Below are 230686 nucleotides of genomic sequence, written 5' to 3'. Positions count from 1 at the left end.
TTAAAAACAAAAAAGGAGAGAGTGCTATGACATTTATTAACAATTTAGAAAAAAGAAGAACTTATTATAACATCAATCGGGAATTACCGGTATCAGAAAGTGAAATAATTGAAATCATTGAACAGGTGACAGAAGCAACGCCGGATGCTTTTAATATGAAGAGTGCCAGAGCCGTAGTTGCATTAGGCGAAAAACAGGATCTGTTATGGGATACTATTTATGAAGTGTTTGACGGTCAGGTTGCGAGAGAAAAAATTGATAGCTTTAAGAACGGCTATGGAACTATTTTATATTTTATTGATGAAAATGTAGTGGAATCATTGCAGAAACAATTTGAATTTTATGCGGACAAATTCCCGAACTGGGCGAGTCAGGCAAACGGAATGCTGCAGTTCAATCTTTGGACGGCACTGAGAGAGGCTGGAATTGGAGCTTCCTTGCAGCATTATAATCCGGTTATTAATGAAGCTGTTGCAAAGCTGTTTGACCTTCCCGAAAAATGGACCTTAGTGGCACAAATGCCGTTTGGAGGAATTGGAGAAGAACCGGCACCGAAAGAAAAAGAAGATATAGCAAAAAGAGTTATTGTTAAGAAATAACTTATTACTTTATGAAAACGCTTCAGGATAAACGGAAGCGTTTTTCTTTTTTTATTGCCAGTTCGATTACATCTGTTATCTGGATTTTATGGCATATTCCATTCTTTTTTGTGGCAGGAACCGGGCAAAGTGAGATGTCGTTTCTCCTTTTTTCGATTATGGTTTTAGGAAACTCCTTTGCACTTTCCGCAATTTATCGTATTAGTGCAAGCGTTTGGCTGTGTATTTTGTTTCATGCGGTATTTAATGCATTTTCCTTTTACTGGCCTGCGGGGCAGGATATTACCACTACTATTATTAGTACCGTTTGTTTGGTTATTATATCAAATATTATTGTACTTTTAAGAGATGGCAAGAGACTAAAACAACATAAGTGATTTTATTAAGTAAAAGGAGCATAATCTTTGCTCTCAACTTCCGGTTAATCAAGCAGAGAGTTGAAACACTTTTAAAATATGCGGATTAGGGAAATATTCGTCCGCTTGTTATTACCAAGGTAAGGGAAGGGTTTACTCTTACATGCTTTTCCCTTTTAATATAGCGCTTTTAATTGAAGGATTAGCCTTTTTATAGGATTGAAAGGAACAAGAGAATTTTCTGATTGGCTGGTTATGGCTGTGACCATCTGCAGTGACGAAAGATATCCAGTAAGGATCCGGCAAATGTATCCACCAAATGTATTGACAGTGGAACGTCGAGATGATAATATAGCATACGTGAGTAACATAAGCGGATGTGGCGGAATTGGCAGACGCGCCAGATTTAGGTTCTGGTGTCCCCGACGTGCAGGTTCAAGTCCTGTCATCCGCAGTGTAAAACCCTCGAAATATCGGGGGTTTTATTTTTTGTGTTGCATATCGTGTTGCATAATTCCGCTGAAATGAGTGTTTGCAATGTTATTCATCTTAATTTCTTGGTCTGATAATGCATGTCTATACACCTGCTTAAGGACAGCATCAGACCCCCACCCCCCGCGTTGCATAATGTATGCGTCCGGAATCCCCATAGCATGCTGGATAGAGGCACAATAATGCCTCAAATCATGAAAACGGAAATGAGGTAGTCCTGATGCCCTTTGAATATCTATAAAACGATCCGAAACCTGAGAAGGGTTAATTTGTATAATACGTCCTTTTTTCCCTTTTATTTTTTCTAATATGAAGTCGGGTAGAGGTATAAATCTATCGCCGGCAAATGATTTTGTTTTTTTAGTTACCCATTTTTTATTTTCGTCCATAACAAGCGCGTTTTCTACATGAATTATTTTATCTTTGATATCAGTAGATTCTAAGGCGCATATTCCACTTCTTCTCATCGGTCCGAATGCTGCGAGTAGTATTGCTATCATCATTTCTTCGTCATTTACATGCTGTAATAAGATTTTCACATCATCGTCTGTAGGTATGTAAAATTTTGGTTTTACTTTCTGCGGCAAGCTCGTATTAAGGTGGAATTCAGGCCTGTAAACATTAGGTACAGCAGATAACAACCCATGCATATTTCTGACTGTTTTAGGAGAGTGTGAACAAGCTTCTTTATTAATCGCAATCTGGATAATTTCTTGGGTTATATCATAAATAGACAAATTCATAAGCTCTTGTAAGTCTCTTCTTCTGGAGCGTTTATATTCCCGGATTGTCGCAGGGGATAATACACTGCTTCTGGATTCGATATATAAATCCATAGCCGTGCCAAAAGTTATATTATTTTGTGTGGCTCCTCTCTCCTTGAGTATCTTTTCGCGGTTAAGGGAAAAATCGAGAGATTGGCTTTCGGCTTCCTTCTTTCCTCTCTTGGTCGTATCATCACTTGTAAAAGATTCATAGATTCTTTTTTTCTTTTGATTCCCACTTTTATCTAAAACGGGTAGTCCGTCATTATCAAATATTGGCTCTGAATGACTATAGACTAAGCAACGTCATGAACCAGAAGGTAACTGTTTTGCGTTTGCCATAGATAAGGAGGTGCGCCTTTTCTGTATACCAAAATACATATGAAACTTGATATAAATTTTCGGTTAAGATTCGTCGTATGAAAACCACTCTTCCTTCGTTGCATATTTCGTGTTATAGGAATGAAGGGACGGAGCAGAGACTGTAAACATTTTTAAATCGATGGATCCTATGTTAACTACATTATTCCACACACCGGCAGGAACAAATGCCCCGAACCCGCTATATAAAAGTGATTGAAAATTAAGGCAATTTTCACAGGTGCCCATAGTTATCAATGCGCTGCCTTGTGCAATATAAAAAAAGCGATCAGAATTTTGGCGCATATCTAATCCAGTTTCGGAACCTATAGGCACTGACATGAGTGCAAACTGCATGTTTCTGCTGGTCCACTTTGTATCAAAGAAGAGATTGTTATTTATAGCATCCAGTGCTAAGTTAGTCACAAAAATACTGGAAGTCTCGCCCATAAATCCGGAACTGTCATTAGTGTTGTCTGAGAATATATCCATGTAGTTACTCCTTAAGAGGTTTTGTGATAGTATTATATGAATTGGTTGTACTAAGTTATGTAAGATTTGAAATAGAAGTTTTTGAAGGATGCAGAATGTAAGGGCGACATAGAGCTTGCGTAGATTTGCAGACAACGATAGGGAGCAATCTTTACCGGCTCTTAATTTAAGCCCCAAGGAGCTTTTTACCGTTTGAGAAAAATTTCACAACGTTCAAGGTATGTTTCCCATAGGAAACACTATTTGAATACAATAATAAATATACGATTAATGCAGATAATACACGCAATAGGGAGTATATCTGCATGAAAATTAATTTGCACGAATTAAGAATAAAAAATGGTCTTACGGTTAGGGGGCTTGCGAATATATCCGGCGTGGGCGCGGGAACTATAAGCAAAATCGAGCGGGGAAACATGAACCCATCCTTGCTTACGATTTGCCGTCTGTGCTGCGCTGGAGGTTGAAATAGGAGAGATGGTGGAATGCAAAGAAGAGTAGTACAACATGTTTTTTATTGTGCTATATGTTGTAGTTAAAAATAAGAACAAACGTTCCATAATGGGATTCGGCAAACGTGTGTTCGATTTATTTATAGAGGGCGTTACGAATGACAAAAGAAGACAAAGAGACTTATGATGAAATGACAAACGAGGAGTATAAAAAAGAAATTAAAATAATACAGGATAAACCACTCAAAAGTATTGATGATAATTATCTGTTAAGATACAGGTATATTTGCTTAATGGAAAATGAAAAATACATACTGGAATAATGACTAAAAGTCCCATCTTATAGCATAATTTTTAGTATGGGACTTTGCGACTTATGAAACATAAAGGCTGATGATTTCACGTACAAGCGTGTTGCATTTTAACATTTTAAGGTATAAAATTCATGTTTTTACTGTATTTATTATATTATAGTAGAAACAACAAATGCCGCATTTACGCGGAATGCCGAATTATCAAGGAAAAACAAGAATATTTGATACGGGTTCAAGTCCTGTCATCCGCAGAAGTCTTGGTTTTCAAGGTAATGAGAGAATCCCTCTGGAGAAGTCCGGGGGGATTTTTTGTATAGTCAATAAAAATAAACCACCTGCTATGCAGGTGTGTTCTCAGGCAGCTTTAGCTTCAAGTATAAAAACCTCCATGATACAATAAATGCAGGTTCGCCAACCGCATAAATATAACCAAGGAGGTATCCAAATGGATAAGAATAGTTTAGCACACACTAGATGGGAGTGTAAATATCATCTGGTCTTTGCCCCCCAAATATAGAAGGCAAATAATCTATGGAAAAATCAAAGCGGATGTTGCACGGATATTAAGTGAATTGTGCAAAAGAAAAGGAATTGAGATGATAGAGGCAGAATGTTGTAAAGATCATGTACACATGTTGGTAAGAATACCACCAAAGTATAGTGTATCAGAAATTATGGGATATCTAAAAGGAAAAAGTTCCCTGATGATATTCGAAAGGCATTCGAATTTAAAGTATCGGTATGGAAATCGTCATTTTTGGTGTAGAGGATATTATGTAGACACGGTGGGAAAAAATGCAAAGAAAATCGAAGAATATATAAAGAACCAACTACAAGAAGATGAGACATACGATCAAATGACATTAAAAGAGTATATAGACCCGTTTACGGGTGAGCCGGTACAAAAAGGCAAATAAAAAGGCTCTTTAGAGCCAGCCAGAGACCGCAGTGCGGAAGGCGAACTTTTCAGAGCCTCTTTAGAGGCAAGCAGGGAACGGCGACTTATAGTCGCAGAGCAAACTACCGGCTAAGCCGGTAGTCATGATTGCCCAGAAATATAGAGATTATGCGGGTTCTGCAAAATTCTTAAGAGTGTTATGGTCAAGCGTTTTTGTAACACCACTACCTAATTATCCAACCCCAAACCTTGCTTCATACAGTGTCTGATATCCATTGTATGAATGAGGACGAACTTGATTATATCAATTGTAAGCATACTCCGAAACAGCATGATTCAGTTACTCATCAGTGTTAAAATGAAAGCGATTGATTAATTCAGCCTTGAAAGAATTGTAGTATCGTTCCATCGGAGCATTAACATAAGGGCATCCAGCTGCGCTCATACGCTAATCCAAAGTTGTTGCATGAAGGAACAATTCATAAAATATTTGTAGAGACATTAATGCACAGAAATAAGTTGGTTTCTAATAGTGCAATTAATTTGAATGATGGAAGCTATTATTTTTAAGAATTTTTAAAGCATATTATTTATATTATATAATATAGATGAGGAAGACGTAATAAATCGAAAATTCGGCTCTCCACTTCAATTTTACTTTCTTATATTAATATAGAAGGGGAGAGCCGATAAATCCATTACGTAATTGATGCTGCATAAATAGCTTTAATGGAGTTTGACAATGTCGCATTAAATTCTTCATCCGTTTGTTGAGCTGTCAGGCTTTGCGATAGTGCACGCGAAAAGCTAGCGATCAATCCTTGATTACGTGATAACTTTTCATTTGCTTCAATTTGGGTATACCCTCCGGACAGAGCCACAACTCTTGCAATATGAGGCTCACCTACTAAATCACTAAAGAAATTATCTTTTGTTGGTATGGATAGCTTAAGCATGACTTTTTCGTCTTGTCCCAGGTTAGAGAATTGATTAAAAATTTCATGCTTTAATATTTTTTCAGATTCTTCCTTATCCAAGCTGTGAATATCCACCTCTGGTTCAATAATTGGAACTAAGCCGGCCGCAATGATTCGTTTGCCAATCTCGAATTGTTGCTCAACCACCTTTTTTATTCCTTCGTGGTTGGCATCTTTAATAACAGAGCGCATTTTCGTTCCGAAAATGTTCTTTTCAACAGCCCGCTTTAAAAGACTATCCAAATCTGGGATTGGCTTCATAAGCTGAACACCATTTTCTATATCGGACAGACCTTTGTCAATCTTTAAAAAAGGAATGACACCCTTCTTCTCCCAAAGGTAATCGGCAGTAAATTGATCGTCAATGGTGCGATCCATTGTGTTCTCAAATAAAATGGCGCCCAGAATATACTCGGAAGAAAATGAAGGACTTGTTATAATCCGTTTTCTCATGTCATGTACTAAATCAAACATTTCTTCTTCATTGGAATAGCTGTCTTCCTTAATACCATATTGAAGGAGTGCTTTTGGGGTACTTCCGCCGCTCTGATCTAAGGCAGCAATAAAGCCTTTTCCTGTTTGAATTCGATCCATTTGTACTTTGTTCATAAAATTATCTCCTTTCTGCGAATGTGTCCTAAATTTATTATAGCATGTTTGTACACTTATACAATTCTTCATTTAACAAAATAAACGTTTATATTTCTCATTAAAAAGATATTACAATACAGTTGGCTTGATTTTTGATATAATTGAAATAAATTATAATTAAATTTTTATATTTAAGTTAGACTAACTATTAAAAGTCAAGTCTTAAAATGGTATTTTTGAATGATTTGCAGAAATGCATTTCAATATAGAAAAATGATATTTAGAACCTTGATAACTGCATGACAAATAGAGCATCTTTGCAGGTGCTCAAAAAGGAGATTTTCAAACAGAAAAGTTAAGATGATTTAGCGTAAGCCTGTCCCGATTTTTCCAACTGATAAATAATCCTGACCAGTTTTTTTGCAGCATGGGAAACCGCAACATTATAATGCTTGCCCTCTGCCCGCTTTTTGGCAAGATAGGCTGCAAATACAGGATCCCAGTTACAGACAAATTTGGCGGCATTAAAAAGTGCATAACGCAGATATCTGGAACCACGTTTTTCCATATGGGAATAAGCGGATTCCAACTGTCCGGACTGGTAGGTGGATGGAGATAATCCGGCATAGGCAAGAATCTTATCGGGAGAATCAAAACGGGAGAAATCGCCGATTTCAGCTAGAATCATAGCACCCATACGGTAACTGATACCGGGAATGGTAAGAATGGGAGAATGGAGGTCATCCATAATCCGTTTGATTTCCCATTCGATTTCATCAATCTCGGCATCTAATTCACCAATCAGCTTTAGGGTATGTCTCAGTTCCAGAGATTTTGCTGGCATAGTTGAACCGATAGAGATTCTGGCAGCTTCCCGGAATAAAATGGCGGTGTCCCGATCATAATGTCCCCTGGAAGTAACAGAAAGCAGATTGGTCAGTCTGGTAAGATGAGCAGAAGCAATCTGCAAGGCACCTGGAAATTCGCTTAACAAAGCGGAAATAGAAGCCATATGAAGAGTGGGAACCAGGCTTTCCAATTCGGGAAAAAGAATGGAAACCAGACGGGAAATGGAAGTCCTGAGTTTTGCCCGTTCTTTTACTTTATCAAAACGGTAGCGGGTAAGTGACTTAAGTTCCTCATTGTGATAAGATGTGTCTGAGTAGGACTTTAAGTTCACATCAGACATAAGCATGGTAGCAATCGTATGGGCATCCACTTTATCCGTTTTCGTCTTTCTGAGACTTAGACTTTTTCTGTAAAGATTGGTATGTAACGGGTTGATAACAAAGGTGGTCAGACCTTTATCAAGAAGATACCCCAAGATGTTATAACTGTAGTGTCCAGTGGCTTCAAGCCCTACTTTTACTTTGGTTAAATCATCGGTAACGGAAGAAATCTTCTGATAGAGTTCATCAAAACCATCGCGGTTGTTTGGAATGGTAAAAGCTTTAAAGAGCACTTCTCCATCCGAGTTAGTGATAAAACAATCATGTTTATTCTTGGCAACATCAATTCCAGCGTATATCATAGAAAAACTCCTTTAAATGTATTTGATACTGTTTTAGACCACGGGTGCTCTCTGCGATTGTAACCTCGTACAAAATAAACCGTCATGCGGTATCTAACTGATTAACAAATATACAAAGAGACTGTGGTTAGAGCCTAACTTAAACCATCAAGTGGTAGGAGGAAAAAACTAATCCACAGTATCTAAAATCAGCATAGCTTATACCGGAGAATTGGTAAAGAAAAGCTATGACTATATAATACGAGGAGGTAATAACATATGAAACTGATTATCGTTAGACATGGTGAAAGTGAGTGGAACAGGCTTAACTTATTTACGGGATGGACTGATGTAGAGTTATCCGAGCATGGAAAACAGGAAGCAAAAAGTGCAGGACAACTGTTAAAAGAAGAGGGGTATGATTTTGATGTGTGCTATACATCATATCTTAAAAGAGCGATACAAACCTTGAATACTATATTGGAAGAAATGGATAGAGAGTGGCTGCCGGTTAAGAAATCATGGCTGCTTAACGAACGTCATTATGGAGCGCTCCAAGGGCTGAATAAAGAAGAAACTACAAAAAAATTTGGACAAGAGCAGGTGCAAATCTGGCGCCGTTCCTATGATATCCTACCTCCGGCATTAAGTGAAGATGATAGTAGAAACCCAAGGCATCAGGAACAGTATAGAGAGATAACAAAGGAGAGCCTTCCTTTAGTAGAGAGCTTAAAAGATACAATAGAAAGAGTAATTCCGTATTTTGAGCAGAACATCATAAATGACATGAAGCAGGGTAAAAGAGTTATTATTGCCGCACATGGAAACACGATCAGGGCTTTGATAAAATATCTGGACCGACTATCCGAGAAAGAAATTATATCGGTTAATATACCTACAGGTATACCTCTTGTGTATGAATTTGATGAAGATTTTCAAGTTATTAGGAATTACTACTTGGGAGATAAAGATCTTATTGAAGAAAAAACAAAAAAAGTGGCCGATCAAGCTAATATAAACAAGAATAAATTGGATGTACTACAGAATTAAGATCGTCAAGGAGTAAAATGATATATTATATCCTTGAAGCAATAAAATCATCGAATGGTAAGGAGGTAATATATCTATGGCAACAAATGTCGAAACAATGTTTTACACAAGGGAAAACCTTGGCATGGTCTTGGGACTATGGTAATGGAAGAAATGGACTATACGGAATGGAAATAATAGTAGATCCTATCCTGCCCCAGATGCAGGCAGTGGATTATAGTGGATGTTCAAAAATTACATATTACTGTTATCAAAGAGCCGAGTGCTAAGAAGCAGAGCCGATAACTTGTGGAGAGGTGATCCGCAGTTACCGGCTCTTTTTTACGCTAGCACAACGCTTTAAATATCCGGCCAGTAAGAAATTGTGTTATCAAACATTTTTGATATGATAGCGGCCATTTCTTCCGGAGCTTCCTGAAAGCCGGAGGAAATCCAATGAATCAGTACATTGTGAAAACCGCCGGTGACAAAGGAAATATTATACTGTAATTCTTTTGAGATGCTGCCGCTTGCTTTTGCATAAACCGATGGCATAAAGCTATTAAGCATTTGAATGAGCATGGCGAACAGAGATTGATCTCTCTGAGCAGTTTTCAAAAATTCAAGATGACAAGTCCAAAATTCAAAGTATACTTTGGCAAGAGTGTAGAAGGTGCGTTCCTGAATTCTTTTTAACACGGCAAGATATTCAGCTTCAAGGGTAGAAAAGTAAAACAGTAAAACATCGTTCTTATCCTTGAAATTACGATAAAATGTACGCCTGTCAAGATTAGCTTTTTTACAAAGCTCTGATATGGTAATTTCCTCAAATGTCTTTTGCTGGATCAATTGGAACAGTGCTTCCACAAACCAATTTTGTGATTTGACTGCTAAAGTGTGAGTGCTTCTTTCCATAGGAATACCTCCTGAAAATGCCACAGAATATCGGTAAATGTGGCGTGTTATGCCAAACTATTGCTTATGATTTTCTTCTCCATTATACTATAATCACAGAGTCGCTACAAGTGTAGCGAATAGGTTCTTGGTTGGGAGGAAAGGTTGAAAGAAAAGCACTTTCACCATCCTTGATTTGTACGCCCGCTAAAGCGGGCAGATGGGAGAAAAGATGAAAGGTTTCTTAGAGGGCAGCAGATGGCTGCTGTTTGCCACAATCACTTTTTGCCTGTTGGCAAATATTGCGTTGGTATTAACCTCAAAGCAGTATGAATGGTTTTTTGATGTGGTTGCGTCCGGGGACGTTTCCAAATTTGCATGGCTTGTGCTATTCGCCATGGGCTATATCGTTGTGATTGCAATATTATTCTACATCTACTTGGTTTGCAGCAAAAAGCTCATCAAACAAGTTCTTGTGCAGCTGCGGGGGAAAACCTTCAATGGAATCATGAACAAAGACATGAAGGTCTATTATGAGCAAAATACATCAGAATATATTTCCGTACTGATAAATGATATCAATTTGTTGGAGGAAAACTGGATGAAGCCAATGCTTGGCGTTTGCGAAAGTACCGGAATGTTTGTAACTACAGTCGTGATGCTCCTTTATTACAGCCCATGGATTACCCTGTCCATTTTCGTAACCTCTGCTCTTGTGTTTTTTGTACCTACTGCATTGGGGAAATACCTTTCTAAACGTCAGCAAGGCTTATCAAAAGAACTGGCGTCCTTTACAAACAAGGTGAAAAATATCTTTTCAGGTTTTGATGTTATTCACTCGTTTAACATGATGTCTCACATCAATAAAAATTTTGTCATGTACAACGAACAACTGGCGCAAAGAAAGTACGAAGCCGACCATTTTAAGGTTGTGAATGATACGGTGGCGCAGGTGCTGGGTATTACAATACAGGTCGGCACTTCCTGCCTTAGTGCATATCTGGTATTGAACGAACAAATCACGATTGGTGTTTTGGCGGCAGTAATCCAACTATGCAGCCGTTTTGTATCTCCCTTGATGTCGATCATGAACAATTTGAGCCTTATCAAAAGCATGAATCCGATTATACAAAAATTTGATGACTTGTCAAAAAAATCACAAGAAACTTGCAGAAACAAACCGCATTTCAGCGATGCGATCACAGTGCTTCAAATGAGCTTTGCTTATGGCAGTCACCCTGTGCTTCAGGATATTAGCTTGGAGATACTACCTGCCAAAAAGTATGCAATCATGGGAGAAAGCGGCTGTGGAAAAACAACCTTGGTAAAACTTCTTCTGGGCTACTATTCTAACTTTACCGGAAGCATTCGGTATGATAACGAAAATGTTCTTGACCTTGATTCCTTTGGGCTTAATGAAATGGTTTCCATCATTCAACAAAATGTGTATATGTTTGATGAAACTATTATGTACAACATTTGCTTGCAGCAGGAGTACTCAGGGGAAAGTCTGATGCAGGCGCTTGACAGCAGCGGCTGTCGTAAAATATTAAAGGAAGGTTTGAGTATAGACTATCGGGTCGGTGAAAACGGCTGCAACCTTTCCGGCGGTCAAAAACAGCGGATTGCAATTGCAAGGGCACTGATCAGGAAAACCCCTATTTTGATATTGGATGAGGGTACGTCATCGGTTGATATGCAAAGCGCCTATGAGATAGAGGATAACTTATTGGCCATCAAGGAATTAACGCTTCTCTCTATTCTGCATAAAACGAGTGAAAATTTACTGCGTAGATATGATGAAATCATTTATATGGAAAAAGGACGGATTGCCGAGCAAGGATCTTTTGACGAATTAATGAATAAAAAGCATGCTTTTTACAAATTCTATACTATTTCTGATGAAACGTAAGGTCAGACTGAATATTCTTAGTATCGGTTCCGCAAGAAGGTAAGTGAAGTGTGCAAACAAGGCACGGATAGTTATGTACCGAAGGGGAAATTAATTCCCTCCGGGTCCATCTTGACGCGGCCTTGATGACTCAGGAAGCGGCTCCACATTGTAATCAGGCTTAGTGTGATTTTTACTCCTCGGCAAGTCTATTTCCGGGATGTTACCATCATCAAAGGTATCCTTGGGTTCATTGTTTTTAGATTTCATAGCGCACCATCCTTTCGAGTATAGGGTGTGCAGGAGAAGAGATATTTATGCAGAAAATTTATTAATATAAAGGCTTTCCGCATAAAGGCATATAGAGAGTAAAATGTGCTTCGCTTGCGTTTTTGACCAAAGGTATTGGAAGCATGGACTTTGTTTTGTACGGCAGCGAACCGCTTCCTATGATATAAAATAAGCTGCAAATCCATGCTATAGATTTGCAGCTTATTAGAAGAACTTACTTTGTATTATGCACATATACGAGTAAAGCAACTAGGAAACCTCCGAATTGAAATATTAAAGATAATGTTTGATATGTATCCATAATAAACATCCTCTTTTTTCTATATATATGCTAGTTGTCCCGAAATTATTCTCTAAATTTGTAAATTATTGCGTTAATTGAAAAGTGTGTCAGACTCTCAGCCCTAAGTCCCCCAATTATGAAATATATAATATTGTCATATTTGCTAATTGCTGAGACAATTGCTGCTGTAAAAAAGCCTCTGCTTCCTGCCGAACATCGTTTCGGTAGCAATATTTGCCGCGGCCGCGGCCGGTCATAGTTTCCCGGTTCAAAAGATTCGTAGAATTAGGAAAGGCATCCGTGTTAATGGCATTTTGTACGAAGCTATAAGTCATTAGTATAATCTCTATAAAACCATTTTGTTTGACTTTTGGGCTTAGCTCATCGGACAGCTGCTCAATCAGTCTGCCATATAATTGCTTCCAGTCCGGAAGCAGAATGATAGGAGCAAGTAATATTCCCACCGGATATCCGGCTTCCGCCATCTCATTCAATGCATGGATTCGTGCCGGCAGCGAGGATGTCCCTAATTCTATGCGGTGTATAATTTCTTCGGGATTTATGCTCATACGAAAAATAATCTTGCCTTTGTGCTCGAGCCCAAGCAATGGGTCCACCATGTCGAATTTGGTCGGAAAGGTAAGATGGCCGCGGCCTTCCTGCGCAAAACGCTGGATGGTATAGATCAGGTTATCCGTAATTGCATTTTCTAACAGCAAATCGCTGTTGCTGCCAATTTCAAAGGTTTGCGGCATGGGTGCGGCAGCAGCTTTTTTAAGAAGCTTGTCCAGCATTTGCTCTCGGTTGACGAACAAGCGAAGATAAGAGCATTTGTTATAATTGCATACCAGATAACAATACAAGCACATTGCCCGGCAACCGGAGGAGGTATATGGTACCAGCCAGTCCGAAACCTTATGGTTGGATACGTATTTATGAGTTTTTCTTATACCTATGATTAGATGGTTCTTTAATTTTGTAAAATCACGGTTCTCTGACGCTGCCAATTCGGGTATATGGTTATGATTCTCTATTTCTATCCAAGGCAAAGCAGAATATTTCTTTTGGAGCATCTGGCCCAATTCATAGTTGAGCGCAGTGGGTTCATAATAAACGGCATCAAAGCGCATATCCATTTTTGGAATCCTCCTAACAGATATAGCTTTCCCCTAAATAGGTGTTTTTATTATTTGATAAATGCTCAGATAAACCTCAAAAAAATTCAGGCAGTGTGCTTCCGTCGGAGGGCACTACTCCATATTTTCGTAGACTGCCGATTCCTCTTTCGTCCGGTACGTGCTTCCGTGAGGATGAAGCGAAGGGGCATAGATAGTAAACATTTTTAGCGGAATGGAATCAGTATTGATTATGTTGTGCCATATACCTGCGGGAACCATGACTGCATAATCTTCTTTTATATGTGCCTGATATTGAAGGCAGTTCTGACAAGACCCCATGACGACCAGGGCGCTGCCCTGTTCGATATAGAAAAACTGGTCGGAGGTCTGGTGAACATCCAGACCGATGTCAGTGCCGACAGGTACGGACATAAGGGCAAGCTGCATATTTTTGCAGGTCCAGCGGGCGGTGCGGAAGTAGTTATTGCTTATCGTGTCTTGTTTTAGATCGGTCACAAAGGGTTTGGGCCCTTGATCAATACTGCTTGTGGTACTATTGTAATAATCCATGAATTGCTCCTTGTAAATATCTATATCATTATTATATGAATGTGCGGTATTATGTGATGTAGAGATAGAAGGCGAGTCGGTTAGTTATATTTGTCATCGAGAAATAAGCATATAAAAAATGTCGCATTTAATATTGACATTTTCAAAGAAGGATAAAACGGGTATTTTAACTTGTATTGCCGAAGTGAATCTGTTATAATCGGTGGTGGTAATTGACCGCATACACAAGATGCGGTTGAAATAAAGAAATTTTAAGAAGATCAAAGGAGAGGAAATATGAAAGGAAATATTGTTGTTGGACAGTCCGGCGGACCTACAGCCGTAATTAACTCATCGGTAGCTGGCGTATATGCAGCAGCTAAAAAGTTTGGCGTAAAGAAAGTATATGGTATGGTACATGGTATCCAGGGATTTTTGCAGGATAATTTGTGCGACCTCGATGAATATCTTTCAGATGAGACCGGTATTGAGTTATTAAAGAGAACTCCTTCAGCATTTTTAGGCTCCTGCCGTTTCAAAATGCCTAAAATTGAAGGGCATGAAGAAGTATATGAAAAAGTATTTGAAATAATGGAAAAACATGACATTGAATGTTTATTCTATGCAGGCGGTAACGACTCTATGGATACCGTGAAGATGCTGTCTGATTATGCAGCCGCTCACAATAAACCTCAGAGATTCATGGGCGTACCTAAGACTATCGACAATGACCTTCCGATTACGGATCACTGCCCGGGATATGGCTCTGCAGCGAAGTATATCGCTACGAGCTTGAAGGAAATCATCCGCGACAATGAGTCCTTCGGTGTTGAGAAGCCTACCGTATGTATTGTAGAGATTATGGGACGTCATGCAGGTTGGTTGACTGCAGCGGCAGCACTCGCAAAGGGAGAAGATTGCAGCGGCGTGGACGCTATCTACCTTCCGGAAGTAGCTTTTGATGTGGACAAGTTTATGGCTAAGGTAAAAGAGCTCGGAGCTACGAAGAGTTCAGTAGTAATCGCAGTATCCGAAGGCGTAGCTTTGGCAGACGGACGTTTCGTATGCGAACTCGCAGATTCGGATAAGGCAGTGGATGCGTTCGGACACAAGCAGTTGTCCGGTACTGCGGCATACCTTTGCTCTTTGGTCGCAGATGAGACGGGCCTTAAGGCTCGTGCGGTAGAATTCTCTACCTTACAGCGTGCAGCTACTCACCTCGCTTCCCTGACAGACATCAACGAGGCATTCCAGGTTGGACATGACGCTGTTGTTGCCGCAGAGGAAGGCAAGACCGGCATGATGATTACTCTTGACAGAAATGGAGACGATCCTTATCAGTGCGGTACTAGTGCATATGATATTCATGCAATCGCTAACGTTGAGAGACCGGTTCCGGCAGAATGGATTACAGCAGATGGATGCGGCCTTAACGAAGGCTATGAGAAATATGCAAGACCTCTCATTATCGGCGAGTTACAACCTTTATTCGTAAATGGTCTGCCGAGACACTTAGTAAGAAAATAGTTTTTTGAAAATATTTTTATAAAACGAGACAGATGCAATGTGAATTGCATCTGTCTTTTTTAATATCCTATTTCGAATGAGTTTTCCGATAATCGCTGGGAGAACAGCTCATAATCTTTTTAAAGGTTTCTGCAAAGTAGCTGCTCCCGTGAAATCCTATTTCTACGGCAATTTCCGTCATGGATTGACCTCCGCTTAAAAGCAGGGGAAGGCTTTTTTGTATGCGATAGTTCAATAAGTATGTAAAGGGAGTCTGGCGCAGCGTTCGCTTGAATAAATGACAGCATTCGCTTTTGCTTATATGGCAGGAACCGGCGATGTCCTGAAGAGAAATATCCTCGCTATAATGAGACTGGATGAAGCCGATTGCCGTTTTCAGGCGGTTGATGTCGGTTGCTGTGCCGGTCTCTTTTTGATTTAAAAAGGGCTGAAGCTCTTGGAAAAGGAGAAACCATAGTGAGCAGAGCTTTTCCGCAAGGAGAAGCTCATAGCCGATCTTCGCCTGGTCTTGCAATTCGGCGGCCTCCAAAAGCAGGGAAATCATTTGTTTTCCAAAGGGGGAATCCCCGCCTAAATATTTGGAAAAGAGTTCCGGTTCCGTATAGATGGGATTAACGTACCGGTTGAAGATAAGGCTGTCCTCATAGCCGAAGATGATAACAGGATTGAGTACAAAGGCGATATAGCTGCAGTCTGCCTCCGCACCGGCTGTTCTGGCGGTATGCAAGACATTGGAGTTAGTGAAAATCCCGTTTCCGGCACTGATTTTATATAAGTTATCGTTTGCCTGGTATTCCATGCAGCCTTCCGTTACATAGGTAAATTCCACTTCAGGATGCCAGTGGATAGGAAAAGAATCCTGCTCATAATTGGAAAGCCTCTCATAGCCCACACGAAAAGGAAAGGAATATTTGTCGGTAGTATTTCTTTCCTTCAGATTATTATCAAGAAAAAGTCTGAATTTCTCCATGGAATCCTCCTATAGACAATATTGTTATAGAAAACTACATTTTTAATATAGAATAAATATATTTTCATACATTATACTTGGTATATAGAGAAAAAGCAACGTGTATTAGGGCGACGGATAAGATTTGGAAAATATGAATTTATTTGTCGTAAAAGGGAAGGAGTTTTATCTTATGGAACAGTACAAATTTATCGATGCAGAAGGCAGTTTTCGGATAGAGAATCCGGAGCTTACGAGTTATCTTTATTTTCCGGTGGCAGGAGAATCAGGGGTCATGAGCAGCGTTACGCCCCTGCTTGGCGGGGATTCCAAGACCGGGCAGAATACATTCTTGTTAGAGCCGGTCAGTAATGAAAATTTACATAATAATAAATCGTCCCGTAATTTCTGGCTAAAATTGCAAAGCGGAGAGCTTTGGTCCGCTACAGGGGTTTCTTCCAGGCAGCAGATGGAGAAGTTCACTAAGGCGAAGGAGGAGACGGTCCTCGAAGCGGGTATTATGTGGCATAAGGTGAAGCGGAAATCTTCCGCCTATGGTCTGACCTCAGAGGTGACGACCTTTGTTCCCCATACGGAGGACAAGGTTGAGCTGACTATGATAACGATCGAAAATACAGGAAAAAATTACATAACGGCCACACCCGTAGCGGCAATTCCTATATATGCGCGCAGTGCGGACAATATAAGGGATCATAGGAACGTTACGAGCATGCTCCACCGGATCATAACAGCAGAAAACGGCGTTGTGGTGAATCCTACGCTGACTTTTGATGAACGAGGCCATAGAAAGAATGCGGTGGTATACGGCGTGTTTGGAAGGGGAAACGGCAGACTTCCCATCGGTTTTATTCCGGTAGCTGAGGATTTCATCGGCGAAGGCGGAGATTTCGAGAATCCCGGTGCGTTGCATGGGGAGAAGATAGATATGGTACCTGCGGGTATACAAGTGGATGGCTTCGAAGCTATGGGCGGAATTGTATTCGAAGAATTCACGATAAATCCGGGTGAGAGGATTTCCTACGTGGTAGCTCTTGGTTATGGAGAAGACATGGATGTCCTTTCGAAGGCGGCAGACACCTACTTGACAGAAGAGGTCTTTTTGAAGAGGCTGAAAGAGACAAAGGAATATTGGAACGGAAAGGTAAACATCTCTTATGAATCAGGAGACGACAGGTTCGACAGATGGATGTATTGGGTGAACTTCCAGCCGATACTGAGACGCATTTATGGCTGTTCCTTCCTGCCCCATCATGACTATGGAAAAGGTGGAAGAGGTTGGAGGGATTTGTGGCAGGATTGTCTGGCACTCCTTATGATGAACCCTTCCGGTGTCAGGGAAATGCTTCTGTCTAATTTCGGGGGCGTGCGCATGGACGGAACCAACGCTACGATTATCGGAAAGGAGCAGGGCGAGTTCATTGCGGATAGAAACGGAATTGCCAGAGTATGGATGGATCATGGCATGTGGCCCTTTATGACTTCTCATTTGTATATCAAGCAAAGTGGTGATTTGGATTTCATGTTGGAGGAAGCAGGATATTTCAAGGATGCCCAAGGCTTCCGGGGGGAAGGCAGTGATGAGAACTGGGTGCCGGAGCAGGGCTGCATTCAAAAAACGGCAGGGGGCGATGCTTACAGAGGAACGATTCTTGAGCACGTATTGTTGCAGCACCTTACCGCATTTTATGATGTGGGGGAGCACAACCATATGCGACTCCGGGGTGCTGACTGGAACGATGCGCTGGACATGGCGCCGGAGCGGGGGGAGAGTGTAGCATTTACAGCAGCTTATGCGGGAAATATAGAGGAAATCGCGGACCTTTTACTTCGTATGAAAAAGAAAGGAAAGGTGCAGACTGTCACTCTTTTGAAGGAAATGGAGCTGCTTCTTTGTGAAGGGGAAGGGCTTTATGAGAGTATAGAGGAGAAGAAGGAGCTGTTAAAGCGCTATTGTAACGTCTGCGGGCATACGGTAAGCGGTGAGAGATTTGAAATAGATACGGAAAAGCTGGCGGAGAATCTAAGGAAAAAAGCCGCTTGGCTGAAGGAGCATATCAGAAAGACGGAATGGATCAAAAATGGTGCGGGGCTTTCCTGGTACAATAGCTATTACGATAACAGCGGAAAAAGGGTAGAGGGTGATTTTGAAAAGGGAGTCCGCATGATGCTGACCGGGCAGGTATTTGCCATTATGTCGGGGACTGCGCAGGAGAAGCAGGTAGAGGAGATCGTAAAGTCTGCGGATGAATATCTTTACGCGCCGGAGGTAGGCGGCTATCGCTTGAATACGAATTTCGAAGAAATCAAGGCCGATATGGGAAGAATGTTCGGCTTTGCCTATGGGCAGAAGGAAAACGGCGCGGTATTCAGCCATATGACGACGATGTATGCCAACGCTCTATATAAGCGCGGGTTTGTAAAGGATGGTTATAAGGTGGTAAAAAGTCTATACAGCCATGCGAGTGATGTGACGAAGAGTAAGATATACCCGGGAATTCCTGAATATATAGACCCGAAAGGAAGGGGAGTTTACCATTACCTTACGGGGGCAGCGAGCTGGCTGCTGATGACGGTGCTCACTGAGATGTATGGAGTAAAAGGGGAGTATGGCAGCCTGAAGCTGGAGCCGAAGCTTATGGCGGAGCAGTTCGATAAGAATCATGAGGCAGCGGTGCACTTAGAGTTTGCGGGGCGGAAACTGCATGTAAAGTATTTGAATCCGCTTATGAAATCGTATGGGGAGTATGAAGTGAAGGAAGTTATTATGAATGGGCAGCTTGTGGCAGGAAAAGGGGCTTTGATTGGGAAGGAGTATTTCGTTTCTTGTAAGGTGCGTAGGGAGAATGATATTGTGGTGGTTTTGAGGTAGATTTTGAGGAATTTTGAGGAATTTTGGGGTGTGGAGGGAGGCCGGCTTTCTTCGGCAGCTTTGGCTTCGCTTCCTGCGCGCGCGGCCTGCATTTTCTAAAGGAAACGGGTTAGGTGGTGGTGGCGGTCGGGGCGGCAGCAAAGCACATCCTTGTGCTGTGCTGCCTAAACGCCGCATCCGTGCGGCGTTTGCCCTGGGTTTTTGAGGGTTTCCTTAAGAAAATGCAGGCCGCGTGCTAAACGGAATTGAATCCAAACTGCCGAAGAAAGCCTTGGTTACGGTAAGATAAAATTGCACGAAAATTTTGGCCGTGGTAGATGGGGCGGTGGCTGAGCGGGGGATGTGTGGTAACAAGGTGGGGAGTAGGTAAGTAGTTCATACGGAAAGAGATATTTGATTAAGGAAGGAGTGGGAAAGATGTTTGATAAGATGGGTAGGTATGTGATAGAGGATTTTGGGAAGAAGACGGTTTTTTCCAGTTTTTTGCCGGGGATTAGCGGAAGGCTGGGGATTCCGGTTTGGACTTTTTATGTGAATAGGGGGCAGGGGATCAGCAGTTTTGGGAGTGGGGATAAGGATCATTCCATTATGGAGTTTTATCCGGCATATCAAGCCTATCAGATGACGAAGAGGCAAGGATTTCGAACGTTTGTAAAAAAGGATGGCAGGTATATGGAGCCGTTTTCGGATGAGGGGAAGAAGACGGCGATGTATATTGGGATGAATGAATTCGAGATAGAAGAAGTGGATAGTGCAGAGGGACTTCAGACGAATGTTCTTTATTATACGCTGCCTGAGGAAAATATCGGTGGGCTTGTGAGAGAGGTTACGTTTAAGAATGTGAGCGGTAAAAGGATGCAGCTTCAGGTCCTGGACGGCATGCCGGCACTTATACCTTATGGGGTTTCTCTCACTCATATGAAGGAGATAGGACAGACGGCTAAGGCCTGGATGCAGGTGGAGGATACGCAGAGCAGGCTGCCGTATTTCAGGGTCCGCGCCAGTATTGCGGATAGTATTGCCGTGCAGGAGATTAAAGAAGGGAATTACAGTTTTGCAGTAGCGGAGAACGGAGAGAGGCTTCCGGTTATTGTGGATCCGGAGGTGGTGTTTTCTTATGACACCTCATTGACCAATGCAGTCGGTCTGGAGGAAATGAATCTGACAGAACTGTTGGAATGCGGACAAATTACTGAAAACAATGTACCATGTAGTTTTTTTGCAATAGAAAAGGAACTGGAAGCAGGAGAAAGTGTCACCATATATGAGGTAATTGGCATGGTGGAAAGCAAGGAGGTATTGAGAGAGTTTTCTGACAAGTGTGTCGGAAGTGAGTATTTTGAAGCAAAGAGGGCGGACGCTATCCGATTGACGGAGGAATTGTGCGGAGTAATCCATACGGAAACGGGGAATCCGGTATTCGATGCGTATTGCAAGCAGACTTATCTGGATAATCTCCTTCGGGGAGGTTATCCGGTGAAGCTGGGAAGAGAGAAGATATTCTATCTTTACTCAAGGAAGCACGGGGACATAGAGAGGGATTATAATTTTTTCCAGATGTCGCCTGAATTTTATTCGCAAGGAAACGCCAATTTCAGAGATGTAAATCAGAACAGAAGATGCGACGTGCTGTTTACGCCCTATGTGGGGGACATGAATATTAAGACGTTCTATAATCTCATTCAAACGGACGGATACAATCCTCTTTTGGTGCAGAGGGCGGTATATACGATAAAAGAAGAAAAAGTGGATAAACTCTCAGTTTTCATTAAAGATGACTTGTTGAGTCAAACAAAAGAGGAGTTATCCAAGCCCTTTACCCCGGGAAGTCTGGCAAGATTTGTCAAGAAGTATAAGATTCTGAAGACGGTGGAAGGGAAAAGAGAAAGTACTGCTTTGGAAGAGTTTACCGGTGCAGTAATGGATGAGGCTGACAGTGCCGTTAACGCATCCTTCGGAGAGGGCTATTGGACGGATCATTGGACCTATAACTTAGATTTGGTGGAAACATATCTGTCAGTATATCCGGATAAAGAGGAGTCTCTGCTGTTCGACGATGCTTCTTTTACCTATTATGAATCCCAGGCAGCGGTGAATCCGAGACGGCTTCGCTATGAAGAAACGGAAAAAGGAATCAGACAGTATCATACCTTGAATCACGAGGTAAAAAAAGAAGTGAACCGGCAGATAGTCCGCACCGGATATGGAAAGGGAGATACCTATTATACGACGTTAATGGAGAAGCTGCTGCTTTTGTGTGCGGTAAAGGTTGCGACGCTGGATCCATATGGAATGGGAATTGAGATGGAGGGCGGCAAGCCGGGATGGTACGATGCACTTAACGGGATGCCGGGACTTCTGGGCTCTTCTATGTGCGAAACTTACGAGCTTTGCAGAATGCTGGACTTTGTTATCGAAGAGCTGGAAAAACACAAAAGAACAGTGGTATGTGCGGAAGAAATCGTTGACTTGATGACAGGGTTGAATAATGTACTGGAAATGCAATCGGGCAAGTCTGTGCCGGAGGGAAATGCCGTACTGATAAGTGAAACGGGCAGGTTTACACAAAAGGGCGGTGTACCGGCAGCAGGAGATGTCGCATGGAGAGGAATGGAAACATGGAAAGCCCTCAATGATGTAAAGGAAGAATACCGCGAAAGGACTTTGTTCGGGGTGAGCGGGAAAACCGTGGAAATCCCTGCAAAGGAAGCAGTATACATTTTAAAACGGTTCCGCACTCTTGTTTCATCAGGTATTGAGAGAGCACTCGCGTATGGGGATGGGATGAGTCCGGCATATTTTACATATGAAGTGACGGATTATGAGAAGACCGGAAGCGGCATTGATGTTAGGGCAGTGCGTTTGGGACAGATGCCATACTTCTTAGAAGGACCTGTCCGTTTCCTGAAGCTGAATGCATTTAAGGAAGAAAAAGAAAAGCTGTACCGGAAAGTGAAAAACAGCGGAATGTACGATGAAAAGCTCCGGATGTACAAGGTAAACGAGTCACTGAGCGAGGTGAGCTTCGAGGTAGGCCGTTCCAAAGCATTTACCCCCGGTTGGCTGGAAAATGAATCTATTTGGCTTCATATGGAATACAAGTATTTACTGGAACTTTTAAAATCAGAAATGTATGGAGAATTCATAGAGGATTTCGAAAATGCAGCAGTCCCCTTTTTAGATGCGGACGTGTATGGCAGAAGTCCGCTGGAAAACTCCTCCTTTATCGCCAGCAGTGCGAATCACAATGAGAAGCTGCACGGAAAAGGTTTTGTGGCAAGGCTTAGCGGTTCTACGGCGGAATTCATCCATATGTGGCAGATTATGATGTTCGGCCCTCAGCCTTTTTCTATGGAAATGGGTGAGTTGAAGCTGCGGATAATGCCGCTGTTTCCCGCATATCTAATCGGAGAAGAGAAGAAAATACAAGCGGTATTTTTAGGAAAAATTCCGGTGGTATTCCATTTGGCGGAGAAAAAGGATTATATTCCCGGAGAGTATGGGATTAAAGTAAGAATTCAGCATCAGGACGGCAGTGTGGAGGAATATCAAAATGGTATTGTATCGGGCACAGATGCTCTGTCGGTAAGAGACGGGGAAGTGAAGCAAATACAAGTATTCATGAATTAGAATAGAATGTAGACAAATTGGAGTTAGGCTGTCCAGCCTAACTCAATTTTTCTGAAATGATACATGGCAAGAACCTTCATCGTATTTGTTTCGGCTGTTTACATTAAAAAGCGAAAGCCGGAATGAAAATAATAAATTTTATCAATACACAAACACAATATTGACAGAAGTTGGTAGGGATGATATAGTTTCCTGAGTTAGTCAAAACTAACCAAATGGCTGGTTAGAACAAAGCTAAAAAAGGAGGCTTAAAATGTCTGAAAAAACAAAACTCAAATCAAAAGACTTAATTGTTGCCGGGGCCTTTGCGGCATTGTACGTGGTTGTTCTCTTTATAACAGTAGGGTTAACAGGTTTTATTCCGGTGCTTTATTTAATGGCACCGCTGATCCTGGGTGTGGTTCTGGGTTCTATCTATATGCTGTACGTAACGAAAGTACCAAAGCGAGGTGCTATTTTCATATTGGCTGTTGCGGTAGGTTTGGTTACATCAATGGGTGGCGTATGGCTGGCCGGTGTTTGGTCTCTTTTATGCGGTCTTATTGCTGAGCTTATAGCTTATGCGGGAAAATATCGGTCGCGAAAGCTTTATATTATCAGTTATATGGTGTTTGCCTGTACGGGAATGGGGCCGTTCTGGCTTCTTGTATTTGCGAAAGAAGCATTTTTGCAGGCATGTTTGAATTATTATAATCAGGATTATGTGAATAAGCTGGATGCATTGACGCCGAGCTGGTTTATTTTTGTTTTGCTGGGGCTTGCTTTGATCGGCGGACTGATAGGCGGATTGCTTGGAAATAAGTTGCTTAAGAAGCATTTTGAGAAGGCAGGGGTGGTTTGATGGAAACGGCTATTGTTTTTCAAAGACATAGCATACATCTGGACCCGCGGACGAAGTTCTTGCTTTTATTTACGGTGGGAGGAGTCATATTCGCAAATATCAGCAGGGAAACGGAGATTATCATTTTCTCCGTTTTAAGTATCTTAACTATTTTTGAACATCAGTACCGTACGTTTCTGCGTTTTGGCAGCGTATTTGCAATTATGATGCTGGTGGACATCTTTGTGGCGCCTCATCTGTCCGGGGCTTTAGGTGCGGCCGTTTTAACCCTGGTACGCATTCCGCGGCTGCTGATACCTATCTGCCTTTCCAGCACTCTGTTGATAAGAACAACTACCGTGAGCGAGTTTATTGCAGCTTTTCAGAAGATTCATGTCTCTGAGAAGCTGATCATTCCTTTTTCAGTCATGTTTCGATTTATCCCTACGGTAAAGGAGGAGTGGTGTTCCATCAGCAATGCCATGCGTTTTCGGGGGATTGGCGTGTCCGCGCTCAACATGCTCACACGGCCGATGGAAACATTGGAATATGTCATGGTACCCCTCTTGATGTCCACGGCAACTATTTCCGGTGAGTTAGCTGCCGCCTCCCTTTCCAGAGGGCTGGACTCCGATATCAGGAGGAGCTGTATTACGCAGGTAAAGCTAGGATTGGCCGACTATATTGTTATTCTTGGTGCGGTCGTTCTCGTTGCAGAAACAGTAGTGAGGTAGGCTATGATTAAGATTGATAAAGTAAGCTTTTTTTACGGAGAGGACGCAAAAGCCGATAATGGGATTCGCGATATCAGCTTGACGATCCGTACTGGGGAGTTTGTGGTGCTATGCGGAAAAAGCGGATGCGGAAAGACGACACTCACCCGGATCATCAACGGATTGATTCCTCATTTCTATGAAGGTCAGTTGACGGGAACCGTACATATTAACGATTATGAAGTCACAAAGGAGCCGTTGGCTAAAACAGCGCGGAAAGTGGGTTCGGTTTTTCAGAATCCGCGAAGCCAGTTTTTTAATGTAGACACGACGGGGGAACTTGCTTTTGGCTGCGAGAACATTGGGATTGCCGTAGATGAAATATGGAAGCGGGTTGAAGATGCCACTGCCAAGTTTGAACTGGCTCATCTCAGGAAGCGAAGTATATTCGAGCTGTCGGGAGGAGAAAAACAGCGTATCGCCTGTGCATCGGTTTATGCGGTGCATCCCGATATATTTGTTCTGGATGAGCCGTCCTCCAACTTGGATGCGCCTTCGGTGGAAAAGTTGCGGCAGGTGCTGCAGAAATTGAAGGAAGAGGGGAAAACCATTGTAATATCGGAGCATCGGTTACATTACCTGGCCGGGCTGGCCGATCGTTTTATCTATATGGAAAACGGCCGCATTACATATACCTTCCGGGCGGAGGAGATGTGGTCGATGAAAGAACGGGAGCTTGCGGAGAAAGGGCTCCGTTGTCTTAATATTAAAAATATTAAGAAGCACGAAGATGGAATAGAGCGGCTGACTGGTGAAAGATTATCAATCTGTTCATTGGTATGCAAATACAACGGCAAGCCTGTGCTGGAGGTTCCGGAACTTTGCCTCCATAAAGGTGAAATTCTGGCCATTATCGGGCCGAACGGTGCGGGCAAGTCTACGTTTGCCGGTTGCCTGTGCGGGATAATAAAGCATAGGGGAAGATTTGACATTAGCGGTAAACCTATCAGGGCAATGGAACGGCTGAAAAACAGCTATATGGTCATGCAGGATGTAAACCACCAGTTGTTCACGGAAAGTGTGCTGGATGAGGTGACCTTAGGGGCTAAAGACAAGGATGCGGAAGAAGCCAAGGCTGTTTTGGCTGAATTAGAACTGGAGAATCGGGAAGACAGTCATCCGTTGGCGTTAAGCGGAGGACAAAAGCAGCGCGTTGCCATTGCCGGCGCCATGTGTACCGGCAAGCAGTTTCTCATCTATGACGAACCTACCAGCGGCCTTGATTTCATAAGCATGCGCTCGACCTGCAGACTCATTCGCAAAGCAGCAAAGTCTGCTTTTCTTTCGGCGATTATTACACATGATATAGAGTTTATCTTAGAATGCTGTACGGCAGTACTGCATATATCCGGAGGAACGGTCTGCGACTATTATCCTTTGGATGAAGCAGGAGTAAACAAAGTAAAAGACTTTTTTATAGAAGGCTTGATTTGTACGCCCGCCAAAGCGGGCAGATGGGAGCAATTATGAAACAGAAAAATAATTCTAAGACCGGCATGGCACGTCTTCTTGAGCTGGCAGCCACGAAGAAACCTTTAATGCTCGGTTCTGTTGTTCTATCCTCTCTGGCTTCGATCGCGAGCTTTATTCCTTATATCGCTATTTACCTGATGGTAAGGGAAATCCTAAGCGTTTGGCCCAGGGTAGATTCTCTGGATGCCGCTGCATCTCTCCGCTATGGAGGGATGGCTTTCGGAGGAGTAGTACTTAATATCCTCTTTTACTTCGGAGCCTTATCCTGCTCTCATTTGGCTGCGTTTGGCACCTTGTATGAGCTTAAAGTAAACTTCGCCACTCATCTTGCGAAAGTACCTTTAGGATTTCACATCCTCGTGGGAAGCGGAAAATTAAGAAAGATCATGGATGAGAATATTGAAAAGATTGAGGAATTCATCGCGCACCAGCTTCCGGATATCGTTGCGGCGTTCGTGGCTCCGGTAGTAATGGTGGTAATATTACTGGCAGTGGACTGGCGTTTCGGGTTGGCAGCTATGGCAGGAGTGATTCTTTCTTTTGTACTGCAGGCATCGATGTATGGCAATGAGGGCGCTAAGAAGATGATGAGCCAGTATCAGAAATCTCTGGAAAACATGAATAATGCCTCTGTAGAGTATATAAGAGGTATCGCTGTGGTAAAGGCCTTTAAACAGACGGTATATTCCTTCCGTCGCCTGCACGATACCATTAAGGAATATACCAGTATGGTAATACCTTACACCTTAAGCTGGGAGAATTCCTTCTCTGGTTTTACGACGCTTATTAATAATATTTATCTTTTTATTCTTCCGGTGGGTATATTGATTGGAATGAATACATCAGATTATACCGGATTTGCTGCAACGATGATTTTCTACTTGATTTTTGTACCGGCCATAGCGGGTATTCTGATGAAAGTAATGTATGTTAACTCCAACAGTATACGTATCTTGAATGGAGTGGAAGCTATGGACGCTCTGCTGGCAGAGCCCGTGATGTCCCAGCCGGCAATAGCAAGAGGCGTTGACAGTTATGATGTGGAGTTTCAGAATGTATCCTTTTCTTATGACAAGTCTAAGGAAACGAAAGCGCTTAACGGAGTGTCATTTATTGCAAGGCAAGGTGAGGTTACTGCTATCGTCGGAGCGTCCGGCGGCGGCAAGAGCACGGTTGCGCATCTCATTCCCCGCTTTTTTGATGTGACGGACGGAGCTCTCCTTCTTGGCGGAGTAGATGTGCGGGAAATGAACACCTCTTATTTGATGGAGCAGGTAAGCTTTGTATTCCAGGATGTATTTCTGTTTAAGCAGAGCATCAGGGATAATATACGCCTGGGTAATCCCACGGCCAGCGATGAGCAGATTGTAGAGGCTGCCAGGGCGGCCCAATGCCATGAATTTATTTTAAAGCTGCCCAAAGGTTATGATACCGTGATTGGAACGAAGGGGGTGAACTTAAGCGGCGGAGAAAAGCAAAGGGTAGCAATAGCCCGAGCCATTGTGAAAGATGCACCGGTGATCGTGTTGGATGAGGCTACCGCATTTGCCGATCCCGAGAATGAACATCTGATTCAGAAGGCTTTTGAAAAACTGATGAATAATAAGACTGTGGTAATTATTGCACACCGATTATCCACCATCCGCAGTGCCAATAAAATCGTGGTAATGGACTCAGGAAAAGTGCTGGAGGAGGGGACCCATGAAGAACTGCTGGCTCTAAGAGGAAAGTATTCTCTGATGTGGCAGACCTATAATGAAACAGCCAGCTGGACAATGAAAGGGAAAGGGGGAACCGTAAATGCCTGATAAGAAAAAGCTTCCGCGCCTGCAGGATGCACTGATGCTGACGGACAAAGGTTATAAGGACTTGAAAAAGGCAATCGCAGCCTGCACATTTACTAATTTTTCTATGATGCTTCCCACGATCGTGATGCTGGAGGTCATTATGGAATTGATCAAACCATTTACAGGAGATGAGATTTCCTGGAACAGGCTGTGGATTCTTTTTGCATTTGGAATTGCAGCGGCTTTTATTGTATTTCTTTGCAGTAAAAATGATTACAAAAAAACTTATATCGTATCTTATATGGAGAGTGAAAATGCTCGTACTTCCATGGCGGAGCATATCCGGAAGCTTCCGATGAGCGTATTCAATTCGAAGGACATTTCGGAGCTGACAACAAACCTTATGGGTGACGTGGCAACTACGGAGCACGTGTTGAGCCATATTTATCCTCAGTTGTTTTCAAATGCCATAACGATTACCGTTATCTGCATTATGATTGGATTTTTTGACTGGCGCATGGGCATAGCCATCTTTATTTCTGTGCCGATAGCGTTTTTAATTATCCTTGGCAGCAGAGGCGTGCAGAGAAAGCTGGGGAAAAGGCATGCGGATGCAAAGCTTGCCGCTTCGGAACAGGTGCAGGAGTACATTGAAGGGCTGAAGGTGATCAAGGCCTGTAATATGGACGGTGAACGGTTTGGAACTTTAGAAAAAGCCTTGCGTACCATGCGCAATCTGGCGATAAAGTTTGAATTCGGTACCGGAATCTTTATTACCGGAGCACAGGTGGTGCTGCAGGCAGGTGTGGGGCTTACTGTATTTGTCGGCATTACTTTGCTGACAGGCAGGCAGATTGAATTGATTCCTTTGCTGATGTGCCTTTTGATCGTTACCCGTATATACGGACCGATCCAAACGGAGCTTACCTTATTGCCCGAACTCCTGTATCATCAGATCGCCATAAAGAGAATGCGTGCACTGATGAATATCTCGCCTATGGAGGGCGCAGAGACGCCGCTCAAGGAGTTTGATATCGACTTTAAAAACGTGAACTTCAGTTATAATGCAGGCGGAGGGGAGACGATAAAGGACGTAAGCGTATCGATCCAGTCAGGAGGAATCACTGCTCTCGTAGGACCTTCAGGCAGCGGAAAAAGTACCTTATCCCGGCTGATCGCAAGGTTCTGGGATGTGGACGGCGGGAGTATTACGATCGGCGGTGTCAATGTGAAAACCTTGGATCCCGAGCACCTGATGGCTTATATGTCTATTGTTTTCCAGGATGTAGTACTGTTTAACGATACGATTTACAACAATATCCGCATCGGCAATATGAATGCGACCAGAGAACAGGTGATTGCAGCGGCTAAGGCAGCGCGCTGCGATGAATTTGCAGATAAGCTGCCGGACGGATATGATACGCTGCTCGGTGAAAACGGAAGTACGTTATCCGGAGGAGAACGTCAGCGTCTATCCATTGCAAGAGCATTGTTGAAAGACGCCCCTATCGTCTTGCTGGACGAAGCGACGGCTTCCCTGGACCCGGAAAGCGAATCTTACATTCAACAGGCGATCAGCAAATTAATCGAAAATAAAACGGTAATTGTAATAGCGCATCGTCTGCGTACCATTGTGGATGCGGATAAGATTATCGTCATGAACGAGGGTGAAGTAGTTGAGCAGGGGACACATCAGGAATTGCTGGGTAAGGAAGGATTATATAACAAGCTGTATTCGATTCAGCAGGAAAGCCTTGGATGGAGTATCTGATCGCTTAGCAGGATACGGTCACTGTATTTTTTTGATATCATAAAGATACTTGGGTAATTGCAGACTTGTTTCGCAATTACCTGCCGAAAATTATAATATATTACAGTTTGAAAAGAGTGATAGACAATATCACTCTTTTATTATAGAATTATAGAAAACGCTTTCCGAATCGGAAAGCATAGTTACAAAGGGGAGCAGAGAATAAGATGTTCAGTGCTCCGATAGGTAATGTATAAATTATTAATAATTATTTAGTTTGTAATCAACTATTTTTATTACTATAAGCAGAGGTAGATTATGGTATCGATTAAAGACGTTGCCAAGCATGCGGGTGTGGCCATATCCACAGTTTCCAAGGTACTCAATCACTATCCGAACGTCAGTGAGGAGACGAAGCGGAAGGTAAATCAAGCGGTAGAGGAGCTTAATTTTGTTCCCAATTCTGTTGCCGCGGCTCTTTCTTCCAAGCAATCCGGCAGGGTGGCATTACTGCTCAACCTGAATACGAAGACGCAGGCAATCGACGAGATTGTCATGCAGTATATTTCCGGTGCCATCAATAAAGCGATGGAAATGGGGCTGGACGTTATTACTTTCTTTTTTTCCATGTTCGAAAATAAGAGCGTGGAGGAGATAACGAGATATTTGAACGCACAAAGTATCCATGGAATCATCATTTACGGAATGTCCAAGGAGGACAAGGTGCTTCAGAAGCTGATTGCGGCACAAGAATTCAAGGTGGTGCTGGTGGACGCGCCTCTTTACAATTCGAATACTTCTACCGTATGGGTGAATCAGGAGCAGGCTCAGTATGACGTAGCCCAAAAGACAATCGTGGAAAATAAATCAAAAAAAATCCTTTATATTGCCGGAAAGAAAAATGGTTATGTGACAGAGCAGCGTTTAAAGGGGATCAAACGCCTTGCTCAGGATATGGATCTGAATCTTCTGATCAAGCATGGGGAATTCTCGGAATTGCAGGCGAGAAACATCACCTTCCGGTTTGCCAGGAACAGGGATGTGATAGTGTGCGCTTCGGATCTGATGGCAATCGGTGCAATGCGGGCACTTATGGAAATGGATATTTTCCGTCCGGTATGCGGCTTTGACGGCATCACGCTCATGGGTTATGCCGGAAAACAGATGAACACGATCAGTCAGAACTTTGCGGGAGTGTCTGCAGCCGCAGTGGAGGAACTCCATTATCTGATGAACGGAGGAGAGGGACGGGAAAAAATACTCGGTTATACCATCGCAAGAATGAAGTATATGGATATTATCTGTTAAGATTACACAAAATTATAAGAAAAAAATGTAAAAAATGACAGTTGCAGAAAACGTTTTCCTATGTTAACTTACTTAGTAAGAGAAGAAAAGATAGAGAAAATGTTTCGCTGATACAGGAGGAGAGAGTATGTTGCAGCAAACCAATATGAAAAGAGATGTGTTATTGTCCAACCTGGAGCATCAGCTCGAAGAGCTGGCAAATGAGATGTTTCAGAAGAACGTGGAGGTACTGACTGACCACGAGGTATATTTCTGCCTGCTAGAGCTTGTCAAGAGACTGATGGCAGTATCAGGACAGATTTCAGGAGAAAAGAAAATTTATTATATTTCCGCGGAATTTTTAATCGGAAAGCTATTGTCCAACAACCTGATCAATCTGGGTGTTTATGATGAACTTGCTTCTATTTTGAAGTCGAAAGGAAAGGATATCGCGAGGATGGAGGAAATCGAGCCGGAACCGTCCCTCGGCAACGGCGGACTGGGCAGGCTTGCAGCGTGCTTCCTCGATTCCATCGCCACCCTCGGACTGCCCGGAGAAGGCATCGGCCTCAATTATCACTACGGTCTGTTCAAGCAGGTTTTCAAGAACAAATTGCAGACCGCTGAGAAGAATGACTGGATAGAGGAGCGCTCATGGCTGACGAAGACGGACGTTACCTTTGACGTGTATTTTGGCAAGAGAAAGGTGACTTCGAGATTGTATGATATCGACGTAGTCGGTTATGGCAACGACGTGAACAAGCTCCGTCTGTTCGACATCGAGTCCCTGGATGAGAGCATCGTAAAGGAAGGCATCGATTTTGACAAGGACGCAATCGAGAAGAATCTGACGCTGTTCTTATATCCCGATGATTCCGATGAAGCAGGTAACCTGCTTCGTATCTATCAGCAGTATTTCATGGTATGTAACGCAGCTCAGCTCATCCTGCGTGAGATGAAGGAGAAGAAATATGACCTTCGTAAGCTGTATAATCATGCGGTAATCCAGATTAACGATACGCATCCGACGATGGTAATCCCGGAACTGATTCGTATTTTGGTAAACGAGAAGGCATTTACCATGGACGAAGCGATAGAGGTAGTAAGCAAGACATGCGCTTATACGAATCATACGATTCTTGCGGAAGCGCTGGAAAAATGGCCGCTGAAATATTTGGAAAAGGTAGTTCCCCAATTGGTTCCGATCATCAAAGAGCTGGATAAGCGGGTAAAAGCGAAATACAAAAACCCCGAGGTTCAGATCATTGACAAGGATGGAAGGGTGCATATGGCACATATCGACATCCACTACGGCTTTTCCGTAAACGGCGTTGCCGCTATCCATACGGAGATTTTAAAGGATACGGAGCTCAATGATTTCTATAAGATTTATCCTGAAAAATTCAATAATAAGACAAACGGAATCACCTTCAGAAGATGGCTTTTATCCTGTAACAGAGAACTGGCCGGATATCTTTCCCAAGTGATAGGCGACGGCTATAAGAAGGATGCGAACGAGCTTGAGAAGCTTCTTGGCTATAGTGATGATCAAGAGGTGTTAGATAGACTTGCTGAAATCAAGATGAATAGGAAAAAAGAGCTTGCCGCATATGTAAAGGTGGCGGAAGGAGTAGAACTCAATCCGGATTCTATTTTTGATATCCAGATAAAGAGACTTCACGAGTATAAGCGTCAGCAGATGAATGCACTTTATATCATCCATAAATATCTGGAAATCAAAGGAGGCAAGAAGCCATCTACACCGCTCACCTTCATTTTCGGTGCGAAAGCTGCACCGGCATATATCATAGCGCAGGATATTATCCATTTGCTTTTAGTGCTTCAGGATATCATCAATAATGATCCGGAGGTAAGTCCATACATGACGCTCCTCATGGTGGAAAACTATAATGTAAGCTATGCGGAGAAACTGATTCCTGCATGTGACGTATCCGAGCAGATATCCCTCGCTTCCAAGGAAGCCTCAGGTACCGGAAATATGAAATTTATGTTGAACGGCGCAGTTACTATCGGTACCTCGGACGGTGCAAATGTAGAAATCAATGAACTGGTAGGCGATGAGAACATATACGTATTCGGTGAGAAGTCGGAAGCCGTAATCGAGCACTATGCGAAGGCAGATTATGTATCCAAGGATTATTATAAAAAGAGTCCGGTCATCAAAGAGGCCGTGGACTTCATCGTGGGCAAGCAGGCTCTTGCAAGAGGAAATAAGGAGAACCTGAAGAGACTTTATAACGAGCTTCTGAACAAGGATTGGTTTATGACTCTTCTTGATCTGGAGGAATATATCGAGACGAAGGATAGAATGTTCGGGGACTATGAAAATAGGCAGAAGTGGAAGAAGATGATGCTTGCAAATATTGCAAAGGCGGGATTCTTCTCATCCGACAGGACGATTAATGAGTACAACAGAGATATTTGGAAGTTAAAATAAGAGATAAGAACGCTATATGATTGAAGAGGGCGTCCCAAAGGTCTATGAGACCGAGGACGCCCTCTTTTTTCTGTAATAGGATTCCTATTACAGACTCCTATTACAGAACCAATAGATGCGCAGCAACGCGCGCGGAACAAAAGCTGTGCAGCCAGAGTACTTGACTACTAGAATGTGTGAAGCACACTTTTGTTCTGTATGCAGCCATACTAAATGTATAAAATGTGTGGATATATGAAAATTGGAAATAGTAATATATAAGATGTTTAAAATAAGTGCCTATTATGTGCTATGGAAAATGACCGGAAATTGATATGCTTCTTTATAAAGAGGTGTGATATGGGTGCTAAAAAGACAGTTAGTGAAAAAGAATTGAATATTCAAATAGGTGAGCGCTTGCGTGAGATCCGGGAAAACCTCGGTTATACCAGGGACGAGTTTGCGGATATATTGTGTGTGGCAGAAGGCCATTATAAACGATATGAGACGGGGGCCACTGAGCTTCCTATGTATAAGGTGAAGATCCTTCATAACAAGCTGAACATCGATCCTACCTATTTGATTATCGGTGAAATGGAGGACAGCTTCGACTTGGATGTTTTTATGGCTAACAGCACGAGGGAGCAGAGAGACCAGCTTTTTAAGAGAATATTTGAATATATGGAAAGACTTTTAGTTAAGATATAGCACCGCACACATTTCAGGAGATTTGTGAGAGGGGACCTACAAATGATGAGGATAGCGGTATGTGATGAAGAAATAATCCTCACATCGGAGATGGAAAGTCTATTGCTCAAAATTGCGAAAGAAAATAACGTTTCTGTGGATATCGATGTATTTTTCGATGGAAAGAAGCTTACGGACAGCATTTATTCGGAAGAAAAGTTCGATTTAATTTATTTAAATATAGAGGATGAAAACGATATTAATACGGCGAGAGAAATCAGGTCGATGAATAAGCATACATTAATCATCTGTGTTTCCCGTCACGATAAATATATAAGAAGGCTGTTCGAAGTAGATACCTTCCGGTTTATGGATAAGCCGATAGATAAGGAGCTGTTCGAACGCTACTTTTTAGACGCCTATTTAAAAACCTATGAACGTGCATCCTGCTTCACTTATTGTTTCAAAAAGGAAGTACATAATATATCGTTAGAGTACATCATATATTTTGAGAGTCAGGGAAGAAAAATTTTTATTCATACCGGAGAGGGCAGAAGAGAGTGCTTTTTCGGGAAGATGAACGAGATAGAGCAGGAACTTAAGGATTCTCAATTCCAATTTATTCGCACGCATCAATCCTTCCTCGTGAATGCCATGTATATAAAGAGCCTGCTGAAGGCCTGCGTTAAAATAAGGGATGGCAGGAAGCTTCCGGTCAGTGAGAATAGGAGGCGATTCGTGAAGGATAGGTATTGTGAGCTGATAGAAAGGGAAAGAAGCTTTTGAGTCGGGCAATGTGCAGGTATGTAATGGAACCACCTCCTAAAAGGTGGTTCCTCGTTTTTCTGCCCTGAAAGGGAAGATTATATCAGTCGCACAACTGTCAAATACGTGCTTGCACCCCCAAGAAGGGTTGCCACTCCGATCAGACCGAACAACTGTAGCGTCAACGTATCTCCTGCAGTCAGTGGAACAATAAATGACGTAGAAAGATTACTTGCCGATACGGTAGGAGAAACAACAGAAGCCGCTATCGGTGTGGCGTTTTGTAATACCCGTGAGGAAAGCGCCAACGAAATCGTTGTGGCAACGGCATAGCTGACCAGGTATTCTCCCGTAACCGGTACGGTAAATTCAGTATTCGTACCGTCCACGGTGAACGTGTTCAGGTTTTGATTGTTCGGCAGGGGTACATCGGTACCGCCCAACGCAACGGTAATAATAGCTGAAGTCGTGTTGGCTGCTGACATGCTGTCGCTCGTAACGGCAGGACCAGTAGGCCCGGTCGGTCCGGTGGCCCCGTCAGCACCAGTAGGTCCAGTAGCGCCAGTCGGTCCCGTAGCACCATCAGCACCGGTAGGTCCGGTAGCACCAGTGGGTCCGGTGGCCCCGTCAGCACCCGTCGGTCCCGTAGCACCAGTAGGTCCAGTAGCGCCAGTGGGTCCGGTAGCACCGGTAGCGCCAGTCGGTCCCGTAGCACCATCAGCACCGGTAGGTCCGGTAGCACCAGTGGGTCCGGTGGCCCCGTCAGCACCCGTCGGTCCCGTAGCACCAGTAGGTCCAGTAGCGCCAGTGGGTCCGGTAGCACCGGTAGCGCCAGTCGGTCCCGTAGCACCATCAGCACCGGTAGGTCCGGTAGCACCAGTGGGTCCGGTGGCCCCGTCAGCACCAGTAGGTCCAGTAGCGCCAGTGGGTCCGGTAGCACCAGTAGGTCCGGTAGCACCGGTAGCGCCAGTCGGTCCCGTAGCACCATCAGCACCGGTAGGTCCGGTAGCACCAGTGGGTCCGGTGGCCCCGTCAGCACCAGTAGGTCCAGTAGCGCCAGTGGGTCCGGTGGCACCAGTAGGTCCGGTAGGTCCGGTAGCACCAGTGGGTCCGGTGGCCCCGTCAGCACCAGTGGGTCCGGTAACGCCGGTAGGTCCAGTAGCACCAGTGGGTCCGGTAGCGCCAGTCGGTCCGGTAACGCCGGTAGGTCCAGTAGCTCCCTCAGCACCAGTCGGTCCGGTAGCGCCGGTCGGTCCAGTAGCGCCAATAGGTCCCGTAGGACCAGTTATCCCATCAGCACCGGTAGGTCCAGTAGCACCAGTAGATCCAGTAGCACCAGTCGGTCCCGTAGCGCCAGTGGGTCCGGTAGGCCCAGTGGGACCGGGGGTATTGGGATCTTCAATCCTAACGATTGCCGAGCCCGGAGTTACGGTAATATCGAGAGTAGATGATTCAAAAGTGATATTTTCTCCAAAACCGACACCAGCTGACCCTGTAGGGCCTATAACATTAAAAAGCAGTTCTCCCGGAACAAAGACACCGGTCGGTCCAGTTGACCCGGTAATATAAGGAAAACAAACTGCCTTTTTATTAGCGGCCTGTTAAACCGCTTGTTCTTGGGTATTGATTTCAATGTATTCCATTACTCGGCGTAGCTGGTCGGCAACCTTAAACTTTACGCTGATGTTGCCATTCTCATGTACCTTGATATGGTCTACAAGCTCAACCAAAACTTCTCTTGTCAGTTTGTCGATAGTTTCAAACTTCTTAAAAACCACCAAGCAAGGACTTTCGGCGGTAATACAGTTTTGCAATTCCTCACGCTCTGCATGGAGGTTTTTCAAAACTTCGCCTAAAGCGGCTATTTGCTGTTCGTAATCTTCGCTCATGTGACGGTAATCGCTGTGAGTGATTTCTCCGTCTTTCCAATCCTGATAAATGGATTGCTTGTAACGCATGATTTTGGAGCGTTCTTTTTCTTTGGCTTCTATCAAGGCTTCAATCCTTATGGACTGGCTTTTTTGAAGCGGTGCGGTGCTGATGTATTCTAAAGTGTTGGCATAGTGTACCGCAAGATATACCTGTTGTTGAATGGCATACAGGACAGCCGCTTCCAGTCGGTTATGCTTAATGGAATGTTTGGTACACGCCGTTTTTGACTGGTCTTTGTAGGTGCGGCAGAAATAGTACACAGTGCCTTTTACCTGACTGCGGCTCATAGCCTTGCCACAATCAGCACAACGGAGAAAGCCGCTGAACAGATAGAGCTTCTTTTTCTGCGGAGCGGTGCGGGTGTCACGCTTTAGCAATTCCTGCACTTTTTCAAAGATAGGCCGTTCTATGATTGGCTCATGGGTATTCTCTACAATGTACCATTCATTTTCGGGAACCTGTTCTTGCGTATGTATCTTGTAGCTTTTCACACGCTGGCGGCCCTGTACCATATCACCGATATAAAGACGATTTTTCAAAATGTCACTAATAGTCTTTGCGCCCCATAATGGTCTTTCTGAACCGCTTGGATTTTGATAGTTTAAGCCTTTGCTTTTCTTGTATTCGGACGGACACAAAATGCCACGGTCATTGAGATTTCGTACTATGGCGTTTTTACTCATGCCGTCCAAAAACCACTCATAAATGTTTTTTACTATCTCCGCGGCTTGTTCATCAACGATTAAGGCGTTTTTGTCCTTTGGGTTCTTCATGTAGCCGTAGGCGGCGAAACCGCCGATAAACTCACCATTGCGCCGCTTCATATCAAAAACCTGCCGTATTTTCTTTGAAGTCTGATAACAGAAATTGTCGTTGATAACATTGGTAATCGGCACAATAAGGTTGGAAATGCTGTCCGGGTTTAAGTAGCTGTCAATGCCCTCTGCCAAGCTGATAAACCGTACATTCATCTGTACAAACAGATTTTCAATCAAACTCCCTGCGTCCGTGTAGTTACGGGATAGGCGGGAAAGGTCTTTGACGATAACACAGTTTACCTTTTTGGCGTATATGTCGGAAAGCAGTTTTTGAAAGCTGTTCCGGTTGGTATCCGTTCCGGTGTACCCATCGTCCACATAAGGCGGCTGAACGCTTTCAAACTCGCCTATGTGCTGTTGGTAATAATCATCAAGCAATGCCTTTTGATTGGTAACGCTGTTGCTGTCGTCTTTATCCTTGCCACGGTTTATGTCCTCTTTGGATAAACGGATATATTCGCCAAGTTTCCAGCGGACTATTTGAGGAGTGGTTGTTTTTTCCTCAAAGCCCCTGTTTTTTGTGCGTGCCATGTGTCCTCCTTCCTATCACATTACACTTATATTATACCATTTCAGCGTAATGCGAACAATGTTGTCGCGGCCTGTAAACTGGCTTTACAGGCCGCTTTTCTTGCGTTTGAGGAAGTCGGCAAACACATCTTGTAATGGGGGAGCGTTCTCTGGAAATTCCAATTTTACGCCCATATCACCCACACGAAAACAATAGGGATTTTTAACCGCCGCAATGACTTTCGCCGCACGTTGTTCCTGCGGCACAGTCGTATCAAAGGTGAAGCCGCTAACATCAACTAAATCCTCTTTGTTCACCGCTTCTATGTCTACGCTCGCCAACTCTGAAATTGGAATACGTTTCTTCAATCACAATCGCCCCCTCCTTTCCATGTATATGAAATGCTCTGATTGTCCTATGAGGAAACACAAACAGCCACCACTTTATCATCAAAAGTGATGGCTGTTAATCTTTCCTCACACTTCGGGCCAAGTTGTCCCGAAGTTCACATTTCCATTTATTATCACAGTGGAGAATACCACGCCGTTATAAGTTGGCTTGTCGTTAGACAGAAAGAAACGGTACGGTACTCCCTATATATAAAAGACGATAACCCGGACGGGCGGCGGCACCGCCCTCATGGGAATTTCACCCCGCCCCATGCTGATGGCGCGACGGTCAATGCTGTGAAGCGTTCAAACCGTAAGTATCATTGTATCAATCAAAAGATTATCGCCGGGCAGATTGCCATATCTGCCTTGTCATAGTAGGTAGGAATCGCTCACGCTCCGCTTAGTCTTTCCCCCTTTCAACGGGCGGTCTTGGCGTACCCTATGGCTTGGCTCCCTTTTGATTGAACGTATCCAGGTTATCGGTATTCAGTTGTCAAAGAACAATAGATGGAGAAAAAACTCCTTCTAATAGTCATGTGATTTGAAAGGAAAATTCGGAGGGTAAATTAGTTTTTTTTCAAAAGTTTTCCCATGTTTTTTAATCCCCTTTCAATAGATTCTCTGATTGCTTTTTCGTTAATGTTTTCAGCCCTCGCAATATCGGATTTACTCATTCCGAGTATGTAGTGGGCGTAAATCCGTTTTCCCTGCTTGTCCGGTAGGGAAGCGATTGCAGATCGCAGCTGTTCGGCTGTGATTTTGCGTTCGTAAATCTCACAGGGGGAAAGGGATACGAAAAGAATATCCCTTTCGATTCCGTCGTCAGCGTCCAGCGAATAGTGGGCCTTGTTATAGAAGCGGCGGCGAATATAATTCTTTTCTAAGCGCTCTGCTTCCAGCAAAGCGTCCTTGATTTCATCTGGTATCTCAACGAAAAAGTCTGAATTATAAAACGGGTAATAATCCCGCAGATTGATTTTAGCCATAGGGCATTCCTCCATTTCGATTTTTTAGGGATTAGTGAATCGAAATGGAGAGGGGGAGAGCGGCAACGGGGCCTGACTTCGGGCCAACTTGGCCCGAAGTGGAAAGGCTTGTCCCATGAATTGTCAGTGAAAAAAGCGTACAAAAAAACACCTTTGTGCAGATTTGCACGAAAGGTGTCGAATAAAAAATGACCGCACTGATCGGTCATTTTTTTAATGATTATTTTGAATTTATAAAGTATTGGAGCGTCAGCTAGGCTAAACCGTTACAGCAAGGTAACGGTTCCTCCCAAAAATGAAACAGCGGCTTTGGATACATAAGAACCTCCTATCCGAAAGCCGCCAATGAAAAATGGGCACAATTATTACGCCCTCCGTGATCTCGTTTTAAAAAAACACGGCGGCTTTACTCACATTTTTAGAATATGAATTAAATCAACGGGACAAATTAGACTGTTGTAAAGTATAAAACTATAAAGAGGTCAAAACCGTCGCGGGTTTTGACCTCTCTTTTGCAACTCGGCGGTCATAGTTTTAAACATTAGACCCGTGGCTTTGCGCCCCTTGTCTTTCGACAAGTTTGCTAGAATATACGTTTTTTTCTTATAGAACAAATGTATCTATGTACTTTTGCATTTGCTTATAGTTTTTCATTGATAAACCAAGATTCTTGCCGGTTTCAAAAACATCATAAAACATTTCTTTCATTTCATCAGGAGAATGTTTTATATGTCCTTGTATCATTAACTGTGTTTCTTCTGTGCGATACATCTTGAGTAAAGCTGGTATCAGACACCATGTAGGAACATAATAAAGAGCTTGTGGATAAATTTTCCAAGCGTGTATACCAAGCAAAGTACATACCTTAAATCCTTCACGAATTAAACGTATAGAATGCTTAATGTATTCTTTGTTTGAAATATAATTTTGTGCCGTCCTTGCCTCCATAACGCCAGCAACAAGGCCATTGGCTTCTGCATAATGGCTGATTAACCAAGCAAATATATTTTTGCAAATTTGGGGATTTAAATTTGCTTGTCTCATAACTTTTTCGACTTGAATAACCGATTCGGAGACAGTACCATCCTTTTTTCCAAGCATGGTAGGTGAATTTTTGGTACCAAAAATTACACAGGTAATCTTATTCCCGCTTTTTCCTCCGCCTGCAATATGTGCCTGACCATATATAATTCTGGAATCTTGAAAGGCACTTTCGATTTGTCGAATGTGAGTGATCCATAAATTTTGTAAAAAAAGTATGTTCGTATATTTCTCCGTTTTCGCTAGTATAGGTAAAATAGAATTTAGTTGATTTGCTTTCGTCGGAACGATAATCAAATCATATCCATTATTGCCTATTTGCTCAACGGTATTTGGCCTATATAAAGTTTCTATAATAGGTCTATTCTGTTTTCTTGCATCAAGACAATGAATGATAATACCATCTTTATCAATCTCTAACTTTTTCCCCTTTCGTACAAAATGCGTTACCTCATGTCCAGCCTCTGACAATTGCCATCCATATATACAACCAATAACACCGGTACCAACCACTAAAATTTTCATAATTAGTTTTCCTCTCTCTCAAGATTTTTTTTTGAAAGGCCATCAAGGAGCAAATCAAGGCCATATAAAAATTCGTTTTTACAATTTCGCTTATTCAGTTCCAGATAAACCGTATAAACATTGGGGAATTTCTGTAAATCAAATTTAACACTCCTTACCTCGGAAGCTTGATTATTTGTAATACTAATTTCAGCGTGACCTATAACATAAGCAATAATAATATGGAGCAGTGAAAAAGCTTCTTGCCCTGACATATTAGTGTCTTTTAAGATTAGCAATAATCTTTCCACTTGCTCAATCCCCTTTTCAGTTATAGGTGAATGCGTCGATATAATTGGTAAAACATTTGGATGACGTAATAAAATCTCATAAAATGAGAGCGCAACATTTCTTAAATCTAATTTCCAATCTGCCGATGGTTGAGGTATTCTAACCTCACATGTGATTATCTCTACAATACCATCCAGCAAATCTTCCTTGCTCCTAACGTGATTATATAGAGACATTGCCTTAACATTAAGTCTTTGCGCAATATTTCTCATGCTAAATTCATCTTCGCCGTATTCGTCCAAAAGAGCAAAAGCCTCTTTTATAATTAATTCACGACTCAACTTTGAATGTCTAGGGTTCAAAACTTACACCTCCATTGTTTTTAATAAACTTACAGTGTAAGTTTATGCTTTTATTATAGCGATCGTGAGTGCCACTGTCAATAGGTATGTATAGCTTATTCATTTACGTTCATTTATCATCTGCTGACTGTCTATATATTATTGTTATATAAATCTTACAATTGCTTCTTTATGAGCCATGCGCCTCCACGACCGGATTGTCCGCCCCGTAACTTTCTTGTATGATATTGCCCTACCAATTTAAGCAAGCAAAAAGAGAGAAATACCCTAAACCGCTAACCGGCAAGCAGGGCCGATGTCAAGACACCGGCACATTTTTGAGATTTTCCCTGACGGGAAAACTCAAAAATTGCTTGTTGGGGAGTGCCTTCCCCAAGCCCTGCGACTTCGGGCCAACTTGGCCCGAAGTCGGTGCGTTGCACCTCATGTTGCGTCATGTTCGCTATCGCTCCATTTCCTTATCTTTCTGCGCGTCCGTCAAGCCGGGCAGGTGGTCTATATTGCTTTTCACCGTTACAATTTCCTGCATGGCTTTTTTGGTTTCCCGGTACTCCCGGTAAGCCTTTTTCTTATCTGCCGACAACCGCTGAAACTCTGCTTTGAGCGTATCCATTTTGGGGAGCTTCGCCCCGGACAGCAAACGCCGGAATGTGTCCTGCGCCGCCCGGTATACGGCAATATCCGCTTCATGCTCCGCAAGATATTTTTTGCTGTACTTCGCCGCCTTGTACCCCTCAAACACAGGTCGGGCTTTCGCATAATCTACCACCGCCGCCTTTAGCTCTGTATTGATATGCAGAGCTGCTTCGGTGTCTTTTATGCTGTCTGAAAGCGTATGGAAACGTTCGGTAAGCTCTGCGGCCTTTTGCTCTAAATCCGCATATTCCAGCAAGTCGTTTTCCTGCAAATACTGTAACGCCGCCGCCATCTGTTTTAGGTTGAAGACCTTTGCCCAGCGTTCATAAGCCGGGCCTTTTCCGGCTTTCATACGGGACTGAATATCTACAATCAGATTGGCCTTGTGCCGTTCCTGCGGAGCAGTTCTGCCCTCAATCGCCGCTTGTATATCCTCCTGCCCGTAGCCCTTGCCAAGCGTAGAAGCATGGAGCCGGGTAAAGCGTTCCTGCCCCTTTGCCCGAAAGCTGATTGTGCCGCCGCGCCCGTGTTTGATTTCATAGCCAGCCGCCGCCATTGCCTGTAAAAAGGTATTCATATCCGGCGGCTTCGTTGCAAGACAACTATCAATCTGTGCCTTTAGTTTTTCTTGAAAGGTGGGCGGCTTATGACCGCCCAGCCATTCCCCGTAATGCTTGAATTTTCCCTTGCTGTGGCGTTTCGGATTAGTAATAATTGATAACCCGTTTTCAAGGCATATCCGGTCGGAGAGCCGCCGAACCGCACGGGCAGAACCGATAAAATCCCGGAATTTCCGGGTGCAGTCCAGCGAGGTGGAATTGTAGTAGATATGGCAATGAGGGTGGGGGCGGTCAGCGTGGGAAACCACGAAAAAGGCGTGTCGGCCTTTCGTCCAGCGCATGGCAAGGTCATAGCTGATTTTAAGAGCGGTTTCCGGGTCTGTTTCACCGGGCGGGAACGACTGCCGGATTTGGTAATACAGCACATCATTTTCCCGTTTTTGCTCCCGCCCGGTGATAGCTTTGTACTTTGCTTTGGATAGTAAAAACTCCGCGTCAGCCGTAGCCGGGTCACATTCATAGGCAAGAATTAAATTGCCGTTGCGGGTCTTATCTGGATTTTTTCCGTAGTCAAAACCGTCTTTTAGAGTTTCCATAATAGTCATACCGCTTCCCGTGTGACGGGTCATAAGGCGGGTGGTTGCCATGCGCATTTCCTCCTTTCCTCGAAAAAACAACTTCGGGCCAGGTTGACCCGAAGTTGCCCGGCAGTTCTGTTATTCTGCTGTTAGCTTACGATGAAAAAGCGAAGCGAATTGTTCAGGCTGTGCAGCCCGTCAATGAGGTATTCCGCAATGGCAGGAATCCCAAGGGGTGAAATCAAAAACGACAGGAACAGGAACACACCGAAGCCTAGCTTTTCGCCACTTATCAGCAGGGCAATGCTGATAAGAACGCCTATTCCGGAAACTACCTGTAAGAGAGTGGCGGCATAGCAGAACACAAATTCAATCATGGGTGTTACGATTGTCAGCAGAACCACAAACGGCGCGGCGATAATCTTAAATATCAGCTTGATAAACTTCATAAAAATCTCCTTTCATTGAGTGGTTTTCTTGTTATATCCTACCTATATTTTACCATTCTGGGCAGGGTACAACAATGTTGTCGAGGCCGCACCAATCTTGTCCCGAGACTTCGGGCCAAGTTGGTCCGAAGTATATAAAAGTACTGCAAAATCAAAGAAAATGCTGTATAATAATGTTGAGTGATTTGCTTAGGGAGGATTTTATGTGTCGAGAACGAATAGTTTATTCAAACAATATAAATGATAGTGATCATTTATTTCGCTATATGTCATTGGCTCAGTTTATTTCGATAATTGAAAACCAGAAACTGTATTTAAAAAAGGTTAAGCTTTGGGATGATCCTTGGGAAGCTCCAGACGATCAACTTCCTTTGATGGGAAAAGGCGGAAATCCTATTTTTACCGAATCTTTACTTGCTTCTTCCACAGTTGGACAATGTTGGACTTGCGAAAAAGACTCTGACGCCATGTGGCGGATATATTCGCCTGATTGTCAAGGAGTAATGATAGAGACCGTTGTAAAGAATTTCACTTCTATTGAGAACTTAAGACATGCTTCATTGGCAAAAGTTATTTATTATAATAAAAGCAACTACATAGAAAAAAGATATGAAATTGCGAACAATCATAGTTACACCTTTGCAGGAGACATGGCACTTAAACGTGAAGCATTTAAGCACGAAAATGAAGTACGGTTACTGGTCTGCCTACAGGATTACCACGAATTAGGGGATATATGGGAAATACCTGTAGTTGGTTTCAATATTGACCCCAAACAGTTTATAACTAGTATCACATTTGACCCACGCGCAGAAGATTGGTTCGTAGAAACAATGAAAAAGTACTGTATGTCAAAGCAGTTAAATTGCCCTACTGAAAAATCGACCTTATATACAAAAGACCTTTTTGAATCAACAAGTATTATAAGAAAATATGAAACCGTTAAAAAATGATGTGGGGAGCAATAGTGCTCCCCATTCTTTCATAAAGCTATAATTGCTGCAAGCTGTTTAAGTACCTCTGAAACCCTGCCCCATAGCTCGGTATAGTCTTTTTGCAGGGCGTCAATCTCGGATGGATAAACGCCGTAGGTATTGGCATGAATGGCAACCTGATTCAGATTGTTGGCACATCTGCGTTGAAGGGAAACCAGCTCCCGAACCGGAGTGAGGTCAACATTCAGCACATAGCCATTGAGTGCCATTTTTCGGATATACGCACTTAAATTCTGCGTTCCAGCCTGTGCCATACGTTCCCCAATGGCGGCGTATTCTTCCTCACTCACCCAAACATAAAGGGGAACACCCCGCCTGCGTTTAGGGCGGCTCACCGTTCTTCCCGTTCCCGGCTCCTGCGTTTTGCCGGCGGCTCCTTTACCCGGTCTTTCGGCCTTCCCTCCGGCACGGCCTGCACAACAGGCAGAGGGGCATTATTTGGAATCCCATCAATCATGTTGTAATTCTGTTCCGTGGAAAGCTCTGCATTTTTCAAATAGTTGTCCTTTTCCATTCTAAAAAACCTCCTTTTTGTGACTTCGGGCCAAGTTGGCCCGAAGTGTGTGTTTCTTCTTCATTAAGGGAAATGTTAGCTTTTGCCGGGGCGGGCCATATAAAAGTACGTCTCACCCCGGTTCCAGCTATGGGAAGCCCCATCACAAGCGGATTTGCTGACCCCTAAAAGCCAACAGTCAGCTCCGCTTTTTCCTCATATATTCCCGCTGTCGCTTGCGCCGGGCGGTATCGGCACAGGCTGATGAACAGTACGCTTGTTTTCCCACTGGGATAAACAGCTTACCGCAAATAACGCAGTTGTCCAGTTCAGGAACTTTCTGGCCTGTCAGCGTAGCTTCCAGCACCAGATCAAAAGGAAGTACGGCCTTTTGAAAATACTTGCAGTATGCGCCTGTACAGCATTTATCCAGCATATAGCAGCCGCCGTAATCAAGGGGCAGACAGCCATATTCCGAGTCATAGTTGGCCCGAAGTATCCTTCCTTTGTGAGAAAATCAAATCCCGGTAGCAAACGCCCACGCAGACGGAGCCGTTCCAATAACTGCAATCCCAGCAGGGGGAGCCTTTCGGCGGCTTGCGAGGTGGAGCCGGGTGGCAGGGGCGGGGCTTTTCTTTCATCATTTTTTCATAGGGGCTGTTGGTAAAATTCATACGTCCTCGTCCTCCCCGGTATCCGAATCCTCCCCGTCTACTTCCCACGGCGGGGTAGTATCGTCCTCCTGCTCGTCGTAGGGGTCGGCTTCGTATTCGTCAAATTCGTCCTCTGCCAAAGCGGCCTGTTCCTGCTTCGGACGGTAAATCTTAAAGTAATATCCGGCCCCGCCGCCAATCACAACAACCGCCAGTACCAGCAGGAGCATGGTAGGATTGTTTTTTTGCTCCGGCTCCGCAGAGGTTTCAGAAGAAGTTCCAGAGCTTATGTCCGTTTCAGAATCGCTTTCCGGTTCGAGAGTGGAAATAGCGGCGGTTTCATTTTCCTCTGTATCCTCGGATTTCTCCGCAAGAGCCAGCAGGTCTTTTTCGGTTACAGCGTTCAGAAAATATACATTGTCCTGTTCCCGCTGAAGGTCAATGACAAGATAGAATACATTCTCGTCTGGGGTGGTAATGGTATAAAACTGCTTGCCGTCCTCGTCAGTGGCGGTATTGACTACAGTTCCCGTTCCGGTGGGGGTAAAGGGATTGGGGTCGCTGGTTGTTTCAGAAGTCGCCGGAGCTTCTGTTACCTCCGGGGTTTCCTCACCTCCGCTGGCATAGGCCACGGTGCTAAAGGAAAATGCCATTAAAAAAACAGCGCACAGCGCCGCCGTCATACGAATTTTCTTCATTCTTCGATTTCCTCCTTTTCAGTTTGGGCGGCTACTGCGGACTTCGGGCCAAGTTGGCCCGAAGTGGCGCCGCCTGCCTTTGCTACTTTCAGCAGGTCGGCAAGGTCGGTCAGGGAAATATCCATGCCGCGCACCGCGTCTACAATTTCCAGATTTTCAAGCTCAGTTTTCTGCTTTTCCAGCTCCCGTAGCTTTGTTTGAAACTCATTGATTTTTTCCTTTGTTTTCTGTATGTCCTTGCTGACACGTTCAATTTTTGCGTTCAAAAAATCACCTCCTGTTTTTCGTTAGGGCAAACGCCCATAGCCTAAAAAATGACTTTGCCAGTAGTTTGTATTGATCGAAGTGTACTGTATGGGGGAGCCGCAATGGATCATCATGCCGTTTCCAACGTAAATCCCCACATGGCTTGCGCCGGAAGTATCGTAAGTGCCTTGAAAGAAAATCAGGTCGCCGGGCTGTGCTTCGTCCGGTGAGATATGGGAACAGGCATTGAAAAGCCCGGTTGCGGTGGTTCGTCCCACGCTTCCTACACCCGACTGATTGATGACCCAGCATACAAAGCCGGAACAATCAAAGGAAGTGGAGGGGGAAGAACCGCCCCAAACATAGGGGTAGCCTAAATATTTCTCCGCTTCGGCAATCATGGCGGCAAATTCCGGGTCGGCCAGAGCTTGTGGCGGAATGTCGTAATCGGTGTATTCTCCCGCATGGGCGTAAATGTTGCCCTCAAACAGATAAGGGCGGTTGCCTTTGGTCTTTTGGTAAATGGCATAGTGTTCCGTTTGTTCCGGGTCGAGATTGGCAAGAGCCACGGCTCCCAATGACTTGTTTTTCAAGGATACGTTGAGGATATAGTAATCGTAGGGAACCTCGTGGGTGTCGGTATGGGTTTCGCCGTTTTCGTCCGTCCAAGTGTCGGTTTCCGTGCGGTAACGCACCTCTACCGTTTCCGTGATGCTCAAAACATACTGCTGTCCGAATAAGGCTTGCAGTTCGGCCTGTACCTGCGCCGGGGTGTAGCCGCCGTATTTGGCAGTCAGATAAGAAGCCAGCTCAAAGGGGTCATGCCCGATTTCGTCCACGGAATAGCGGTACTCGTCATAGCCGGGATAATCGTTTTCTATCTGGGAGAGCCGTTTCCGCAAATCCTTTTCCAGTGCGGTATAGCGTTCTTCCACGGCTTCAATATCGCTGTCCGACGAACCGTAGGAAGTGCCACCTACCACGCTAATCAAGCCGTTGCCAATGGTGGTGATTCCCGCCATGCAGGATTGCAGAACCACAATTAGCAGGAACAGCACCAGCCCAAGCAATAGAATTTTGGGATTGCGCTTTACAAAGGCCGCAACCGTCCGGGTTACTTTTTCCGTGAAGCGTACTGCTTTTTTACCCTGCTTTGCCGCTTCCTTTGCCTGCTTTCGGTACTGCTTTTTTAGCTGTTGCTTTTGCCAGAACCGGGAAACCGGGTTGCTTTGCAAGCCCGGATTGTCCTGCACAAGCAGACGGTAGGCGTAATCAGCTCTTGCGCTGATATGTCTGTTTTCCCACTTGCGAACCTGCCGGGCGGGGCGGGTACGGATACGGTGCTTCATAAAACGTGTACCGCCCCGGACAAGATGTTCCCCGGCAAGCTCCGTTCTGTGGGCGACTTCCGTTCCCACGTTTTCATGCTCCACTTGATGGATTTTTCCATGCACATACCGCCATGATTGATACCTAGCAGTACGGCCCACGGCCTTGATGGGGCCGGGTTTCTTCTGCGGTTTCTGATTCGCCAATTTCTCATGGGCGGTATTCAGCTTTTCGCCGCTTTTTTCCATACGGAGCTTTGATTTCTCCATGCGCTTACCGTCCCGCGCCGCCTTTTTGCCAGTAGAACCATAATGGGAATCCGTACCGCCTGTGGTAGCTTCACCGCCGGGTGGCGGTTCCCCGTCATGTCGCAGACGTTCCGAGGGTCGGGGCTTCTTGCTGTCCTGCCGGAGCTTTCCCGACTTTGGGCCAACTTGTCCCGAAGTGATGGAGTCGGCAGATTTCGGCGGGGCCGGGCCAGAGCGATTACCCACAGGCGGCGATTCCTTTTTGGGAATAGGCCGCTTTTTTGGCTTCGGGCCAAGTTGGCCCGAAGTTGCCGTCTGTCCCTTTGGCGTAAACCGCAATCGACCCAGCCTGCCCATATCACGCATTTTGGGACTCCCTGATATCCTCCGGCCTTGTGGTTAGCAGATTGTATATTTCACCACGGGGGAAACGGTCTACAAAGGGAATGGTGGTATTGCCGAAGAACAAAAGTCCCTCCCCGGAATTGCTGTGGGCGATATAGGATAGCTGATGTTCCGATATGCCAAGCTGTCTGGCGAGAATTGCCCGGTCGCCCTGCGCCTGTGACAGCAGTATCATAAAGTCGCTGTTCTCCAAGATATTTTCAATTTCCCGGCTGGCTAAAAGGTCTTTCACATTCTGTGTAAGTGCGCTCGGTACACAGCCCTTTTTACGAAGCATTTTCCATACACGGACAAAGTAGCTGGCAGAAAGTGCGTCCTGCAACAAAATATGAAATTCGTCATAGTAACACCAGGTCGCAAGACTTCTGGAAAAATTCTCGTCTACCGCCTGTGTTACCAACTCGTTTGTGATATGCATGGCGATTTTTCTTAGGTTTTCGCCCATGCTTTTCAGTACGATACCGGTAATGCGGCTGTCGGTCTGCACGTTGGTAGGGTGGTTGAACATATTGAGGGAGCCGGTGCAGTAAAGCTCCAAAGCGGTTGCAATCCGTCTGGCTTCCGGTTCCGGTTGCTGGCACAAGGTTTCATACAAATCTTGCAGAAGCGGCATTTTTCCGTCCCCGATACCAAGGGCAAGCTCCCGGTACACCAGCCGCACACAACGGTCAATCACGGTTTTTTCAATGGGCTGTAAGCCCTCCTTGCCGCCGATAATCAATTCGCATAAGGACAATAAAAAATCCGCTTTCATAGAAAGCGGGCTGTCCTCTCCGGCTAAGTTCAGTTTTAAGTCCATTGGGTTGATGTGATGGGAGCTGTTTGGCGATATTTCTATAACCTCCCCGCCAAGCCGCCGGACTAACGGAGCGTATTCGCCCATTGGGTCTACCACGATAATGCGGTCTTTGGTGGCAAGAAAAACGTTAATTAGCTCACGCTTTGCGGCGAAGCTCTTGCCGGAGCCGGTGGAGCCAAGATACAAACCGTTGGCAGATTTCAGCTTTTTGCGGTCTGTCATAATGACGTTATGGGAAAGGGCGTTCATGCCGTAGTACAATGCCTGCCCCTCCATTCGTAGCTCCTGCGTCATAAACGGTACAAAGATTGCGGTACTGCTCGTTGTCATGCCCCGCTGTATCTCGATTCCGTTATACCCAAGAGGGAGTGAGGACATAAAGCCCTGTTCCTGCTGAAAGTCCAACCGTTTCAGAAAGCAGTTGTATTTCTGCGTAATGCCTGACACCGTGAAAATATCATTTTCTAACTGCTGGCGGGTGGGAGCCATGTTCACCACAAGGAACGTGAGAAGAAACATTCGCTCGTTCCGGCTCTGTAAATCTGCCAAGAGTGCCGCCGCGTCCTTGCTGTAAGTGAGCAAATCCGGGGGAAGAATGTCAATGTCATATCCGGCCCGGGCGGCTTTTTTCTGCTCGTCCATTTTCATACGGTCTATGTCTGTTAGTTTAGCCTTGACCGTTTTTACCGCTTTGGTCTGGTCTACGGTTTGGATATGCAAGGTGATGGTCATTTCCGCATCCACCTCCAAAAGCTCCGCTAAGAGTTTGTCGGAAAGCTCGGAAGCCATAATCTGCATATACAGAGCCGCGCCCCATGTGGTTCCCACACGAAAGGCGCGGCTTTGGCGAAAATCAAAGGAAGTGGGAGCAATAAAATCCTTTGTTCCCATGCCCGTTTTGGGTATCATATCCCACGAAAAGCGGAACGGCTCCCTCCCTCCGGGGTGAAGCTGGCTGTGCAGTACTTCCAATCGTTCCCGCCCGGAAAGGGTTGCCGACAGTACACCAAGCTTCTTAAAGTTCCCTACAATATCCGCTTCGATACGCTCCAAGCGCGGGCGAGCCACCGCGATCCCGTCTGCTTGAATCCCGAATGTGATGTATTTGGAACGGACAATACCGTTGTTGCTTTTGGCAATCTGGTTTTCCAGCATGGCGGTAAATTCGCCCCGGATACTGTTGAAATCGTCGTCCTGCGGGGAAATATTCACGCTGTAACGGTTCTCCGGGCGGGAACGGTGGTTGATAAAGGAAAGCTGAAAGGGCAAGGCACTGTCAAAGTAATTGAGAAAGCCACAGTACCCGTCAAAAATGGTGCTTTGGTCATCACTGGAAGCCACGGCGTAGTTAATATCCTCATAGGACAGGGTTTTTGTATAGTAGCCCTCCCGTACCTTGCAGATACCGTCTTTCAGCATTTCCTTGTAGGGAATGGTCTGCTGTGCCGACTGCGGCCCACGTTTTTTAGGCTTTCCGCTTTTTGCGGGAACGGGCGGGCGTTTTGTTTTTTGTGCCATTGGGGGAAACCTCCTTTCCGAGGTTACTTAGGTAGGAATAGAAATTGTGTGTCTGATAGGGTCTTGTACGGGGCCATAGAAATTTGGAGCGTACAATATTTCGCACCACCTTTTCCAGCGGCTGTCCGTCACGCTCATACATGGCAATGAGAAAGCAAGGAAGCATAAGGGCAATCATCAGGAGCATAGCACCGGTATTGCCAATGGCGGTACGGGTAAACAGATAAGTTGGAATCCCGACTACCGCCGCCGCTCCGAAGCATAAAAGCTGGCGTTTGGTAAGGTTGAACGCCACTTTGGTTTTAATTTTTGATAAATCATTTGGTACACTTACATAGGCCAATGAAAAATCCTCCTTTCTGACTTCGGGCCAAGTTGGCCCGAAGTGTCAGCGTTCTGCGCTGTGAGCGAAAACCGTCTGCCGGGCCGGAGTCTTTTCCAGTCCGGCCTGCCGTACCCGCCAATAGTCTGGGTTGTGTTCCCGGAGTGACTTGTTGATGTTTTCCTCAAAAGCGGCCTTATCCTTAATGCGGTCAGGTACCGCCCACAGCTTTTTATCCAAAAGCTCCCGCAGGGCAACATCTTCCTGCGTATCTTCCTCAAAGCAGAGAAAACCGCTGTGACGGAAACCGCACCTGATAGCGGCAGGAGAAAGCACCGCCGCCATATCCTTTGCAACCATTGTGCCGCCGTGACTGGCGGTACTCACAAGAAACACGCCGGGGCAGAGAACATCACAGGTCTGCACCTTGCCCCACGGCGATTGTTCCGGCTGTTGGTAAAGCATATAATCCTCCTTTCCGGCACTTCGGGTCAAGTTGGCCCGAAGTAGCACTGTTACCTTTCTGCACTTTTGACTTTACCTGCCTTTGCAGGAGCAGACCGGGCGGCGTTTTCCTGTGCCGCCTGTTTGGCTCCCTCCGCAAGCTGTTTCGGAATAGACTGCTTTTCGGGGGAAGCAATGGCAGCGGCGCGGGTCTGCAACTTTTCCAGCTCGGCATGGTAGGCCGCTGTCACGGCTTCGGTCAGCTCGGCACGAAACTCCTTTGTGATGGGGCGGGCCGTGTCCCGGTAGCCAGTCTTGCTGGTCTTATCCGGCTTACTCGGCATACCCACAAAAACGCCCTTGTCGTTCTGCAAAATCTTGAAATCATCAACCACAAAGCAATCGTTTAGCTTCAGACTGGCAAAGCCTACAAGGTTGCCCTTTGGCTCAATGAGCCGGGCGGTAACGTCCAGTTTCAGCGGCAAAGTCGCCTGTTCCGTTTCCTGCGGAACCGTTGTTTTTTCGTTGCTCATAGTAAAAATTTCTCCTTTCTCACTTCGGGACAAGTTGGCCCGAAGTTATCAGTGCGCTCCAAAAATCGATTTCGCAAGGCTTCCCGTCTTGAACATGGTGAAGCATAGCAGAACCGTATAGCCGATAACCGTCCATATGGCTCCAATGGGGTCGCCGCCTACGGCGATACTCTGCACCAGCTTTGCGTAAATCCCCACACATACCAAAATCAGCAAGCCTTGAAAGCCTACGGCACACAAAGATTTCAGATAGTTCTGACCCATGCCGCCGATTTCCCGGTTGACCAAGGTTGCCATTGGCACAGGGGCTAAACTGGTAAGTAAATAAATTTCAATTATTCTGCCGTAGACAATGACAAACACGACAATGTTGATTACCACAACAACGATTCGTATCAGGAAAGATTGCATCCACAGGCCAAGCAGGGGGCCGATTTCCATTGTCATGAGCTGGGGTTCCAAGCTGTCCAGCATATCGGGGCTTACCGCCGTATTTCCTGCAATCACGCCCCCCGCGCTGTTAATAACGCTTTGGGAAACATCAAATACCGCCATCACGATATTGAACGTGTTGGAAAGAAGCAGTACCGCGACAAAGGTCTTGAATATCCACTTGAAGAAAATCCATGTGTCAATGTCGTGCAGGTTGTTCCGGTCAATGAGCATTTGAATCAGCTCATAGCACATAACAAAGGTAAGCACTAGTCCGGCAATTGGCAAAACAACCGTTTCGGAAAGCTGCCGTATGAGGGAGAATACGCCGGGGTTCCAATTCCCCGGCGTGGTTCCCACCTGTGTTGCAATCTCTCCGATCTGGTCGTTCACGTTCTCAAAAAGGCCGCTTAAATTGCCCATGATACCGTCTACCAGTAGCCCCTTTATCCATTCGTTAATCCAGTCGGTGAGAAAATCCATAACGGCCTACCTTAAAACAAGCTGGAAAGCATAGGTACAAGCGTTGTTCCCAGCAGGATAACGCCGCCCCCGGCCATGAGCTGTTTAATCCCTTGCGATTTTGCGCCCGGATTGTCCGACCCGTAACCTTCCAAAAGGTTGATAACGCCCCATACGGCAAGGCCCGCGCCAAGAGCTACAACAAGGGTCTGTAAAGTACTAACTGCACTCGTAAAAAATTGCATAATCTGATTACCTCCATCGTTTTATTTTGTTTTTGGGCACAAAAAAACCACCATTACTGGCGGCCATCACTTCGGGACAACTTGGCCCGAAGTTCTATATTCAGTTTTAGCAAGGTTTAGGGGGAGCACGGACCATGAAAATCACCTCTTTTCTCGTTGTTTTGTGGGGAATTTTGGTATATAATTAAAACATAAATTTAAAAAATCAGATACTTTAAAGCTGTGTACTTATTAATACTAAGGGAGGGACCGGCAATGAACGAAGTAAAATTGGCTGTTGGAAATAATAAAATTATTCAAATCCAAACGGAACCCGCGACAGATATTCTTCCAGTGGAGTATGTTATTGATTCTTGGCATAATGTCTTATCATTTGTTCCCCAAACCGAAAGTTGTCCTGGACTTCGCCCAGCACAGTTGGGAGCATTGTTTTCGATAAAGTCACACTGGATTGTTTCCAGCGAACCTGCCACAATTGTAATGCCCACCGGCACAGGTAAAACAGAAACTATGATTGCAACAATTGTATCAGAAAGTATAAACCATACATTAATTGTTGTGCCAAGTAATTTGTTAAGAAAGCAAACAGCAGATAAATTTTTAACATTTGGTATTTTACAGGATATCGGTGTTATTAATCATGATGCTTTAAAGCCAGCAGTAACAACCTTACTAAAAACTCCCAAAGAACTTTTTGAGTTAAGAGAGATTCTTGAAAAATCTAATGTTGTTGTCACAACAATGTCATTATTACAAAGGTTTTCGGATGACTATTTAAAGGCTATTAGTGAATACTGTAGTACATTGATTGTGGACGAAGCTCATCACATAGCTGCTAATACATGGTCTACTGTGAAATACAAGTTAAAAAATCTAAGGTGTTTGCAATTTACAGCAACACCGTTTAGGAACGATGGGAAAAAGGTTGATGGAAAGATTATTTATAATTTCCCGTTATCATTGGCCCAAAGCCAAGGGTATTTTCAAGAAATTAATTTTCTCCCAATTCTTGAGTTTGATGAAGAAAAGGGCGATATCTCTATTGCCACCGCTGCCATTGAACAATTAGAAAGAGATTTAAGCGCTGGATATAACCATCTTATTCTTGTACGGGCTAAGGATAAGTTTTCTGCTGATCGTTTGTACAATACTATTTATCACTCACATTTTCCAAAGTATAATCCCGTATTGGTACATAGTGATATTTCTGCCACCGAAAGAACTGCTGCAATAAAAGCATTAAAAGATGGCACTTCACGAATTGTTGTTTGCGTAGATATGTTTGGTGAAGGAATTGATATTCCGAGTCTGAAAATTGCTGCTGTGCATGACAAATATAAGTCGCTTCCCATTACTCTACAATTTATTGGGCGATTTGCAAGGTCAAGTAAAGGACTTGGTGCGGCGACAGTTATTACAAATATAGCAAATGATGAACTGAATGAGTCACTACAAGAGCTGTATGCCCAAGATTCTGATTGGAACGTATTACTTCATGTTTTGGCAAATCGAGAAATTAGTAAAGAATTATCTCTTCAAGAGCTTGCACAAGGATTTGATTCTGCTTCACTTCACGGTATGACCATACAACAACTGCGACCCAAAATAAGTATGATTGCTTATAGCACCAATGAGAAAAGATGGAATACTGATGCAATTTATAATCTATTTGATCCAGATAGTTGCTTTATTACCATTAATAATGATAGTGGTATCATCGTAATTGTTGAAAAGCTGGATTCCAATATTGACTGGACTTCTTTTAAGGGAATTAATGATACAAATTGGCATCTACACTTAATTTATTGGAATCCTCAATCGAAAATGTTTTTTATCAATAGTACAAACAAAAGTATTTCAGATACATTTGCTAATGCACTATTTGCTCAATCTACAAAGATTAGTGGGGAAAATACATTTCGATGTTTGTATGGAATAAAACGTCTAATGCTTGGCACTATTGGATTAAAATCTGCAATTGATGGGCCTATTCGATTCCGAATGTTTGCAGGCATTGATATAGGTAATGGTATAGCTGAATCGCAAAAAGAGACTTCTTTCAAGTCAAATCTATTTGGCGCAGGCTATAGTGGAGAAGGAAAAGTAAGTATTGGTTGTTCCTATAAAGGACGCATTTGGTCTAAATGGGTAGAGAGTATTGACTATTGGATGAATTGGTGCGATGAGATTGCTTCTCGTCTGCAAAATGAAGAAATTAATACCTCAAAAATATTTGAGGGAGCCTTGGTGCCGGAAATTATCAATGAACGTCCTTTATCGGTTCCTTATGGGATAGAATGGCCTATTGATTTGGACTTAATTAATGACAGCAGTATTCTTATTTCACGTGGTTTCGACGACTATTCAATTTATGAGCTAGATATAAAACTTACCACTTACAGTGAGAATGGACCAATACGTTTTTCTGTAGGGAATAATATCGTTTCCGAAGAATATGAACTTCACATATCGAATGGAAGATATAATTTCAAAACAATAAAAGCAAACGGATTAGTGTTGAAAAGGCGCAAGCACGAGTACAAGTTAACAGAGTTCTTCGATGAATTCCCACCCCGCATTAAGTTTGTTGACCAGTCAATGCTAGAGGGAAACCTTCTCGTTAGGATGACTTCAACACCTCCGACATTTAATTTGAATCGTATTTCGACATGGGACTGGTCAACTGTAGATATACGAAGAGAATCTCAAGGAATTCAACATGATAAGCAAAGTATTCAATATCATGTGATTCAAAAACTTAAAGCCTCAGATAAATATTGCATGATTTTTGATGATGACGGTGCAGGTGAAATTGCGGACATTGTAAGTATCATGGATACTACTGATAGAATAACCATACAATTTTATCACTGTAAATATGCACATGGAGATAATGCCGGTGCCCGTGTTGCCGATCTCTATGAAGTATGTGGACAAGCTGAAAAATCAATTAAATGGTGCCAAGAGCCCCCAACTATCATTGATCGTCTCATGAAACGCGAATCTTCCCGAGCTCAATCAGGTGGTACACGATTTGAAATTGGGAATGTACGTAAGCTACGAGAAATAAAGAATAAGATGCGTGTTTTTCCTGCAAAAATCGAGATTTTCATAGTCCAGCCAGGCATTAATGCTAAGGCCCTTACAGATGACATGCTTCGTATTTTAAGCGGAACAGCATCTTACTTAATGGATACTTATAGCATTGATTTGCAAATTATTTGTAGTTGAACAATAGTAATACCCCACCAGTTAGCAAAATGGTGGGGTATTATAACTTTGGGCCAAGTTGACCCGAAGTCAGGCAAATGCTTCCGGGTCGTCCACATCATCATAGTTGAGAATGTCCTCGTTCTCGTCTATGGTGGGGTTTTCCTCGTCAGCACTTACTTCATAAACGGTATACTGCTCATTGGGATTGAGCTTTTTCATGCGCCGGTTTACCAGCTTTGAAGCGTCAAACGTGTTGCGCTTGTCGGCTTCGGCGGTATACTTGTAGTTGGGGTGCTGTTTCAAATCGTATTTCGGGGAATGGAATGGACGCAAGCCACGAAGCTGTAAAATGCACTTGTTGCCCGGCATAGTGGTCAATTCGTCCATTGTCATAAGCTCCTTGCCGAGCCGCTGCATATTCTGCCCGTAACTTTCCGACTGGCCCCGTGTCCGGCTTTCCGTCTGCATGGAAATGGTTTCTTTCCCCAAGACCTCCGAAAGCTCCTTGATGGTGGAATGTTCTCGCCCACCAAGAAAAATCACGCTGTCCATATTTCCCATAATGGTTTCAGCGTGGTCTTTATATAAGGCTTTGAGTTGTGATTGTGCCTGTAAAAACAGACATAAACTGATTTCACGAGAACGGATAACCGCTACCAGCTTTTCGAGCTGTGGCACTTGCCCGGTATTGGCAGCTTCGTCCCATAATACCCTTACATGATTGGGAAGCCTGCCGCCGTATTTGCTGTCGGCCCGTTCGCACAAAAGATTGAACATCTGCGAAAAGGCAAGGGCAACAATAAAGTTATAAGTCGTGTTGGTGTCACTGATGATGAAAAAGGTGGCGGTTTTCTTATCGCCCATGCGGTCAAGCCCCATTTCATCATAGCTCATAATCTCCCGGAGCTGTCCAATATCAAAGGGAGCTAATCTGGCTCCGCAGGAAATTAGAATACTTTTCGAGGTTTTCCCACTGGCGAGCTTGAATTTCTTATACTGGCGCACCGCAAAATGGTTGGGATTACGCCTTTCCAAGCCAAGGAACATATAGTCCACGGCATTCTTGAAATTTTCATCATCTTCCCGTGTTTCCATGCTATTCAGCATATCCACAAGGGTATTGATATGGCGTTCTTCCTCCGGCCCCTCAAAGACGATATAGCCGATAAGAGCGCAATACAAAAGTATTTCCGCTTTCGTCCAGAACGGGTCGCCCTCTTTGCCGTCGCCCTTCGTATTCTCAATCAGAGCATTTACAAACTTCAAAATATCGCTTTCCGTCTTTAAGTAGGCCAGCGGGTTATAGTGCATGGATTTTAAAAAATCTATGCTGTTGAATACCTTGATTTTGTAGCCCTGCTTTTTCAGGAAAGAGCCGACCTGCTCTAAAATTCCGCCCTTTGGATCAACCACCACATAGGATGAATGAGCCTGCAAGAGTTGTGGGGTCAGCCAAAATCGGGTTTTTCCGCTTCCGCTGGAGCCTATGATACAGCAGTTAAGGTTTCGGGCGTTGGCGGGATTGGCGGGTCGGGTGTTCATGGTAAGAAGCTCTGTGCCGGTTAGTATTACGTTGTTGCTGAATTTTGGGTCGATAAAGGGCTTGATGTCCTTTGCCTTTCCCCACCGGGCCGAGCCATATTCCACATCCCTCCGAAACCTTTTTGCGTTTTTTACCTTATACCATACCACCAGCCGGAGTATGACTGCCCCGGCAAGGCCAATGAGCCAATCGGAAAGCACAAAGCCCGGCGTAAAGGAATCAAACGCCGGGCTTATAGTTTTTATCATGCCAACCAGCTTATTTCCGAAGTCTGCACCTGCCGCAAGGCGGTAGGCTGTGCCGAGCTTTAGAAAGAACCACAGAACGAACAGATAGGAAACATTGGGAATTACATATTTACGGATTTTATCGTTCATTCTGCGTCACCTCCCGTTTTCGTTCCTTTTGGCGTGGTTTGGTACGCTCCTTGTCAGAAAAGTTTTTCAATTGTTTTAGAATAGAGGGGCGGTGACTCTTGCCCCTGTTCAGCACCAGCTTTGTGTATTCGCCAAAACAGGCGGTAATCGCGTCTGCCTGTCCGGCTTTGAAGAATAATAAATATTTGTCCGGCCCAGTTTTATAAAAAGCATAATCTACATTGTATTTCCGGGCCACACGGTCAAAGAGCTTCGTATCCCCGGACAGGTCAAGACTGTTTGTAGAAACACCGTGGTTCATCAGCTTTTTTACGCTCTGTCTGCCCTGTGGGGTCTGCCGTTTCTGATGACCCTTTTGTATCTGCCGGAGTGCTGCCGCCAACACCTTTGCCAGCGTCCGGCCCGTCAGCTTTGTGGCATTGACGGATAGGGCGACTGTCCGGCGTTCAATATCTTCCTGCATGAATTTCCTCCTTTCCTGCCAGATACAGCAATATTACAGGCGGGAAGACTTCGGGTCAAGTTGGCCCGAAGTTGCCTACCTTTCTGCATTGGCAGGGCAGGGGCGTTCTGTGGTGGGAGCGTCCTTTTGTGCCTGCGCGATTTTTTCATTGTGGGTCGCAAGAGCTTCCCGGATAGAGGGCTTTTTCTCTGTCGCCCGTTCTTCTAACCGTGCCAGCGTATTCAGCGATTTTTCTACATGGCCTTTTATGCGGGAAAAGTGGGAACGCTCCGCACGGAATGGAGCGGATATGACTGCCGCCAGCCTGCCGGGCTGTTTTTCTTCCTGTGCCGCTTCTCTGCCAAGCATGGCACGGCCCATGTTTTTCAAATGCCTCCCGGCCTGATGGTATTCGGTGCTGATGGCTTCAATTTTGGCAATGGCCTTATCGTCATACTGAATATCCTTTGTGAGCATATCCCGCATGGCTTCTAAGATGGGGCGTACCTTGAAGAACCGGGCCACGTTATCCAGCGCAGAAATGCCGGTTTCCTTAAAAGCAGTAATAGCATTTTTGCAGCCGTCTATGACGCTTTGCTTTAGCTCCGCTAATTTCTCCCGCAGGTCAAGTACCTGACCCTGCATGACAATGACCGCTTTTTGCAAAGCGGTCTTAACCGGGTGATTTTGCTCCTGCGCTGTTCGGAGTTCCTGCCGCATAGCGGCAAGCTCCTTTACAGCAGCGTCAAGCTGTTTTTCCATAGCGCCAACTTGATTCAGAACCGAAAGAAAATCCTTTGTGGATGGTGAATTGTTTTCCCTCAATATCGCCAAAAGTTCCTTGACGTGTTCATTTTCCAAAATTGGTTCGGCGGTGGTTTTTGTTTTTGCCATAGGCTTTTACCTCCTTTCGCACTTCGGGACAAGTTGGCCCGGAGTTGGTTATCGTTCTGCATTGGCGGCGGGGAGCTTCAAAGGCTCCCCGTCCAAATATCCCTCGTTATACCGTCCGAGATTGGTAATAAAGGCTTCAAGCATGGTCTTTTTCCTGTCCCTGTGTTTTCACGGCCAGAATCCCGTCTAGCGTGGTTGCCGTGATGTTCAACCGCCCGGCAACGGCAATGTCGTTTTTCACGTTCTCGTCAATATCGTTTCCGCATACGACAAGCACATGAGAACGGCGCAGGAGATCCCGGCTCATATCAATGCCGCTTTTATGTTCCTCCGGGATTGCGTCATTGAGAAAAAGCGGAAGATACAGGGTCGGGCAAACCGGGGAAAATCCGGCTTCATAGACTGCCCGGCAGTACTGCTCCGCCTGTTTGCTATCCGTATCGTGATTACCGCACCATGCGGCAGTAATGTACGCTAAAGGTCGTTTCATTGTTTAAGCACCTCCATTCTTGTTGCGCTGAATGTATCAACCTATCCCCCCGCCCTTTCCACTCATGGAAAGGGGGCAGCTCAAAGGAATATATATCCCCGTCGCTTGACCGCCTTAAAGCATAACCGGGAGAAATCCGTCAAGAGCATAGCCGCCGTGGGCGGTGCTTCGCACTCTTGACCGATTTTCCCGGTTATGCTACCCAACAAGCAGCGACGGGGAATATATTCATATCCTTAGAGCTTTGGGGTGCGGGGCAAAGCCCCGCATACACCGACTTCGGGCCAATTTGACCCGAAGTGCTTATTTTTCCTGTTCGGCTTTCTTTTGAGGAGCCGAAACCTCTTTCAGTTTTGCCTTGTTTTCCTCAAGCAGCTTCATAATAGTATCCTTCATCTCGCGGGGTGTTTTTTCCTTGCCGAAATACTGGGAAAGTTCCTGACTTGAAATAATCACTTTGTCTGCCTCCTTTTTTTCTTCTAACATGATTCCGTCAATCACATCGGGGTTTAACAGCTTCTTTTGGTCAAGGTCACGCATACGCTGTGCCTGTGAGAGTGAGGGAGCCGACTGCTGACCCTCAATGGCGATAGCAATATACCGTTGACTTTTGGGCGCAATGAACGCAAGCTCCACGGCGGGAGTGAATGCGATTTTCTTTTCGTCCACCATTTTTATGAGGTCAGGAACCAGCTCATTGAGCTTGATATACCGCTGAACCTGCTTGACCGTCATTTTATTGCGCTCGGCTACTACCTCATTGGAGCGTTGTCCGTTGCCGGTTCGTGCGCCCTGCTTCTTAATGGCTTCCAACTGCATTTGCAGTGCTTTGGCCCGTTCGCTGGGCAGGATATTTTCACGCTGGTTGGTGTTGTCCTCTACCATCTGCGTGATAGCCTGTTCGTCCGTCATGTTACGGATAATACAAGGCATATCCATAAATCCGGCTAATTCGCTGGCTTTCTGGCGGCGGTGGCCGGATACGATTTCATAGCCGCCATCTTCGCGAGGGCGCACAATGGCAGGCTGGGTAACGCCCTTGTCCTTGACGCTTTCTACCATTGCCGCCATTTCTTCATCATTGCGGACTTGAAACGGGTGGTCTTTGAAAGCAAAAAGCTCGGAAAGATTGAGGTAAACAATCTGTTCCTGTTCGCCGGGGCGGGGTGCTTCCCTCGGTTCGGGCGGCAGTTCCGGGGCAGGGGGTGGCGTTTCCTGCTGTACCTGTTCCGTAGCTTGCGGGGAAGCAGAAGCCACTCTGCCAATTTCTTCGTCCTGTTTCGGTTTATCCGTCTTCTCCAATTTTACAGCCGTTGCTTTTTCCTGTTTGGCAGGACGGGAGGGCTTTTTATCAGCTTTTTCGGCAGTTTTGGACTTACTATCATTTTTCTTATCTGGGCTTGTTTTCTCCGGCTTTGCCGTTTTTTCAGTAGGGGCTGATTTTTCCACTTCCTGCTTTTCGGGGGCGGTCTGCTCCGCTTCCTTTACCACCGCCTGTTTCCTAGAAACAATCTCATTGATTTTGTCAAAGGAAACCACCACATCGCCGGGGGCGGGAATGTCAATGGAGGTAGGTATTTCCGGCCTGTCCTTATCGGCTTCATGCAGGGTGGCTTCGTCCTCATGGGGGAGCGCCGCTGTTTCCTCGGCTGTCTTTTCCGGGGCAGGAGCTTCACCGCCAATCTCCGGCATGGGTGCGGGAGTGCTTTTTTCTTCTGCCGTGGGTTCCTGTGCAGGGGCGGTTTTTACTTCGTCCGGCTTGTTTAGCTCATTTTTTGCCATGCGTTTTTCCTCCTTGTCTGTTTTATGGCATGAAAAAAGGGCCTGATTTTTTAATCAAGCCCAACGGGGTATTTGCAATCCCTCCTTTTCACTTCGGGCCAAGTTGCCCCGAAGTTCCGCTATCCAGACACAAAAATACCGCCTATCTTGTCCAATTAGGCGGTATCCTGTGTAATGTGATAGCTCATATTTTATTTTGTATCTCCTTATCCAGCATGGAATAAGGGTTTTTGCAGTTTTCCTTAAATCACGGGGTCTGTAGCCCCGGTAGCGCCCGTAGCCCCAGTCGGTCCAGTAGCCCCGGTAGCGCCCGTAGCGCCAGTCGGTCCCGTAGCGCCGGTAGATCCAGTAGCCCCAGTCGGTCCGGTAGCGCCGGTAGATCCAGTAGCCCCAGTCGGTCCGGTAGCGCCGGTAGCGCCAGTAGCCCCGGTAGCCCCTGTCGGTCCAGTTGGTCCTGTTGGTCCGCCGGAAGGTCCGGTGGGCCCAGTTGGTCCAGTCGGTCCCTGAAGCGTGGATGCTGCAAGAGCATTTCTCAGCTTAGAATTTAAAATAACCTGATTTTGGGCAGCACTGTCCAAAATAGCGAGAACATTTTGATTTACTTCAATGACTTCTCCTATAGTTGCATTAGGACCGGTTATACCGGGAAGTGTTCCCAATGCAAATTGAATCTTTTCGCCTTCAGCGTTCAAAATATGACTTAATCCTAGTTCTTCCAAAGCGATGGAAGCCAAAATATAATTTATAGCATCATCTCTGCTGATCGGAGGGCTTACCTCCGGAAAGATCGGTAATGACATATTTTCATCTCCTTTTGGTATTGTAATTATTTTATCCTCATTTTATAGTATGCATATATATGTTTTTGTTGTCATATTTTGTCGAGTATGTTCATATAATAATAAGATAGCTACCGGTGGTTATGTTTGTGTCTGTTTACATTGTCTTTAACAGCAGGATTCAGGAAGAGGTATTCCAGCCAATCTCGTTAGGTGATATATTGTTTGAAATAATGTGAACTGGTTATAAGTCAACGGTACAGAATACTAGATATATACAGTAATAGACTTTCTGAAATTTTTTAGAATGCTTGGGGTATGGACAAAAATAAGACTCACCTTGTCAGCCAGCAAGTTGAGCCTCAAAACATACAAATAAACAAACAACAGTAAATACACATCTGATTTGGAGGAAATTAGAAAAATCACATGCGGCGAATGGAAATAATGAATACCAGATTGTCTTAATGCACAAGAGTGCGGCTTTTGAATCGAAAGCCGCATTCTTGTGTTCTATTTGATTAGAAAACCTTCGTCGTCCACTTCGTGCAATCCCACACATCGGTAACCAGCCCTTCGTAGAACTCCGGCTCGTGGCAGACGAGGAGGATGCTTCCTCTGTATGCGGTAAGAGCTCGTTTAAGCGCTGCCTTGGCATCCACATCCAGATGGTTGGTAGGCTCGTCCAGAAGGAGGACGTTAGTCTCACGGTTAATTAGTTTACATAATCTAACTTTCGCCTGCTCCCCTCCGCTCAGCACCTTTACCAGGCTCTCGATATGTTTGGTTGTCAGTCCGCATTTGGCGAGAGCAGAACGCACCTCATACTGGGAGTAGGAAGGGAATTCCTTCCATATTTCTTCTATGCATGTAGTGGTAACCTTCTGGTCGGCTTCCTGCTCGAAATAACCGATGTTCAAATAATCCCCTTGCGTAACACTGCCGGACAGAGAAGGAATGAGCCCGAGGATGCTTTTTAACAGGGTGGATTTGCCGATGCCGTTGGCACCGATAAGAGCAATTTTTTGTCCCCGTTCCATTTCCAGATTTAAAGGCGAGGAAAGCGGCTCCGTATATCCGATTACAAGCTCCCTGGACTGGAAGATATACCGTCCGGGAGTTCGGGCTTCCCTGAAATGGAACTCCGGCTTGGGTTTTTCTGCTGCAAGCTCGATCATATCCATTTTATCCAGCTTTTTCTGGCGCGACATGGCCATATTTCTCGTAGCCACTCTGGCTTTATTGCGCGCTACGAAGTCCTTCAAGTCAGCGATTTCCTTTTGCTGCTTATTATAGGCAGCCTCCAACTGAGATTTTTTCATGGCATAGACCTCCAGGAACTTGTCATAGTCTCCGACGTAACGGTCTAACGATTGATTGTCCATATGGTAAATCAGGTTGATGACGCTGTTTAAAAAAGGTATATCATGTGAGATAAGGATGAACGCATTCTCATAATCGTTCAGATACCTCTTCAACCATTCGATATGCTCTGCATCAAGATAGTTGGTAGGCTCGTCCAGGAGAAGAATATCGGGTTTTTCTAATAAAAGCTTTGCCAGTAAGACCTTGGTTCTCTGGCCGCCGCTTAAATCGGTAACATCCTTATCCAGCCCGATATCGGTAAGGCCCAGCGCCCGTGCGACCTCCTCCACCTTGGCGTCGATCATGTAGAAGTCATGCATGGTGAGAAGATCCTGAATGGTACCCAAATCTTCCATATACTGCTCAAGTTCATCCTCCGTGGCTGTTCCCATCTTATCGCAAATCTCGTTCATTTCTGCTTCCATTTTAAAAAGAAAGGAGAATGCGGAGGATAGGACATCGCGAATCGACATTCCTTTTTCCAGCGCGGTATGCTGATCCAGATAGCCTACGCGCACATTTTTAGCCCACTCGATTTTTCCTTCATCAGGCATGAGCCTGTTCGTAATAATATTCATAAAGGTAGACTTACCTTCTCCGTTGGCACCGATCAAGCCGATATGTTCTCCCTTCAATAAACGAAAGGATACATCGTTAAAAATGGCTCTGTCACCAAAGCCGTGAGTCAGATTTTCCACATTTAAAATACTCATAACAATCTCCGTTTCAACATATTCATTTTTTCAATGAGTGTAGGTATGACATTCCCCCTCGATGGCTCCCTGCCGTATATAACTCCTATGCATTCTCGGCAGCAGTTCGGACGTGAGGCTGAACTGTAACAGTATAGCATATAGCTGGTGTTCGTGACAATTATAAAAAAACGACACCTTATTAAAAAATGAAAGACTGAATAAAAACGTTTTTATTTATATGATAAACAAAGATAAAATGAAAGCTGATAGAGAAATTCGTCTGATAAGAGGCAAGCTTATACTTAAAAATCTGCGGATTTCACAAGGATTCAATTAAGGAAGGAAGAGGGCAGAGGCATTATGAGATGTATTACGACAGATTACTCGAAGAATGAATTTTGGAAAGAAACGGATATTCCGGTAGGCAAGACGGAGGACTATGCGCATCTGGTAAATATTTATCCTGAACTGAAAGGACATGTGATACAAGGTTTCGGAGGCGCATTTACCGAGGCCAGCACCTATAATTATTCCAAGCTTGGGGAGGCAAATAAACGGGCGGTGATCGAAGGCTATTTCGGAAAGGACGGACTTAGATATAATCTGGGCCGTACTCACATTCATAGCTGTGATTTTGCTCTTGGAAACTATACCTATATCGAGGAAGGAGACAGAGAGCTTAAGAGCTTCAATATTGCCCACGATAGGGAGAATATGATTCCGATGATAAAGGATGCGATGGCGGAAAGCTCTTCAAAGCTTTATTTTCTGGCATCCCCGTGGTCTCCACCGGCATTTATGAAGACTAATGGGAATATGAACAACGGCGGTAAGCTGAGGGAAGAATACTACAGTGTCTGGGCAAACTATATCGTTCGCTATATTCAGGAATATGAAAAAGAAGGAATCAGGATCGGTTATCTTACCATTCAAAACGAGCCTATGGCTGTGCAGACGTGGGATTCCTGTATCTACACTCCGGAGGAGGAGGCGCTGTTTGTGAGAAAGCATCTTGCCCCGGCGCTGGCGGCAGCTTCTTTAAATCATATTAAAATCTTCATATGGGACCACAACAAGGATGAGGTATACGACCGGGCGAAGGCGGTATTTGCGTCGCAGGAGACATCAGACGAGGTGGCAGGAGTCGCAGTGCATTGGTATTCAGGGGATCATTTTGAAGCATTAGAAGCGGTAAAGAGGAGATTTCCTGAAAAATCTCTTTTCTTTACGGAGGGATGCGTGGAATATTCCCGCTTTGCGGATTCCTCGGAGGTAGCCAAGGCGGAGATGTACGCTCACGACATGCTGGGCAATTTAAAAGCAGGAGTAGAAGCCTTTTTCGACTGGAATCTCTTGCTGGACGATAAGGGAGGGCCTAACCATGTAGGGAATTTCTGTGCTGCGCCCATGATGTGTGTGCCCGGAGAAGATAATCTCAAAAAGCGGCTTTCTTATTATTACATAGGACAGTTCAGCAGGTACATTAAGCGAGGAGCAAGAAAAATAGAGACCAGCCGCTATACCGATAAAATCGAAGCAGCCGGCTTTTTAAATCCCGACGGAGAGCGGGTAATCGTCCTCCTTAACAAGTCGGAGTCTGCGGTAGAGGTAACCATTCGAGAAAGCGGCCTGGGCGGGCAGCTTACGCTGCAGCCCCATACGATTTCCACCGTATGCTACGGTGCATAATTTTTATGTAATAGGAAAGTACGTTACTGTTCACTTCGTTCTCAGTAACACGTGATTTCTGCATTTAAATTCGCTACGCGAAACAGAAATCATCTCTTGTATCACGTTCTTACGCAGCTTAACAGCAAGTGTTAAGCTACTGTGTGAACAGTAACGAATGCGCCCCTATTACATAAAAGCCTTCGGGCAAATATGCGCAGCTACGCGCACAGAACAAAAGCTGTGCTGCCGAAGTGCTTGGCTGCGGGAGCGTGTGAAGCTCACATTTGTTCTAAAGACGATAATCTAAAAAAAAGACACCTTTTTAAAAAATGAAGTATTAAAAACGTTTTTATAAGTCTATATAATGAAGTTATCTACTAACAGGTATGAAAAAGGAGGATATGAAATGAAGTTTAAAAGACTTACGGCATTAATGCTTGCCGGAATGATGACATTATCTCTTGCAGCATGCGGAGGAAGTGCCAGCACAACAAGTGGGACATCCGATACGGAGACGAAGGACAGTGCAGAAGAAACGACAGAGGCAAAAGACACTGACACTGCTGCGGGAAGCGATGATAAAATCGTAGTATGGACGCTGGCAGCAGACTTAGAACAGTTTGCAGCACGTTATACGGAAGAAACGGGAAAAGAAGTAGAGGTAGTGGTAATTGCTCCGGCGGATTATCCTACAAAGCTTACCTCTGCACTCGGTGCAAAATCCAGCGAGGCGGATGTAATCGTAGGAGAGCCCCAGATGCTTCCGAACTTTTTTGAAGCAGGATTTTTTGATGATTTGTCACAATATAACGTAGATGACTATAAGGACACTATCGTAGATTACGTATACGAAGCGGGTAAGGATGATCAGGGTATCCAGAGAGCACTCAGCTATCAGGTAACTCCCGGAAGTATCATTTACCGCCGTGACCTTGCAAAAGAAATTTATGGCAATGACGATCCTCAATTCATTTCAGAGAAATTCAAAGATTTCGATACCATTCTTGCAACGGCAAAAGAAGTAAAGGATGCGGGCTATAGAATTTTTTCTGATACAGGTAATTTAAGATGGTATGTAAATACGCAGGAACCATGGGTTAAGGATGATGTCCTGAACTTAAGCGATACAGCAATAGCATACATGGATACAGCGGCTAATTTATATCAGGATGAACTGGTAGCTTTTGCTCCCGAATGGTCTGCTGCATGGTATGCTTCCATGGCAGGTGAACTTCCCTTGAATGCAGGCTGGAGTGATCTGGCAGAATTAGAGGGTGCTGATATGACACAGGTATTTTCTTATTCCTTACCTTCTTGGGGCGCGCTGATCGTTCGCGATAACGCAGCGGACAACAAGGGTAACTTCGGAATCTGTAAAGGACCTTCCTCTTACTTCGGCGGCGGTACCTTCCTGGGAATCAGTGCATACAGCGAGAAAAAGGATGCGGCTTGGGATTTCGTGAAATATTGTACGTTGAATGACGAAACCGCGCAGTGGTGGCTGGAGAAGTCCAATGGCGACGTTGTATCCAACACAGCAGTTCTGGAAGCGAATAAAGATTATACCAACGAATCTTTCGGCAATCAGAAGACATATGAGTTCTACATGGGGGAAGCTCAAAATATCGATTATTCAGTAAAGACGAAGTATGATGATACCATCGGCGGTTTCTGGGGTGCATCCATCGAAGCGGTACAAAAAGGTGAGATGACGAAGGAAGAGGCGATTGAAGATTTCTACATGCAGGTAGAGGCTACCTTCCCTGAAATTACGGTAGTAAGATAAGGAAAAAGTTAAAAGCTACTGCTCGGGAATCACGGGTCACACCGTGATTCCCGATTGAATGATAAAAACAGATGGAAAAGAAAGCGGGTGGAAAGGTGAAGGCAGCGGATAAAACAAAGAAAACAAAAGGGCTTCACAATCGGGATAACATGGGGTATGCGTTTATTGCACCCTTTGTTTTGGTGTTTCTAACATTTAATATCTACCCTGTAGCCCGTACTCTGTATTTGAGCTTTACGGATTACAGCGGCTTCAATGTTCCTACATGGGTAGGACTCACCAACTACATAAGGGTATTTAAGGACAAATTACTATGGGAAGCGTTTGGAAATACGGTAAGAATATGGGGCATCAATATTATTTTACAGCTTGGTATAGCGTTCCTGCTGACGATAGTATTTAGTGACATGAAGTACCGAACGAGGGGCCTTAGCATTTTCAGGGCTTTGTTTTATCTTCCGAACTTGATTGCAGCTACTTCCGTGGCTTATCTGTTCAAAACGATGCTAGACTGGAAATTCGGTTCTTTCAACCAAATTCTTAAAGGAATCGGACTCATAAGTGAGAGCGTGGACTGGATGGGAACTCCTCCTTTGCTGCGCACTGCGGTGGGGGTCATCGGCGCGTGGATGTGGTTCGGCAATTCCTTTATCATGCTTATGGCGGGTGTTCAGGGAATTAACAGGGATTATTACGAGGCTGCAGCTATCGACGGAGCAGGGAGATGGAAGGTCTTCGGGAAGATTACCCTTCCTCTTTTAAAACCGATCATGCTTTACGTAGCGATTACTTCCTTGATCGGAGGTCTGCAGCTATTCGATATTCCTTATCTGATGACATTAGGTCAGCAGAAGCAGGTGCGTGCGGTAAATACGGCAGTTATGCACTTGTATACGATGGCGTTTAAGAACAGACAGATAGGATATGCGGGCGCTATAGCGTTTATCCTTTTCTTCATCATTTGCATATGTTCCATCTTGGTATACCTGATGATGTACTCGAAAAAAAGGAAGGAGGAGGACTAAATGACAAAGAAAGTAAATCAAACGATTATTTATCTGCTGCTCCTTCTGCTTTCAACAATATGCCTTCTGCCCTTTATCATGATGTTAGTAAACTCTACGAGAGAGGGCACCGATATCATGAAGAGCTTTACCTTGATTCCCGGTGATTATCTGATAAAAAACTGGGAAGTGGTCAAAGAGAATCTGAATATTCCACGGGGCTTTGCCAACAGTATCTTTATCTCGGTACTCAGCACGGCGTTAGCAGCTTACTTTTCATCACTTACTGCATTCGGCTTTGCTTTCTACCGGTTTAAGGGAAGAAAAGTGATTTTTACCATTATCATTGTTTCCATGATGATTCCGGCACAGCTTGGACTTTTAGGCTTTTATGATTTGTCCATGAAGCTCGGACTGATAGACAGCTTTATTCCGCTCATCGTTCCGTCCATCGCTTCTCCGGCAACTGTGTTTTTTCTCAGGCAGTATTTGCTTTCGGTGATGCCCAAGTCGCTGCTGGAAGCTCCGAGGATCGACGGGGCAAGCGAGTTCTATATTTTCCATAAAATAGGACTTCCGATCATGTCGCCGGGCATTGCCACCATGGCGATCGGTATCTTTATCGGCTCGTGGAACAGCTACCTGCTTCCGCTCGTTATACTGAATTCCCAGAGGAAGTTTACACTGCCTGTTATGATTGCTTCCCTCAATGCGGTGAAGAATATCGCCCAAAATATCGGTGCTACCTACGTAGCAGTTGCAATTTCGGTAGTTCCGATTATCATTGTATTCTGCTTCTGCTCGAAATACATTATCAGCAGCATTTCGTCGGGAAGTGTAAAAGAATAATAGATTAGCCTCCTTGTTTATTTATGGACAATTTGATATATTGGACATAAAGAAACGGGAGGCTGTTTTGGCTAAGTGGAGATGAATATGGCAGGAGATACAAGAAAGAATTCGGATAGAAAATGGATAAGGTTCCTGGCGGCATTTTTACCTTTGGTATTGGGATTATGCGGATGCGGTGCAGCGCAGGCTGGAGAAGAAAAAGCAGGAAAAGTCCCTTCTCCAGAGGTGACAGAAGCGTCAGAAATGGAAAAGAAAGAGAACGTTACTTTGGAGTGGTATATCAACTTCTCATGGTTCACTACTCCGTGGGGCGGCAACGCCGTTTCGAAGAAGATTACGGAGGATACCGGAGTAAATATCGACTTCATTACACCCAAGGGGAACGAATCGGAGAAGCTAAATGCGCTCATTTCCTCCGATACGCTGCCGGATATCATCACGCTGGGCTGGTGGGAACCTCAGATTGACGAGATGATTAATCAGGATATGGTATACGCTCTGAATGAGCTGGCGGATGAGTATGACCCATATTTCTGGCGGGTGACGAACGATAAGGTGTGCGACTGGTATACGAGGGAGGACGGTAATATCTATTGCTATCCCAACTCCAGCTATCTGGAGGAAGATTACGAGACCTACGGCAATATCGGCTCCAACCAGACTTTTTTGGTGCGCAAAGATATATACGAGGCCATCGGAAGTCCTGATATGACTACGCCGGAGGGATTTATGGAGGCAGTACGAAAGGCGGCAGAGATGTTTCCTGCTGTAGACGGGCGGCCGTTAATTCCTATCGGTGCCCATGCGTTTACCTCCAAGGGCTGCGATTCTTTCGACCAGTTTTTGCAGAATTTCCTTGCGGTTCCCTATGAGCAGGACGGAAAATATTATGACAGATTTACGGATGCGGAATATATCAGATGGATGAAAGCGTTCAGACAGCTTGGAGAAGAAGGGTATCTGAAAGAGGATATCTTTATCGACCAGAGAACCCAGATGGAGGAGAAAATAAAGCAAGGCAGATATTTCTGCATGATTTACCAGCGGACGGACCTGGATGCCCAGCAGAAGGTGCTTTATAAAAATAATCCTGAGAGCATCTATATCGCGGTAGATGGTCCGAAGAATTCTGCGGGAGACAACTATATGCTTCCTGGTCCGGGAATTACTGGCTGGACGGTGACCTTCATTTCCAAAAACTGTGAATATCCGGACAGGGCAATTGCACTTTTTAGCTACTTCATCAGTGAGGAAGGCCAGAAAGTGACGTACCTGGGCGTAGACGGGGTAACCTATGACGAGGTGGACGGTGAGCCTGTCCTAAGAGAGGATGTAAGGAATCTCCTCAACACAGATAGAAAGGAATACGACAGACTGTACGGTGGAGACGATGCCTACTGGATGTTCCAGAATAATGTGATGCAGCTTCAATGGAAGCCACCGCTTTCGGAGCCTCTCGGACAGTTGGAAGAGTGGACCTACCCGTACACCTGTTATTTGGAGCAGTATACGATAGACCTGGAGACGGACTCTAAGGTGGGCTATGCGGACATGAAGATACAAGATCTTTGGGGTCGCTTTTTGCCGAAACTGCTGCTTTCTTCCTCTGACGAGGAATTCGACAACATCTTGGAGGAGTTTGTGCAAAAGAGGCAAGAGCTTGGATTTGACGCCGTTATGGAGGAAAAGACGAAGCGGATGATCGAGGCTAAGGAGAAGCTTGGAATTCATTAACGGCAATAAAATGGAAAATGGAAAAAGATGAAGCAGATAAGAGAAAAATGGCAGGGTCTAAAACTAAATATAAAGTTCACGGTTATTATCATTGCTTTCGTTATCGTTCCCATCGTCTTTTTTTCCATGTACCTTTTTTATAGCATGGAGGAAAGTGCAGTTAGGGAAAAGCACAGCAGTATGGAGTATAGTATGGAAAGCAGCTATACCCGGATACTGAAAAACGTGGATTCCATTAACATGTCTACTCAGTTTTTCTTAAGTGACGCCTTTTTGACGGATTGTCTGGGCAACATAAAAAAAGGGCAGCCAATGAGCACGGAGGAACTGCGGGAATTTTATAATGTCAACATCGCCTCTTTGGAAAGAATGGTAAACAGCAATCCTTACCTTTATCAGATTAGGGTTTATGCGGACAGCAACTCACTTCAGGAAATGATGCCTATCCTCTATAAAAGAGAGAGAATGGAGCGGTTGGACTGGGCTGAAGATGCGGACATTTATGGCTGGAAATATGATTACACAGATATGATTTTTGACTCCTATGTGATGGATCAGAATAAAAAAATAATGTCTCTTGTAACGCCCATCGTGGATTTTGAAAACGGCGATCTGGGCGTGCTGGAGGTAGCTATGTCCATGGACACCATGTTTCCCGAGCTATATGAGAATCGTCCGGGGCGGTGGAGCTGCTTTGCCGACGATAGCGGAGAGCGCCATTATGGTATGGAAAAAGAAAATCAGGACAATTACATAGAATTTATTCTGAAGAATACAGTTTCCAGGGGAGAGGAAGAAAGCCATATCTATTATATAGAAATAGGCGGAGAACCTTTCGTAGTAGGCTATCTCCCTGTAAAGGAGCTGTCGGGCAGTCTGATTTATGTGGACAGCATCGCGTCGGAAATCGGTAGAATCCACAATATGAGGGCATTTTTTATTCTCATTATGCTGGGAATTCTTGTGTGCCTGATTGCCCTCATTAACTTCGTAGTTAAGAGCCTTTTGAGCCAGTTTTATAGCATACTCTTTTCTATCAGGGAGGTGCAAAAGGGTGACCTGGGTGTGGTGATCGAGGGCTGCGGTACGGATGAAATGGGAGAGCTTGGCACCCAGATAAACAAGATGCTTCTGCGCATCAGGCAGCTTATGGAGGACAATATCAACAGAGAACGCCTAGTGAAGAATTCAGAGATTAAAGCGCTCCAGAATCAGATTAACACGCATTTCATATACAACGTGCTGGAATCCATTAAGATGATGGCGGAAATCGATGAAAAATATGAGATATCAGATGCCGTGACCTCCCTTGGAAAGCTGCTGCGCTACAGCATGCGATGGGTATCCGGCAACGTGACGGTGGAGGAAGAAGTCGACTATATTAAGAACTATCTTGCGCTGATCAACCTCCGCTTCGACTATGAAATCTATCTGTCCCTAAATATGAGCGACATCATTTATAAGCAGGAGATTCCCAAGATGTCCTTACAGCCCATTGTGGAAAACGCTATCTATCATGGTATAGAAGAAATGGCGGAGGATACCAGCATATACATTAAAGGCTTTGTGGACGGCGACGATTGTATAATAGAGATCACGGACGCTGGAAAGGGAATGAGCGAAGAGGAAGTAAGCGAGCTTTATAAAAAGATTTCGGGAGAAATCGAAGCCGGCGGCGGCTCCGGTAACGGGATCGGTTTAAAGAACGTACAGGATAGAATAAAGATGAGTTTCGGAGAGCGCTATGGAATTGAGATAGCCTCAAAGCTGGGCTGTTACACGAAGATTATGGTAAGGATACCTTTACGCAGAAAAGAAGGAGCATAATGAATACAGTACTCATTGTAGAAGATGAAAAAATGATACGGCAGGGCATTAAGATGATGATACAGCGCTCCGGGGTTCCGGTGGCTGCCATTTTAGAGTGCAACAACGGACAGAGCGCCTATGAGATATTACAAAGCCAGAAAATAGACGTAATGTTCACTGACATCCGTATGCCCAAAATGGACGGGATAGAGTTGGTTTCGGCTATTCAGGAGCTTCCGCATAAGCCTCTCATCGTGGCGGTCAGCGGTTACGACGACTTCTCTTACGCGGTGGAGATGCTGCGGGGAGGAGTACGGGAATATATTTTGAAGCCTGTGGAGCGGGATAAGGTAAAAACGATCCTTGAGACCTTCCAGAGAGAGCTTATTCAAAGGGAGGCACAGGAGGAAGAGTTAAAAAGCATCGGGAAAAACCAATTGAAATATGTAATGACGTCAGATGTGACCCGCAAGGAGATGCAGATGGTCGCGGAGTGGTTCGACGGTATGACCGTCAGCAAGGACTACTATATCCTATGTACCCAGAGGCAGGAGGGCGCGGAAGCCTCAGGTGAGGAATTTATGTACTGGCGGGACATAGAAAAGAGTTCGGTGTACATAATTATGGGAACGGAAAAGGACAGGTTCCTTAAGGAAGAACTGTCCGGATGCCATACAGGAATCAGCAAAAGATATCAAGGTGTGGAATATTTAAAGGCCGCTTACAAGGAAGCAAAGGCGGCAAGAAAGGAAGCCTTCTGTACCGGGCGCTATGAGGTGAGCTTCGAAGAGATACGTACGGATACTGATAAGCCTAATACTGAAAAGATGCGCCAAATAGCCCAGCAAATCGGGACAAGCAGGATCGAAGAATCTTTGGCAAGCATAAGGCAGATCGTTAAGGATACGAAGCGGAAGAAATATTCAGCGGTCACTTTCGAGGAGGACATTCTGTCGCTGATCGATTTAATAGTGGGAATTTACCAGAACGTGATGCAGCAGGTAACTCAGGAGGCCGAACGATTCAAGGATATTTACAGCTTCCCTGATATCGATTCCTTTACGGAGGAATTCACCGGCTGGCTGATGGAATTTCATGACCGGCTGGACGAGGAATTCGACGATTATAAAAACAAGCAGAAAATGCAGGAGGCTATCGGTTTCATTCAGGAGAATTTCGACAAGGACTTGAACATGGCGGTGGTTTCCAATCACGTATCCATGAATTATTCACTGTTTTCCTATGTGTTCAAGCAATATACGGGCAGGAATTTCGTGAATTATCTGAAGGAATTCCGGATAGAAGAAGCGAAGAAGCTTCTCGCTCAGACAGAAATGCGTGTGGTGGAAATCAGTAAAAGGGTAGGTTACGAGAACGAAAAACACTTTATGAAAATTTTTAGAAATGTATGTGGAGTATCGCCCACCGAGTATAGAAAAAACATGCATGCGGCAAATAATATGTAAAAGAAAGTCAATTATTCAATATATACAAAAACAAGCATTCCATTTAAGCGATTTGTGACAAAAATACGAAAAAATACGAAAAAACAGTTGCAAATTGTTACTCGGAATGCTATGCTTTATACATGTTCGGAAACGTTACCGATAACGATACCGAAAACGGTACCAAAAAACTTATTCACAATTAAAAGGAGAGGTATTCATTATGAAAAAGAAACTGATTAGTGCATTACTTTGTGTAGCGATGGTTTCTTCCATGCTGGTTGGCTGCGGCAGCACTGCAGCAGAAGTACCTGCGGCGAAGGAAGAGACGACAGCTCCTGCAGAAGAGACAACAGAACCCGAAGCAGAAGCTCCGGCAGAGGAGACTGCAGCGGCAGAAGGCGGAAGCGTATACTACCTGAACTTCAAGCCCGAAGTTGATGAGCAGTGGCAGGAGATTGCAGCAGCTTACACTTCAGAGACCGGTGTAGATGTTAAGGTCGTAACTGCGGCAAGCGGTACATACGAAGAAGTATTGAAATCTGAAATTGCAGGCCAGGATGCACCTACTCTGTTCCAGATTAACGGACCGGTTGGTTACAATAGCTGGAAGGATTACTGCCTCGATTTATCAGGCTCCGAGCTTTACAACGCTCTTTCTGACAAGGGTCTTGCTATTACCGGTGAAGATGGCGGCGCATACGGCGTTCCTTACACGGTAGAATCCTATGGTATCATTTATAATGACGCTATTATGCAGGCATATTTTGCACTGGACGGAGCAAAAGCAGCAAGTGTTGACGAAATCAATTCCTTCGATAAGCTGAAAGAAGTTGTAGAAGATATGACAGCAAAGAAAGCAGATCTGGGTATTGAAGGCGTATTCGCTTCCACCTCTCTTCTTCCCGGCGAAGACTGGAGATGGCAGACACACCTTGCAAACGTTCCTGTTTACTACGAATACAAAGACAACAAGGTAAGTGACATGGCAGCTATCGAATTCACATATTCCGATAACTACAAGAACATTTTCGATTTATACATTAACAACTCCACGGTTGCTCCCGGACTTCTTGGAAGCAAGGCAGTTACGGATTCCATGGCTGAGTTCGCTCTCGGACAGTGCGCTATGGTTCAGAACGGCAACTGGGCATGGGGACAGATTTCTACAGTAGAAGGCAATACGGTAAAAGAAGAGAACGTTAAATTCATGCCTATCTACACCGGCGTTTCAGGAGAAGAGAATCAGGGACTTTGCACTGGTACAGAGAACTTCTGGTGTGTAAACAGCCAGGCGAACGAAGCAGATCAGAAAGCGACTTTAGATTTCGTTAATTGGATGATTTCTTCCGATACAGGCAAGGATTACATGGTTAATTCTTTAGGAAACTCCGCGCCGTTCACTACCTTCGGCGATGATGAGAAGCCTACCGATCCTCTTGCAAAAGAGATGTATCGTTACATGGAAAATGGAAAGAACAGCGTAACATGGAACTTTACGACATTCCCCAGCCAGGCATTCAAGGATGATTTCGGCGCAGCTCTTCTTGAGTACTGCAACAAAAACATGACATGGGACGAAGTAAAAGACTTAGTAGTTACGAGATGGGCTGAGGAGAAAGCTGCAACTGCACAGTAAAGAACAAAAGTGTGCATCGGCAGTACATCCACTGTTTCTGTAATAAGAATACTTTCCTATTACGGAAAAAGGATTTGATAAATATTCCAATTCAGAGTAGTATATAGACATGAGATTAATATTTTAGTGAATATTTGTTTATCAGCAAGTTGAGTAAAGAGACACTTCGCAGCCTCGGCTGCGGAGTGTTTTTCAAAATTTGCCAAGAGGAGGACGGACTATGGAAAAGACATTAAAAAAATATTTTTTGATATTTACCCTTCCTACGGTGATAGCCTTTGCGTTTGCCTTTATTATTCCTTTCGTGCAGGGCGTGTATTTGTCTTTTTGTAAATTCACCACGGTAAGTAATGCGAAATGGGTAGGGTTTGACAATTATAAAACGGCCTTCTCCAGCGGACAGGGATTTACAAGTGCTTTAGGTTTTACGGTGGCATTTACGGTAATAAGTGTACTGACGATTAATTTATTCGCATTTGCGATTGCGTTACTACTTACGAGAAAAATCAAAGGAACGAATATATTCAGAACCGTATTTTTTATGCCGAACTTAATCGGCGGTATTGTACTCGGCTATACATGGCAGCAGATGATTAATGCTATTTTATATAAATATGAAACGACGATCGTATCCAGCGCTACTTACGGCTTCTGGGGCTTAGTGCTCCTTATGAATTGGCAGATGATAGGTTATATGATGATTATCTACATTGCCGGCCTTCAAAACGTGCCGGGAGATTTGGTAGAAGCAGCTAAAATTGACGGAGCGACACCATGGCAGACCTTGATCAAGGTTAAGATTCCCATGGTAATGTCTTCTATTACGATTTGCATGTTTTTAACATTGTCAAACAGCTTTAAGCTGTTCGATCAGAATAAAGCGCTTACTAACGGAGCACCGATGAAAAAGACACAGATGCTGGCGCTGAACATTTACGAGACCTTCTATGGTAAGACCGGGTATGAAGGCGTTGGCCAGGCGAAGGCAGTAATATTTTTTGTCATAGTGGCGCTTATCGCGTTAGTGCAGTTATCGTTTACGAGAAGTAAGGAGGTAGAGCATTGATGACATCGGCAAAGAGCAGATTCTCCAATAAAATATTTTTCGTGTTGTTATGCGTTTTGACAGTTGCTATACTTTATCCCCTGCTGTTTATTTTGAATAACTCCTTTAAGGGAAAGTTTTTTATCAGTAAGGACCCTTTCTCCCTTCCCAATTCGGAGACCTTTGTAGGAATTACAAATTATGTGAATGGTTTGATTAAGACGGGGCTTTTCAAGGCCATCGGCTGGTCTTTCTTCATCACGATCATTTCCGTCGGATTGATCATACTGTTCACCTCCATGACCGCATATTACATCACGAGGGTAAAATCCAAATATTCCACGATTCTTTATTACATGTTCGTGTTTTCCATGATCGTGCCCTTTCAGATGGTTATGTTTACGATGACCAGCCTTGCGGATAAGTTTCATTTAAGAAATCCTCTGGGAATGTGCCTGTTGTATCTGGGCTTCGGGGCGGGCTTGTCCGTCTTCATGTTCGCGGGCTTCGTGAAATCCATTCCGTTAGAAATAGAAGAGGCGGCCATGATTGACGGCTGCAATCCGTTGCAGACATTTTTTGGAGTGGTCTTCCCGATACTTAAACCTACGGCGATTACAGTAGCTATTTTAAATGCGATGTGGATATGGAACGACTTCCTTCTGCCTTATTTGGTAATCGGTATCAGTACGCAGTATAAGACGATTCCGGTAGTTGTACAGATGCTTGTGGGCTCTAACGGAAATAAGGACATGGGAGCGCTCATGGCAATGCTGGTATTGTCGATTATTCCGATTGTTATATTCTATCTGACATGTCAGAAATACATTATCGAAGGCGTTGTAGCCGGAGCGGTGAAGGGCTAATGGGAGGAACTATGAGAAAAGGTGGCATTTTATTACCGATATCGAGCATTCCGTCTAAGTACGGCATCGGTACGTTTTCTAAGCAGGCGTACGAGTTCGTCGATTTTTTGGAAAAGGCAGGGCAGAAATATTGGCAGATACTTCCCCTTGGTCCTACAGGGTATGGAGACTCTCCATATCAATCCTTTTCTACTTTTGCAGGAAATCCGTATTACATAGATTTGGAGAATCTCGTTAAGGAGGGCTGGATTACCGAAGAAGACTGCGAGGCGTGCGATTTCAGAAGCGATGACATGTATGTTGATTATGAAAAAATCTACCTGTCGCGGTCGAAGATATTGAAAAAGGCATACAAGAAAAGCAAGATAGCAAAGAATGTGGAGTTTCAGGAATTCAAGAAGGAAAATGAATACTGGCTCTTCGATTATGCACTTTATATGGCAGTAAAGAATTCTTTCAAAGGAGTAAGCTGGATAGAATGGGATGAGGATATAAAGCTGCGAAAGACTTCCGCTATGAAGGCTTACGGGGAAAAATATGCGGAGGAGGTGGAGTTCTATGAATTCCAGCAATTCCTTTTTGCAAAGCAGTGGTTTGCACTGAAAGAATATGCCAATAAGAAAAATATAAGCATTATAGGCGATATTCCTATTTATGTAGCTTTTGACAGTGCGGATACATGGGCTAATCCGGAATTGTTTCAGTTGGATGGTACTTGTACGCCTATCGGAGTGGCAGGCTGTCCGCCGGACGCTTTTTCCGCTACCGGGCAGTTGTGGGGGAACCCCCTTTATGAATGGGAATACCACGAAAAGACGGACTATGAATGGTGGGTGCGCCGGATTACCTATTGTTATGAGCTGTATGATGTGGTGAGGATCGATCATTTCAGAGGTTTCGACGAATATTATGCCATTCCCTACGGCGACCCTACCGCAGAGTTCGGAGAGTGGAAGAAGGGACCGGGCTACGATATTTTCAAGGTCATAAAGGCGAAGCTTGGCAACAAGCCTGTGATTGCGGAGGATTTGGGATTCCTTACGCCAAGTGTTATCAAGCTGGTAAAAAAGACTGGTTATCCTGGAATGAAGATATTGCAATTCGCTTTCGATTCAAGAGAGGAAAGTGACTATCTTCCCCATAACTACACAAGCAATTCCGTAGTTTATACGGGAACTCACGATAACGATACGACGGTGGGCTGGTATACCACCTTTAACAGAAGAGATAAGAACTTTGCCAAGCGGTATTTGAACATCAAGACGAAAAAGGATATACATTGGGACTTTATCCGCGCCGCGTTAGCCAGCGTTGCGGACACGGCGATCATTCCGGTTCAGGATTATCTGGGCCTTGGCTCGGAGGCGAGACTCAATACGCCCTCCACCTTGGGTGATAATTGGAAATGGCGGCTGCTTCCGGATCAGCTTGACGACGAGCTGGCGGAAAGAATTCGGAAGATGACAAAGCTATACGGAAGAATTTAGGCGACGAGACGCTGTGATAGTCAGGGATATTTGTTGAGTATTCCTGGCTATTTATATCCTGTGTTATAATATGATACCAGGGTCAGGAGGTCATGTGTTTCATGTGACAATCCGTAAGTATCAGGGGGGCAAATATGGGAGAAATATGGAGGGATGTATCATGCCTGAAATTACGATAAAGGATATTGCAAAGCAGTGCGGAGTAGGCATCAGTACGGTTTCCAGAGCCATCAATAATCATCCGGACATCAATCCGGAGACGAAGAACATGATTATGGATGTGATAAAGGCTACGGGCTTTGTTCCGAATAACAGCGCGAGAAATTTGAAAAGAATCGATGCAAAAAGCATTGCGGTGCTCGTAAAAGGTATTACGAATCCGCTTTTTTCCGATATGATCAAGGTAATTGAAGAAGAGACGCAGAAGAAAAAGTATTCTCTCGTGCTTAAGCATGTTGAGTATTATGAGGATGAGGTGGATGTTGCCTTAGAACTGGTGAAGGAAAAGAGGCTTCGCGGAATTATTTTTCTGGGGGGGTATTTCCTCCATTCACAGGAGAAGATAGAGAATCTTAGGGTACCTTACATATTCAGTACCATAGGAACTGCTGTGCCGGAGAATATCAGCAGGGTTCTATATTCCAGCATAGCGGTGGACGATAGAAAAGAAAGCTATGCTATGACCGCTCACCTTATCGGTCTGGGGCATAGGAACATAGCGATTCTGTCGGCGGAATCTGAAATTAACAGCATCGGACAGCTCCGTCTGGAGGGTTATAAGGACGCTCTTTCGGAGGCCGGTATTGCCTTCAACGAGAGGCTGGTGCGCCAGGTTGAGGATGACATTGAGCATTATTCCATGGAAAATGGATATATTACAGCAAAAAAGCTCGTCGAATCCGGAGAAAAATTCACTGCAGTATTCGCTACCGCGGATATATTGGCGGTGGGTGCATGCCGGGCGCTTTTGGAAGCAGGAATGAGAATACCGGAGGATGTTTCGGTTGCGGGCTACGACGGAATCGATGTTGGAAAATATTACAATCCGGCAATTACTACCGTAAGGCAGCCGGTTAAGGATATGGCGAAGACCACCATCAAGCTGCTGTTCGATATCATTGCCGGACGCAAATCTTATGAGCACATCGTATTTCCGGCGGAGCTGATCGTGCGGGAATCAACTGGAACGGCTAAGGGCTAAATCAAGTTGGAATTATGGTATCTATGATCGTAGGTCACGTCCTCCCCGAGCCACTCAGGCGGAAGAAAGGATTTCGCTTCCTCCTCCGAGGAGAACTCCACCTCGGCGATAATGAGAGGAGCATGGGGGGCATCGAAGATGTCCAGCTCGATGGTAAGTGAAGAGCCATCGATGGGAATTAAATATCTTCGTTTTGATATTATATTACCGTCGCATTTTTTGCGCATATGATAGTAGGATTCTTTGTTTAAGGGAAGATTGTATTCCTCCCTTGCAAGGAGTCCTTTTCCTTTATAGGTCAGATAATATTCTTCGTCCTGTTTCCTGACCCGGACGACGGGATTTACATTCAGATAAGCTTGCTCGATATGATGGGACGGGTAAGAGCTTAGGTTATCGGGCAGTTTCTTTATGGTGAATTTTCTTTCGATTTCCATGCCGTTCATTATAGTATCTATTCCTTTCTTGGGGATTATTTGTTTATTATACTACTGCTTGCTTTTCAATGAAAAGCAGCTTATTGATATTTTCTCCGATTTATCTAGTAATATTTCATACAGATATCCCTAAGGGTATAAGGAGGTTCCAATATGACTTAATCGATAAAAGAAGAAACGGAATATCATCACGATACAGTTTTCCAATAATTTTTCTTTTGCTCACTGGAGAGAGAAGCAGCAAAATCTTGCTTAATTTGCAAAAAATATTCAAAATCCTTTAAGAGCATATAGAGTACTGCTCTGGATTCAAATTCTTGCCGTGTAGAAGGCAAATCACTCGCTTGAAATTTTTGAAATAATGTCTTGCATTCCAAAAGTAAAGCAGCGGCGTTATTGGTTTCTTCTAAACTTATTCCAATACGGTCAATAAAGTTTGCAATATCTTTTGCTTGTTCTGGGACATAATCCAGCGTCTTAATTTTCTGGTAAATATTCCGGAGTACTTGACATTGCTGTTTTCGCATCTGCATGTAATCAATGAAATACTTTGCATCTCTGGTAAGAGTATTATTCATATTATCATAGGCATCCTTCAGGCCTTTTTCAATATGAGATTCGAGAGTGTGGAAGCATTCTCCGGTATAATCTTCCTTTGATTCTTTTAAAAGGTTTTCAGACATTATGGATAATACTGTTCTTAAATCTGATTCCAGTACAGCCTGTGTATTTCTTATGTGTTTAACTTTATCCGGCATAAAGAGATTAAGAAGTGTTCCAATACCTGCCCCGATGAATAATAAGAGAAATTCGTTTTGAATAAGAGAAAGCGGCATATGGTAAGAAACTAAATAATGAGTGGCCAAGACTGCATTCATTGCAATAGCGTCTTGTAATTGAAACGTATAACAAATCCATACGAATACAAGAAGAAAAAGACCAAAGGAAATTGCATGATATCCAATTAAGTTAAAAAGACCAAAGGAAAGTAAAGTTGCAATGCAAAAAGCCACAACTCTTTTTAAAGAAATGTGTATGGTTTCTTTGGTGGTATCTTGAATGGTAAGGAGTGTAATAATGCCCGCCGCAGTGCTGTATTCCAGTTTTAACAAAGTTGCCAATATAATTGCCAGTGCACCGCCAAATGCTATTTTGAGTATTTTCATACAAATCGCTCCCTTCCTGATATAATTATTCTAGTAGATAAAATAATTTTTTGCAATATAACCTATGATTTTGATAATAAGAGCACATACCATTGATTGACAAGGTCTTACACTCCCTGAAGAATAAGATTTGCCCTTATCCGACCATGTGATCCCTTGTCAAACGATGGTATTAAATGAGAAAAACAGATGACTTAAAAAACAGATGACTTTAAAAAAACAGAAAGGAGTGGTAAAATAGATATGGCATAAATATAGCCAGTCCGTTTTTGGCAAAATAAAACGGACGGAAAGGAAATGAAATGGATAAAGTATGTATATTTTTCGCGGCGGGATTTGAGGAAATAGAAGCGCTCACGGCAGTGGACCTGTTGCGGAGGGCGGGAATCGATACGGAGTTGATTTCTATAACCGGAGAAATGGACGTGATGGGTTCTCACGGAATAACTGTGAAGATGGATAAATTATTTGAAGACGTGGATTTTAGCGAGGTTACGATGCTTATCCTTCCGGGAGGCGCCGGAACGAAGCATCTGGAGGCGCACACGGCATTGATGAATCGAATAGACGCATTCTATAAAGAAGGAAAGGATATCGCCGCGATCTGCGCAGCTCCCAGTATTTTAGGGCATAGAGGAATGCTGAAGGGAAAGAATGCCTGCTCCTTTCCCGACTATGAAAGTCACCTTGAGGGTGCTAACGTAACGAAAAATCCGGCTGAAATTGCGGATAATATCATAACCTCCAGGGGCATGGGCTGCTCCATAGACTTCGGACTTGCCATAGTGAAAAAGCTTCGGGGAGAAGATGCGGCAAGAGCGCTTGCGGATAAAATAGTTTACGAACATTATTGACGGGTACAACTTCTGGAGAAACGTTTATGAATATACTATTTTTTTTAACACCGAAAAATGAGGTCGCTTATCTTTATGACGACGACACTTTAAGACAGACATTAGAAAAGATGGAGCATCACAGATATACCGCAATACCTGTTATCGACCATGTGGATGGGAAATATATAGGGACGATAACGGAAGGCGACCTGCTTTGGGATATAAAGGAGCGGTATGATCTGACACTCAAAAAGGCGGAGGATATTCCTATTCTTTCGATAAAGAGAAAGAGGGATAATGAACCGGTGGAGGCGGATGCTGATATTGAAGATTTGATAAGCAAAGTCATGAATCAGAATTTCGTGCCGGTTATTGATGATAAACGGTGCTTCATTGGAATCATCACGAGAAAAGATGTTATACAATATTTGACAGAAAAGTGCGGATTAAATAAGTAAGCATAGGAAGAAGGAAGAGAATAATGCTTCATTTTGACAGCGATTATATGGAGGGTGCACATCCTGCTATCATGAAGAGGCTGATGGAAACCAACATGGAACAGACGCCCGGGTATGGAACGGATGAATATAGTAACAGTGCGAAGGAAAAAATAAAAAAGGCCTGCAATGCGCCGGAGGCAGAAGTTTTTTTCCTTATGGGGGGAACGCAGACTAACCGGACAGCAATCGACGGGATATTACGGGGCTATGAAGGCGTTTTGGCCGCAGAATGCGGACATATCAGCGTTCATGAGTCCGGAGCGATAGAAGCGGGCGGCCACAAGGTATTGGCGCTCCCTCATGAGAGGGGCAAGCTTAAGACGAAGACAGTGGAAGATTATTTGGCGAGGTTTTATCAGGATGCGAATTGGCCCCATATGGTGATACCGGGAATGCTATATGTGTCACATCCCACGGAATATGGAGCCATTTATACGAAAGCGGAGCTGGAAGGACTGCATGAGGTCTGCAAAAGGTATCATATTCCAATGTATATTGACGGAGCGAGGTTAGGTTACGGGCTGGCCGCGGATAATACGGACGTGACACTTAGTGATATTGCAAGGTGCTGCGAGGCATTTTACATCGGAGGAACAAAGGTAGGCGCCCTTTTTGGGGAAGCACTGGTATTTACCAATACAAAGCTCGTTCCTCACTTTTTTACAACAATCAAACAGCATGGCGGTCTGCTGGCCAAGGGAAGACTTCTGGGACTTCAGTTCGATACACTTTTTACGGACGATTTATATATGAAGATTTCCCGCAGAGCGATTGAAAGAGCCCGCGAATTGAAGGCAGGGCTTAAGGAAAAGGGCTATGAGCTTTTCTTCGAATCGCCCACCAACCAGCAGTTTCTTATTATGGAAAATAAAAAGATCGAAGAACTGAAGGAAAAAGTGTCTTTTGGCTTCTGGGAGGTTTATGACGAAAAACATACGGTAGTCCGCATCGCTACGGGCTGGGCAACAGAGAGTGCAGATATTCGGGCCTTATTAAAATTGCTTTAATGAATCAATTTTTTTTCCAAAACTTACCTTCATAATTAATTCATCTTCGTAAATACTAACATCAAGATAAGTAATTAAGTTCGTGCTTGGTTCGAATACGGAAACGCATTTGAGGTAAGCAGAGAACAGAAGTGCTTATCTCAAATATAGATAGCGGAAAGCTAGAAACAGTAAAGTGGAGGTGAATTAAGATGGCAAGTAGCAAGTCTAATAGAGTAGAGGTTCCTGAAGCTAAGGCAGCTATGGATCGCTTCAAAACAGAAGTTGCTTCTGAATTAGGTGTTAACCTGAAACAGGGTTACAATGGTGATTTGACGTCTAAGGATGCCGGTTCTATCGGCGGCGAGATGGTTCGTAGAATGATCCAGAAGCAAGAAGAGCAGATGAAATAACGTAGAGAAGTAAGTAGTGCCAATAAGAAATATCGATAAGAGGTAAAGACGACCCGCCTGTAAATCAGGCGGGTTGTTTTTTCGAATAAATACTGGTATTTTTGGAATCGATGTGATATAATCGTAAAATGACTGTGATTGTGTACTTTTTTACAAAAGTCAATGAATTAATGGACATGACCATTTATATAATAAGTAGGAGGAAATCACTTAATGAGCTTACAAGTAGAAAAATTGGAAAAGAACATGGCAAAACTTACGATAGAAGTTTCTGCTGAAGAATTGGAAAAGGCGATAGAAGGTGCTTATAAAAAGAATAGAAACAGCATCAGCGTCCCGGGCTTTCGAAAGGGCAAAGTGCCTCGTCCGATGGTGGAGAAGATGTATGGCAAGGAGATTTTCTACGAAGATGCTGCTAACGCATTGATTCCCGAAGCATATGAGAAGGCATTTGACGAGTGTGAGGAAGAAATCGTATCCTCTCCGAAGATTGAGGTAGTGCAGATCGAAGCCGGAAAGCCTTTTATCTTCACGGCAGAGGTTGCATTGAAGCCGGAAGTGAAGCTTGGCAAATACAAAGGCGTAAAGATTGACAAGGTGGACGCAGAGGTTACCGAGGAAGAAATAACTGCGGAAATCGATAAAGAAAGAGAAAGAAACGCAAGAAATATTAACGTGACCGATAGAGCGGTAAAAGACGGCGATATGACTGTTATCGATTTCGAAGGCTTTGTAGATGACGTTGCTTTCGAAGGCGGCAAGGGAGAGAATTATCCTCTCACTATAGGTTCGGGTGCATTTATCCCCGGCTTCGAGGAGCAGCTTGTAGGAGCAGAGCTTGGCAAAGAAGTAGAAGTAAACGTTACCTTCCCTGAAGATTATCAGGCGGAAGAACTGAAAGGGAAAGTTGCCGTATTCAAATGTACGGTAAAAGAAATCAAAGAAAAAGAGCTGCCTGAATTAGACGATGAATTCGCGGGAGAAGTATCCGAATTCGAGACTCTGGCGGAGTACAAGGAAGATATAAAGAAAAATCTTGTAGAGAAGAAGGAAAAAGATGCTAAGAATGCGAAGGAAGAAGCGGTAATCGATGAGATTATTAACGATTCCGATATGGAGATTCCTGAAGCTATGATAACCACGCAGCAGAGACAGACAGTGGATGATTTCGCACAGAGAATGCAGATGCAGGGCCTTTCCATGGAGCAGTACTTCCAGTTCACCGGCTCTAATTACGAGATGCTTTTAGAGCAGGTTAAGCCTCAGGCGGAGAAGAGAATCAAGTCCAGACTGGTGCTCGAAGCCGTAGTGGAAAAAGAGAAGATTGAAGTTTCCGAAGAAGAATACGTAAAGGAATCGGAGAAAATGGCTGAAGCATATCAGATGGAAGCTGAAAAAGTAAGAGAGATGCTCGGTGAGAAGGAAAAAGCTCAAGTTATGAAAGATCTCGCTATTCAGAAGGCCGTAGATTTTGTCGTGGAAAATGCGAAGGAAAAGTAAAGCATAAAAACTTTATAAAACAATTAAAATTCTCTTAATTCAGTGCCTGTTTTATTGCAAAAACAAATCGTGTGAATTATGATTAAAACATCTCTGACAGAGAAATAACGGATCAGGCTAGGAGGAATTAAAATGAGTTTAGTGCCTTATGTCATTGAACAAACGAGCAGGGGCGAAAGATCCTACGATATTTATTCAAGACTTTTAAAAGACAGAATTATTTTTTTGGGCGAGGAAGTGAATGATGTTTCCGCCAGTATAGTCGTTGCACAGTTGTTGTTTTTGGAATCGGAAGATCCTGAAAAAGACATACATTTGTATATTAACAGCCCGGGCGGTTCCATTACTGCGGGTATGGCGATTTACGATACGATGAATTATATTAAATGCGATGTGTCTACCGTTTGTGTAGGTATGGCGGCCAGCATGGGAGCATTTCTCCTTGCAGGCGGTGCTAAGGGCAAGAGAATGGCTCTTCCCAACGCAGAAGTCATGATTCATCAGCCGTTAGGCGGCGCGCAGGGTCAGGCGACGGAGATCGAGATTACCGCAAAGCATATCCTCGCGACGAAAGAGAAGATGGCAAAACTTATGGCGCAGAACACGGGTCAGGATTATGAGGTTGTTCTGGCAGATACCGAAAGAGATAACTGGAAAACGGCAGAGGAAGCCAAAGCATATGGCTTGATCGATAAGATTATCGAGAACCATGCCAGTTTGGAAAATAATTAATAATCTATAAAAACAGGGAGTTAACAATGGCAGGAAAGAATTCCGACGATATCAAATGTTCTTTCTGTAATAAGTCGCAGGATCAGGTCAAAAAGCTGATCGCAGGCCCCGCAGGAGTTTATATTTGTGATGAGTGCGTGGAGATTTGTGCGGATATTATTGAAGAAGAATATGAAGAAGAACCGGTAGACGAAGAAATGGATATCAATTTGCTCAAACCGGTAGAAATCAAAGAGTTTCTGGACGATTACGTTATCGGACAGGAAGAAGCAAAGAAGGTTCTTGCCGTCTCCGTATATAATCATTATAAAAGAGTAACAGCTCCCAGAGATAATGATGACGTGGAGCTTCAGAAGAGCAATATTATCATGATAGGGCCTACCGGCTCAGGCAAGACTTTTCTGGCGCAGACTTTAGCTAAGATTATCAACGTACCGTTTGCAATCGCAGACGCGACCACACTTACCGAGGCAGGTTATGTGGGTGAAGACGTTGAGAATATACTTTTGAAGTTAATACAGGCGGCTGACTATGATGTGGAACGTGCGCAGTATGGTATTGTATATATTGATGAAATAGATAAGATTACGAAAAAGAGCGAGAACGTATCTATTACGAGAGACGTATCCGGCGAAGGCGTGCAGCAGGCACTTCTTAAGATTGTGGAAGGTACTGTTGCCAGTGTGCCTCCTCAGGGAGGAAGAAAGCATCCTCATCAGGAGCTCATTCAGGTAGATACCACCAATATTCTGTTCATTTGCGGCGGAGCCTTTGACGGTCTGGAGAAGATTGTGGAGTCCCGTCTCGACCGCAGTGCGATAGGTTTTAATGCGGAGATTTCGACTAAGAGCACGAAAGACATAGGAGTGCTGTTAAAGGAAGTGACTCCTCAGGATTTGGTAAAGTTCGGATTGATTCCCGAATTTGTAGGACGTGTTCCGATCAATGTATCTTTGCAGGGATTGGATAGGGAAGCTCTCGTTCGTATTTTAAAGGAGCCTAAGAGCGCCCTCATCAAACAGTACCAAAAGCTGTTTGGTTTTGACAGCGTAAAGCTTACTTTTGAGCAGGATGCCATCGACGCGATTGCAGATAAGGCATTCGAGCGAAAGACCGGGGCAAGGGGCTTACGTTCCATTATGGAAAACGTTATGATGGATGTTATGTACCGGATACCTTCCGATGATACGATTGTAGAATGTGTCATAACAAAGGGTGCAGTGGATGGAACGAGCGAACCGCTGATCATTCATCGGGAAGCGATGCGTCCGGCTAAATAATATCTGCCTATGCTATGTAATATCAATGCTATATATTTGTAATGTTATTATGGCATGATATTTTAACGCCGCCTTGATAGGGCGGCGTTTTGTTCTATAATAAGGAAGTGCTCCTATTATAGAAAGATAGATGCGCAGCTACGCGCGCGGAACAAAAGCTGTGCTGCCGAAGTATTTGGCTGCGAGAGTGGGAGAAACACACTTTTGTTCAAGTTTAAATGAACACGAAATAAAACACACGGGAATGATGAAAAGAATGGATAAAGAACGTATAACGCAAAGTGTTTTGAACATAGAAGAAAAGCTGCCGGCAGTGGCGCTTCGGGGGATGACTATTCTGCCCGGAGCGATCATTCATTTCGACCTTAGCCGGAAGAAATCGATTCTGGCGGTGGAGGAAGCGATGACGCAGGACCAGAGGATATTCCTCGTTACGCAAAAGGACATGCAGGCGGAGGACCCCGGTTATGAGCACGTATATCCGGTGGGAACTATAGCCCTTGTCAAGCAGATTATAAAGGTGCCTAATAATATTGTTAGAGTGATGGTAGAAGGCATATCCAGAGGAAGGCTTATATCCTTTGCAGACAGAGAGGATTATCTGGAAGGTGCGATAGAAGTGATGGAAGAGCCGGAGGAGCTTAAAGGAACGGTGCAGGAAGAGGCGATGGTGCGCCAGATTAAGGATTTGTTCGAGGGATATGCTCTTTTTTATCCTAAGACGGGCGTTTCCTTAGAGCGACATCTCAACGATATTACCGGTTTGGGGCAGCTTTTGGATCAGCTTACAATCAATATGCCCCTTAGCTTCGACAAAAAGCAGTCGGTGCTGTCGGCGGTTGATCTGGAGGAACGCTTCGATACGCTCTCTTCCATATTAGCCAATGAAACTGAAATTGCCAAGGTGCGAACGGAGCTGACGGAGCGTATAAAAGGGCGGGTGGAAAAGAACCAGAAGGAATACCTGTTAAGAGAACAGATGCAGTTCATTAAAGAAGAGCTTGGAGAGGGCAATTCTTTTTCTGACGCGAGTCAGTTCGAAGAGGAGTTAGAAAAGCTGAAGGCTGATAAAGAGGTGAAGGATAAGATTCGAAAAGAAATATCGAGGTTTAAAAGTCTTTCGCAGAACAGCTCGGAAAGCTCCGTAGAACGGGGATATATTGAAACGCTGCTGGACCTTCCATGGGAGAAGAAGTCCAAGGATAACACGGACTTAACTAAGGCTGAGGAGATACTAAAGAGGGACCATTACGGCCTTGAGCAGGTAAAAGAAAGGATTCTGGAATCCCTTGCAGTACGTTGTCTTACGAAGCAGGGACAGACTCCCATCATCTGTCTGGCAGGACCGCCGGGTACCGGCAAGACTTCTATAGCGAAAAGCGTGGCCGAAGCGATGAACAAAAAATACGTGCGCATTTCGCTTGGTGGTGTAAGGGACGAGGCGGAAATCAGAGGACACAGAAGAACCTATGTGGGGGCAATGCCGGGACGCATCATTGCGGGACTTAGGCAGGCCGGAGTGAAGAATCCCCTGATGCTTTTGGATGAAATCGACAAGGTGAGCAGCGATTATAAGGGAGATACTTCCTCTGCGTTGCTGGAAGTGCTGGATGCGGAGCAGAATAATAAGTTTCGCGACCATTATGTGGAGGTTCCGGTGGATTTATCGGAAGTACTATTCATTGCCACAGCTAATTCTCTGGCGCAGATTCCCAGACCGCTTCTGGACCGTATGGAAATCATCGAGGTGACCAGCTATACCGCTAATGAGAAATTCCATATTGCCAAAGAGCATCTGACCGCGAAGCAGCTCGAGAAGAATGGTCTGAAAAAGGAACAGCTAATAATAAGCGACAGCGCCCTAAAGCGTATTATCGAAGGCTATACGAGGGAAGCGGGCGTCCGTGAGCTGGAACGTAAGATAGGCAGTATATGCAGAAAAGCGGCCAGAGAGATTCTCCAGCAAAATAAGACCAGCATTAAGGTAACAGTATCCAAGCTGGAGAAATATCTGGGGAAGGAAAAATACACTTCGGATAAGGCGAACGATAAGGATGAGATAGGAATTGTACGAGGTCTGGCATGGACCAGTGTAGGTGGTGAAACTTTGCAGATAGAAGTCAATATGATGCCGGGAAAGGGAGAGATTGACTTAACTGGTCAAATGGGAGATGTTATGAAGGAGTCAGCTATCACCGGTATGAGTTATGTGCGTTCTGTCAGCAAGGATTATAAGATACCGCAGGATACATTTAAAAAGAATGATTTTCATATCCATATCCCTGAAGGCGCTGTTCCCAAGGATGGACCAAGTGCAGGCATCACGATGGCTACAGCGATTCTGTCGGCCATAACCAATATACCGGTGAAAGCACAGGTAGCTATGACGGGCGAAATTACCTTAAGGGGGCGCGTGCTTCCCATTGGAGGCCTGAAGGAGAAGATTCTGGCTGCGAAGACAGCAGGTATCAAGACCGTGCTGGTACCGAAGAAGAATGAGAAGGATGTGGAGGAAATCGCAGGGGAAATCAAATCGGGGCTTTCCATACATTTTGTGGAAAACATGGGAGAGGTTCTCTCATATGCCCTTGTAAATGCAGATAGCCACATAGGGAAAGGAAAGAAGGAATGATAATAAAAAATGTCGGTTTGGAAACCGTTTGCGGCATTACCAGCAAGCTGCCGGACAATGTTCATATGGAGGTGGCTTTTTCCGGTAAGAGCAACGTGGGGAAATCTTCATTGATTAACGGCCTTATGAACAGAAAGTCGTTAGCGAGAACGAGTGCGCAGCCGGGAAAGACACAAACTATTAATTTTTATAATATTAATGATGAGTTATACTTTGTGGATTTACCCGGTTATGGCTATGCCAAAGCGAACGAAGAGGTGAAAGCGCAGTGGGGAAAGATGATAGAGAATTACCTGAAGAACAGCAAGATGCTGCGGGCAGTCTTTCTTCTAATCGATATTCGGCATGAACCGTCGCAAAACGACAGGATAATGTATGACTGGATATTAAATCAGGGATATAAACCGATTATTATCGCGACAAAATTAGATAAAATAAATAGAAGTCAGATACAAAAACATGTTAAAATGGTAAAGGAAGGGCTTCAGGCGGATTGGGATACCGTAGTGATACCTTATTCTGCACAGACGAAGCAGGGAAGAGAAGAAGTTTATGAATTGCTGGATGGCCTTCTGGATGCAGAGCGTTCGGAGTAAAGTGCGGCAAAGAGACTATAGGTAAAACTCTATCGGCAAGAGAGGTGTTCATATGAAACCGACAACGAAGACATATTTAAAGGTACTTATGAATCTGGGAATAGCAGTGATAACTGCGCTTTTACTCATATTGCTTGTCCCCAGAGTGCTTGTATTTTTCATGCCGTTTGTGGTCGGCTGGATCATCGCTATGATTGCAAATCCTATCGTTCGCTTTTTCGAGGAGAAGCTTAAGATAAAGAGGAAGGCTGGGACTGCGTTCGTCATCATATCTGTTATTGCTCTTGTTATTTTAGGCGGTTATGTTATAGGAGCCAAGATCGCTGAAGAAACGGTAGGGCTGATAAATGCTCTGCCTGATATCTGGGACGATATTGAGAACGATTTTAAAGCGAACAGTAAGAATTTGGATATTTTTTACAGCAGACTGCCGGAGGAAATCCGTACTTCCGTGGAAAGCATCGGTGAAGAGATGGACGGTTATGTAGGGAATTTGGTGAGTCAGGCGGGAACGCCCACCATAGAAGCCCTGGGAAACTTTGCAAGGCATTTGCCTACGGCAATCGTCGGTGTGGTCATGTGCCTTTTGTCCGCATACTTTTTCGTGGCGGAGAGAGAATTCCTTTCGGAACAAATGAAAAAGCACATGCCGGAGGCGGTGAGATACCGTTATTATATGATGTCACGCAGCTTCAAGCGTGCGGTGGGAGGATATTTCAAGGCTCAGTTTAAGATCGAGATATGGATGTATCTGCTTTTGGTCATCGGACTGTGGATATTGAAGGTGGATTATGTGCTGCTGATTGCGCTTGGCATTGCGCTGTTAGACTTTTTCCCGATTTTCGGAACGGGAACAGTGCTTATACCATGGGCTGTTATTAAGATGTTGGGTGCGGACTATAAAATGGCCGTAGGGATTCTCATCATCTGGTGTGTCGGACAGCTTGCCAGACAGATCATACAGCCTAAGATCGTAGGGGATTCCATCGGTATAGCTCCACTTCCCACTTTGTTTTTGCTGTTTATAGGCTATAAGATAGGCGGTGTACTGGGAATGATCATTGCAGTGCCTGTAGGTATTATTTTTATAAATATGTACGAAGAGGGCGTGTTCGATACCACTCTTAACAGTCTGAAGATACTGATGGCGAGCATTAATAACTTCAGAAGGCTGGAGCCTGAGGATATGTCCGCGGTAAAGAAGTATGAGGAAAGCCAGAGGGATAAGCTGAAGAAGCATGGAGAAACGGGCGGAGGAGAAAGTGATAGAAAATGAATGTGACAGTGTATAATTGCAGGGAATTCGATGAGGAAGAACTGTTCTTCCGGTATGCGAAGGAATTAGGAATTGGACTTACCTTGTGTCAGGATGCACCGGATATGGATAATATTTCTCTGGCAAATGGAAGCGAGTGTGTGAATATCATTACTTCCAAGATGACAGAGGAGCTTCTTGCAGGTTTGAAGGAAAACGGAGTTTCTTATCTGACGACGAGAACCATAGGCTATGACCATATAGACATGGAAGCGGCAAAGAACCTCGGAATCAGAGTAGGGAATGCTCCTTACGGGCCTCATGGGGTGGCAGATTATACGGTCATGCTCATCCTTATGTCCATCCGCAAGATGAAGCGCATTCTGCAAAGGGGCAGCATACAGGACTTTTCGCTGGAAGGGATTCAAGGAAGGGAACTGAAGGATTTGACAGTAGGAATTATCGGTACAGGAAGAATCGGAAGAACGGTCATTCACAGCTTGTCCGGTTTTGGCTGCAAAATGCTGGCGTATGACTTATATGAAAATGAAGAAGTGAAAAAAGAGGCTGATTACGTATCCTTGGAGGAATTGTGGCAGCAGGCGGATATCATTACTTTGCACGCTCCGCTGACAGAGGAAAACTATCATATGATAGGAAAAAGCACCATTAGTAAAATGAAGGACGGAGTGGTAATCATCAATACGGCCAGAGGAGGACTTATCGATACGGAGGCATTGATTTCCGGCATCGAATCTGGGAAGATCAGCGCTGCCGGATTGGATGTTGTGGAAAATGAATTCGGCCTTTATTATTATGACAGAAAATCGGACACTTTGGATAATCGGGAACTTTCCGTACTTCGAGGTTTTCCGAATGTTACCGTAACGCACCACATGGCTTTTTATACGGATGACTGCGTGGAAACGGTAATCAGAGATTCCCTTATGGGTTGTAAGCTATTCGTGGAAGGGAAAGAAAATCCGTGGGAGGTCGCATAATTGCGCAATATAAAAGTAATACTTCAATATGAGGGAACGCGATATCAAGGCTGGCAAAAGCAGGAGGGCGGCGGCAATACGATTCAAGGCAGGCTGGAAGCACTGCTTACTAAGATGTGCGGCAGTCCGGTGGAAGTGAACGGTTCAGGAAGGACCGATGCCGGAGTTCATGCGCTGGGACAAACGGCCAATTTTCATATCGATACGGATATGACACCGGAGGAAATCATGCGCTACATGAACGAGTATCTTCCTGAGGATATCGCAGTCATTCAGGCTCAGGAGGCTTCTGCGCGTTTTCACAGCAGGCTGAATGCCACTGGCAAGACCTATTGCTACCGGGTGCTAAACAGCAGCGTGCCGCACATATTTGACAGAAGATATGTATACGAGGTACCGGAAGTGCTGGATATGGAGGCTATGTGCCGGGCTGCGGATATTCTATGCGGAACACACGATTACAAAGCCTTTACTTCCACAAAAAAAGGAAAAAAATCTACGGTACGTACTGTAGAAGCAATAATTGTCACGAGAGTTGGAGATGAAATCCGGTTTACCTTTAAAGGAAATGGTTTTTTGTATCATATGGTACGGATCATGATGGGAACTTTGCTTGAGGTAGGGATGCACAAAAGAGAAGCGGCACAGATCAAAGAGCTTTTAACGTCTGGAAGGCGGGAAGAAGCCGGTATGTTAGTGCCTGCCAAGGGACTTACACTGGTGGAGGTTCATTATTCGTGAGTAAATCCAAGGTTTGGAATTTCAGGAGCTGGGATGCCAAACATATTAAAATAGTATTTTTTATTTATATTGCAATTGTCATAAAGGTTATCATATTCAAATATCCGTGGGAAAATTTGATGGCGATTGCAGGAACGTGGCGCAAGGGAATCGTTTTGGAGGGCTTGGACACTGCCAACTTTACATTGTTCAAAACCATAAGGATGTATATCGACTATTCGTATATGCTCAATAGTTTTGAAAATCTGGTGGGAAATGTGGCTGTATTCGTTCCCTTCGGGTTTCTTCTTCCGTATGTGAAGGAAAGCTGTAAGCGCTTCCTGATACTTCTTTTAAATGCATTTATCTTCGTGCTCGGAATCGAGGTTTTCCAATTATTCAGCGCTTTCGGAGCTTTCGATGTGGATGATATTCTGCTGAACTGCTTCGGAGCCGCGCTGGGCTGGATTGCTTTCGTAAAGTGGGAGGCTATTATGGATGACCGCTTGGGCAAGCGGAAGAAAAATATATGAAATTACAAAAACTGCATATTGCTTCGATAGAAAAAGTTGTGAAAATTTTGTGAATAATTAAAATTTTTGCAACTTTTTCTTATGGAAAAGCGTCTAATCTATTGGAGGTATTGATGATTATGAGCTTAAGAAAAAAAATAAGGAAAAAATAATTGATTTTTTTGCAGTATTTTTGTTTTCTGTGGGATATTAATTATAGATGAATGATAAGAAAAGAAAGATGAAAGATAACTCTAAAATAAATAGAAAGTATAAATGAGAGACCGTACATATGGACAAGAAAAAAGGGGATAAATTGTCTGTTTCGAAGGTAGCTGACACGGAAGCGTTACAGTTGAAAATAAACTTATACAGCGACATGCTGTATAAAATAGCATTTTTACAGCTTAGGAACAATCAGGACGCGGAGGATGTCGTACAAGAGACATTTTATCAGTTTATTAAAACGAATAAAGTATTCGAGTCGACAGAGCATGAAAAGGCATGGCTGATCAAGGTAACGCTGAACGGGTGCCGGAAAGTATGGCGTTCCGCATGGTACCGCCATACAGATGTTATGCCGGAAAAGGAAAGTGCATTGCATAGCGAGGAGAATTCGGAAAGCCTTATGGAAAGGGATGCACTCCAAAGAGAGCAGAATAAAGAAGTACTGGAAGCGGTGATAGGGCTTCCGAGAAAATACCGGGAAGTCATACATTTGTTTTACTTTCAGGAAATGAGCATAAAGGAAATATGCCTTGTTACAGAGAGGAAAGAATCTACTGTAACATCCCAGCTCACAAGGGGCAGGGAGCTGCTTAGAAAGAATCTCAAGGAGGAGTATCAGTATGGATGATTTTAAAAGTACTTATCAGTCGGCCATGCAGGATGTAAAAGAATTTCATATTGATGTTTCCAACTGTATGGATGAGAGCAGACATAGGCGGCGTGTCGTGAAACGGGCACAGAAAGCTACAGCTACAGCATTTTCTGCTATGTGCGTGATCTTTGTCTGTGGCTTCGGCTCCGTAAAGGCGGCAGAATATTTCCAGAATGTCATACGGGTGAACGAATGGGGATTCGAATCCGGCGACGCTTTCACTATGTCCAAGGGAGAAGCTGCCCAGAGCAGATCTTATGTGGTGGAGGAGGCGGTGGAAAAAGAGAAAGAAAGTCCAATGCTAGTCTCATCTCAGGATGAAAGCTTTATCGCGGGAGAGATTGCCGGTGAAAATGCTTCTGCGGAAATGCAAATGACAGCGGATGAGGCGAATATTGAAATGGCCGGCGTATCAGGCAATTCCGTGACCGGTAATTCAGCAGCGGATAGCCCGGCTTCGACAGTAGGAGATTCGGAAAGATGCAACTCGGTAACAGGCAACAGCGTAAGCGGTGACAGAGGGGCAAACGCTTCCTCGAAAGCAGAAAAACCTGTGTCAGGAAATATGGCACAGACCGACGGCACAGCGAAGAATCAGCTTTGGGAAAATGGCGAAGTTCCTGTATACCATTATGTTACATGGGAAGAATTTATAAGGAATGAAGATATTATATTTCCTCAGCCGTCTATAAGTATAGGAAAAAAGGTTGTATCTACGGAGGTTACAGTTTGTGGAAGCTGGGCGATGGTTCGATACGAGGCGGACGATAAAGTGCTTTGGATGGAAAGAACCGACTACTCGGATACTAAAGGGCACGAATCTTCCAAAATATTTCCGGGAGGAGTGACCAACGAAAGAGAGTACACGACGTCGGGAGTATATACTTATAAGCTTGTGGATTCGGTAAAGGAAAAGGATAGCGACAAATTGCAGATACATGCAGCGATTACCGTAGGAAGCTATGAGGTGTATATTGACTTTTTGGGCTTTACGGAAAGTGATGCAAAGAAGATTATGGACAATATAGATTTGAAACAGTATGAATAAGGCCCTTTAGAGAGGAGGAAACCAAATGAAAAATGTATTGATTTACAATCAGACAACGACAAACATGGAGGTTCTCAAGATTTTTCTGGCACAGGAGGGGTATCAGGTAATTGTGATGAACGCGCTGCAGGATGTGGTGCAAAGGCTAAAAAGCAGCGATATTCATCTTGTAATCATGGACATCGATTTTCCGAAAAGAGATGGGATCGAAAAGCTTAAAAGTGTTAGGAATGCAGAGAGAATGCCGATTATTGTATTATCGACTAACGATACGGAGCAAATGAAGATCGCGGCACTGGGTGCAGGCGCAGATGATTACGTCCTGAATCCGTATCACCCGTTAGAGCTTATGGCGAGGATCAATTCCCAATTCAGGCGTTACACTCAGCTTTCCAATATGTGCGAGAATATCAACCGTATTTATCGGGTAGACGATCTGGTGATTGATGATGTTATAAGAAAAGTGACGGTGGTGGGCAGGGAAGTGAAGTTAACACCTATTGAATACAAAATTCTGCGCCTGCTCGTTCAGGATAGAGGACGGGTATTTTCCATTGATCAGATATATGAATCCATCTGGAATATGCAGGCCATCGGTGCAGATAATACCATCGCCGTACATATTAGGCATATCAGGGAGAAAATCGAGAGTAATCCGAAGGAGCCTCATTATTTGAAGGTAGTGTGGGGAACGGGGTATAAGGTAGGCTAGGAGAGAAAAAGACAATCCATGTGAATCGAACATGTGGATTGTCTTTTTGTTAAAATAGGAAAAAGGATGCAGCACCAAAATACAGTTTTATCGCATTTTGTGTGCATACATGTTGCAGTCTGGCCGAAGGCTGAACTGCAATATGATTTGTGTGGATAAGGACGCTACAGGATTGTAAAAATAGAAAATTTAAACTATAATTGTGTTAATAAAAGTTTTATCAGGGAGTGGAAAAGGAGAAAAGAAGATGGCAATTTTTGAAATAAGTAACGGGAGGCTAACAGCCTCTGTGGATTCCCGTGGAGCAGAACTGAAATCACTTAGAAAATCGGAAAGTGGAAAGGAATATATGTGGTGCGCAGATGCCCGTTACTGGGGAAGGACTTCTCCCACATTGTTTCCTCTCGTAGGCGGTTTGAAAAACGGCGAGTATCGTTTGGACAATAAGACATATAAGATGGAAAAGCATGGATTTGTAAGGGATGTGGAATTTAAACTGGTGTCTCATGAATCTACAGAGCTATGGTTTACGTTCGAAGAGAACGAAGAGACAAAGAAGCAATTTCCTTTTTCTTTTCAGCTGAAAATAGGCTATCGCTTGGAGGATATGACCCTGAAAGTGCTATGGAGAGTGGAGAATCCTTCTTCCGAAGTGCTTTATTTTTCCATAGGAGGGCATCCTGCCTTTAATTGTCCGATAAACCGGGGTGAAAAACGGGAAGAATATTTTCTGAAATTTGATAAGGAAGATGAGATAAACTGCACTACAATCGGAGAGGACGGTCTGGTAAGCGGCGAGAAGCAAAGCTATAAGCTACAGGATGGATTGCTGCCGATTTCGGAAGAATTGTTCGAAAGGGATGCGATTATCATGGAAGACTATCAGATTCACAGAATAGCGCTCCTCACCCCTGACAAGAAGCCGTATATCACTACGAAATTCGATTTGCCCGTCGTTGCAGTGTGGGCTCCGGCAGGTAAAAACGCACCCTTCGTCTGCATAGAGCCATGGAATGGTATCTGTGATCACACAGATTTTGCAGGGACTTTAGAGGAAAGAAAATGGGGAAACGAGGTGCAGCAGGGAAAGAGCTTCGCTTCGGGATACGATATCACGGTGGAAGAATAAGAATGAAAGAAATAAATAAAAAGCTATGGATATCGGCAGCCATCGCTGTCACGGTGATGCTGGTGCTGGTCGTATTCGGGGTTCTGCACACATTTTCGGAGGATAGGGGGAAGAGTTCTTTTTATTCAGCCAGAGGCTTTTCCAACATGTGCGCTTACGAGGGAGTGGTGTACCGGGGTGTAAATGGAGTATACGGCGAGAGCATTCCCCAGCAGAGCAGCATTTTTACGATTCAAGAGGATAAAATTTACTATGTGGAGAAGGTGCAGGAGGCTTATGAGGGCGTGACGGACGAGTTGCTTTCCATAAAGTGTTCCGACATGAACGGCAGTAATGTGGAGGTGCTGGCCAAGGATGTTTTTCTCGCGGGTATGGGGCATGAAAAGCTGCTGGGGGATAAGCTGTTCTATGGCTATGAATATGATGACAGTTACCGGATGCGTTATGCCTATGTGGATTTGAACACGGGAGAGCGAAAGGAATTAAAAACCGATCGTATCGACAATATATTGGGCTATGACGGAAGATATGTGTACTATAATGGCTATGATGGGGCGGAGGAGAAGAATATACTGGGCCGCATCTATTTAAAAAACGGCAAGGATGAGACATTGACAGCTTATTCGCAGGTGGATGAGGTAGGATATATCGACGGCGTTTCTTTTTACGAGGGTAAGCTTTATTGCCTGACACTTGTGACGAAACCGGAGGGCTATGATTACCGAACTTATGAATATCAGATGCAGGTACGGAGTGGAGAAAGCGGCAAGGTGGAGAGAGAACTTCCGATAAGCTTTACGGGCTCTGCCAACTATTCTTTTCTCATCGAGAAGGGGAAGTTATATGCTTCCCTCGCCGGCAAAATTGTTATGCTTCCTGCTGATGGGAGCGGGGAAATGAAGACGATTGCTGCGATGAAGGCGGATGAATACTGGGGAATCCTTCATTTTGTTCCGGGAGACGGATATCTTTATTATGAAGCAATAGCGCAGGTAAATGAGGAAACGCAAAATAACGATTATTTTTATCGCGTTCCTATAGATGGTGGAGAATCCGAGCTTTTGAATGAATGGTTTATCATTTGAAAATAGTATCAGACTATTAACTTCAAAATACGACAATATATGCACTGACCTGATAACTTTGCGTATAATATAATTGAAGATAAAATAATGACGATACAATAAGGAGATAAAGCATGTCACTACCAAGGTTTCCGGAAATAAGTCCTCCAATTAGTAGAGAGGACGCCATCAACTTTATTTTGACCTCCATTGCTATGGAGGAGCTGGGATTAAGTCATATTATTAATGCGGAAGGTGAAAAAATTCAATATGCTTTGGGCACTTTGCCGGGTATAACGGGCCCAAATGCGAGTATTGATGAAATTTTAGAAGTAAATCAAAATGTTAGAGAGGTATTAGATAGTACTTTTCAGAATCAGATAATTTTAAAGGCAAAAATGGAAAGAGCTCTTAATGCTTCCTCTGGGGAAGGCCCGACCGGCCCCACCGGCCCTACGGGAGCGACCGGAGCGACCGGCCCCACGGGAGCAACAGGAGTAACCGGAGCAACGGGAGCAACCGGCCCTACGGGAGCAACTGGGGCAGTCGGAGCAACGGGCCCTACGGGAGCAAGCGGAGTAACCGGGGCAACCGGACCTACGGGAGCAAGCGGAGTAACCGGAGCAACCGGCCCTACGGGAGCAACTGGGGCAGTCGGAGCAACGGGTCCTACGGGAGTAACCGGAGCAACCGGCCCTACGGGAGCAAGCGGAGTGACAGGAGCAACGGGCCCTACGGGAGCAAGCGGAGTGACAGGAGCAACGGGTCCTACGGGAGCAAATGGAGTAACCGGAGCGACCGGTCCTACGGGAGCGACAGGAGCAGATGGGGCAGCCGGAGCAACGGGTCCTACGGGAGCAACTGGAGCAGACGGGGCAGCGGGAGCAACGGGCCCTACGGGAGCAACCGGAGCAACGGGAGCAACGGGTCCTACGGGAGCAACCGGAGCAGACGGGGCAGCGGGAGCAACGGGCCCTACGGGAGCAACGGGAGCAACGGGTCCTACGGGAGCAACTGGAGCAGACGGGGCAGCCGGAGCAACGGGCCCTACGGGAGCAACCGGAGCAACGGGAGCAACGGGTCCTACGGGAGCAACGGGAGCAACGGGAGCAGACGGGGCAGCCGGAGCAACGGGTCCTACGGGAGCAACGGGAGCAACGGGTCCTACGGGAGCAACCGGAGCAGACGGGGCAGCCGGAGCAACGGGTCCTACGGGAGCAACCGGAGCAACGGGAGCAGACGGGGCAGCCGGAGCAACGGGCCCTACGGGAGCAACGGGAGCAACAGGACCGACTGGAGCAGCAGGTAATGGAGCAATTATTCCGTTTGCATCAGGTACGCCGGTTGCTTTGACTACTGTACTCGGAGGATTGCTTAATACTTCCAGTGCAATTGGATTTGGTCTTAATCTTCCTGGTATTTCCGCTGCCAGCGGAACAATCAGTCTGCTTGGACTGACAAACTTGGCTTTCTCAGTGCCCAGGGACGGAGTTATTACCTCCTTGGCGGCGTATTTAAGCATTAGTGCTGGTCTTAGCTTAATTGGATCTACTGTTACTGTAACGGCTCAGTTATTCCAGTCCACCACGCCGAATGATACCTTTGTCGCAGTACCGGGTGCAGTAGTCACGCTGGCACCTCCTCTCACAGGGTTAATTTCGATCGGTGATATTAGCAGCGGTATTACTACGGGATTAAACATTCCTGTTGTTGCAGGAACCAGATTACTCTTAATATTCTCTGCGGGGGTTACGGCGGGTCTTGATCTGGCTGCCGCTATCGCGGGTTATGCAAGTGCCGGCCTTGGAATTTCCTAAGAAAGGTTCATAAAACGACCTTTCCAATAGTATAATTTCAAAATGGCGACACTGCTTTGAATGAATCAAATCATAGAAACGGGGCGTCTGTTCACAGGCGTCTCGTTCTCTTCTTATGTAATACGAAAATACGTCTATTACAGAAGCAATGGATGCGCAGCTACGCCCGCCAAGCAAAGGCTGTGCTGCCCAAGTGCTTGGCTGCGAGAGTGTGCGAAGCACACTTTTGTTGCAATTTATTGATAGTCTTTGACAGTTTTCCTTAAACATCGGAATCAATCGTCCATAATGGGGACGAGCTGCTTGTCTGCATGAGTGGTTTCTATTAATGTACGATAAAAAAATTAAAAAATTATTATCTAAAAGAAAAGTACTATCGGTATTTTACTAAATATGATATGCTATTTTCTGTAGCAAATGGATATAATAAAAAGCTGATAGAATGCAGTTCAATATTATATCCTATAACCTAAAAATAAAATTATGGAGGTATGCTGTGAAGAAGTATTTTAACCTATCCGCCTCAGAGACCGCGGAAGACCTACAAGTCGATCTGTCCACCGGCCTTTCCGGTAAGGAAGCCACGGAGCGCAATCAGAAATACGGACCAAACCGTCTGGAAGGCGGCAAAGAAAAGTCCATTCTGGCAATGGCTCTGGATCAGCTTAAAGATTTTTTAGTCCTGATTCTGATTGTTGCTGCAGTGATTTCAATTCTTCTTGGAGAAGAATTGGAAGGCATCGTTATTCTGGCAATTGTTGTACTCAACACTTTTCTTGGTGTATATCAGGAAAACAAAGCCAGTAACGCGCTAAAGGCACTAAAAGAAATGGCAAGTCCGCATGCAAAGGCACTGCGTGACGGTCAAGTCGTTGAGATTGCCTCTCATGAAGTGGTTCCCGGTGATGTGGTTATTTTGGAGGCAGGCGACTATATACCAGCCGACCTGCGTCTGGTGGAATCCATCAACCTGAAAATCGATGAAGCTGCCCTGACCGGTGAATCGGTCCCGGTGGAAAAAGATGCAAAATTAGTTCTACCCGAGGATGCGGGCTTAGGGGATCGCATCAATAGTGCCTATATGGGCACCGTAATAACATATGGGCGAGGAAAGGGTGTTATCACTGACACCGGAATGAAGACCCAGATGGGAAATATCGCAGGTATGCTCAACAGCAGCAGCGACGAGGCTACCCCGCTGCAAAAGAAGCTGGACAGCCTTGGTAAACTGTTAGGTATTGTCTGCCTGTCGATTTGCGGGATTATTTTTCTGCTCGGCTGGCTTCGTGGAATGGAACTTTTTGATATATTTATGACATCTGTATCCTTGGCAGTTGCGGCGATTCCGGAAGGACTTACCGTAGTTGTTACCGTAGTTTTAGCTATGGGTATGCAAAGGATGGTAAAATGCAATGCGATAATTAAGCGTCTGAGCGCTGTTGAGACGCTGGGAAGCACCACTGTCATCTGTTCGGACAAGACGGGTACGCTAACCCAGAATAAGATGACTATTCAGAAGATTTATGATGGCAAAAAGATGTACGACGTAAGCGGCACGGGCTACAGTCCCGCCGGAGATATTCTTGATGCTTCCGGTAATAAGAAAGCGGAGGCGGTACAGAAGATTCTGGAATGCGTTTTGTTATGTAACGATGCGATTTATGACTCTGAAAAAGAAACTATTGTAGGCGATCCTACGGAAGGTGCGATGGTAGTGCTCTCGCACAAGGCAGGAATGGTAAAGGATCAGTGGGATAAAAAATATCCTCGCCTTCAGGAGATTCCTTTCGATTCCGATAGAAAGCTGATGTCTACATTCCATAAGATAGAAGGCAAGACGGTGATGTATACCAAGGGTGCACCCGATGAACTGCTTCGCCGCTGTGTTTCCATCGATTTGAACGGAACCGTTCAGGAGATGACGGAAGAGAATCGTCAGGAAATTCTTGCGGCAAATCAGAATTTTGCGGAGGAGGCACTTCGTGTTATCGGAGCAGCATACAAGCAGGTAGAGCAAGTGGATGCTTCCTTCGAAGCGGAGAACGATTTGACTTTTGTTGGTCTTGTAGGAATGATCGACCCGCCCAGAGAAGAAGCAAAGGATGCGATCAGTGTTTGTAAAAAAGCCGGCATTCAGGTAAAAATGATTACCGGGGACCATAAAATCACAGCTACCGCAATCGGCCGTCAGCTCGGCATCGTTGAAGAAGGCGCTGTTGCTGTGGAGGGACGTGAGATTTCCGAGATGGACGACGAACAGCTTAGAGAGCGTGTGAAGACCGTCAATGTATTCGCTCGCGTTTCACCGGAACATAAGGTACGCTTAGTTGACGCTGTCAGAGCTAACGGCGATATCGCAGCCATGACCGGCGATGGTGTGAACGATGCTCCTTCCTTAAAACATGCCGACATCGGTGTTGCCATGGGTATTACCGGTACCGATGTATCGAAGGAAGCCGCAGATATGATTCTGACGGACGATAACTTTGCAAGCATTGTAAGAGCAGTTGCTGAAGGACGTACCATCTATAGCAACATACGTAAGGTTGTAGGCTTTTTGCTCTCTTGTAACATCGGTGAGATCCTCGTTATTTTCATCGCCATGATTGCGGGCATGCCAGTACCGCTTGTGGCGATACAGCTTCTTTCTGTTAACTTAATTACGGACGCGTTCCCGGCTTTTGCTCTCGGTATGGAAAAAGAAGAACCCGGTGTGATGGACCGTCACCCCAGAGATCCTTCCGAGCCTATCGTAGACAAGCGAATGGCGATTGCTGTTGGAATTCAGAGTATTGCTTTGGCTATCGGTACGCTGGGAGCATTTTCCTATGGATACTTTGCGCATCAGGATATTGATGCAGCGCGTACCGCTTGCTTCCTTACCTTAGTTTTAGGTGAACTGCTTCGTGCTTATTCCTCTCGTTCCGAGAAGGTTTCTATCTTCAAGATGCGTATTTTTGAGAATAGCTATCTCAATAAATGTGTAATTGCCTCCTTGGCATTTTTGCTGGCAAGTATTTATATACCGCTATTCAACCCTATTTTTGGCACTGTAATGCTTTCATTTGACGAAATAATCGTTTCGTTGGTTCTGGCATTGGTTCCTATGCTCGGCGGAGAGTTAGCAAAGAAAGTCACCAACAGATAAATCATCCAAATTTAAAAAGGCGGTACAGCTTGATTGATATGCTGTCCGTCTTTTTTCTATCATAAGGAAGGCAATACATTCACAGCTACGCGCGCCAAGCAAAAGCTGTGCTGCCGAAGTATTTGGCTGTGAGCGTGGGCGAAACACACTTTTGTTCGTCCTATTCCTCTTACCGCCAAAGTGCCGTCGCGTTTTTATTCTCTTCAAAACATTCCTGACGCAGCTTTTCAAGCTCAGAGGTATGGTTGTCGGCCGGATTATCATATTTTAATACCTTTATAACAGATAATTCGAACCCTTCCGGTCCATACTGATTCCATAGCTGAAGCAGGCGCTTGTTAGGATGAAAATTGGTGGACAGCTTGGCATTGGTACTATTAAAGTCTGCTCTTGTATCCTTGGAAATGCCTAAAAAGCTTTCATCGGTTGTTATGCAGCGATAAGAGATGACTCCCATTTCAGGATGTCTATTTTTATATTCTTCAAGAAGAAGTTTTCTTTTTTCTGAATTCATTTTAAAACAATGCTCCTTTCAATTCTTATAAAGCTGATAAATACCTACCTGCAAAGTATAAACAATAATTTGAAAAAGTACAATCTACGCTCCGTAGACAATGTGTGCCTTGAGCTTCTTTAAGGTTTGTTTAAGGTACCTTTGGTATAATTTTTTATATCATAGAAAAAAATATTGCTTTAATGTGTGAAAGTATTGCTTCCTATTACAGAAACTATAGATGCGCGCGGAACAAAAGCTGTGCAGCCAAAGTATTTTGCTGCGAGAGTGTGAGGAGCACACTTTTGTTCTAAAGGAAAAGGATTATATGGGATTTGAGTTTTTGGACTATATGGGATATGATGATGAAAACGGATGATACGGAGGGAGAGAGTGCATATGAGAATCTTGCTGGCTGAGGACGAAAAAGAATTATCGAATGCCCTTGTGGCGATTTTAAAGCATAACAACTATTCCGTGGACCCGGTATATAACGGAGTTGATGCTCTGGATTACGGACTGTCGGAGAATTACGATGTAATTGTGCTGGATATTATGATGCCGGGAATGGATGGCATTCAGGTGCTGGAGCAGCTAAGACAGCAGGGAATTCATACTCCCGTTCTGATGTTGACCGCCAAAACGGAAATAGAGGACCGGATTTTGGGGTTAGATAAGGGTGCGGACGATTACTTGAGCAAGCCTTTTGCCATGGGAGAACTGTTAGCCAGAATACGTGCAATGGGAAGGAGAAAGGCGGAATTTACACCGAATATGATAGAGGCGGGAAATATCAGGCTGAACAAGGAAAATTATGAGCTGTCCAACGGGGAGTCTGCGTTAAGACTTGGGAATAAGGAATTTCAGATGATGGAGATGCTGATGGTAAATCCCAAGCGCATGATTTCTACGGAACAGTTCATGGAACGAATATGGGGATACGATGCCGAAGCTGAAATCAATGTGGTATGGGTATATATTTCCTACTTGCGCAAAAAACTTACTTCCCTGGATGCCAATGTGAAAATCAAAGCGGTAAGGAGCGTAGGCTACACCCTGGAGGAAAGCGATGATTAAGAAATTACAGAGAAAATTCATTATGATTACCATGGGCTCGCTGCTTTTGGTAATGATGCTCTTAATCGGTACCATTAACGGAATCAATGTGTACCAGATGCAGCAGCGTCTGAACGGGGCAATCGATATTTTATCGCAGAACCAAGGGAAGTTCCCTAAGTTCGAAAAAAAGGACCCTCCGAAGGGTGGTTTTCGTTCTGATTTCGAAATGAACGAGGAGACACAGTTCGCAACCAGATATTTTGTTGTGAAAATAGGAGAAGATGGGGATATTATGGAAATTGATACGAGCCATATCGCCATATCTTCTGAGGCCGCGATGAACTATGCCGCTAAGGTACTCTCCTTCAGTAAAGAAAGCGGTTATACGGACGATTACAAATATTCTCTCGTTCGGAATTCAGATGGGTATATGCTGATTTTTGTGTTTTGCAGGGAACAGATTTCTACCGCAACGAAATTCTTGCTCAATTCCTGCGGGGTAGCAGTTATAACCCTCGTTCTCATGTTCCTCCTGGTATCTGTATTTTCCAGACGTGCTATTAAGCCTATTATTGAAAATGCTAAGAAGCAGAAACAATTTATTACGGATGCAGGGCACGAGATAAAGACACCTATAGCGATTATATCGGCGAATGCGGATGTGTTGGAGTTGACAGGAGGAAGCAGCGAATGGATTACCAGTATCCGCAACCAGACGTGCAGACTGGATAAGCTGGTGAAAAACCTGCTCATGCTTTCAAGGATGGAGGAGGACAATCTGAAGCTGGCGCTTGTAGATATGAACTTAAGCATAACCGTAGAAGAAATCGCAGGCTCCTTCCGACCAGTAGCGGAGATGCAAAGTAAGAACTTTCGAATGGATATCCAGCCCGGACTTATGTTCCACGGAGATGAGAACAGCATCCAGCAGTTAGTCTCCACTCTGGTAGATAATGCCATGAAATATTCTGACGAAGGCGGCACGGTAAGGGTCACTCTGTCGGCAGCAAGAAAAGGAGTGAAGCTGGAGGTATACAATACTGTGCTTGAACTGGATACGAAGAATCTTGATAAGCTGTTCGACCGTTTTTATCGGGCGGACGGCTCCCGTTCCAGAGAGACCGGCGGCTACGGCATAGGACTGTCCATCGCCAAGTCTATTGTGGAGGCCCATCATGGAAAAATAGGAGCCAAAAGCGATGATGGGCGCTCCATAAGATTTACTGTAACTTTATAATATTATCGATTTGCTCAAGCTCGTCCGTTGTAAAGGACGTATTTGCCAAGGCTTTGATATTATCGAGAATCTGCGACGGTTTGGATGCGCCAATCAGAACACTGGTTACCATGCCGTCGCGAAGGATCCAGCTCAATGCCATTTCTGCCAAGGTCTGTCCCCTGTCTTTCGCCATTTCATTAAGCTTTTGTATCTGCGCCAGCTTCTCCCCGGTCAAAGAGGAGCCTGTCAAGAAGCGTCCGTCGGTCATAATACGGCTGTCCTGCGGGATGCCATTCAAATACCGGTCGGTGAGCATGCCCTGAGCTAAAGGGCTGAATGCGATAATTCCTTTTTTCAGCTTTACGGCGGTCTTTTTCAGGCCATTTTCCTCGATAGAACGGTCGAAGATAGAATACCTGTTTTGATTGATGATGAATGGACAGTGCAGTTCATCCAATATAGCGGAAGCCTTTTTTAAGGTTTCTCCGTCATAGTTGGAAAGTCCTACATACAGCGCTTTGCCGCTTGTTACACACTGTGCCAGTGCCCCCATAGTCTCTTCCAAGGGAGTGTCGGGATCCATGCGGTGATGATAGAAAATATCTACATAATCCAATCCCATACGCCTTAGGCTCTGGTCCAGACTGGCGATGAGATATTTACGGCTGCCCCAGTTACCGTAAGGGCCCTCCCACATATCATAGCCGGCCTTCGTACTGATGATCAGCTCATCCCGGTATGTCTTGAAATGTTCTTCCAGCAGAATTCCCAGATTCTTTTCAGCGCTGCCCGGAGCAGGGCCGTAGTTGTTTGCCAAATCGAAATGGGTGATGCCGTTATCGAAGGCGGTAAAGCATAACTGCTTCATATTTTCATAGGAAGCGGTATCTCCGAAGTTGTGCCAAAGGCCGAGAGAAATAGCCGGCAATTGCAGGCCGCTGCCGCCGCAATGAGAATAGGTCATAGATTGATAGCGTGAAGATGATGCTTCATACATAATTTGTCTCCTTATATGGTTATTGGTACTATCCATAGTATTGCTTTAAATAGAAGGGAAGTCAAGATTTTTGAGCGAGGTTTTCAAAATCTGTTCTGCGCTGCGCCGCCGTTGCGGCGGTCAATAAAGTAAATGCAGTAATAAGCGGAGCGATGCACATCCAAATCCCTGTTACATGCCAGTTAACTACTGAAATAAATCCAATGACGACACCTGAATGATAGAAAATAAGGGTTAACATAAAAAATTTAAATTTTTGCAGTTCTGCTGATTCCTTTGTACGGCAATATTCTGTGAAGGAATAAACGGTCTGCCTTAAATTGTTGGTGGAGAAAATGGTGGAGCTGGCATATCCCTTTGCGCCGCTGAAGGTCCCCCATTGTAAGCCGGTCATCGCAAAGATCGGATAAAGGGCGACGATAGGATTTATTTTGGCAGGCAAAAAGCCTGTAAATAAAGCGCCTGTCACTTCCGCAACGATACAAATGCAGCGCATATCGGTCTTAACATATTTCGGCAGAAGGAAAGCGATGATCAACGTAATGATGTAGATAAGCAAAGAGAATGTGTGAATTAGTATTTCGCTCACGCTTCCATGAAGCCAGCCGACCATTAAATATATCATATTCGAAGTTTGTGAGGAACCGAAATTCCCCCCTCTTTCCAATAAGGCGTACGCGCCTAAGAAACCGCCGACCATCGACATATTATAATGTAAAAGTAAATCTATTTCATTTCTGATCCATTTAATCATAATGATAACCATGCCTTTCTCATAGCCTGTAAATACGAAATACAGTGAGATGGTATTTCTGTGCAGGAATCGTTACTATCCGGCCTTCTATGTTACAGTTTAGCGGAAGACCAAACTGTGAACAGTATACTACGCACAATAGAATAGCACATTGACTTGATTATCTAAAATACATATAATATATCCTATATCATACTTGAAAGGTATTATAAATATGGAATTAAGAACATTACAATATTTTCTTACTGTGGCTCAGGAATTAAATATTACACACGCGGCCAGGAAACTGAATATTTCTCAGCCTCCTTTAAGCCGTCAGCTGGCACAGCTTGAGGCGGAGCTGGGCGTTTCTCTGTTCATTCGCGGAAAGCGTAAGATTCAGTTGACCGAAGAAGGTAAATACTTGGCGCAGCAGGCAGAACATATTTTAAATATGGCCAATCATACGACCCAGCAGCTAACGCAAATGGGAGAGCAAACCGTAAAAGGATTTCTTTCCATCGACGTGACGGAGACATGCAGTGCCAGTATACTGCCCGATATTATCCCCATTTTTCAAAAGAGATACCCTCTCATCAGCTATGATATATGGTGCGGCAACAGCAATGATATATGTCAGAGGCTGGAGCAGGGTATAGCCGAAATCGGCTTTATCCGCGAGCCTTTTAATTCATCGAATTTTGAAGCAGTTTCCCTGAAAAAAGAAACTTGGATAGCGGTTGTAAGCAAGGACCACCCATTGGCTGCACAGACGACGATACAATTGCACGAGCTATGTGAGGAGCCTTTATTTATTCCTTCAAGACAGCCTTTGCAAAGCGAAATTCATAATTGGTTTTTGGAAATTTCAAAACCCTGCCATGTATTGTGTCTATATAATCAGATTGCGAGTATTATCCCTTTGATCATATCCAATATGGGAATCGCCATCAGTCCTGTTTCCGTGAAGCGGTATACCGATAACGGTAAATTAGCATACTTAAATATTATTGCTCCGGAACATATTTCCTTTTTATCTATGATTCGCAAACGACATCACGTGTTGCCTACCAATGCGGAAGTATTTTGGAATTTTGTACTCGAACAGAATTTATAATAAACTTTAAGTAAATTTAAAGTAAAGTTTAAGGTTCGTTTTAGGTACAGGCGATACAATGAACCTATCAAAAGCAACATGCAAATGATAGGAGGGATTAGGATGAGCCAATACCAGGGAACCTTTAAACGGTATGAAAAGAAATATTTACTCAGTGAGAATACATATAAATTGTTAAAAGAACGGCTGGAGGGCCATATGGTCATTGACCATTTTGGTAAGACCACAATATGCAATATCTACTTCGATACACCGGACCATCAGTTGATCTGCAGCTCATTAGAGAAGCCGGTATATAAGGAAAAGCTAAGGCTTAGAAGCTATGGAACGCCTGCGGAGGGTACTCCGGTATTCGTGGAATTGAAGAAGAAATATAAGGGAGTCGTATACAAAAGAAGAGAAGAAATGGAGCTGATAGAAAGTGAACACTATCTTTACGACAACCTTCCGGCTCCGAGGACAAGTCAAATTGTCCGGGAAATCGACTGGTTTCTGAAATTTTACAAAAATTTACAGCCTGCCATGTATATCTCTTATAATAGAATTGCCATGTACGGCATTGAGGATTCAAAACTGCGTATTACCTTTGACAGCGACATATTGTGGAGGGAAGAAGAACTGCATCTGGAAGCTGGAGTATGGGGCAGTCCCTTGCTGAAGAAGGGACAGAGACTTATGGAAATCAAGATTGCGGGTGCCATGCCCTTATGGCTTTCCCATATGCTGGACGAACTGAACATCTATCCGGTGTCTTTTTCAAAATACGGGCGGGGCTATCAGTATTCCCGGCAGAATATAGGAAAGAAAAATGAATTCACGATACGAAAAGGAGAGATAAAATATGCTTAACTCGATATTAACCGATACATTTTCCATACAGGGCTTTTTAATCTGCATCGTTTGTTCCCTGCTTCTGGGGGCAGCCATCGCTTGGATACATAGCATGTACAACGACAGCAGCAAAGGCTTTATTATGACATTGGCGCTGCTTCCGGCCATGGTACAGATGGTGATCATGCTGGTAAACGGAAATTTGGGAACCGGAATAGCCGTAATGGGCGCCTTCAGCCTTGTGCGTTTCCGTTCCATACCGGGAAGCGCCAAGGAAATCAGCAGCATTTTCCTTTCTATGGCAATAGGTCTTGCCACCGGTACCGGATATATTACGGCAGCTATAATTTTTGTGGTAATTGTTGGAGGTGTGAGCATCCTTTACAATATCACCGATTTTGGTGAGCCGGGAAAGAAGGACAAGGAACTAAGGATTACCATACCGGAAGGCCTGGACTATACCGGAGTATTCGATGATTTATTCGAAAAATATACGACGAAGTCACAACTTATCAGAGTGAAGACTGCCAATATGGGCAGCCTTTACAAGCTGGAGTACCGGATTGCACTGCGGGATAAGGAGCAGGAAAAGGAATTTATCGATGATTTACGATGCAGAAACGGGAACCTGGAAATAACCTGCGGAAGAATATGCTTGGGAAGCGAAGAGCTTTAATATAAAGGTAATGGCAGTTTTAAAATTTGCAGACTATGGTAATGGCAGGGTTATTAATGAAAAAAGTAAGACTATTAATGAGAAAGGTAAGGATTAATATGAAAAATAAAAAAAGAAAAAGGTTGAAAGGCTTGGCAGCAGCTTTGCTTGTGGCAGCTCTTATAACGGGCTGCGGAAACGCACAAGGAAGCAATACGCAGGAAGCGGAAGAAGTAGCTGCCAGTACGCAGACAGCTTCGGACAGCGATCCGAGTGTGCAGACGTCGGCATCAGTGTCTGCGGAATCGCAGGTAGAGGTGGACAAAGAATTCACGGCCAGAGATTTAGACATAGGTTATGAAGAGAGCACGGCGGTATTAATCGCTTTAAAAGGGGAGAGCGCCGAGGTATCAGGAGACGGGGCGAAGGCAGAGGGAAATATAGTGACAATTAGCGATGAGGGCACCTATGTGCTGTCGGGAACGCTTATGGACGGACAAATCGTAGTGGATGCAGAGGATACCGATAAAGTGCAGCTCGTGTTGGACGGAGTTACACTTTCTTCTGCAGATAATGCTCCTATATATATTAAAAATGCAGATAAGATATTCATTACCTTAGCGGAAGGAAGTGAGAACACGCTGACCGATAGCGCAGAGCGCATTCAGAGCGATGACAACAACGTGGATGCGGTTATTTTCAGCAAGGCGGATTTGACGGTTAATGGCAGTGGAGTATTGAATATTACCGGAAATTATAAGCATGGAATCGTTTCTAAGGACGACCTCATCATAACCGGAGGGACACTTAATATCACGGCGTTAAAGGATGCTTTGAACGGAAAGGATTGCGTGAAGATCAAAGATGGAACCTTTAATCTGACGGTAACGGATGGCAATGGAATACAGTCCAAAAACGGCGACGATGCTACCAAAGGCTATGTATATATTTGCGGGGGAGAGATTAACGTTTTGAATGGGCAGGAAGGAATCGAAGGAACAGCCTTAGTCATTGACGGGGGTATGATAGATATTAGGGTTCAGGATGACGGACTGAATGCGGCCAGCGGTAACAGCTCTGCAGAAACCGAAAAGAGCGGCGGCTTTGGCAGGGGCGGAGAAATGGGAAATGATACGAACTGCTATATCGCTATAAACGGCGGCACAATTACGATAGATGCGGGCGGGGATGGGATTGACAGCAATGGCTCCATATATGTAACGGGAGGAACCGCTCATATAAGCGGTCCTGAAGATGACGGAAATGCTGGCTTGGATTATAACGGAAGCGCGCAGATTACGGGGGGGACCTTCGTAGTAACCGGTAGTTCCGGTATGGCGCAGGGCTTTTCGGACAGTTCCACCCAGTATTCCTTATTAAATAACCTTACTTCCGCAGCTTCGGCAGGAACAGAGGCGGTACTTACCGATGCGGACGGCAATGTGATAATATCCGTTACGCCGCAGAAACAATATCAGTCGGTTCTGATAAGCACTCCTGATCTTTTAAAAGATGGGACCTATACCTTGACTTGCGGTGAACAGACGGCAGAGATTACTTTATCCGGCATAGCTACAAGCAATGGACAGCTAAGCGGCTTTGGCGGAGGAGGGGAAAAGATGAACTGGGAGGGTAAGGGGCCGGACGGAAGTCAGATGCCTCAGGGCAGTGAGCGGCCGGACGGAAGTCAGGTACCTCAGGGCAGTGAGCGACCGGATGATGGTCAGATACCTCAGGGTAGTGAGCGGACGGATGATGGTCAGATGCCTCCGGATGGACAGACACCGCCGGGCGGTGAAATAGGTCCGGCGCTATAACGCGGGCGGCTCATGCCCGGCTTTGACGGAAGCTTGATATTCGGAAGGAGTCATGCCCGCGATATGCTTGAATTGTCTGGAAAAATAATGGATGGAATTATATCCCAGCTTATCGGCAATCTGTGAGAAGTTCATTTGTTGGCCGCATATAAGCTGTTTGGCCGCATTTATCTTCATAATGGTGAAATAATCGATGATACCGCAGCTCGTATGATCCTTGAACATCTTCTGCAAAAGGGAGCGTCCCACCAGATTATCCTTGCATATCTGTTGTATTGTCAGCTTGGTGCTGATGTTCTCCTCCATATAGGCGACGATTTTATAAAAAAGCTCGTCCTCTCCCCTTTGGCGGGAGGACTTGGGAATAGCGGCGATGGAAGAACTATTCACGCCAGCGCTTCGTTTTAACTGGATTAATAACTGCAGCAGATAGAGTTGGATAAGCTGTTCGGAAGCGAAGGGAATGGAAGTTTCCTCCCTGCGTATGAGCTCTTGACAGGTCGGGTCATCCATGCGGCCGGAATAGGTAAGATAGGCCTCGCGGATAATATTTCCCAGCAGCGTACTTCCTAAAGGCGTGACCTCTAATACCTTATGCTCGAAGAAGTTCATGGAAGGAGAGCCGCATTCGAAACCGATGATAATCAAATGTGGGGCTGCAGAGCCGTTAGATTGCACACTGTGAGCCTTTCCCGGCTTAAGAAACATAATATCGTCCTTGTTCAGAGTATGAGTTTCCTGATTCACGGTTACGTTGACGGTTCCCTTGTCCACACAGATAAGTTCCCAGAACGGATGCGTTTCTTCCTTTAGAACAAACGCACTCATATATTCGTAGTGGTGGATGGAAACGAGGTTGTCTATGATAAATTCTTTTTTTAAAGTGATACTTTCGTAAGACATATTTGGCCTCCGCAAATAGAATAATTGTTACAGTTCAGTCTTCGGCTAAACAGCAACATGTATGCACACAAAATGCGATAAAACTGCATTTTGCACTTGCAGCCCCCGCAAATTGTATAGAGATACAATTTTGATTTCGCGGTATGGAAGGCTGAACTGTAACGGATAATAATGTTAAAGTAATAATATTAGTGCATTTTTTACAAAAAAGAGATACAATAGTATAAAGAATTGACAATATAAAAACTTATAATCAAATTATAATATAAAGTATATCTTATGAAGGTAGGAAAATAAAGCCTATATTTTATAAAAGAAAAGCGATGAAAGAGGAGGAACTGAGATGAAAAAGCCCGTTCTGATAATAATGGCGGCAGGCATGGGAAGCCGTTACGGAGGACTGAAGCAGATAGACCCCGTAGATGGAAACGGACATATCATTATGGATTTTTCCCTATTTGATGCGGTAAAGGCCGGATTTGAAAAGGTGATTTTCGTTATCAAGAGGGAAAATGAGAAGGATTTTAGGGAAGTTATTGGTAAGCGTATCGAGTCCTTTATGGAAGTGACTTACGTATTTCAGGAGATTGGAAATATACCGTCGCCTGCAAAGGTACCGGAGGGAAGGCAGAGGCCATGGGGAACCGGCCATGCGGTGCTTAGCTGTGCCGAAGTAGTGGATGGCCCCTTCGTCGTCATCAATGCGGACGATTATTATGGAAGGAGTGCGTTTGCACAGATTTATGGTTACCTGACTACCCATGAGGACGGCGGAAAATACAGATATGCCATGGTGGGCTATGTTCTGGAAAACACGCTGACAGAAAACGGCCATGTGGCGAGAGGTGTATGTGAGACCGACGAAAACAGCCGTTTAAAGGGAATTACGGAGAGAACTCATATCGAAAAAAGAGGAGAAGATACTGCGTATACGGAGGATGAGGGGGCGTCCTGGCACGTAATCCCCAAGGGTAGTACGGTATCCATGAATATGTGGGGCTTTACCGCAAGCTTCATGAAGGAGCTTGTTTCTGGCTTTCCGATTTTTCTTGAAAAAGGTTTAAAAGAAAATCCGCTGAAATGCGAGTATTTTCTTCCCAGTGTGGTAAATGAACTGCTGGAGAAGGATAAGGCGGAGGTAACGGTACTGAAATCCTACGACCGCTGGTACGGCGTTACTTATAAAGAAGATAAACAGACTGTTGTAAATGCCATTCAGAAGATGAAGGAAGAAGGGGATTATCCTAAGCTATTGTGGGAGAAATAAAGCGTTTGATATAGAGTAGAAAAAGCTGCTGTGTGCGACTTGGAATTATCGCACACAGCGTTTTTTTCTGTCCGCAGCATTTTATATCTGAGTTGTCCTCTGCTCGTTTATCCTCAAAGACTAATAAAAATTTTTAATTTATATGAGAAACATATTGACATATAGTATAAGATTGATATAATGAACATATGAGCAAGTGTTCATATGTATGCAGACATATGAATAGAGAGAATATATTGGGATTTTACCTGAAATATAAGAAAATGCTTTAGTGGTATTTAAACAAAAGGAGGAAGCGTACAATGAAGATAGAGCAGGAGAGAGTAGAAGGCTGCGATTACATCCATGTTCACAAGGATGTTATCCATAAGGTGAATGAGCAGATGCCCGAGGAAGATAAGCTGTATGATTTGGCTGATTTTTTCAAAGTGTTTGCGGATTCCACGAGAATTAAGATGTTATATGTCCTCATGTGTTCGGAGATGTGCGTCTGCGATTTGGCGCAGATTCTGAATATGACTCAGTCGGCAATTTCCCACCAGCTCCGTACGTTGAAGCAGATGGATCTGGTAAGGAACCGAAGAGAAGGTAAAACAGTGTTTTATTCCCTTGCGGATGGACATATCAAGACGATTTTAAGCCAAGGTCTGGACCATATCGAAGAGGAATGATAATAAAAAAATAATTTAAGAAATATTAGGAGGAGAAGAAATGAGAAAGACTTACATTTTGGAGGAGCTGGACTGCGCACACTGTGCAGGTGAGATCGAGGCAGCGGTAGGAAAGTTGGAGGGTGTGAAGAGCAGCACAGTGACCCTTTTGACACAGAAGCTGGTAATCGACGTGGAAGAAGCGAAGGCGGCGGGCATTACCAAGGAGATCAAGAAAATTGTGAAGAAGTTCGAACCGGATGTGGAAGTAATAGAGAAATAGTATAAAATGACAGCATGCGAGGAAAGCGAAGGATTAAGAGATGAGTAAGAAGCTAAAAAGGTTGCTTAAAAGAATTGTTACAGGTGCTCTCATATATCTGGTTGCGATTTTGATATCCAACATCATACCGGATTTAAATGAAAATATAGAGCTTGTGTTATTTCTAATCGCTTATTTTGTAATAGGAGGCAGTATTGTAAAGGCGGCGGTGAAGAATATCGGTCACGGACAAATATTCGATGAAAATTTCCTGATGTCCATTGCCACCGTAGGAGCCTTTCTCATAGGAGAGTACCCGGAAGCGGTTGCCGTCATGCTGTTTTACCAAGTGGGCGAATGGTTTCAGTCCTATGCGGTAGGCAAATCAAGGAAATCCATTGCGGAGCTTATGGATATACGTCCCGATTATGCCAATGTGCTAAGGGGCGGTGAGGCTGAAGAAGTGAGCCCCGAGGAAGTGGCTATCGGAGAGACGATATTGATTAAACCCGGGGAGAGAATTCCTTTGGACGGTGTGGTTATTAAGGGCTCCTCCTCTCTGGATACAATGGCTCTTACCGGAGAAAGTGTTCCCAGAGATGTAGCCGAGGGTGAAGAGGTAATCAGCGGATGCGTAAATCTATCCGGGGTGTTGGAGGTTAAGGTAAATAAGAACTACGGGGAGTCCACGGTAGCGAAGATATTGGAGCTTGTTGAAAATGCGGGAAGCAAGAAGTCGGAAGCGGAGCATTTTATTACGAAATTCGCCAGATATTATACTCCTGTAGTTGTAATTTGTGCGGTGCTTCTGGCATTTATTCCTCCGCTCCTGTTAGGCGGCGGATTTACGATATGGATATATAGAGCGCTCAGCTTTCTCGTTATCTCTTGCCCCTGTGCATTAGTTATCAGTATTCCCTTAAGCTTCTTCGGAGGTCTGGGAGGGGCCAGCAGAGCCGGTATTCTCGTCAAAGGCAGCAATTACCTGGAAGCATTGTCGGACGCTGAAATCGTAGTGATGGATAAGACCGGAACGCTCACCAAAGGCACCTTTGCGGTGACGAAGCTGGTTCCTGAAATGGGAGTGGCGGAGGGTGCACTTTTGGAAACAGCAGCTTATGCGGAGAGTTATTCCAACCATCCGATTTCAAAATCGCTGCTGGCAGCATACCATAAGGACGTGGATAAGTCGCTCCTAAGCGAGGTGGAGGAAGTCGCGGGGCACGGAGTCAGTGCACTATTAAACGGCAGCCGTGTTTATGCGGGAAATACCAAATGGATGGAGCGGCAGGATATTCAAATGAAGGAGCCGGATGAGGCAGGGACCATCATTCATGTGGCGAGAGAGAAGGAATATCTGGGTTATATCGTGATAGCGGACGAAATCAAGTCCGATGCGAAGCTGGCCATCGAAGGCCTTAAGGCGGTAGGTATGAAACATATCGTCATGCTCACCGGAGATCAGAAAAAGACGGCAGCCAATGTGGCGGGAGCACTTGGAATCGAGGAAGTGCATGCGGAACTTTTGCCGAAGGATAAAGTAGATCAGGTGGAACGGCTGTTCCAGAGCAAGTCGGAAAAGGGCAGACTGATTTTTGTCGGTGACGGTATGAACGACGCTCCGGTACTGGCGAGAGCAGATATCGGCATAGCCATGGGCGGTTTGGGTTCGGATGCGGCAATCGAAGCGGCGGATGTGGTGATTATGACAGACGAACCTTCGAAGATCGTGAAGGCGATACAAATATCGAAAAGGACCCTCGTTATCGTAAAACAAAATATAGTATTTGCAATTGGAGTGAAGATTCTGATATTATTATTGGCAGCAGTGGGAATCGCAACTATGTGGGCGGCAGTATTCGCCGACGTAGGTGTAGCGGTCATCGCAATACTGAATGCGATGCGTGCCATGCGAGTGAAGGCGTGAACAGACAGAGTGTGCATAAAATAGTGAGGTGCATCTATGGAAAGCGAGCGGAAGGAACACAGGATATTATCAGTGGATTTATGCGAAAGCGAGTTAAAGAATATGTGCGGTCGGTATCATTTTGGTGATACCGGCCTTCCTCTGTTAAAAGCGGTATATAAAAAGTACTTTAGGAATATTGCGGTATCCGCTTATTTTTCATGGGGTGGACAGATAAGGGATAAGGCAGCAGTACTCATGACGCTGGGTGAGGGTGTGGACTGTGTGCAAAGCAACCTTATGGAGGAAGGCAGCCTGTCGGAGGCCTATATGGCGGAATGTATTGCCATGGAGCTTCTTATGAAGGCTTATGGGAGGGGAGACGATTTTCTTAGAAAACACACCGGCTTGTGGTGCGGTCAGTATGAGTTTCCGGGGACAGAACTTCCTATGGAGGATGTGGCCAAAATCGTAGATTCCTTCGGGCAGGAGGAAATAAGCTACAATGGTGCCTACATGCTGATTCCCAAAAAGAGCGTGGCATATACCGTGCCTCTTCAAACGAAAGAACCGGAGGTAGAAAGAGAGCACTCTCTATGTGCCGGATGTAACAGAAAGGATTGCGAAAAAAGGGCCGGCAATCCCAAGGAGTTAAATTACGGATACCGGCGTATTTTCGGCAAAGGAGGAAAGAGATGAAGCAAGGATTGATTCATGTGTACTGCGGAGATGGAAAAGGAAAGACCACAGCGGCGGCAGGACTTGCACTGCGAGCTGCGGGCTGCGGCGAGCGCGTAATATTTGCTCAGTTCATGAAAGGCAATGAAAGCGGCGAACTGTCCGCCATGGAGCGGATACAGGAAATCGAGCTTCTAAGAAACAGCAGAAACTATGGATTCTATAAAAATATGAGCGATGCGGATAAGAAGGAAATTACGCGGGAACACAATGAAATACTAAAGGAAGTCATGAGGAAGATAGAGAGCGGCGGATACGGAATGGTAATTTTGGATGAGATTACCTATCCTTATGAGCTGGATCTCATCGATAAGAGCGAGGTGGAGCGATTGATAAAGGAAAAGCCACCGTCTCTTGAGCTAGTGTTGACAGGAAGGGAGCCGGATGAACTTTTCCTGGAATATGCGGATTATATTACCCGGATGAAGTGTATCAGGCACCCTTATGAAAAAGGAATTCCTGCCAGGCGGGGCGTGGAATTCTAGCAGATCAGCCGGCCTTGTCTTCCAGCATCCGGTAGCCAATGCCTATTTCAGTGAATATGTAGTGCGGCTCCGCAGGATTTTTTTCCAGTTTCCGACGGATATTCGCCATGTTTACTCGCAGTATGCGGTTATTGTCATCGGCATATGGTCCCCACACATTAGAAATAATGGAGTCATAAGTCATGACCCGGCCGGAATTCTGAGCCAGAAGTGAAATGATTTTGAATTCTACTTGCGTCAGATGCACTTCGCTTCCGCTCAACGTAATCAGATGCTTATCGAAGTCGATAATGAGTCCGTCGGCCTCGTAGGGCCGGAGGGTCAGTCTGGAATCCGTATTCAGGCGGTTGCTGTGCCTTAGGGCGGTGCGAATCCGGGCAAAAAGTTCAGAAGGACCGAAGGGCTTGGTAATATAATCATCCGCTCCGGTGTCCAGTGCTAACACTTTTTCCTTCTCCTGCGTTCTCGCGGATATGACGATGATGGGAATGCTGGCCCATGAGCGAATATCCTTGATGACGTCGATGCCGTCCATATCGGGCAGTCCCATATCCAGAAGAATGAGGTCGGGACAGCAGGAGGCAATGAGAGAAAGACCGGATTTTGCGTTGGCAGCGGTTATGATTTTATAGCCTTGGGCCGTAAGTGTGGTAGCCATGAAATTACATATGTTTTTTTCGTCTTCGATAATAATGATAGTTGATTTGGCGCTCATTTTGGCGGGACTCCTTTTTTGTACAACATATTTTTGGGTTATGCCTTTGGCAGGATGAAATAAAACTCGGTTCCTGCATCGTGTGATTTTACTCTAAGCTTGCCCTTGTGGGCGGTAATGATGGTCTTGCAAATGGTAAGGCCGATGCCCATGCCTCTGGAGCTGTCGGCAGAGGAGTTGCCGGTATAAGCGGTTCCGCTGAAAATGGTGGACAGCCTCTCAGGGGAGATGCCGATGCCGTAATCTCTGACGTGGAAGGTAACGAAATCCGCGGTCTCGTCCACATAGCATTCGATAGGCAATTCACTCCTGGAATGGAGCGCGGCATTTTCCAGAAGGTTGATAAGAACCTGCTCGATTAAAATGGCGTCCATAGGAATCATGATGAGTTCATCAGGAACACGTACGGAAAGCTGTGTATCGGGCAGCCTTTTTTTAAGACGGATAATAGCCTCTGAAATTACCTCCTCCACGGATTCATAGGACTTGTTGACATTGGCTACGCCGTCCTGAATACGGGTAACGGAGAGAAGATTCTCCACCATGTTAAGGAGCCAGTTGGAATCTTCGTAAATATGGGAAACCAGCTCTTTTTTCTGCTCTTCGTTCAAAACCTCTTCATTGGTAATATAAGAAGCGCTGGCGCCGATGATGCTGGTAAGCGGAGTTCTAAGGTCGTGGGAAATAGCGCGCAGCAAGTTGGCGCGCATTTTTTCCTTTTCAGCTTCGACCAACAGCTTTTCCCTATCAGCGAGCATCTGCATCTGATTTCTCATGTTGTTGGTAACGGCACTCGTTGTCAGAGCCACGGCAAGCATTCCAAGAAAGGTGATCGGATAGCCGGTCAGCGTAAAGTTCAGCGAATAATATGGATAGGTAAAGAGATAATTGATACAGATAACGCCTACCAGCGAGGCGAAGATTCCCCAGAAATAGCCTTCTGTCTTCCGCGCGATCAGAACTAGGGCTATGACGTATAAAAGTGCAATGTTGGCGGCGTTCTGTGATATTCTCCAATAGATGAAGGAAAGGAGCGTCGCCAGAAGCAGCAGGAGTAAAGTAACTGATACATCGGTAAATTTCTCTTTATATATTTTATATAAGCGTGTATCTTCGGAAAAGAATTTGTGATAAACTGTCATATATTAAATCCTCAATGGGCACTATTCCGCTTACGGCTTCATAGTAACATTTGATGCAAACGCTTGTAAAACTTGGGTTTTCGGTGATCTTTGTTCACAAAAAACACTTCGCGATGTTGTTGGTTGAATAGTAACCCTCAGGGCCATACACTATTGTGATATTTTCTTTTATTATACATCATTTATACGAGACAAAACAGTGAAAGTGTTAAAAATACTGAAAATATGGAGTTACTATCCACAGCAACTATTACGCGAGGTGTTTTGTGCTGTTTTTGTACAAAAGCCCAAGGTGGCCAGCATTAAATCGCATGAAACATACAATTTGTGCACATATTGTTGCCATGAACAGCAAAGCTGTGAATAGTAATAATACGTTAAGAGAGGGGGAAGTCTATGGCTTATTCGGAGTTGTATCAAAAAATTTATGAGGTGGTGGCAAAGATTCCGGAGGGGCGGGTTGCCACCTACGGACAAATTGCCTGGCTTGTGGGAAAGCCCCATGCACCGCGTGTCATCGGCTATGCCATGAACAAGGCTCCTGCCAAGCTGAACCTTCCCTGCCACAGAGTGGTCAACAGGTTAGGAGAGATGGCGCCCCTGCACGCCTTCGGAGGGCAGGATTTCCAGCACTTTATGCTAGAGCAGGAGGGCGTTATCTTTCTGGAAAATGGCCGTATCGATTTAGAGAAAAGTCAGTGGAGGCCGGAGCCGGAAAAAATTCAGCTAAGCTAAAAGACAATATTTTCCACGTAAAAATACCAGGGCCATTCCTATGATAGAACAAAAGTGTGCTTCGCACACTCTCGCAGCCCAATACTTCGGAAGCACAGCTTTTGTTCCGCGCGCGTAGCTGCGCATCCATGGTTTGTGTAATAGAAGCACTTTCCTATTACAGAACAAAAGTGTGCTTCGCACACTCTCGCAGCCCAATACTTCGAAAGCGCAGCTTTTTGTTCCGCGCGCGTAGCTGCGCATCCATGGTTTGTGTAGTAGGAGCACCTTCCTATAATATAAAAAAAGGATGTCCCTTTCTATGCTTGCGTGCATAGAAAGGGAACACCCTTCTTAAACTACTAAGTAGTTATTTCTTAATTCTTATCGTTCGCCCATCCGAGCTTATCGAAGATATAGAACAGAAGCGATAGAACCATACCGACAATTGCTGCCAGAACCATACCTGTAAGCGTAATGTTGAAGATGCTTAAGGCAACGCCTGAAAGCCCTACGACAAACACCACGGAGGTGAGCGTCAGATTGCGGCTTCCGCTGTAATCGACCCGTCCGTCAACGATGATACGGATACCTGAAGCCCCGATGGTACCGTATAAGAGGAAGGAAATGCCGCCGATGACAGGACCGGGAATGGTCTGAATCAATGCGGCAACGGGACCTACGAAGGAAGCGATGATCGAGAGGATAGCTGCACCGGCTATTACCTGAATGGAATAAACCTTAGTCATTGCCATAACGCCGATGTTCTCGCCATAGGTCGTAGTAGGTACGGAGCCGACGAAGCCGGAGAGCATGGTAGAAAGACCATCTGCGAACAAGGAGCGGTGAAGCCCCGGATCCTTGAGGAGGTCTCTTTCCACAATCTTACTCGTTACGATCTGATGGCCGATGTGCTCGGAAGCGATAACCAGAATAACGGGAAGAATCATTACGATAGCTTCCGGGTTAAAGCGGGGAGTCTGGAAATTCGGCATTACGAACAAGCTGGCATGAAGCGCTCCGGAAACCGTTCCGGGCGCAATGCCCCCAGTGAACAGTGCGGTGATATAACCTGCGACGATCGCAATCAAAATAGGGATAACAGCGAAGAACTTTTTGAAGAGTACATTTCCGAATACGGCGAATGCCAAAGTAACTATGAATACGATTACATTTTTGGAATCCACAGCGCCATCGGCACCGGGAAGAATTCCGGCTGTAGAAGCAGCAGTTCCTGCCAACTCCAAACCGATGAGAGCAACGACGGGGCCCATAGCTGCGGCGGGAAGTACGACGTCGATCCATTTGATACCGAACTTGTAAATAACAAAAGAAAGAATACACAGTGCTAAACCTACTGCGATGAAACCGCCCAGAGCATCCTGATACCCCCATTTGGATATGACCAGACCTGCCGGTGCAAGAAAAGCAAAGCTGGAACCGAGATATGCAGGTGCTTTGCCTTTGGTAATAAGGAAAAACAGTAGCGTGCCGATACCATTCATTAACAGTACGACGGATGGATTGATTTGGAAGATGATAGGTACCAATACCGATGCCCCGAACATGGCGAACATGTGCTGCAGGGACAGCGGAAATAGGAGACTGGCCGGTACCTTATCTTCGACCTGAATGATTTTTTTGCTTTCCAAGAAAAGACCTCCCTCTATATTTTTTCAGAAAAGTATATCATATGAGCTGACATATTTCTACAACAAAATTGACAAAAGTGAGAAAAATTTGGGAGGGGAGAGAAGGTTGTGAGGGGAAAGGTGGGGAGGGAGATGTTTTTGCGCTCTGATTATGCAGGACACTGCGGTGAGCCAGGGCAGAAAATCTTTCAGCAGAGGCTGAAAAATTTTCTTTGTCTCCCCTCCGTAGCATAAAATCGCTTAAAAACATTTCCCTCCCCGCCTTTCCCCGCGCAAGTTCTACGGCTGGGATATGGGGTGACGGATGACTGGGAGGCAGTGGAGGTGAGAGGTGTGGGCCTTGGTGCATAGATGCGTATAGGGATTGAGAACTTGAGTGAAGGAGAGCAGATTGCGGGAAATGGAAGATAGAGGTATGGGTTGAGGGAATAGAGATGGAAATGACTTGGAAGTAATAGCGTAATGATTTTTGCGGCGAAGTTTTTAGTCGGTACGTAGTGGGAGACTCGGGGCGGTGGATTGGGTTTGGGGACGTTTAGTAAGCGGCTTGCATTTTCTTAATGAAACCTTTCACAACTCAGGGTAAACACCGCACGGAAGCGGTGTTTAGGCAGCATCGTACATGGATGTACGTTGCTGCCGGCCCGTTCGGTTCCGACACAGAACAGGTTTCATTTAGAAAATACAGCCGCGTACGCAGACCCCAAACCCAATCCATCGCCCCGAGTCTCTCGTTACCTGACAAATCAACACACAATAAAAAATATATTAGATGAAAGGAGAAATTTTATGAGGAAAGAAATTTATTTGGCCGGAGGTTGCTTTTGGGGAACGGAGAAGTATTTGGAAGAGGTTAAGGGGATTTTGGAGACGGAGGTCGGATATGCGAATGGGAATACAAAAAATCCCAGCTATGAAGAAGTGTGCCATAGGAATACAGGACATGCGGAGGCGGTTAGAGTGGTGTATGAGAATACGGTAATCGGACTTCCATTTTTGCTGGAGCTTTATTACGATGTGATTAATCCGGTGAGTGTGAATCGGCAGGGAAATGACGTAGGTTCGCAATATAGGACCGGAATTTATTTTACGGACGATGAGGACGAGGGCATTATCCGTGAATCCATCGGCAAGCTCCAATTAAAATATAAGGAAAAGATTGCAATCGAGGTGAAGCCGCTGGATAACTATTCTAGGGCGGAGGAGTACCACCAGAAATATTTGGATAAGAATCCCCATGGATATTGCCATATCGGGGCGGATAAGTTCGAGAAGGCGAAGAACGCAGTGGATACAGGCCGGAGATATATAAAAAAATCTGCGGAGGAATTGAAGGAAAGCTTGACAAATCTTCAGTTCGAAGTGACACAGAATAGTGCCACGGAGCAGCCCTTTCATAACGAATATTTCGATGAGTTCCGGGAAGGAATTTATGTGGATATTACTACAGGAGAGCCTCTTTTCTTGTCGGATGATAAATTTGAATCGGGATGCGGCTGGCCTGCTTTTTCCAAGCCTATCGATGCAGCACTTATTACGGACGCTGTCGATACGAGCTTTGGCAGGGTGAGGACCGAGGTGAGGAGCAGAACCGGGGATGCGCATTTGGGGCATGTATTTGAGGACGGGCCTATGGATAGGGGAGGTCTTAGGTACTGTATTAACAGCGCTTCTCTTAGATTTATACCGAAGGAAAAAATGGAGAAGGAGGGCTACGGGGAATATTTGTTACTGTTCAGACAGTAGCTTAGCACTTGCTGTTAAGCTACGTAAGAACGTGATTCAAGAGATGATTTCTGCTTCGCAGAGCGAATTTGCATTGCAGAAATCATGCGTTGCTGAGAACGGAGTGCACAGTAACGAATATTTGAGACTTCTGAAAAAGTAGGCAAACAATTGTTGACATGGGATACGAATAGTGATACATTATTTATATAGTTTAACCGTTTAAGCAAACTGTGATTCGGCAGTTTGCTTAAAAAATCCTTTTTGATTAACCGGTTAAGCAAATAAGAATAACTATAGTTAAGGGTGGAGGAAAAAATGAAGAGAAGAAAAGAAATAGGGAAATTGTTCGCAGTAGGATTTGTAACAACAGGCTTGCTTCTGGCAGGCTGCGGTAGCGCTCAGACGCAGGAGACGGGAAGTGCAGCGGAAGAAGTACAGGCAGGTGTGTCGGAAGAATCTTCTACGGAAGAAACAGTGCATAAGGTGACTTTTTATGATTCGGACGCCGCGACTGTTTTAAAGGAAGCAGAAGTTGTTGACGGTGCTTTGGCAGAGGAATATGTGCCTGAAAAAGAGGGCTATGTCTTTGTGGATTGGTTTGCAACGCCGCAGATGAGCCATAAGTTCAATTTTGAGCAGCCGGTAACGGAAGATATGTCCGCTTTTGCCGGATTTGTTTCCTATCAAGAGGACGAGAGGGAATTTGCCATTGTGGGAAGCGGAACGAGTTTGGCGTTGCTGGAATCCAATTGGGGAACGAGCATTACGGATGTACATAAAATGACAAAGGAAGAAAGCGATTCGGAAAACATTTATACGATTACACTGGACTTGAATGAAGGAGATGAATTTCAGTTCGCAATAAATACGCAGTGGAATGATCAGAGAGGCTATGGCTATCTGGATACCATTTCTTTGGACAGCAAGGATTATTTCTATAATTCCGGAGGTCTGGGAGAAGCCAGCACGAAGCGTTCCAATATCAAATGTGCGGTAACAGGCAATTACACTTTTACCCTGACCACTTATCCGGCAGAGGACACTTATGATACAAGCGCCTCCAACTATTCTGAGGAAAATAAAGAGGGATTCAACATTAATCCCTACGATAAGATTACATGGACCTATAATGGTGAGGCAACAGCGAATGCCGGGGATATGCAGGTAAATTACTACATAAAAGGAGCGGTCATAACGGGCTGGGAGGATGTTTACTCGGCAGAAACGGAGTTTACGCAGGATGGAGACATATATACGCTGAGCGTCGGCCTTACAGAAGGGGATGAGTTTATGTTCACATCTATGGTGACGGTCGGGGATATCGCTACTGTAGGAACGGAATACATTCGTTTTACCAATATTGCTTCTGACGATGCTGATAGCCTTTCCTTCGTTTCGGAGGGCGGCGGCGCCAATCTGATTGCCGGACAGGACGGAACCTATACGTTCACCTATGATGCTTCATCAAAGGTGCTTGTGGTGTCTTGCAAGTAAAGAGCTTTTCTGTATTTGGAAGATAGTAATCCGAAGATACTAATCTGCAAAATATCAATCGGAAAGGCATTATCTATATGAGGATATTATGCTGCTTAAGCGGGGTTCTTAAAAGTGCATATTCGACGCAGGTAATGAGAGCCTCCGCTTTTTCGGCGGACATGGAGGGCACATAGTACAAGGAAGGGTGATTTTTCAGCAGTTCTTGCAGCGTCTGATCCATGACAAGGATATTTTCCCCGTCTGTATTGTCAAGATCATGGAAGTCTTCCACATAATGCACCTTGGAAAAGTTTTTTTCAAGATATTGCTGTTTCTGAATATTAGGAGTCTTCAGAGAATAAAGAGTGTAAGGCTCACCCTGGAAAAAAAGGGAAGCTTCACCGGCAATCCTTGCATAATCGGAATTTATCTGGAAAAATAAGGGGTCCTCAATAAAGCAGTGCACAGCTAATAATGGACTGAAGTTGACGTCACCGATTTGATGAAAATATTCGGCAGAAATGTCATAACCGATAATCGCATCTGCATTGTCGAACTGTTCCGTATAGTTATCACTCAGATATATAAGATCGTAGTTCTTTTCGTGAAGAAAGGACGACAGAAGGTGAATAAAACACATCTGTTCCGCTTTGTTTAACACAGAAGCATCGGGGGTAAGATACAGGGCTATCATGCGATTGCGGTTTGTTGCAAGCGCCTGAGCGGACTGATTGGGTGTATAATCCAGAAGATTGATGACCTGCAGTACCTTTTTTCTCGTTTGTTCGCTGATACGCATGTCTGTGCGCCCATTTAATACATAAGATACGGTTGCAATGGATACATCGGCCTCCCGCGCAACATCTCTGATTGTGATTTTATTTTTCACTTAAGTTTCCCCCTTGTAGGATATTCCTTTTCCGGGAATGACCGGAATGGGTCTATTCAAAAGTTATATAGAATTTTTTAGTATTTGTCAATAAGCGCCGGTGAAAATTTAGAGAGGATAAAGTATATGAACGAATATGCGATGTTACATATTCCCGATTCCAGATATTGTTTTCCTATAGGAGAAAAGGAATTGGTAATAAGGTTTAGAATGGCAAAGGAGGATGAGGAGACAAAGGTTTTTTTAATATATGCATGCAAATACAATTTTCAGGAAAAACAGGAAAGTGCGGTTATGCATGTAGGGTATAGCGATAGAATTTATAATTATTATGAAATCAAATTACAACTTGAGGATGTGCGGCTGGCATATATTTTCAGGATTGAGCAAAACGGGAAAGTATATTATTTCAGCGAAGACGGTATCACCGATACCTATAACTTTAAAGAGGGATTTTATAATTTTTTCCAGATGCCGTATATTAATAAAAATGATTTGCTGCCGACGGTGGACTGGATGAAAGATGCGATATTTTACCAGATATTTGTCGATCGTTTTTTTATGGAGGATATAAAAAAGGATTGCTCCTATATCAATATGAAGTGGAATGATAAGCCCTTTGCAAAAGGCTTCGCAGGAGGGGATTTAAAGGGAATTATCCGGAAGCTTGATTATATAAAGGAACTTGGGATAACTGCTCTTTACCTGACACCGATCTTCTTGTCGGTATCCAATCATAAATATGATATTATTAATTATATGCAGGTTGACCCTCAGTTTGGCACGGAGGAGGATTTAAAGGAGCTGGTAAGGCTGGCTCACCGGAAAGGGATCCGGGTAGTGCTGGATGCAGTATTTAATCACTGCAGTATGGAGACAGAGCAGTTTCAGGATGTACTTGCTAAGGGGAGAGAGTCGGAATACTATGATTGGTTTCTGATTGACGGAGACTATCCGGATACGGAGAAAATAAACTATGAATGCTTTGCTTCCTGCAACTATATGCCTAAACTGAACACAGCAAATAAACAAGTGCAGGAGTTTCTCATACGGATTGCGGTGTATTGGATAAAGGAATATGAAATTGACGGCTGGCGATTGGATGTATCGGATGAGATTTCTCATGAATTCTGGCGAACCTTCCGCAAGGCAGTTAAGGAGACGAAGCCGGAGGCGGTCATTATCGGGGAGAACTGGCATGATGCGTATCCGTACCTTATGGGTGACCAGTATGACAGTATTATGAACTATGCGTTTACAAAGGCATGTCTGGATTATTTTGCAAGGGAAAATTTTGATGCCGAACAGATGGCGTGGAAATTGAATGCCAATTTGATGAGAAATTTGGAACAGGTGAACCGGATGATGTTGAATCTTCTGGATTCTCACGATACCCACCGCTTTTTTACAGAGGTAGGGAAGAACAAGGATAAGTTGCTGGCAGCTCTTGCTCTTGAAATAATATTTATCGGAGCTGCATGCATTTATTATGGTACGGAAATCTGCCTGGAGGGTGGTTACGATCCTGATTCCCGCCGCTGCTTCGACTGGGAGGAACGTTCATGGGATGCCGGGTTGATGGAAAAGGTGAAAGAACTGACCGGATTGCGAAAGCGGCCTGAGATTGCCCAAGGTGATATAAGAGTGACGGCTCAGGGGAAAATGCTTTTGGTAGAACGGGGCATTCCCGGGAAAAAATTAAGGCTGCTCATCAATATGACGGAGGAAGCTCAGACAGAGCATATGGAGGACGGGGGCTTTGTCAAACTTCTCTGCGGCAACCGTGCAAGGTTTGAGGCTCCGGCTGCAGTTACGGTGGAACAAAGGGGATTCGCCGTTATCGGGATGGAAGATTAGCGGCAGAAACATAGAAGTATATAGAAAACGAGGAGGCAGGTATGAAGAAGAGGAAGGCAATAATACTATCGCTCATGTTAACTGGGGTATTGGGGTTGGCTGCAGGCTGCGGCAATGCGGATGCGGCCAAGGACCGGACGGCAGAAACCGGCGTTTCAGTAAAAGACAAGGAAACACCGAAAACGATCCAGAGCAGTGGGGCATTTACCGGAGAGCTGGAGCATAACGTAACAATCCGAGTGCTGGAAAATGATACGGCAATCGCAAGAGGATATGCGAAGGAACTTTTGGAAGCATTCAATGAGGCATATGCAGAATACGGAATTACGGCGGTGGATGCCAATATGGATCAGTATTTGGATTTGGCAAATGACGGACCTTATGGCTATGGACCGGACGTATTGTATCAGGCAAATGACATTATAATGCAATATGCGCAGGGCAAGCATGTCTACCCGCTTCCGGTGCAGGATATGGAATGCTATGAGCAGATACCGGAAGCAGCCTGGAAGGCGTACGAGACGGAGGTGGACGGAAACCTTTATTACTGCGGAGTACCGGTGAATGTACAGGCTCCGATGCTTTATTACAGAAAGGATATGCTGCCTGCGAACTGGGAGACCGATTGGGATAAGGACGGAAACGGTATTTGTGATATCACGGAGAATTGGAATGATTTATATGCCTTTTCTATAGCCAGACATGAGGAGAATCCGCTTAACTATGGTTACATGAAAGCCCTCTATGATGTATATTTTTCGGGAGGTTTTCTTTTCTCCTATGGCGGTTATATATTCGGGGACAACAACACTGATCCGGAAGATATTGGATTCTCTGCTGCAGAGGCGGAAAAAGGAGCATGGGTTCTGGCACAGTTGGCAGGCGCCATGAACGAGGAATGCATTGACAATACGATCAATACCACCTGTTACGGTAAAATAGCGGATGGCACTTATTTTGCAACGTTGTCCACACCGGACGTTTATTCCACCTTTCTGGAAGAGCTGGTCAAGAGCTATAAAAGCGAAGGAATGGATGAAGAAAAAGCAACTGAGCTTGCAAAAGAAAACATGGTGATGTCACCCGTGCCAAAGCTTCCGGAGAGTGGGGATTTATCCGAGGAAAATCCTGTATGGATGGATTCTAAGTCTATGGGAGGCGTGAACGGATATGCGGTCAGCGCTTATACGAAGGCTCCTAATGCCTGTCTTGCTTTTGTTGAATTCGCATCCGGCTATGAAATGATGAAGCTTCGAAATGAACTGCTCGGTGTGGCTCCGGCGAGAGCGGATGCTGCAGAGGTATCAGGCGATGTATCCAGACGGCTTTTTGAAAATCTGGAAAAGGGAAATATTATTCTGATGCCTTCCATCAGGGAAGTAGCTCAGATATGGACGCCGGGCGAAACCTTTTTTACGGATATTGCGAAAGATGCGTTTCGAAAAACCGAGGAGAAGAAGTATCAGGATCTTCCGGCAATGAAGAAGGGGCTGGAGCAGGTGGACTCTCAAATCCACAATGCGATATTTACCCTGAAATAAGTAATGGTAACATTGAAAGAGGAAGGATATGGGAAGAAAATGAAAGGGAAAATGGAGCAGGCAGCAGGTTTGTTAAGAGATAGCGGCCCAAATGTGAAGCTGTCCATCGTTATCATGGGCGGAGGGCAGTTTAAATATGGGGCCAGAGGGAAAGGTATATTATTTTTCCTAATCCAGCTAAGCGTCCTTTACTATTTCATTACGAGAGGCTTTGCAGATATTGCCGGTTTCTTCACGCTGGGGACGAAAAAGGGAGATGCCTGGCTTGGAGTTACCGGAGATAATTCGGTGGTAATGCTTTTGATGGGAATTTTTGCATGGCTGGTGCTGGCGGCATTTTTATACCTCTATGCTATGAATATCGGTGACGCATATCGTATGAAGAAGCGGCTGGAGCAGGGAAGAAGAATTCTCACCCTTAGAGAAGAGGCGATGCAGCTTTGGGATAAAAAGTTCTATGTGACAGTGCTGATACTCCCGGTGGCCGGAGTGTTCGTATTTAATGTTCTGCCCATTATATTTATGATACTTATCGCATTTACCAATTACGGCGGGACGGTGGTTCCTCCGGAACTGGTAGATTGGGTAGGGGCTGCCAATTTCGTGAAACTCTTATCGCTGTCGCAGTTTGCGCCTACCTTTGTCAAAATTCTAGGCTGGAATCTGCTATGGGCCGTTGCAGCTACCGTGCTCAATTATTTTGCCGGTCTTGGGCTGGCACTCTTGCTCGATAAGGACTGTGTAAAAGGCAAAGCGTTCTGGAGGATGTTCCCGGTATTGGCTTATGCGATTCCCGGATTTATTACGCTTCTGGCGTTCAAATTCATGTTTTCTTACGGCGGACCGGTCAATCAACTCATTACCGCAGGGGGAGGAGCTGCCATAGGCTTTCTCGACCTGGATGCAAAGTGGACGGCGAGGCTGATAGGAATAGTGGTAAACTGCTGGATCAGTACTCCTTCTATCATGTTGTTAGCTACAGGCATTCTTTCGAACAGGGACATCTCACTGTACGAAGCGGCGAGAATCGACGGAGCGGGGAAGTGGAAGCAGTTTCTAAGGATTACCATGCCCTTTGTGCTGTTTTCCACATTGCCGGTACTTATCGGACAGTTTGTAGGCAATTTCAATAACTTCGGCATCTTCTATTTTCTGCGGGGAGGGTTGTATATGGATGGCTATTTCCTTGCCAGCGATACAGACCTCTTGATCAACTGGCTGTACAATCTTTCTATTAATAATAACTATTATTGCCTGGGGGCTGCCATCAGTCTGGTGATTTTTGTCATTACCTCGATCATATCGTTAACGGTCTATATAAAATCGCCGTCCTATAGGGAGGAGGATACATTCCGATGAGAACGAAGCAAAATAAAAGAGAGGATTTATCAATGAGTGAGAAGCATTCAATGAGTGAAGAGCATTCAATGAGTGAAGAGCACTCAATGAGTGAAGAGCACTCAACGAGTAAAGAATACTCAATAAGTGTTATCCACGCCTTGGGCAGGATATTCGACACGGGAATTACTTATATTATTTTACTGGCAGTATCCTTCCTTTTTTTCTTTCCTTGTTTATGGCTGATTTTGGCCTCCTTTTCCGAGTCGGGAACGATTTATTCCTTTAACGGATTTTTCCCGAAGGCATACAGTCTGGCAAGTTTTCAGCGATTATTCACGGATATCGCTATGTATAATTATCCCAGGTGGTTCGCCAATACATTGTTTGTAGCGGCAGGAAGCTGTATTCTCGGAACTTTTCTTGTTATATTGACAGCTTATACGATGTCCAGATTCGAATTCAGGGCAAGAAAGCCTATTATGAAGACGACGATGGTACTTAGCATGTTCCCTTCCTTTATGGGGATGATAGTCGTATATCTTCTGATGACCCAGTTTAATTTAATCAATCATTTATGGGGGCTGATACTCATTTACAGTGCAGGAGCACCCATGGGCTATCTGACACAGAAGGGATTTTTTGATACGATCCCGAGAGCCATCGATGAGGCGGCAAGAATTGATGGAGCTACTAATTTTCAGGTGTTTACCAAGATTAATCTTCCGCTTTCCCGGCCGATTATCGTTTATACCCTGCTTACCTCCTTCACCTGGCCGTGGAGCGATTTCATTCTGCCTAAGCTTCTCCTAAAGGAAAAGAACCTTTATACGGTCGCAGTAGGTCTTATGAGTCTGGATGAAACGGAATTCGCAAGATTTGCCGCCGGAAGCGTATTTATAGCCGTACCCATCGTTCTGCTTTATTTCGTTCTTGTTAAGAACATGGTGAAAGGAATGGCACAAGGAGCCGTAAAAGGATGATATAGGCAAGCATAGAGATAAGCAGAGAAACAGGTTATTGACAAATAAATATCAATCTGCTATCATGTAAAATAATTAAATACATATCTTCAGGGCAGGGTGCGATTCCCTACCGGTGGTAAAGCCCACGAGCCGCAAGGCATGATTCGGTGAGATTCCGAAGCCGACAGTACAGTCTGGATGAAAGAAGATTTTTTGATAGCACATTTAACGTGTTTTCTTTTGTATATTAGCTCTGGAATGTTTCTCATTTCAGAGCTTTTTATATGATTAACGTGCTTTTATTGCTGCCTTGGGATTATATACTCAAGGCAGCTTTTTTATTTCATAGTGGAAGCCCTGCGCTGCCAAAGGACTTGGCTGCGGGATTGCATAAAGCAGATTTCTGTTTAATGAGAGCAATCTGGAAAGCGTGTATTTGTTATTAATTAACATAAGTTAGGCGATTTGACGCCTCAGATTGTATGGAAGGGAGTAAAGCTGGCGATATGACGGATGAGAAGTTTATGGAAATGGCACTTGCACTTGCGAAAAAAGGAATAGGACGAGTAAATCCGAATCCTATGGTAGGTGCTGTTATTGTAAAGAAGGGGAAGGTTATCGGGCAGGGGTTTCATGAAAACTATGGGGGGCCACATGCGGAGAGAAACGCACTTACAAGCTGCAAGGAGAATACAGAGGGAGCCGCATTGTATGTCAATCTGGAGCCTTGCTGCCACTACGGAAAAACACCGCCGTGTACGGAAGCGATTATAGAAAGCGGAATCAAGAAAGTAGTTATTGCCTGCACGGACCCTAATCCTGAGGTAGCAGGTAAGGGAATCGAAGCATTGCGGGCGGCAGGAATCGAAGTGGTAACCGGTATACGCGAGGAAGAAGGAGAGAGGTTGAACCAGGTGTTCTTCCACTGCATACAAACAAATACCCCTTTCGTTGTCATGAAATACGCTATGACCATGGATGGAAAAATAGCTTCGGCATGCGGAGATTCCAAATGGGTCACAGGAGAAGCAGCGAGAGAAAATGTCCATCAGGATAGGGGTCGCTATTCCTCTATTATGGTCGGTGTAAAGACGGTAATTAAGGATAATCCTCTTCTCACCTGCCGAATGAACGGAGGCAGAAATCCAATACGCATCATATGCGATACGAATTTGTATACACCTCTCGAAGCGGCTGTTGTAGAGTTAGCAGGCAAGACGGGGCAGGGAGCGACCATAATAGCTACCGCCTGCCAGGATAAGGAGAAGCAAGAGAAATTTAAGCAGTGCGGCTGCGAAATTATCGTGCTTCCAAAGGAGAAGGGACATATCGATTTACAACTTCTGATGAAGGAGCTATGGGTGCGGGGAATTGACAGCGTTTTCTTGGAAGGAGGAGGAGCTCTGAATTTTTCCGCTCTCCAAACCGGTATCGTAAATAAAATACAAGTCTATATTGCTCCTAAGATATTGGGGGGAGAAAAAGCGAAGACTCCTGTGGAAGGCATGGGAATCGAGAGGATGGGTGACTGCATAAGGCTGAAAAATCAGACAATTACGAAGATTGGCGAGGATTTTCTTATAGAAAGCGAGGTGGACTATACATGTTTACCGGAATAATAGAAGAGATGGGAAAGGTAGAAAGTATAAAGAAAGGAAGCCGATCTGCTTTTTTGACCATTGAGACCGATGGTATATCAGAAGATTTGAAGGTTGGCGACAGCATAGCCGTAAATGGAGTCTGTCTGACCGCGGCATGGGTAAAAGATAGTAGATTCGGTGCGGACGTAATGAATGAAACTCTTTCCCGTTCCGTATTAGGGAACTTGCAAGGGGGAAGTCTTGTAAATTTGGAACGGGCGATGATGGCAGGAGGAAGATTCGGGGGTCATATGGTGACCGGACATATCGACGGTGTGGGGAAAGTGGCCTCCGTAAAAAAGGACGGTATAGCCCTTTTATATGAAATCGCAGCACCATCCAATATCATGCGCTATATCGTAGAGAAAGGCTCGATAGCCATAGACGGCGTGAGCCTGACCGTAGCAGCAGTTTCCCGTGGCAGCTTTTGTGTATCGGTAATTCCACACACAGCAAAGGAAACTATACTTTTTAGAAAAGGCGCAGGTTCCTCCGTAAATTTAGAAAACGATATGATAGGAAAGTATGTTGAAAAATTTGTGCAGGACAAAGGTAAAATAACGGAAGAGTTCTTAATTCAAAATGGATTTTAAGGAGGGAAGGTCATGTTTGAATTCAACACAATTCAAGAAGCATTAGAGGCGCTGAAAAGAGGTGAAATCATTCTTGTCACGGACGATGAAAATAGAGAGAATGAGGGCGATTTTATCTGTGCCGCACAGTTTGCCACGACAGAGAATATTAATTTTATGGCAATTTACGGAAAAGGTCTCATCTGCATGCCCATGAGTGCGGATATATGCGAGCAGTTACAGCTTCCACAAATGGTAAGTGACAACACGGATAACCACGCTACGGCGTTTACCGTATCCATAGACCATGTAGATACCGTGACAGGCATATCAGCAAAAGAGAGGAGCGTTACTGCTCTTAAGGCAGTAGAGGCTGCAGCAAAGCCGGAAGACTTTCGCCGTCCGGGCCATATGTTCCCTCTTCTGGCTAAGAAAAACGGTGTACTGGAGCGAGGCGGGCATACCGAGGCAACGGTAGATTTGATGCGGCTTGCGAGCCTGCGCGAGTGTGGCTTATGCTGTGAAATTATGGCAGAAGACGGGCGTATGATGCGAACTTCGGAGCTTATAGAACTCGCGCACAAATGGAATCTTAAGTTCATTACGATTAAGGCCTTGCAGGATTACCGAAAAAGATTCGATCATTTGGCAGAGCGCGTTGCAAGTCCCCTCCTTCCAACGGCGTATGGAGATTTCAGGGCTTATGGATACAGGAATAAATTAAATGGAGAACACCATATCGCTCTTGTGAAAGGAGAAGTGGGAGATGGAAAGAATGTGCTGTGCAGAGTACATTCGGAATGCCTGACCGGGGATGTATTTCATTCTATGCGCTGCGACTGCGGTGAGCAGTTGATACAATCCATGAAGAGGATAGAAAAAGAAGAAAGAGGCATTCTTCTTTACATGCGCCAGGAAGGAAGAGGCATTGGACTGCTGAATAAATTGCGGGCGTATGAATTGCAAAGCGAGGGATTGGATACGGCGGAGGCTAATCTGGCGCTGGGATTTGCAGAGGATATGCGGGAGTATTACATTGGAGCGCAGATACTTCGGGATTTGGGAGTGAAGACTTTGCGGCTGTTGACGAACAATCCTGACAAGGTATATCAGCTTTCGGATTTCGGCATAGAAATTACGGAGCGCGTGCCGATTGAGGCGGAGGCGAATAAGCATGATGTGGAATATTTGCGGACGAAGAGGGATAGGATGGGGCATTATTTGAATTTTAAATAGGGGGAAGAGAAAGGGGAGGTTGTGAAAATTTTATGTATAATGGTCTTGGTGGTGATGGCCTTTCTTCGGCGGATTGGGGTTCTGTTCCGGCGCTCGCGGCTGAATTTTCTAAATGAAAACGTTGAGGTGTCGGTTGCGGACGGGCCGGCAGCGATGCACATCCATGTGCAGCGCTGCCTAAACGCCGCATCCGTGCGGCGTTTTCCCTGGGGGTCGGGGTTTTCATTAAGAAAATGCAAGCCGCTCACTGACAGACCAGCCCCCCAATCCGCCGAAGAAAGGCCCGGCAAGGTTACGAAATTGTACATAAAATTTGCGAAGGTTACGAATTTCTCAGGTGTGATTTTTATTTAAAATTGAAATATGTATAGAGGAGAAAGGGATAAAAGATAAAAGATAGAAGGGATAAAAAATAAAAGGTAAAAGAAACAAAAGATAAGGAGAATAAAAGATAAAAGGAAAATAGAGTAAGAACATAGGGAGAGGCATGTAGGATGATTTACTTCAGTGAGAAACTACGAAGATAGATGATGATAGGATAGATAAAATGGAACAGATATAGAACAAGGCAATAGAAAAAGTAAAGTGAAAAAATAGAAAAAGCAAAAAAGTAAGAATAGGAGAATGTGATTATGAAGACTTATGAAGGACAGTTAGTAGCAAAAGGGATCAGAGTTGGAATTGTGGCGGCGAGGTTTAATGAGTTTATTACTGCAAAGCTGCTTGGCGGTGCGGTAGATGGGTTGCTTCGGCACGAGGTGAAAGAGGAGGATATTGAAGTGGCGTGGGTGCCGGGAGCCTTTGAGATTCCGCTGGTGGCTTCTGCCATGGCTAATAGCAAGAAATATGATGCGGTGATTTGTTTGGGAGCGGTTATCAGGGGAAGCACATCCCATTATGATTATGTGTGCAGCGAAGTTTCCAAGGGAATCGCCAGCGTATCACTAAGCACCGGTATTCCGGTGATGTTTGGAGTACTTACCACTGAGAACATCGAGCAAGCAATAGAGAGAGCCGGAACAAAGGCCGGCAATAAGGGGTTCGATTGTGCTGTTGGAGCTATCGAAATGGTAAACCTCATGAAAAACATGGTATAAATTGAAGCGCAGTGCGCTCTGGTATATCATCCACAAATTAACTGGACCGATTACTTGTCTAAACTTTCAGTTGTGACATAGGAAAGTTTATCCTGCATATTCAGTCCGGTTATTTGATATACTGGTTCACTCCAGTAAATGTACGGGATACAAAACTCTCATTCATAGCGTAGTGGGAGACTGGGGGCGGCGGCATTGGGGTTGGGTCCGTTTAGTAAGCGGCTGATATTTTCTTAATGAAACCCTCACAACCAAGGGAAAACGCCGCATGGATGCGGCGTTTAGGCAGCATCGTACATGGATGTACGCTGCTGCCGACCCGTTCCGTTCCAACACACTAACGGTTTCATTTAGAAAATACAGCCGCGCACGGCAGGCCCCAACCCCAATGCCGCCGCCCCCAGTCTCTCGCAACCCACACCCTACACAAAAACAAATCCCCCAAATCAACATATGATTCGGGGGATTATTAGAAGAATAATAGAGAAGTTGACTAAATACAGGTATAAGCGCCGTCAACGATAATATCGCTTCCTGTCGTATAACCGGAAGCATCGCTGGCAAGGTAGAGAACAGCCGGAATCAGTTCCTCCGGAGTTCCCATACGGTGCATCGGCATCAACGGAATCCAGGCATCCTTTAATTCCTGAGGCGTATCCACGGACATCGGCGTTGCTATATACCCGGGACTTAAACTATTAACGCGGATACCATCTAACGCCCATTCTGCAGCCAATGAACGCGTCATATGGATAACAGCAGCTTTAGAAGCGTTGTAAGAGCACTGCCACTGAGGAATATTTACGATACTTCCCGACATGGATGCCATATTGATGATGCTGCCCTTGATGTGATTTTCTATCATAATCTTGCCTACCGCACGGCAAACAATGAACTCGCCGGTCAGATTGCAGTCAATTACCTCACGGAATTCTTCGATCGTCGCCTCGAAGGTGCCTTGATGCATGCAGATTCCGGCGTTATTGAAAACAATATCGATAGAACCGGAACGCTTCATAATTTCAGCGAGAGCAGCGTCTACCTGTTCTTCTTTCGTAACATCGCAAGCTATAAAATAAGCCTTTCCGCCAGCTTTTGTAATGGAATCAATGGTTTCGTCAGCTCCGCTTCTTCCAAGTACCACAACCTTCGCACCAGATTTCGCTAACCCTTCTGCTACTACCTGACCGATCCCGCGGCCTCCTCCGGTTACGATAGCTACTTTACCATTTAATCCAAAAAGCTCGTCTAAGTATGACATAATATTTTTTCCCTTTCTAAGAAATTATTCTTGTACGTTAATAATAACCTTCATAGTTGTTTCCTGATTTGCGTCTATATATTTATAGGCATCCAGATAGTCCTTGAAGGCGAAATGTTTTGAAACGAGAGGAGCCAAATGAACCTTTTCTTCATCTGTCAGACGGATAGCGTCTATATAATCCTCGTTTCGGTACATCATGGTACTCTTAATATCCAACTCGTGGTCGTTGGCAACAGCCAAATCCACAGTGGCCATTCCGGCAAAGACAGCTACGAGGATAATCGTGCTTCCTTTCCGCGCATATTTGATTGCCTGCCCCATGGTGATGTTGTTGCCTGCGCAGTCATATATGATATCCGCTTTATCGGGACCGAAGGCTTTCAGAATCTCATCGCCCAAGTCTGCTTCCTTCGTATTGATGCAGTAATCGATGCCGCACTCCGCCGCTTTTTGCAGACGGTAATCGCTGATGTCCGTTATCATAACGCTCTTTGCACCGAAGCCTTTGGCGGTCTGTGCCACCAGATTACCGATAGGACCGGCTCCTAATACGATGATATTCAGGCCATTTACGTCGCCGGCCTGTTTAACGGCATGAACTGCCACGGCGAGAGGCTCTATCATAGCACCTTCGTCGAAAGACATGGCATCGGGAAGGAGAGTTACCTTAGAAGCGTCCACAGCGAAAAAGTGAGAAGCAACTCCTGTGGTCTGGAAGCCCATGACCTTTAACTCCTCGCACAAATTGTATTTCCCGTGGGTGCAGGGATAGCATTTTCCGCATACTACCTGCGGCTGGATAGTTACCTTTTGGCCTGCCTTGAAGGAATCCACTTTTGCGCCGAGAGCGGCGATTTCACCGGATACCTCGTGACCCTGCGTGACGGGGTAGGAGGTAAAGGGATGTTTACCGTGGTAAACGTGGATGTCGGAACCGCATACACCAATTTTCATAATTTTTATGAGAACATCATTATCTCCGAGGGTCGGAATCGGAATTTCACGAAATTCAATGACACCCGGACTGGTCATAACCTGCTGTAACATAATTGCACCTCTTTCTCGTATGAAACAACTTAATTAAAATACTTTACTAAAGTGATTTAATTATCATACAAAAAAAAGATTTTGTCAAGGGCAACAAAAGAAAAAACGAAAATTATTTTATTAGTTTATTTTTGAGAAAAACTGATTAATAAAGTGCATAGCAATGCCTACGCCTGCCGCATTCTGCTGGAAACGGCACGGATGAAGAAAACTGTTATCCTGCTCGAAAAGAAGATATTCCTGCATATTATCCCACAGCTCGGGAAGGTACGGTTCGATGTAGCTGCCTACATAGCCGCCGAGAATGATGTCACAGTCGAAAGTGAGGTGCAAGTTGGATGCGATGATTGCCAGATATTTCAAATAATGGCTCCAGGCAATCTGGATCTCTGCATCGCCTTCCTGAAGTTTTTTGAAAAAGGCACTTAAATTTCCCTTGGCGTAATTTGCCAGAATCTTTGCGGAACAATAAGCGTCGGCACAGCCGCATTTGCCGCAGTAACATTGCTTTCCGTCAGGCTCGATTAACATATGTCCGAATTCACCGCTTCGAAAATGGTTGCCGTAATACAGCTCGTTATTTAAGAAAATAGCACCTCCTACGGAATTGCTTAAGGAAAGATACAGCATGTTGTTATGAAAATGTTTCAGCTCAGCCATGGCGGCGCATACGGCATCGTTTTCAAAGCAGACAGGATAAGGTATATGCTTTGCCAATGAGTTCAAGTCGATGTCTTTTAAGTATAAAACATGGGATATCACCAGACGGTTTTCAGAACTGATGACGATACCCGGAATGGAAATGCCTACTCCCAGAATCTTGCTCTGGGGTACGCCGGAATCCCAGATGAACTGCGTAAGCTTTTTGGCCAACGTAGCGTAATAGCGCTCCGCGTGATGGAAGACGAGGCGGGTGCGCAGAGTGTCAATGATATTGGCTTTCATGTCGATGATGACGAAGGAAATATGATTTGCAGTAATTTCAATGCCTACGGAGTAGTGCAGTGTCTCGACGACGGAAAGGGTCTTCGCCTTGCGCCCGCCTGTAGATTCATATTCCCCGGATTCCTGAATGATACCCTGATTGATTAAGTCCTTTACGCATTGCAGCGTGGTGGGCATGCTTAGGTTTAAGGCGGAAGCGATTTCGTTCTTGGAGGTCTCCTCCTGTTCCAGGATATACCTGGCTACGCGCACGATACTGCTTTCCGGCTTGTCGTTTTGCTTTGATCGTTTCATGGATAGGGCCTGCTTTCTTTTATGACATAATGTAGCACTGTAACGTTGTTGATGATAACGTTTGTGGGTTCATATAATAATTATACATGAAAATTAAAATTCTGCCAGTAGCTAATAGAAAGACAAACTGGGGATTGTAAAAAATGAAAAAAATGTTATAGTGTAGGCAAGGGAAAAATGAAAAGGTGACTAAAAAAGATGAGTTGACAGCGAATTTGGTGTAAGAAATTACCAAGAGGTAAGGCAGATATGCGAGAAAGGATGAAAAATATGCAGAAAAAAACATTGGAAGCTGTGGTTGCGGGATTGACGTGTCTTGACTTCACGCCGGTATTCATTACGCCGGAGGTGGAGGAAATCGGACAGATATTGATTCCCTCCAAAACGGTATTTATGGGAAATGCGGATATCCATGCAGGAGGATGTGTATCTAATACAGGACTTGCCATGTGTAAATTCGGAGTCAATGCGAGGCTGATGGGCAAGGTTGGAGACGACGATTTGGGAAAAATTGTACTGCAGCAATATTCCAACTATACGACGACAGAAAATATGATTATTTCACAAAAAGAAGGAACCGCATACTCTGTTGTGCTTGCACCGGCCGGAATCGATAGGATATTTCTCCACTATCCGGGAGGAAACGATACCTTCGGGCCGGAAGATATCGATTATGAGCTGGTGGAAAAAGCGAGGCTGTTTCATTTCGGTTATCCCCCTGCCATGTATAGAATGTATAAGGAAGACGGCAGAGAATTAATAGAAATCTTTAAGCGGGTAAAAGCGTTGAATGTTGTCACTTCTTTAGATACTTGCGGCATCGATGAAAGGGCAGAAGTGGGACAAGCCGATTGGCAGAAGATTTTGAAGAACGTTATGCCATATCTGGATATTTTCGTACCAAGTGCTGAAGAATTGTGTTACATGCTGGACAAAGACCGTTTTAAGGAGTGGAAGCAAAGGGCAGGAGGAAAGGATATGGCCTCCGTGCTGAATACCTCGGATGTGAAACCTCTGGCAGATACACTCCTAAGCTTTGGCGCGAAGATAATTCTTATAAAATGCGGCAGTGCAGGGCTTTATTTCGCCACCAATACGCAGGAAGTTCTTGACGGCATCGGCGAAGATTTCCTGCCTATAGTAAACGGATGGGGCAGCATAAGTCACTTTGCGAGAAGCTTCAAGCCCCGGAAAGTGCTCTCTGCTACCGGTGCAGGAGATACGTGCATCGCAGCGTTCTTGACCGCTATACTGAAAGGGTATCCGTGGGAAAAATGTGTGGATTTCGCGGCGGCTTCGGGTGCATCCTGTGTGGAAACCTACGATGCTTTGGGAGGACTTTTATCCTTCGAGGAGCTGGAACGTAAGATAGAAGCGGGCTGGGAAAGAAATTGATGAAAAATAGTACTTTTCTTCTGTCTTGACAAGCGTAATTTTAAGTCTAACACCAATATTAAAACGCTGAAAACTCGCAAACACATAGTGGTATGAGGGTTTCAGCGTTTATTTTCGTGTCTGCCCGCCTGCCTGAAACTGGAAATTGACAGCTATGTGATATAAGTTGACTATCCAGAACTCAAAACCATGACCGGCGATACATTAGAGATGCGGAAAAGGGGGGGCGTAAGACAGACAACCGAAAAGTGGAAAGGAAAGGGAATGCAGTTAATGCGTTAGGGTAGAAATATGATAAAAAGAATGGTAAGATATAGTTATCCGGTGCAGAAATCACGTTTTGAGGACCTCTCTTAAACTATAACTGCTGATTATTTTTACCATACGAATTCGGATATTGTACAGAGAGCGGATAAAGTCAGGAGATTTTTATGAAATTGCATGATTATATTGTTTCGGTAGACGGATTCAGAGGGCAGCTGTACGACCCGCAAAACCACGGTGAAAAAGTCATTATCATTTTTATGGGTGGTGAGGGTAAGTTTATTTCTGCCGGGCTGCTTGCCGAAAAACTTGCCGAAGACGGGTTTGCGTCGTTAGCTCTTTATTATTGTAAGGGTATCGGACTGCCTCAATCGTTTAATATGGTGCCCTTGGACATGGTTGAAAAAGCCATTGCTATGCTTAAACGATACAACAATAATCAGTTTCAAAAGATAGTCACTTACGGTGTGTCAATGGGCTCCATACTTGCTTTAATGGCCGGAGTCGTATTCAAAGACGTATCCGCTGTGATTGCAGTTTCGCCCACTCATATTATTCCTGAGGGCTTTATCACAAAGAAAAAGGTGTCTGGTCAAAGCTTTTTAACATACCGGGGCAAGCCGTACAACTACACATCTATAGACGATACGCTGCCAATGTATAAGTACTTTTCCAAAGCATATGAATCAGATGAAAAAGCGGAAATACCTGTCGAAAATATCAGCGGCAATATATTGCTGCTGGCCGGTAAAAAGGATTGTTCGTGGCCCGCTTCAACTTCGGTGGATAAAATGCGCCTGCGAATTGAGGCCGTGAGATATCATGAAAAATTGCATACCCACGTTTATGAGAATGGCGGCCATTTTATAGGAATCATGCCCGACATGAAGAAATATAAACATCTAAATTTAATGAGGCTGATGTCAAAAGACGAATTGCTGCATCCAAAGGTTTGTGAAAAGGTGCGAAAGCAATCTGAACATGATGTTTTAAAGTTTTTATCAGACTGTTAAGTACTCCCGCTGAACACAACCGGCAATTTCAATTATTTACATATTCAGTATATGGAGGCTCTGTCGCGGAGTCTGGTGAAAAAGGAACAATAGACGTGAATTCAGGAGCAAAGGTTTTGGAAAAGAAATGTTAGCCTAAAGTTGGTAAATTGCAAAAGATAATGGCTGTTCTCAAAATGAGATGTTGGCAAAAATATAAATTAGCAATCTGGTGATATGTCAAGATTCGATTTAAAAGATTTTTGAATGTATTGTTTAAAGAAAAAGTACCTTAATAAACCTACGTTTTTTCTTACAAAAACGTAAGCTGATTTAGTCGTATTTACGACAAAGCATCTGCCTTATCGGTGGAATACAGTTTCTCTTTGGTCAGCAACCCAAAGATTAACCGTACTAGTTTACGAGACGTCAACGTGAGTGCTCTTTTGTGTTTATGTTTTGGGACTTCATTATACTTTTTATAGTAAAAGTTTCTGTACTCAGAAGAGTGGTTTTTCATACTGTTAGCAGCTTCGCCTAAGTAATAGCGAAGGTAGCGGTTACCGGCTTTGGTCATCCGGCTTTCATCAGCCTCAAATTCACCTGATTGAGCACGTGTCCATGTAAGCCCAGCATATTTTGCAAGAGCATCCTGTGAATGAAAGCCTGAGATATCACCTATTTCAGCAAGTATGCCGGAAGCAAATACAGGACCTATGCCATCAATAGACATCAGAATGGTGTAAGCGTTTGGATTAAGCCCAGCAATGGATTTTTCAATAGCTTTATCAATTATCTTTATCTCCTGTTTAAATGCATCAATACAGTTGAATGAGCAGGCAAGAGAGATATTTAAGGGTTCATAGAGACATTTATCCAAACGATAAGAATCTCTGGCTGCTTTCTGCAAAAGTGAAGCTGTACCTTCAAGATTTTCAATTCGGTTTCTGCTCTTTTCTCCTAGAAATGAAATAAGTTCTTCGGGAGAAGCATTAATGATATCTTCCATTGAGAAGAATTCAGTTAGTACAGAAGCTGCCGTAGAGCCATAGTTATCGCAAAAAGGCTGTTCTTCCTTTGGAAGAATGGGAAGTTCACTAAATTTTAGAAACATATTGGAAACCATGTAGGTTTTCTCACGAGTGAGAGCTTCCACAAGATGCAGTCTGTGTCTTGTAAGGCGTTGTAGAGCAAGGAACTGAGAGCCACGCCATGGATCAGTTTCAATACGACCAACACGAGCAAAATCAGCAATAACAAAGGCATCAAGTAAATCGGTCTTATTCATACCAATAAATGATTTTCTGTAGTTGGCAGTCATTTTAGGATTAAGGCAGAACACATAAGGATGGTACGGCATTAATTCTTCGCAGGAAGAAAGGTAATTAGCGATATGTAGGCTATAAATAGATGTGGACTCTAAAGCAATAACAACGGTATTCAAATCAGTATGTTTGTGAAATACATCTAAGAGCTGACATATCAAAGAATAAGCACCAGGCTGATTATTAGTAACAGTTGATTTAATCAAGGGGTTCTTATAAAAATCAATAGCACATACGACGTTGGATTTGGAACTAACATCGATACCAACAAATAAGGTAGACATGTAATTAATCTTCAACATGTGATCACCGCCTTTCCGACTAAGTATTTGTGAAGATATAAAACAAAAGGTTATCCCAATCTTAAATGCTGACAGCAACCTCGCGTAATTAGCATTCACTGATTAGAACCATCTTGCCGGACTATCTAGTCAGGACGCAACATCTGTGTTAGCAGCAAAGCAATTTAAGTCAGGCTGAAAGCTAACTTAGCAATCACTATTAAAGTGTCGCAAGGAGAATAAGCAGCACCTTCCGGTAAATATCTCTTTTGATATTTTACCATTGGGATAATCTTAAGTAACTAAGTAATAGATATTAAAAAAAATATGCTTATACCAAATAGAAATCTTGGTGATAAACATATTATACGAGGAGAATACAAATGAATGGAAGGCCAAATTTAGATAAGCAATTAAGCGGGAAAACATTCTGCAGCTTTTATTACTTAAAAGAAGAACTTGTGGATTTTTGCAGGGAAAACAAGCTTCCAACCTCTGGCGGGAAAATAGAAATTACGGAAAGAATCGCTTGTTTTCTTGATACTGGCGAGGTGCTGCCTGTTCACACTAAAACTAAAAAGCCGTCAAATATTGATTCTATTCTGGATACTGAGAAAATAGAACCTGATTTTGTTTGTACGGAAAAGCATCGGGTGTTTTTCAAAGAAAGAATCGGTAAGAGCTTTTCTTTTAATGTTGACTTCCAGAAGTGGTTAAAAGAGAATACTGGTAAGACTTATAGCGAAGCAGTCTCTGCTTATTATCAAATTTTAGAAGAAAAGAAAAAAGGTAAAACAGCTATTGGCAAACAATTTGAATACAATACTTACATTCGAGATTTTTTTGCAAATAATGCAGGGAAATCTTTAGAAGAGGCTATTCAATGCTGGAAATATAAAAAGAGTTTGCAAGGCCACAATCGTTATGAAAAATCTGACCTCATTGCATTATTGTGATTATGGTAAACTCAATTTTTGCGGGCAAGCCAACTTCTCCGGGGACTTCTATAATATTACAAGTTCTGATTGGGTTATCTTCAAGAAATCAGTATGGAAAATCAGATTAAAAAACTCCGGATTATGGATTCCCGGAGTTTTTGTTGGTTGATATAAGGCAAGCGGCAAGCCGCTTGCCTTATATTGTTTTTAAACAGTAGCAGGAACTTCTTTGTTGTTGTTCGCAAAATTCTGTAAGATAACGAGGGGTTCATAAGCGCCGGTATTGGTAATGGTAATACCTTCTCCCGCAGCCGCTTCGGATACGAAGAACTCGTCTCCGGATATATCCTCAAATCTAAGAAGCTCTGGAGCTGCGCATTCGTAAGCGCCGAAAGTACCATGTCCTTGAACGACCAAGGCAGTATAGCAAGCAGCGTCCTTAACAACAACGGAAGCCTTGGGAGCAACGGTAATTTCTTTTGCAGCTACCCATTCGTTGGCGTAAGCCACCCATTTTTCGCTAAGGCCTTCCTGATTTGTTTCACGTACCTTAGGAGCGCGGAAATATTTTTCCTTGTAATCGGAACGGGTGCTTTCTTCCCAGTCGATCTGGCTGAATAAAGCGTCGATATTGTCTTTTTCCGATTCCGGCTGGCAGTCGGTCAGAAGATTGTGAGGGTTAACCTCGCCCATGGTGACATTTTCCATAATAGTATTAACATCGCTGTTCCACTGAGGCTCGAAGGTTACGAGAGAAGCGGGAGCATGAATAACGCCGGCCGCCGTATACCAGCCTGTACCGAGCTGAATGCGGTAAGCGCGGGACAGTTCTGTGATACGTGTATCCTTTTTATCGTAGTTGCGCAGACATTCCTTCACTTCCTCCTTCGTAGTGGACGGGTCGAAACCGAAGTAAGTCAGCGGGAAACGTCCCAAATAGGAAGAGTTGTACTGTACCGGGAAGTAATAAGCCTCCGGCTTGCCATGCATGCCGATGCGGTTTGCCATTTCCTCGGTCAGGTGCAGATGATGGAATAACGGCTTGTCATAGTCGTATAATTTGGCAAAGGTCGGCCATGTGCCGTATTTTGCCTGAAGGCTTTCGCCGATCAGGTCTGCGCCCAGTTCATCCACGCAGTCCTTAAATAATATTTTTTCTCCGGTTTCATCGTCGTAGACGAAGCTCATACCTTCCGTAGCACCGGTCTTGGGGCCGTTTAACGCTACCGTGGTAGATCCCATCCAGCGCTCGCAGATACCTCCGCGATCCATACCGAAAGCATAGTAGTCGTCAGGATGCAATCTCAGACGATGGCCCGGCTCATTGAAGCCGCGGGGAACCCATGTGGGAGCGAGATGAAAAACTCCCTTTCCTTGTTCAAATACTTTTCTTACCTTACTCATTGTTGGTACCTCCTTAAGTGTTATATGATTTATTGGTAACAAATCAGCTTCCAGCACCGCGAAGCCCGAATTGCGCCTCTATGCAATTTTGCGAAGGCTGAACTGTAACATTTATTTGATTCTGAATAAACGAAGCTCGGCAGTATATTTCTTGGACTGTCCAGGAGCTAAATACTGAAGTTGTTTCTTTTCGCCGATGGCATTTCGGCCTTCAAGCGTGTTGGTGCAGGGCTCAATACCTAAAACGTAATCGTATTCTCCCATCATTTTCCATTCCGTAAATTCGGGGAAAACTGAGGTGTCGAAGGATAACTCCAAGCCCTTTCCTATGGATTCGTTGCTGACTCTCACTTTTGCAGTTTTCTCTGCGAATTTATGATAATAGCACTGCTCCACGAAATTAGGAACGGGTTTTAACATCTTATTCCAAGTATCCAGATCCTCGGCAGCTCTGTCATCCCTCGGAATCACCTGATCGGAGTTGATTTCCAGCTTTGCAGTCTCGTCCAGGAGAGGATAGCCTACGTTTATGTGATAGAGAAGCATAGCGGCTTCTTCGCCGGAACCCTCGTTAGTTACGGTATCCTCGATGGAAATGAGATTATCCGTAAGGCCAACGGTTATTGTGCGGTTAAGGGTCAGCTTGGCACCGAACATTATATGGTCACGCATGGTTGCGTGAATACGGATGGCTTCTTCATCGGTTTCATAATAAATGTGATCCGCAGGGATATTTCCGATGGTGCCGTGAAGTCCGTGAAGCTTGCCGTTTTCTTCATTTGGAACGCCGATATTCTGAAGTCCGCATGTGGTGATCAAGCCGCAGTTAAAGGATTTCAGGAATCCAAAACCGTCGCGGCCCTCCTGAAAATACTGGGGGCTTACATAGCCGGAAGGGGAAGTGTAGTTCATCCGCGAACCGTCGAAATAAAGCTCTGAAATGTCGCAGCAGCGGTCTGCGCAGACGGTCATGTCGATTCCGAGTCCGTTGCGGATGCGAAGCAGGTGCATACCGTCCCCTTTTCCTCCCAGAAGCCGGTATTCCTCCACGCCGGATAACTGAAGAGGATGTCCGATGTATTTGTTTTTACTCATAATTTAATTGATCTCCTTTCCTTTTCCTTATTCTCTTTTTGATTTCTGACCTTTCTTTGCGTTTTTTGATATTGAGCTAATATTAGTATTTATGTTTAATTAAAAAATATTAGGGAAAGATATGAAAGAAATGTGTCAGCTAAAGTTTTGTAATCACATTGTAGACTGAATCAAATGAAAAATCAAGAAATAAAATTTCATTACGCACACTAAATTTGGATAAAAAGCATGATAATAGTGAAAAATAGCGAAGAAATAACAAAAAATGAGAAAAAAAATTTCATAAAGCGTTGACAGAAAGAAAAGCAAGAGGTATGATGTTTGCAAAAGTACTTTATAAAAGTGCTGGTAAATATTATGACAATGCTGCATAAATCAAAGGAGGAAAAACAATATGTTACTTAACATGAAGGAGTTATTAAAGGTTGCAAACGAACACAATTTTGCCGTACCTGCATTTAATATCGGTACAGGCCAGATCTTAAACGGTGTAATGGATACTTGCGAGAAATTGCAGGCGCCGGTTATTTTGGCAATTCATCCGTTGGAATTGGAATTTCAGGGAGACAGCTTCTTGAAAATGTGCATCGACCGTGCCAGCAATTCGAAGGTTCCGGTATGTATCCATTTAGACCACAGCGGATGGGAACCTATCGTTCGTGCTATTCGCGCAGGTTTCACCTCGGTTATGATCGACGCGTCCCATCTTCCCTTCGAAGAGAATATAGCGGCTACCAAAAAAGTATGTGAGCTTGCTCATCCTCTCGGAGTTTCGGTAGAAGGCGAACTTGGAACCATTGGAACCACAGACGGAGATACAGAAGGCGGCACCGATGAAATTATCTATACAAAGCCTGAGGATGCTGTTCGTTTTGTAGAAGAGACAGGATGCGACACATTAGCAATCGCTATCGGAACGGCACACGGCATTTATCCTGAAGGAATGAAACCGGAACTTAAGCAGGATCTGCTTTCTGAAATCAAGAGCAAGGTATCCGTTCCTCTTGTACTTCACGGCGGTTCAGGCAATAAGGATAGTGAAATTGCCGAAGCAGTAAAACGCGGCGTTAATAAAATAAATATTTCTTCTGATATTAAGGATGCGTTCTATCAGCAGCTTCGTATCACTCTTCAGGATAAGAAAGTTCGTGAACCCTTCGAGCTGTATCCGGACAGTGTAAAGGCTATGCAGGAAGTATGCGAGCAGAAGATCAAATTGTTTAACGATGATGATAAGGTAAAATACTACGAACTGTCTAAGATGATTTAATATAAGTTGAGGATGGATGACATGAAAAAAATATTAAACCGAAGCGGCGACATTGTAACACAAAGTATACAAGGCTTTCTGGCTGCCTACGATAAATATTTCGAGGCAGTTCCGGAGACGAACTGCATTGTCTATAAGAATAGAAGAAAAGGGAAGGTTTCCCTGGTCATTGGCGGCGGCAGCGGGCATGAGCCTTTATTTTCCGGATTCGTAGGAAAAGGACTGGCTGACGCATCTGCCAACGGCAACATATTCGCATCTCCCAATCCGCAGGTAATTACCGAAACTGCGAAGGCGGTAGATGAAGGCAAGGGAGTTTTGTTTATCTATGGAAATTATGAAGGAGATAACCTGAATTTCGATATGGCCGAAGAAATGTGCGGCTTTGAGGATATAAAGACTGCACATGTACGTGTGTGGGATGATTGTGCATCCGCCCCGAAGGAAAGAATCGAAGACCGCAGAGGTATTGCGGGCGACATCTACGTGATCAAGGTTGCGGGAGCTGCTTGCGATGCCGGCCTTTCCTTAGAAGAAGTGCTGCGCGTGACCGAGAAGGCGAGAGATAATATAAACACCATCGGTCTTGCTACATCGCCCGGCTCCATTCCCGGACTAAACAAGCCGACCTTTGAATTAGGAGAGGATGAAATTGAATTCGGAATGGGTATGCACGGAGAGCCGGGTATTGAAAGAACTACCATGAAGCCGGTGGATGAGCTGGTGGATCGCATGTATGATGAACTAAAGAGGGAAATGTCTCTTAATTCTGATGACGAGGTAGCTGTCCTTGTAAACGGCTTGGGTTCCACTACGCTTGTGGAACTCAACACAGTATATTATGAATTGGACAAGCATTTAAAGAGCGAGGGAATAAAAGTTCATGACGCGGAGATAAAAAGCTGGTGTACTTGTCAGGAAATGGGTGGATTCTCTATTACTATTTTAAGGCTGGACGAGGAACTGAAAAAATATTATGACGCTTCTTGCTGTTCCCCCTATTACGCGAGGGAGGCTTTGATATGAAAAGTATTAATGTAGAAACCTGTAAGCAAATGATTATAGCGGCATGCGATGCGATTATCGACAGCAAAGAATACCTCACAGAGGTAGACAGTAAAATCGGAGACGGCGACCATGGAATAGGAATGTCCGGCGGTATGGAGAAAGCAAAAGCCGCGCTTTTGGCAAAAGATGATTTGGCGACGATTAACGATGTATTCAAAACCACAGGAATGCAGATGCTCAATTCCATGGGCGGAGCGTCCGGTGTTATATTTGGATCAATGTTCCTTGGAGGTATCAAGGACTTGGAACCGGCGACAGAATTGGACGGAGAGTTGTTTTCCAAGATAATCAGTGCATCTGTCAAAACAATCAAGCTTCGCGGAAAAGCGGAAATCGGCGATAAAACGATGGTGGATGCGTTAGAACCCGCAGCAGCGGCTCTCGAAAAGGCGGACAAGGATGATTTGACGCTTCTTATGGGAGATGCGGCTATGGCGGCAGCCGGCGGAGTAGAAGCGACGAAGGATATGGTGGCGAAATTCGGCAGAGCGAAATCCTTGATGGAACGTGCAATCGGCTTCCAGGATGCCGGAGCGACCTCCGTAATGATTATATTTGAAGCAATGCACAGGTATTTGCAAGCGCAGGAATAGTTCCCTGGTAAAACTGGTAAAATGTGAATAAAAAAAGAACAAATTAAGAATAAATTATAAATAAAATAAGAATAATTATTGAAGAAAAGAGTCTGGATTTTAATTTCATCCATTCTCTTTTTTTATCCAAAATTAACCTGCTTTCAAATGTGTACAAAATAAACAAAAAACGATTCAAAAACACGAATGAAATACGATAAGAAATGTGTAAAATATACAACAATCATAATATCTTTCGTGAAAAAATATATTTTTTCATGAAAGATATTGACAAAACTCTGGATTATATGTATACTTCTATTAAATTCTTAATAAAAGTGAAACGCAAAGAGTGGCATGGAAAATGGAGCGGAAAAAGCAGTATATATTCCGTCCGGACGGTAAAGAATTATCAGGTAGAAGGATGTGTTTAAAAAATGTCATATGTAGATAAATACCGACAATACCTCGAAGAAAGCACTTCTCTTGCAGCATACAGCAAAAAAGAGGGAAAGGCACCTGTATTCGCATATACAAGCAATTTGGATGTGGTGTTGGTCTGGGATTCGAAAATATACAATGAAATATTGGATACCTATTTAATAGAAGAGCCTTATGTCAAGGAAGGCGACGTTATGAATACGTTAGAAGACTTTGCCCGTATCAGCAGCTTTTATCTGATGCAGGGACTTGGCGGTAACTTCGATATTACAAATATCTCGGTGTGCGATTACCTGAAGGAAATGTTTGTATCCGAATTTGCATTGGGAGGCACTTGCGCACAAGCGGCGGCGGCCATAGGAACGATGGGATTCCCTGTTACCGTTCATTTGACAGACGCGTGCAGGAAAGTATCGGAGATGATGGATCACGAAGGAACGACAATCATCGAAGGAGATGAAAAAGTACCCATTATGAAGGGGACGTCCATGGAGGAGCCGGTGTATCATTTTATTCTCCAATTTAACAAGGGCGATAGGATACGGGTTCTGGGACGGGAAATAGAAATACCGCTGTCCAACCGTTTGATACTTTTCTACGATACAGTACACAAGAAAGTTCCTATTAAGAAAGAATTTCTGGATTATTGGAACAAAGAGGATAAGTCACCTTCTTCCTATTTAATATCCGGTTTTGATGCAATCATAGATTCCGGAATCATGGAGGAGCGTCTGCGGGAGCTTATCCCTCATTTGGAGACGATGCGTAAGAAGCATCCGGAGACAGTGATATATTTCGAAGGTGCTTTCTATATGAACCCTAAGGTGAAAGAGCAGGTCTCGGATACATTCGGAAGATATGCTCATATCATCGGAATGAACGAAGAAGAGTTGGAGCAGCAGGCAAAACGCTTCGGATACGAAATAGACATTGAGACCATAGAGGACGTGTTGAAAGGCTTGGAAGTACTTCTTTCCAAGTATCCGGTCAAGGGAATTGTCCTTCATACGAAAGATTATGCCATGTATTACGGCGAGGAGCTTAAGGGCGTGGATATCGAACGAGGGCTGACCATGGGAAATATCATGTCGGCTACGAGAGCAAGAATAGGCAGATACGGGAATCCTGTGGAATGCGAAGAGACTCTTTTATTAGCTCTCAGCGAAAGAGGACTTCAATTCGCCGAAGCAGCAGGTAAGCAGGATACGAAGCGCATGATCAAGGTGGTTCCTTCCAGATATCTGGAGCGCCCCAAGTATACCATAGGCTTGGGCGATACGTTTACCGCAGGCGTACACACCTGCTTTATCCTTTAATAGGAAAGTGCTCCTATTAAAGAAAGATGGATGCGCAGCTGCGCGCGTAGAACAAAAGCTGTGCTGTTAAAGAATTTGGCAGCGAGAGTGTACGAAGCACACTTTTGTTCAAAGAAAATAGAAACGGTGAGGAGGAATGTACAATGTCATATTTAATGGGAATTGATTTAGGAACCTCCAGCCTGAAAGTATTGATTATAGATGAAAATGGTGTGGTAAAAGCAGTCTGCGCCAGAGATTATCAATTTGCCTCTCCTTATAACGGATATGCGGAGCATGATCCGAGACATTGGTGGGAAGCCTGTGTTTCGGCTATAAGGGAAGCCCTTCCAAAGAGCGGTGTAAAACCGGAGGAAATTGCGGGAGTGAGCTTTTCGGGACAGATGCACGGAGCCGTTATGCTGGACGAGAAGAAGGAAGTCATACGGCCGGCCATCCTTCATTGTGACGCCAGATCCTCAAAGCAGGTGAAATATATGAAGGAGACGCTGGGAGATAAAAGGCTGAAAGAACTTGTCATGAATCCGATTTATTCGGGATTTCTGCTCCCCTCCCTATTGTGGGTAAGGGAAAACGAGCCTGAGAATTATAAACGGGTGCGCCACGTGTGTCTCCCCAAGGATTATATAAAATTTAGGCTTACCGGTGAAATTACTTCCGATTATTCGGATGCCTCTGCGACACTCGCTTTTGATATTAAAAACGGAAGCTGGTCGAAAGAGATTTTGGATATTTTTTCTGTTCCGATAGAGATTTTTCCTCCTTGCTTTAATACCGATGAAGCGGTGGGGAGAGTCAGTGAGGAAGCTTCAAGGCAAACAGGACTGTCCGTGAAAACGATAGTTGCTGCAGGCGGCGGAGATCAGGTAATGCAGGGAATCGGAAACGGTATTACATTCGCAGGAGGTTCCTCCGTAAATATAGGAACAAGCGGACAAGTGTCTTTCCAAAGCGATATACCGATTTTGAACCCTGGGCTTTCCACCAATACCTTCTGCGGCTATAAAAAAGGCAGATGGATTACCATGGGAGCTATCATGAATGCAGGAATCTCTTTAAAATGGTGCAACAAGCTGTTAGGACAGACGGATTATAAGAAAATAGACGAAGCGGTAAGCAGGGTAGTTCCGGGAAGCAACGGTGTCATATTCCTTCCTTATTTAAACGGAGAGAGGACGCCTCACTTGAATCCTGATATCAGCGGCGAATTCGTAGGAGTGAATATCAATACGGGGCCGATAGAACTGACGAGAGCTGTGATGGAAGGCGTTTCCTATGCGCTGATGCAGTGTATCGAGCTGTGCGGTGAACTAGGGCTAAAGACCAAGGACTACATGGTAGCATCAGGAGGAGGTGCGAGAAGCACTCCGTGGTTACAGATGCAGGCAGATATCTATAACATACCCTTAAGGGTAATGGAAACTGAGGAACAGGCCAGCTTAGGAGCAGCGATTGCGGCAGGAGTAGGAGCCGGAATCTTTAAGGATATAGAGGAAGGGTGTAAAAACACCGTTCGCTACAAAGACATGGAGATAATCCCAGACGCTGCCAGACACCGTATTTATGAGGAATATTACGGATTGTTCAAAGAGATATATAAGGCGAGCGGCCGTGTATTAGAACAGGTCACTCTGCTGGGGAGAAAAATTGAAAAAGAAAATTTGTTTGAATGAAAAATGGAGGTGAAAGCGTTGGAAAAGAACACAGACGGTAAGAATGAGTATATTTTACAATGCGAAGGTATCAGCAAGGCGTTCGGAGGAACACAGGCACTTAAAGATGTTCAGCTGTACGTGAAACCAGGCGAGGTACATGCTCTGATGGGAGAAAACGGTGCCGGCAAATCTACGCTCATGAAAATTGTAATCGGTCTTCATAAGCAGGACAAAGGGGAAATCATCTTTGAAGGGCAGCCCTATCAGGTGAAAGGGCCGGTAGATGCTATTAATGCCGGAATCGCGATGATTCATCAGGAATTGAATCCGGAACCGCATCTATCCATCGCAGAAAGCATTTTCCTTAAGAGGGAAGATACGGTAGGTAAGTTTTTTCTCAATAAGAAAAAACAAAACGAAAGAGCAGGAGAAATATTAAAGCAGTTCGATTTCCCTTACGGGCCCAAGACATTGATTAAGGAACTGACGCTGGCACAGGTTCAGATGGTGGAAATCATTAAAGCGGTATCCTCGGATGCGAGAATGATTATTATGGATGAGCCTACATCCTCTTTGGACAGTGAAGAGACAGATCACCTGTTCCGCGTTATCAGGGAACTGAAGGCGAAGGGTGTGGCGATTATCTACATTTCACACCGTATGGAAGAAATTTTCAAGATATGTGATACCGTATCGGTATTCCGAGACGGAATGTTTATCACATCCGCTCCTCTGTCTGAAATATCCAGAGATGAACTGATCTCTAAAATGGTAGGACGTAAGGTGGAGAACGTATTTCCGAAGGTGGACTGCAAGATCGGCGATGTCGTATTCAAAGCGGAAAACTTAAGCGGAAAGGGATTTAAGGATATTAACTTCGAGGTGCGTGCAGGTGAAATACTGGGAGTTTCGGGCTTGGTAGGCTCAGGACGAAGCGAGACGATGAGGGCGATATTCGGACTTGACCCCATAGACGGCGGTAAGATGTATCTGGAAGGCAAGGAGATCAAAAATAAAAATCCTCGCGCAGCCATTAACAAAGGAATCTGTATGGTAAATGAGGATAGAAAGAACTACGGCTTATGTCTGCTGCGTTCCCTGAGGGAAAACATTTCCCTTCCTAATCTTCCCCAAAAGCAGAAAGGTCTTTTGATCAATCAAAGGCGGGAAATGAAGGAATGCGAAGAAGTGGCGAAGCAGCTCACCGTAAAAGCAGCCAGCATAGAGCACGACGCCTTTTCGCTAAGTGGTGGAAACCAGCAGAAGGTAGTAATTGCGAAATGGATTATGGCAAATCCCAAGCTTCTTATTTTGGATGAGCCTACCAGAGGTGTGGATGTCGGAGCTAAATCGGAAATCCATTCTCTTATGTGTCAGTTTGCTGCCAAAGGTATGGCGGTTATAATGATTTCTTCAGAACTGCCGGAAATTATGGGTATGAGCGACCGCATCCTTATTTACCATGAAGGAACTATAAACGGAGAGGTTACAAGAGAGGAAATCTTAAGCTCATCAGCAACGGAAGAAGTTATTTTAGCCAAGGCTTTCGGCGGTAAATAGAGGAGGATAGGAAAATGACAGGAAAAATCAAAGTAAAGAGTATGAATAACGATAATTTAAAAATGTTCATGGGAAAATACGGAATCGGTCTCGTTCTGCTTCTGATGATGGTGGTAATCGGTATTATGGAGCCGACATTCGCCACTTCCAAGAACTTTATGAACGTAGCTACTCAGGTAGCCATTAACGGTATGATTTCCTATGGTATGTGTCTTGCAATCACTACCGGTGGTATCGACTTGGCGGTTGGCGCCCAATTAGCTCTGACGAGCTGCGTGCTTGGCGTTACGATTACCAACAGTGGAATGAACGTTTGGACGGCATGCGGGGTTGCTCTTATGGTAGCTACCTTCTTCGGATTTTTGAACGGCTTTTTAATCGCTAAATTTAACATGTTCCCCTTCGTTGTAACCTTATCCACACAGTTGATTATCCGTGGATTGTCTCAGGTTATCAGCGGCGGTAAGGCAATTTCTCTTACGAGCGAAGCCTTTAAGGGTATTTACTCCAATAAGTTTTTAGGATTGCCGATTCCGATCGTTATATTAATTGTAATTTCGATCATTATGTATCTTTTGCTTCACTGGACCAAGTTCGGACGTTATATCTTCGCGGTAGGCGGCAACGTAAACGCTGCAATCGCTTCCGGCGTCAGCGAGTTCTGGACGAAAGTCGGTGTATATACGGTCAGCGGATTTTTGGCAGGCGTTGCGGCGATTATCTTTACCGCAAAGACAGGATCTGCACAATCCAATATCGGTGTAGGTTATGAGACGGACGCGGTTGCGGCCTGCGTGCTCGGAGGTACATCCTTCGCAGGTGGTATAGCGACGGTTCCCGGAGTACTTATGGGTATCTTCATCATCGGCTTTATCTACAACGGCATGAACCTGATCGGCGTGTCTTCCTATTATCAATCGATTGTAAAGGGCTGTGTTATCATTGGTGCCGTACTGCTCGATATGGTAATGAATAAAAGGAACCGATAAAGGGTAACATTTTACCGACACGAAAAATCAACCCAGGTGATAACTTTTAGGTATCTCTATATAGAAAATACAATACCCGAAAGTATTACAATATTTAATTAGCACTCATGGATTCATAAGAAAAAGGAGGAAATAATTATTATGATGAAAAAAGTATTAGCAATCACAATGGCAATCACAATGACCTTCGGTCTGATGGCATGCGGCAGCACCAAAACAGAAACCGCTGAGCCTGCAGCTCCGGCAGAAACGACAACAGAGGAAACGACAGAAGCAGAAACAACAACAGAAGATGCAGTGGCAGAAGTTGCCGCAGGCGCTGATGTGAACGGCGATGGAAAAGTAATTGTTGGATATATCTCCAAGAACTTAACAGACCCTTTCCACGCACCGATCAATGAGTATGCGGAAAAAACATTGAACCAGATGAAGAGTGACGGCGTTATCGATGACTGGACAGGAATCCTCGATGGTGAGACAGATCCTAACAAGCAGATCGACCGTGCTGACGAATGTATTACAAAAGGCTGTGATGCAGTTATTGTCCTTCCGGCTGAGTCAGAAGCATCCGACCCTGCAGTAACAAAGCTTGCAGACGCAGGTATTAACGTAATCGTTGTTAACTCCAAGACAACCAGCACAGATGCAAGAGCAATTGCTTACTGCGGTTCCAATGACGTAGAAGCAGGCAAGATGCTCGGCGAATGGGTTGTTAAGAATGTTCCCGACGGCGGAAAATATATCCACTGCACAGGTATTCTTGGAAACTCCGCACAGATCGACCGTGGAGCAGGTATTGCGGAAGTTATGTCTGCACATCCTGAATTCGAAATGGTTGGCGAGCCCGATACACAGTGGTCAGGCGATAAGGCAGCAAATGCTACGACAGACGCTATTGCACAGTATGGTGATGAATTAGTAGCTGTTATCTGCGATAACGACGATATGTCTTCCGCAGCACAGCGTGCAGCTAACGATGCAGGCAGAAGCGACATTATTTGCGTAGGTGTAGATGGAAACCAGAACCCGTTACAGATGATTAAAGACGGCGACTTAGGCGCTACCGTACTTCAGGACGGTGTTGGCCAGATTGCTGCTGCTATCAACGTTATTACAGCTTTGATCAATGGCGAAGAATATGACTCCGCACCGGTTATTCCTTTCGTACTCATTACGAAAGATAACGTAGATGAATATTTGCAATAAAAAATTATAATTTTCCGAAAAGTGCTGATTAAAATATTGAATTTGTAATGAAGGGAGGAGTTTGGATGGATAGTCCGGCTCCTCTTGTTTCTTGAAGAGGGAAATTTTAATAGAAAAGGAAGGAAATGGAAGATGAAAATAGCGATTGGATGCGATGAGGCGGCATATGCTTTGAAAGTAGAGATTATGAAGCACCTGGAAGAGACGGGGGTGGAATATGACGATTTCGGAGCAAACAAAGGGGAAGTAGTACTTTACCCGGATGTGGCAAAGGATGTTGCCGAGGCGGTGGCCGACGGCAGATATGAAAGAGGCATCCTCGTATGCGGTACGGGGATCGGGATGGCGATTACGGCGAATAAGGTGCCCGGCATCAGGGCTGCGGTATGTCATGACCCCTTTTCCACAGAGCGCTCCAGAAAGAGCAATGACGCGCAGATTATGTGTATGGGCGAACGTGTCATAGGCGTAGAACTGGCAAAGTACCTGGTAGATATCTGGCTGAAATGCGATTTTGCGGGCGGCGGCTCTAAGCCTAAGGTGGACAGAATTATGGAAGTAGAGCAGTCCTATCTGGCTGGAAAATAAGAATCCGGAGAGGAATGAGGAAGGGAGCATACTGCAAAATGGATAAAAAATTATATTTTGGAACCAATTTAAAAATGTACAAGACTATCGAAGAAACGGTATCATATCTTAAGAAGCTGGTGGAAAATACGAAGGATATAAGCAGGGATGAGATAGAGCTTTTTGTCATACCGTCGTATACCTCGTTAAGCGCAGCCGTTACATCTGTGGATCGCAGCTTTATCAAGCTGGGCGCGCAGAATATGTGCTGGGAAGATCAGGGGCAGTTTACAGGAGAGATTTCTCCGCTCATGCTGAAGGAGCTGGCACTGGATATGGTCATGATCGGTCATTCTGAGAGACGGCATGTATTCGGAGAAAAAGACAGAGAAGAAAACCTTAAAGTAAAGGCTTCCCTGGCCCATGGATTCGATACGCTTTTGTGTATCGGCGAGACTCTGGAAGAAAAGGAATACGGCATCAGCCCGGAGATTCTTCGTACCCAGCTCAAGGTAGGCTTCCATGGCGTTTCCAGGGAGCAGGCGGACAAGATCAAGGTGGCTTACGAGCCGGTATGGTCCATCGGAGTAAATGGTATTCCGGCTTCGGCAGAGTATGCCGAAGAGATGCACAAGGTGATCAAGAACTGTCTGGAAGAGCTGTTCGGAGAGAAGAGCGCAGAGATTCCCGTTTTATACGGTGGAAGCGTGAATCCGGGAAATGCGGAGGCGATGATTGTCCAGCCTTCTATCGACGGACTTTTTACCGGACGTGCCGCATGGCAGGCGGATGACTTTGACAAACTGATCCGTCAGGCGATGAATGCTTATGAAAAAAGATAAAGGACAAACGAAAAAGAAAAATTATTTGGATAGAATGCTTTACCATATTTCATCCTGCATGCTGCCCGTGATACCGGTGTTGGTGGCAGGAGGGCTGCTGAAGCTGGGAGTTTTACTTCTGGGATACACGCCTCTGATACAAGCCTTCCCGGATACGAAGGTGATTCTGGAAGCTATCAGCAACGCTCCCTTTTATTTTCTTCCTCTCATCGTGGCTTATACGGCAGGGAAGCATTTTGAGGCAGATGTGGTCAGCGCCATGGCGGCGGCAGGAACGTTGCTGCTTCCAAGCTTCATCAATCTGATGGAGCAGGAAAACAGCGTGCTTTTCATGGGAATTCCGGTCTATCGGATGACTTATGCCTATACGGTATTTCCCATCATTGTTTTGATTTATTTGATGAGTGTGTTTGAGAAGGTGTTGGAAAAGTGGCTAAAAGGTGTGCTTAGGGATATATTTCTGCGTTTTTTGCTCATACTGATTACGGCACTTGCAGGAATGCTTGTGGCAGGGCCGCTGGTGGATGTGGTCAGCCAGGGCGCACTTGCAGGAATCTCGTGGCTTCAGGTCAACATCCCGGTTCTTGCATGGGCGATATTCGGTGCTACTGCTCCTTTGCAGATTATGGTAGGAGCTCACTGGGTGTTTGTCAGTCTGGTCATTCAGAATTTAGGAGCCTTCGGTGAAGAGAGTGGCTTTATGGTCGGTTATTTTATGCTTACCATGTCACTTATGGCAGTCACTCTCGTTACGATGCTGAACAGCAAGGAAAAGGAGAAGAGAAGTTCAGTGCTGGCAGTACTGATTACCGTAACCTTCACGGGGACTACGGAGCCGGTCTTATACGGCATCTGCCTGACGGACAAGATCGCTTTGCTGGCGGCGGTGGCAGGAGGCGCAGCAGGAGGAATTTATCAGGGGCTTGTGACGATTCATACATACGTCTATGCGTTCCCTACGGTGTTCTCTATTTTGATATTTCAAAGCGACAAGGATCCGGGTAATTTAATAGAGGCCGCGGTGGCAGGAGTCATTTCTTTTTCGGTTGCACTCTTCGTTATGCTGCTCGGTCATAGAAAAAATAATATATTTGCGGGAAAAGCTTGAAAATAAAAGAAAAAAGAGGCAAAATAGAAAAGACGACCAGAAAGGGGATAAAAGCGATGTTAGACAGACCTGTATTGGATGTAATAAGAGATAATTACGAAAAAATATTTTCTGCTGAAAGAAAAGTGGCGGATTATGTCTTGGAATATCCGCAAGAGACGGTAAACGCTACGGTTTCCGAGCTGGCGAAGGTGAGCGGAGTCAGTGACGCGACGGTAGTCAGAATGTGCTCTCATTTGGGCTATAAGGGTTATTATCAATTCCGCCTGATGCTGGCCAAGGATGTGGGAAGAGATGACGATAAAAGCAGTGAAGGCATACAGAACGAAGGAAATGCAATAGGAAAGGTTTTTCAAGACTATGCCAATACCATGTTAGCTATCGGTGAGAACATGGAGGAGCATGACGTGATGGAATGCGTGAATCTGATCAAGACCTGCGGAGAGGCTCATGTCATAGCTATGGGCAATACGACCCCGTTAGCACTCTATATGGGATTCCGACTGGGAAGATTAGGTGTGAAATGCAGCTGCGGAATCTCACCGGAATATTTTTTGAATCATGTGAACCTTGCGACGAAGGATGATATTATCATAGCGATATCTCAGTCGGGCAGATCGAAGCAGGTGATTCAAGGTGTGGAAATGGGCAAGGAGAAGGGGCTTAAGGTAATTGCGATTACGGGCTACAGGCAGTCGCCCATCGCGCAGCTTTCCGACTATGCGCTGATATCCAACGCTAAGAAGGAGACCTTTGGTTTTTATAAGAATTATGAACATTTGAAAGAGATGGCGACCATTGACGCATTGCTGGAATTTGTAATGAACTGGGAAAAGATTCAGGAAACGAATGCGGATAAACCGGAAGTTATATTGATGGAATACAAGTTATAGAATTTATAGAAATAGAATAAATTGGGAAAAGTAACTGCCTGTGCGCTGCCTTGTATGCGGCGCTCGGGCAGTATTTAGCTGTTTTGTTTATTTAATTGCAGATTTCAGGAGGTTCTTGCGCGTTCTTGCGGGCATTCAGTTCGTCCCGGAAGATTTCTATATACGAAGCGCCGAAGTGATGCATGAGTTCCAAAATAGGAATGATTCGCTTTCCGATATCTGTAATTTCATATTCTACTTTGGGAGGAACGGTAGGATACACGTGCCTCATGATTAAGTGATCGTCTTCCAGGCTTCGAAGCTGTTTGGTAAGCATCTTCTGGGTAACGTCGGGCATACGCTTTAAAATTTCGTTGTAGCGCAGTACCTTGTTGCTGAGAAACCATAAAATCATAATTTTCCGTTTGCCGGAAAGCAGTTTATGAGCCAGAACCATAGGACATAAATCGTCTTTTAAGCAGGTTTCTCTCATAAAACAGTTCTCGTGTTTTTTTTCGTTTGTTTCCATGAATATGTCAACACCTTTCCACTTTCCCAATACTTGGAAATATAGTATAATTATAATGAAATTAAGTATACGATTAAGGTATAATTTCCTGTCAGGGAATGGTATACTAAATGATACTAAGGTACTTTAAAGTACCTTCTTGTGAATCTGGATTACATCCATTATTATATATAGATGATGCAATTTTATGTCTATATTTATTATACAAGAAAGTGAAATGTTTTGCAAACAATTACAGTATTATAATCCCATTGCTGCAATTCGGTTATTGCGATTCAGTTTGTTAAAAATTTCACGGCATTTCACGTTATTTTATTAATGGATGAAAAGGAGTCTGGATATCGACCTACGGGATACCCAAGGAGAAGAAGCGATGAAGAAAGTAGTAATTATAGGAGCAGGCTATGCCGGCATTCTGACAGCGAAGAAGCTCGCAAAGAGACTTAAAAAACAGGGAGATGTGGAAATAACCATTATCGATAAGAATCCCTTCCATACTATGCTCACAGAGCTGCACGAGGTAGCGGCGGGCAGAGTGGACGAAGACAGTATTAAAATCAGCTTGAAGAAGGTATTCGCAGGAAGAAAAGTGAATGTGAAGCTGGATACCGTAACGGAAGTTGATTTTGCGGCGAAGACGATAAAAGGCGAAGAAGCCTCTTATGAATATGATTATCTGGTAATAGCATCCGGTTCCAGACCGACATTTTACGGGGTTCCCGGAGCGGAGGAGTTTACCTTCAAGCTCTGGTCTTATGAAGATGCTATCTTGTTGAAAGACCATATTCTCAATGTTTTCCGTAAAGCGGCAGCAGAGAGAAACCCCGATGAGAGAAAACAGCTGCTGACCTTCTATGTGATCGGCGCAGGCTTTACCGGTGTAGAGATGGTAGGAGAACTTGCGGAATATGTGCCTATCCTCTGTGAGAAATATGAAATCAACAGAGATGAAGTGACCATGGTAAATGTGGATGGTTTGAGCAGACCGATTCCGAACCTTCCTGAAAAGTTATCCGCTAAGGTCGCTAAGAGAATGAATAAAATGGGAATCGAGCTTTGCATGAATGCCAGTGTGACCCGAGTCACCGAGGACTCCATCGAGTACAAATGTGGCGGCAAGGAGGTTACGAAGAAAGCAGGAACGGTGATCTGGGGGGCAGGAATCCAGAGCAGCACCATTGCCGCAGCTTCGGCCGACGCTCTGGAAAAGCAAAGAGGCGGGCGCATCCCTGTAGATAAATACTTACGTTCCACCAAGGACGAATCAGTATATGTTGTCGGCGATAACATGTATTTCGTTCCCGAAGGACAAGAGGTATCCGTTCCCCAGATGGTGGAGAACGCAGAGCAGAGTGCTGATACGGCAGCTCACAACATCGTCAGTGCAATTACGGAAAATGGCGGGATGGAAGAATATAAGCCGGCTTTCCACGGCGTAATGGTTTGTGTAGGAGGACGTTATGGAGCGGCTCATGTAGGACTTCCGGGGCATTTCTTCAGCCTTCCTTCGTTCCTCGCTATGTTTGCCAAGCACTTTATCAATATCGTTTATTTTATTCAGGTATTAGGATGGAATAAAATATTCAGCTATGTAAAACATGAATTTTTCACAGTACGCGACTGCAGGAGCTTTGTGGGCGGACACTTCTCTAACAGAACGCCCAGCTTCCTTCTCGTTCCATTGAGGTTCTGGCTCGGTGCGGTGTGGCTGTTCGAGGGAATTATGAAGGTGGTAGAGGGTTGGTTCAGGGAGCCGAAGCTTCAGGGCTTTTTCGGCGGTGCCAGCGCATGGTATGAAAGCATATTGAATCCCGGCAGTGCGGCAGCGGCAGATGCGGTAAGCTCGGCAACTACTGCGGCAGCAGGAGCAGCAGCGGCAGCCGATACGGTAAGTGCGGCGACGGGCACAGTAGCGGCAGCAGCAGATGCAGTGAGTGCGGCAACGGGTGCAGCAGCAGCGACGGCAGTTTCAGCAGGACATGTGATATTCAACTGGAATATTTTAGGGCTTTTCCGAATGATATTTGTCAGCGGAACGGATCTGGCATCTTCGACCTTGAGCGACTTGGCATTCAAGCTGAATGTTCCGCTTATGAACTGGTTCGTCGATACGTGGATTCTTCCCTATAACTGGGTACAGATGGCGATGCAGATTTTTATCGTCATAGCAGAAATTTTAATCGGCCTTGCGCTGATGGGCGGACTCTTCACTTCTCCCGCAGCGGCAGTTTCTCTGGTGTTGCAGTTTATGTTCGTATGCACTACAGGATTGTATCTTGGAACCTTCTGGATGATCTTTGCGGGTATTGCCGTACTGATCGGAGCAGGAAGGACGCTGGGACTCGATTACTATGCGATGCCGGCTCTGAAGAAGCTTTGGAAGAAAATACCGTTGATCCGGAAACTGTATCTGTATCAGGATTAATAAGATATGGGTGAAGCGATGGAGAAATTGACATATGAGGAAGCCTATGAGCTTGTAAAAGAAGAAATTCAGAAGGCCCTGACCCGATCACCCCGCATAATCAACGAATATTTGACTCATTTATCCGCTTCTCAGGGGAAAATGATTCGTGCGGTTTCCGTACTGATCTGTGCCGGGGACGGAGAAGGGAAAATTGCTCCGGGGGCGGTGCACGCCGCCGCTGCAATAGAAATCGTTCATCTGGCGTCTCTCGTCCATGATGATATTATCGATAATGCAGACCTGCGAAGAGGCCAGGAGACCCTTCAGAAGAAATATGGGAAGCGCACCGCAGTCATTTGCGGGGATTACCTTCTGAGTCTTGCGCTTAAAATGCTCGCGGCTGTTCCCGACAGAAAAGAATATACGGACATCGATCTGCCCGACTATATAAGCAGGCTGTGTCTGGGAGAGCTGTTACAGCACATTAACAATAAGAATCTGAATCTGACAGTATTCGAATATATAAGAATTATATCCGGCAAAACGGCTGCTCTCTTTGAAGCGTCCTTCTTCGCGGGGGCCGTTTTAGGCGGCAGTGCGGCGGAGGATATAAAGAAATATAAGAAAATCGGAAATTATACAGGCTTGATTTTCCAGCTAAGGGATGACTGCCTGGATTTCGATAAGACGATAGAAGAGGCGAAGAAGCCGGTTCAGTCCGATTATGAGCAGGGAGTCGTTACTCTTCCTCTGATACGCGCTTTGGAGAAACGGCCCGATTTCAGGAAGAAGGCTGAGGCAGGTGAAATTGTCAGGGCGGACATCAACCGGGCAGTGCAAGAAGCCGGCGGTCTGGATTATACCAAAGAGATGATCGAACGGTATTATAAAAAGGCAAAGCGATATATTGACAAGTTGGATGTAACTGAGGAAAAACGCGAGAAAGTGGCCGCGATTGTAAAAAAGGCCGCAGGAATCAAAGCGTAGATGGGTACGGGGAAAAACAATTGCTTGGGAAATTTTTTAACTATATAGAAATTAAAACTAAAATTACGAGCACATTTACATTTATGCTGACAATAGGGTTTCTTCTATATCAGCGGCAGGATATACAGTGGGGAAAGACTCTCGTCTTTTTTGCGGGAATGTTTTTCTTTGACTTGACGACCACGGCGATCAATAATTATATCGATTCCAAGGATAACGGTCAGGTCCTTCCTTTTGAAAGACGGAATGCACTTTTGATTATTTATGCGTTGTTTGGAATCAGTACGGCTTTCGGATTATATCTGGCATACAGTACTGATTTGGTAATTCTTGTTATCGGCGGCATTTGTTTTATATGCGGGGTGCTTTACACTTATGGGCCTCTGCCTATTTCAAGAATGCCTCTCGGAGAGGTGGTATCCGGTTTTTTTTACGGAGCGATAATCCCTTTTATATTGATGTATATCAATATGCCGAAAGGAACGTTCATATCCTACAGTCTGAGCTTTGAGACGGTATCCTTATCCGTACAGGTGGTTCCGATGCTGACCTTGCTTCTTTTTTCCATTACTCCCTTTGCGGTAACGGCAAATGTGATGCTGGCGAACAATATCTGCGATTTGGAGAAGGATATTACGGTAAAGAGGTATACTCTGCCCTATTACATCGGGAAGAAGACGGCGCTGTATCTTTTTGCAGGACTTTATTATATGACTTATGCCGCTGAGATTTTACTGGTGGTATTCGGAATCCTTTCCCCGGTGGTTTTGATTTCGCTTCTTACGATCGTACCCGTACAGAAAAATATTAATAAGTTTTTTAAGAAACAGGAAAAGACCACAACCTTCGGCGTCAGTATTATGAATTTCATTTTAATTATGGGTGCCGGCATTTTGTCAGTTTTCTTATCGGTGATTCTCGACAGGATCATGTAACACATAACTATGTTATTCGTCCGGATAGCCCGGATTGAAATAAAAAAAAGAGCCGCATAGACGGCATTATATGGAGGTAAAATATGAAAAAAGTAATAGCTTTATTACTCTGCATGACTTTAGTAGCAGGAACACTTACCGCATGTGGCGGTACAAAAGAAGCAGCAGCGAAAACCGGCCTTGGAGTTGCGACATCTATCGCAAAATCGACACCGGCAGGTGAAGAAGATGGATTGGCAGAAGTGGATTCCATTATCGCAGCCGTACTCGTTGGAACAGACGGTAAAATTCTGGCTTGTAAAATCGATGCAGCTCAGACAAAGATTAATTTCTCCGCAGAAGGTAAGCTTACAACAGATCCTTCTACGACTTTCCAGACAAAACAAGAACTTGGTACTGATTATGGCATGGGTGCAGCTTCTTCCATCGGCAAAGAGTGGTTCCAGCAGGCAGATGCTTTCGCAGCATATGCGGTAGGAAAGACCATAGATCAAGTTAAGGGTGTTGCGGTAAATGAAGAAGGCGTACCTACGGATGCAGATTTAACTTCTTCTGTAACAATTCATGTAGGCGATTTCATTTCTGCAGTTGATAAGGCAGTAGCAAATGCAAAAGATCTGGGCGCAAAGAGCACGGATAAACTTGGCTTAGGAACTACTACACAAATGTCCAGCTCCACAGATGCAACTGCTGATGCAGAAGGTCTTGCTCAGGCTTATTCCATGTACTCTGTTGTAACGACAGATGCTAACGGGAAAATCACAAGCTGCTATGTAGACGCTTCCCAGGGTAACGTTAACTTCGATGCTACCGGAGCGATTACCTCTGATTTAGCTGCTGCAGTTTCCACAAAGCAGGAACTTGGTGATGCTTACGGAATGAAATCAGCTTCTTCCATCGGCAAAGAGTGGTTCGAGCAGGCAGATAGCTTCTCTTCCTTCGTAACCGGAAAGACTGCATCTGAAGTAAGCGGAATTGCTGTTGACGGTGAAGGTCATGCAGCGGACGCTGATCTTGTAAGCTCCGTAACCGTACATGTAGGTCCTTTCATCGCTGTAGTTGAAAAGGCTGCATCAAACGCGAAATAATAATGAACTTGAAATAATTTACGGGGGATGCATTATTTTTCAAAAAAATAGTGCATCCTCTTTTCATATGGTATAATTAGGAAGCTAATTTTTCAGAGGTGGATAAGTTGAAACAAAAAATTACTGCATTCCTGTTAGGAATGATGATGATATCGATGCTGTCGGCTTGCTCGTTTGGCAAGGATATGCGCTATGAGGCCAGTTTTTTGGAACTGTTCGACACAGCAAGCGTAATCGTAGGATATGCGAAGAGCGAAGAGGAATTCACGAAATACAGTCAGATGATATATGATGAATTAAAGGTATATAACGAACTCTACGATATTTATAATGATTACGAGGGCGTAAACAATATAAAAACGATTAATGACAATGCTGGTATAAAGCCGGTAAAGGTGGATCGGAAAATCATAGATCTCCTTCTGTTTTCCAGGGACTGGTATGAGAAGACAAATGGAGAGATAAACGTGGCCTTTGGTTCCGTGCTCTCTCTATGGCACGATCACCGGACCGCTGGTCTGGACAATCCGGAGAAAGCAACTCTTCCCGATTATGAAGAGCTGAAAGCGAGAAACCAGCACATCGACATCGACGATATGGTCATCGACGAGGAGGCATCCACCATTTATTTGAAAGACCCTGAAATGAGTCTGGACGTAGGGGCTATTGCCAAGGGCTATGCAGTGGAGAGAGCTGCTCTTTTCGCACAGCAGGCGGGCTTTGAGAACGGTATGATTTCCGTAGGGGGAAATGTCAGAACCTTTGGAAACAAGCTCGACGATAACGGTAAGGAAATTCCTTGGAGTGTAGGAATACAGAACCCGGATTTATCCAGCGATGAAAAGACACTTTATGTGTTGAATCTGTCGGGATATTCTCTTGTGACCAGCGGTATTTACGAGCGCTACTACGTAGTGGACGGGAAGCAGTACCATCATATTATCGATCCCAAGACGCTAATGCCGACGGAGTATTTTGTATCCGTTTCTATCATCTGTCCGGATTCCGGGATGGCGGATGCGCTTTCTACGGCGGTATTCAATATGCCTTATGAAGAGGGCAGCAAATTGATCGAGGGGCTTGATGGCGTGGAGGCTCTATGGGTGTTTCCCGACCAGAGCATGAAGTACAGCAGCGGCTTTCAGGCAATGATCAAAGAGTAAATATATGGCGGGCACAGAATGTTGCAGCGCAGCATTCTGTGCACTAATTATTGCTATAAAGCAGAAGGTTAAATAGTAATTATAATGGAATGGTGCAGTCTATGATAAAGAAGAGCGATTTGATTCTTGCCGGAGTGATTCTTATAATTGCACTGGCTGCGATAGTTTTTATAAATGTTACGAAGAAGGAAGGCGCAGTGGTTGTAGTCACTATAGGAGGCGATGTGTATAAGACACTGCCTTTGGATGAAGACACTACGCTTACGATAGGAGATAAACAGGGCGATTATAATGTTTTGGAAATTAGAGGCGGAGAGGCAAAGATGACGGAAGCTAACTGTCCCGACAAAATATGCGTGGCCCATAGAAGTATCCACTACGATCATGAATCCATTATATGTCTGCCTCACGGAGTTTCTGTAGAGATTCGTGACGGAGAGAAGAGCGATGTGGATATGATTGCCAATTAATAAGGAGTACAGATGAAGACTAGAAACGTGGCAATGTATGGAATGTTGATTGCATTGGCTTTTATTTTAAGTTATATAGAGAGTATCATACCGATTCCCGTGCCGATTCCGGGTATTAAAATCGGGCTGGCGAATCTGGTGGTAATCACTGCTTTATTTACCATGGGACCGAAGCAGGCTTTCGTATTGTCCATGCTTCGCATCGTTCTGGTAGGTTTTACTTTCGGGAACCTGTCTACTATGATGTTCAGTTTTGCGGGTGGTATGCTAAGCTGGCTTCTTATGGTGGCAGCGAAGCGGTGGAAGCGTTTTTCCATGACAGGAGTAAGCATTCTGGGAGGTATCGGTCATAATATCGGACAGATTTTGGTGGCTATGTGGGTAATAAATAACAGCGTACTTTTATACTACCTTCCGTTTCTTATTATTTCCGGCCTCGTTACGGGGGCGGTTATCGGTATCGTTGGAGCACTTATAACAGCCAATATTAAGAAACTGGATTTTATGAAAAATTAGAACTGTTTATTAAGCCATTCTTCTTTTAACAGGCGGTATTCCACCCGGGTTTTCATATTCCCGTCATGCCATTCGCTGTTTAAATGCTCGGCTTCTTTTATAAGTCCGCACTTTTGCATCACCCGTTCTGAAGGGAGATTTTCTTTCAGACATCCGGTCGCAATTCTATATACATTGTTTTCCGCAAAGGCGAATTCGATAATCCCGGCAAAAGCCTCCGTGATATATCCGCTGTTCCAGAACGTCGGGAAGCTGAAATATCCCGCATGTACAAGCTGTCCAACCGGAGTAAATTCTGTGACCGTATACCCTGCACTGCCCACCGGTTCGTGCTTATCCTTCGATTCTACATGAAAAAAATAGAATCGCCTCTTTTCTTCCTTGCTGTCTGCCAAGACCTTCTCGAAATCGATTCGTGCAGACTCTTCACTGTCCATTTTGATATCTTGCAAATAATACATTGTCTTTTCATCGCTTTTTAAGCGGTAATAGGAGAGGAAATCCTCTTCCACATAGTCCCTCACAATTAATCTGTCAGTTTCCAAATAAATCATATTTCATCCTTTCAATTACGAACTTATCTTATTGAATAACATCCAGATATGAATATAAATTCAGATATAGTGTAGCATAAAATTGTGAAGATTTCCATATGAACGTCGAGCCTTCATTGCAAGTTCTAAACTCTCATTGCAATCTTCTTAATGGCAGATTTTCAATTTTAATGGAAACGATCCGGAACATGGTTTCCGCCCTTTTTTAGGAATAATTAAGACACAGCGATAACTTAATGTTATAGCGAGGATAACATAAACGTATTTCCAATATGAACAAGAGCTATGATATAATAAAAAAACACATAATTCCCGAAAGGATTGAAAATACAATGTCTGGATATGTCTTAGGAAACTTTTTTATTTATGCTGTAATTAATGCCTTCACTCCGGGCCCCGGCAATATTCTGGCTCTCAATACAACGACAAACTATGGTCTCCGTAAAGGGCGCCCTTTATTTTTAGGTATTTTCACAGGCTACTATGTAGTGCAGACCGCTTGCGCAATATTCGTTTATGGTGTCAGCACCTTTCTGCCGGATGCCCTGGACTTTATGAAATATATCGGAGCAGCCTATATTCTATGGCTTGCCGTACATATCGTGCTTAGCAAGCCGGAGGAAAGCAAGACTGAAAAGTCTGCCTCCTTTTTTAAGGGATTTTTGCTGCAATTTATCAATGTGAAGATATACTTATTTGGCATTACCTCCCTTACCGGTTATGTCACCGATTACAGCAATGCTTTTCCCATTTTGTTCTTCTTCGGGCTTATCATCGCTTCCATGGGGACGATAGCAACCGTGTCGTGGATCGGCATGGGCATGCTGATACAGCGGGTCTACCAAAAGCATTACAGGATTATAAACGTTGTATTGGCACTTTCATTGTTAGAATGTATTTACAGTATGATTAAATGATCTAATAAGGACAACTGTTCAGCGGTCTGTAATATCCTTGCGGGAAGCCGCAGACCGGACAGATTTCCGGAGCGCAGAGGCCGGACATAATATTTCCGCACTGCATGCAGACCCATACGATTTCCTCAGGCTTGCAGAAGACCTGACCGGAAACGACGTTATCGTATTGCTGCTGGAGCAGTGTGGCGTGATTGTAGTCTATATTGGCTACCCCGGCAAATAGGGCGGCGATATGGTCGAAGCCTTCCTCTCTTGCTATCTGTACATATTCCTGATACTGGTTTCCAGCGATAGCATATTCCGCATTGGCGGATTCGATGAGATTGGTGGCGGTGCTTGGAAGGGTTCCTTCGTAGATAGCCCGCAGCCAAATGCGCGCATGCTCGAGATCCTGACCGGAAAGGGTATTATAGAGCCTGGAGATTGTGATGTAGCCGTCCGTCTGGGCGATTTCTCCGTATAGCGCGAATCTGGAGCTGAACATCAATTCTTCTTCATAAACTCTGAGTAAATTTCTATAAGTACGGCTTTCTCTGAATTCCATAGTTCCTCCGGGTAAAGCAGCTTTTTATTCTTTTATATGATATGCGGATATTCCCCGCAGGGTACTGGTTTGCGGGCGGAAGATGGGGTATGATAAATAACGTAGATTTTCGGATAGAAAATGGAGAAAAACAGGATGAAAAAGCTGGACAGAGAATTTTATAATAGAGATTCCGTCGTTGTGGCCAAGGAGCTTCTTGGGAAGATTATCGTGCATGAGGTGGACGGGCAGAGGGTTGCGGCCAAAATCGTGGAGACAGAAGCCTATATGGGAGTCCTGGATAAAGCGGCCCATTCTTATGGAGGAAGACGTACACCGAGAGTGGAGGTCATGTATGGCGGTCCGGGATTTGCCTATGTATTTTTTATATATGGAATGCACAACTGTTTCAATACAGTTACGAGAGAGGAAGGAGTTCCTCAAGCCGTGCTGATCAGGGCGGCGGAGCCTGTAGAAGGGCTGGACATCATGGCCCGAAACAGATTTAAAAAGGAGTATGCCGGGTTGAATCGGAGTCAGGAAAAAGCGCTGACTAATGGTCCGGGCAAGCTTTGTGCGGCACTTTCCATCGACAGAGGGAAAACAGGCGCAGATTTATGCGGCGATGTGCTTTATGTAGAGGAAGGGGAGACACAGGACTTCGGAATCGTACAATCCAAACGGGTAGGCATCGATTATGCCGAGGAGGCGAAGGAGTATCTGTGGAGGTTCTATATAGAGAATAACCGGTATGTATCCGTAATTTAAATAGATTGACAAATAAAATTTTCAGTCATATAATTTAATTGAACGATGTTCTGTCAAGCGAAGGAGTGAGTTTATGGCGAGAGTATCGAAGCCCCCAGAAATAAGAAGACAAGAGCTTATAGACGCCGCTTTAGCCCTATTTATGGAAAAGGGGTACGAGTCGGTATCCGTAAGGGACATACTGAAAGTTGTCAACGGACATCCCGGCATGTTCTATTATTATTTCGAGTCCAAACAGGAAATATATAATGAAGCTATGAGGCAGATGGGTAAAGCCGAGATTGCCAAGAGAGCGGTAATATTGGGAGATACTGATAAGCCGGTCATGCTTCGTTTTAAAGAGTTGTTTTGTCTGATTGAAAGCGGAATCCGTGATTACTACAGGACCTTCAGCAATCCTGAAAGCATAGCCTATGAGACGATGACAGCCTTCGACTTATTGACAGGGATGGCAGAACCGGTATCCCGATTTATGCTGGAGGCGAAAGCGGAGGGCATCATCCCGGCAGATTCCGGCATTGATGAGAATACGGCATATCCGATGTCGCTGTTCATCATTCACGGCTGTCATGGACTGGTGCATAACAGTGATGTAAGAGACTCTTCGTTTGACATTGGACATTTCATTCCTTTTATCGCACGTTTTCTTGGAATTTCGGAGAATTTGCTGAAGGAGGCACTGAAGGAAGACGAAGCATAGGACAAGAATCTCAAATAAAAGTTTGCCAATCCCGGCAATCATTCTTTGAATGGAGGATTGGCATATATTTTAAGATTTTATTGAACGACGTTCTTTCAATAAAAATAAAAAATGAGGAGGATATGACAATGGAATATTTAAACTTTCAAAATGTGAAAAGAACTTATCAGACGGGAAACGATGAGGTGCGGGCGTTATGCGGCGTGAGCTTCGATATTAAGGAGAAACAGTTTGCTGTCATTCTCGGACCCAGCGGATCAGGGAAAAGTACGCTGCTGAATCTGCTCGGAGGTATGGATCGGTCGGACGGCGGGCAGATCGTTATGGACGGAATGGATATTACTGGCTTTTCCGGTGCGAAGCTCACCGATTATCGCAGAACAGATGTAGGCTTTGTTTTTCAGTTTTACAATCTTATTCCTACGCTAAACGCTTATGAAAATGTGAATATGGCGGCACGAATCGGAAGGAATCCTTTTGAGGCAGCAGAAATGATGAAAGCGGTAGGATTAGAAAAGCGCATGAAACATTTTCCCGCAGAGATGTCCGGCGGGGAGCTGCAGCGTGTGGCAATCGCGAGGGCGTTAGTAAAGAATCCCAAAATCCTCCTTTGTGACGAGCCCACCGGAGCATTGGACAGCGAAACCGGCAAGATGATTTTGAGTTTGCTAAAAAGAATGTCCAGGGAATACGGAAAAACGGTGGTCATAGTTACTCATAACGCAGCAATTGCTCCTGCCGCGGATAAGGTAATCCGCTTAAAAGACGGTAAAATCGAAGGAATTCAGGTAAATGACAACCCTATCTCTATGGAACAGGTGGTGTGGTGATATGTTATATCTTATGAAGAAAATGCTAAGAGATCTTTGGAATATGAAGGTACAATTTATTGCGGTGTTCCTTATGTCGCTTTTTGCTATATTTCTCTATGCCGGGCTGGAAGGCGTATGGTACGGCATGCTGGATTATGGGGAGGAATGGCTTGAAGAAAGTAATACTGCGGATGCGTGGGTACAAGGCCACGGAATAAAAGAAGAAGATGTTCAAAAAATCAACGGATTGTCTGGCGTTGAAAACGTTCAGGCGGTATCGAGTCTGACCGGTGAGATGAGCTATGGGGAAAAACATTCGAACGTTCTGCTGATGGCTTCTAATGTGAATGAAATATCCATGCCTGAAACGGTTCAGGGGGAAAGCTACCTTCCGAAAGGAGATGGCATCTGGCTATATGAGGAATTTTCGAAAGAACATCGAATCAGGCCTGGAGATGTTATAAGGATAGAATACGGCGGACGGGAAGTAGAGCTGGAGGTACAAGGAACCTTACTTAGCCCGGAATATTTGAGCTATACGGGTACGCCATCGTCCCTCATGCCAGACCATCTGCAATATGGTTACGGGTATATATCGTTAGATAGTATGCAGCGATTAACGGGTGCTGTCCCGGAATATAACCAAATTAAGATTCGCTATGAGAGCCTGAAAGACGATAATGAAGAGACATCGGAGCGCTTTGCCGAAGATAAAAAGGCGATACGCTCTGGGGCGGAAGAGGAGCTTGGTGCAGCATATGCTGCCTATTTTGAACGTTCGGATTTCAAAGGAATATCGGACTTCACGGATAAATTCAGACAGCTAAGGAGCATGACCGTTTTATTTTCCGCGGTGCTCATACTGTTAGCAATGCTAACGATGCAGACGACGATGAAGCGCATGATCGAAATACAGAGAAGCCAGATCGGTACACTGAAAGCTCTGGGCTATCAGAACTGGAAAATTCGCCTGCATTATCTTTTGTATGGCTTCTGGGTAAGTTTGCTCGGGGGAATTGCAGGACTTTTTGCAGCGCCTCCTACCATTTCCGAAGCCTTGCTTTCGCTTCAGAAGAAATTTTATTCCGTACCGGAATGGAGGGTCAGAAATTCGATTATTTCTTATGTTATATTGGCAGGGGTGGTGTTGCTGTGCTCTGCTACCGCTCTATGGGCCAGCAGAAGAGGAACGCAGGGAATGCCTGTTTTTACCATGAGGGAGGAGCCGCCTAAAAAACGCGGAAAAATCTTCGCAGAGCGTTTTACCGGCTTTTGGAATATGCTCTCCTATGAGTGGAAGTGGACGCTTCGGGCTACTGCGCAGAACAAGGCGAGGATGATTATTGGAATCATAGGAATCGCCGGAAGTACGGCGCTTCTTATGGACAGCGTTGGACTATATGACTCTTTGAATTATGTCAACGAGAGGCTTTATGGGACACAGTTTGACTACGGTGCACGTATTTCCTTGAAAGCAGAGGCGACCGAAGAAGACAGGGAAGAATTATATGAGCGGACGAATGGAGATGTGCAATGGGTGCAGGAAAACTCTGTCGATATCCGTACTTCGAAAAGCAGAAGCAACGCGGTGATACAAATATATGGGGATGGATATTTCATTCATCTGGAGGATGCAGACGGCAATCGCGTCGCTCTCTCCAATGAAGGTGCAGCAGTTTCTGAGAAATTAGCGAAGGAATTAAATGTCCGGGAAAACGATGCTCTTCAGCTTCGCATCGCTGGGCAGAACAGCTATATGACCGTGAAGGTGGAGCATATCGTTTCTGTAGCGGCGCCGCAAGGCGTGTTCCTTTCTTCCGCTTTCTGGGAAATGTCAGGCGGCACATTCCGCCCTAATGTATTGTTCACGAGAGAGGCGAGTACTTCTAAAGATGCGGAAAAACTAAGCTATGTAAACGAATCCACTACACTGGCAGAGCAGTTGGAACAGGCGGACGAGGCAACAAGTAGTGTTCTTGTAGTAATTATTATGCTGATGGCAGGCGCGTTTTTACTGAGCACTATCATCCTTTATAATCTTGGGATACTAAGCTTTACCGAGCGCAGCAGGGAATATGCAACCTTGAAAGTTATCGGGTACCGGGATAGGGAAATCAAGTCTTTTATCCGGCATGATAACATGCTGCAGCTCTTTGCGGGCCTGCTTATGGGGGTACCGGCGGGGCATTTTCTGCTGGGTGTCCATATTGGGCTTGCCTCCACGGGAACCTTTGCGTATACTCCGTATCTGCGTCTTCCAAGCCTTGGCCTTATACTGACAGCAATATGTGCTTTGACCTTCCTTGTTAATGCATCTGTATCCCGTAAGGCACTGACGCTTAACATGGTAGAAGCGCTTAAGTCAGTGGAATAATGCACTAATGCAGCAGAAAATACTTGACTGAATATAGTTCAGTGTGACACAATATCATTGAACTATATTCAGTGTGAGGTGATTTCATGTCCAGAACGGTCAAAGACCCGGAAGAACGAAAAGAAGAACTGTTACAAATAGGCATCGACCTATTTTTACAAGGTGGGGATAAAAATGTATCAATCCAGAAAGTTGTTAATAGAGCTGATGTTGCGACCGGTTTATTCTATTACTATTTTAAAACAAAAGAAGAATTTATAGAACAAGCGCATGAAAGATATCTGCATGACTATGTCGTCGATTTAGAGAAAATAGTCTGCGATAAAGAAATGCCTGTTATGGACAGGCTTGAGTTTCTTTTGAAGCAATTCAACAACCGATTTTATGAAGTAGCCAAGATGTACCAAAGTGCCCCTCCTGATCATCCAAAGCACTTTGCTTTATTGGAAGGTCTGATTGTCAGCAAATTGCACCAAACTATCACCGGGTTTGTGAAAGAAGGATGCGAGGCTGGCTTTTTCAAGGTTGCTGATCCCGAATTGACTGCGTTGTTCGTAGTATGCGGTCTTACAGGGATTCTGCAAAGAATCAATTTCATAGAGAATGGCGATGCAAATGAGGAAATACGGCGCTTAGTCTTTAGCATACTATCAATATAAAAGGAGTTAGTGTATGAAAGCGGCAATATGGCCTGAAATTATAAGTATAAAAAACAGTGGTACGGCTTTGTATATAGTTGTTTGCGCATTATGCTATATTTTGGCGAACGGTCAATGGGGAATTCCTGTTTTCGCATGGATTTATCCATTTTTATTTTTGTCTTTACTTAAAAAAGGTGAAATATTAAAACCGGTGCTTATCATTTTCTTGATTTATATTATTGGCTTCTTTATACAATGGATCAATGTGCTCGGTGTGGGCCCGTTGACTTGCCTTGCTATAGCTATAACGGCATCGTGCATAAAAATATTTCCATACATAGCATATCAAAAGTTTAACGGAAGCGAGGATTGTTTTGCCGTCACCATTTTATTTTCTGCGGCGATGGTAACGGCGGAATATGTTATATATTTAATTTATCCCATATTAGCAGGATTGTCAGATGTTTATACGCAGTATCAGAACCTTACGCTGATAAACCTATCATCATTGTTTGGTGTTTACGGCATCATTTTCGTTATGTATTGGACATCAGCGGTGGCAATATGGCTGTGTGAGCATCGCGAAGGTCAAAAAAGTAAAAAAGCAATTATTATCTATGCCATAGCTATGGGATTTGTATTCATGTACGGAATAGCTATGTTAAATCTGCCTATAACGAAGAGCAATACGGTTCGTATTGCGTCTATTACTGTACCGGTAAAAGAATTACTTGAAAATGACGATGACGTATATAAGGTATTTTATAGCAATTCATTCAGTGCTGAGAACTTAGCGACGACAAAGAAAAAACTGTCACAAGTACACGACGAGTTGTTCAAGAAAACAATAGAAGAAGCCAAAGCCGGTGCCAAGATCATCTTTTGGTCGGAGTTAAACGGTGCTGTAATGCAAGAGGACGAGGCTCGTCTTATTACACATGCTGCAGAGATAGCCAAACAACAAAATATATATTTGGTTATTTCACTTTTGACGAAAACTCCTTATGAAAAATATAAAGACAATAAGGTGGTGGCTTTTAACCCTCAAGGTGAGATTTTATCGGAGTTTTTCAAAACGGTGCGCTCCCCTGGTGAGCTATGCGTTGAGGGCACAGGGAAAATGCAGGATTTCCCATCTGAATTTGGCAGGCTGACCTCTTTTATTTGTTCTGATATGGCTTCTTCTGATTTGGTTAATCAGGCGGGAAGGGATAATGTGGATATTATCATGGTTCCCGCCTCAGACTGGAAAGAAATGTCGCCTATTGCGATAAAGACAGCGATTGTACGAGGAATTGAAAACGGTTGCGCTGTGGTACGCCAAACCAATATGGGCATTTCTATCGCTGCCGATTATAGTGGGAGGATTCTGTCACGCAGTGACTACTATACTTCCGAAAGCATGAATATGGTTTCAGAAATACCGATACGCGGGAGGTTTACAGTATATCCTTATGTAGGAAATATTCTGCCTTGGGGCTGTACTGTATATGTAGTGCTGTCATTGTTAAATTTTCATAGGAAAAATGGTATAAAAAGAAATAAAAACAACGCCACAAATTGGACCGACCCCCAAAAGTTAGGCCAAAAATCTAACAATGGTTGGCAAAAGGGGAATTGATAGGACATTCCGGTTCAACGGGATTGTTTCTATTTTATTATACCGAAAAGGATTTATATTTTGTCGGTGATCTTGCGCAATTCAAAAATCCCGGCGCGCCTGTCCGATTTGCAATGCAGTTGGCGATGGCCGTGAAATAATATTCTTAATGTTTCACTAAAATGGTGGCTCTGCCTTTTTAAAATCAGGCAGAGCCACCGTCTTCAATAGCTGAAATATTAGTATTATGCTTTTGTTATGCTGATGAAACAGTCGTCGACTTGAACGCAGTGAGGCGAGAGCAGCTCAAGCGAGATTCTCGTATCTTCAAAACGGTCTACCGGTACGACAATGGTCCCTGTGCAAACGGTAATGGGTGAACAGGTGCGGGTAATAGGAGTACAGCACGTAAATACGGTTCTCGTATCTCGGCAGGAAGTAGCTTGCAGTGCGATGCCTATTGTACCATTGCAACGATTGGGGACGGTTACATTGATGGTGAAGCTTATAAGGTAATTGCCGCTATCTTTTAGTAAAATACTCGTTCTGTCTCTGGAAAGAACAATGCTGCAATTCGGGATAAGATCCGTAAGTTCAAGCGGACAATTCCTATTCCACCAAGTTCCGGCCTCTGCTCCAAAGGCTGCCACTGCCAGATCTGCTGACGACCCAGTAGCGCCGGTAGCGCCGGTAGCTCCAGTGGCACCGGTAGCGCCCGTAGCACCAGTAGCGCCCGTAGCGCCGATAGCTCCAGTGGCACCGGTAGCGCCCGTAGCACCAGTAGCGCCGGTAGCGCCCGTAGGCCCGGTGGAACCGCCCGCAGCGCCGGTAGGTCCGGTAGCGCCGGTAGCGCCTGTAGCTCCCGTAGGCCCGGCAGGCCCGGTAGGTCCGGTGGCACCGGTGGGACCGCAGGAGCCTTTACATGAATTGAGTACTTTTTCCATTTTATCTTTCAGAAAGATCTGATTTTGCATAATGCTGTCTAAGAGGCATTTAATGCTTTCATTTATGGCTAGAAGATGTTCTACGCTAACACGGTCAATGGAGCCATCGGCTTGGTTTGGTAAGGTACCTAAGACATATTGGAGCTTTTCTCCTTCTGCATTGATGATATGGCTGAGGCCTAGTTCTTCCATGGCAATGGAAGCAAGAATCATGTTCAAAGCGCTATCGCGGGTTATTTCAGGACTGATTACCGGAAATGTTGGTTGTGACATTTTATATCCTCCCTTCTAATGGTGAAGAAATATCTGTTTTTTTTCTGTTTTCAAAATATTTTTTATTGTAAAGAACTGAAGGTGAATCTGGTTTAAAGCCGGCCGCCATGTCATTATAGCGTTCCGCTTTCTCATACTCGCCTAGGTGGTCGTAGCATACGACACATTCGATGCAGGGAATATATCCCCAAAAATCCTCTTGATGAAACCCCCATGAGCCTTGCGGACTTTCCAGGGTGAGAACAAGATTGAACCAAAAGGCTGCTTTCTTGTATTCTTTCTGCTCCTTAAAATGATAGCCGATTTGACAGCACAATTCTCCGCGGGGTGTGTCGTACTGAAAACTTCGCAGCATGGCTCGGAAGGCTCTGTTGCTATCGCCCTGTTCCCGGTAGCATTTCGCCAATTCGCCGCATGCCGCAATATTGTCCTCTACCCAGCCCAGTCCCGAGTCCAGGAATTGTTCAAAGGCATCGATAGCATCTTCGAAGCGGCCGTTGTCCTTTAATTCTCTGGCATAATAGTATGTTCCTCGGGGAGAAAGTTTGGTTCCCTTGGACAGAAGATTTTCGTATATTTCAAGATTTCTGGAGCTTCTTGCCCCAGTTGGCTTGGCATGTGTGATGCCAATATCGGAGTTTATGATATTTCCGCCAATCTGCAGGCATTCATGAACGGGCTCACTCCATCTGAAGTGAGGAAGATTTTTGGAAAGCCTTTCCCTATAATAAGAAAAGGTCACCTTCCCCTGAGGGTCAAAGCCTATATTATAAAGCATCATGACGATGTCGATATCCTGAGACAACGTTTTTTTAAGATTTTTAAATTTGACGGCGTCCTCGGGGAGTATGATATCATCGGCGTCCAGCCAAAGAATATATTCCTTCGTCGCTTTGTCATATGCGAAATTCCGTGCGGCAGAAAAGTCGTCGATCCATGGAAAGTCGTAGACTTTTTTTGTAAAACGTCCGGCGATTTCTTTTGTGCGGTCGGTAGAGCCTGTATCAGCAATAATGATTTCGTCAACGAGATTCTTTACTGAGTTCAAGCATCTTTCCAATACTTTTTCTTCATTTTTTACAATCATACAAAGACTTATGGTTATCATTTTGTTTTTTCTCCACGTGAGTATATAATTGTTCCTGCATGCTATATTTTATGTACTTTATTGTCATTTTGTGACATAAAAACCTTCTCCCAAACGGACAAAAGTCACAATCATTCGAAATGATGCATAAAATGATTAACAGAGTACATGGAAGAAGGTAATAAAAATGTCTACCATAAGTTTATGTATGATCGTACGAAATGAGGAGAAGAATATCGAAAGGTGCCTGAAAAGTGCTGCAAAGCTGGCGGATGAAATCATTGTGGTTGATACCGGTTCCGAAGACAGGACGAAAGCTATTTGTAAAAAACATAAAGTAAAATTATTTGATTTTGCATGGGAGGATGATTTTGCCACAGCCCGTAATTTTGCGGTAGAAAAAGCTTCCTGTGATTGGGTCATGTGGCTGGATGCTGATGAGGAGCTGCAGATCAAAGATAAAAAGGCATTTAAGAAGCTGCTTCAAAAAGAGAAAAAAGACCTCATACCGGTTATTATGATACATTATTACGGAGAATATCCGGCGGATAAGAGCAGGGCTTATAAGAACAGTGCTTGCCGTTTGTTCCGGAACAAGTCAGGGATATGTTTTTCGGGAAAGATACATGAGAGGCTTGCCGGTGATGATCTAATCGAAAGAATTTCAGAAGAAGAACAGGATTATATCAGAATTCTTCACTATGGATATATGGATGATGTAATAAAGCATAAAAGCGACAGAAATAGGGAGATGCTTCTTAAAGAAAGGGAAGAGCAGCCGGAAAATGCGTGGGTACAATATCATCTCGCAGTGGAATACTATCATACAAAGGCCTATGCAGAGGCCTATGGACTTGTCAATCTGGCGATTCTGCAGTTTCTGAAAGAGGAACTTCTGCCTCCTGCTATTGTGTATAAGCTGAAATACGATATTCTGCTTGCAGCGGAAGATTATGAAACCGTAGCACAGAGTATCGAAAAGGCCATAGAGCTTTATCCCGATTATGTAGATCTTTATTACGATAAGGGCATGGCGCAGTTTGCCCTCGGAGAATATGAGCAGGCGAAGAGCACCTTTTTGCACTGTCTTATCCTCGGTGAAGATGATTTAAGATATTTAATCGTGGTCGGAGCGGGGAGTTTTCTGGCTCTTAAATATATCGGACGCTGCCACGAAATGCTTCAGGAGAAAGAACAGGCACAGGAGGCCTACAGACAGGCGGAACTTCTTCTATAGAAAGGGTTTTTAGGGGGCATTAGGACTTGTTATTTTTCTTGAATTTGATATACTTGAATAAGCGGATAACAATAAACAAGTATCTATCAAATTTATTAAGGAGGAATAGCAAATGAACAGATTTACTTTACCGAGAGACATCTATTACGGAAAAGATTCATTGGAGGTTTTGAAAACCTTAGAGGGGAAAAAGGCTATCTTAGTTGTAGGCGGAAGCTCCATGAAGCGTTTCGGTTTTTTGGATAAAGCTATCGGTTATTTAAAAGAAGCGGGGATAGAAACACTTCTGTTTGAAGGTGTTGAGCCGGACCCTTCCGTGGAAACGGTTATGAAGGGCGCAGAGGCAATGAGAGAGTTCGAGCCGGACTGGATTGTTTCCATGGGCGGAGGTTCTCCCATCGATGCGGCTAAGGCGATGTGGGCGTTTTATGAATACCCTGAGACGACTTTTGAAGATTTGATTACTCCTTTTAACTTTCCGGCCTTAAGAACAAAAGCGAAATTCGTAGCGATTCCTTCCACCTCCGGGACGGCTACAGAAGTAACGGCATTTTCCGTTATCACAGATTATGCGAAGGGAATCAAATATCCCCTTGCTGATTTTAATATAACTCCCGATATCGCTATCGTTGACCCTGTTTTGGCTGAGACGATGCCTCAGAGCCTGGTGGCTTATACGGGAATGGATGCTTTGACACATGCGGTTGAAGCATATGTTTCTACCCTTCATACTCCGTTTACAGACCCGCTTGCTATCAAGGCTATCCAGATTGTGAACAGCGATTTGATAAAGAGCTATGACGGAGACAAGGATTCCAAGGAGCTTATGCATTACGGACAGTGTCTTGCAGGAATGGCATTCTCGAACGCCCTCTTAGGTATCGTACATTCCATGGCTCATAAGACAGGAGCAGCCTTCTCCACCGGACATATTACTCACGGATTGGCAAATGCGATGTATCTTCCATATGTTATCAAATATAATGCAAAAAATGAAGAAGCGGCGAAACGTTATGCCGAAATTGCAGCTTCTATTGGAATAAAGGGAACGACTGAGGATGCGATTAACGGTTTGTGCGAGAGAATCGTAGGGCTGAACAATCAGATGCAGATTCCGAATACTTTAAAAGAGTTCGGCATCGTGGAAGAGGAATTCAAGGAAAAAATTGCAGCGATTGCGGCTAATGCGGTAGGCGATGCATGTACGGGTTCAAATCCGAGAGCGATCGATCCGGCGACTATGGAGAAGCTCTTCACATGTATTTACTATGGTACTGAAGTTGATTTCTAAATAGCTGATATTTTATGCAAACCTCCGAACCGGCGCATAAATGCCGGGGCGGAGGTTTTGTAAAATCAGAAGAAAATATCCTTCCTATTGATTTTAAGTCCGTAGGAGCAGATATGGAGTGTAAAAATGAACGAGAGAGAACAAGAGCACAGAAAGACACATTCACAATTAGCGATGGAATATTTTAAGGAAGGCTATAATTGTTCGCAGTCGGTATTCTTGGCATTCAGTGACTGTTACGATATGGACAAAAAAGCGATTCTTAAAATCAGTTCCTCTTTCGGGGGAGGAATGGGAAGGCTGCGGGAGGTATGCGGAGCTGTGACAGGAATGTTCATGGCGGCAGGAATGTTATATGGATATACGGACCCTAAGGATCAGAAGGTGAAGGCGGAACATTATGAGAGGATACAGCTTCTGGCGAAAGAATTCGAGGAAAAGAATCATTCTATCGTGTGCAGGGAGCTGCTTGGATTGGGAGCGGGGAAGGATAAGCCGGTTCCTGAGGCGCGCACGGCGGAGTATTATAAGAAGCGGCCATGTGTGGAGTTAGTGGGGATAGCGGCTGAGATTTTGGATGGATATAGGGAGAAGCAGGATGGTTAAGTTTATACAGACGGAAGAGGAAAAGGAAAGAATTGCAGATTTTGTATTGAAAAGCCTGCCGGAGTGGTTCGGGGTGCCGGAGAGCGTGGAAGAGTATAAGGACGGCGTTAAGAGTCTGCCTTTCTGGGCGGAGATTACGGATACAGGGGCTGTCGGGTTTATAGCTATGAAAGGGACTAGCCGGCATACGGCTGAGATTTATGTTATGGGAGTGCTGGAAGAGTTTCAGGGAAGAGGAATAGGAAAGCAATTGTTTGCGGAGCTGTATTCTTATGCGGGGATGAAGGGGTATTCTTTTTTGCAGGTAAAGACGGTGCAAAAGGGCTGCTATGAGTGCTATGATAGAACGAGCACGTTTTATGAGGGTTTGGGGTTTAAGGAATTGGAGTGCTTTGTGTCGCTTTGGGATGAGAATAATCCCTGTCAGATTTATATTATGGAAGTGGATTTGAGAAAGCGCATTTTGCGGAAGGAATAATAGATAAAAGAGGGGAGATTATAAATATGGAAGTGAAGCTGGTAAGGTGGGAAGCGGAATATTATGGGGATTTTTTTCAATATTCCAGAGATAAAGAGTTATATGATAATATGAGTGACGATTTTCCGCATACGGAAGAGGAATGCAGGGAGGCGGTGGCATCTTTTGCAGAATCTGACGATAAAAGGGCATGTTTCAGAGCCATTTTGGTTGACGGAAAGGTGTGCGGGTGTATAGCCGCTTTTTTTGAGTCCGGTATGTATTGTAAGAATGCTGAAATCGCTTACTGGATCGGGAAAAAGGAACGAGGAAAGGGGATTATGACGAAGGTAATTACGGACTTCGTCAATTTCTTATTTTCCGGTTTCGATATTGGCAGAGTATATGCCAGGCCTTTTCAATATAATGCGGCCTCGTGCAAAGTGTTGGAGAAGACGGGATTTGAGAAAGAGGGGGTGCTTCGAAATAGCGTTTATAAGAATGGGAGTATTTATAATGCGGTTATGTATGCGGTAATTAAAGAAGCATTCTGTAATAATAATGAGTGATAGGGGAAGCTATAAGAAGTACATTGGAATTTAATTTAACAGCTGTAATTATAAGTTATTTATACTTTTGGAGTAGAGGTTATATGAAGAGAATGAATCGATTCAATGCTTTTATGTTATATGGAATGTTTCTCCGGTTATCGTTGTAAGTAATATATTAGGAAATATGATACTGTTTTTCCCTTTGGGAATTTATTTTCTTCACTACCCTATTTGTTGAAATGTTTCAATTTATATTCGGACTGGGTGCTGCTGATATTGATGATATTATTCTTAATTGTGCAGGCGGATTAATTGGAATATTGGTCTATAGGGGATTATATGCCTTCCTGAAAAACGAGGAAAAAGTGCGTACAGCTATTGTGTTATCAGGCATTATTATTATTTTAATTCCTGTTTTAGTTACGGTCATGTTAGGTTTTCGGTTTCGATTGGGTTAATGTTTTTTATGGAATATGCTTCATCCGTAATACACATATTGTGAGATGGTTAAATTAAAAATTCCGAGGAATGCCGAGGAAAGGAAAAGGATGAGAAAGCTTAATATTGATAGTTTGCTAGTATAGTAGTATTCTAATCATAAAGATAAGTTACATAATAAGAAGGATGGATTTACATGAAAACATGGTTTACGCTAGACCAACTTGATTTGGATACACATATTATCAGTGAATATCGTCACTGGGAGGAAACTCATTGCTATCTAATTGAGGGAGATAATCAAGCTCTTCTCATTGATACAGGTTTGGGTATTTGCGATATATCAAAAGAAGTAAGAAAACTAACAGATAAACCTGTGATAGCAGTTGCCACGCATATTCACTGGGATCACATTGGAGGTCATAAATACTTTCCCAATTTCTATGCTCACGAAGCGGAATTGAATTGGCTTTCGGGTGAATTTCCGCTCAATATGGAAACAATTCGGGAAATGGTAATCGACCGCTGTGATCTGCCGGAAGAATACGATGTTAATACATACGAGTTCTTTCAGGGAACACCAGCTCGAGTGTTGCATGATGGAGACACCATCAATCTAGGCGGTCGGGTAATAACGGTGCTGCATACACCAGGACATTCTCCCGGACATATGTCCTTTTGGGAAGAGGAACGCGGGTATCTCTTTACTGGAGATTTGGTTTACAAGGATACGTTGTTCGCATATTATCCTTCTACTGACCCGCAAGCTTATCTCAATTCACTGGACAGAATAGCGGGTTTACCTGTAATGCGAGTGCTTCCGGCACACCATACACTGGAAATTCAGCCGGAAATTCTCATCCGTATGCGGGATGCATTTCGTCAACTTGATATTGAAGGGAAACTGCACCACGGCAGTGGCAACTTCAATTACGGTGATTGGGGCGTATGGCTATAATTAAGATTTCGATCATAATACGAATTTATGGAGAAACTATATGAGTATATATAAGTCAAAAGAGGGACGAAGAAAATCAATTGAATTATACGACAAACAACTTTCAAAATTGGGTTTTGATAATGTAAAAACAAAAGTCAATATGCCAACAAATGTAGAAGCCAAGAAACTGTCTGAGTATAGTTCTCCGGCACTTATCATTGCTTCAGAAAAAGATTGTTTGTTTCCTGCTAAAAGAGTTTTATCAAGAGCTAAACATATTTTACCAAATTGTAGAATTTATGAAATAAAAGACAGTGGTCATATGCACATTTTACCTAAAGATATAAAAACGGTCATAATAGACTTTTTAAAAAGATAGTTTCTTATTTTGAGTAATAATAAAAAACATACCTTAACTACTGACTATGAAATATGAAGTTAGTAGTTTTTTTATGTAGTAAAATTACAATTTAATGGTGAACTGACAAAGTGCTGAATATTATTTATTCGGTGCCTTTTTTTTATTCAAGTCCTGCATAAAGAATATTAAAATATAGTCTGTATACGGATATTTACGGATATTATTCAATCATGCTGTCCTTGGGTCAAACGATACCATCTGTATGTGAAATAAAAGCTGTGTTGCCGAAACGCTTGACCGCGGGAGTGAGAGAAGAACATTTTTAATCTATATTGACAGCTAATGAATGTTAGCTTATAATTAAGCTAATAACCATTAGCTTGAAGGAGGTGCTAACTTGGAAGAAAAGTCCACTAAAAGGAAGATTATGAGCGAGGCGCTCAAATTATTTGCCCAAAAAGGATACGAAGCTGTCAGTGTGGCGCAGATTGCAGAGGCAGTGGGAATTAAAGCACCGTCCCTTTATAAGCATTATAAAAGTAAGCAGGATATTTTTGACGCAATTTTGAAAGAAATGAGTTTCCGCTATGAAAGGCAGGCGGCTTCCATGCAGCTGAATGGGGTGAAGCCCGATAAGGATATGGAGTTATTTGCCGGTATTGATGAGGAACGGCTGATTGAAATGGGAAAAGGATTATTTTCCTATTTTTTGCACGATGAATATACCGGGCTTTTTCGGAAGATGCTCACCGTGGAGCAGTTTCATAGCAAAGAACTGGGGGCCCTTTTTGTGAAACAATATGTGGATGAACCGCTTTCCTATCAGGGGGTGCTTTTTGGCTTACTGATACAGGCAGGAGTGTTTATTCCGGAGAATCCGAATGTGATGGCGCTGCATTTCTTTGCGCCGATGTATTTGCTTCTTGTTTTATGCGACGGTCACCCGGAGAGAGAATCCGAAGCGATGGAGATGCTGGAGCAGCATATCCGGCAGTTTAGCAGGCTTTATGGGAAAAAGGAGGGATAAGTGATGAAGATTACGGTGATTCATGGGCAAGGGCATAAGGGCGTGACCTATACAATGACGCGGACGGTGCTCGACTTTCTTATGACAGATAAGGATGAGATAAAGGAATTTTTCCTGCCGAAGGACGGGCCGGATTTTTGCTGCGGCTGTTTTAATTGTTTTTTGAAGGGAGAAGACTTTTGCCCTTCTGCTGATAAGGTACAGCCGATTGCCCTGGCGATGGAATGGGCGGATGTCATCCTATTGGACAGTCCGAATTATGTAATGGAAATGAGCGGTTCCATGAAAAATCTCATGGATCATCTGGCTTACCGCTGGGCATCACACAGACCTCACGGGTCCATGTTTACGAAGACAGGCATTGTGGTATCATCTTCTGCAGGAGCACCGCCAAGGAACGTAGTAAGGTCAATGGCGAGACAGCTCAAATGGATGTGCGTGCCGAAGGTGTATACCTTAGGGCTTGCATGCTATACGGGGCCGGGAGAGGCGATTAAGCCCAAGAGAATGAAGCTGATTACAAATAAAGCGGAGAAAATCGCGAAGGCGGTGAGGCGAAGAGCAGCGCGTCCCCGGCCAAGTCTTCGGGGAAGAATTATGTTTGGGATTTTCAGAAAGATGCAATCCTCCCCCGATGCGGCATGGAATCCTACGGATAGAGACTTTTGGGTAAATCAGGGATGGACGCAGAAATGCCGTCCGTGGAGGGAGTGATGACCTCTCCGTACAGTGAGGCATTAATATTCGTAGAGAGTTTGCTCGCAGTAGCATCCGCGCCAAATTTTCCGCGTTTGAGAAGTAAGGCTAAAATTGTTCTTCTCATAGAATAATTTAGCCTTTACATTTTCCTCCAATACCCATATAATGATTTTACAGCCGTTAAATACGGACTTGATATATTCGATGACTTCTGTTCCATATCCCTTGCCACGATATGCTTCTAATAAATAAAGGCTGGATATTTCACATGTTTTTTCATCTTTTAGTTCTATTTTAATTATCCCGACAGCAATTTCCCCTTCGAAGATTAAATAATACCGGATTGCTTGATTCGTGTTGCTTTCTAAGAATTCTTGTTTTCGTTTTTCTTCTGTGACGCCATATAAGTAGTTGGCAGGAAATATATCTTTATATGTTTGGCACCATGCGGTTGAGTGAATATAACCGATGGTACGGGCATGCTTTTCACGGGCTTCCACAATTTTCATATATTATTCCCTTTCTTTTTATTTTATACCTTGTCCGCAAGCGGCCAAAGTATGTTTATGCACACTCGCTCTGCTCGGCGCAGTATAATGTTGTTAAGATATTATACCTTGTCCGCAAGCGGACAAAGTATATTTATGCACACTCGCTTTGCTCGGCGCAGTATAATGTTGTTAAGATATTATACCTTGTCCGCAAGCGGACAAAGTATATTTATGCACACTCGCTTTGCTCGGCGCAGTATAATATTGTTAAAATATTATACCATTATGGCTTATGGAGAAGTTCAAACAATGTTTTTTATGAGCTGCACCGACTTTTCCAGTCCGTTTTCCTCCTGCATTTTCCTGGATAGATCCGTAACTTTCCGGTATATTTGTGCATAATCTGCATTTAATTCATCGATAGCCGCTATTAATCTGTCTGTGCTGAGTTCCTTTGCTTTTATCGGCTTTACGCCTGCCTTTAGACGGTAGATCTGCTCTGCAAATGCGAATTGGTCCAGCACGTGGGGAACGGGAATCGACGGGATGCCATAAATCATGGAAGAGGCCGACGTACCGAAGCCACAGTGGTGTATTACGCAACAGCCTTGCTTAAAAAGCCAGCTATGGGGTATGGAGCCAACCCGGATCATCGATTTTGGGAGCTGGTAATCGATAAGCGTTTTGTTAAATCCTTGTATCATAGCTCGCATTCCCGTTTGATCGAAGGCTTTGATGAAGATGCCGAGCTTTTCCTTCTCCTGCCTGCTTTCGAAGGACATGGCCCCTAGCGCGAGTATAATGGGTTTGCTTCCTTCATCTAAAAAAGATTTCAGTTCCTCGGAAGGCTGATAATCATCCTCAGGAGCAAACCAATAGCCGACGAGAGCATTTTTCTCTGCCCAATTGGGGTTTGGCTCTACCACATAACGGCTGATAGGTATTAAATTGAGTTCCTTTGACATCATCTGATTCATTGACTTGATGGGAGGCAAGTCATATAGCTTTCTGATTTTGTTGTAGGGCTTGACCACCTGCGGATTGATGAGGGCACCGAGCACTTTGTCTTTTAACGTTGGAACCGTATTTTCTCTGGGGAGCATTTCAGTCTGTAAGGTGACGTCTATGGTTTTTATATGTAATGCTTCGGCTTCGGCGGCACCCATATGGCTGTGAGAAATGATTGCGAGGTCTTTGCCCTTACAGGCATCATAGATATCGCCTGAGGACTTTTGAATAATGCGAAAGACGAACTGCATTGTTTTTAGCATGCTGAGAATGGGACTTTTGGTTTTTCCCCGAATTACAGCCGCTTCATATTCGATATCGATGTCGGGGCCTATGGGTACGAACGCAAGACCGGCTTCCGATACGAGATTCCTCCAGCAGGGATGAGTGCCCAGAACTGGTTTATAACCTTCTTTTAATAGTGCTTTCGCAAGATAAATATACGGTTGAACATCTCCTCTGGTACCCATTGTGAAAATTACGATTTCTTTCATCTATTCTCTCCCGGCTCTTTGTAATGTACTTATTGTTTTTGGAAACGGTATGAATGGTAAATGCGGCTGTTGTATAAATACTTTACTACATTTATCATTATTTGGCTACGATATTTAAGGGGCTTATGCGGGAAGACATTACAGTTCGGCCTTCGGCTAAACTGCAGCACATATGCATACAAAATACGATAAAACTGCATTGGCGAGTGCATCCCTCGCAAAATCGCATAGGGACGCAATTTTAGTTTCTCGGCATAGCGGACTGAATAGTAATGGGGACACAAAGAGAGGGTTAAAAGAATTAAAAAGGAATTTATTAATATTTATGATGTTCAATTGTGCGGCTTGAGTGATATACTGAAAAAAGCAAGAAAAATTGCAAGCATTAGAACCCGGAATGAGAGGAGTGAATTTATGAAGACAATCGGTTTGATCGGAGGAATGAGCTGGGAAAGCACCGTTACTTATTATCGGTTGATCAATGAAATGGTAAAGGTGCGGCTGGGAGGCTTTCACTCCGCCAAAATTCTTTTGTACAGCGTGGATTTTCAGGAAATCGAAGAGTGTCAGTCAAAAGGAGAATGGGAGAAAAGCGCGGATATACTGGTGGACGCGGCGCAGCGCCTGGAAAAAGGCGGAGCCGATTTTCTCGTAATCTGCACGAATACGATGCACAAGGTCGTGCCGCAGATTCAGGCGCAGGTAGGCCTTCCTATCTTACATATTGCAAAAGCGGCAGCAGATGAGCTCCTTGCAAATAATATAAAAAGAGTCGCCCTTTTGGGAACCAAATATACGATGCAGCAGGATTTCTATAAAGAAAAGCTTATCGATGCGGGACTAGAGGTGTTGATTCCAACGGATGCAGACGTGGAAATTGTCAATCGTGTAATATACGATGAACTGTGCCTCGGAGTCATTTCCGAGGAATCGAGGAGAGAATATGTAAGGATCATCGAACAGCTTACAGGAAAAGGTGCCCAGGGAGTCATTCTCGGATGCACGGAAATAGGGCTGTTGATTCGGCAGGAACATACGTCTTTGCCGATTTTCGATACGACGCAGATACATGCAAGAAAAGCAGTGGAACTCGCTGCCGGAAAGCAGTGAAAAGGTTTGGAGGAAATGAAGATGAAGCATTCAGGAACGACAAGATTGGAAACGAAGAGACTTATTCTCCGCAGATTCGAACTAAGTGACGCGGAAGATGCGTACCATAACTGGACGAGCGATGCTGAGGTTACGAAATTCCTTACATGGCCCACCCATGAAAGTATTGAGACCACAAAAGGTTATATGCAGTTCAATATAGATAATTATGAAAAGGATCCTACCTTTTATTCATGGGGAATCAAATTAAAGGAAATCGGTCAGGTCATAGGCGGTATCAGTGTAGTTAATATTAATGAAAATGCAGAGTCCGTACATATCGGCTATTGTATCGGAAAGAATTACTGGAACAAGGGGATTATGTCGGAAGCCTTTTCGGCAGTAATCCCATATTTGTTCGAGGTGGTAGAAGTAAACCGTATCGATTCCAGACACGACCCACGGAATCCTTATTCAGGCAAGGTAATGGAGAAATGCGGACTCATTTATGAAGGAACGCTGCGTAAGTCCGACAGGAACAATCAAGGGATATGCGATGCGGCATGGTATGGATTGTTGAGAACAGAGTGGAGAAGGACAAATGAAGAATAGATTGCTGGAATGGGCGGTGGAATTGCAAAGCATCGCACAAGGTGCTCTATATTACTGTAAAGATGAATTCGATATCGAACGTTTTAACCGGATAAGGGAGATTTCGGCAGAAATGTTAAGCCTACAGTCAGGGTTTCCATTGGAGAGGGTAAAGGATTTGTTTTGTAACGAGATTGGCTATCAGACACCGAAGCTGGATACCCGTGCGGCCATTTTCAAGGATGATAAGATATTGCTTGTCCAGGAGAAAAATGGCACATGGTCACTTCCCGGCGGCTGGGTGGATGTAGGTTTGTCGGTAAAGGAAAATACAATAAAAGAGGTTAAGGAAGAGGCGGGGCTGACCGTGAGTGCCGATAGGATTATCGCTGTGCAGGATAGGGAAAAGCATAATCTGCCTGTTTATGCCTATAAGGTGTGCAAGGTATTTGTGCTCTGTTCCGTGCTGGACGGCGAATTTATGGAGAATACCGAGACGATAGGAAGCGGCTATTTTGCCGAGGACGAGCTGCCCGGACTGGCCGGAGAGAAAAATAATGAGGAACAGATCAGGATGTGTTTCGAAGCGTATAGGGATGCTGATTGGCAGACATTATTCGATTAGTGCAAGCTAGGAACCAATTATGATAGAGAGATAGGTGATATACATTAAGAATTTAGCAAACATAATGACTATTTTTAGAATTGCGGGAACGATTTGTCTGTGCTTTTTAGAACCACTGACTGCTTCTTTTTTCATTGTCTATTTCCTATGCGGACTGAGCGATATGCTGGATGGTTTTATTGCAAGAAAAACGGGAAACGCAACTGAGATGGGTGCTATGCTGGACAGCGTGGCCGACTTTATTTTTCTTTCGGTCATGCTCATTATCTTCATTCCTCTTCTTCCGTGGAAATTATGGATAGCGGCATGGATTGGAGCGATTGCACTTTTGCGTTTGGTCAGCCTCTACATCGGCTTTGTAAAATATCATACGGCAGCTTTTTTACATACGGTATTGAATAAGGCGGCGGGATTTTTTCTGTTTGCATTTCCGCTGCTGTATCTTTTGGCAGGAATGGAAAAGACGGCGATTATCCTATGTGCCATTTCGAGTCTGGCAGCAGTCGAAGAATTGCTGATAACGATAAAAAGTGATTCTCTTAACAGAGATATCGCAGGATACTTGCGGCAAAAGACTGCCGATAATAAAAATAAGCACGATATACAAGGCGAGTAAAAAAGAAAACAGGGAAAAGAAAAGAGAGTAAAGCAGAGGAATTACATGGAAATATCAGAAAAAATTTTAAAGCAATATTTTGGATATGATACCTTCAGAGAAGGGCAGAAGGAGCTGGTGGATAGTATTCTGGAGGGAAGAGATACCTTTGGAGTGATGCCTACGGGGGCGGGGAAATCCATATGCTTCCAAGTGCCCGCTCTTATCATGGAGGGAATTACTTTGGTGGTGTCGCCGTTAATCTCGTTAATGAAGGACCAAGTGGAGGGACTGAATCAGGCAGGAGTACACGCGGCATTTTTGAACAGCTCGCTGACCTCGAGCCAATATTTTAAGGCGCTTGAATACGCGAAGAACGGCAGGTATCAAATTATCTATGTGGCTCCGGAGCGCCTTGCGACGGAAAGCTTTTTGGATTTTGCCCTGAATGTAAAGATTTCCATGGTGGTAGTGGATGAAGCCCATTGTGTATCCCAATGGGGGCAGGATTTCCGGCCCGGCTATTTGAGAATAGAGGAGTTCATAAATAAACTTCCGTCCCGTCCGGTAGTCAGCGCTTTTACAGCTACGGCGACGAAGGAGGTGCGGGAGGATATCGTTTATCTTCTGGCACTTCAAAATCCTATGATAGTTGCCACGGGCTTCGACCGCCCCAATCTTTATTTCGCGGTGCAGTCCCCAAAGGATAAGTATGCGTCCATGAAAAACTATCTGGAGCTTCACCCCTCGCAAAGCGGCATTATATATTGTCTTACGAGAAAAACGGTGGAGGAGGTTTTTGAAAGGCTTCGGGACGACGGATTTTCTGTGTCGAAATACCATGCAGGGCTTTCAGACAGGGAGAGAAAGACAGGGCAGGAAGAATTTATTTACGGAAGAAAAGAAATCATGGTGGCGACCAACGCTTTCGGAATGGGAATCGACAAGTCGGATGTCCGCTACGTAATTCATTATAATATGCCTAAAAATATGGAAAGCTATTATCAGGAAGCAGGAAGGGCAGGGAGAGACGGGGAATCGGCGGAGTGCATCCTGCTTTACGGAGGGCAGGACGTGGTGACGAACCAATTTTTTATCGATCACAATCAGGACAATGAAGCGCTGGATGGGTCTATTCGTGAAGTAGTTATGGAGCGGGACAGGGAGCGGCTTAGAAAGATGACCTATTACTGCTTTACCAACGAGTGTCTGAGAGATTATATTTTACGTTATTTTGGGGAATATAAGGAAAACTATTGCGGTAATTGTTCTAATTGCTTAAGCAAGTTCGAGAAGACGGATGTAACAGATATTGCGAAGGCGCTGATCGGATGTGTGAAGACATGCGGCCAAAGATATGGAAGCGGAGTTATTGTAGATGCGGTGCACGGAGCGAATACGGCAAAGATACGCGGCTATGGAATGAATCTTAACCCTTATTACGGGGAATTGGCGAAGGTTCCGGTATTTAAGCTGCGTCAGGTGTTGAATTATCTTTTCTTAAGCGAATATTTGAAGGCGACGAGCGATGAGTATGCCGTTGTGAAGCTGACGGAGAAGGGGAAGGCCGTGCTTGCCGGGGACGATATCGTCGTTATGAAGATGTCGAAGGAAGAAGAACATCCGGCAAAGGTGGCAAAAAGCAAAAGGGGCGGAAAGAGTGCATTTGCCGGAGGAGAATTTTCCGGAAGAGAGGAGACTTTATTCGAAGGTCTTCGCGCGCTTCGTTCGGAAATTGCCAGAGAGGAAAAGGTGCCTCCTTATATCGTATTTTCGGACAAGACTCTCAGTCACATGTGCGTGGTAAGGCCCCGGACGGAGGAAGAAATGCTGACGGTATCCGGTGTGGGAGAATTTAAATATAGAAAATACGGGGAACGGTTTTTGGAGGCAATTAAGAATGGAGAAACGTAATCGGAAGAAGAGGAATAGATATGACAGGAATCAGTGTATTTGAGGTAATCGGACCGAACATGGTGGGACCTTCCAGTTCTCATACGGCGGGGGCAGTATCCATGGCGCTTTTGGCACGGAAAATGTTTCAGGGGACGATAAAAAGGGTAGATTTTACCCTATACGGTTCCTTTGCAAAGACCTATCGGGGGCACGGAACTGACAGGGCACTTCTGGGAGGAATCCTTGGATATGAAACCGACGATTTAAGAATCAGGGATTCTTTTTCGCTGGCGAAGGAGGCAGGGATCGAATATTCCTTCTCCGTCTCCGAGGAAGAGGACGTGCATCCGAATACGGCGGATATGCACATCGCGGGCGAGGATGGAAAGAAACTGTTCGTACGGGGAGTATCCCTTGGCGGAGGAAAAGTAAAAATTGTCCGGTTAAACCGGGTGGAAGTGGAATTTACAGGGGAATACAGCACTCTTATCGTGTGCCAGAGCGACAGACAGGGAGTGGCAGCCCATATTACGAAGAGCTTGAGCGACCACAATGTGAACATCGCCTTTATGCGCTTATTCCGGGAGGAAAAGGGTGCGGCGGCTTATACGGTGGTGGAGTCGGATGAAAAGATACCGGAGGAAGCCCTGGAATGTATAAAGGAAAATCCCTACGTATCCGATGTAATGTTAGTGCAGGTCTGAAAATAATAATATAGAGGAAAAAAGAAATGGATTTTCGAAACGGTAAAGAGTTGTTGGAGCTGTGCGGGCAGACGAGTCTGTCTATTTCACAGATTATGAAGCAAAGAGAAATGGAATTGCAGGAAATTACGGAGCAGGAAACAGACCGCAAGATGGCGAAATCGCTTGATATTATGAGGGTCTCTGCAAAGGAACCGTTAGGAAACGAAATATCCTCCATAGGCGGACTGATCGGCGGTGAAGCGAAAAAGCTTGATAAGCTGCGGGCGGAGGGAAAGTCGCTTTGCGGAGCGACGATGTCCAAGGCCATGACCTACTCCATGGCGGTATTGGAGGTGAATGCCTCTATGGGAGTTATCGTGGCTGCTCCTACGGCGGGCTCTTCCGGTGTTCTTCCGGGGGTTCTGCTGGCTCTTCAGGAGGAGCTGGGACTTTCCGATGAAAAGGTGATGGATGCTCTTTACACGGCCGGAGCGGTGGGATATCTGCTGATGCGCAATGCTTCTGTGGCGGGTGCACAGGCGGGGTGCCAGGCGGAGGTCGGTTCAGCGTCAGCAATGGCAGCGGCAGCCGCGGTGGAAATAATGGGCGGAACGCCTGAACAGGCATTAAGTGCAGCGACCGGAGCTTTATCCAATCTCTTAGGATTGGTCTGTGACCCGATCGGTGGTTTGGTGGAAAATCCATGCCAGAACCGAAACTCCATCGGTGCTGCCAACGCACTGCTGAATGCGGAGCAAGCGCTGGCAGGAATCGAGCAGTTGATTCCCTTTGACGAGATGGTACAAGTGATGTACCGTGTAGGCAGGAGCCTTCCCTTTGAGCTTAGAGAAAGTGCTCTGGGCGGCTGCGCGGCAGCCCCTACGGCATGCGGTATGAGCTGCATGTCTGAGAAGCGATAACTTCTTTCGGCAGAATGTCATGTTGTGGTGAGAGAAATAGAAAAAAAGACAAAATACAAAAGGAGTATAACCATGAGAAGAAAAGACAGAGAAGTGACCGATAGGGAAACGATAGAAAAAATAATAAAAGCATGTAAAGTCTGCCATCTGGCTATGGTAGACGATGGAAAGCCGTATGTGGTTCCGTTGAACTTCGGTTATGAATTCGATGAGGACGGGCTGACCTTGTACTTTCATAGTGCAAAGGAAGGCAGAAAGCTGGATATCTTACATAAAAACAGCGGTGTATGCTTCGATATCGCCAGGGAAGGAATGCCTGTACATGCGGAAACGCCTTGTAACAGCGGCTATTATTTCTCCAGCATTATAGGTACGGGCAGCGTGGAATTTATCGAAGATACGAAGGAAAAATGCAAGGCTCTTTCCCTTCTGATGAAGCATCAGGCGGATAGAGATGTAGAGTTCAACGAGGTGCAGGCGAACAGCGTATGCGTGTATAAAGTGAGTACTTCGGATTACTGCGGTAAGAAGAAACAGAGGCCGCAATAAGTCCGGTTCCTTGAAGCAGATACGATTCATGAAATGGAAAACGTATATGCGTGTAATTATTCAGTCATTTGGTGACAGATTTTTGTAATATTTTATCTTTCCGGCTAATGAGGTAATGAATATAAACAAAAATACAATAGATTGAAGAAAGATATATCTTGCATTATTTGTCAGAATAAATACAACAGCGATAACGAGACTGAGGAATAAGGTTACATCAGTTCTTTTTATAAATAAACGATTTTCCTGACTATCTACCTCTCTGTTTGGATGGTTAACAGGGCCGATTAGTTTTATTGTAATGATACATATTAAATAAATAAGAAAAGAGATAATCGATGGAATGGCCAGGTATTTTACTGCCAATAAAGTAGATATAAGTATAATGCACGAGAAAAACAGGCAGGCAAAATAAGTTTCCATGTGTATTCCGCCACTATAAGATCTCATCGGAATAAAAAAAAGGAAAAATAATATGCATTCGAGCATCATATCAAGAGATAAGCCAATAATTATGCTGCATATAACACTGATGGAAATTTCTAAAAAGCATTGAAATCCATACTGGTAGACATCATAATTTTCTTCCTGGATAGCTCCTTTTTTTAATATGTAATCCGTTAATCTGTTTGATAAATATTCCATGATAGAATCACCTCGTATCTATTATAGAGGAAAAGTGCGGATTGATATAATGCATGTTGAAATTCCGGTATTTCATGTCATTTTTCCGTCCCATGTCCGCTTAGAGGACTTAAAATCAATAGTTGAAAGTGCTTTTTTTCAACCTTCCCCTTTTTTTATTAAGGTCGTATTTTGCGACTATATTCTGCAGAGGAGATGCAGGTGAAGAGATAAGTATCGGTCCTGTACAAATGTATATTGTTTGATCCTATGACGAGGGGAAAATTAAAGTAGTTCTATAGCCCGATTTTATTTCACTTTCTATTTGTAAGCTGCCATTATGAGATTCTATGATCTTTTGCACCAAAAGCAAGCCCAATCCATGTCGCAAGTCCAAACGCTCATCTACACTTTTCATATAGTGAGGACGACTTTGCAATTCTAATAACTTTTCAGATGAAATACCAATCCCATTATCTGCAACGGCCAATAGAATTGACTGTTCGTAAACATCAAGGGTAAGATAGATTTTACAACCCTGTGGATTATGATTCATACTGTTTTGGATTAAATTGGATACGGCCCTTGTCATTAACCTTTCATCGCATTCAAATATAATGGTCTCTGCCTGCGGAGAGATTTCTACTTCAATAGAATATAGGTCGGATAGGCCGATATTAAGCAGGTCGGCAACGTATGCCCTGATAAGCTTTGAAAAGCGTATCTTTTTTTTATTTAGCGGCTGCATTTCATACTCGAGCTGTGAAACCAAATTTAAATCTTGAACAAGATCTCTGATTTTTATGCTCTGCCATTTGATGACTTCCGCATCTTCCCTGGCGGAGCTATCTAAGAAAGAGGCAGAAGTAAGTTTATCGGCATACCCCATAATGATAGATAAGGGCGTCCTTATATCATGGGAAACACCGCTGATCCAATTTGCGCGTGCTTCATTTTGTTTGTTTATAATGCCCGATGCCTTATTAAGGCTTTCTGCAACTTCCGATAATTCTCCGCGAATAGATAGAGATATTGGCTTACCGTCAGAAAGAGCATCGATTGCATTGGTGATAGGCTCGGTATTTTTTATAATTTTTTGTTTGGATAAATAGTATGCAAAAAAGAGCAGAAGAAAATCTATAACCAGTACGATAATTGTAAAAGCAGGTAATTTTTTTATGGTGCTGATGGAATAATAATTACTCAGTAGTTTTGTATAACTGTTTGGCGGATATCCCAGCACAATGAGCCCATTCTCCGTACTGCGGATAAAAACGGGATAATCAGAAATATAGCCTTTGGCAAAAACAGCAACATCCTGAAGAGTATAGTGAGATGGCACTCCGTACGGTAAATCAACGGACCAAAACAAGCCGCCATCCTGATTTACATACATAGCCCATATATTCTTGTCTCTCAGCTTTTCCACTGCCGGACCGGCAGGCGATGTGGCGGTGGAAGCAGCAGTTATTTCATCTAACATGTTTTGAGGTGAGCCTTCACCGTAGTCTTGAGAGAATGTATTATAAAAGGTCCAGCCAAAAAGGAAGATGTTAATTAATGCCAGGATAGCTGTAAATACTATAAAAGAAATAATGTATCCCGATATATATTTCCCAAAGGATTTTCTCATAATTATACCCCATGTCCGCTTTGGCGGAGTCAAAATCAATAGTTGAAAGCGCTTTTCTTTCAACCTTATTTCCTCAAATTCAACTTATACCCTAATCCTTTCACTGTAACAAGTGAAACAGGCTTGGAGGGATCAGATTCAATTTTTTCCCTAATACGACGAATATGTGTGTTTAAACTATTCTCATATCCAAATGGATTATCACCCCAGAGGGCTTCGCATATGGAATCTATGGTGACAATTTTACCATCATTTCTGGCGAGGATTTCCAATAGAGTATATTCTTTGGCAGTTAAAGCTACCGTTTCACCATTTTTATTGATTTCTGCCCGGCTGAAATCAATAATGCAGTCTTCTAAGCTCACGAGCGATACATCTTCTTTATAGCATCGGCGAAGGACGGCATAAACACGCAGTAATAACTCTTGCGGCATAAATGGCTTGATAATATAATCATCAGCTCCTAAACCAAGTCCGGCTAATTTGTCAGATGCTTCATCTTTGGCAGTTAGAAATATGATAGGGATGTGAGTGAATGTATGCATCTGCTGCATGAGGGAAAACCCATCTCCATCCGGGAGCATGACATCTAAAATTGCTAAATCAGGTTTTTCTTTCTTGCTGGTGGAAACTGCTTCATGGAAGGAAGCTGCTGTTATAATATTGAGAAAACCATCATCCTTCAAAATTTCAGTTACCATTTTTAACAACTCAGGTTCGTCATCCACAAGCATAATTTTCTTGATGTTTAAAAATAATTTATCCATAATGATACCCCATATCCGCTTCGGCGGACTCAAAATCAATAGTTGAAAGCTTTTTTCTTTCAGCCTTACAAATATACCGATGCGCGGCATGAACAATATCCCGGTTAGTTATTGTATTGCTGGCAGATGTAAAGTTTGCAGTGTTTCATCCATTTATCAGAAAGATAGAAAGATAAGCTCTGACCGCCGCTTTAGCAGGATATTTATGGTTCTCATTATATCATGAAAATAATCACATTGAAGTCTTTATACGGAAAAGTTAGGTAAAAGTAAGGATAAGGCAGTTATGTGAATGAAGCAGGAATTTTAGTGAAACAGGAAGTTATTTGCAGATAAAACGCGGATAAGGAGAGAACAGGGAGGTTATTTTGGCTGGTAAGGGAAAAATTACATGAAAAAGGGGGAAAAGTTACTAGCATTCATCATGATTAACAATAAATGTTACGATATGACCATAATCCTGTTTGAGAAAAATGGAGGAAAAAACTATGAGAAATGACATTCTTAATCTTACGAACCCGATGGAAGAAAAAGAGCTGGAGCAAATTTTGGGAGGCGGCAATGGTGTAATTAAAACTATTAGCCACGAATGTGCAATGAACACATGGCAGTTCCTGTTTACATGCTGTTCATAACAAGAACATAATAAGGAGGAAGAAAACATGAGAAATGACATTCTTAACTTGACAAATCCGATGGAAGAAAAAGAATTAGAGCAGATTTTGGGAGGCGGCAATGGTGTAATTAAAACGATCAGCCATGAATGTGCAATGAACACGTGGCAGTTCCTGTTTACATGTTGCTCATAATATAACAACTAAATTAATGTTCTCAAATGGGATTTATTAATAGGCCGCTTAGAAAACATATAATCTAAGCGGCTTATATAATAGATTTTGTGCATGTGATTCGAAACTTGCAGGGATAGGAAAGGTATGGTTATTAATATGGATAAGGATTTTTGTAAAATATATGTCGAATATATTTTTGAATATATTATAAGAGAAATAGAAGACGATGAAAAAATAGATTTTCATATTGAGAAAGTTCCGTATTTAAAGGAAACGATGGAGAAAGAGATATTTAAAAGATGCTTCAAATCCTTACTTTACTGTATGAATGTGAACAGGGTGGAAGGCAGGCTGGCAGGCGGCACACCACAGGAACGTTATCTTTGGTTTGTTAATAATCAATACTGCATTGATAGTATGGAAGAGATGTTCCCGGCAATGAAAACGCAATTATATGAAGAGATGAAAGGAAAATGTATATATGTTCTGAGCGTAATCAATCTATTCCAAAAAAACAAATCGGATATCTGTCAATATTTTTTCAATACAGAATCAGAGGGTATTATTAACATTGCAAATTCCGGTGACTGGCATAACGATAAATGTGTATTGGTTATAACTTTTACCTCAAATAAGAAGATTGTATTCAAGCCTACAAGCGGAGATAATTTAAACTTTTTAAAGGGTGTGATCCGTTATTTTTTTGAAGCAGAATATACGAGTCAATATGGCTGTATCTATGAAAGTGAGGGGACATGGGTAAAATTTGTTGAATATGAAAGGGCTGCTGATGAAAGTGCAGTCAGTCAGTTTTACTTCAATTACGGAAAGCTGCTGTTTGTTGCATATTTGTTAGGAATGAACGATATGCATTACGAGAACTTGATTGCTCACGGAGAATATCCTGTCATCACAGATGTTGAAACGCTTCTTTCTTCTTATTTGTTTTTTGACACTCACAAATTTGAATATGATGCGCAATATAAGGCAGTGCAAAGACTATTGTATGGAGTAATGGCTACAGGCTTGATACCGATATTTTCCATGACGGAATATTTCGGAGGTGATGTAAGCTGTCTATCCAATAAAGGCATAAAAATTATTACGGAAAAAGTTGAAAATGAGTACAGAGATGATATGTATATTTACACAAAACCGGAGATTATTACACAATATAGTCATTTACCGGATGAGAAGGCAGATCCCTTACTTTATGGTGACCAAATAATAAATGGATTTGGTCAGGCTGAGAATATATTCAGAGAAGAGAAAGCTGAAATTATAAATTATATTCTAAGCAATTTATATAGAATAGAATCGCGCATTATTCTGAATATGACGAAAGGATATTCTCAGATAGTACGGATAAAGAGCGACCCCAGATACCGCCATGAGCCTGAATTATTTGAAAAACTGCTTGGCGGTTTAAAAAGGAGCAATCAGTTTAATCAAAGTGTTTATCTCTACGAAGTGACAGAGTTATGCAGAAGTAATATTCCCAGCTTTTATTGGAACATCCGTTTAAATTATGTATACGGGTATCATGGAAAAACAACGCAAAAAATATTGGATATGCATGAGTTTAATATGAAAAAGATAGCCGGGATATTGGAAGAACAGACGGATGTACAAATGCTGGCGAGACAAAAAAAGCTTGTCATGGATTCGATATCGTCGAGTATAGCGCTGGGAATCGAATATAAGAGTATGGAGGCAAGCGCGAAAAAGGAAATCAGGTTTGACAGCAATGAACTATTGAGAAAGAATATCGACGATAATAGAATTGAGGGAGACGATGGCACAATCAGTTGGATCGGTCTGATGGTTAACGATAAAGAACAGCTTGAATATGCGGTATTAGATTGGTCTTTGTATTCAGGAATGGTAGGGATAGGTTATATGTACCTTGCCGAATATTTGAATAGTAAAGATGAATTGGCAAAAACAATTGTAAATAAAATTTATCGTACGATTGTAATGGCTTATCGGTCAGGGACGTTTGAAGAGTACAATATTTCCTATTTCTGCGGATTGTCAGGTATATATGCTTTTATGGTGCAAATTAAGGAGAGCAGGTTTGCCGGATATGATGAGATAGAACCATATATTATGGGAATCAAAGAACTGATTAAAACCAATATAGTGAAAACAAACAGTTATGATACTTTATCGGGAATTCACTCAGCAGTTATATATTTCTTTGCCAGATATGAAACAGATGAATTTGCAAAAGAAATGATTCCTGTACTAAAAAGATATTTCATGTCCACTTTTAAAATGAATATTATGGAGAAAGACTTTAATTATGCAAGTTTTGCACATGGATATTCAGGTATTATTACATCGGTTATGTGCATGAACAGAATCGAAAAATGCGAGTACTTTGCAGAACTGGCAAGAGAATTGTGGAGAAAGGAAAAACAACTATATGCCGGAATGCATATGTGGAAGGATTTAAGAAGCAGCAAGGAAGAATATTCACACTTTTGGTGCCATGGCTCTTGTGGGATTATGCATGCACGATTGATATGGAGGAAATGGAATTTTATAAGGGATGGAATTATAGAGATGAGTGAAGCTGATCTGGATGAAATGCTGTTCCAATATAGTGAGGCAATTAAATCGGAAAAATTAAATTCACAAAACTTTTCTCTATGCCATGGCAATTTTGCCTTTGTAGATTTTCTGCTTTCCTATGATACGTTATTCGGGGAAATACCCGAAGAAAAAACGTATATTCTTCGTACCATGGAAACGGCAAAGCAGCAAGGATATAGCTGTATAGGCGCTCCGGGAGCGATAAATGCGATCGGATTCATGGTTGGAGAAGCCGGAGTTCAATATATGCTGGACCGCTGTAAAGACAGAAAGCTGCCGTCCATACTGGCAATTGAGAATATATAAGAAAGGTGGTATTTCGCGTGAAAGTGATATTGCAGACAAATCAATCGGATTGCCTTCTCACATGTGCGGCCATGCTCATGGATACATATAAATGCACAGTTCCGGTCTATCGACTGGTGGAAAAGGTAGAACTGTCAATGGCCGGAAGCAATGTACTGCAGCTAAGAGATGCATTGGGGGAATATGGATTTTCTGTTGAAGGCTATAAAGTGGAATATGAAAAGCTTAATTCATCGATGTTACCTATAATAGCTTATGTAAATAATGGGCATTTCATTGTGATTAATAAAATAACAAAGAACAAGTTTATAGGCGTTGACCCTGCCATCGGGCGGATTGCCTACTCCTATGCTGAATTTCAAGGTATTTACAGTAAAGTTGTAGTAAAGATCGACAAAGCAAGGAACGATGTGAAAGTAAAGGTTGTAAAGCACCGGGAATTATTAGGTTTCTTGAAAAATAAGGAACTTATTAAAATCTTATCAGGATTACTTATAACTTCGGTTTTCACCCAGATTGTAGCTATGAGTTATTCTTATATGTATTCGGCTGTGAGTAAAGACAATTCCTATTTGAACCTGGGTATCCTGCTGATAGCTGCAGTTGTCTTGCTGGGAGCAGGAAGTATGATTCAAGGGTATCTGACTAAAAAGTTTAATGTTTTATATGAACAGATATATGGAAATCGATTAGTCGATAAGCTGGTGTGTAAGAACTACAAGTTTTTTTCATTTAGAAGTAACGGTGATTTATTATATCGCATTAACGCGCGGGGAATGATCAAAGATGCGTTGCTGTTAAAGATAGTACCTTCCTTTATAGCATTATGTACCGTTATTTTGGTACAGACGGTTTTATTCTGGAAAAACCTGTTTCTGGGAGGATTGTTTCTTACGGCAAATGTTTTATATTTGTTTTTTTATATCAGCATTAGTAAAGTGACATACATAGAAAGCAATAAGTATACGCAAAAGGTGATTAAGCTTAATACGACGAGCGAAAATATAATCAGGACGATTTCTACTATTAAGGTTTTGGATGTGAGTAAGGTTTTCATGGAAAAATGGCATAGTGAAAATGAAGAGCAAGCGGAGCGTTATGGTCAGCTTGTTATTTTGCAAAGTATACAAAATGTATTAACCAATATATTCACATACATTGTGCCGATAGTAGTCAGTATCGTAAACATAATCTGTAACAGGGAGGATGATATTTTCAGCCAAATAGCATTATTACCGTTGTTGTATTTAGTCGTTCAGAATGTAGTGACGTTGGGGCAGGCATTTAATTCCTTATATACAGTGCTGCCCAATATAGATAAGACGAACGAATTATTGGATGAGAAATTCATGCAGGACAGGGAACGAAAAGTGGAACACTTAGACAATAATGAAGAGATATCCGTACGAAATATGTCCTATTATTATGGAAGCTTCCGATGTTTGGAAGATGTTAATTTACAGATAAAAAAGGGAAAAAAATATGCGGTAATCGGAATATCGGGAAGCGGAAAATCTACCTTATTAAAGGTTTTGGCGAATCTGTTTAATGATTATCACGGTACAGTAGCATTTGATTCTGCCAATAAGCAAAAGCCGGTATATCTGGATCAGGACACTTCCATTTTGGACGGAAGCATATTAGAAAATGTATTATTTGGTCAGCAATGCACAAATGAAAGGCTGGCAAGAGTCAGCCAGGCAACCGGTCTGGAGGAAATTGTTGACAGGCAGCCCCTCAAATGGGCCACGGAAATATCAAAAGGAAAAAACCTTTCTCGTGGGCAGGAACAGAGAATTTGTCTGGCAAGATGCCTGATCAAAGAGGCCGGAATATATTTACTGGATGAAGCTACAAGCAACATAGATGTTATTGATGAAGAAAAGATTATGAATAACCTTATCGGCCGGAATGGTATTTTAAGAGATGAGACTGTATTTATTTCTACACACAAATTAAGCATGATAAGCTATGCGGACGAAGTAATATACATAAAAGAGGGAAGGGTATATCAAGGGATACATGAACAGCTTTTACAGAAGTTTCCCTCTTATGGGGAGTTTTTTGAATAAAAACTATCCGTTACATTACAAAATTTACGGCGTACGGCGGCCGGATAAAAAGTAAGGTAAAAGTAAGGATACGAGAATGTAAATGTTAGGTTAGCGCTGTATGATAAAAGTATCAAAAGGAGATGTTGCTATGAAATATATTATTACAACAGAACAGTTGACAAAAAAATATAAAAACTTTACTGCCGTCAACGGTGTTTCGCTTCATATCCGGCAAGGAAGTATATATGGTTTTCTTGGTCCGAATGGGGCGGGTAAATCCACTACTATGAAGATGCTGCTGGGATTGACAACTCTCACAGAAGGCAGCTTTGCTATTGATGGAAAGCATTTTCCCGCCGATAGATTGACAATTTTAAAGGAGATTGGATCGTTTATCGAGTCGCCTTCCTTTTATGCCAACCTGACAGGGCGTGAGAATCTTGATATCATTCGTCAGATTTTAGAGCTGCCGAAAAGCTCTGTAGATGATGCATTGGAGTTGGTTGGTCTTGAGGAATTCGGGAACAGGCTGGCCAAAAAGTACTCACTGGGCATGAAGCAACGCCTGGGACTTGCGGGAGCGTTACTTGGGCGGCCGCCTATCCTTATTCTGGATGAACCTACAAATGGACTTGATCCAACCGGTATTCATGAAATCCGTAGTTTGGTGAAAAGCTTACCCACACTTTATAATTGTACTATCTTGATTTCATCCCATATGCTGTCTGAAATTGAACTGATTGCAGATGATATTGGTATCCTGAATCATGGGAGACTGCTGTTTGAGGGAAGAATGGAGGACTTACGAAGAGATGCGTCGCAGGAGAGCTTTGCGGCGGACAATTTGGAAAATATGTTTTTATCCATCATTGAGAAGGATAATCTTGCCAGAAAGAAGGAGGCAAAACTATGAGAATGCTTGCAATTGAGCTTCAAAAGGAGAAACGGACCGGTGTCACTGGGGTATTGCTGGCAGTGGGCGTTCTGGGAGCTGCATACGCCTTTATCAATTTCTTCGTGCGAAGGGAGACTCTGCTCGCTTTACCGCTTGCCCCGATGGATGTTCTGCTGACACAGCTATATGGTATGATCATGGTGCTGAATATGTTCGGCATTGTGGTGGCTGCCTGTATGATTTATGAAATGGAGTTTAAGGGTAACGCGATAAAAAGAATCCACATGCTTCCCGTAAGCGTTGCGGGAATGTATTTATGTAAGTTTTTGATTTTAACCATGCTGTTTTTGCTGGTGGTCTCCTTTCAGAATCTGGCTTTAATGAGAATAGGAATGAATGATTTGCCAAAAGGTTCCTTTGAGATGAAAACGCTGATAATCTTTGCAGGTTATTCCTTTCTTACATCAATGCCTGTTCTCTCCTTTATGCTTTTGGTGTCGTCCAGATTTGAAAATATGTGGATTCCCTTAGGCATAGGCGTGTCAGGATTTTTGAGCGGTATGGCATTGGCGACATCAGACGCGGAATTGCTGCTGATACATCCATTTATTATCATGTTAAAGCCTGCCGTGGCCATGAGTGCGCAGCCTGATTATATGATTCTTATTGTTTCTTTGATCGAGACAGTTATTTTTCTGGAAATAGGTTTATGGATGGCAGAAAAGCTGCGCTATGAGTAAGGAAAGACTAATTAAACAAATGAAACAAACCGAAAGGAATGAGCATTATTATGAGTTTTTTTGAATTACTTAATATCGAGTTAAAAAAGGTAAAGCGTTCTAAAATTACTCCCCTGATTTTTATTGCCCCTCTTCTGGTGGTGGCATCCGGGGTAGCGAACCTAAGCAGTTATTTTACGCCGGATTATACGGATGCATGGCCGGCGATGTTTATCCAAAGCGCATTGGTATACGCATATTATTTACTGCCTTTTAGCATGATTGTTGTGTGCGTGATGATTGCAGGGCGAGAGACTCAGAACAACGGTATTTTAAAGATGCTTGCCTTGCCGGTAAGCAGGTATACATTGTCATTGGCGAAATTTTGTGTGCTGCTATTTTATCTTTTTATGGAAATGGTGGTTTTTCTTGTAGTTTTTGTTGCAGCCGGCCTGATTGCTGCCAATACATCAGGTATTACGGAGGCCTTGCCGTTGTTCTATCTGTTAAAATGGTGCATTGGTTTATTCCTTACGATGCTGCCGTGTATGGCCACTATGTGGGCAATCACCATTTTATTTGAAAAACCGCTGCTTTCTTTAGGCCTAAATTTATTTCTTGTTATTCCGGGGGTTTTGGTTGCCAATACACCGCTATGGATTGTCTATCCTTACTGCTACAGCGGATATCTGGTATCCTGCTCTTTGCATGATTTTACAACGGAGTCTTCTGATACCGCGTTTGCAGTATTTCCGTTCCTGCCTTGCGCGATAATGATTTTTGCATTGGTACTTTTAGTAGCTGTTACACGATTTGGGAAAAAGGAAATGAGGTAAATAAAAAATGGAAAATAAAAAACGAGAAACTATGAGTATGGTGGCATTAGTTGTCAGTATTCTTCCGCTGGTAACTCTTATTCTGACATTTCTGAATATCAGCTTATCGGATGAGGTACGTACGATTTGTGCCGGGGGCAATATTATCTTCGTTCTTGCCGGATTGATCCTTTCTATTATATGTGTAAAGAGCAGTGAGAGCCGGAGTACTGTGAACATTATTTCTATGGTAATCAGCTCCTTTTGGGCGCTGCTAATGGTTGGAATCGTTGCAATGGCACTGCTTTTAAACTTTCTGCAATGAGAAGACAGTCATGTATTTCTTAAGGAATGTTTCTGCTTTATAGTTTTTGGGGCTTAGGAACGCGGCAATGAAAAAAATAATAAGGCTTTAACAAAGAGAGATGTTAATACAAATGACTGAAAAGAACAGGAAGAATACAAAAAATATGTAGTCAACCGAATAGTATTTGAGTAGAATTATCTCTCCAAAACAGACATGGCGGATGTTATGATGTATATCATTCCGTTATGTCTGTTTTATTAATTAGCACCTGTTCAACAAGTGCTGCCCCAATAAGGTGTTTTTATGAACAGAGTTTACAGAAAACCCGCACTTTGCCAGCGAAAAATACTACCCAGCAGTATTTCTTTGTATGAATTATTGCTATGATGACGAATACTGAATAGTAACATTTTCTGACATTACATGACCTGCTCATATTGCAAATGTGCGGGAAGGTGAATATAATAATTGTATTGACATATCTATCTAATTAGTCAATGACGATTGAATGAAAACTTAGATGTTATCTGTGTGCGATGATTGCAGGGGACGGCACAGAAGGAGGTCGACGGGCTTCTGCAAGGCACCAGAAGGAAGTAAGAGGGGAAAAATGCTTAAGATAGCGATTTGCGACGATAATACTACATTTACCGGTAGTCTGGAGACTGCGGTAATGCGGGAGAGCCGTGACCTGGCCATCCAGGTGGAGACGGACGTGTTTTTTGGCGGGGATACACTCCTGGCAGCCATGCGGGAAGGACAACGTTACGGGATAATCTTTCTGGATATTGAAATGGAGAATGTGGATGGAATCAGGGCAGCACACGGCATCCGGGAGATGGATCGGTCCGTGCTGCTCATCTATGTGTCGGGATATGACCAGTATCTCAGGGAGTTGTTTGAGGTGGAGCCTTTCCGCTTCCTTTCGAAGCCACTGGATACGGAGCGCTTCCGGCGTTACTTTCGGGAGGCCTGTCAGCGTATTGGAGAAACAGAGGTATATTTCCAATTCGCCTTTAACAGGAGAATGCGCAAACTCGCTTTGAAGGATATTGTGTATTTTGAGAGCCGCAATCGGGTTGTCTATATTTTCTTGCAGGATGGAGGCTGGGAACAGTTCTATGGAAAGCTCAACGATGTGGAAGAGAGCATTCTGGAGAGCCGCAGCTATTTTCTTCGCATCCATCAGTCTTTTTTGGTCAATTATGATTACATACGTAATATGAATTTTTCAGGCATCCTCCTCTGCTTTGGAGGAAAGGAGATGGAGCTTAAGATCAGTGAAGACAGGCAGAAGTCTGTCCGGCAGCGTCTGTGCGAGATTGCCGGTGGGAAGACGGTGATAGAATGAGTACTCCTTTTCCGTTTTTGCCGGATTTGCTCCTGCCGGTCCTCCATCTGCTCATTATGCAGCGGTGCATGAAGGCTTTTTTCGGTCCGCTCCATAAATCTCTGCCGGGATACGCAGGCTGGTTTCTTTATTATGTTTTCCAAGTATTTTCAGGTCCGGGCTCAGCCCTGCCTTCTCATCTGATGTTGGCATGTAATATACTGCTTGTATTTCTTACGGCATCCCTTTCCGGGTGCGGGAGCCTGAAAAGGCGGTGTGCCTTTTCGGTGCTTGTCTGTACGGTATGGATGCTGGTGGAGATTATCGTTCTCATTCTGCTGGAACTGTTTGGCATGGGTGGGGAGAGTCTGCAGATGGCAGGTAGTTTTATATCCAAGATGGCGGTGTTCATCCTTGCCGTTACTGCCGGTCGCTGTCTGCCGGGCAGGAACCGCCGGGATGTATCAGTCCGATATTTTTTTGCTATTCTGGTGATTCCGATATGCAGCATCTATCTGATGCATTACATCTTCCTGATAGCCTATATCCATAGGGAATATTCTTTTTTTGCTGTCTCTGCCGGTATTCTGCTTCTGCTGGTAAGCTACGTGATTTTCGAGGTTTATGACTGGATGGCCCGGGATGCGGAGCTGCGGGAACAGAATCGTCTGTATGAGCAACAGTTGGAGCTGTGCGGCCGTCAGGCGCAGGAACAGGAGAGCCTGTATCTGGAGTTGCGGCGGATGCGGCACGACATGAAGAACCATCTGTCGGGAATTCTGGGCATGGTGCAGGCGGGGGATGCGGAAGATGCAGCGCTCTATCTGCAGGGCCTTTTGGATGATGGGATTGCCGGACAGCCTGCGGAGGCGTTTCGCAGCGGCAATATCGTAGTAGACTCTTTGGTGAACCACAAATGTGCCCTGGCCCGGAGGGAGGGGATAGCGTTTGAAGCGGATGTGTTCCTTCCTGCAGGCTTGCCATTTCAAGGGAGCCATCTGGTCATCATCCTGGGCAATCTGCTTGAGAACGCGTTGGAAGCCTGCCGGAAGCTGGAGCCCGGAAAGGGATACATTCATCTGGATGCTTCCTATGTCAAGGGGGTACTGCAGGTAACTGTGAGAAATCCCTATGAAGGAAGCGGGAGGAGAGACGCGGAGGGGAGGTTCTTAAGCACCAAGCCGGATGCACACTGTCACGGCCTCGGCCTGTTGTCGGTGGAGCAGGCAGCAGCCTGCTACCGCGGACAGATGAAGATATCGGATCAGGGAGGAATGTTTCAGGTAACAGTAGTTATGTATGGAAGTCTCGGGGAAAAATGACATGCTGTCCCGGAATTTCAACATATAGCATGAAAGTATAAAAAAAAGAGGTACAATATCGATATAATCTTAACAGCAATACATAAAACAGCAATATCACAAAAAGGAGGTATGTAAATCATGACTAAGAACGAAAAGAATGTAGCAGCAACCTTGATGGAGAAAATCGCACGTAAATCTGTGGAGGTGGCCGCAGACAGCAGATGTGTATATGTTCTGCATCAACCTAAGCAGCCGGTGGGAATAAAAAAATTTAAGAAGTAGGTCGGTGCTTATTATACTTATTTTGTCGAATACCCTTTTGTATTGAAATATTAATACAAAAGGGTATTTTTTTCTGCAATAGGAAAATGCTCCTATTACAGAAACCATAGATACGCAGCTGCGCGCGCAACAAAAGCTGTGCTGCCGAAACGGCTGGTTACGGGAGTATACGAGACGCACTTTTGTTCGATAAGTCAATAATATAAATGCGGCTATATTGATATTGACAAATATATTAATAAGAAGTAATATAAAAAAAGGAATATTATTATCATTATTGATAATAATATTAAATATGAGAACGAACGTCAGGAGTGTGATAACAGGAATGGAGCAGGATATATCAAAACTTGTTATGAATCCGATACGGCTTAGGATTATCCAATATTTGCTCATTCATGGATCAGGGACGCCTTCGCAGATAATGGAGGAGATGAGCGATATTCCGCCGGCGAGCTTATACCGGCATATTAAGCTGCTATATGAAGCGGATTGTATAACGGTGGTAGAAGAGAAGAAGATAAGAGGGACTGTGGAGAGAACATATGCGATGAAAGGCTGCAAGCCCTGTGAATTCAGCAACGACAGCGTGGAACACATGATTCAATCATCGCTTATGTCTTTAATGACCTCCTTTGGAAAATATTTTTCCAAGGAAACAGCAGACCCGGTCAGGGATTTTTTGGCGCTTTCCACCTCTACTCTTCTATTGACAGACGAAGAATTTATGGTGGTTATGGAAAAAATAGGGGAAGCGATAGCTCCCTACCTTTGCAGTACGGTGGAAAAGGGGAGGAACGTCAGAAGGCTTACCTTTATCTCGTCTCCGTGCGAAGAGGATGAAAGTGAATAGGAAGAGGTGATGGAAGAATGCTGAGCATAAAAAATTTGACCAAATCATACAAGGGCGGTAAAAAGGCCGTATCCAACTTAAGCCTTGAAATTGAGAGGGGAGATATTTATGGATTCATCGGTCATAACGGAGCCGGTAAAACGACGACAATTAAAGCGGTAGCCGGAATTATCGATTTCGAAGAGGGCGAGATACTCGTTGATGGGCATTCTGTAGTAAAAGAACCGATATTATGTAAACAAAAGATGGCATATATTCCCGATAATCCGGATTTATACGAGCACCTTACCGGAATCCAATATCTGAGCTTTATTGGAGATATTTTCGGAATAGATGCAGAGACGAGAAAAGAAAGAATCAAAAAATATGCGGATGCTTTTGAACTGACGGCAAGTCTGGGCGATCTGATTGCCTCCTATTCCCATGGAATGAAACAGAAGCTAGCCATTATTTCAGCGCTCATTCATAAGCCTGCGCTGTTAATTCTGGATGAACCTTTCGTCGGTCTGGACCCGCAGGCCAGTGTTTTACTGAAAGGATATATGCGGGAGCTTTGTGCGGAGGGCAGCGCCATATTTTTTTCTACTCATGTGCTCGATGTGGCGGAGAAGCTGTGCAATAAAATTGCGATTATTAAGGAAGGAACGCTGATTGTGTCCGGGCGGACCGAGGAACTGACTCAAGGGAAGTCGCTGGAGGATGTATTTATGGAGGTGGTAAGGCATGGAGGAGATGCAGCTAAGGAAAAATAGCTCCGTTGTTATGCAGATCGTGAAGCTGCTTAAAATACAGCTTTTACAATATATGAGCATCAATGAAACTTTGCATTCGAAGGATGAAAAGAAGCGGCACAGTTTATATCTTCTCTTGGGAATCTATATTTTTCTCGGTGCGATAATTGCCCTTTACATGAGTGCAGGAGCCTATGGGCTTTGCTTTTTAGGACTGCCCCATATTGTACCCGCATACCTGTTGTCCATAACCAGTATTATTATCCTGATGTTTACCATATTAAAGGCGGGGAGTATGCTGTTTCAGATTAAAAACTATGAAATGCTGATTTCTCTTCCGATAAGTCCTGTGGCGATTGTGGTAAGCCGGTTTTTGAATATGTATATAGGGAATCTTGTTCTGGCATTACTGACAATGCTTCCGGCAGGGATTATTTACGGAGTCTTTGTGAATGCGCCGGCAGCTTTTTATATTGTATATGTGATCAGCATATTTCTGGTGCCTCTCGTTCCGCTGACGGTAGCGTCCATAGTTGGAGCTGCGGTAACGGCAGTGGCAGCCAGAATGAAGTACAAGAACGCCCTGACGATTGTGACTTCCATGGCATTCATTATAGGTATTCTGATAGTGTCTTTCTATCCGGCCTTTCAGAAGGGAGAGATTACGACGCAGCAGATGACGGATTTCACATCGCTTCTTAGCGCTCAGATAAACAATCTGTATCCCCTTGCCAACTTATACACAGAAGCCATTGTGAACGGAAGTCCGTCTGCTTTTGCAGGTTTTGCGGCAGTTTCCGCAGGGATTTTTGCGGTGTTTACGGGAGTGGTGCAATGGAAATACGCCTCCATATGCGCGGCGCTCATTACCCATGCGGCGAAGAAGAACTATGTGCTTGGGAAACAATATAGCCGGAGCCCTATAGGCGCAATGTATGGAAAAGAAATGAAGAGGTATTTTTCATCATCTATTTATGTCATGAATACGGCAGTCGGTTATATTATGATGATTCTGGTGGGAGCCGCTCTCTTGCTTGTCGGAAAAGACAAAGTGATGAGCGCGATGGAGGTCGCAGAGGTGGCAAGAAATGCGGCAGAAAAAATACTGCCTTTCCTATTGGCCCTAATGGGAATGATAGGAACTACCACTATCAGTGCGCTGTCTCTGGAAGGAAAGCAGTGGTGGATTCCAAAATCTCTTCCGGTAAGGACGAAAGTGATACTCGACAGTAAAATACTCGTAAATCTCACCTTGTCTGTTCCAAGCTGTGCTATTGCCGCTATTTTATGCGTGGCGGCGTTAGGATATCAGGGAATGAGCTCGGTATGGATGTTTGTGATTCCGCTTACGTATTGTGTTTTTGCTTCGGTGATGGGTATGGCGATAAATATAAAGTTCCCTCAGTTCCATTGGGACAATGAGGCATCGGTAGTGAAACAGGGAACCGCGCTCTTTGCAGGAATGCTGTTGGAATTTGCAGTTGCTATAGCGGGAATCGTATTGACGCTTTTGGTCGGCGGAGCTGCGTATCATATATTAATGAGTGTGATAACGATAGTTTTGCTGCTGATAACGGCGGTCATTTATAAAAAAATGGTAAATTTTGACTTAAGAAAGTTAGATTAGGGTGTAAAAAAAATATATTAGCTGTATACTGTTAGGGAAAAAAGTGAAAATAATTACAGCGGATAAAAATCTGGTGAAAGAGGAAGTTATGATTGAAATTAATTGGAAAAAGATAGGAACTGAAGACGAAGAGATTATTCAAAGCTATTATGACATGGAGCCGGTAAGAAACTGTGAATTTACCTTTGCGAATAACCTGCTATGGTCACCTTTTTATAATATACGCTATGCGGTGGTTGAGGATATGCTCGTATTCATTTCCGACGAGGCGGAGGTATCCATAAGCTGTCCTCTCGGAAAAGGAGACCTTGAAAAGGTAATAAATGTTCTTACGGAATATTTTAAAGAGAAGAACGCACCCTTCAAGCTGCATTTGGTATCGCCGAAGCAGTTTGAGAAATTAGATAGATTATATCCGGGAAGATTTAAGGTGGAGTATAATAGAGATACTGCGGATTATGTTTATGAATCGGAGCGCCTGATTTCTCTTGCAGGAAAAAAGCTGCACGGAAAGCGAAATCATATCAACCGCTTCAAAGAAGCCTATCCGGACTGGAGCTATGAGCGCATTACCGATGAAAACGTGGAAGAGTGCATTGCCATGGCTAAAGAATGGAGAAACCAGAATGGATGCGAGGAAAAAGGCCCTAAGCACAACGAGTTTTGTGTGACGCTGCATGCACTTAAGGAAAGGGAAGCACTGATGCTAAAGGGCGGACTTATCCGTGCAGGCGGACGCGTGGTAGCATTTTCATTAGGTGAGCCTTGCGGTGAGGATATGTTCGTAGTTCATATCGAAAAGGCGTTTGCCGATATTCAGGGAGCTTATCCTATGATCAATCAACAGTTCGTGCTGAATGAGGCGTCGGAATATCGTTATATCAATAGGGAAGAAGATACGGGCGACGAAGGACTGCGAAAAGCGAAGTTATCTTATGATCCGGCCTTTCTGATGGAAAAGGGGCTTGTTAAGGAAATATAAATTGTAAAGCTGAAACATAAGACGGGAAGCTGAAACAAGGCCAAAAATATAAGAATTCGAAAATGTGAGGAAACGCCATAATGGATAAACATGAAAATCGTATGGACGCGGTATATCAAATGTTGAAGTTTATAGAAGAAAGCCCTACCTGCTTTCATGCGGTGGAAAATGTGCAGGAGCAGTTAAAGAAGGAGGGTTACCTTCCGATTAATGAAAATGAGGAATGGAAACTTTCGACAGGCGGGAAATATTATGTAAACAGAAATGGTTCCGCTCTCATTGCCTTCCGACTACCGGAGAAGGAGATAAAGGGTTTCCACATGGTAGCCTCTCATAGCGATTCTCCCTGTTTTAAAATAAAGGAAATTCCGGAAATGGCAGTGGAGGAACAATATGTAAAGTTGAACGTAGAGCCCTATGGCGGAATGATTATGTCAACTTGGATGGACCGGCCTCTCTCCGTTGCCGGAAGGGTAGTAGTAACGGAAAATGGAAGTCTGGTCAGCCGGACAGTAACAGTGGACAGAGATTTGCTCATCATTCCAAACATGGCAATCCACATGAACCGGGATATCAATAAGGGTATGGAATACAATGCGCAGACGGATATGCTTCCGTTGTATGGAGGAATAGATAGCAGGAATTCCTTCCTGAGCCTGATTGCCGGGGCGGCAGGAGTGAAGGCGGAGGATGTTTTAAGCAGTGATTTATTTTTATATAACAGGGAAGCAGGAAGAATCTTAGGCGCTGAAGGAGAGTTCGTCTCTGCTCCCAGACTGGATGACTTGGAGTGCGTCTACGCTTCCATGCGGGCGATGCTCGCATCGAAGTCGGAGGAAAATGTAAATCTTATGATTGTATTCGATAATGAAGAAGTGGGAAGCATGACGAGACAGGGGGCTGCGTCCACCTTCCTTCAGGATACCTTGCTACGGATATGCGAATCGTTGTCTCTGACCAAAAGCGGCTATTGCAGGATGCTGGCGGATAGTTTTATGATATCTGCGGATAACGCTCATGGAGTGCATCCCAACCACCCGGAAAAAGCGGATCCCACCAACCGGCCCTATTTAAATGGCGGTATCGTCATCAAGTATCACGGAAGTCAGAAGTATACGACGGATGCAGTTTCAGCAGCGGTAATGAAGGATATTTGCAAACGGGCAGAGGTTCCCTTTCAGACCTATGCGAACCGCTCCGATATAGCGGGCGGCTCTACGCTTGGAAATATTTCGGCGGCACAGGTGCCCGTCAGCACGGTGGATATCGGCCTTGCCCAGCTTGCGATGCACTCTGCTTACGAGACGGCAGGAAGTCTGGACGTTGAGGCCATGATAAAGGCGCTGAGCTGTTTTTACTCCATGTAAAGTATTAATTGGAATACCGGCACATCGTCCTCAAATGAATCTACCCTATTGCTTGTCTGAACTTTGTCGGGTTATTTGCAGGACGATGTCTAAATTAAGCTGCGCCGATGCTTTCCATTAACTAGGAAGAAAAATAATGGATTATTTCGTTATTGATTTTATCTGAAATTTCATGATTAATACCATGACCTGCTTCGGGATAAAACTTAGCATTCATCCGATACCGGATCAAAGCATTTTTTCCGCCCAATTTGGCAAACGGGTCCTCATCGCCTACAAGATAAAGAGTCTTATCGCGTATAGACGCAACTTGCTCATCACTAAAAGGCTCTACTTTATGATAAGCCATCGCCATATTATTAAATCCTTTCAACAAAGCGCGATAATGCTCGAGTATGATAGGACTTTCGGTGAATACATTACTGTTTTCACCACTTAATTTTTTCAAAAGTCTAATGGTATTTTGTTTGGTAGGGAATAACGCCTCCGGTAAAAATATTTTCATCATGGTTTTCATGGGGCTGGAATTACCGACAGGGACCGAACCGGCCATGCAAAGAATTTTTTCGGTCCGTTCGGGCCTGTGCAGGGCGTAATATTGTGCAAGAAAGGCACCATGTGACACGCCGGCAATGCATATTTTATCGAGTGCGAGTTCCGATAATACTTCATCAATCCACTTTGCATCGTCGAACTCTTTATTGTAGTTCTCGTTTGGCCGGCTTTTGCCCGACCCCCCAATGGTATCGATTGCAATAATATGGAAATGGCGTGAAAGAGCCTGTGCGTTGTAAAGCCACATTAGGGCAGAGTTATCGCCCACACCATGAAAGAGTACGAGCGGAGATTTTCCTTTGTCGCCGCAGGTAATTATATGGGTTGAGCCATAGGTACCGGCTATATCTTGTTCTTCTTTATCTACATTCCACATGTTAAGCAGTTCATTGTATGTATCATGGATTTGCTTTCCTGCTTTCTTACTTCTATAAATTTTCATAAAGCTTCCTCCTTTTTACTATTTTCGGCAACCACCTTTTCTAAACAAGCGTTCCAGATGGCATATTCTACTCCCAGCCCTTGAAAGCAAAACTGAATGACATTTTTAAAAGTTTGAATATCACTTTTATGTGGAACTTCATTTCCGGTCATCAATTTCGAATACTCAAAGACATTTGCAACAAAAACGGACCAAAAACTATTGGCAGCGCTGCCTGGATTTGTTTTGGGAATTAAGCCCTGTTCCATACCTTTTTCTATTATAGTTGTCAGAGCCTTTCTGTGCATATCCGATTTCTGTGCGCCCTCTTCCCACTTTTCAGGCCCGAATATGGCATAGGCATCAAAAGGTACACGCATACTAAACTGCATAAATCGCAGGTCGGACCGGTTTACTCCGAACATGCCGTAAGTATAGTACATAAGCTGCTCAATTGAATTTCGCCTTTCAACATTGTCTAATAGGGCGGCAGAGAACGAATAGGATTCTTCGTACATCCATGTGTATAATTCTACAAACAGTTCTTTTTTTGTCTTGTAGTAATAATAAAGCAAACCTTTTGCAAGCTGTGCCTGTTCGGCGACAGTATCCATATCTGTTCCGTGGTATCCGAAACGGATGTAGACAGTAAGAGCAGCGTCAAGTATTTGTTTTCTTCTGGCCTCTCGCACAAGGGCATTTTTTTCCGAATTGCGCGGCATATTAATTCCTCCCAATATTATTGACTTTATATTAAGTCAATAATACTTTTGTTGGATTAATTTGTCAATTCAAATTTGTTACGTTAAATATATTTAACTGCTTAATCTCCTGTTTTATCAGATAGTAATGGACCTCAAGGAAGAATTTCATGGAAGAATTATCTGGAAATCATTCAAGAATATGGTATAATTATATCAATTGTTATGTATTAGGGGGGTGGAGGTATGGCGGTTCAAATAGCGATTTGTGATGATAGGGCGGAAGATATCGTGCGATTGTCAAGAGCTCTCTATGCCTATGATCCTTTATTTGAAATCACTTCCTTTACCAGTGGAAAAACGCTGGTGGATGAGTTAAAGGAGGATAGCTTTTCAGCAGATATTTTATTTCTGGATATTTACATGCCTGAAATGGATGGGATTAAGACAGCGCAGGAGATACGCAGCAAAAAGGAGAACCTCAAGATTATATTTCTTTCCTCCAGCAGGGAACATTACTCGCAGGCATATGAGGTATTCGCCTACAATTATCTGGAAAAGCCTTTCGATCAGGGACGTTTGTATACAGTATTAGATCGTGCACTCGGTGAAATCCGGAAAGAAAGCGGGTACAAAATCAGCATTCGATACAAGGGCTCTGTACATAATGTGGACTGTCGCGATATTCTTTATATTGAAAGTAGGGACAAGCTTCTTTTATTTCATTTCTCCGCAGGAAATACCCTGCAGTGTTATGGCAAGCTGGAGACAATACTGAACGAACTGCCGGGGCAATTCTTTATCCGCTGTCACCAAAGCTTTCTGATCAATCTGCTTCAGGTAACGGAAATGAAAGAGAATTATATGCGGACGGGGCCGGTGATGATCAGCATTTCACGGAAATATTGTAAGAACGTAAAAGAGCAGTATTATGCATACCTGTTTTCCCGTATGGAGGAAGAGCGGCTGTAAATGGGCATAAAACGAAATGATTGCTCATTGCATGGCAAATTTAAAATATACCATACCAGTAAACCCTGCCGGATTCTTCGGCAGGGTGCTTTTTTTGCCAATTTCGTCATTAGAGATGTCAAGTTCGCCATTGGCCGCAGGAAGCAAAATCAGAATGTATACTGATTCTTGTGATCGGAGGTGAAGGAAATGATTTACCGGATAGTTCCGCAAACAGGACGGAGCGGAATATTCGTAGAGCCGCGTAGTGGATGCGTTATCCGATATGTAACCCGAAAAGAAATGTCGGAACAGTACCGGGATAAAAACTTCAATGTAATCGGAGAAATAGGGGGCTTTGCCCGTGCACCGGCGCAGGGCGATATTCTGATTACGGAAAACGGCAGTAATATCCCTATCCTTCCGAGAGGAAGCCGGGTCAGACCCCTTGAATGGATCGTCGGTTATATCGCGGTAGAAAAAAACAGTTATCTTGCGGTGGTCAAGAGCTTGTGTTGCAGCCTGATGTGCCGCCGGAAGAACAGCCGGAGTACGGCATGGAAGAAAAAGAGGTAACCCGTTTCACGAGTGTGTCCAAATCAGGTTTTCAGCGATTTGGATAATCTGAAACTGAAAATTTCAACTATGTAAAGGAGAAATGAATATGGAAGCATTTATTGGAACAATTTTAGCATGGCCGATAGATTTTGAACCGGTAGGCTGGCTTTTTTGCAAAGGGCAGACTTTAAACATTAATCAATATCAGGCGCTTTATTCCCTTATCGGGAACAAATACGGCGGTGACGGCAGAACTACATTCATGCTCCCTAATCTTTCGGGAAGGGTTATTGTGGGGGCAGGACAGAGTGCCGGAACATCTAGTTATATCACGGGGCAAACGGGAGGTGCAGAAACGGTTACACTTACGACGAATCAGTTGCCGATACATTCGCATCCAATCCCGGCAAGTACAGAAGACGGATCAACGAACGTTCCCGGAGCAAATACCGTTATGGCAAAAGTGACAGATAATTCGTTCGAAGCATTAAATATTTATAAGGCAGGAGCAAACACAACATTATCACCGACCGGAAATGAAGGACAAAATGCACCGCATGCAAATGTTCAGCCGTATCTGGCAATGAATTATATTATCTGCATCAATGGGTATTATCCGTCGCGGTATTAAAAGCAGACGTCTTTTCCTGCAGAGCAGGAAGGGAGCAGAGGGGATGAAGAAATGAATCGAGTTATTAAAAAGGTGAAAAAAGTGGCTTTTCTTTGCATGGCCGTTCTGCTGGTATTGAATACCCTTCCCGCGAACGTGTTCGCGGTGGAAGGGGAAAGCGCAGGCACGGACAGCGGTGGAGGGCCGGTATCAGCGGTTGGTGAAAGCCTAAGTGCAGACAGCGGCGGAGGGCTGACACCTTTGTCTGGTGAAAGCCCAAGCGCGGACAGCAATGGGGAGCCGGCACCTGCGGCTGATGGAAGCTCAAGCGCGGACAGCAGTGGGGAGCCGGCACCTGCCGCTGGTGAAAGTGCAAGTACAGACAGCAGTGCTTCGCCTGTACTTACGATTGGTGTAAGTGCCATTACAGACAGCGGCACAACGATTGAGTTTACCTCCGATCAGGATGGTACAGTATATTATCTCATACAGGAAACAGCAAAGAATAAACCGGACGCGGATACTCTGAAAGTATCTGAATCAGTGAAGATAACTGCGGGCTTGCCGGCAGTGATTGATACCCGGAATCTTATGCGTAACACGGCATATACCGTGTATGGTATAGCGGTAATAGAAGGCAGGCCGGAAGACAACATCGTATCCGAGAATTTCACCACAGACATGGGCGAACAAGCTACGCCTGTGGTTTCTTTGCTTGCGGCGCAGCTTACGTCAGATGGCGCAGAGCTAATCTTCGAATCCGATCAGGACGGGACCTATTATTGTCTGATCGACGAGGAACAAGCAGATGCACCTGATGCACAGACCGTGAAAGCCCCTGATGAGGCAGCAGTAAAGGAAAACGGTGCTATCCTCGCAGAATCAGCAATCACGGTCTCTGTTACCGGAGAATTGGATGCCCAAAAGCAGTACACCGCATATCTTACGGTGGAAAATGAAAAAGGCATGCTGTCCGAGGTGCAATCTCTTCCGGTTACAGCGCCAATGATGCTGCGAGGGATTATGGCGGCGGGAACGCCGGATACGAGCTGGTATAATACAAGTGCCTCAACATTTGAAATCAGCACTGCTGACCAGCTTGCAGGGCTGGCACTGCTGTTAACAAATGCGGACTCATCAGGAGTAGATAACTTTTCAGGTAAAAGTATCAAGCTAACCAATGATATCGATCTGTCAGCTTATCAAAGCGGAAACGGATGGGTGGCTATAGGCAATAATCCTTCCTTCAGCGGTACTTTTGACGGCAATGGAAAAACGATTAGGGGGTTGGAAATTTCGGGGGCAGAATCCGGATACTCCTGCGGCTTGTTTAGTTCTGTTGTAAATGGTACAGTTAAAAATTTACGGCTTGAGGAAATATCCATCCAGCTTAGTGAGAATCATATTACCGGCGGAATTGTGGCTAATCTGGCAAGCGGCACCATCGGGAACTGTTATGTCAGCGGTATGATTTCTGTCAGTGGAGGACTCAGAATAGGTGGGATTACCGGTTATGCGTCAGGCGGGACTGTTAAAAATTGCGTCAGTACCGTAAATGTTTCCGGTCAATCGTATATCGGTGGTATTGCCGGAGCACTGAATACTTCCGTAGAAAATTGTTATGCCACAGGGAATATTACTGCGGTAGCATCTGGCAGCAATAGAGCCGGCGGGATTGCGGGAAACATGGGCAGCAGTGCCGGCATTCGCGGCTGTGCGGCACTGAATGGTACTATCATGGGCTCAGGGGCCAATTCCGGCAGGATATTCGGTGAAAAAAACAGTGCGGCAGTATCAGCCAATAATTATGCTTCCAGCACTATGCTGGTAAATGGTTCGGCCGTTGCGGGCGGAAGCGCCGACGATAAGGACGGAGTACCTAAGTCCGGTGCAGAGTGGCTTACGGCGGCAACATGGGGAAGTGCTGTTCTGAATTGGGATGCCGCCATATGGAATATTTCGGAAGGGAGTCTGCCTTCGCTGCAAGTATTTGGCGCGGCGGCACCTTCAGCAATTATCAGCATCACAGAACATCCTGCTTCTATTACCAATGCCATCGCGGGCAGCATTTCCGGTATGCTTTCGGTAGTGGCTGAAGTAACGCCGTCCGGATCCTTAAGCTATCAGTGGTATCAAAACACAACGGATTCTAATTCCGGCGGTACAGCAATTTCAGGAGCAAATAGCAGCAGCTTTACCATACCGGTAACTCTTTCGGCGGGAACCTATTACTATTTCTGTGAGGTCAGAGCAGGAACATCCTCGGCCCGTTCCAATGCGGCAAGGGTGAACGTGTCCGCAGTAGCGGATACAACTGCTCCTGTTCCGGGAGCAGTGGGGACGCTTCAAGTTGCGTCAAACTTTTTCTCTCCTGAAAGGATACTGGTGAGCTGGACGAAAGCAACGGATAGTGTATCGAGCCAAACAGGCCTGAAATATTACGTTTACCGCTCCACAGCAAACGATATTAGTGCGGTACAGGACTGTGAGAACAATGGAACGCTGCAAAATTACGGAGGAACATCAGATACCGACAGCTATTCTGCGACATGGCCGGGCGCCGGTACCACTTATTACTTTAATGTGGTAGTTCAGGATGAGGCAGGCAATAAGGCAGCTTACCAGCCGGTTCTCAGAAACGGTATTGCTTTTGCGAAGCAGCCGAAGGCGACCACACTGGCAGCCGGCTATGTCAGCGGCTCCTTATCGGTGGCAGCTGTGTCCGCTCCGGAAGAAACTCTCAGCTATCAGTGGTACCATACGGTTAATGACGGATATGGCAGCCCGGATGTGCTTAGCGGTGAGACCAACGCCAGCTTTACGCTTCCGGCGTCTCTGGCAGCAGGGGACCATTACTATTTCTGCAAGGTCAGCATTAAGGGAGGCAGCATCTGGGCATATTCCGATAGGGCAAAAATAACAGTCTTGAGTGAAGCGACGGTGCCGACGATTACCGGGCCCACCAGCATGACTTTAGAAGAAGGGTACGCTGCTACCTCAACCGGTATGTATACTATTACGGGCACTGAGCCTATCGGTGTGCCTGTCAAGGCAGGTAATGCCAAAATAACATGGAATGATACGACGAAAAAACTGGACATAGCCGAAGGGCTTACTGTAGGAACCTATCCTGTTACATTGGAGGCTTCTCATCCTTCCGGTAAGAAAGGGACCCTGAACTTTACGCTGACTGTCAATCCGTCACCGGTGAGTTCTATAGCAATCAAGACTTCTCCCGCCATACTCACCTACAAGGAAGGGGATATTCTTAATCTCAATGGCCTCGTGGTAACTTTGATGAAAAGTGACGGCAACACGGAGGATGTAGCCCTCGCTGATTTCGGGGCAAAGGGAATCATCACTAATCCGGCAAACGGAGATACTCTTTCCGGGGGTACTTCCACCGTTACCATCACGGTAAATGGCAAAACAGTTAATCAGCTTATTACGGTAAAATACCTTTCACCAGTTCCGGGTAAACCGATACTGGTGGAGAAAACGGTATCCAGCGTAACCTTGCAAACTATGACGAGTGGGGGTACGGATGCCAGATATCGCCTGGGTACAGAGGGAACTTGGCAGAACAGTCCTTCTTTTACAGGTCTTTCGCCTAACACGAGCTACACGTTCTATGCGCAGTATCCGGAAACAGTAACCCATGCGGAATCTCCAATCAGCGAAGGGCTGACAGTCATCACAAATAAAGCCGCTTTATCCGGAACGGTAACAATCGCCGGGACACCGAAATACGGTGAAGAACTTTCTGTGAATACGTCTGCTTTGACATCTGTGCCGGAAATAGGAGCTTCAAATCTGGGTGTACTTTCTTATCAATGGAAACGCAGCGGTACGGATATCACAGGCGCAAATAATGCGCTCTATACGCTGGATGCTGCCGATATCGGAGAAACGATTACGGTAGCCGTGACAACTGCAAACTGTGAAGGAACTATAACCTCCACAGGATCAGGCCCGGTAGCAAAGCAACAGCAAGCGGCTCCGGCCGCGCCGGCTCTTTATAACAAAACGGCAGATACAATCACATTAAATCCCGTATTAGGCATGGAATATTTGGAGGACGGCGGCACCTGGCAAACCAGCAATACGTTTGACAGCCTCGATCCAGATACGGAATATACCTTTTACATGCGACTCAAGGGTACCACGACCAAAGAACCGTCGCCTGCCAGTCTGCCGTTCATTGTAAAAACACACAAAGCAACATTGTCAGGAACGGTGACCGTCGGTGGAACCCCTAAATACGGTGCACTGCTGCTTGCGGGCACAACAGGGCTGAATACAACCCCGGCAATTCCTGATTTGGGCGAGCTGTCCTATCAGTGGAAGAGAAACGGGGGCGCGATTGCCGGAGCGAACAGCGAGAGCTATATCCTTTCCTCCGGCGACATAGGCAAAACCATTACCGTCGCGGTGACGTCTGCCAACTGTGAAGGAAATATAACCTCTGCCGCTACCGCAGTTGTAGAAAAGGCGGACGGCAGTACAGCGCCTGTTGTGACAGGCAGTTATACCGGTAACGGCAGTACCTTTACCTATACGATAAACGCCATTACCGGTGCGGAATATAAATTGGACAGCGGCATATGGCAGGACAACAATGTGTTTACCGGTATTGCACCTCTTTCCAGCCATACCTTCTATGTCCGTGTCAGGGAAACGGCAATCCAAAAGGCGGGCGAGGCGGGCGATACAGGCTTGATCAGCTTTGCCAGGCTGAACGACCGCCCTGTCCCGGCGCTTAACTATGTTGTCAGCGAAGGCGACTTCCCTAAAACCATTACGATTACGGAAGTCCCGGGCGCAGAATACAGCTTTAACGGCAGCAGTTTCAGCAGTGCACGTACCTATACCTCAAATCATTCGGAAAATGTGACCCTGTCCATTCGTCTTGCAGAAACGGATACCCATAGCGTATCTTCAACCAACAGCCTGAGCATCAACACTGCAAATAAGAATCAGACAGCACCGGATATATTTACATTGATTTATGAGGGCATAAACGATACGAGTTACACAGTGACCATTCCCGAGACGGCCGGAGCAGAATACAGCTTTGACGGTACGAGTTGGAGCAGTACGTATACCAAAACAGGCTGTATGCCCGGAGAAACCGTCACCGGCTACAAGCGCATGGCGGCAAGACCGGGCTATAATGCCAGCGCCGCTGTCAGCAATAGTGCCGCTTTGCCTGTATTCAGAGTGAAAACGCCTGCGGCATCGCCAAACGGCGGCACATTTGCCGGCAGCCAAAGCATAACACTTTTCAGCCAAACGGAGGATGCGGAGATTTATTACACCACGGACGGCAGCATGCCGACAATAGGCAGCACTCTTTACACGGCATCTTTCCGCCTCGTTCAAACAATGACTGTAAAGGCGATTGCGGTGAAAACGGGTATGGCGGACAGCGAGGTGCTTTCGGTGACCTTTACAAAGCAATCCGGGAATGAAGGCAGCAGCGGTGACGATTCTTCTTCCGGCAACAGCCCATCTTCCGGCGGCAATTCCTCTTCTGATGGCAGTGCCACCAAAAACACCGTCACATCATCAGGGAAGAAACCTAACCAGCCTGTTACAGCCTCGGCTTCCGTAGTGACAACAGCCGGAGTAAGCGGTACAGCCAGTGCGGCCATTCCGGATAAATCCGTTACGGATGCCATTGCCAAGGCACAGGAAGAAGCGAAAAGGCAGGGAAAAGCAGCAAATGGTATCTCTGTGGAACTCAATGTAACAATACCCAGGGGAGCAACCGCGTTGTCAGTCATGCTGACCAGCAGCTCCCTGAACAGTCTTGTGAGCGCCGGTGTAAGCAGCTTTGAGATTAATGGTTCTTTCATAAGGATGAATCTTGACCAAAAGGCGCTGACGGAAGTCATGAAACAGAGTAATGGCAGCATCAGCATTACGATTGCCCCCAAGACGAAGTTTTCCTCTTCCTCAAAGGCCATGGCAGGTACACGACCTCTGTACGACATCACGGTCAGCTACCCCAAGGATGGCAAGGCAACCGCAATTTCAACTTTTAACGGCGGAATCGTAACGATTGCCATCCCTTATAAGCCTGGTAAAAATGAAGCTGTGGGCTGCCTCTATGGCGTATATATGGATGCAACGGGGAAAGTCACCCGGATTGAGGGGTCAGCCTATGATGCTAACGCAGGAGCGGTACTTATTCCAACCGGACACCTCTCAGTTTATGGTGTTGGCTACACGGCTCCGTTACAGAAGTTTGTCGATACCGGCAGTCATTGGGCGAAGGATTCTATTGACTATGTGGCAGGAAGAGGGCTTATTACCGGCACCTTTGATATGACCTTTTTCCCGGATACCGCCATGACACGCGGAATGCTTGTAACAGCTCTGGGCAGATTGGCTGGCGTAGATACAAAGCTTTACGCCACGAATACTTTCACGGATGTGAAGGCAGACAGTGATTTTCACCCTTATATCGAATGGGCATACAAGAACGGTATCATTCAGGGTATCGGTAATCAGCAGTTCGCACCTGACAGAGCAATTACCCGTGAGGAAATATCCCTGATTCTGCAAAACTACGCCAAAGCCACCGGCTATACCCTTCCTGTGACCCGTGATGCGGTCAATTATGCGGATGCTTCCAGTATCGGAAGCATGTACAAAAC

The 230686-nt window shown here is 44.3% G+C and carries 211 protein-coding genes, 1 tRNA gene, 1 pseudogene and 2 riboswitches (1 of these 215 running past the window's edge); of the genes and pseudogenes, 147 read left to right on the top strand and 66 right to left on the bottom strand.

The window, feature by feature from the left end:
* The first annotated feature begins 26 nt into the window (after positions 1-26).
* The 3 genes from CC90_RS0121425 to CC90_RS0121415 all read left to right on the top strand — a co-directional run bounded on the left by CC90_RS0121425 (position 27) and on the right by CC90_RS0121415 (position 1409).
* The gene (locus CC90_RS0121425; protein WP_031392753.1) at positions 27-599 is read left to right on the top strand and encodes a nitroreductase family protein; all 573 of its coding nucleotides are present in this window, start codon (positions 27-29) and stop codon (positions 597-599) included.
* 11 nt (positions 600-610) lie between these two features.
* Positions 611-976, top strand: coding sequence for a CPBP family intramembrane glutamic endopeptidase (locus CC90_RS25345; protein ID WP_031392752.1), 366 nt, complete (start codon positions 611-613; stop codon positions 974-976).
* Between the two features lie 352 nt (positions 977-1328).
* A tRNA-Leu gene (locus tag CC90_RS0121415) sits at positions 1329-1409 on the top strand.
* 28 nt (positions 1410-1437) lie between these two features.
* Here the strand turns inward: CC90_RS0121415 and CC90_RS22765 are convergent.
* Together CC90_RS22765 and CC90_RS0121405 are read right to left on the bottom strand one after the other, a co-directional pair.
* The gene (locus CC90_RS22765) at positions 1438-2184 is read right to left on the bottom strand and encodes a site-specific integrase (RefSeq protein WP_157837576.1); all 747 of its coding nucleotides are present in this window, start codon (positions 2182-2184) and stop codon (positions 1438-1440) included.
* A gap of 432 nt (positions 2185-2616) precedes the next feature.
* Positions 2617-3063, bottom strand: a complete 447-nt coding sequence (locus CC90_RS0121405; RefSeq protein ID WP_031392751.1) for a cupin domain-containing protein — start codon at positions 3061-3063, stop codon at positions 2617-2619.
* Positions 3064-3368: 305 nt separating this feature from the next.
* Between CC90_RS0121405 and CC90_RS23900 the strand changes: the two genes are divergently transcribed.
* The 3 genes and pseudogenes from CC90_RS23900 to tnpA all read left to right on the top strand — a co-directional run bounded on the left by CC90_RS23900 (position 3369) and on the right by tnpA (position 4746).
* On the top strand, positions 3369-3530 hold the full coding sequence (locus CC90_RS23900; RefSeq protein WP_081906098.1) for a helix-turn-helix domain-containing protein: 162 nt from the start codon (positions 3369-3371) through the stop codon (positions 3528-3530).
* A gap of 143 nt (positions 3531-3673) precedes the next feature.
* Complete coding sequence (locus CC90_RS24295; protein WP_157837575.1) at positions 3674-3838, top strand: hypothetical protein; 165 nt, start codon at positions 3674-3676, stop codon at positions 3836-3838.
* A gap of 436 nt (positions 3839-4274) precedes the next feature.
* Positions 4275-4746, top strand: a pseudogene (gene tnpA / locus CC90_RS22760) (IS200/IS605 family transposase).
* A 679-nt stretch (positions 4747-5425) separates the two neighbouring features.
* Here the strand turns inward: tnpA and CC90_RS0121385 are convergent.
* Both CC90_RS0121385 and CC90_RS0121380 read right to left on the bottom strand, forming a co-directional pair.
* Positions 5426-6313: a fructose bisphosphate aldolase gene (locus tag CC90_RS0121385; RefSeq protein ID WP_031392750.1), complete on the bottom strand. Its 888-nt coding sequence runs from the start codon at positions 6311-6313 to the stop codon at positions 5426-5428.
* A 337-nt stretch (positions 6314-6650) separates the two neighbouring features.
* On the bottom strand, positions 6651-7826 hold the full coding sequence (locus CC90_RS0121380) for an IS110 family RNA-guided transposase (RefSeq protein WP_031392090.1): 1176 nt from the start codon (positions 7824-7826) through the stop codon (positions 6651-6653).
* A 258-nt stretch (positions 7827-8084) separates the two neighbouring features.
* Between CC90_RS0121380 and gpmA the strand changes: the two genes are divergently transcribed.
* Positions 8085-8855 (top strand): 2,3-diphosphoglycerate-dependent phosphoglycerate mutase, encoded by a 771-nt coding sequence (gene gpmA / locus CC90_RS0121375; protein WP_031392749.1) that lies wholly within the window; start codon positions 8085-8087, stop codon positions 8853-8855.
* A gap of 183 nt (positions 8856-9038) precedes the next feature.
* The gene (locus CC90_RS25340; protein WP_081906106.1) at positions 9039-9140 is read left to right on the top strand and encodes a cysteine-rich KTR domain-containing protein; all 102 of its coding nucleotides are present in this window, start codon (positions 9039-9041) and stop codon (positions 9138-9140) included.
* Positions 9141-9194: 54 nt separating this feature from the next.
* On the opposite strand, the gene CC90_RS0121365 is transcribed toward CC90_RS25340, so the two are convergent.
* On the bottom strand, positions 9195-9749 hold the full coding sequence (locus tag CC90_RS0121365) for a TetR/AcrR family transcriptional regulator (protein WP_031392747.1): 555 nt from the start codon (positions 9747-9749) through the stop codon (positions 9195-9197).
* 211 nt (positions 9750-9960) lie between these two features.
* On the opposite strand from CC90_RS0121365, the gene CC90_RS0121360 reads away from it, so the two are divergent.
* Positions 9961-11640, top strand: a complete 1680-nt coding sequence (locus tag CC90_RS0121360) for an ABC transporter ATP-binding protein (protein WP_031392746.1) — start codon at positions 9961-9963, stop codon at positions 11638-11640.
* Between the two features lie 90 nt (positions 11641-11730).
* Here CC90_RS0121360 and CC90_RS24470 read toward each other — a convergent pair whose 3' ends face one another.
* The 4 genes from CC90_RS24470 to CC90_RS0121345 form a co-directional block, all read right to left on the bottom strand.
* Positions 11731-11889, bottom strand: a complete 159-nt coding sequence (locus CC90_RS24470) for a hypothetical protein (RefSeq protein WP_165919326.1) — start codon at positions 11887-11889, stop codon at positions 11731-11733.
* 235 nt (positions 11890-12124) lie between these two features.
* Positions 12125-12211 carry a putative holin-like toxin gene (locus tag CC90_RS24755; protein WP_242843380.1) on the bottom strand — a complete coding sequence of 29 codons (87 nt, stop codon included), beginning with the start codon at positions 12209-12211 and terminating at the stop codon, positions 12125-12127.
* 116 nt (positions 12212-12327) lie between these two features.
* Positions 12328-13323 (bottom strand): SPL family radical SAM protein, encoded by a 996-nt coding sequence (locus tag CC90_RS0121350; RefSeq protein WP_031392745.1) that lies wholly within the window; start codon positions 13321-13323, stop codon positions 12328-12330.
* Positions 13324-13443: 120 nt separating this feature from the next.
* On the bottom strand, positions 13444-13881 hold the full coding sequence (locus tag CC90_RS0121345) for a cupin domain-containing protein (protein ID WP_035316015.1): 438 nt from the start codon (positions 13879-13881) through the stop codon (positions 13444-13446).
* Positions 13882-14157: 276 nt separating this feature from the next.
* Here CC90_RS0121345 and CC90_RS0121340 point away from each other — a divergent pair, with 276 nt between their 5' ends.
* Positions 14158-15387 (top strand): 6-phosphofructokinase, encoded by a 1230-nt coding sequence (locus CC90_RS0121340; RefSeq protein ID WP_031392743.1) that lies wholly within the window; start codon positions 14158-14160, stop codon positions 15385-15387.
* Between the two features lie 67 nt (positions 15388-15454).
* Here the strand turns inward: CC90_RS0121340 and CC90_RS0121335 are convergent, their stop codons facing one another.
* Positions 15455-16357, bottom strand: a complete 903-nt coding sequence (locus tag CC90_RS0121335; RefSeq protein WP_035316014.1) for a helix-turn-helix transcriptional regulator — start codon at positions 16355-16357, stop codon at positions 15455-15457.
* A 172-nt stretch (positions 16358-16529) separates the two neighbouring features.
* Between CC90_RS0121335 and CC90_RS0121330 the strand changes: the two genes are divergently transcribed.
* The 11 genes from CC90_RS0121330 (at position 16530) to CC90_RS0121275 (ending at position 34656) form a co-directional block, all read left to right on the top strand.
* On the top strand, positions 16530-19226 hold the full coding sequence (locus CC90_RS0121330; protein ID WP_031392741.1) for a GH36-type glycosyl hydrolase domain-containing protein: 2697 nt from the start codon (positions 16530-16532) through the stop codon (positions 19224-19226).
* Between the two features lie 417 nt (positions 19227-19643).
* Positions 19644-22856: a hypothetical protein gene (locus CC90_RS0121320; RefSeq protein WP_031392740.1), complete on the top strand. Its 3213-nt coding sequence runs from the start codon at positions 19644-19646 to the stop codon at positions 22854-22856.
* 253 nt (positions 22857-23109) lie between these two features.
* The gene (locus tag CC90_RS0121315) at positions 23110-23697 is read left to right on the top strand and encodes an MptD family putative ECF transporter S component (RefSeq protein WP_031392739.1); all 588 of its coding nucleotides are present in this window, start codon (positions 23110-23112) and stop codon (positions 23695-23697) included.
* Entirely contained in the window at positions 23697-24410 is a 714-nt protein-coding gene (locus CC90_RS0121310) for an energy-coupling factor transporter transmembrane component T (RefSeq protein ID WP_031392738.1), read from the top strand. The genes CC90_RS0121315 and CC90_RS0121310 overlap by 1 nt, the downstream gene beginning before the upstream one ends.
* A 3-nt stretch (positions 24411-24413) precedes the next feature.
* Positions 24414-25919 carry an ABC transporter ATP-binding protein gene (locus tag CC90_RS0121305; protein WP_031392737.1) on the top strand — a complete coding sequence of 502 codons (1506 nt, stop codon included), beginning with the start codon at positions 24414-24416 and terminating at the stop codon, positions 25917-25919.
* Positions 25916-27730: an ABC transporter ATP-binding protein gene (locus CC90_RS0121300; protein ID WP_108702676.1), complete on the top strand. Its 1815-nt coding sequence runs from the start codon at positions 25916-25918 to the stop codon at positions 27728-27730. Before CC90_RS0121305 ends, CC90_RS0121300 begins: the two co-directional genes overlap by 4 nt.
* The gene (locus tag CC90_RS0121295) at positions 27723-29480 is read left to right on the top strand and encodes an ABC transporter ATP-binding protein (RefSeq protein WP_031392735.1); all 1758 of its coding nucleotides are present in this window, start codon (positions 27723-27725) and stop codon (positions 29478-29480) included. Before CC90_RS0121300 ends, CC90_RS0121295 begins: the two co-directional genes overlap by 8 nt.
* 297 nt (positions 29481-29777) lie before the next feature.
* Entirely contained in the window at positions 29778-30767 is a 990-nt protein-coding gene (locus tag CC90_RS0121290) for a LacI family DNA-binding transcriptional regulator (RefSeq protein WP_031392734.1), read from the top strand.
* A gap of 127 nt (positions 30768-30894) precedes the next feature.
* Entirely contained in the window at positions 30895-33204 is a 2310-nt protein-coding gene (locus CC90_RS0121285; protein WP_081906097.1) for a glycogen/starch/alpha-glucan phosphorylase, read from the top strand.
* 339 nt (positions 33205-33543) lie between these two features.
* Complete coding sequence (locus tag CC90_RS0121280) at positions 33544-33891, top strand: helix-turn-helix domain-containing protein (protein WP_031392732.1); 348 nt, start codon at positions 33544-33546, stop codon at positions 33889-33891.
* 42 nt (positions 33892-33933) lie between these two features.
* Positions 33934-34656: a LytR/AlgR family response regulator transcription factor gene (locus CC90_RS0121275; RefSeq protein ID WP_031392731.1), complete on the top strand. Its 723-nt coding sequence runs from the start codon at positions 33934-33936 to the stop codon at positions 34654-34656.
* Between the two features lie 77 nt (positions 34657-34733).
* Here CC90_RS0121275 and CC90_RS24465 read toward each other — a convergent pair whose 3' ends face one another.
* A complete protein-coding gene (locus CC90_RS24465; protein ID WP_035316013.1) occupies positions 34734-35120 on the bottom strand; it encodes a BclA C-terminal domain-containing protein in 387 nt (128 codons plus the stop codon).
* Here CC90_RS24465 and CC90_RS24910 point away from each other — a divergent pair.
* Positions 35047-36204 (top strand): collagen-like domain-containing protein, encoded by a 1158-nt coding sequence (locus CC90_RS24910; RefSeq protein ID WP_278245503.1) that lies wholly within the window; start codon positions 35047-35049, stop codon positions 36202-36204. The two genes, CC90_RS24465 and CC90_RS24910, sit on opposite strands and share 74 nt — an antisense overlap.
* A gap of 32 nt (positions 36205-36236) precedes the next feature.
* Here CC90_RS24910 and CC90_RS0121260 read toward each other — a convergent pair whose 3' ends face one another.
* The 7 genes from CC90_RS0121260 to CC90_RS0121225 all read right to left on the bottom strand — a co-directional run bounded on the left by CC90_RS0121260 (position 36237) and on the right by CC90_RS0121225 (position 43695).
* On the bottom strand, positions 36237-37916 hold the full coding sequence (locus CC90_RS0121260) for a recombinase family protein (RefSeq protein ID WP_031392728.1): 1680 nt from the start codon (positions 37914-37916) through the stop codon (positions 36237-36239).
* A gap of 84 nt (positions 37917-38000) precedes the next feature.
* Positions 38001-38264: a DUF6870 family protein gene (locus CC90_RS0121255; protein WP_010723032.1), complete on the bottom strand. Its 264-nt coding sequence runs from the start codon at positions 38262-38264 to the stop codon at positions 38001-38003.
* Between the two features lie 590 nt (positions 38265-38854).
* A complete protein-coding gene (locus CC90_RS0121250) occupies positions 38855-39274 on the bottom strand; it encodes an RNA polymerase sigma factor (RefSeq protein WP_031392727.1) in 420 nt (139 codons plus the stop codon).
* Positions 39275-39784: 510 nt separating this feature from the next.
* Positions 39785-39869: riboswitch (cyclic di-GMP riboswitch) on the bottom strand.
* Positions 39870-39877: 8 nt separating this feature from the next.
* Positions 39878-40840, bottom strand: coding sequence for a ketopantoate reductase family protein (locus CC90_RS0121245; protein ID WP_031392726.1), 963 nt, complete (start codon positions 40838-40840; stop codon positions 39878-39880).
* Between the two features lie 2 nt (positions 40841-40842).
* Positions 40843-41472 (bottom strand): TetR/AcrR family transcriptional regulator, encoded by a 630-nt coding sequence (locus CC90_RS23485; protein ID WP_051869944.1) that lies wholly within the window; start codon positions 41470-41472, stop codon positions 40843-40845.
* A 442-nt stretch (positions 41473-41914) separates the two neighbouring features.
* Positions 41915-43315, bottom strand: coding sequence for a relaxase/mobilization nuclease domain-containing protein (locus tag CC90_RS0121230; RefSeq protein ID WP_031392724.1), 1401 nt, complete (start codon positions 43313-43315; stop codon positions 41915-41917).
* An 80-nt stretch (positions 43316-43395) separates the two neighbouring features.
* Positions 43396-43695: a CD1845 family protein gene (locus CC90_RS0121225; RefSeq protein ID WP_031392723.1), complete on the bottom strand. Its 300-nt coding sequence runs from the start codon at positions 43693-43695 to the stop codon at positions 43396-43398.
* Between the two features lie 203 nt (positions 43696-43898).
* Between CC90_RS0121225 and CC90_RS0121220 the strand changes: the two genes are divergently transcribed.
* Positions 43899-44648: a DUF2971 domain-containing protein gene (locus tag CC90_RS0121220; protein WP_031392722.1), complete on the top strand. Its 750-nt coding sequence runs from the start codon at positions 43899-43901 to the stop codon at positions 44646-44648.
* A 29-nt stretch (positions 44649-44677) separates the two neighbouring features.
* Here the strand turns inward: CC90_RS0121220 and CC90_RS0121215 are convergent, their stop codons facing one another.
* From CC90_RS0121215 to CC90_RS0121155, 12 genes are all read right to left on the bottom strand, one after another.
* Positions 44678-45025, bottom strand: a complete 348-nt coding sequence (locus CC90_RS0121215) for a plasmid mobilization protein (protein WP_031392721.1) — start codon at positions 45023-45025, stop codon at positions 44678-44680.
* Positions 45022-45204 (bottom strand): DUF4316 domain-containing protein, encoded by a 183-nt coding sequence (locus CC90_RS0121210; RefSeq protein ID WP_031392720.1) that lies wholly within the window; start codon positions 45202-45204, stop codon positions 45022-45024. The genes CC90_RS0121215 and CC90_RS0121210 overlap by 4 nt, the downstream gene beginning before the upstream one ends.
* A gap of 178 nt (positions 45205-45382) precedes the next feature.
* Complete coding sequence (locus CC90_RS0121205) at positions 45383-45682, bottom strand: cysteine-rich VLP protein (protein WP_051869942.1); 300 nt, start codon at positions 45680-45682, stop codon at positions 45383-45385.
* Between the two features lie 171 nt (positions 45683-45853).
* Positions 45854-46534: a DUF4366 domain-containing protein gene (locus CC90_RS0121195; RefSeq protein WP_031392717.1), complete on the bottom strand. Its 681-nt coding sequence runs from the start codon at positions 46532-46534 to the stop codon at positions 45854-45856.
* Positions 46531-46800, bottom strand: coding sequence for a DUF4315 family protein (locus tag CC90_RS0121190; RefSeq protein WP_031392716.1), 270 nt, complete (start codon positions 46798-46800; stop codon positions 46531-46533). Before CC90_RS0121190 ends, CC90_RS0121195 begins: the two co-directional genes overlap by 4 nt.
* Positions 46801-46821: 21 nt before the next feature.
* The gene (locus CC90_RS0121185; protein WP_408606125.1) at positions 46822-48483 is read right to left on the bottom strand and encodes a C40 family peptidase; all 1662 of its coding nucleotides are present in this window, start codon (positions 48481-48483) and stop codon (positions 46822-46824) included.
* Between the two features lie 232 nt (positions 48484-48715).
* On the bottom strand, positions 48716-51079 hold the full coding sequence (locus tag CC90_RS0121180) for a VirB4-like conjugal transfer ATPase, CD1110 family (RefSeq protein ID WP_330373271.1): 2364 nt from the start codon (positions 51077-51079) through the stop codon (positions 48716-48718).
* Complete coding sequence (locus tag CC90_RS0121175; RefSeq protein ID WP_031392713.1) at positions 51027-51422, bottom strand: PrgI family protein; 396 nt, start codon at positions 51420-51422, stop codon at positions 51027-51029. The genes CC90_RS0121180 and CC90_RS0121175 overlap by 53 nt, the downstream gene beginning before the upstream one ends.
* A gap of 45 nt (positions 51423-51467) precedes the next feature.
* Positions 51468-51866, bottom strand: coding sequence for a DUF7007 domain-containing protein (locus CC90_RS0121170; RefSeq protein ID WP_031392712.1), 399 nt, complete (start codon positions 51864-51866; stop codon positions 51468-51470).
* 50 nt (positions 51867-51916) lie between these two features.
* On the bottom strand, positions 51917-52378 hold the full coding sequence (locus tag CC90_RS0121165) for a SpoVG family protein (RefSeq protein ID WP_031392711.1): 462 nt from the start codon (positions 52376-52378) through the stop codon (positions 51917-51919).
* 48 nt (positions 52379-52426) lie between these two features.
* A complete protein-coding gene (locus CC90_RS0121160; RefSeq protein WP_031392710.1) occupies positions 52427-53293 on the bottom strand; it encodes a VirB6/TrbL-like conjugal transfer protein, CD1112 family in 867 nt (288 codons plus the stop codon).
* A gap of 11 nt (positions 53294-53304) precedes the next feature.
* The gene (locus CC90_RS0121155) at positions 53305-53517 is read right to left on the bottom strand and encodes a Maff2 family mobile element protein (protein ID WP_029503481.1); all 213 of its coding nucleotides are present in this window, start codon (positions 53515-53517) and stop codon (positions 53305-53307) included.
* A gap of 255 nt (positions 53518-53772) precedes the next feature.
* On the opposite strand from CC90_RS0121155, the gene CC90_RS0121150 reads away from it, so the two are divergent.
* Positions 53773-56748 carry a DEAD/DEAH box helicase gene (locus tag CC90_RS0121150; RefSeq protein ID WP_035316010.1) on the top strand — a complete coding sequence of 992 codons (2976 nt, stop codon included), beginning with the start codon at positions 53773-53775 and terminating at the stop codon, positions 56746-56748.
* A gap of 69 nt (positions 56749-56817) precedes the next feature.
* Here the strand turns inward: CC90_RS0121150 and CC90_RS0121145 are convergent, their stop codons facing one another.
* The 8 genes from CC90_RS0121145 to CC90_RS0121110 all read right to left on the bottom strand — a co-directional run bounded on the left by CC90_RS0121145 (position 56818) and on the right by CC90_RS0121110 (position 65115).
* Complete coding sequence (locus tag CC90_RS0121145) at positions 56818-58650, bottom strand: VirD4-like conjugal transfer protein, CD1115 family (RefSeq protein WP_031392708.1); 1833 nt, start codon at positions 58648-58650, stop codon at positions 56818-56820.
* The gene (locus CC90_RS0121140) at positions 58640-59113 is read right to left on the bottom strand and encodes a PcfB family protein (protein WP_031392707.1); all 474 of its coding nucleotides are present in this window, start codon (positions 59111-59113) and stop codon (positions 58640-58642) included. The genes CC90_RS0121145 and CC90_RS0121140 overlap by 11 nt, the downstream gene beginning before the upstream one ends.
* Before the next feature lie 75 nt (positions 59114-59188).
* On the bottom strand, positions 59189-59986 hold the full coding sequence (locus CC90_RS0121135) for a DUF6674 family protein (RefSeq protein WP_031392706.1): 798 nt from the start codon (positions 59984-59986) through the stop codon (positions 59189-59191).
* A 48-nt stretch (positions 59987-60034) separates the two neighbouring features.
* Positions 60035-60130 carry an antirestriction protein ArdA gene (locus CC90_RS24095; RefSeq protein WP_242843367.1) on the bottom strand — a complete coding sequence of 32 codons (96 nt, stop codon included), beginning with the start codon at positions 60128-60130 and terminating at the stop codon, positions 60035-60037.
* The gene (locus CC90_RS0121125) at positions 60123-60476 is read right to left on the bottom strand and encodes a DUF7768 domain-containing protein (protein WP_031392705.1); all 354 of its coding nucleotides are present in this window, start codon (positions 60474-60476) and stop codon (positions 60123-60125) included. Before CC90_RS0121125 ends, CC90_RS24095 begins: the two co-directional genes overlap by 8 nt.
* Before the next feature lie 303 nt (positions 60477-60779).
* Positions 60780-62258 carry a ParB/RepB/Spo0J family partition protein gene (locus CC90_RS0121120; RefSeq protein ID WP_031392704.1) on the bottom strand — a complete coding sequence of 493 codons (1479 nt, stop codon included), beginning with the start codon at positions 62256-62258 and terminating at the stop codon, positions 60780-60782.
* 242 nt (positions 62259-62500) lie between these two features.
* Positions 62501-63058, bottom strand: coding sequence for a hypothetical protein (locus tag CC90_RS0121115; protein ID WP_035316009.1), 558 nt, complete (start codon positions 63056-63058; stop codon positions 62501-62503).
* 500 nt (positions 63059-63558) lie between these two features.
* The gene (locus CC90_RS0121110) at positions 63559-65115 is read right to left on the bottom strand and encodes an ABC-F family ATP-binding cassette domain-containing protein (protein WP_031392702.1); all 1557 of its coding nucleotides are present in this window, start codon (positions 65113-65115) and stop codon (positions 63559-63561) included.
* A gap of 342 nt (positions 65116-65457) precedes the next feature.
* Between CC90_RS0121110 and CC90_RS0121105 the strand changes: the two genes are divergently transcribed.
* The 12 genes from CC90_RS0121105 to CC90_RS0121050 all read left to right on the top strand — a co-directional run bounded on the left by CC90_RS0121105 (position 65458) and on the right by CC90_RS0121050 (position 81636).
* Positions 65458-66786, top strand: a complete 1329-nt coding sequence (locus CC90_RS0121105; RefSeq protein ID WP_031392701.1) for a glycoside hydrolase family 30 protein — start codon at positions 65458-65460, stop codon at positions 66784-66786.
* A 388-nt stretch (positions 66787-67174) separates the two neighbouring features.
* Complete coding sequence (locus CC90_RS0121100) at positions 67175-68554, top strand: ABC transporter substrate-binding protein (RefSeq protein WP_031392700.1); 1380 nt, start codon at positions 67175-67177, stop codon at positions 68552-68554.
* A 71-nt stretch (positions 68555-68625) separates the two neighbouring features.
* Positions 68626-69579 (top strand): carbohydrate ABC transporter permease, encoded by a 954-nt coding sequence (locus tag CC90_RS24090; protein ID WP_031392699.1) that lies wholly within the window; start codon positions 68626-68628, stop codon positions 69577-69579.
* A complete protein-coding gene (locus CC90_RS24085) occupies positions 69580-70407 on the top strand; it encodes a carbohydrate ABC transporter permease (RefSeq protein ID WP_031392698.1) in 828 nt (275 codons plus the stop codon).
* Positions 70408-70494: 87 nt separating this feature from the next.
* Positions 70495-72144 carry an extracellular solute-binding protein gene (locus CC90_RS0121085; protein WP_051869938.1) on the top strand — a complete coding sequence of 550 codons (1650 nt, stop codon included), beginning with the start codon at positions 70495-70497 and terminating at the stop codon, positions 72142-72144.
* 27 nt (positions 72145-72171) lie between these two features.
* Positions 72172-73971, top strand: a complete 1800-nt coding sequence (locus CC90_RS0121080; RefSeq protein ID WP_031392696.1) for a sensor histidine kinase — start codon at positions 72172-72174, stop codon at positions 73969-73971.
* Entirely contained in the window at positions 73971-75419 is a 1449-nt protein-coding gene (locus CC90_RS0121075) for a response regulator transcription factor (protein WP_031392695.1), read from the top strand. The genes CC90_RS0121080 and CC90_RS0121075 overlap by 1 nt, the downstream gene beginning before the upstream one ends.
* A 202-nt stretch (positions 75420-75621) precedes the next feature.
* A complete protein-coding gene (locus CC90_RS0121070) occupies positions 75622-77037 on the top strand; it encodes an ABC transporter substrate-binding protein (RefSeq protein WP_031392694.1) in 1416 nt (471 codons plus the stop codon).
* Between the two features lie 220 nt (positions 77038-77257).
* On the top strand, positions 77258-78103 hold the full coding sequence (locus CC90_RS0121065) for a carbohydrate ABC transporter permease (protein WP_031392693.1): 846 nt from the start codon (positions 77258-77260) through the stop codon (positions 78101-78103).
* Positions 78103-78948: a carbohydrate ABC transporter permease gene (locus CC90_RS0121060; protein ID WP_031392692.1), complete on the top strand. Its 846-nt coding sequence runs from the start codon at positions 78103-78105 to the stop codon at positions 78946-78948. The genes CC90_RS0121065 and CC90_RS0121060 overlap by 1 nt, the downstream gene beginning before the upstream one ends.
* A gap of 11 nt (positions 78949-78959) precedes the next feature.
* The gene (gene malQ / locus CC90_RS0121055) at positions 78960-80435 is read left to right on the top strand and encodes a 4-alpha-glucanotransferase (protein ID WP_031392691.1); all 1476 of its coding nucleotides are present in this window, start codon (positions 78960-78962) and stop codon (positions 80433-80435) included.
* A 160-nt stretch (positions 80436-80595) separates the two neighbouring features.
* Positions 80596-81636, top strand: coding sequence for a LacI family DNA-binding transcriptional regulator (locus tag CC90_RS0121050; RefSeq protein WP_031392690.1), 1041 nt, complete (start codon positions 80596-80598; stop codon positions 81634-81636).
* Here the strand turns inward: CC90_RS0121050 and CC90_RS0121045 are convergent.
* Both CC90_RS0121045 and CC90_RS0121040 read right to left on the bottom strand, forming a co-directional pair.
* Entirely contained in the window at positions 81633-82073 is a 441-nt protein-coding gene (locus tag CC90_RS0121045) for a CYTH domain-containing protein (protein WP_031392689.1), read from the bottom strand. The genes CC90_RS0121050 and CC90_RS0121045 overlap by 4 nt on opposite strands.
* 188 nt (positions 82074-82261) lie before the next feature.
* Positions 82262-83239 carry an aromatic acid exporter family protein gene (locus CC90_RS0121040; protein WP_031392688.1) on the bottom strand — a complete coding sequence of 326 codons (978 nt, stop codon included), beginning with the start codon at positions 83237-83239 and terminating at the stop codon, positions 82262-82264.
* A gap of 302 nt (positions 83240-83541) precedes the next feature.
* Here CC90_RS0121040 and CC90_RS0121035 point away from each other — a divergent pair, with 302 nt between their 5' ends.
* From CC90_RS0121035 to CC90_RS0120940, 20 genes are all read left to right on the top strand, one after another.
* Positions 83542-84093, top strand: a complete 552-nt coding sequence (locus CC90_RS0121035; protein ID WP_031392687.1) for a DJ-1 family glyoxalase III — start codon at positions 83542-83544, stop codon at positions 84091-84093.
* A gap of 26 nt (positions 84094-84119) precedes the next feature.
* Positions 84120-84533 (top strand): CBS domain-containing protein, encoded by a 414-nt coding sequence (locus CC90_RS0121030; protein WP_031392686.1) that lies wholly within the window; start codon positions 84120-84122, stop codon positions 84531-84533.
* A gap of 23 nt (positions 84534-84556) precedes the next feature.
* Positions 84557-85582 (top strand): threonine aldolase family protein, encoded by a 1026-nt coding sequence (locus tag CC90_RS0121025; protein ID WP_031392685.1) that lies wholly within the window; start codon positions 84557-84559, stop codon positions 85580-85582.
* A 191-nt stretch (positions 85583-85773) separates the two neighbouring features.
* Positions 85774-85974 carry an alpha/beta-type small acid-soluble spore protein gene (locus tag CC90_RS0121020; protein ID WP_031392684.1) on the top strand — a complete coding sequence of 67 codons (201 nt, stop codon included), beginning with the start codon at positions 85774-85776 and terminating at the stop codon, positions 85972-85974.
* Positions 85975-86187: 213 nt separating this feature from the next.
* Positions 86188-87474, top strand: a complete 1287-nt coding sequence (gene tig / locus CC90_RS0121015) for a trigger factor (RefSeq protein ID WP_031392683.1) — start codon at positions 86188-86190, stop codon at positions 87472-87474.
* Between the two features lie 132 nt (positions 87475-87606).
* Positions 87607-88206 carry an ATP-dependent Clp endopeptidase proteolytic subunit ClpP gene (clpP, locus tag CC90_RS0121010; RefSeq protein WP_031392682.1) on the top strand — a complete coding sequence of 200 codons (600 nt, stop codon included), beginning with the start codon at positions 87607-87609 and terminating at the stop codon, positions 88204-88206.
* A gap of 26 nt (positions 88207-88232) precedes the next feature.
* The gene (gene clpX, locus CC90_RS0121005; RefSeq protein WP_031392681.1) at positions 88233-89486 is read left to right on the top strand and encodes an ATP-dependent Clp protease ATP-binding subunit ClpX; all 1254 of its coding nucleotides are present in this window, start codon (positions 88233-88235) and stop codon (positions 89484-89486) included.
* A 256-nt stretch (positions 89487-89742) separates the two neighbouring features.
* Positions 89743-92118 (top strand): endopeptidase La, encoded by a 2376-nt coding sequence (gene lon / locus CC90_RS0121000; protein WP_051869979.1) that lies wholly within the window; start codon positions 89743-89745, stop codon positions 92116-92118.
* Positions 92115-92714: a ribosome biogenesis GTP-binding protein YihA/YsxC gene (gene yihA / locus CC90_RS0120995; protein ID WP_031392679.1), complete on the top strand. Its 600-nt coding sequence runs from the start codon at positions 92115-92117 to the stop codon at positions 92712-92714. The genes lon and yihA overlap by 4 nt, the downstream gene beginning before the upstream one ends.
* Before the next feature lie 52 nt (positions 92715-92766).
* Positions 92767-93990 carry a sporulation integral membrane protein YtvI gene (gene ytvI / locus CC90_RS0120990; protein WP_051869937.1) on the top strand — a complete coding sequence of 408 codons (1224 nt, stop codon included), beginning with the start codon at positions 92767-92769 and terminating at the stop codon, positions 93988-93990.
* Positions 93987-94970 (top strand): D-isomer specific 2-hydroxyacid dehydrogenase family protein, encoded by a 984-nt coding sequence (locus CC90_RS0120985; RefSeq protein ID WP_031392677.1) that lies wholly within the window; start codon positions 93987-93989, stop codon positions 94968-94970. Before ytvI ends, CC90_RS0120985 begins: the two co-directional genes overlap by 4 nt.
* Positions 94971-95711, top strand: a complete 741-nt coding sequence (gene truA, locus CC90_RS0120980) for a tRNA pseudouridine(38-40) synthase TruA (protein WP_031392676.1) — start codon at positions 94971-94973, stop codon at positions 95709-95711.
* Positions 95708-96223, top strand: a complete 516-nt coding sequence (locus tag CC90_RS23480) for a VanZ family protein (protein WP_051869936.1) — start codon at positions 95708-95710, stop codon at positions 96221-96223. The genes truA and CC90_RS23480 overlap by 4 nt, the downstream gene beginning before the upstream one ends.
* Positions 96224-96494: 271 nt before the next feature.
* Positions 96495-97058, top strand: coding sequence for an RNA polymerase sigma factor (locus CC90_RS0120970; RefSeq protein WP_051869935.1), 564 nt, complete (start codon positions 96495-96497; stop codon positions 97056-97058).
* Positions 97051-98130 carry a hypothetical protein gene (locus tag CC90_RS0120965; protein ID WP_031392673.1) on the top strand — a complete coding sequence of 360 codons (1080 nt, stop codon included), beginning with the start codon at positions 97051-97053 and terminating at the stop codon, positions 98128-98130. The genes CC90_RS0120970 and CC90_RS0120965 overlap by 8 nt, the downstream gene beginning before the upstream one ends.
* Before the next feature lie 25 nt (positions 98131-98155).
* Positions 98156-98842 carry a response regulator transcription factor gene (locus CC90_RS0120960; RefSeq protein WP_031392672.1) on the top strand — a complete coding sequence of 229 codons (687 nt, stop codon included), beginning with the start codon at positions 98156-98158 and terminating at the stop codon, positions 98840-98842.
* Positions 98843-99089: 247 nt separating this feature from the next.
* Positions 99090-99971: an aldose 1-epimerase family protein gene (locus CC90_RS0120955; RefSeq protein WP_031392671.1), complete on the top strand. Its 882-nt coding sequence runs from the start codon at positions 99090-99092 to the stop codon at positions 99969-99971.
* Positions 99905-101056, top strand: coding sequence for a hypothetical protein (locus CC90_RS0120950; RefSeq protein WP_132038557.1), 1152 nt, complete (start codon positions 99905-99907; stop codon positions 101054-101056). The genes CC90_RS0120955 and CC90_RS0120950 overlap by 67 nt, the downstream gene beginning before the upstream one ends.
* Before the next feature lie 113 nt (positions 101057-101169).
* Positions 101170-102852, top strand: a complete 1683-nt coding sequence (locus CC90_RS0120945) for an exosporium glycoprotein BclB-related protein (protein WP_051869933.1) — start codon at positions 101170-101172, stop codon at positions 102850-102852.
* A 496-nt stretch (positions 102853-103348) separates the two neighbouring features.
* Complete coding sequence (locus CC90_RS0120940; protein WP_035316008.1) at positions 103349-106000, top strand: calcium-translocating P-type ATPase, PMCA-type; 2652 nt, start codon at positions 103349-103351, stop codon at positions 105998-106000.
* Positions 106001-106169: 169 nt separating this feature from the next.
* On the opposite strand, the gene CC90_RS0120935 is transcribed toward CC90_RS0120940, so the two are convergent.
* Entirely contained in the window at positions 106170-106514 is a 345-nt protein-coding gene (locus CC90_RS0120935) for a GIY-YIG nuclease family protein (RefSeq protein ID WP_031392667.1), read from the bottom strand.
* A gap of 220 nt (positions 106515-106734) precedes the next feature.
* Here CC90_RS0120935 and CC90_RS24290 point away from each other — a divergent pair, with 220 nt between their 5' ends.
* Genes CC90_RS24290 through CC90_RS0120920 form a run of 3 tightly spaced genes read left to right on the top strand, consistent with a single transcriptional unit; the run spans position 106735 to position 108789 of the window.
* Entirely contained in the window at positions 106735-106872 is a 138-nt protein-coding gene (locus CC90_RS24290; RefSeq protein WP_157837574.1) for a hypothetical protein, read from the top strand.
* Between the two features lie 20 nt (positions 106873-106892).
* On the top strand, positions 106893-107570 hold the full coding sequence (locus CC90_RS0120925) for a response regulator transcription factor (protein WP_031392666.1): 678 nt from the start codon (positions 106893-106895) through the stop codon (positions 107568-107570).
* Positions 107563-108789, top strand: coding sequence for a sensor histidine kinase (locus tag CC90_RS0120920; RefSeq protein WP_031392665.1), 1227 nt, complete (start codon positions 107563-107565; stop codon positions 108787-108789). Before CC90_RS0120925 ends, CC90_RS0120920 begins: the two co-directional genes overlap by 8 nt.
* Here the strand turns inward: CC90_RS0120920 and CC90_RS0120915 are convergent.
* The gene (locus tag CC90_RS0120915) at positions 108773-109768 is read right to left on the bottom strand and encodes an aldo/keto reductase (protein ID WP_031392664.1); all 996 of its coding nucleotides are present in this window, start codon (positions 109766-109768) and stop codon (positions 108773-108775) included. The genes CC90_RS0120920 and CC90_RS0120915 overlap by 17 nt on opposite strands.
* A 61-nt stretch (positions 109769-109829) precedes the next feature.
* The gene (locus CC90_RS0120910; RefSeq protein ID WP_108702675.1) at positions 109830-110534 is read right to left on the bottom strand and encodes a YoaK family protein; all 705 of its coding nucleotides are present in this window, start codon (positions 110532-110534) and stop codon (positions 109830-109832) included.
* A 202-nt stretch (positions 110535-110736) separates the two neighbouring features.
* Between CC90_RS0120910 and CC90_RS0120905 the strand changes: the two genes are divergently transcribed.
* From CC90_RS0120905 to CC90_RS22745, 4 genes are all read left to right on the top strand, one after another.
* Positions 110737-111618: a LysR family transcriptional regulator gene (locus CC90_RS0120905; RefSeq protein ID WP_031392662.1), complete on the top strand. Its 882-nt coding sequence runs from the start codon at positions 110737-110739 to the stop codon at positions 111616-111618.
* 102 nt (positions 111619-111720) lie between these two features.
* Positions 111721-112467 (top strand): polyphosphate polymerase domain-containing protein, encoded by a 747-nt coding sequence (locus CC90_RS0120900; RefSeq protein WP_051869931.1) that lies wholly within the window; start codon positions 111721-111723, stop codon positions 112465-112467.
* Positions 112460-113125, top strand: a complete 666-nt coding sequence (locus CC90_RS0120895) for a DUF4956 domain-containing protein (RefSeq protein ID WP_031392660.1) — start codon at positions 112460-112462, stop codon at positions 113123-113125. The genes CC90_RS0120900 and CC90_RS0120895 overlap by 8 nt, the downstream gene beginning before the upstream one ends.
* 56 nt (positions 113126-113181) lie before the next feature.
* The gene (locus tag CC90_RS22745; RefSeq protein ID WP_051869929.1) at positions 113182-114921 is read left to right on the top strand and encodes a carbohydrate-binding domain-containing protein; all 1740 of its coding nucleotides are present in this window, start codon (positions 113182-113184) and stop codon (positions 114919-114921) included.
* Here CC90_RS22745 and CC90_RS0120885 read toward each other — a convergent pair.
* Positions 114916-115824, bottom strand: a complete 909-nt coding sequence (locus tag CC90_RS0120885) for an AraC family transcriptional regulator (RefSeq protein WP_031392658.1) — start codon at positions 115822-115824, stop codon at positions 114916-114918. The genes CC90_RS22745 and CC90_RS0120885 overlap by 6 nt on opposite strands.
* Before the next feature lie 343 nt (positions 115825-116167).
* On the opposite strand from CC90_RS0120885, the gene CC90_RS0120880 reads away from it, so the two are divergent.
* From CC90_RS0120880 to CC90_RS0120855, 6 genes are all read left to right on the top strand, one after another.
* Entirely contained in the window at positions 116168-117091 is a 924-nt protein-coding gene (locus CC90_RS0120880) for a nucleotidyltransferase family protein (protein WP_031392657.1), read from the top strand.
* A 302-nt stretch (positions 117092-117393) separates the two neighbouring features.
* Positions 117394-117762 carry an ArsR/SmtB family transcription factor gene (locus tag CC90_RS0120875; protein WP_031392656.1) on the top strand — a complete coding sequence of 123 codons (369 nt, stop codon included), beginning with the start codon at positions 117394-117396 and terminating at the stop codon, positions 117760-117762.
* A 40-nt stretch (positions 117763-117802) separates the two neighbouring features.
* A complete protein-coding gene (locus CC90_RS0120870) occupies positions 117803-118024 on the top strand; it encodes a cation transporter (RefSeq protein WP_031392655.1) in 222 nt (73 codons plus the stop codon).
* A 40-nt stretch (positions 118025-118064) separates the two neighbouring features.
* A complete protein-coding gene (locus CC90_RS0120865; protein WP_031392654.1) occupies positions 118065-119930 on the top strand; it encodes a heavy metal translocating P-type ATPase in 1866 nt (621 codons plus the stop codon).
* Between the two features lie 36 nt (positions 119931-119966).
* Entirely contained in the window at positions 119967-120608 is a 642-nt protein-coding gene (locus CC90_RS0120860; protein ID WP_031392653.1) for a hypothetical protein, read from the top strand.
* Positions 120605-121132, top strand: a complete 528-nt coding sequence (locus CC90_RS0120855) for a cob(I)yrinic acid a,c-diamide adenosyltransferase (protein WP_031392652.1) — start codon at positions 120605-120607, stop codon at positions 121130-121132. The genes CC90_RS0120860 and CC90_RS0120855 overlap by 4 nt, the downstream gene beginning before the upstream one ends.
* Positions 121133-121136: 4 nt before the next feature.
* Here the strand turns inward: CC90_RS0120855 and CC90_RS0120850 are convergent, their stop codons facing one another.
* On the bottom strand, positions 121137-121847 hold the full coding sequence (locus CC90_RS0120850) for a response regulator (protein WP_031392651.1): 711 nt from the start codon (positions 121845-121847) through the stop codon (positions 121137-121139).
* Between the two features lie 38 nt (positions 121848-121885).
* Positions 121886-122989: a sensor histidine kinase gene (locus CC90_RS0120845; RefSeq protein ID WP_035316007.1), complete on the bottom strand. Its 1104-nt coding sequence runs from the start codon at positions 122987-122989 to the stop codon at positions 121886-121888.
* 396 nt (positions 122990-123385) lie between these two features.
* Here CC90_RS0120845 and CC90_RS0120840 point away from each other — a divergent pair, with 396 nt between their 5' ends.
* On the top strand, positions 123386-123724 hold the full coding sequence (locus CC90_RS0120840) for an MGMT family protein (RefSeq protein WP_031392649.1): 339 nt from the start codon (positions 123386-123388) through the stop codon (positions 123722-123724).
* Between the two features lie 356 nt (positions 123725-124080).
* Here CC90_RS0120840 and uraA read toward each other — a convergent pair whose 3' ends face one another.
* The gene (gene uraA, locus CC90_RS0120835) at positions 124081-125355 is read right to left on the bottom strand and encodes a uracil permease (RefSeq protein ID WP_031392648.1); all 1275 of its coding nucleotides are present in this window, start codon (positions 125353-125355) and stop codon (positions 124081-124083) included.
* A 789-nt stretch (positions 125356-126144) separates the two neighbouring features.
* Between uraA and msrB the strand changes: the two genes are divergently transcribed.
* Complete coding sequence (msrB, locus tag CC90_RS0120825; protein WP_031392647.1) at positions 126145-127101, top strand: peptide-methionine (R)-S-oxide reductase MsrB; 957 nt, start codon at positions 126145-126147, stop codon at positions 127099-127101.
* A 297-nt stretch (positions 127102-127398) separates the two neighbouring features.
* A complete protein-coding gene (locus CC90_RS23475) occupies positions 127399-128577 on the top strand; it encodes a hypothetical protein (RefSeq protein ID WP_051869927.1) in 1179 nt (392 codons plus the stop codon).
* 73 nt (positions 128578-128650) lie between these two features.
* Here CC90_RS23475 and CC90_RS23880 read toward each other — a convergent pair whose 3' ends face one another.
* On the bottom strand, positions 128651-129448 hold the full coding sequence (locus CC90_RS23880) for a LacI family DNA-binding transcriptional regulator (protein ID WP_031392645.1): 798 nt from the start codon (positions 129446-129448) through the stop codon (positions 128651-128653).
* 126 nt (positions 129449-129574) lie between these two features.
* Between CC90_RS23880 and CC90_RS0120810 the strand changes: the two genes are divergently transcribed.
* The 8 genes from CC90_RS0120810 to ribH all read left to right on the top strand — a co-directional run bounded on the left by CC90_RS0120810 (position 129575) and on the right by ribH (position 139694).
* Positions 129575-131305 carry a glycoside hydrolase family 13 protein gene (locus tag CC90_RS0120810; RefSeq protein ID WP_051869925.1) on the top strand — a complete coding sequence of 577 codons (1731 nt, stop codon included), beginning with the start codon at positions 129575-129577 and terminating at the stop codon, positions 131303-131305.
* 41 nt (positions 131306-131346) lie between these two features.
* Positions 131347-132846: a sugar ABC transporter substrate-binding protein gene (locus CC90_RS0120805; RefSeq protein ID WP_035316005.1), complete on the top strand. Its 1500-nt coding sequence runs from the start codon at positions 131347-131349 to the stop codon at positions 132844-132846.
* A gap of 39 nt (positions 132847-132885) precedes the next feature.
* A complete protein-coding gene (locus CC90_RS0120800; RefSeq protein ID WP_031392642.1) occupies positions 132886-134205 on the top strand; it encodes a carbohydrate ABC transporter permease in 1320 nt (439 codons plus the stop codon).
* A complete protein-coding gene (locus tag CC90_RS0120795; RefSeq protein WP_242843366.1) occupies positions 134202-135167 on the top strand; it encodes a sugar ABC transporter permease in 966 nt (321 codons plus the stop codon). The genes CC90_RS0120800 and CC90_RS0120795 overlap by 4 nt, the downstream gene beginning before the upstream one ends.
* A gap of 81 nt (positions 135168-135248) precedes the next feature.
* A riboswitch (FMN riboswitch) is annotated at positions 135249-135363 on the top strand.
* Between the two features lie 292 nt (positions 135364-135655).
* On the top strand, positions 135656-136768 hold the full coding sequence (gene ribD, locus CC90_RS0120790; protein WP_031392640.1) for a bifunctional diaminohydroxyphosphoribosylaminopyrimidine deaminase/5-amino-6-(5-phosphoribosylamino)uracil reductase RibD: 1113 nt from the start codon (positions 135656-135658) through the stop codon (positions 136766-136768).
* Positions 136753-137382 carry a riboflavin synthase gene (locus CC90_RS0120785; protein WP_031392639.1) on the top strand — a complete coding sequence of 210 codons (630 nt, stop codon included), beginning with the start codon at positions 136753-136755 and terminating at the stop codon, positions 137380-137382. The genes ribD and CC90_RS0120785 overlap by 16 nt, the downstream gene beginning before the upstream one ends.
* A gap of 12 nt (positions 137383-137394) precedes the next feature.
* Entirely contained in the window at positions 137395-138597 is a 1203-nt protein-coding gene (locus tag CC90_RS0120780; protein ID WP_031392638.1) for a bifunctional 3,4-dihydroxy-2-butanone-4-phosphate synthase/GTP cyclohydrolase II, read from the top strand.
* 632 nt (positions 138598-139229) lie between these two features.
* Positions 139230-139694, top strand: a complete 465-nt coding sequence (gene ribH, locus CC90_RS0120770) for a 6,7-dimethyl-8-ribityllumazine synthase (RefSeq protein ID WP_031392636.1) — start codon at positions 139230-139232, stop codon at positions 139692-139694.
* Positions 139695-140187: 493 nt separating this feature from the next.
* Here ribH and CC90_RS0120765 read toward each other — a convergent pair whose 3' ends face one another.
* The 3 genes from CC90_RS0120765 to CC90_RS0120755 form a co-directional block, all read right to left on the bottom strand.
* Positions 140188-140955, bottom strand: coding sequence for an SDR family oxidoreductase (locus CC90_RS0120765; protein ID WP_031392635.1), 768 nt, complete (start codon positions 140953-140955; stop codon positions 140188-140190).
* A 24-nt stretch (positions 140956-140979) separates the two neighbouring features.
* On the bottom strand, positions 140980-142005 hold the full coding sequence (locus tag CC90_RS0120760) for a zinc-dependent alcohol dehydrogenase (protein WP_031392634.1): 1026 nt from the start codon (positions 142003-142005) through the stop codon (positions 140980-140982).
* 120 nt (positions 142006-142125) lie between these two features.
* Positions 142126-143244: an ROK family transcriptional regulator gene (locus CC90_RS0120755; protein WP_031392633.1), complete on the bottom strand. Its 1119-nt coding sequence runs from the start codon at positions 143242-143244 to the stop codon at positions 142126-142128.
* Positions 143245-143514: 270 nt separating this feature from the next.
* On the opposite strand from CC90_RS0120755, the gene CC90_RS0120750 reads away from it, so the two are divergent.
* Positions 143515-144639, top strand: coding sequence for a carbohydrate kinase family protein (locus tag CC90_RS0120750; RefSeq protein WP_031392632.1), 1125 nt, complete (start codon positions 143515-143517; stop codon positions 144637-144639).
* A 431-nt stretch (positions 144640-145070) separates the two neighbouring features.
* A complete protein-coding gene (locus CC90_RS0120745) occupies positions 145071-145916 on the top strand; it encodes an acyl-CoA thioester hydrolase/BAAT C-terminal domain-containing protein (RefSeq protein WP_031392631.1) in 846 nt (281 codons plus the stop codon).
* 322 nt (positions 145917-146238) lie between these two features.
* Here the strand turns inward: CC90_RS0120745 and CC90_RS0120740 are convergent, their stop codons facing one another.
* Positions 146239-147522, bottom strand: a complete 1284-nt coding sequence (locus CC90_RS0120740; RefSeq protein WP_031390401.1) for an IS110 family RNA-guided transposase — start codon at positions 147520-147522, stop codon at positions 146239-146241.
* Between the two features lie 362 nt (positions 147523-147884).
* On the opposite strand from CC90_RS0120740, the gene CC90_RS0120735 reads away from it, so the two are divergent.
* Entirely contained in the window at positions 147885-148457 is a 573-nt protein-coding gene (locus CC90_RS0120735) for a DUF6434 domain-containing protein (RefSeq protein WP_031392630.1), read from the top strand.
* A 189-nt stretch (positions 148458-148646) separates the two neighbouring features.
* Here CC90_RS0120735 and CC90_RS0120730 read toward each other — a convergent pair whose 3' ends face one another.
* Entirely contained in the window at positions 148647-149843 is a 1197-nt protein-coding gene (locus tag CC90_RS0120730; protein WP_031392629.1) for a cupin domain-containing protein, read from the bottom strand.
* A 111-nt stretch (positions 149844-149954) separates the two neighbouring features.
* A complete protein-coding gene (locus tag CC90_RS0120725) occupies positions 149955-150938 on the bottom strand; it encodes an aldose 1-epimerase family protein (RefSeq protein ID WP_031392628.1) in 984 nt (327 codons plus the stop codon).
* Between the two features lie 394 nt (positions 150939-151332).
* Between CC90_RS0120725 and CC90_RS0120720 the strand changes: the two genes are divergently transcribed.
* From CC90_RS0120720 to CC90_RS0120660, 12 genes are all read left to right on the top strand, one after another.
* The gene (locus CC90_RS0120720; RefSeq protein WP_031392627.1) at positions 151333-152208 is read left to right on the top strand and encodes a ketose-bisphosphate aldolase; all 876 of its coding nucleotides are present in this window, start codon (positions 151333-151335) and stop codon (positions 152206-152208) included.
* 21 nt (positions 152209-152229) lie between these two features.
* On the top strand, positions 152230-153234 hold the full coding sequence (locus CC90_RS24740) for a dihydroxyacetone kinase subunit DhaK (protein ID WP_242843365.1): 1005 nt from the start codon (positions 152230-152232) through the stop codon (positions 153232-153234).
* Positions 153231-153869 carry a dihydroxyacetone kinase subunit DhaL gene (gene dhaL, locus CC90_RS24735; protein ID WP_031392625.1) on the top strand — a complete coding sequence of 213 codons (639 nt, stop codon included), beginning with the start codon at positions 153231-153233 and terminating at the stop codon, positions 153867-153869. Before CC90_RS24740 ends, dhaL begins: the two co-directional genes overlap by 4 nt.
* A gap of 416 nt (positions 153870-154285) precedes the next feature.
* Positions 154286-155605, top strand: a complete 1320-nt coding sequence (locus tag CC90_RS0120700; RefSeq protein WP_031392623.1) for an ADP-dependent glucokinase/phosphofructokinase — start codon at positions 154286-154288, stop codon at positions 155603-155605.
* A gap of 143 nt (positions 155606-155748) precedes the next feature.
* The gene (gene xylB, locus CC90_RS0120695; RefSeq protein WP_035316004.1) at positions 155749-157278 is read left to right on the top strand and encodes a xylulokinase; all 1530 of its coding nucleotides are present in this window, start codon (positions 155749-155751) and stop codon (positions 157276-157278) included.
* Between the two features lie 18 nt (positions 157279-157296).
* Complete coding sequence (locus CC90_RS0120690) at positions 157297-158820, top strand: sugar ABC transporter ATP-binding protein (protein ID WP_242843364.1); 1524 nt, start codon at positions 157297-157299, stop codon at positions 158818-158820.
* A gap of 14 nt (positions 158821-158834) precedes the next feature.
* Positions 158835-159809 carry an ABC transporter permease gene (locus CC90_RS0120685; RefSeq protein ID WP_051869922.1) on the top strand — a complete coding sequence of 325 codons (975 nt, stop codon included), beginning with the start codon at positions 158835-158837 and terminating at the stop codon, positions 159807-159809.
* A 141-nt stretch (positions 159810-159950) separates the two neighbouring features.
* Complete coding sequence (locus tag CC90_RS0120680; protein ID WP_031392619.1) at positions 159951-161015, top strand: substrate-binding domain-containing protein; 1065 nt, start codon at positions 159951-159953, stop codon at positions 161013-161015.
* 132 nt (positions 161016-161147) lie between these two features.
* Positions 161148-161603, top strand: a complete 456-nt coding sequence (gene rpiB, locus CC90_RS0120675) for a ribose 5-phosphate isomerase B (RefSeq protein WP_031392618.1) — start codon at positions 161148-161150, stop codon at positions 161601-161603.
* 38 nt (positions 161604-161641) lie between these two features.
* Entirely contained in the window at positions 161642-162424 is a 783-nt protein-coding gene (locus CC90_RS0120670) for a triose-phosphate isomerase (protein WP_031392617.1), read from the top strand.
* Positions 162411-163532: a PTS transporter subunit EIIC gene (locus CC90_RS0120665; protein ID WP_031392616.1), complete on the top strand. Its 1122-nt coding sequence runs from the start codon at positions 162411-162413 to the stop codon at positions 163530-163532. Before CC90_RS0120670 ends, CC90_RS0120665 begins: the two co-directional genes overlap by 14 nt.
* Positions 163529-164425 (top strand): MurR/RpiR family transcriptional regulator, encoded by an 897-nt coding sequence (locus CC90_RS0120660; protein ID WP_330373268.1) that lies wholly within the window; start codon positions 163529-163531, stop codon positions 164423-164425. Before CC90_RS0120665 ends, CC90_RS0120660 begins: the two co-directional genes overlap by 4 nt.
* Positions 164426-164516: 91 nt before the next feature.
* Here CC90_RS0120660 and CC90_RS0120655 read toward each other — a convergent pair whose 3' ends face one another.
* Entirely contained in the window at positions 164517-164897 is a 381-nt protein-coding gene (locus CC90_RS0120655; RefSeq protein WP_242843363.1) for a winged helix-turn-helix transcriptional regulator, read from the bottom strand.
* A gap of 409 nt (positions 164898-165306) precedes the next feature.
* On the opposite strand from CC90_RS0120655, the gene CC90_RS0120650 reads away from it, so the two are divergent.
* From CC90_RS0120650 to CC90_RS0120620, 7 genes are all read left to right on the top strand, one after another.
* The gene (locus CC90_RS0120650; RefSeq protein ID WP_031392613.1) at positions 165307-167358 is read left to right on the top strand and encodes an NAD(P)/FAD-dependent oxidoreductase; all 2052 of its coding nucleotides are present in this window, start codon (positions 165307-165309) and stop codon (positions 167356-167358) included.
* A 6-nt stretch (positions 167359-167364) separates the two neighbouring features.
* Positions 167365-168327: a polyprenyl synthetase family protein gene (locus CC90_RS0120645; RefSeq protein WP_051869919.1), complete on the top strand. Its 963-nt coding sequence runs from the start codon at positions 167365-167367 to the stop codon at positions 168325-168327.
* An 83-nt stretch (positions 168328-168410) separates the two neighbouring features.
* Positions 168411-169262 (top strand): UbiA family prenyltransferase, encoded by an 852-nt coding sequence (locus CC90_RS0120640; RefSeq protein ID WP_242843362.1) that lies wholly within the window; start codon positions 168411-168413, stop codon positions 169260-169262.
* An 83-nt stretch (positions 169263-169345) separates the two neighbouring features.
* Positions 169346-170350, top strand: a complete 1005-nt coding sequence (locus CC90_RS0120635) for a hypothetical protein (protein WP_031392610.1) — start codon at positions 169346-169348, stop codon at positions 170348-170350.
* Between the two features lie 98 nt (positions 170351-170448).
* Complete coding sequence (locus tag CC90_RS0120630; RefSeq protein WP_031392609.1) at positions 170449-171513, top strand: FAD:protein FMN transferase; 1065 nt, start codon at positions 170449-170451, stop codon at positions 171511-171513.
* A 101-nt stretch (positions 171514-171614) separates the two neighbouring features.
* Positions 171615-171983, top strand: a complete 369-nt coding sequence (locus CC90_RS0120625) for a NusG domain II-containing protein (RefSeq protein WP_157837573.1) — start codon at positions 171615-171617, stop codon at positions 171981-171983.
* Positions 171984-171995: 12 nt separating this feature from the next.
* Positions 171996-172499 (top strand): Gx transporter family protein, encoded by a 504-nt coding sequence (locus tag CC90_RS0120620; protein ID WP_031392607.1) that lies wholly within the window; start codon positions 171996-171998, stop codon positions 172497-172499.
* On the opposite strand, the gene CC90_RS0120615 is transcribed toward CC90_RS0120620, so the two are convergent.
* Positions 172496-173053, bottom strand: a complete 558-nt coding sequence (locus CC90_RS0120615; RefSeq protein ID WP_051869915.1) for a GNAT family N-acetyltransferase — start codon at positions 173051-173053, stop codon at positions 172496-172498. The two genes, CC90_RS0120620 and CC90_RS0120615, sit on opposite strands and share 4 nt — an antisense overlap.
* Before the next feature lie 332 nt (positions 173054-173385).
* Between CC90_RS0120615 and CC90_RS0120610 the strand changes: the two genes are divergently transcribed.
* A complete protein-coding gene (locus CC90_RS0120610; RefSeq protein ID WP_031392605.1) occupies positions 173386-173970 on the top strand; it encodes a LysE family transporter in 585 nt (194 codons plus the stop codon).
* 1 nt (position 173971) lies between these two features.
* Here CC90_RS0120610 and CC90_RS0120605 read toward each other — a convergent pair whose 3' ends face one another.
* On the bottom strand, positions 173972-174514 hold the full coding sequence (locus tag CC90_RS0120605) for a rubrerythrin family protein (protein ID WP_031392604.1): 543 nt from the start codon (positions 174512-174514) through the stop codon (positions 173972-173974).
* 135 nt (positions 174515-174649) lie between these two features.
* Here CC90_RS0120605 and CC90_RS0120600 point away from each other — a divergent pair, with 135 nt between their 5' ends.
* The 6 genes from CC90_RS0120600 to CC90_RS0120575 all read left to right on the top strand — a co-directional run bounded on the left by CC90_RS0120600 (position 174650) and on the right by CC90_RS0120575 (position 181409).
* Positions 174650-175261, top strand: a complete 612-nt coding sequence (locus CC90_RS0120600; protein WP_031392603.1) for a DNA-3-methyladenine glycosylase — start codon at positions 174650-174652, stop codon at positions 175259-175261.
* 73 nt (positions 175262-175334) lie between these two features.
* A complete protein-coding gene (locus CC90_RS24730) occupies positions 175335-175961 on the top strand; it encodes a TetR/AcrR family transcriptional regulator (protein ID WP_051869914.1) in 627 nt (208 codons plus the stop codon).
* Positions 175962-176089: 128 nt separating this feature from the next.
* Entirely contained in the window at positions 176090-176791 is a 702-nt protein-coding gene (locus CC90_RS0120590) for an ABC transporter ATP-binding protein (RefSeq protein WP_031392601.1), read from the top strand.
* Between the two features lie 43 nt (positions 176792-176834).
* The gene (locus tag CC90_RS0120585; protein WP_157837572.1) at positions 176835-179147 is read left to right on the top strand and encodes an ABC transporter permease; all 2313 of its coding nucleotides are present in this window, start codon (positions 176835-176837) and stop codon (positions 179145-179147) included.
* An 86-nt stretch (positions 179148-179233) separates the two neighbouring features.
* Positions 179234-179806, top strand: coding sequence for a TetR/AcrR family transcriptional regulator (locus tag CC90_RS23465; protein WP_051869912.1), 573 nt, complete (start codon positions 179234-179236; stop codon positions 179804-179806).
* A 13-nt stretch (positions 179807-179819) separates the two neighbouring features.
* Entirely contained in the window at positions 179820-181409 is a 1590-nt protein-coding gene (locus CC90_RS0120575; RefSeq protein WP_051869911.1) for a nitrilase-related carbon-nitrogen hydrolase, read from the top strand.
* 224 nt (positions 181410-181633) lie between these two features.
* Here the strand turns inward: CC90_RS0120575 and CC90_RS24075 are convergent, their stop codons facing one another.
* Both CC90_RS24075 and CC90_RS0120560 read right to left on the bottom strand, forming a co-directional pair.
* Entirely contained in the window at positions 181634-182605 is a 972-nt protein-coding gene (locus tag CC90_RS24075) for a hypothetical protein (RefSeq protein WP_108702674.1), read from the bottom strand.
* 1 nt (position 182606) lies between these two features.
* Entirely contained in the window at positions 182607-183713 is a 1107-nt protein-coding gene (locus tag CC90_RS0120560; RefSeq protein WP_031392596.1) for a tetratricopeptide repeat-containing glycosyltransferase family 2 protein, read from the bottom strand.
* Between the two features lie 166 nt (positions 183714-183879).
* On the opposite strand from CC90_RS0120560, the gene CC90_RS0120555 reads away from it, so the two are divergent.
* From CC90_RS0120555 to CC90_RS0120510, 10 genes are all read left to right on the top strand, one after another.
* Positions 183880-184929, top strand: a complete 1050-nt coding sequence (locus CC90_RS0120555) for a glycosyltransferase (RefSeq protein ID WP_035316032.1) — start codon at positions 183880-183882, stop codon at positions 184927-184929.
* A 112-nt stretch (positions 184930-185041) separates the two neighbouring features.
* Complete coding sequence (locus CC90_RS0120550) at positions 185042-186220, top strand: iron-containing alcohol dehydrogenase (RefSeq protein ID WP_031392594.1); 1179 nt, start codon at positions 185042-185044, stop codon at positions 186218-186220.
* A 126-nt stretch (positions 186221-186346) separates the two neighbouring features.
* Complete coding sequence (locus CC90_RS0120545; protein ID WP_051869909.1) at positions 186347-186826, top strand: C-GCAxxG-C-C family protein; 480 nt, start codon at positions 186347-186349, stop codon at positions 186824-186826.
* A complete protein-coding gene (locus tag CC90_RS0120540) occupies positions 186819-187304 on the top strand; it encodes a GNAT family N-acetyltransferase (RefSeq protein WP_031392592.1) in 486 nt (161 codons plus the stop codon). Before CC90_RS0120545 ends, CC90_RS0120540 begins: the two co-directional genes overlap by 8 nt.
* Before the next feature lie 26 nt (positions 187305-187330).
* The gene (locus CC90_RS0120535) at positions 187331-187852 is read left to right on the top strand and encodes a GNAT family N-acetyltransferase (RefSeq protein WP_035316002.1); all 522 of its coding nucleotides are present in this window, start codon (positions 187331-187333) and stop codon (positions 187850-187852) included.
* A 194-nt stretch (positions 187853-188046) separates the two neighbouring features.
* The gene (locus tag CC90_RS25335; protein ID WP_278245501.1) at positions 188047-188292 is read left to right on the top strand and encodes a VanZ family protein; all 246 of its coding nucleotides are present in this window, start codon (positions 188047-188049) and stop codon (positions 188290-188292) included.
* A 176-nt stretch (positions 188293-188468) separates the two neighbouring features.
* Positions 188469-189230, top strand: a complete 762-nt coding sequence (locus CC90_RS0120525; protein ID WP_031392589.1) for an MBL fold metallo-hydrolase — start codon at positions 188469-188471, stop codon at positions 189228-189230.
* 40 nt (positions 189231-189270) lie between these two features.
* On the top strand, positions 189271-189591 hold the full coding sequence (locus CC90_RS23455; RefSeq protein WP_051869905.1) for an alpha/beta fold hydrolase: 321 nt from the start codon (positions 189271-189273) through the stop codon (positions 189589-189591).
* Positions 189592-189970: 379 nt separating this feature from the next.
* A complete protein-coding gene (locus CC90_RS0120515; RefSeq protein ID WP_031392587.1) occupies positions 189971-190600 on the top strand; it encodes a TetR/AcrR family transcriptional regulator in 630 nt (209 codons plus the stop codon).
* A gap of 3 nt (positions 190601-190603) precedes the next feature.
* Positions 190604-191314, top strand: coding sequence for a flavodoxin family protein (locus CC90_RS0120510; RefSeq protein WP_031392586.1), 711 nt, complete (start codon positions 190604-190606; stop codon positions 191312-191314).
* Between the two features lie 23 nt (positions 191315-191337).
* Here the strand turns inward: CC90_RS0120510 and CC90_RS23450 are convergent, their stop codons facing one another.
* Both CC90_RS23450 and CC90_RS0120500 read right to left on the bottom strand, forming a co-directional pair.
* Positions 191338-191808: a GNAT family N-acetyltransferase gene (locus tag CC90_RS23450; RefSeq protein ID WP_051869903.1), complete on the bottom strand. Its 471-nt coding sequence runs from the start codon at positions 191806-191808 to the stop codon at positions 191338-191340.
* A 284-nt stretch (positions 191809-192092) separates the two neighbouring features.
* Positions 192093-193292 (bottom strand): glycosyltransferase, encoded by a 1200-nt coding sequence (locus CC90_RS0120500; protein ID WP_031392584.1) that lies wholly within the window; start codon positions 193290-193292, stop codon positions 192093-192095.
* 414 nt (positions 193293-193706) lie between these two features.
* On the opposite strand from CC90_RS0120500, the gene CC90_RS0120495 reads away from it, so the two are divergent.
* From CC90_RS0120495 to CC90_RS0120460, 8 genes are all read left to right on the top strand, one after another.
* On the top strand, positions 193707-194402 hold the full coding sequence (locus tag CC90_RS0120495; protein WP_031392583.1) for an aspartate/glutamate racemase family protein: 696 nt from the start codon (positions 193707-193709) through the stop codon (positions 194400-194402).
* A gap of 21 nt (positions 194403-194423) precedes the next feature.
* Positions 194424-194993 carry a GNAT family N-acetyltransferase gene (locus tag CC90_RS0120490; RefSeq protein WP_031392582.1) on the top strand — a complete coding sequence of 190 codons (570 nt, stop codon included), beginning with the start codon at positions 194424-194426 and terminating at the stop codon, positions 194991-194993.
* Positions 194983-195597 (top strand): NUDIX hydrolase N-terminal domain-containing protein, encoded by a 615-nt coding sequence (locus tag CC90_RS0120485; RefSeq protein ID WP_031392581.1) that lies wholly within the window; start codon positions 194983-194985, stop codon positions 195595-195597. Before CC90_RS0120490 ends, CC90_RS0120485 begins: the two co-directional genes overlap by 11 nt.
* A gap of 34 nt (positions 195598-195631) precedes the next feature.
* A complete protein-coding gene (locus CC90_RS0120480) occupies positions 195632-196213 on the top strand; it encodes a CDP-alcohol phosphatidyltransferase family protein (RefSeq protein WP_278245494.1) in 582 nt (193 codons plus the stop codon).
* Between the two features lie 45 nt (positions 196214-196258).
* Positions 196259-198106 carry a DNA helicase RecQ gene (gene recQ / locus CC90_RS0120475; protein ID WP_031392579.1) on the top strand — a complete coding sequence of 616 codons (1848 nt, stop codon included), beginning with the start codon at positions 196259-196261 and terminating at the stop codon, positions 198104-198106.
* A 20-nt stretch (positions 198107-198126) separates the two neighbouring features.
* Positions 198127-198792: an L-serine ammonia-lyase, iron-sulfur-dependent subunit beta gene (gene sdaAB / locus CC90_RS0120470; RefSeq protein WP_031392578.1), complete on the top strand. Its 666-nt coding sequence runs from the start codon at positions 198127-198129 to the stop codon at positions 198790-198792.
* 26 nt (positions 198793-198818) lie between these two features.
* Positions 198819-199694 (top strand): L-serine ammonia-lyase, iron-sulfur-dependent, subunit alpha, encoded by an 876-nt coding sequence (gene sdaAA, locus CC90_RS0120465; RefSeq protein ID WP_031392577.1) that lies wholly within the window; start codon positions 198819-198821, stop codon positions 199692-199694.
* A gap of 72 nt (positions 199695-199766) precedes the next feature.
* On the top strand, positions 199767-200243 hold the full coding sequence (locus CC90_RS0120460) for a pyridoxamine 5'-phosphate oxidase family protein (RefSeq protein WP_031392576.1): 477 nt from the start codon (positions 199767-199769) through the stop codon (positions 200241-200243).
* A gap of 60 nt (positions 200244-200303) precedes the next feature.
* On the opposite strand, the gene CC90_RS0120455 is transcribed toward CC90_RS0120460, so the two are convergent.
* The 3 genes from CC90_RS0120455 to CC90_RS0120445 form a co-directional block, all read right to left on the bottom strand.
* Positions 200304-200888, bottom strand: a complete 585-nt coding sequence (locus CC90_RS0120455) for an accessory gene regulator ArgB-like protein (RefSeq protein WP_031392575.1) — start codon at positions 200886-200888, stop codon at positions 200304-200306.
* A gap of 247 nt (positions 200889-201135) precedes the next feature.
* Positions 201136-202500, bottom strand: coding sequence for a sensor histidine kinase (locus tag CC90_RS0120450; RefSeq protein ID WP_031392574.1), 1365 nt, complete (start codon positions 202498-202500; stop codon positions 201136-201138).
* A gap of 65 nt (positions 202501-202565) precedes the next feature.
* Complete coding sequence (locus CC90_RS0120445; RefSeq protein ID WP_031392573.1) at positions 202566-203267, bottom strand: response regulator transcription factor; 702 nt, start codon at positions 203265-203267, stop codon at positions 202566-202568.
* A 473-nt stretch (positions 203268-203740) separates the two neighbouring features.
* Between CC90_RS0120445 and CC90_RS0120435 the strand changes: the two genes are divergently transcribed.
* The 16 genes from CC90_RS0120435 (at position 203741) to CC90_RS0120360 (ending at position 220228) form a co-directional block, all read left to right on the top strand.
* Positions 203741-203902, top strand: a complete 162-nt coding sequence (locus CC90_RS0120435) for a lacticin 481 family lantibiotic (RefSeq protein WP_035316001.1) — start codon at positions 203741-203743, stop codon at positions 203900-203902.
* A gap of 27 nt (positions 203903-203929) precedes the next feature.
* Complete coding sequence (locus CC90_RS0120430; RefSeq protein WP_031392572.1) at positions 203930-204076, top strand: lacticin 481 family lantibiotic; 147 nt, start codon at positions 203930-203932, stop codon at positions 204074-204076.
* Positions 204077-204202: 126 nt separating this feature from the next.
* Positions 204203-206962 (top strand): type 2 lanthipeptide synthetase LanM family protein, encoded by a 2760-nt coding sequence (locus tag CC90_RS0120425; protein ID WP_031392571.1) that lies wholly within the window; start codon positions 204203-204205, stop codon positions 206960-206962.
* Positions 206963-206979: 17 nt separating this feature from the next.
* A complete protein-coding gene (locus tag CC90_RS0120420) occupies positions 206980-209034 on the top strand; it encodes a peptidase domain-containing ABC transporter (RefSeq protein WP_031392570.1) in 2055 nt (684 codons plus the stop codon).
* A 130-nt stretch (positions 209035-209164) separates the two neighbouring features.
* Positions 209165-209929 (top strand): ABC transporter ATP-binding protein, encoded by a 765-nt coding sequence (locus CC90_RS0120415; RefSeq protein ID WP_031392569.1) that lies wholly within the window; start codon positions 209165-209167, stop codon positions 209927-209929.
* Positions 209926-210651: an ABC transporter permease gene (locus CC90_RS0120410; RefSeq protein ID WP_031392568.1), complete on the top strand. Its 726-nt coding sequence runs from the start codon at positions 209926-209928 to the stop codon at positions 210649-210651. Before CC90_RS0120415 ends, CC90_RS0120410 begins: the two co-directional genes overlap by 4 nt.
* 50 nt (positions 210652-210701) lie before the next feature.
* Positions 210702-211466 carry an ABC transporter permease gene (locus CC90_RS0120405; protein WP_031392567.1) on the top strand — a complete coding sequence of 255 codons (765 nt, stop codon included), beginning with the start codon at positions 210702-210704 and terminating at the stop codon, positions 211464-211466.
* A gap of 7 nt (positions 211467-211473) precedes the next feature.
* The gene (locus tag CC90_RS0120400) at positions 211474-211770 is read left to right on the top strand and encodes a hypothetical protein (RefSeq protein WP_031392566.1); all 297 of its coding nucleotides are present in this window, start codon (positions 211474-211476) and stop codon (positions 211768-211770) included.
* A gap of 592 nt (positions 211771-212362) precedes the next feature.
* Positions 212363-213103: a LytR/AlgR family response regulator transcription factor gene (locus CC90_RS0120395; RefSeq protein WP_031392565.1), complete on the top strand. Its 741-nt coding sequence runs from the start codon at positions 212363-212365 to the stop codon at positions 213101-213103.
* Positions 213100-214404, top strand: a complete 1305-nt coding sequence (locus CC90_RS0120390) for a sensor histidine kinase (protein WP_031392564.1) — start codon at positions 213100-213102, stop codon at positions 214402-214404. Before CC90_RS0120395 ends, CC90_RS0120390 begins: the two co-directional genes overlap by 4 nt.
* A 120-nt stretch (positions 214405-214524) precedes the next feature.
* The gene (locus tag CC90_RS0120385) at positions 214525-214668 is read left to right on the top strand and encodes a cyclic lactone autoinducer peptide (RefSeq protein ID WP_031392563.1); all 144 of its coding nucleotides are present in this window, start codon (positions 214525-214527) and stop codon (positions 214666-214668) included.
* A 328-nt stretch (positions 214669-214996) separates the two neighbouring features.
* Positions 214997-215521, top strand: coding sequence for a helix-turn-helix domain-containing protein (locus CC90_RS23445; protein WP_031392562.1), 525 nt, complete (start codon positions 214997-214999; stop codon positions 215519-215521).
* A 17-nt stretch (positions 215522-215538) separates the two neighbouring features.
* The gene (locus CC90_RS0120375; protein ID WP_031392561.1) at positions 215539-216273 is read left to right on the top strand and encodes an ABC transporter ATP-binding protein; all 735 of its coding nucleotides are present in this window, start codon (positions 215539-215541) and stop codon (positions 216271-216273) included.
* Positions 216245-217879 carry an ABC transporter permease gene (locus CC90_RS0120370; RefSeq protein ID WP_031392560.1) on the top strand — a complete coding sequence of 545 codons (1635 nt, stop codon included), beginning with the start codon at positions 216245-216247 and terminating at the stop codon, positions 217877-217879. Before CC90_RS0120375 ends, CC90_RS0120370 begins: the two co-directional genes overlap by 29 nt.
* A gap of 88 nt (positions 217880-217967) precedes the next feature.
* The gene (locus CC90_RS0120365; RefSeq protein ID WP_031392559.1) at positions 217968-218861 is read left to right on the top strand and encodes a DUF2156 domain-containing protein; all 894 of its coding nucleotides are present in this window, start codon (positions 217968-217970) and stop codon (positions 218859-218861) included.
* 80 nt (positions 218862-218941) lie between these two features.
* The gene (locus CC90_RS0120360) at positions 218942-220228 is read left to right on the top strand and encodes a M18 family aminopeptidase (protein WP_242843361.1); all 1287 of its coding nucleotides are present in this window, start codon (positions 218942-218944) and stop codon (positions 220226-220228) included.
* Positions 220229-220349: 121 nt separating this feature from the next.
* On the opposite strand, the gene CC90_RS0120355 is transcribed toward CC90_RS0120360, so the two are convergent.
* The gene (locus tag CC90_RS0120355; RefSeq protein ID WP_031392557.1) at positions 220350-221225 is read right to left on the bottom strand and encodes an alpha/beta fold hydrolase; all 876 of its coding nucleotides are present in this window, start codon (positions 221223-221225) and stop codon (positions 220350-220352) included.
* Positions 221222-221926: a TetR/AcrR family transcriptional regulator gene (locus tag CC90_RS23440; RefSeq protein WP_051869901.1), complete on the bottom strand. Its 705-nt coding sequence runs from the start codon at positions 221924-221926 to the stop codon at positions 221222-221224. The genes CC90_RS0120355 and CC90_RS23440 overlap by 4 nt, the downstream gene beginning before the upstream one ends.
* A gap of 225 nt (positions 221927-222151) precedes the next feature.
* On the opposite strand from CC90_RS23440, the gene CC90_RS0120345 reads away from it, so the two are divergent.
* The 4 genes from CC90_RS0120345 to CC90_RS0120325 form a co-directional block, all read left to right on the top strand.
* Positions 222152-222877: a LytR/AlgR family response regulator transcription factor gene (locus CC90_RS0120345; RefSeq protein WP_031392555.1), complete on the top strand. Its 726-nt coding sequence runs from the start codon at positions 222152-222154 to the stop codon at positions 222875-222877.
* 189 nt (positions 222878-223066) lie between these two features.
* Positions 223067-223432, top strand: a complete 366-nt coding sequence (locus tag CC90_RS0120335; protein WP_051869899.1) for a hypothetical protein — start codon at positions 223067-223069, stop codon at positions 223430-223432.
* Between the two features lie 88 nt (positions 223433-223520).
* Complete coding sequence (locus CC90_RS0120330; RefSeq protein WP_031392553.1) at positions 223521-224045, top strand: phage tail protein; 525 nt, start codon at positions 223521-223523, stop codon at positions 224043-224045.
* A gap of 51 nt (positions 224046-224096) precedes the next feature.
* On the top strand, positions 224097-230686 hold the 5' portion of the coding sequence (locus CC90_RS0120325; RefSeq protein WP_031392552.1) for an S-layer homology domain-containing protein. 274 nt of this gene lie beyond the right edge of the window; 6590 of the gene's 6864 nt are visible here — the first part of the coding sequence; the start codon lies at positions 224097-224099; the stop codon falls past the right edge of the window.

The organism is Kineothrix alysoides (assembly GCF_000732725.1).
GTDB classification, from domain to species: Bacteria; Bacillota; Clostridia; order Lachnospirales; family Lachnospiraceae; genus Kineothrix; species Kineothrix alysoides.
This window is presented reverse-complemented; position numbering and strand designations above follow the sequence as displayed.

What these genes read in the sequence shown, in the direction of transcription:
- CC90_RS0120355 (WP_031392557.1), bottom strand. Translation starts at nt 221,225, where the DNA reads ATGAAAATTTATAGAAGTAAGAAAGCAGGAAAGCAAATCCATGATACA.
- CC90_RS0120765 (WP_031392635.1), bottom strand. Translation starts at nt 140,955, where the DNA reads ATGTCATACTTAGACGAGCTTTTTGGATTAAATGGTAAAGTAGCTATC.
- CC90_RS0120460 (WP_031392576.1), top strand. Translation starts at nt 199,767, where the DNA reads ATGAGAAGAAAAGACAGAGAAGTGACCGATAGGGAAACGATAGAAAAA.
- CC90_RS0120905 (WP_031392662.1), top strand. Translation starts at nt 110,737, where the DNA reads ATGGAATTAAGAACATTACAATATTTTCTTACTGTGGCTCAGGAATTA.
- CC90_RS0121290 (WP_031392734.1), top strand. Translation starts at nt 29,778, where the DNA reads ATGGTATCGATTAAAGACGTTGCCAAGCATGCGGGTGTGGCCATATCC.
- CC90_RS0120535 (WP_035316002.1), top strand. Translation starts at nt 187,331, where the DNA reads ATGGAAGTGAAGCTGGTAAGGTGGGAAGCGGAATATTATGGGGATTTT.
- CC90_RS0121330 (WP_031392741.1), top strand. Translation starts at nt 16,530, where the DNA reads ATGGAACAGTACAAATTTATCGATGCAGAAGGCAGTTTTCGGATAGAG.
- CC90_RS0120585 (WP_157837572.1), top strand. Translation starts at nt 176,835, where the DNA reads ATGAAGGTACAATTTATTGCGGTGTTCCTTATGTCGCTTTTTGCTATA.
- CC90_RS0120680 (WP_031392619.1), top strand. Translation starts at nt 159,951, where the DNA reads ATGATGAAAAAAGTATTAGCAATCACAATGGCAATCACAATGACCTTC.
- CC90_RS0121075 (WP_031392695.1), top strand. Translation starts at nt 73,971, where the DNA reads ATGAATACAGTACTCATTGTAGAAGATGAAAAAATGATACGGCAGGGC.
- CC90_RS0120965 (WP_031392673.1), top strand. Translation starts at nt 97,051, where the DNA reads ATGGATGATTTTAAAAGTACTTATCAGTCGGCCATGCAGGATGTAAAA.
- CC90_RS0121135 (WP_031392706.1), bottom strand. Translation starts at nt 59,986, where the DNA reads ATGGCAAAAACAAAAACCACCGCCGAACCAATTTTGGAAAATGAACAC.
- CC90_RS0120950 (WP_132038557.1), top strand. Translation starts at nt 99,905, where the DNA reads ATGGGGAAACGAGGTGCAGCAGGGAAAGAGCTTCGCTTCGGGATACGA.
- yihA (WP_031392679.1), top strand. Translation starts at nt 92,115, where the DNA reads ATGATAATAAAAAATGTCGGTTTGGAAACCGTTTGCGGCATTACCAGC.
- CC90_RS0120560 (WP_031392596.1), bottom strand. Translation starts at nt 183,713, where the DNA reads ATGATAACCATAAGTCTTTGTATGATTGTAAAAAATGAAGAAAAAGTA.
- CC90_RS0120375 (WP_031392561.1), top strand. Translation starts at nt 215,539, where the DNA reads ATGCTGAGCATAAAAAATTTGACCAAATCATACAAGGGCGGTAAAAAG.
- CC90_RS0120845 (WP_035316007.1), bottom strand. Translation starts at nt 122,989, where the DNA reads ATGACAGTTTATCACAAATTCTTTTCCGAAGATACACGCTTATATAAA.
- CC90_RS0120510 (WP_031392586.1), top strand. Translation starts at nt 190,604, where the DNA reads ATGAAGATTACGGTGATTCATGGGCAAGGGCATAAGGGCGTGACCTAT.
- CC90_RS0120850 (WP_031392651.1), bottom strand. Translation starts at nt 121,847, where the DNA reads ATGAGCGCCAAATCAACTATCATTATTATCGAAGACGAAAAAAACATA.
- CC90_RS0121045 (WP_031392689.1), bottom strand. Translation starts at nt 82,073, where the DNA reads ATGGAAATCGAAAGAAAATTCACCATAAAGAAACTGCCCGATAACCTA.
- CC90_RS0120750 (WP_031392632.1), top strand. Translation starts at nt 143,515, where the DNA reads ATGCAGAAAAAAACATTGGAAGCTGTGGTTGCGGGATTGACGTGTCTT.
- CC90_RS0121385 (WP_031392750.1), bottom strand. Translation starts at nt 6,313, where the DNA reads ATGAACAAAGTACAAATGGATCGAATTCAAACAGGAAAAGGCTTTATT.
- CC90_RS0120500 (WP_031392584.1), bottom strand. Translation starts at nt 193,292, where the DNA reads ATGAAAGAAATCGTAATTTTCACAATGGGTACCAGAGGAGATGTTCAA.
- CC90_RS0120335 (WP_051869899.1), top strand. Translation starts at nt 223,067, where the DNA reads ATGATTTACCGGATAGTTCCGCAAACAGGACGGAGCGGAATATTCGTA.
- CC90_RS0121165 (WP_031392711.1), bottom strand. Translation starts at nt 52,378, where the DNA reads ATGAGCAACGAAAAAACAACGGTTCCGCAGGAAACGGAACAGGCGACT.
- ribD (WP_031392640.1), top strand. Translation starts at nt 135,656, where the DNA reads ATGACGGATGAGAAGTTTATGGAAATGGCACTTGCACTTGCGAAAAAA.
- recQ (WP_031392579.1), top strand. Translation starts at nt 196,259, where the DNA reads ATGGAAATATCAGAAAAAATTTTAAAGCAATATTTTGGATATGATACC.
- CC90_RS0120795 (WP_242843366.1), top strand. Translation starts at nt 134,202, where the DNA reads ATGAGAACGAAGCAAAATAAAAGAGAGGATTTATCAATGAGTGAGAAG.
- CC90_RS0120485 (WP_031392581.1), top strand. Translation starts at nt 194,983, where the DNA reads ATGAAGAATAGATTGCTGGAATGGGCGGTGGAATTGCAAAGCATCGCA.
- CC90_RS0120780 (WP_031392638.1), top strand. Translation starts at nt 137,395, where the DNA reads ATGTTTGAATTCAACACAATTCAAGAAGCATTAGAGGCGCTGAAAAGA.
- CC90_RS0120525 (WP_031392589.1), top strand. Translation starts at nt 188,469, where the DNA reads ATGAAAACATGGTTTACGCTAGACCAACTTGATTTGGATACACATATT.
- CC90_RS0120960 (WP_031392672.1), top strand. Translation starts at nt 98,156, where the DNA reads ATGAAAAATGTATTGATTTACAATCAGACAACGACAAACATGGAGGTT.
- CC90_RS0120985 (WP_031392677.1), top strand. Translation starts at nt 93,987, where the DNA reads ATGAATGTGACAGTGTATAATTGCAGGGAATTCGATGAGGAAGAACTG.
- xylB (WP_035316004.1), top strand. Translation starts at nt 155,749, where the DNA reads ATGTCATATTTAATGGGAATTGATTTAGGAACCTCCAGCCTGAAAGTA.
- CC90_RS0120840 (WP_031392649.1), top strand. Translation starts at nt 123,386, where the DNA reads ATGGCTTATTCGGAGTTGTATCAAAAAATTTATGAGGTGGTGGCAAAG.
- CC90_RS0120915 (WP_031392664.1), bottom strand. Translation starts at nt 109,768, where the DNA reads ATGTATGAAGCATCATCTTCACGCTATCAATCTATGACCTATTCTCAT.
- CC90_RS0121310 (WP_031392738.1), top strand. Translation starts at nt 23,697, where the DNA reads ATGGAAACGGCTATTGTTTTTCAAAGACATAGCATACATCTGGACCCG.
- CC90_RS0120400 (WP_031392566.1), top strand. Translation starts at nt 211,474, where the DNA reads ATGGAAAATAAAAAACGAGAAACTATGAGTATGGTGGCATTAGTTGTC.
- CC90_RS0121020 (WP_031392684.1), top strand. Translation starts at nt 85,774, where the DNA reads ATGGCAAGTAGCAAGTCTAATAGAGTAGAGGTTCCTGAAGCTAAGGCA.
- CC90_RS0121210 (WP_031392720.1), bottom strand. Translation starts at nt 45,204, where the DNA reads ATGGAAAAGGACAACTATTTGAAAAATGCAGAGCTTTCCACGGAACAG.
- CC90_RS23450 (WP_051869903.1), bottom strand. Translation starts at nt 191,808, where the DNA reads ATGAAAATTGTGGAAGCCCGTGAAAAGCATGCCCGTACCATCGGTTAT.
- CC90_RS0120625 (WP_157837573.1), top strand. Translation starts at nt 171,615, where the DNA reads ATGATAAAGAAGAGCGATTTGATTCTTGCCGGAGTGATTCTTATAATT.
- msrB (WP_031392647.1), top strand. Translation starts at nt 126,145, where the DNA reads ATGAGGAAAGAAATTTATTTGGCCGGAGGTTGCTTTTGGGGAACGGAG.
- CC90_RS0121245 (WP_031392726.1), bottom strand. Translation starts at nt 40,840, where the DNA reads ATGAAAATTTTAGTGGTTGGTACCGGTGTTATTGGTTGTATATATGGA.
- CC90_RS0121345 (WP_035316015.1), bottom strand. Translation starts at nt 13,881, where the DNA reads ATGGATTATTACAATAGTACCACAAGCAGTATTGATCAAGGGCCCAAA.
- CC90_RS0120945 (WP_051869933.1), top strand. Translation starts at nt 101,170, where the DNA reads ATGTCACTACCAAGGTTTCCGGAAATAAGTCCTCCAATTAGTAGAGAG.
- CC90_RS24755 (WP_242843380.1), bottom strand. Translation starts at nt 12,211, where the DNA reads ATGGATACATATCAAACATTATCTTTAATATTTCAATTCGGAGGTTTC.
- CC90_RS23465 (WP_051869912.1), top strand. Translation starts at nt 179,234, where the DNA reads ATGTCCAGAACGGTCAAAGACCCGGAAGAACGAAAAGAAGAACTGTTA.
- CC90_RS0120900 (WP_051869931.1), top strand. Translation starts at nt 111,721, where the DNA reads ATGAGCCAATACCAGGGAACCTTTAAACGGTATGAAAAGAAATATTTA.
- CC90_RS23440 (WP_051869901.1), bottom strand. Translation starts at nt 221,926, where the DNA reads ATGCCGCGCAATTCGGAAAAAAATGCCCTTGTGCGAGAGGCCAGAAGA.
- CC90_RS0121030 (WP_031392686.1), top strand. Translation starts at nt 84,120, where the DNA reads ATGAATATACTATTTTTTTTAACACCGAAAAATGAGGTCGCTTATCTT.
- CC90_RS0121060 (WP_031392692.1), top strand. Translation starts at nt 78,103, where the DNA reads ATGACATCGGCAAAGAGCAGATTCTCCAATAAAATATTTTTCGTGTTG.
- ribH (WP_031392636.1), top strand. Translation starts at nt 139,230, where the DNA reads ATGAAGACTTATGAAGGACAGTTAGTAGCAAAAGGGATCAGAGTTGGA.
- CC90_RS0121100 (WP_031392700.1), top strand. Translation starts at nt 67,175, where the DNA reads ATGAAGTTTAAAAGACTTACGGCATTAATGCTTGCCGGAATGATGACA.
- CC90_RS0120330 (WP_031392553.1), top strand. Translation starts at nt 223,521, where the DNA reads ATGGAAGCATTTATTGGAACAATTTTAGCATGGCCGATAGATTTTGAA.
- CC90_RS0120495 (WP_031392583.1), top strand. Translation starts at nt 193,707, where the DNA reads ATGAAGACAATCGGTTTGATCGGAGGAATGAGCTGGGAAAGCACCGTT.
- CC90_RS0120730 (WP_031392629.1), bottom strand. Translation starts at nt 149,843, where the DNA reads ATGAGTAAGGTAAGAAAAGTATTTGAACAAGGAAAGGGAGTTTTTCAT.
- CC90_RS0121315 (WP_031392739.1), top strand. Translation starts at nt 23,110, where the DNA reads ATGTCTGAAAAAACAAAACTCAAATCAAAAGACTTAATTGTTGCCGGG.
- clpX (WP_031392681.1), top strand. Translation starts at nt 88,233, where the DNA reads ATGGCAGGAAAGAATTCCGACGATATCAAATGTTCTTTCTGTAATAAG.
- CC90_RS0120970 (WP_051869935.1), top strand. Translation starts at nt 96,495, where the DNA reads ATGGACAAGAAAAAAGGGGATAAATTGTCTGTTTCGAAGGTAGCTGAC.
- CC90_RS0120600 (WP_031392603.1), top strand. Translation starts at nt 174,650, where the DNA reads ATGAAAAAGCTGGACAGAGAATTTTATAATAGAGATTCCGTCGTTGTG.
- CC90_RS24085 (WP_031392698.1), top strand. Translation starts at nt 69,580, where the DNA reads ATGACAAAGAAAGTAAATCAAACGATTATTTATCTGCTGCTCCTTCTG.
- CC90_RS0121180 (WP_330373271.1), bottom strand. Translation starts at nt 51,079, where the DNA reads ATGGCACAAAAAACAAAACGCCCGCCCGTTCCCGCAAAAAGCGGAAAG.
- CC90_RS0121115 (WP_035316009.1), bottom strand. Translation starts at nt 63,058, where the DNA reads ATGTCATTACCGATCTTTCCGGAGGTAAGCCCTCCGATCAGCAGAGAT.
- CC90_RS0120345 (WP_031392555.1), top strand. Translation starts at nt 222,152, where the DNA reads ATGGCGGTTCAAATAGCGATTTGTGATGATAGGGCGGAAGATATCGTG.
- CC90_RS0120745 (WP_031392631.1), top strand. Translation starts at nt 145,071, where the DNA reads ATGAAATTGCATGATTATATTGTTTCGGTAGACGGATTCAGAGGGCAG.
- CC90_RS0120700 (WP_031392623.1), top strand. Translation starts at nt 154,286, where the DNA reads ATGTCATATGTAGATAAATACCGACAATACCTCGAAGAAAGCACTTCT.
- CC90_RS0121110 (WP_031392702.1), bottom strand. Translation starts at nt 65,115, where the DNA reads ATGAGTATTTTAAATGTGGAAAATCTGACTCACGGCTTTGGTGACAGA.
- CC90_RS0120875 (WP_031392656.1), top strand. Translation starts at nt 117,394, where the DNA reads ATGAAGATAGAGCAGGAGAGAGTAGAAGGCTGCGATTACATCCATGTT.
- CC90_RS0120365 (WP_031392559.1), top strand. Translation starts at nt 217,968, where the DNA reads ATGATTGAAATTAATTGGAAAAAGATAGGAACTGAAGACGAAGAGATT.
- CC90_RS0121260 (WP_031392728.1), bottom strand. Translation starts at nt 37,916, where the DNA reads ATGGCACGCACAAAAAACAGGGGCTTTGAGGAAAAAACAACCACTCCT.
- CC90_RS0120445 (WP_031392573.1), bottom strand. Translation starts at nt 203,267, where the DNA reads ATGGATAAATTATTTTTAAACATCAAGAAAATTATGCTTGTGGATGAC.
- CC90_RS0121070 (WP_031392694.1), top strand. Translation starts at nt 75,622, where the DNA reads ATGAAAAAGAAACTGATTAGTGCATTACTTTGTGTAGCGATGGTTTCT.
- CC90_RS0120435 (WP_035316001.1), top strand. Translation starts at nt 203,741, where the DNA reads ATGGAGGAAAAAACTATGAGAAATGACATTCTTAATCTTACGAACCCG.
- CC90_RS24740 (WP_242843365.1), top strand. Translation starts at nt 152,230, where the DNA reads ATGAAAAAAATATTAAACCGAAGCGGCGACATTGTAACACAAAGTATA.
- CC90_RS0120645 (WP_051869919.1), top strand. Translation starts at nt 167,365, where the DNA reads ATGGGTGAAGCGATGGAGAAATTGACATATGAGGAAGCCTATGAGCTT.
- CC90_RS0120670 (WP_031392617.1), top strand. Translation starts at nt 161,642, where the DNA reads ATGGATAAAAAATTATATTTTGGAACCAATTTAAAAATGTACAAGACT.
- CC90_RS0120720 (WP_031392627.1), top strand. Translation starts at nt 151,333, where the DNA reads ATGTTACTTAACATGAAGGAGTTATTAAAGGTTGCAAACGAACACAAT.
- CC90_RS0120725 (WP_031392628.1), bottom strand. Translation starts at nt 150,938, where the DNA reads ATGAGTAAAAACAAATACATCGGACATCCTCTTCAGTTATCCGGCGTG.
- CC90_RS0120540 (WP_031392592.1), top strand. Translation starts at nt 186,819, where the DNA reads ATGGTTAAGTTTATACAGACGGAAGAGGAAAAGGAAAGAATTGCAGAT.
- CC90_RS0121125 (WP_031392705.1), bottom strand. Translation starts at nt 60,476, where the DNA reads ATGAAACGACCTTTAGCGTACATTACTGCCGCATGGTGCGGTAATCAC.
- CC90_RS0121140 (WP_031392707.1), bottom strand. Translation starts at nt 59,113, where the DNA reads ATGCAGGAAGATATTGAACGCCGGACAGTCGCCCTATCCGTCAATGCC.
- CC90_RS0120575 (WP_051869911.1), top strand. Translation starts at nt 179,820, where the DNA reads ATGAAAGCGGCAATATGGCCTGAAATTATAAGTATAAAAAACAGTGGT.
- CC90_RS0121080 (WP_031392696.1), top strand. Translation starts at nt 72,172, where the DNA reads ATGAAGCAGATAAGAGAAAAATGGCAGGGTCTAAAACTAAATATAAAG.
- CC90_RS0120665 (WP_031392616.1), top strand. Translation starts at nt 162,411, where the DNA reads ATGAAAAAAGATAAAGGACAAACGAAAAAGAAAAATTATTTGGATAGA.
- CC90_RS0121150 (WP_035316010.1), top strand. Translation starts at nt 53,773, where the DNA reads ATGAACGAAGTAAAATTGGCTGTTGGAAATAATAAAATTATTCAAATC.
- CC90_RS0121155 (WP_029503481.1), bottom strand. Translation starts at nt 53,517, where the DNA reads ATGCAATTTTTTACGAGTGCAGTTAGTACTTTACAGACCCTTGTTGTA.
- CC90_RS0120735 (WP_031392630.1), top strand. Translation starts at nt 147,885, where the DNA reads ATGAATGGAAGGCCAAATTTAGATAAGCAATTAAGCGGGAAAACATTC.
- CC90_RS23445 (WP_031392562.1), top strand. Translation starts at nt 214,997, where the DNA reads ATGGAGCAGGATATATCAAAACTTGTTATGAATCCGATACGGCTTAGG.
- CC90_RS0120935 (WP_031392667.1), bottom strand. Translation starts at nt 106,514, where the DNA reads ATGAATTCAGAAAAAAGAAAACTTCTTCTTGAAGAATATAAAAATAGA.
- CC90_RS0121035 (WP_031392687.1), top strand. Translation starts at nt 83,542, where the DNA reads ATGGATAAAGTATGTATATTTTTCGCGGCGGGATTTGAGGAAATAGAA.
- CC90_RS0120860 (WP_031392653.1), top strand. Translation starts at nt 119,967, where the DNA reads ATGGAAAGCGAGCGGAAGGAACACAGGATATTATCAGTGGATTTATGC.
- CC90_RS0121085 (WP_051869938.1), top strand. Translation starts at nt 70,495, where the DNA reads ATGGCAGGAGATACAAGAAAGAATTCGGATAGAAAATGGATAAGGTTC.
- CC90_RS0121295 (WP_031392735.1), top strand. Translation starts at nt 27,723, where the DNA reads ATGCCTGATAAGAAAAAGCTTCCGCGCCTGCAGGATGCACTGATGCTG.
- CC90_RS0120870 (WP_031392655.1), top strand. Translation starts at nt 117,803, where the DNA reads ATGAGAAAGACTTACATTTTGGAGGAGCTGGACTGCGCACACTGTGCA.
- CC90_RS0121120 (WP_031392704.1), bottom strand. Translation starts at nt 62,258, where the DNA reads ATGGCAAAAAATGAGCTAAACAAGCCGGACGAAGTAAAAACCGCCCCT.
- CC90_RS0120910 (WP_108702675.1), bottom strand. Translation starts at nt 110,534, where the DNA reads ATGGTTATCATTATGATTAAATGGATCAGAAATGAAATAGATTTACTT.
- CC90_RS0120805 (WP_035316005.1), top strand. Translation starts at nt 131,347, where the DNA reads ATGAAGAAGAGGAAGGCAATAATACTATCGCTCATGTTAACTGGGGTA.
- CC90_RS0121195 (WP_031392717.1), bottom strand. Translation starts at nt 46,534, where the DNA reads ATGAAGAAAATTCGTATGACGGCGGCGCTGTGCGCTGTTTTTTTAATG.
- CC90_RS0121025 (WP_031392685.1), top strand. Translation starts at nt 84,557, where the DNA reads ATGCTTCATTTTGACAGCGATTATATGGAGGGTGCACATCCTGCTATC.
- sdaAA (WP_031392577.1), top strand. Translation starts at nt 198,819, where the DNA reads ATGGATTTTCGAAACGGTAAAGAGTTGTTGGAGCTGTGCGGGCAGACG.
- CC90_RS0120760 (WP_031392634.1), bottom strand. Translation starts at nt 142,005, where the DNA reads ATGTTACAGCAGGTTATGACCAGTCCGGGTGTCATTGAATTTCGTGAA.
- CC90_RS0121350 (WP_031392745.1), bottom strand. Translation starts at nt 13,323, where the DNA reads ATGCGCTTTGATGCCGTTTATTATGAACCCACTGCGCTCAACTATGAA.
- CC90_RS0121250 (WP_031392727.1), bottom strand. Translation starts at nt 39,274, where the DNA reads ATGGCTAAAATCAATCTGCGGGATTATTACCCGTTTTATAATTCAGAC.
- CC90_RS0120620 (WP_031392607.1), top strand. Translation starts at nt 171,996, where the DNA reads ATGAAGACTAGAAACGTGGCAATGTATGGAATGTTGATTGCATTGGCT.
- CC90_RS0120785 (WP_031392639.1), top strand. Translation starts at nt 136,753, where the DNA reads ATGTTTACCGGAATAATAGAAGAGATGGGAAAGGTAGAAAGTATAAAG.
- CC90_RS0120430 (WP_031392572.1), top strand. Translation starts at nt 203,930, where the DNA reads ATGAGAAATGACATTCTTAACTTGACAAATCCGATGGAAGAAAAAGAA.
- CC90_RS0120740 (WP_031390401.1), bottom strand. Translation starts at nt 147,522, where the DNA reads ATGTTGAAGATTAATTACATGTCTACCTTATTTGTTGGTATCGATGTT.
- CC90_RS0120865 (WP_031392654.1), top strand. Translation starts at nt 118,065, where the DNA reads ATGAGTAAGAAGCTAAAAAGGTTGCTTAAAAGAATTGTTACAGGTGCT.
- CC90_RS0121305 (WP_031392737.1), top strand. Translation starts at nt 24,414, where the DNA reads ATGATTAAGATTGATAAAGTAAGCTTTTTTTACGGAGAGGACGCAAAA.
- rpiB (WP_031392618.1), top strand. Translation starts at nt 161,148, where the DNA reads ATGAAAATAGCGATTGGATGCGATGAGGCGGCATATGCTTTGAAAGTA.
- CC90_RS24295 (WP_157837575.1), top strand. Translation starts at nt 3,674, where the DNA reads ATGACAAAAGAAGACAAAGAGACTTATGATGAAATGACAAACGAGGAG.
- CC90_RS24090 (WP_031392699.1), top strand. Translation starts at nt 68,626, where the DNA reads ATGGAAAAGAAAGCGGGTGGAAAGGTGAAGGCAGCGGATAAAACAAAG.
- CC90_RS0121360 (WP_031392746.1), top strand. Translation starts at nt 9,961, where the DNA reads ATGAAAGGTTTCTTAGAGGGCAGCAGATGGCTGCTGTTTGCCACAATC.
- CC90_RS0120800 (WP_031392642.1), top strand. Translation starts at nt 132,886, where the DNA reads ATGAAAGGGAAAATGGAGCAGGCAGCAGGTTTGTTAAGAGATAGCGGC.
- CC90_RS0120895 (WP_031392660.1), top strand. Translation starts at nt 112,460, where the DNA reads ATGCTTAACTCGATATTAACCGATACATTTTCCATACAGGGCTTTTTA.
- CC90_RS0120550 (WP_031392594.1), top strand. Translation starts at nt 185,042, where the DNA reads ATGAACAGATTTACTTTACCGAGAGACATCTATTACGGAAAAGATTCA.
- CC90_RS0120640 (WP_242843362.1), top strand. Translation starts at nt 168,411, where the DNA reads ATGCTGACAATAGGGTTTCTTCTATATCAGCGGCAGGATATACAGTGG.
- CC90_RS24470 (WP_165919326.1), bottom strand. Translation starts at nt 11,889, where the DNA reads ATGAAATCTAAAAACAATGAACCCAAGGATACCTTTGATGATGGTAAC.
- CC90_RS0120555 (WP_035316032.1), top strand. Translation starts at nt 183,880, where the DNA reads ATGTCTACCATAAGTTTATGTATGATCGTACGAAATGAGGAGAAGAAT.
- CC90_RS0121300 (WP_108702676.1), top strand. Translation starts at nt 25,916, where the DNA reads ATGAAACAGAAAAATAATTCTAAGACCGGCATGGCACGTCTTCTTGAG.
- lon (WP_051869979.1), top strand. Translation starts at nt 89,743, where the DNA reads ATGGATAAAGAACGTATAACGCAAAGTGTTTTGAACATAGAAGAAAAG.
- CC90_RS0120755 (WP_031392633.1), bottom strand. Translation starts at nt 143,244, where the DNA reads ATGAAACGATCAAAGCAAAACGACAAGCCGGAAAGCAGTATCGTGCGC.
- CC90_RS0121220 (WP_031392722.1), top strand. Translation starts at nt 43,899, where the DNA reads ATGTGTCGAGAACGAATAGTTTATTCAAACAATATAAATGATAGTGAT.
- CC90_RS23900 (WP_081906098.1), top strand. Translation starts at nt 3,369, where the DNA reads ATGAAAATTAATTTGCACGAATTAAGAATAAAAAATGGTCTTACGGTT.
- gpmA (WP_031392749.1), top strand. Translation starts at nt 8,085, where the DNA reads ATGAAACTGATTATCGTTAGACATGGTGAAAGTGAGTGGAACAGGCTT.
- CC90_RS0120395 (WP_031392565.1), top strand. Translation starts at nt 212,363, where the DNA reads ATGCTTAAGATAGCGATTTGCGACGATAATACTACATTTACCGGTAGT.
- CC90_RS25345 (WP_031392752.1), top strand. Translation starts at nt 611, where the DNA reads ATGAAAACGCTTCAGGATAAACGGAAGCGTTTTTCTTTTTTTATTGCC.
- CC90_RS0120855 (WP_031392652.1), top strand. Translation starts at nt 120,605, where the DNA reads ATGAAGCAAGGATTGATTCATGTGTACTGCGGAGATGGAAAAGGAAAG.
- CC90_RS0121320 (WP_031392740.1), top strand. Translation starts at nt 19,644, where the DNA reads ATGTTTGATAAGATGGGTAGGTATGTGATAGAGGATTTTGGGAAGAAG.
- CC90_RS0120590 (WP_031392601.1), top strand. Translation starts at nt 176,090, where the DNA reads ATGGAATATTTAAACTTTCAAAATGTGAAAAGAACTTATCAGACGGGA.
- CC90_RS0120955 (WP_031392671.1), top strand. Translation starts at nt 99,090, where the DNA reads ATGGCAATTTTTGAAATAAGTAACGGGAGGCTAACAGCCTCTGTGGAT.
- CC90_RS0120415 (WP_031392569.1), top strand. Translation starts at nt 209,165, where the DNA reads ATGAAATATATTATTACAACAGAACAGTTGACAAAAAAATATAAAAAC.
- CC90_RS24290 (WP_157837574.1), top strand. Translation starts at nt 106,735, where the DNA reads ATGCGCGCGGAACAAAAGCTGTGCAGCCAAAGTATTTTGCTGCGAGAG.
- tig (WP_031392683.1), top strand. Translation starts at nt 86,188, where the DNA reads ATGAGCTTACAAGTAGAAAAATTGGAAAAGAACATGGCAAAACTTACG.
- CC90_RS0120880 (WP_031392657.1), top strand. Translation starts at nt 116,168, where the DNA reads ATGAAAAAGCCCGTTCTGATAATAATGGCGGCAGGCATGGGAAGCCGT.
- CC90_RS0121160 (WP_031392710.1), bottom strand. Translation starts at nt 53,293, where the DNA reads ATGGATTTTCTCACCGACTGGATTAACGAATGGATAAAGGGGCTACTG.
- CC90_RS0120925 (WP_031392666.1), top strand. Translation starts at nt 106,893, where the DNA reads ATGAGAATCTTGCTGGCTGAGGACGAAAAAGAATTATCGAATGCCCTT.
- CC90_RS0120450 (WP_031392574.1), bottom strand. Translation starts at nt 202,500, where the DNA reads ATGAGAAAATCCTTTGGGAAATATATATCGGGATACATTATTTCTTTT.
- CC90_RS0120605 (WP_031392604.1), bottom strand. Translation starts at nt 174,514, where the DNA reads ATGGAATTCAGAGAAAGCCGTACTTATAGAAATTTACTCAGAGTTTAT.
- CC90_RS0121105 (WP_031392701.1), top strand. Translation starts at nt 65,458, where the DNA reads ATGAGATGTATTACGACAGATTACTCGAAGAATGAATTTTGGAAAGAA.
- CC90_RS0121285 (WP_081906097.1), top strand. Translation starts at nt 30,895, where the DNA reads ATGTTGCAGCAAACCAATATGAAAAGAGATGTGTTATTGTCCAACCTG.
- CC90_RS0120360 (WP_242843361.1), top strand. Translation starts at nt 218,942, where the DNA reads ATGGATAAACATGAAAATCGTATGGACGCGGTATATCAAATGTTGAAG.
- CC90_RS0121280 (WP_031392732.1), top strand. Translation starts at nt 33,544, where the DNA reads ATGGGTGCTAAAAAGACAGTTAGTGAAAAAGAATTGAATATTCAAATA.
- CC90_RS0121335 (WP_035316014.1), bottom strand. Translation starts at nt 16,357, where the DNA reads ATGGAGAAATTCAGACTTTTTCTTGATAATAATCTGAAGGAAAGAAAT.
- CC90_RS23455 (WP_051869905.1), top strand. Translation starts at nt 189,271, where the DNA reads ATGAGTATATATAAGTCAAAAGAGGGACGAAGAAAATCAATTGAATTA.
- malQ (WP_031392691.1), top strand. Translation starts at nt 78,960, where the DNA reads ATGAGAAAAGGTGGCATTTTATTACCGATATCGAGCATTCCGTCTAAG.
- sdaAB (WP_031392578.1), top strand. Translation starts at nt 198,127, where the DNA reads ATGACAGGAATCAGTGTATTTGAGGTAATCGGACCGAACATGGTGGGA.
- CC90_RS22745 (WP_051869929.1), top strand. Translation starts at nt 113,182, where the DNA reads ATGAAAAAAGTAAGACTATTAATGAGAAAGGTAAGGATTAATATGAAA.
- CC90_RS0121425 (WP_031392753.1), top strand. Translation starts at nt 27, where the DNA reads ATGACATTTATTAACAATTTAGAAAAAAGAAGAACTTATTATAACATC.
- ytvI (WP_051869937.1), top strand. Translation starts at nt 92,767, where the DNA reads ATGAAACCGACAACGAAGACATATTTAAAGGTACTTATGAATCTGGGA.
- CC90_RS0120920 (WP_031392665.1), top strand. Translation starts at nt 107,563, where the DNA reads ATGATTAAGAAATTACAGAGAAAATTCATTATGATTACCATGGGCTCG.
- CC90_RS0120410 (WP_031392568.1), top strand. Translation starts at nt 209,926, where the DNA reads ATGAGAATGCTTGCAATTGAGCTTCAAAAGGAGAAACGGACCGGTGTC.
- CC90_RS0120610 (WP_031392605.1), top strand. Translation starts at nt 173,386, where the DNA reads ATGTCTGGATATGTCTTAGGAAACTTTTTTATTTATGCTGTAATTAAT.
- CC90_RS0120490 (WP_031392582.1), top strand. Translation starts at nt 194,424, where the DNA reads ATGAAGCATTCAGGAACGACAAGATTGGAAACGAAGAGACTTATTCTC.
- CC90_RS0120370 (WP_031392560.1), top strand. Translation starts at nt 216,245, where the DNA reads ATGGAGGAGATGCAGCTAAGGAAAAATAGCTCCGTTGTTATGCAGATC.
- CC90_RS0120810 (WP_051869925.1), top strand. Translation starts at nt 129,575, where the DNA reads ATGAACGAATATGCGATGTTACATATTCCCGATTCCAGATATTGTTTT.
- CC90_RS0120685 (WP_051869922.1), top strand. Translation starts at nt 158,835, where the DNA reads ATGACAGGAAAAATCAAAGTAAAGAGTATGAATAACGATAATTTAAAA.
- CC90_RS0120615 (WP_051869915.1), bottom strand. Translation starts at nt 173,053, where the DNA reads ATGATTTATTTGGAAACTGACAGATTAATTGTGAGGGACTATGTGGAA.
- CC90_RS0121275 (WP_031392731.1), top strand. Translation starts at nt 33,934, where the DNA reads ATGATGAGGATAGCGGTATGTGATGAAGAAATAATCCTCACATCGGAG.
- CC90_RS0120455 (WP_031392575.1), bottom strand. Translation starts at nt 200,888, where the DNA reads ATGGAATATTTATCAAACAGATTAACGGATTACATATTAAAAAAAGGA.
- clpP (WP_031392682.1), top strand. Translation starts at nt 87,607, where the DNA reads ATGAGTTTAGTGCCTTATGTCATTGAACAAACGAGCAGGGGCGAAAGA.
- CC90_RS0120635 (WP_031392610.1), top strand. Translation starts at nt 169,346, where the DNA reads ATGAAAAAAGTAATAGCTTTATTACTCTGCATGACTTTAGTAGCAGGA.
- CC90_RS0121230 (WP_031392724.1), bottom strand. Translation starts at nt 43,315, where the DNA reads ATGGCAACCACCCGCCTTATGACCCGTCACACGGGAAGCGGTATGACT.
- CC90_RS0121405 (WP_031392751.1), bottom strand. Translation starts at nt 3,063, where the DNA reads ATGGATATATTCTCAGACAACACTAATGACAGTTCCGGATTTATGGGC.
- CC90_RS0121365 (WP_031392747.1), bottom strand. Translation starts at nt 9,749, where the DNA reads ATGGAAAGAAGCACTCACACTTTAGCAGTCAAATCACAAAATTGGTTT.
- CC90_RS24075 (WP_108702674.1), bottom strand. Translation starts at nt 182,605, where the DNA reads ATGTCACAACCAACATTTCCGGTAATCAGTCCTGAAATAACCCGCGAT.
- CC90_RS23475 (WP_051869927.1), top strand. Translation starts at nt 127,399, where the DNA reads ATGAAGAGAAGAAAAGAAATAGGGAAATTGTTCGCAGTAGGATTTGTA.
- CC90_RS0121065 (WP_031392693.1), top strand. Translation starts at nt 77,258, where the DNA reads ATGGAAAAGACATTAAAAAAATATTTTTTGATATTTACCCTTCCTACG.
- dhaL (WP_031392625.1), top strand. Translation starts at nt 153,231, where the DNA reads ATGAAAAGTATTAATGTAGAAACCTGTAAGCAAATGATTATAGCGGCA.
- CC90_RS24095 (WP_242843367.1), bottom strand. Translation starts at nt 60,130, where the DNA reads ATGCTTGAAGCCTTTATTACCAATCTCGGACGGTATAACGAGGGATAT.
- CC90_RS0121340 (WP_031392743.1), top strand. Translation starts at nt 14,158, where the DNA reads ATGAAAGGAAATATTGTTGTTGGACAGTCCGGCGGACCTACAGCCGTA.
- CC90_RS0120545 (WP_051869909.1), top strand. Translation starts at nt 186,347, where the DNA reads ATGAACGAGAGAGAACAAGAGCACAGAAAGACACATTCACAATTAGCG.
- CC90_RS0120655 (WP_242843363.1), bottom strand. Translation starts at nt 164,897, where the DNA reads ATGAGAGAAACCTGCTTAAAAGACGATTTATGTCCTATGGTTCTGGCT.
- CC90_RS24465 (WP_035316013.1), bottom strand. Translation starts at nt 35,120, where the DNA reads ATGTCAGCAGCCAACACGACTTCAGCTATTATTACCGTTGCGTTGGGC.
- CC90_RS0120405 (WP_031392567.1), top strand. Translation starts at nt 210,702, where the DNA reads ATGAGTTTTTTTGAATTACTTAATATCGAGTTAAAAAAGGTAAAGCGT.
- CC90_RS0120385 (WP_031392563.1), top strand. Translation starts at nt 214,525, where the DNA reads ATGACTAAGAACGAAAAGAATGTAGCAGCAACCTTGATGGAGAAAATC.
- CC90_RS24730 (WP_051869914.1), top strand. Translation starts at nt 175,335, where the DNA reads ATGGCGAGAGTATCGAAGCCCCCAGAAATAAGAAGACAAGAGCTTATA.
- CC90_RS0120650 (WP_031392613.1), top strand. Translation starts at nt 165,307, where the DNA reads ATGAAGAAAGTAGTAATTATAGGAGCAGGCTATGCCGGCATTCTGACA.
- CC90_RS0121380 (WP_031392090.1), bottom strand. Translation starts at nt 7,826, where the DNA reads ATGATATACGCTGGAATTGATGTTGCCAAGAATAAACATGATTGTTTT.
- CC90_RS0120885 (WP_031392658.1), bottom strand. Translation starts at nt 115,824, where the DNA reads ATGTCTTACGAAAGTATCACTTTAAAAAAAGAATTTATCATAGACAAC.
- CC90_RS0120425 (WP_031392571.1), top strand. Translation starts at nt 204,203, where the DNA reads ATGGTTATTAATATGGATAAGGATTTTTGTAAAATATATGTCGAATAT.
- CC90_RS0121040 (WP_031392688.1), bottom strand. Translation starts at nt 83,239, where the DNA reads ATGAAAATACTCAAAATAGCATTTGGCGGTGCACTGGCAATTATATTG.
- CC90_RS0121145 (WP_031392708.1), bottom strand. Translation starts at nt 58,650, where the DNA reads ATGAACGATAAAATCCGTAAATATGTAATTCCCAATGTTTCCTATCTG.
- CC90_RS0121225 (WP_031392723.1), bottom strand. Translation starts at nt 43,695, where the DNA reads ATGAAGTTTATCAAGCTGATATTTAAGATTATCGCCGCGCCGTTTGTG.
- CC90_RS0121170 (WP_031392712.1), bottom strand. Translation starts at nt 51,866, where the DNA reads ATGCTTTACCAACAGCCGGAACAATCGCCGTGGGGCAAGGTGCAGACC.
- CC90_RS0121050 (WP_031392690.1), top strand. Translation starts at nt 80,596, where the DNA reads ATGCCTGAAATTACGATAAAGGATATTGCAAAGCAGTGCGGAGTAGGC.
- CC90_RS0120390 (WP_031392564.1), top strand. Translation starts at nt 213,100, where the DNA reads ATGAGTACTCCTTTTCCGTTTTTGCCGGATTTGCTCCTGCCGGTCCTC.